Source organism: Falsiroseomonas sp. (assembly GCF_051859025.1).
Classification (GTDB): domain Bacteria; phylum Pseudomonadota; class Alphaproteobacteria; order Acetobacterales; family Acetobacteraceae; genus Falsiroseomonas.
Genome location: NZ_JBHYGL010000001.1, coordinates 385,075 through 600,529, shown reverse-complemented (window position 1 = coordinate 600,529; position 215,455 = coordinate 385,075). Strand labels below are relative to the sequence as shown.

At 69.7% G+C, this 215,455-nt stretch carries 198 protein-coding genes and 1 tRNA gene (1 of these 199 cut by a window edge); 92 read left to right on the top strand and 107 right to left on the bottom strand.

The features are described from left to right. The coding region (locus tag ACTIE5_RS02965; RefSeq protein ID WP_439548200.1) for an ELWxxDGT repeat protein at positions 1–5,687 on the bottom strand (5,687 nt) is incomplete at its 3' end. Between the two features lie 270 nt (positions 5,688–5,957). On the opposite strand from ACTIE5_RS02965, the gene ACTIE5_RS02960 reads away from it, so the two are divergent. The 3 genes from ACTIE5_RS02960 (at position 5,958) to ACTIE5_RS02950 (ending at position 8,468) form a co-directional block, all read left to right on the top strand. Beyond that, positions 5,958–7,064: a TIGR03032 family protein gene (locus ACTIE5_RS02960; RefSeq protein WP_439548199.1), complete on the top strand. Its 1,107-nt coding sequence runs from the start codon at positions 5,958–5,960 to the stop codon at positions 7,062–7,064. An 8-nt stretch (positions 7,065–7,072) separates the two neighbouring features. Next, on the top strand, positions 7,073–7,540 hold the full coding sequence (gene ybaK, locus ACTIE5_RS02955; RefSeq protein WP_439548198.1) for a Cys-tRNA(Pro) deacylase: 468 nt from the start codon (positions 7,073–7,075) through the stop codon (positions 7,538–7,540). 70 nt (positions 7,541–7,610) lie between these two features. After that, entirely contained in the window at positions 7,611–8,468 is an 858-nt protein-coding gene (locus ACTIE5_RS02950; protein ID WP_439548197.1) for an EAL domain-containing protein, read from the top strand. Positions 8,469–8,600: 132 nt separating this feature from the next. Here the strand turns inward: ACTIE5_RS02950 and ACTIE5_RS02945 are convergent, their stop codons facing one another. The 4 genes from ACTIE5_RS02945 to ACTIE5_RS02930 all read right to left on the bottom strand — a co-directional run bounded on the left by ACTIE5_RS02945 (position 8,601) and on the right by ACTIE5_RS02930 (position 15,784). Then, positions 8,601–12,626 carry a hypothetical protein gene (locus ACTIE5_RS02945; protein WP_439548196.1) on the bottom strand — a complete coding sequence of 1,342 codons (4,026 nt, stop codon included), beginning with the start codon at positions 12,624–12,626 and terminating at the stop codon, positions 8,601–8,603. 408 nt (positions 12,627–13,034) lie between these two features. After that, on the bottom strand, positions 13,035–14,390 hold the full coding sequence (locus ACTIE5_RS02940) for an SDR family oxidoreductase (protein WP_439548195.1): 1,356 nt from the start codon (positions 14,388–14,390) through the stop codon (positions 13,035–13,037). Between the two features lie 10 nt (positions 14,391–14,400). Beyond that, on the bottom strand, positions 14,401–14,706 hold the full coding sequence (locus tag ACTIE5_RS02935) for a hypothetical protein (protein ID WP_439548194.1): 306 nt from the start codon (positions 14,704–14,706) through the stop codon (positions 14,401–14,403). 4 nt (positions 14,707–14,710) lie between these two features. Further along, positions 14,711–15,784: an LLM class flavin-dependent oxidoreductase gene (locus ACTIE5_RS02930; RefSeq protein ID WP_439548193.1), complete on the bottom strand. Its 1,074-nt coding sequence runs from the start codon at positions 15,782–15,784 to the stop codon at positions 14,711–14,713. A 119-nt stretch (positions 15,785–15,903) separates the two neighbouring features. On the opposite strand from ACTIE5_RS02930, the gene ACTIE5_RS02925 reads away from it, so the two are divergent. Continuing rightward, positions 15,904–16,824 (top strand): LysR family transcriptional regulator, encoded by a 921-nt coding sequence (locus ACTIE5_RS02925; protein ID WP_439548192.1) that lies wholly within the window; start codon positions 15,904–15,906, stop codon positions 16,822–16,824. 50 nt (positions 16,825–16,874) lie between these two features. Then, entirely contained in the window at positions 16,875–17,834 is a 960-nt protein-coding gene (locus ACTIE5_RS02920) for a Bug family tripartite tricarboxylate transporter substrate binding protein (protein ID WP_439548191.1), read from the top strand. Here ACTIE5_RS02920 and ACTIE5_RS02915 read toward each other — a convergent pair whose 3' ends face one another. Then, a complete protein-coding gene (locus ACTIE5_RS02915; protein ID WP_439548190.1) occupies positions 17,835–18,716 on the bottom strand; it encodes an SMP-30/gluconolactonase/LRE family protein in 882 nt (293 codons plus the stop codon). It abuts the gene before it with no gap. A gap of 99 nt (positions 18,717–18,815) precedes the next feature. Here ACTIE5_RS02915 and ACTIE5_RS02910 point away from each other — a divergent pair, with 99 nt between their 5' ends. Then, positions 18,816–19,424 carry a TetR/AcrR family transcriptional regulator gene (locus ACTIE5_RS02910; protein WP_439548189.1) on the top strand — a complete coding sequence of 203 codons (609 nt, stop codon included), beginning with the start codon at positions 18,816–18,818 and terminating at the stop codon, positions 19,422–19,424. Here ACTIE5_RS02910 and ACTIE5_RS02905 read toward each other — a convergent pair whose 3' ends face one another. Beyond that, on the bottom strand, positions 19,425–20,402 hold the full coding sequence (locus ACTIE5_RS02905; protein WP_439548188.1) for a Bug family tripartite tricarboxylate transporter substrate binding protein: 978 nt from the start codon (positions 20,400–20,402) through the stop codon (positions 19,425–19,427). It abuts the gene before it with no gap. Between the two features lie 10 nt (positions 20,403–20,412). After that, positions 20,413–21,387, bottom strand: coding sequence for a Bug family tripartite tricarboxylate transporter substrate binding protein (locus tag ACTIE5_RS02900; RefSeq protein WP_439548187.1), 975 nt, complete (start codon positions 21,385–21,387; stop codon positions 20,413–20,415). A gap of 179 nt (positions 21,388–21,566) precedes the next feature. On the opposite strand from ACTIE5_RS02900, the gene ACTIE5_RS02895 reads away from it, so the two are divergent. From ACTIE5_RS02895 to ACTIE5_RS02875, 5 genes are read left to right on the top strand one after another with little or no spacing between them, the layout of a single operon-like run. Beyond that, on the top strand, positions 21,567–22,352 hold the full coding sequence (locus tag ACTIE5_RS02895) for an enoyl-CoA hydratase/isomerase family protein (RefSeq protein WP_439548186.1): 786 nt from the start codon (positions 21,567–21,569) through the stop codon (positions 22,350–22,352). 1 nt (position 22,353) lies between these two features. Then, entirely contained in the window at positions 22,354–24,471 is a 2,118-nt protein-coding gene (locus ACTIE5_RS02890) for an acetate--CoA ligase family protein (RefSeq protein ID WP_439548185.1), read from the top strand. Further along, entirely contained in the window at positions 24,468–25,658 is a 1,191-nt protein-coding gene (locus ACTIE5_RS02885; protein ID WP_439548184.1) for an acyl-CoA dehydrogenase family protein, read from the top strand. Before ACTIE5_RS02890 ends, ACTIE5_RS02885 begins: the two co-directional genes overlap by 4 nt. A gap of 2 nt (positions 25,659–25,660) precedes the next feature. Further along, positions 25,661–26,638 carry an acyl-CoA dehydrogenase family protein gene (locus ACTIE5_RS02880; protein ID WP_439548183.1) on the top strand — a complete coding sequence of 326 codons (978 nt, stop codon included), beginning with the start codon at positions 25,661–25,663 and terminating at the stop codon, positions 26,636–26,638. Positions 26,639–26,654: 16 nt separating this feature from the next. Next, the gene (locus tag ACTIE5_RS02875) at positions 26,655–27,431 is read left to right on the top strand and encodes an SDR family NAD(P)-dependent oxidoreductase (RefSeq protein ID WP_439548182.1); all 777 of its coding nucleotides are present in this window, start codon (positions 26,655–26,657) and stop codon (positions 27,429–27,431) included. A gap of 81 nt (positions 27,432–27,512) precedes the next feature. Here the strand turns inward: ACTIE5_RS02875 and ACTIE5_RS02870 are convergent, their stop codons facing one another. From ACTIE5_RS02870 to ACTIE5_RS02855, 4 genes are all read right to left on the bottom strand, one after another. After that, positions 27,513–27,797, bottom strand: a complete 285-nt coding sequence (locus ACTIE5_RS02870; protein WP_439548181.1) for a LysR substrate-binding domain-containing protein — start codon at positions 27,795–27,797, stop codon at positions 27,513–27,515. Continuing rightward, entirely contained in the window at positions 27,740–28,084 is a 345-nt protein-coding gene (locus ACTIE5_RS02865; RefSeq protein WP_439548180.1) for a LysR substrate-binding domain-containing protein, read from the bottom strand. Before ACTIE5_RS02865 ends, ACTIE5_RS02870 begins: the two co-directional genes overlap by 58 nt. A 74-nt stretch (positions 28,085–28,158) precedes the next feature. After that, positions 28,159–28,250 (bottom strand) — tRNA-Ser (locus ACTIE5_RS02860). An 86-nt stretch (positions 28,251–28,336) separates the two neighbouring features. After that, on the bottom strand, positions 28,337–28,966 hold the full coding sequence (locus ACTIE5_RS02855) for a glutathione S-transferase family protein (protein ID WP_439548179.1): 630 nt from the start codon (positions 28,964–28,966) through the stop codon (positions 28,337–28,339). A 115-nt stretch (positions 28,967–29,081) separates the two neighbouring features. Between ACTIE5_RS02855 and ACTIE5_RS02850 the strand changes: the two genes are divergently transcribed. After that, the gene (locus ACTIE5_RS02850; protein ID WP_439548178.1) at positions 29,082–29,366 is read left to right on the top strand and encodes a hypothetical protein; all 285 of its coding nucleotides are present in this window, start codon (positions 29,082–29,084) and stop codon (positions 29,364–29,366) included. Here the strand turns inward: ACTIE5_RS02850 and ACTIE5_RS02845 are convergent. Genes ACTIE5_RS02845 through ACTIE5_RS02835 form a run of 3 tightly spaced genes read right to left on the bottom strand, consistent with a single transcriptional unit; the run spans position 29,363 to position 32,438 of the window. Further along, positions 29,363–30,235, bottom strand: a complete 873-nt coding sequence (locus ACTIE5_RS02845; RefSeq protein WP_439548177.1) for a polysaccharide deacetylase family protein — start codon at positions 30,233–30,235, stop codon at positions 29,363–29,365. The genes ACTIE5_RS02850 and ACTIE5_RS02845 overlap by 4 nt on opposite strands. After that, positions 30,232–31,206, bottom strand: a complete 975-nt coding sequence (locus tag ACTIE5_RS02840) for a polysaccharide deacetylase family protein (RefSeq protein ID WP_439548176.1) — start codon at positions 31,204–31,206, stop codon at positions 30,232–30,234. Before ACTIE5_RS02840 ends, ACTIE5_RS02845 begins: the two co-directional genes overlap by 4 nt. Beyond that, positions 31,203–32,438: an amidohydrolase family protein gene (locus ACTIE5_RS02835; RefSeq protein ID WP_439548175.1), complete on the bottom strand. Its 1,236-nt coding sequence runs from the start codon at positions 32,436–32,438 to the stop codon at positions 31,203–31,205. The genes ACTIE5_RS02840 and ACTIE5_RS02835 overlap by 4 nt, the downstream gene beginning before the upstream one ends. 79 nt (positions 32,439–32,517) lie before the next feature. Between ACTIE5_RS02835 and ACTIE5_RS02830 the strand changes: the two genes are divergently transcribed. Further along, positions 32,518–32,796, top strand: a complete 279-nt coding sequence (locus tag ACTIE5_RS02830) for a cupin domain-containing protein (RefSeq protein WP_439548174.1) — start codon at positions 32,518–32,520, stop codon at positions 32,794–32,796. A gap of 155 nt (positions 32,797–32,951) precedes the next feature. Here the strand turns inward: ACTIE5_RS02830 and ACTIE5_RS02825 are convergent, their stop codons facing one another. Beyond that, complete coding sequence (locus tag ACTIE5_RS02825) at positions 32,952–33,974, bottom strand: hypothetical protein (RefSeq protein WP_439548173.1); 1,023 nt, start codon at positions 33,972–33,974, stop codon at positions 32,952–32,954. A gap of 390 nt (positions 33,975–34,364) precedes the next feature. On the opposite strand from ACTIE5_RS02825, the gene ACTIE5_RS02820 reads away from it, so the two are divergent. Continuing rightward, entirely contained in the window at positions 34,365–35,330 is a 966-nt protein-coding gene (locus ACTIE5_RS02820) for an IS481 family transposase (RefSeq protein ID WP_439548172.1), read from the top strand. On the opposite strand, the gene ACTIE5_RS02815 is transcribed toward ACTIE5_RS02820, so the two are convergent. The 4 genes from ACTIE5_RS02815 to ACTIE5_RS02800 all read right to left on the bottom strand — a co-directional run bounded on the left by ACTIE5_RS02815 (position 35,327) and on the right by ACTIE5_RS02800 (position 41,218). After that, positions 35,327–36,889 (bottom strand): acyl-CoA synthetase, encoded by a 1,563-nt coding sequence (locus tag ACTIE5_RS02815; RefSeq protein WP_439548171.1) that lies wholly within the window; start codon positions 36,887–36,889, stop codon positions 35,327–35,329. The genes ACTIE5_RS02820 and ACTIE5_RS02815 overlap by 4 nt on opposite strands. Before the next feature lie 39 nt (positions 36,890–36,928). Then, positions 36,929–38,557, bottom strand: a complete 1,629-nt coding sequence (locus ACTIE5_RS02810) for an FMN-binding glutamate synthase family protein (protein WP_439548170.1) — start codon at positions 38,555–38,557, stop codon at positions 36,929–36,931. Between the two features lie 97 nt (positions 38,558–38,654). Further along, positions 38,655–40,385 (bottom strand): thiamine pyrophosphate-binding protein, encoded by a 1,731-nt coding sequence (locus ACTIE5_RS02805; RefSeq protein WP_439548169.1) that lies wholly within the window; start codon positions 40,383–40,385, stop codon positions 38,655–38,657. Beyond that, a complete protein-coding gene (locus ACTIE5_RS02800) occupies positions 40,385–41,218 on the bottom strand; it encodes a hypothetical protein (protein ID WP_439548168.1) in 834 nt (277 codons plus the stop codon). Before ACTIE5_RS02800 ends, ACTIE5_RS02805 begins: the two co-directional genes overlap by 1 nt. Before the next feature lie 97 nt (positions 41,219–41,315). Between ACTIE5_RS02800 and ACTIE5_RS02795 the strand changes: the two genes are divergently transcribed. The 3 genes from ACTIE5_RS02795 to ACTIE5_RS02785 all read left to right on the top strand — a co-directional run bounded on the left by ACTIE5_RS02795 (position 41,316) and on the right by ACTIE5_RS02785 (position 45,475). Next, complete coding sequence (locus ACTIE5_RS02795; RefSeq protein ID WP_439548167.1) at positions 41,316–42,317, top strand: thiamine pyrophosphate-dependent dehydrogenase E1 component subunit alpha; 1,002 nt, start codon at positions 41,316–41,318, stop codon at positions 42,315–42,317. Between the two features lie 2 nt (positions 42,318–42,319). Beyond that, positions 42,320–43,294, top strand: coding sequence for an alpha-ketoacid dehydrogenase subunit beta (locus tag ACTIE5_RS02790; protein ID WP_439548166.1), 975 nt, complete (start codon positions 42,320–42,322; stop codon positions 43,292–43,294). 84 nt (positions 43,295–43,378) lie between these two features. Beyond that, positions 43,379–45,475 carry an HWE histidine kinase domain-containing protein gene (locus ACTIE5_RS02785; RefSeq protein WP_439548165.1) on the top strand — a complete coding sequence of 699 codons (2,097 nt, stop codon included), beginning with the start codon at positions 43,379–43,381 and terminating at the stop codon, positions 45,473–45,475. 4 nt (positions 45,476–45,479) lie between these two features. Here the strand turns inward: ACTIE5_RS02785 and ACTIE5_RS02780 are convergent, their stop codons facing one another. After that, the gene (locus ACTIE5_RS02780; protein ID WP_439548164.1) at positions 45,480–46,643 is read right to left on the bottom strand and encodes a multidrug effflux MFS transporter; all 1,164 of its coding nucleotides are present in this window, start codon (positions 46,641–46,643) and stop codon (positions 45,480–45,482) included. A gap of 185 nt (positions 46,644–46,828) precedes the next feature. On the opposite strand from ACTIE5_RS02780, the gene ACTIE5_RS02775 reads away from it, so the two are divergent. Genes ACTIE5_RS02775 through ACTIE5_RS02755 form a run of 5 tightly spaced genes read left to right on the top strand, consistent with a single transcriptional unit; the run spans position 46,829 to position 51,797 of the window. Next, positions 46,829–47,872, top strand: coding sequence for an ABC transporter ATP-binding protein (locus ACTIE5_RS02775; RefSeq protein WP_439548163.1), 1,044 nt, complete (start codon positions 46,829–46,831; stop codon positions 47,870–47,872). 42 nt (positions 47,873–47,914) lie between these two features. Then, positions 47,915–49,243: an ABC transporter substrate-binding protein gene (locus ACTIE5_RS02770; RefSeq protein ID WP_439548162.1), complete on the top strand. Its 1,329-nt coding sequence runs from the start codon at positions 47,915–47,917 to the stop codon at positions 49,241–49,243. Between the two features lie 50 nt (positions 49,244–49,293). Beyond that, complete coding sequence (locus ACTIE5_RS02765; protein WP_439548161.1) at positions 49,294–50,247, top strand: carbohydrate ABC transporter permease; 954 nt, start codon at positions 49,294–49,296, stop codon at positions 50,245–50,247. Further along, the gene (locus ACTIE5_RS02760) at positions 50,240–51,124 is read left to right on the top strand and encodes a carbohydrate ABC transporter permease (protein WP_092961325.1); all 885 of its coding nucleotides are present in this window, start codon (positions 50,240–50,242) and stop codon (positions 51,122–51,124) included. Before ACTIE5_RS02765 ends, ACTIE5_RS02760 begins: the two co-directional genes overlap by 8 nt. Before the next feature lie 55 nt (positions 51,125–51,179). Further along, positions 51,180–51,797, top strand: a complete 618-nt coding sequence (locus ACTIE5_RS02755) for a flavodoxin family protein (protein WP_439548160.1) — start codon at positions 51,180–51,182, stop codon at positions 51,795–51,797. On the opposite strand, the gene ACTIE5_RS02750 is transcribed toward ACTIE5_RS02755, so the two are convergent. After that, positions 51,798–52,559, bottom strand: a complete 762-nt coding sequence (locus tag ACTIE5_RS02750; protein ID WP_439548159.1) for an SDR family oxidoreductase — start codon at positions 52,557–52,559, stop codon at positions 51,798–51,800. A gap of 113 nt (positions 52,560–52,672) precedes the next feature. Here ACTIE5_RS02750 and ACTIE5_RS02745 point away from each other — a divergent pair, with 113 nt between their 5' ends. From ACTIE5_RS02745 to ACTIE5_RS02730, 4 genes are all read left to right on the top strand, one after another. After that, positions 52,673–53,698: a C-terminal binding protein gene (locus tag ACTIE5_RS02745; RefSeq protein WP_439548158.1), complete on the top strand. Its 1,026-nt coding sequence runs from the start codon at positions 52,673–52,675 to the stop codon at positions 53,696–53,698. Positions 53,699–53,712: 14 nt separating this feature from the next. Continuing rightward, the gene (locus ACTIE5_RS02740; RefSeq protein ID WP_439548157.1) at positions 53,713–55,122 is read left to right on the top strand and encodes a hypothetical protein; all 1,410 of its coding nucleotides are present in this window, start codon (positions 53,713–53,715) and stop codon (positions 55,120–55,122) included. A 228-nt stretch (positions 55,123–55,350) separates the two neighbouring features. Further along, the gene (locus ACTIE5_RS02735) at positions 55,351–57,816 is read left to right on the top strand and encodes a glycosyltransferase (protein ID WP_439548156.1); all 2,466 of its coding nucleotides are present in this window, start codon (positions 55,351–55,353) and stop codon (positions 57,814–57,816) included. A gap of 123 nt (positions 57,817–57,939) precedes the next feature. Next, on the top strand, positions 57,940–59,373 hold the full coding sequence (locus ACTIE5_RS02730) for an NAD-dependent succinate-semialdehyde dehydrogenase (RefSeq protein ID WP_439548155.1): 1,434 nt from the start codon (positions 57,940–57,942) through the stop codon (positions 59,371–59,373). Positions 59,374–59,415: 42 nt separating this feature from the next. Here the strand turns inward: ACTIE5_RS02730 and ACTIE5_RS02725 are convergent, their stop codons facing one another. Together ACTIE5_RS02725 and ACTIE5_RS02720 are read right to left on the bottom strand one after the other, a co-directional pair. Next, entirely contained in the window at positions 59,416–60,852 is a 1,437-nt protein-coding gene (locus ACTIE5_RS02725) for an amidohydrolase family protein (protein WP_439548643.1), read from the bottom strand. Positions 60,853–60,854: 2 nt separating this feature from the next. Next, positions 60,855–61,898, bottom strand: coding sequence for a TRAP transporter substrate-binding protein (locus ACTIE5_RS02720; protein ID WP_439548154.1), 1,044 nt, complete (start codon positions 61,896–61,898; stop codon positions 60,855–60,857). A 200-nt stretch (positions 61,899–62,098) separates the two neighbouring features. Between ACTIE5_RS02720 and ACTIE5_RS02715 the strand changes: the two genes are divergently transcribed. From ACTIE5_RS02715 to ACTIE5_RS02705, 3 genes are read left to right on the top strand one after another with little or no spacing between them, the layout of a single operon-like run. Further along, positions 62,099–62,839, top strand: coding sequence for an aspartate/glutamate racemase family protein (locus ACTIE5_RS02715; RefSeq protein WP_439548153.1), 741 nt, complete (start codon positions 62,099–62,101; stop codon positions 62,837–62,839). 43 nt (positions 62,840–62,882) lie between these two features. Next, positions 62,883–63,488 carry a TRAP transporter small permease subunit gene (locus ACTIE5_RS02710; RefSeq protein ID WP_439548152.1) on the top strand — a complete coding sequence of 202 codons (606 nt, stop codon included), beginning with the start codon at positions 62,883–62,885 and terminating at the stop codon, positions 63,486–63,488. Continuing rightward, positions 63,485–64,792 carry a TRAP transporter large permease gene (locus ACTIE5_RS02705; protein ID WP_439548151.1) on the top strand — a complete coding sequence of 436 codons (1,308 nt, stop codon included), beginning with the start codon at positions 63,485–63,487 and terminating at the stop codon, positions 64,790–64,792. The genes ACTIE5_RS02710 and ACTIE5_RS02705 overlap by 4 nt, the downstream gene beginning before the upstream one ends. Before the next feature lie 101 nt (positions 64,793–64,893). Here ACTIE5_RS02705 and ACTIE5_RS02700 read toward each other — a convergent pair whose 3' ends face one another. The 4 genes from ACTIE5_RS02700 to ACTIE5_RS02685 are packed head-to-tail and all read right to left on the bottom strand — an operon-like array spanning position 64,894 to position 68,842. Then, entirely contained in the window at positions 64,894–65,775 is an 882-nt protein-coding gene (locus ACTIE5_RS02700) for a polysaccharide deacetylase family protein (RefSeq protein ID WP_439548150.1), read from the bottom strand. Then, a complete protein-coding gene (locus tag ACTIE5_RS02695; protein WP_439548149.1) occupies positions 65,775–67,253 on the bottom strand; it encodes an FGGY-family carbohydrate kinase in 1,479 nt (492 codons plus the stop codon). The genes ACTIE5_RS02700 and ACTIE5_RS02695 overlap by 1 nt, the downstream gene beginning before the upstream one ends. Before the next feature lie 4 nt (positions 67,254–67,257). Continuing rightward, positions 67,258–68,055 (bottom strand): BtpA/SgcQ family protein, encoded by a 798-nt coding sequence (locus tag ACTIE5_RS02690; RefSeq protein ID WP_439548148.1) that lies wholly within the window; start codon positions 68,053–68,055, stop codon positions 67,258–67,260. Between the two features lie 10 nt (positions 68,056–68,065). Then, positions 68,066–68,842 (bottom strand): SDR family oxidoreductase, encoded by a 777-nt coding sequence (locus ACTIE5_RS02685; RefSeq protein ID WP_439548147.1) that lies wholly within the window; start codon positions 68,840–68,842, stop codon positions 68,066–68,068. Between the two features lie 33 nt (positions 68,843–68,875). Here ACTIE5_RS02685 and ACTIE5_RS02680 point away from each other — a divergent pair, with 33 nt between their 5' ends. The 6 genes from ACTIE5_RS02680 (at position 68,876) to ACTIE5_RS02655 (ending at position 75,038) form a co-directional block, all read left to right on the top strand. Then, the gene (locus ACTIE5_RS02680) at positions 68,876–70,375 is read left to right on the top strand and encodes an amidohydrolase family protein (protein ID WP_439548146.1); all 1,500 of its coding nucleotides are present in this window, start codon (positions 68,876–68,878) and stop codon (positions 70,373–70,375) included. Between the two features lie 121 nt (positions 70,376–70,496). Next, positions 70,497–71,369, top strand: a complete 873-nt coding sequence (locus ACTIE5_RS02675) for an ABC transporter permease (protein WP_439548145.1) — start codon at positions 70,497–70,499, stop codon at positions 71,367–71,369. Then, positions 71,366–72,160, top strand: coding sequence for an ABC transporter permease (locus tag ACTIE5_RS02670; protein ID WP_439548144.1), 795 nt, complete (start codon positions 71,366–71,368; stop codon positions 72,158–72,160). Before ACTIE5_RS02675 ends, ACTIE5_RS02670 begins: the two co-directional genes overlap by 4 nt. 17 nt (positions 72,161–72,177) lie before the next feature. Next, complete coding sequence (locus ACTIE5_RS02665) at positions 72,178–73,227, top strand: ABC transporter substrate-binding protein (RefSeq protein ID WP_439548143.1); 1,050 nt, start codon at positions 72,178–72,180, stop codon at positions 73,225–73,227. Positions 73,228–73,295: 68 nt separating this feature from the next. Then, entirely contained in the window at positions 73,296–74,324 is a 1,029-nt protein-coding gene (locus ACTIE5_RS02660) for an ABC transporter ATP-binding protein (RefSeq protein ID WP_439548142.1), read from the top strand. Continuing rightward, positions 74,325–75,038, top strand: coding sequence for an aspartate/glutamate racemase family protein (locus ACTIE5_RS02655; RefSeq protein WP_439548141.1), 714 nt, complete (start codon positions 74,325–74,327; stop codon positions 75,036–75,038). It abuts the gene before it with no gap. A 3-nt stretch (positions 75,039–75,041) separates the two neighbouring features. Here the strand turns inward: ACTIE5_RS02655 and ACTIE5_RS02650 are convergent, their stop codons facing one another. Beyond that, positions 75,042–76,061: an aromatic ring-hydroxylating dioxygenase subunit alpha gene (locus tag ACTIE5_RS02650; protein ID WP_439548140.1), complete on the bottom strand. Its 1,020-nt coding sequence runs from the start codon at positions 76,059–76,061 to the stop codon at positions 75,042–75,044. A gap of 227 nt (positions 76,062–76,288) precedes the next feature. Between ACTIE5_RS02650 and ACTIE5_RS02645 the strand changes: the two genes are divergently transcribed. From ACTIE5_RS02645 to ACTIE5_RS02630, 4 genes are read left to right on the top strand one after another with little or no spacing between them, the layout of a single operon-like run. After that, positions 76,289–77,308, top strand: a complete 1,020-nt coding sequence (locus ACTIE5_RS02645; RefSeq protein ID WP_439548139.1) for an ABC transporter substrate-binding protein — start codon at positions 76,289–76,291, stop codon at positions 77,306–77,308. Positions 77,309–77,332: 24 nt separating this feature from the next. Continuing rightward, a complete protein-coding gene (locus ACTIE5_RS02640; RefSeq protein WP_439548138.1) occupies positions 77,333–78,151 on the top strand; it encodes a creatininase family protein in 819 nt (272 codons plus the stop codon). Next, positions 78,144–79,502 carry an FAD-binding oxidoreductase gene (locus tag ACTIE5_RS02635; RefSeq protein WP_439548137.1) on the top strand — a complete coding sequence of 453 codons (1,359 nt, stop codon included), beginning with the start codon at positions 78,144–78,146 and terminating at the stop codon, positions 79,500–79,502. Before ACTIE5_RS02640 ends, ACTIE5_RS02635 begins: the two co-directional genes overlap by 8 nt. Beyond that, a complete protein-coding gene (locus tag ACTIE5_RS02630; protein WP_439548136.1) occupies positions 79,499–80,908 on the top strand; it encodes an FAD-binding oxidoreductase in 1,410 nt (469 codons plus the stop codon). Before ACTIE5_RS02635 ends, ACTIE5_RS02630 begins: the two co-directional genes overlap by 4 nt. 15 nt (positions 80,909–80,923) lie before the next feature. Here the strand turns inward: ACTIE5_RS02630 and ACTIE5_RS02625 are convergent, their stop codons facing one another. The 7 genes from ACTIE5_RS02625 to ACTIE5_RS02595 all read right to left on the bottom strand — a co-directional run bounded on the left by ACTIE5_RS02625 (position 80,924) and on the right by ACTIE5_RS02595 (position 88,170). Then, positions 80,924–81,457 carry a hypothetical protein gene (locus ACTIE5_RS02625; RefSeq protein ID WP_439548135.1) on the bottom strand — a complete coding sequence of 178 codons (534 nt, stop codon included), beginning with the start codon at positions 81,455–81,457 and terminating at the stop codon, positions 80,924–80,926. A gap of 216 nt (positions 81,458–81,673) precedes the next feature. Further along, positions 81,674–82,408: a peptidase gene (locus ACTIE5_RS02620; protein WP_439548134.1), complete on the bottom strand. Its 735-nt coding sequence runs from the start codon at positions 82,406–82,408 to the stop codon at positions 81,674–81,676. Beyond that, complete coding sequence (locus ACTIE5_RS02615) at positions 82,405–83,169, bottom strand: transglutaminase N-terminal domain-containing protein (protein ID WP_439548133.1); 765 nt, start codon at positions 83,167–83,169, stop codon at positions 82,405–82,407. Before ACTIE5_RS02615 ends, ACTIE5_RS02620 begins: the two co-directional genes overlap by 4 nt. A 14-nt stretch (positions 83,170–83,183) precedes the next feature. Next, a complete protein-coding gene (locus ACTIE5_RS02610; protein WP_439548132.1) occupies positions 83,184–84,125 on the bottom strand; it encodes an alpha-E domain-containing protein in 942 nt (313 codons plus the stop codon). Between the two features lie 5 nt (positions 84,126–84,130). Further along, positions 84,131–85,612: a circularly permuted type 2 ATP-grasp protein gene (locus tag ACTIE5_RS02605; RefSeq protein ID WP_439548131.1), complete on the bottom strand. Its 1,482-nt coding sequence runs from the start codon at positions 85,610–85,612 to the stop codon at positions 84,131–84,133. 138 nt (positions 85,613–85,750) lie between these two features. Further along, a complete protein-coding gene (locus tag ACTIE5_RS02600) occupies positions 85,751–86,452 on the bottom strand; it encodes a DUF1194 domain-containing protein (RefSeq protein WP_439548130.1) in 702 nt (233 codons plus the stop codon). Positions 86,453–86,457: 5 nt separating this feature from the next. Then, complete coding sequence (locus ACTIE5_RS02595; RefSeq protein WP_439548129.1) at positions 86,458–88,170, bottom strand: gamma-glutamyltransferase family protein; 1,713 nt, start codon at positions 88,168–88,170, stop codon at positions 86,458–86,460. A gap of 104 nt (positions 88,171–88,274) precedes the next feature. Here ACTIE5_RS02595 and ACTIE5_RS02590 point away from each other — a divergent pair, with 104 nt between their 5' ends. Further along, positions 88,275–89,318: a hypothetical protein gene (locus ACTIE5_RS02590; RefSeq protein ID WP_439548128.1), complete on the top strand. Its 1,044-nt coding sequence runs from the start codon at positions 88,275–88,277 to the stop codon at positions 89,316–89,318. Between the two features lie 10 nt (positions 89,319–89,328). Here ACTIE5_RS02590 and ACTIE5_RS02585 read toward each other — a convergent pair whose 3' ends face one another. Beyond that, entirely contained in the window at positions 89,329–94,281 is a 4,953-nt protein-coding gene (locus ACTIE5_RS02585) for a beta strand repeat-containing protein (protein ID WP_439548127.1), read from the bottom strand. A 263-nt stretch (positions 94,282–94,544) separates the two neighbouring features. Then, positions 94,545–95,111: a nucleoside 2-deoxyribosyltransferase gene (locus tag ACTIE5_RS02580; RefSeq protein WP_439548126.1), complete on the bottom strand. Its 567-nt coding sequence runs from the start codon at positions 95,109–95,111 to the stop codon at positions 94,545–94,547. A 79-nt stretch (positions 95,112–95,190) separates the two neighbouring features. Between ACTIE5_RS02580 and ACTIE5_RS02575 the strand changes: the two genes are divergently transcribed. The 7 genes from ACTIE5_RS02575 (at position 95,191) to ACTIE5_RS02545 (ending at position 101,675) form a co-directional block, all read left to right on the top strand. Then, on the top strand, positions 95,191–95,994 hold the full coding sequence (locus ACTIE5_RS02575; protein ID WP_439548125.1) for an alpha/beta hydrolase: 804 nt from the start codon (positions 95,191–95,193) through the stop codon (positions 95,992–95,994). Between the two features lie 36 nt (positions 95,995–96,030). After that, positions 96,031–97,221, top strand: a complete 1,191-nt coding sequence (locus ACTIE5_RS02570) for an ABC transporter substrate-binding protein (RefSeq protein ID WP_439548124.1) — start codon at positions 96,031–96,033, stop codon at positions 97,219–97,221. Positions 97,222–97,236: 15 nt separating this feature from the next. After that, entirely contained in the window at positions 97,237–98,160 is a 924-nt protein-coding gene (locus ACTIE5_RS02565) for a branched-chain amino acid ABC transporter permease (protein ID WP_439548123.1), read from the top strand. Further along, positions 98,160–99,107: a branched-chain amino acid ABC transporter permease gene (locus ACTIE5_RS02560; protein ID WP_439548122.1), complete on the top strand. Its 948-nt coding sequence runs from the start codon at positions 98,160–98,162 to the stop codon at positions 99,105–99,107. The genes ACTIE5_RS02565 and ACTIE5_RS02560 overlap by 1 nt, the downstream gene beginning before the upstream one ends. Beyond that, complete coding sequence (locus ACTIE5_RS02555; RefSeq protein WP_439548121.1) at positions 99,100–99,870, top strand: ABC transporter ATP-binding protein; 771 nt, start codon at positions 99,100–99,102, stop codon at positions 99,868–99,870. Before ACTIE5_RS02560 ends, ACTIE5_RS02555 begins: the two co-directional genes overlap by 8 nt. After that, positions 99,867–100,583, top strand: a complete 717-nt coding sequence (locus ACTIE5_RS02550; protein ID WP_439548120.1) for an ABC transporter ATP-binding protein — start codon at positions 99,867–99,869, stop codon at positions 100,581–100,583. Before ACTIE5_RS02555 ends, ACTIE5_RS02550 begins: the two co-directional genes overlap by 4 nt. Before the next feature lie 129 nt (positions 100,584–100,712). Then, positions 100,713–101,675 (top strand): tripartite tricarboxylate transporter substrate binding protein, encoded by a 963-nt coding sequence (locus ACTIE5_RS02545; RefSeq protein WP_439548119.1) that lies wholly within the window; start codon positions 100,713–100,715, stop codon positions 101,673–101,675. A 137-nt stretch (positions 101,676–101,812) separates the two neighbouring features. On the opposite strand, the gene ACTIE5_RS02540 is transcribed toward ACTIE5_RS02545, so the two are convergent. Further along, the gene (locus ACTIE5_RS02540) at positions 101,813–102,703 is read right to left on the bottom strand and encodes a LysR family transcriptional regulator (protein ID WP_439548118.1); all 891 of its coding nucleotides are present in this window, start codon (positions 102,701–102,703) and stop codon (positions 101,813–101,815) included. Positions 102,704–102,855: 152 nt separating this feature from the next. Here ACTIE5_RS02540 and ACTIE5_RS02535 point away from each other — a divergent pair, with 152 nt between their 5' ends. Continuing rightward, a complete protein-coding gene (locus ACTIE5_RS02535) occupies positions 102,856–103,194 on the top strand; it encodes a hypothetical protein (protein WP_439548117.1) in 339 nt (112 codons plus the stop codon). A 24-nt stretch (positions 103,195–103,218) separates the two neighbouring features. Here ACTIE5_RS02535 and ACTIE5_RS02530 read toward each other — a convergent pair whose 3' ends face one another. Further along, positions 103,219–105,555, bottom strand: a complete 2,337-nt coding sequence (locus ACTIE5_RS02530; protein ID WP_439548116.1) for a bifunctional salicylyl-CoA 5-hydroxylase/oxidoreductase — start codon at positions 105,553–105,555, stop codon at positions 103,219–103,221. A gap of 118 nt (positions 105,556–105,673) precedes the next feature. Between ACTIE5_RS02530 and ACTIE5_RS02525 the strand changes: the two genes are divergently transcribed. Genes ACTIE5_RS02525 through ACTIE5_RS02495 form a run of 7 tightly spaced genes read left to right on the top strand, consistent with a single transcriptional unit; the run spans position 105,674 to position 111,420 of the window. Next, positions 105,674–106,408, top strand: a complete 735-nt coding sequence (locus ACTIE5_RS02525) for an SDR family NAD(P)-dependent oxidoreductase (RefSeq protein WP_439548115.1) — start codon at positions 105,674–105,676, stop codon at positions 106,406–106,408. Next, a complete protein-coding gene (locus ACTIE5_RS02520; protein ID WP_439548114.1) occupies positions 106,405–106,926 on the top strand; it encodes a MarR family winged helix-turn-helix transcriptional regulator in 522 nt (173 codons plus the stop codon). Before ACTIE5_RS02525 ends, ACTIE5_RS02520 begins: the two co-directional genes overlap by 4 nt. Continuing rightward, positions 106,923–107,750, top strand: coding sequence for an enoyl-CoA hydratase family protein (locus ACTIE5_RS02515; protein WP_439548113.1), 828 nt, complete (start codon positions 106,923–106,925; stop codon positions 107,748–107,750). The genes ACTIE5_RS02520 and ACTIE5_RS02515 overlap by 4 nt, the downstream gene beginning before the upstream one ends. After that, positions 107,750–108,913, top strand: coding sequence for an acyl-CoA dehydrogenase family protein (locus ACTIE5_RS02510; RefSeq protein ID WP_439548112.1), 1,164 nt, complete (start codon positions 107,750–107,752; stop codon positions 108,911–108,913). Before ACTIE5_RS02515 ends, ACTIE5_RS02510 begins: the two co-directional genes overlap by 1 nt. A 14-nt stretch (positions 108,914–108,927) precedes the next feature. Then, the gene (locus tag ACTIE5_RS02505) at positions 108,928–110,562 is read left to right on the top strand and encodes a benzoate-CoA ligase family protein (RefSeq protein ID WP_439548111.1); all 1,635 of its coding nucleotides are present in this window, start codon (positions 108,928–108,930) and stop codon (positions 110,560–110,562) included. Next, entirely contained in the window at positions 110,559–111,023 is a 465-nt protein-coding gene (locus ACTIE5_RS02500) for an acyl-CoA thioesterase (RefSeq protein ID WP_439548110.1), read from the top strand. Before ACTIE5_RS02505 ends, ACTIE5_RS02500 begins: the two co-directional genes overlap by 4 nt. Beyond that, positions 111,016–111,420, top strand: coding sequence for a RidA family protein (locus ACTIE5_RS02495; RefSeq protein WP_439548109.1), 405 nt, complete (start codon positions 111,016–111,018; stop codon positions 111,418–111,420). The genes ACTIE5_RS02500 and ACTIE5_RS02495 overlap by 8 nt, the downstream gene beginning before the upstream one ends. On the opposite strand, the gene ACTIE5_RS02490 is transcribed toward ACTIE5_RS02495, so the two are convergent. After that, positions 111,417–111,632 (bottom strand): hypothetical protein, encoded by a 216-nt coding sequence (locus tag ACTIE5_RS02490; protein WP_439548108.1) that lies wholly within the window; start codon positions 111,630–111,632, stop codon positions 111,417–111,419. The two genes, ACTIE5_RS02495 and ACTIE5_RS02490, sit on opposite strands and share 4 nt — an antisense overlap. Positions 111,633–111,808: 176 nt before the next feature. After that, complete coding sequence (locus ACTIE5_RS02485) at positions 111,809–112,684, bottom strand: PAS-domain containing protein (RefSeq protein ID WP_439548107.1); 876 nt, start codon at positions 112,682–112,684, stop codon at positions 111,809–111,811. A 206-nt stretch (positions 112,685–112,890) separates the two neighbouring features. Here ACTIE5_RS02485 and ACTIE5_RS02480 point away from each other — a divergent pair, with 206 nt between their 5' ends. Further along, positions 112,891–114,102: an NADP-dependent isocitrate dehydrogenase gene (locus ACTIE5_RS02480; RefSeq protein ID WP_439548106.1), complete on the top strand. Its 1,212-nt coding sequence runs from the start codon at positions 112,891–112,893 to the stop codon at positions 114,100–114,102. A 204-nt stretch (positions 114,103–114,306) separates the two neighbouring features. Continuing rightward, positions 114,307–114,990, top strand: a complete 684-nt coding sequence (locus ACTIE5_RS02475) for a DUF599 domain-containing protein (RefSeq protein ID WP_439548105.1) — start codon at positions 114,307–114,309, stop codon at positions 114,988–114,990. Between the two features lie 51 nt (positions 114,991–115,041). Here ACTIE5_RS02475 and ACTIE5_RS02470 read toward each other — a convergent pair whose 3' ends face one another. From ACTIE5_RS02470 to alaS, 4 genes are read right to left on the bottom strand one after another with little or no spacing between them, the layout of a single operon-like run. Beyond that, positions 115,042–115,512: a hypothetical protein gene (locus ACTIE5_RS02470; RefSeq protein WP_439548104.1), complete on the bottom strand. Its 471-nt coding sequence runs from the start codon at positions 115,510–115,512 to the stop codon at positions 115,042–115,044. 57 nt (positions 115,513–115,569) lie between these two features. Continuing rightward, on the bottom strand, positions 115,570–116,646 hold the full coding sequence (locus ACTIE5_RS02465; protein ID WP_439548103.1) for a P1 family peptidase: 1,077 nt from the start codon (positions 116,644–116,646) through the stop codon (positions 115,570–115,572). Continuing rightward, positions 116,646–117,263, bottom strand: a complete 618-nt coding sequence (locus ACTIE5_RS02460; RefSeq protein WP_439548102.1) for a hypothetical protein — start codon at positions 117,261–117,263, stop codon at positions 116,646–116,648. Before ACTIE5_RS02460 ends, ACTIE5_RS02465 begins: the two co-directional genes overlap by 1 nt. A 40-nt stretch (positions 117,264–117,303) precedes the next feature. After that, entirely contained in the window at positions 117,304–119,952 is a 2,649-nt protein-coding gene (gene alaS / locus ACTIE5_RS02455) for an alanine--tRNA ligase (RefSeq protein WP_439548101.1), read from the bottom strand. Positions 119,953–120,161: 209 nt separating this feature from the next. On the opposite strand from alaS, the gene ACTIE5_RS02450 reads away from it, so the two are divergent. Continuing rightward, positions 120,162–120,653, top strand: a complete 492-nt coding sequence (locus tag ACTIE5_RS02450) for a YciE/YciF ferroxidase family protein (RefSeq protein WP_439548100.1) — start codon at positions 120,162–120,164, stop codon at positions 120,651–120,653. 59 nt (positions 120,654–120,712) lie between these two features. Here the strand turns inward: ACTIE5_RS02450 and recA are convergent, their stop codons facing one another. The 8 genes from recA to ACTIE5_RS02410 form a co-directional block, all read right to left on the bottom strand. Continuing rightward, positions 120,713–121,747: a recombinase RecA gene (gene recA, locus ACTIE5_RS02445; RefSeq protein ID WP_092961379.1), complete on the bottom strand. Its 1,035-nt coding sequence runs from the start codon at positions 121,745–121,747 to the stop codon at positions 120,713–120,715. A 193-nt stretch (positions 121,748–121,940) separates the two neighbouring features. After that, the gene (locus ACTIE5_RS02440; RefSeq protein ID WP_439548099.1) at positions 121,941–123,521 is read right to left on the bottom strand and encodes an ATP-binding protein; all 1,581 of its coding nucleotides are present in this window, start codon (positions 123,519–123,521) and stop codon (positions 121,941–121,943) included. A gap of 59 nt (positions 123,522–123,580) precedes the next feature. Next, the gene (locus tag ACTIE5_RS02435; protein WP_439548098.1) at positions 123,581–124,645 is read right to left on the bottom strand and encodes an EscU/YscU/HrcU family type III secretion system export apparatus switch protein; all 1,065 of its coding nucleotides are present in this window, start codon (positions 124,643–124,645) and stop codon (positions 123,581–123,583) included. A gap of 3 nt (positions 124,646–124,648) precedes the next feature. Then, positions 124,649–125,431 (bottom strand): flagellar biosynthetic protein FliR, encoded by a 783-nt coding sequence (locus ACTIE5_RS02430; RefSeq protein ID WP_439548097.1) that lies wholly within the window; start codon positions 125,429–125,431, stop codon positions 124,649–124,651. Continuing rightward, positions 125,428–125,703 (bottom strand): flagellar biosynthetic protein FliQ, encoded by a 276-nt coding sequence (locus ACTIE5_RS02425; protein WP_439548096.1) that lies wholly within the window; start codon positions 125,701–125,703, stop codon positions 125,428–125,430. Before ACTIE5_RS02425 ends, ACTIE5_RS02430 begins: the two co-directional genes overlap by 4 nt. A gap of 62 nt (positions 125,704–125,765) precedes the next feature. After that, entirely contained in the window at positions 125,766–126,074 is a 309-nt protein-coding gene (locus ACTIE5_RS02420) for a flagellar hook-basal body complex protein FliE (protein WP_439548095.1), read from the bottom strand. A gap of 25 nt (positions 126,075–126,099) precedes the next feature. After that, entirely contained in the window at positions 126,100–126,507 is a 408-nt protein-coding gene (gene flgC, locus ACTIE5_RS02415; RefSeq protein WP_439548094.1) for a flagellar basal body rod protein FlgC, read from the bottom strand. A gap of 28 nt (positions 126,508–126,535) precedes the next feature. Further along, positions 126,536–126,967 (bottom strand): flagellar basal body rod protein FlgB, encoded by a 432-nt coding sequence (locus ACTIE5_RS02410; protein WP_439548093.1) that lies wholly within the window; start codon positions 126,965–126,967, stop codon positions 126,536–126,538. A 147-nt stretch (positions 126,968–127,114) separates the two neighbouring features. Here ACTIE5_RS02410 and ACTIE5_RS02405 point away from each other — a divergent pair, with 147 nt between their 5' ends. From ACTIE5_RS02405 to ACTIE5_RS02390, 4 genes are all read left to right on the top strand, one after another. After that, the gene (locus tag ACTIE5_RS02405; RefSeq protein ID WP_439548092.1) at positions 127,115–127,366 is read left to right on the top strand and encodes a hypothetical protein; all 252 of its coding nucleotides are present in this window, start codon (positions 127,115–127,117) and stop codon (positions 127,364–127,366) included. Between the two features lie 91 nt (positions 127,367–127,457). After that, complete coding sequence (locus ACTIE5_RS02400; protein ID WP_439548091.1) at positions 127,458–127,733, top strand: flagellar biosynthetic protein FliO; 276 nt, start codon at positions 127,458–127,460, stop codon at positions 127,731–127,733. 2 nt (positions 127,734–127,735) lie between these two features. Continuing rightward, on the top strand, positions 127,736–128,467 hold the full coding sequence (gene fliP, locus ACTIE5_RS02395; protein WP_439548642.1) for a flagellar type III secretion system pore protein FliP: 732 nt from the start codon (positions 127,736–127,738) through the stop codon (positions 128,465–128,467). A gap of 28 nt (positions 128,468–128,495) precedes the next feature. Continuing rightward, on the top strand, positions 128,496–128,870 hold the full coding sequence (locus ACTIE5_RS02390; protein ID WP_439548090.1) for a heavy metal-binding domain-containing protein: 375 nt from the start codon (positions 128,496–128,498) through the stop codon (positions 128,868–128,870). A gap of 24 nt (positions 128,871–128,894) precedes the next feature. Here the strand turns inward: ACTIE5_RS02390 and speE are convergent, their stop codons facing one another. The 9 genes from speE to ACTIE5_RS02345 all read right to left on the bottom strand — a co-directional run bounded on the left by speE (position 128,895) and on the right by ACTIE5_RS02345 (position 137,371). After that, positions 128,895–129,761, bottom strand: a complete 867-nt coding sequence (gene speE, locus ACTIE5_RS02385; protein ID WP_439548089.1) for a polyamine aminopropyltransferase — start codon at positions 129,759–129,761, stop codon at positions 128,895–128,897. Positions 129,762–129,849: 88 nt separating this feature from the next. Beyond that, the gene (gene speD, locus ACTIE5_RS02380) at positions 129,850–130,296 is read right to left on the bottom strand and encodes an adenosylmethionine decarboxylase (protein WP_439548088.1); all 447 of its coding nucleotides are present in this window, start codon (positions 130,294–130,296) and stop codon (positions 129,850–129,852) included. 190 nt (positions 130,297–130,486) lie between these two features. Then, positions 130,487–133,552 (bottom strand): hypothetical protein, encoded by a 3,066-nt coding sequence (locus ACTIE5_RS02375; RefSeq protein WP_439548087.1) that lies wholly within the window; start codon positions 133,550–133,552, stop codon positions 130,487–130,489. Next, a complete protein-coding gene (locus ACTIE5_RS02370) occupies positions 133,549–134,187 on the bottom strand; it encodes a protein phosphatase CheZ (RefSeq protein WP_439548086.1) in 639 nt (212 codons plus the stop codon). Before ACTIE5_RS02370 ends, ACTIE5_RS02375 begins: the two co-directional genes overlap by 4 nt. Next, positions 134,180–134,560: a chemotaxis response regulator CheY gene (locus ACTIE5_RS02365; protein ID WP_092961395.1), complete on the bottom strand. Its 381-nt coding sequence runs from the start codon at positions 134,558–134,560 to the stop codon at positions 134,180–134,182. Before ACTIE5_RS02365 ends, ACTIE5_RS02370 begins: the two co-directional genes overlap by 8 nt. A 58-nt stretch (positions 134,561–134,618) precedes the next feature. Beyond that, positions 134,619–135,296 carry a MotE family protein gene (locus tag ACTIE5_RS02360; protein ID WP_439548085.1) on the bottom strand — a complete coding sequence of 226 codons (678 nt, stop codon included), beginning with the start codon at positions 135,294–135,296 and terminating at the stop codon, positions 134,619–134,621. Position 135,297: 1 nt separating this feature from the next. Then, positions 135,298–135,765, bottom strand: a complete 468-nt coding sequence (locus ACTIE5_RS02355) for a DUF6468 domain-containing protein (RefSeq protein ID WP_439548084.1) — start codon at positions 135,763–135,765, stop codon at positions 135,298–135,300. Next, a complete protein-coding gene (fliM, locus tag ACTIE5_RS02350; protein ID WP_439548083.1) occupies positions 135,762–136,841 on the bottom strand; it encodes a flagellar motor switch protein FliM in 1,080 nt (359 codons plus the stop codon). The genes ACTIE5_RS02355 and fliM overlap by 4 nt, the downstream gene beginning before the upstream one ends. Continuing rightward, entirely contained in the window at positions 136,838–137,371 is a 534-nt protein-coding gene (locus tag ACTIE5_RS02345; protein ID WP_439548082.1) for a flagellar basal body-associated FliL family protein, read from the bottom strand. Before ACTIE5_RS02345 ends, fliM begins: the two co-directional genes overlap by 4 nt. A 281-nt stretch (positions 137,372–137,652) precedes the next feature. Between ACTIE5_RS02345 and ACTIE5_RS02340 the strand changes: the two genes are divergently transcribed. The 5 genes from ACTIE5_RS02340 to ACTIE5_RS02320 all read left to right on the top strand — a co-directional run bounded on the left by ACTIE5_RS02340 (position 137,653) and on the right by ACTIE5_RS02320 (position 141,787). Continuing rightward, positions 137,653–138,399, top strand: coding sequence for a flagellar hook-basal body complex protein (locus ACTIE5_RS02340; protein ID WP_439548081.1), 747 nt, complete (start codon positions 137,653–137,655; stop codon positions 138,397–138,399). Between the two features lie 56 nt (positions 138,400–138,455). Continuing rightward, on the top strand, positions 138,456–139,241 hold the full coding sequence (gene flgG, locus ACTIE5_RS02335) for a flagellar basal-body rod protein FlgG (RefSeq protein WP_092961401.1): 786 nt from the start codon (positions 138,456–138,458) through the stop codon (positions 139,239–139,241). 5 nt (positions 139,242–139,246) lie between these two features. Beyond that, the gene (flgA, locus tag ACTIE5_RS02330) at positions 139,247–140,167 is read left to right on the top strand and encodes a flagellar basal body P-ring formation chaperone FlgA (RefSeq protein ID WP_439548080.1); all 921 of its coding nucleotides are present in this window, start codon (positions 139,247–139,249) and stop codon (positions 140,165–140,167) included. Then, complete coding sequence (gene flgH / locus ACTIE5_RS02325) at positions 140,164–140,889, top strand: flagellar basal body L-ring protein FlgH (RefSeq protein ID WP_439548079.1); 726 nt, start codon at positions 140,164–140,166, stop codon at positions 140,887–140,889. The genes flgA and flgH overlap by 4 nt, the downstream gene beginning before the upstream one ends. Before the next feature lie 172 nt (positions 140,890–141,061). Then, positions 141,062–141,787, top strand: a complete 726-nt coding sequence (locus ACTIE5_RS02320; protein ID WP_439548078.1) for an SOS response-associated peptidase — start codon at positions 141,062–141,064, stop codon at positions 141,785–141,787. A 54-nt stretch (positions 141,788–141,841) separates the two neighbouring features. Here the strand turns inward: ACTIE5_RS02320 and dksA are convergent, their stop codons facing one another. Together dksA and ACTIE5_RS02310 are read right to left on the bottom strand one after the other, a co-directional pair. Further along, positions 141,842–142,258 (bottom strand): RNA polymerase-binding protein DksA, encoded by a 417-nt coding sequence (gene dksA / locus ACTIE5_RS02315; RefSeq protein WP_092961405.1) that lies wholly within the window; start codon positions 142,256–142,258, stop codon positions 141,842–141,844. 171 nt (positions 142,259–142,429) lie between these two features. Beyond that, a complete protein-coding gene (locus ACTIE5_RS02310) occupies positions 142,430–142,843 on the bottom strand; it encodes a flagellar assembly protein FliX (RefSeq protein ID WP_439548077.1) in 414 nt (137 codons plus the stop codon). Between the two features lie 221 nt (positions 142,844–143,064). Between ACTIE5_RS02310 and ACTIE5_RS02305 the strand changes: the two genes are divergently transcribed. From ACTIE5_RS02305 to otnC, 12 genes are all read left to right on the top strand, one after another. Further along, positions 143,065–144,177 (top strand): flagellar basal body P-ring protein FlgI, encoded by a 1,113-nt coding sequence (locus ACTIE5_RS02305; RefSeq protein WP_439548076.1) that lies wholly within the window; start codon positions 143,065–143,067, stop codon positions 144,175–144,177. A gap of 2 nt (positions 144,178–144,179) precedes the next feature. Continuing rightward, complete coding sequence (locus ACTIE5_RS02300; RefSeq protein ID WP_439548075.1) at positions 144,180–144,509, top strand: rod-binding protein; 330 nt, start codon at positions 144,180–144,182, stop codon at positions 144,507–144,509. Between the two features lie 2 nt (positions 144,510–144,511). Next, the gene (locus tag ACTIE5_RS02295; RefSeq protein WP_439548074.1) at positions 144,512–144,907 is read left to right on the top strand and encodes a hypothetical protein; all 396 of its coding nucleotides are present in this window, start codon (positions 144,512–144,514) and stop codon (positions 144,905–144,907) included. A gap of 61 nt (positions 144,908–144,968) precedes the next feature. After that, positions 144,969–145,523 (top strand): hypothetical protein, encoded by a 555-nt coding sequence (locus ACTIE5_RS02290; protein ID WP_439548073.1) that lies wholly within the window; start codon positions 144,969–144,971, stop codon positions 145,521–145,523. Then, positions 145,520–146,032 carry a hypothetical protein gene (locus ACTIE5_RS02285; protein ID WP_439548072.1) on the top strand — a complete coding sequence of 171 codons (513 nt, stop codon included), beginning with the start codon at positions 145,520–145,522 and terminating at the stop codon, positions 146,030–146,032. The genes ACTIE5_RS02290 and ACTIE5_RS02285 overlap by 4 nt, the downstream gene beginning before the upstream one ends. 45 nt (positions 146,033–146,077) lie before the next feature. After that, complete coding sequence (locus ACTIE5_RS02280) at positions 146,078–146,863, top strand: RibD family protein (RefSeq protein ID WP_439548641.1); 786 nt, start codon at positions 146,078–146,080, stop codon at positions 146,861–146,863. Continuing rightward, a complete protein-coding gene (locus ACTIE5_RS02275; RefSeq protein WP_439548071.1) occupies positions 146,860–147,837 on the top strand; it encodes a dehydrogenase in 978 nt (325 codons plus the stop codon). The genes ACTIE5_RS02280 and ACTIE5_RS02275 overlap by 4 nt, the downstream gene beginning before the upstream one ends. Positions 147,838–147,854: 17 nt before the next feature. Beyond that, positions 147,855–148,253 carry a 6-pyruvoyl trahydropterin synthase family protein gene (locus tag ACTIE5_RS02270; RefSeq protein ID WP_164692692.1) on the top strand — a complete coding sequence of 133 codons (399 nt, stop codon included), beginning with the start codon at positions 147,855–147,857 and terminating at the stop codon, positions 148,251–148,253. Between the two features lie 3 nt (positions 148,254–148,256). Beyond that, positions 148,257–149,294 carry a glycosyltransferase family 4 protein gene (locus ACTIE5_RS02265; protein WP_439548070.1) on the top strand — a complete coding sequence of 346 codons (1,038 nt, stop codon included), beginning with the start codon at positions 148,257–148,259 and terminating at the stop codon, positions 149,292–149,294. Continuing rightward, positions 149,294–150,172, top strand: a complete 879-nt coding sequence (locus ACTIE5_RS02260) for a class I SAM-dependent methyltransferase (protein ID WP_439548069.1) — start codon at positions 149,294–149,296, stop codon at positions 150,170–150,172. The genes ACTIE5_RS02265 and ACTIE5_RS02260 overlap by 1 nt, the downstream gene beginning before the upstream one ends. A 3-nt stretch (positions 150,173–150,175) precedes the next feature. After that, a complete protein-coding gene (otnK, locus tag ACTIE5_RS02255; RefSeq protein ID WP_439548068.1) occupies positions 150,176–151,435 on the top strand; it encodes a 3-oxo-tetronate kinase in 1,260 nt (419 codons plus the stop codon). Beyond that, complete coding sequence (otnC, locus tag ACTIE5_RS02250) at positions 151,428–152,063, top strand: 3-oxo-tetronate 4-phosphate decarboxylase (RefSeq protein WP_439548067.1); 636 nt, start codon at positions 151,428–151,430, stop codon at positions 152,061–152,063. Before otnK ends, otnC begins: the two co-directional genes overlap by 8 nt. A gap of 3 nt (positions 152,064–152,066) precedes the next feature. Here the strand turns inward: otnC and ACTIE5_RS02245 are convergent, their stop codons facing one another. After that, entirely contained in the window at positions 152,067–152,534 is a 468-nt protein-coding gene (locus ACTIE5_RS02245; RefSeq protein ID WP_439548066.1) for a GNAT family N-acetyltransferase, read from the bottom strand. Positions 152,535–152,610: 76 nt separating this feature from the next. Continuing rightward, complete coding sequence (locus ACTIE5_RS02240) at positions 152,611–153,237, bottom strand: histone H1-like repetitive region-containing protein (protein ID WP_439548065.1); 627 nt, start codon at positions 153,235–153,237, stop codon at positions 152,611–152,613. 252 nt (positions 153,238–153,489) lie between these two features. Here ACTIE5_RS02240 and ACTIE5_RS02235 point away from each other — a divergent pair, with 252 nt between their 5' ends. After that, on the top strand, positions 153,490–153,651 hold the full coding sequence (locus tag ACTIE5_RS02235) for a hypothetical protein (protein WP_439548064.1): 162 nt from the start codon (positions 153,490–153,492) through the stop codon (positions 153,649–153,651). A 256-nt stretch (positions 153,652–153,907) separates the two neighbouring features. Here the strand turns inward: ACTIE5_RS02235 and ACTIE5_RS02230 are convergent, their stop codons facing one another. Both ACTIE5_RS02230 and ACTIE5_RS02225 read right to left on the bottom strand, forming a co-directional pair. After that, entirely contained in the window at positions 153,908–155,041 is a 1,134-nt protein-coding gene (locus ACTIE5_RS02230) for a bifunctional 2-methylcitrate synthase/citrate synthase (RefSeq protein ID WP_439548063.1), read from the bottom strand. Positions 155,042–155,129: 88 nt separating this feature from the next. Further along, positions 155,130–156,671, bottom strand: coding sequence for an MmgE/PrpD family protein (locus ACTIE5_RS02225; protein WP_439548062.1), 1,542 nt, complete (start codon positions 156,669–156,671; stop codon positions 155,130–155,132). 120 nt (positions 156,672–156,791) lie between these two features. On the opposite strand from ACTIE5_RS02225, the gene ACTIE5_RS02220 reads away from it, so the two are divergent. The 5 genes from ACTIE5_RS02220 (at position 156,792) to ACTIE5_RS02200 (ending at position 163,480) form a co-directional block, all read left to right on the top strand. Next, positions 156,792–157,682, top strand: a complete 891-nt coding sequence (locus ACTIE5_RS02220; protein ID WP_439548061.1) for a LysR family transcriptional regulator — start codon at positions 156,792–156,794, stop codon at positions 157,680–157,682. 205 nt (positions 157,683–157,887) lie between these two features. After that, positions 157,888–161,127 (top strand): Calx-beta domain-containing protein, encoded by a 3,240-nt coding sequence (locus tag ACTIE5_RS02215; RefSeq protein ID WP_439548060.1) that lies wholly within the window; start codon positions 157,888–157,890, stop codon positions 161,125–161,127. 61 nt (positions 161,128–161,188) lie between these two features. Beyond that, positions 161,189–161,542, top strand: coding sequence for a hypothetical protein (locus ACTIE5_RS02210; protein WP_439548059.1), 354 nt, complete (start codon positions 161,189–161,191; stop codon positions 161,540–161,542). A gap of 13 nt (positions 161,543–161,555) precedes the next feature. Further along, the gene (locus ACTIE5_RS02205) at positions 161,556–162,518 is read left to right on the top strand and encodes an ABC transporter ATP-binding protein (RefSeq protein ID WP_439548058.1); all 963 of its coding nucleotides are present in this window, start codon (positions 161,556–161,558) and stop codon (positions 162,516–162,518) included. Continuing rightward, complete coding sequence (locus ACTIE5_RS02200; RefSeq protein ID WP_439548057.1) at positions 162,515–163,480, top strand: ABC transporter ATP-binding protein; 966 nt, start codon at positions 162,515–162,517, stop codon at positions 163,478–163,480. The genes ACTIE5_RS02205 and ACTIE5_RS02200 overlap by 4 nt, the downstream gene beginning before the upstream one ends. Before the next feature lie 108 nt (positions 163,481–163,588). Here ACTIE5_RS02200 and ACTIE5_RS02195 read toward each other — a convergent pair whose 3' ends face one another. Genes ACTIE5_RS02195 through ACTIE5_RS02175 form a run of 5 tightly spaced genes read right to left on the bottom strand, consistent with a single transcriptional unit; the run spans position 163,589 to position 169,121 of the window. Beyond that, the gene (locus ACTIE5_RS02195; protein WP_439548056.1) at positions 163,589–165,301 is read right to left on the bottom strand and encodes a formylglycine-generating enzyme family protein; all 1,713 of its coding nucleotides are present in this window, start codon (positions 165,299–165,301) and stop codon (positions 163,589–163,591) included. Continuing rightward, positions 165,298–165,684 carry a VOC family protein gene (locus ACTIE5_RS02190; protein WP_439548055.1) on the bottom strand — a complete coding sequence of 129 codons (387 nt, stop codon included), beginning with the start codon at positions 165,682–165,684 and terminating at the stop codon, positions 165,298–165,300. Before ACTIE5_RS02190 ends, ACTIE5_RS02195 begins: the two co-directional genes overlap by 4 nt. Positions 165,685–165,720: 36 nt before the next feature. Beyond that, positions 165,721–166,542 carry an ABC transporter permease gene (locus tag ACTIE5_RS02185; protein WP_439548054.1) on the bottom strand — a complete coding sequence of 274 codons (822 nt, stop codon included), beginning with the start codon at positions 166,540–166,542 and terminating at the stop codon, positions 165,721–165,723. After that, complete coding sequence (locus tag ACTIE5_RS02180) at positions 166,539–167,552, bottom strand: ABC transporter permease (protein WP_439548053.1); 1,014 nt, start codon at positions 167,550–167,552, stop codon at positions 166,539–166,541. Before ACTIE5_RS02180 ends, ACTIE5_RS02185 begins: the two co-directional genes overlap by 4 nt. Before the next feature lie 3 nt (positions 167,553–167,555). Continuing rightward, entirely contained in the window at positions 167,556–169,121 is a 1,566-nt protein-coding gene (locus tag ACTIE5_RS02175; RefSeq protein ID WP_439548052.1) for an ABC transporter substrate-binding protein, read from the bottom strand. A 155-nt stretch (positions 169,122–169,276) separates the two neighbouring features. Between ACTIE5_RS02175 and ACTIE5_RS02170 the strand changes: the two genes are divergently transcribed. Further along, the gene (locus tag ACTIE5_RS02170; RefSeq protein WP_439548051.1) at positions 169,277–171,025 is read left to right on the top strand and encodes a ShlB/FhaC/HecB family hemolysin secretion/activation protein; all 1,749 of its coding nucleotides are present in this window, start codon (positions 169,277–169,279) and stop codon (positions 171,023–171,025) included. On the opposite strand, the gene ACTIE5_RS02165 is transcribed toward ACTIE5_RS02170, so the two are convergent. The 5 genes from ACTIE5_RS02165 to ACTIE5_RS02145 are packed head-to-tail and all read right to left on the bottom strand — an operon-like array spanning position 171,019 to position 178,461. After that, positions 171,019–171,948: an NAD(P)-dependent oxidoreductase gene (locus tag ACTIE5_RS02165; protein WP_439548050.1), complete on the bottom strand. Its 930-nt coding sequence runs from the start codon at positions 171,946–171,948 to the stop codon at positions 171,019–171,021. The genes ACTIE5_RS02170 and ACTIE5_RS02165 overlap by 7 nt on opposite strands. Positions 171,949–172,002: 54 nt before the next feature. Further along, positions 172,003–173,172: a mandelate racemase/muconate lactonizing enzyme family protein gene (locus ACTIE5_RS02160; protein WP_439548049.1), complete on the bottom strand. Its 1,170-nt coding sequence runs from the start codon at positions 173,170–173,172 to the stop codon at positions 172,003–172,005. Positions 173,173–173,190: 18 nt separating this feature from the next. Continuing rightward, positions 173,191–174,720, bottom strand: coding sequence for an ABC transporter substrate-binding protein (locus tag ACTIE5_RS02155; protein WP_439548048.1), 1,530 nt, complete (start codon positions 174,718–174,720; stop codon positions 173,191–173,193). A 34-nt stretch (positions 174,721–174,754) separates the two neighbouring features. Beyond that, positions 174,755–176,380 carry a hydantoinase B/oxoprolinase family protein gene (locus ACTIE5_RS02150; protein WP_439548047.1) on the bottom strand — a complete coding sequence of 542 codons (1,626 nt, stop codon included), beginning with the start codon at positions 176,378–176,380 and terminating at the stop codon, positions 174,755–174,757. 11 nt (positions 176,381–176,391) lie between these two features. Beyond that, a complete protein-coding gene (locus ACTIE5_RS02145; RefSeq protein WP_439548046.1) occupies positions 176,392–178,461 on the bottom strand; it encodes a hydantoinase/oxoprolinase family protein in 2,070 nt (689 codons plus the stop codon). A 158-nt stretch (positions 178,462–178,619) separates the two neighbouring features. Here ACTIE5_RS02145 and ACTIE5_RS02140 point away from each other — a divergent pair, with 158 nt between their 5' ends. Further along, the gene (locus ACTIE5_RS02140) at positions 178,620–179,435 is read left to right on the top strand and encodes an IclR family transcriptional regulator (protein ID WP_439548045.1); all 816 of its coding nucleotides are present in this window, start codon (positions 178,620–178,622) and stop codon (positions 179,433–179,435) included. 4 nt (positions 179,436–179,439) lie between these two features. Here the strand turns inward: ACTIE5_RS02140 and ACTIE5_RS02135 are convergent, their stop codons facing one another. The 4 genes from ACTIE5_RS02135 to ACTIE5_RS02120 all read right to left on the bottom strand — a co-directional run bounded on the left by ACTIE5_RS02135 (position 179,440) and on the right by ACTIE5_RS02120 (position 182,143). Further along, the gene (locus tag ACTIE5_RS02135) at positions 179,440–179,883 is read right to left on the bottom strand and encodes a methyltransferase family protein (RefSeq protein ID WP_439548044.1); all 444 of its coding nucleotides are present in this window, start codon (positions 179,881–179,883) and stop codon (positions 179,440–179,442) included. A gap of 104 nt (positions 179,884–179,987) precedes the next feature. Then, the gene (locus ACTIE5_RS02130; RefSeq protein ID WP_439548043.1) at positions 179,988–181,070 is read right to left on the bottom strand and encodes an amidohydrolase family protein; all 1,083 of its coding nucleotides are present in this window, start codon (positions 181,068–181,070) and stop codon (positions 179,988–179,990) included. 5 nt (positions 181,071–181,075) lie between these two features. Continuing rightward, positions 181,076–181,537: a RidA family protein gene (locus ACTIE5_RS02125; protein ID WP_439548042.1), complete on the bottom strand. Its 462-nt coding sequence runs from the start codon at positions 181,535–181,537 to the stop codon at positions 181,076–181,078. A 42-nt stretch (positions 181,538–181,579) separates the two neighbouring features. Continuing rightward, positions 181,580–182,143 (bottom strand): DUF4337 family protein, encoded by a 564-nt coding sequence (locus ACTIE5_RS02120; protein WP_439548041.1) that lies wholly within the window; start codon positions 182,141–182,143, stop codon positions 181,580–181,582. Between the two features lie 119 nt (positions 182,144–182,262). On the opposite strand from ACTIE5_RS02120, the gene ACTIE5_RS02115 reads away from it, so the two are divergent. Beyond that, positions 182,263–182,712: an MgtC/SapB family protein gene (locus ACTIE5_RS02115; RefSeq protein WP_439548040.1), complete on the top strand. Its 450-nt coding sequence runs from the start codon at positions 182,263–182,265 to the stop codon at positions 182,710–182,712. A gap of 294 nt (positions 182,713–183,006) precedes the next feature. Here the strand turns inward: ACTIE5_RS02115 and ACTIE5_RS02110 are convergent, their stop codons facing one another. Beyond that, on the bottom strand, positions 183,007–184,656 hold the full coding sequence (locus tag ACTIE5_RS02110; RefSeq protein ID WP_439548039.1) for a GMC family oxidoreductase: 1,650 nt from the start codon (positions 184,654–184,656) through the stop codon (positions 183,007–183,009). Positions 184,657–184,801: 145 nt separating this feature from the next. Between ACTIE5_RS02110 and ACTIE5_RS02105 the strand changes: the two genes are divergently transcribed. Both ACTIE5_RS02105 and ACTIE5_RS02100 read left to right on the top strand, forming a co-directional pair. Beyond that, positions 184,802–185,968, top strand: coding sequence for a multidrug effflux MFS transporter (locus tag ACTIE5_RS02105; protein ID WP_439548038.1), 1,167 nt, complete (start codon positions 184,802–184,804; stop codon positions 185,966–185,968). Positions 185,969–186,240: 272 nt separating this feature from the next. Then, positions 186,241–187,488 (top strand): NAD(P)/FAD-dependent oxidoreductase, encoded by a 1,248-nt coding sequence (locus tag ACTIE5_RS02100; protein ID WP_439548037.1) that lies wholly within the window; start codon positions 186,241–186,243, stop codon positions 187,486–187,488. Between the two features lie 14 nt (positions 187,489–187,502). Here the strand turns inward: ACTIE5_RS02100 and ACTIE5_RS02095 are convergent, their stop codons facing one another. The 7 genes from ACTIE5_RS02095 to ACTIE5_RS02065 all read right to left on the bottom strand — a co-directional run bounded on the left by ACTIE5_RS02095 (position 187,503) and on the right by ACTIE5_RS02065 (position 196,038). Beyond that, positions 187,503–188,801 (bottom strand): glycosyltransferase, encoded by a 1,299-nt coding sequence (locus ACTIE5_RS02095; protein ID WP_439548036.1) that lies wholly within the window; start codon positions 188,799–188,801, stop codon positions 187,503–187,505. Between the two features lie 178 nt (positions 188,802–188,979). Next, positions 188,980–190,002, bottom strand: coding sequence for a family 16 glycosylhydrolase (locus ACTIE5_RS02090; protein ID WP_439548035.1), 1,023 nt, complete (start codon positions 190,000–190,002; stop codon positions 188,980–188,982). 134 nt (positions 190,003–190,136) lie between these two features. After that, on the bottom strand, positions 190,137–191,276 hold the full coding sequence (locus ACTIE5_RS02085; protein WP_439548034.1) for a 2-aminoethylphosphonate--pyruvate transaminase: 1,140 nt from the start codon (positions 191,274–191,276) through the stop codon (positions 190,137–190,139). Between the two features lie 90 nt (positions 191,277–191,366). Beyond that, positions 191,367–192,368 carry an LLM class flavin-dependent oxidoreductase gene (locus ACTIE5_RS02080; RefSeq protein ID WP_439548640.1) on the bottom strand — a complete coding sequence of 334 codons (1,002 nt, stop codon included), beginning with the start codon at positions 192,366–192,368 and terminating at the stop codon, positions 191,367–191,369. Between the two features lie 17 nt (positions 192,369–192,385). Beyond that, positions 192,386–193,291 (bottom strand): polysaccharide deacetylase family protein, encoded by a 906-nt coding sequence (locus ACTIE5_RS02075; protein WP_439548033.1) that lies wholly within the window; start codon positions 193,289–193,291, stop codon positions 192,386–192,388. 33 nt (positions 193,292–193,324) lie between these two features. After that, positions 193,325–195,028, bottom strand: coding sequence for a gamma-glutamyltransferase family protein (locus ACTIE5_RS02070; protein ID WP_439548032.1), 1,704 nt, complete (start codon positions 195,026–195,028; stop codon positions 193,325–193,327). Positions 195,029–195,057: 29 nt separating this feature from the next. Beyond that, positions 195,058–196,038: a Bug family tripartite tricarboxylate transporter substrate binding protein gene (locus tag ACTIE5_RS02065; RefSeq protein WP_439548031.1), complete on the bottom strand. Its 981-nt coding sequence runs from the start codon at positions 196,036–196,038 to the stop codon at positions 195,058–195,060. 236 nt (positions 196,039–196,274) lie between these two features. On the opposite strand from ACTIE5_RS02065, the gene ACTIE5_RS02060 reads away from it, so the two are divergent. Beyond that, positions 196,275–197,369, top strand: a complete 1,095-nt coding sequence (locus ACTIE5_RS02060) for a YihY/virulence factor BrkB family protein (protein ID WP_439548030.1) — start codon at positions 196,275–196,277, stop codon at positions 197,367–197,369. 268 nt (positions 197,370–197,637) lie between these two features. Here the strand turns inward: ACTIE5_RS02060 and ACTIE5_RS02055 are convergent, their stop codons facing one another. From ACTIE5_RS02055 to ptsP, 7 genes are all read right to left on the bottom strand, one after another. Then, positions 197,638–198,501 carry an HpcH/HpaI aldolase/citrate lyase family protein gene (locus ACTIE5_RS02055; protein WP_439548029.1) on the bottom strand — a complete coding sequence of 288 codons (864 nt, stop codon included), beginning with the start codon at positions 198,499–198,501 and terminating at the stop codon, positions 197,638–197,640. After that, positions 198,498–199,703 carry a CaiB/BaiF CoA transferase family protein gene (locus tag ACTIE5_RS02050; protein WP_439548028.1) on the bottom strand — a complete coding sequence of 402 codons (1,206 nt, stop codon included), beginning with the start codon at positions 199,701–199,703 and terminating at the stop codon, positions 198,498–198,500. Before ACTIE5_RS02050 ends, ACTIE5_RS02055 begins: the two co-directional genes overlap by 4 nt. After that, positions 199,700–200,572 carry an FAS1-like dehydratase domain-containing protein gene (locus ACTIE5_RS02045; RefSeq protein ID WP_439548027.1) on the bottom strand — a complete coding sequence of 291 codons (873 nt, stop codon included), beginning with the start codon at positions 200,570–200,572 and terminating at the stop codon, positions 199,700–199,702. The genes ACTIE5_RS02050 and ACTIE5_RS02045 overlap by 4 nt, the downstream gene beginning before the upstream one ends. Then, positions 200,569–201,543, bottom strand: a complete 975-nt coding sequence (locus ACTIE5_RS02040; RefSeq protein ID WP_439548026.1) for a Bug family tripartite tricarboxylate transporter substrate binding protein — start codon at positions 201,541–201,543, stop codon at positions 200,569–200,571. Before ACTIE5_RS02040 ends, ACTIE5_RS02045 begins: the two co-directional genes overlap by 4 nt. Positions 201,544–201,774: 231 nt before the next feature. Then, complete coding sequence (locus tag ACTIE5_RS02035) at positions 201,775–203,460, bottom strand: PTS fructose transporter subunit IIC (protein ID WP_439548025.1); 1,686 nt, start codon at positions 203,458–203,460, stop codon at positions 201,775–201,777. Positions 203,461–203,473: 13 nt separating this feature from the next. Next, positions 203,474–204,400: a 1-phosphofructokinase gene (gene pfkB / locus ACTIE5_RS02030; RefSeq protein WP_439548024.1), complete on the bottom strand. Its 927-nt coding sequence runs from the start codon at positions 204,398–204,400 to the stop codon at positions 203,474–203,476. Next, complete coding sequence (gene ptsP, locus ACTIE5_RS02025) at positions 204,400–206,937, bottom strand: phosphoenolpyruvate--protein phosphotransferase (RefSeq protein ID WP_439548023.1); 2,538 nt, start codon at positions 206,935–206,937, stop codon at positions 204,400–204,402. Before ptsP ends, pfkB begins: the two co-directional genes overlap by 1 nt. A 144-nt stretch (positions 206,938–207,081) precedes the next feature. On the opposite strand from ptsP, the gene ACTIE5_RS02020 reads away from it, so the two are divergent. After that, positions 207,082–208,092: a LacI family DNA-binding transcriptional regulator gene (locus ACTIE5_RS02020; RefSeq protein ID WP_439548022.1), complete on the top strand. Its 1,011-nt coding sequence runs from the start codon at positions 207,082–207,084 to the stop codon at positions 208,090–208,092. 3 nt (positions 208,093–208,095) lie between these two features. Here the strand turns inward: ACTIE5_RS02020 and ACTIE5_RS02015 are convergent, their stop codons facing one another. From ACTIE5_RS02015 to ACTIE5_RS01975, 9 genes are all read right to left on the bottom strand, one after another. Then, a complete protein-coding gene (locus ACTIE5_RS02015; protein ID WP_439548021.1) occupies positions 208,096–208,566 on the bottom strand; it encodes a DUF6525 family protein in 471 nt (156 codons plus the stop codon). A gap of 84 nt (positions 208,567–208,650) precedes the next feature. Continuing rightward, positions 208,651–209,325 (bottom strand): HAD family hydrolase, encoded by a 675-nt coding sequence (locus ACTIE5_RS02010; protein WP_439548020.1) that lies wholly within the window; start codon positions 209,323–209,325, stop codon positions 208,651–208,653. Then, entirely contained in the window at positions 209,322–210,086 is a 765-nt protein-coding gene (locus ACTIE5_RS02005) for an SDR family NAD(P)-dependent oxidoreductase (protein WP_439548019.1), read from the bottom strand. Before ACTIE5_RS02005 ends, ACTIE5_RS02010 begins: the two co-directional genes overlap by 4 nt. Further along, on the bottom strand, positions 210,083–211,060 hold the full coding sequence (locus ACTIE5_RS02000) for a 3-hydroxyacyl-CoA dehydrogenase family protein (RefSeq protein ID WP_439548018.1): 978 nt from the start codon (positions 211,058–211,060) through the stop codon (positions 210,083–210,085). Before ACTIE5_RS02000 ends, ACTIE5_RS02005 begins: the two co-directional genes overlap by 4 nt. A gap of 8 nt (positions 211,061–211,068) precedes the next feature. Beyond that, positions 211,069–212,733 carry a thiamine pyrophosphate-binding protein gene (locus ACTIE5_RS01995; protein WP_439548017.1) on the bottom strand — a complete coding sequence of 555 codons (1,665 nt, stop codon included), beginning with the start codon at positions 212,731–212,733 and terminating at the stop codon, positions 211,069–211,071. 58 nt (positions 212,734–212,791) lie between these two features. After that, a complete protein-coding gene (gene uraH, locus ACTIE5_RS01990) occupies positions 212,792–213,130 on the bottom strand; it encodes a hydroxyisourate hydrolase (protein WP_439548016.1) in 339 nt (112 codons plus the stop codon). Between the two features lies 1 nt (position 213,131). After that, positions 213,132–214,319, bottom strand: a complete 1,188-nt coding sequence (locus tag ACTIE5_RS01985) for a urate hydroxylase PuuD (protein WP_439548015.1) — start codon at positions 214,317–214,319, stop codon at positions 213,132–213,134. 129 nt (positions 214,320–214,448) lie between these two features. Then, positions 214,449–215,156 (bottom strand): hypothetical protein, encoded by a 708-nt coding sequence (locus tag ACTIE5_RS01980; protein WP_439548014.1) that lies wholly within the window; start codon positions 215,154–215,156, stop codon positions 214,449–214,451. Between the two features lie 98 nt (positions 215,157–215,254). Next, positions 215,255–215,455, bottom strand: partial view of a hypothetical protein gene (locus ACTIE5_RS01975; protein ID WP_439548013.1) — the 3' portion only. Its footprint extends 933 nt past the window's final position; only the last 201 of its 1,134 coding nucleotides appear in the window; its start codon lies off the right edge, out of view — the gene reads right to left on this strand; it ends in the stop codon at positions 215,255–215,257.

The following is a 215,455-nucleotide window of genomic DNA, read 5'->3' as shown; positions in this document are numbered from 1 at the left end:
TTGTCCACGGTGTAGACATCGTTCCCGGCGCCGCCCTCCATCGTATCCGCGCCCAGCCAGCCATTCAGCGTGTCGTTGCCGTCCTCGCCCCGCAGCAGGTTGTTCCCGGCATTGCCGGTGAGGAGGTTTGCCAGCGCGTTGCCGGTGCCGTCGATCGCGGCGGCACCGGTCAGCACCAGGCGCTCCACCTCCGCCCCCAGCGCGTAGGTGACCGAGGCATAGACGAGGTCCACGCCGCCAGCCGCGGCTTCCGTCACCTCGTCGCCGGCATTGTCGACGAAGTAGGCGTCGTTCCCGGCGCCGCCCTGCATCGTATCGGCGCCGACCCCGCCGCTCAGCGTGTCGTTACCGTCCTCGCCGCGCAGCAGGTTGTTCGCGGCATTGCCGGTGATGACGTTGGCGAGTTCGTTGCCGGTGCCGTCGATCGCGGCGGCACCGGTCAGCACCAGGCGCTCCACCTCCGCCCCCAGCGCGTGGGTGACCGAGGCGTAGACGAGATCGATGCCGCCAGCGGCCAGTTCCGTGACCCGGTCGTCGGCATTGTCCAGGATGAAGGCATCGTTGCCGGCCCCGCCCTCCATCGTATCGGCGCCGATGCCGCCGCTCAGCGTGTCGTTGCCGTCCTCGCCCCGCAGCAGGTTGTTCGAGGCATTGCCGGTGATCGTGTTGGCCAGCGCGTTGCCGGTGCCGACGATCGCGATGCCGGTCAGCACCAGGCGCTCGACCTCCGCCCCCAGCACGTAGTTGACGGAGGCGTTGACGGTCTCGATGCCGCCATCCGCCAGTTCCGTCACGACATCGGCGGCATGGTCCACGACGAAGATGTCGTTCCCCGCCCCGCCTTCCATCGTATCGGCGCCGAGCCCGCCATTCAGCGTGTCGTTGCCGTCCTCGCCGACCAGCAGGTCATTGCCCTCTCCGCCATTCAGCGAATCCGCACCGCCCTTGCCGAACAGCTCGTCATCGCCGCCGCGGCCGCCCAGCCTGTCGGATCGCCCGGTGCCGTCCAGCCTCTCGGCGCTGTCATCGCCGATCACCTGCCGCCCGGCCAGGTTCACGACGACGTCGCCGGATGTCGTGCCGCCCAGGCCGTCATCCAGCGTGACCGTCAGCGTCCGCCGTGCCTGGCCGAGATCGACGTCGCTGGCGAAGGTGATCGCCTCCACCACCGCCTCAACCGCCGCCACATCGACGGTGCCGGTCAGCGCGATGACGAAATCTGCGCCGCCGGTGCCGCCGCTGAAGCTGCCGATCGCCACGCCGCCGAAGCTTATATCGAAACCCGACACGAGGATGGCGCTGGTGTCGGCCAGGCTGATCCAATCCTCCGCCAACTGGCCGGACACGACGATGCTGCCGGAGACGAAGAAGCCATCCGGATCGGTCACGGTCACATCGGGGTCGAGCAGCACCGGCCCGGCCTCGATCTGCGGTGTCGAGACATCCAGCGTCGCGGCCAGGCCGGCAAGGACCGGAGGGGCCGAATCCAGCAGCGTGATGGTCTGGACCTCCGGTGTCGGGTCCTCATTCCCCGCCGCGTCCACGGCGGTCGCGGTGATGGTCCAGTCGCCGCGTGCCGCGCCCACGATGCTGTAGGACCAGGACCAGACGCCGCCGCCCTCGTCATGCAGGGCGGCATAGGCAAGGTTCTGCCCGCCATCCGGGCCTTCGACGAGGAGGCGGACTTCAACCACACCGTCGGGGACCTCGCCCCCGAGTTCCAGCGTGGCCGCCGTGCTGTTGACCGGCAGCGACGTGAAGGTCGCCTCCGGCGGCGTCGTGTCGATCGTGATCTCGATGGCGGGGGAGAAGTCGGAGACGTTGCCGGCGACATCGCTCAGCGTGAAGGTGACGCGGTGCGTGCCCTCCGCCAGCGTCGGCAGGTCCATTTCCCAGACGCCGAAGGGCCCGGCTGTCGTCGTGCCGACGGCGACGTCGTTGACGAAGACCGTGGCCGTGGCACCCGCATCGCCATAGCCCCAGACCAGCGGGGTCTCGTCATTGGTCAGGCGGTCATTGTCGAAGAGGCCAGTGTCCGACAGTTCGTCCAGTTCCGGCGCTTCCATGCCGCCGGGTACGAAGACGGGCGTGAAGTTCAGCGGGTTGGAGGAAGCGTCGGCGCTGGTGTTGCTGAACAGCCGCGTGCCGGCGGCCGTGCCGTCCGTGATCCAAAGCTCCCGCCCCCGGAAGCCGTCATCGGCCCAGAAGACGACATTGCCATCGGCCATGCGCGTCAGCGTGCCGGGGTCGGAGGAAGCCGCGCCGTCCTTGATGTCCAGCAGCAGGCTCGTGTCGCCGGTGACGGTGTCGAGGGCCCAGAGTTCCCGGCCGTAGGCGACCGTGGTGGCCGCGAAGACCACGCGGCCACCGACGGTTTCGACCATGCGGCCCGGCGCGCTGCTGTCGATGCCGGGCTCGATATCTGCCAGCAGCCGGGTGTCGCCGCTTGTGAGGTCGGTGATCCACAGTTCCGAGCCATGGATGTCGTCATCGGCCCGGAACAGTACCTTCCCATCGGACAACAGCGTGAAGTCGCCGGCCGCGCTGCCACCCGCGCCGTCCCGGATGTCCTTGAGGAGCGTGGTGCCGGCTTCGGTACCATCCGTGATCCACGGTTCCGCGCCCTCCCCGGGCGTCAGGCCCAGGAAGATGGCTCGCCCGCCGCCGACGGGGGTGAAGGCACCGGACGCGCCGGAAACATAGCTGTCCCCGAGCTGGACCGTGCCCGAAGCCGTGCCATCGGTGATCCAGAGCCGGCCGAACTGCGTGGAGAAGAGCGCCGTGCCGTTGCCGAGCGCCGTGATGTCCCGCGGCGAGGAGGAAACACCCGGCCCGTCGAGGTCCTTGAGCAGGGTGGTGCCGTCGGCCGTGCCGTCGGTGATCCAGAGTTCGCGGCCCGCGGCGCCGTCATCGGCGGCGAAGATCGCCTTCCCCACGCCGAGGGAGACGATGTCGCTGGCATCGCTGCCGGCCGCGCCCGGGTTGATATCCTTCAGCAGCACGGTGCCGCCGGCCGTGCCGTCCGTCACCCAGAGCTCGCGGCCCGCCACCCCGTCATCCGCGGAGAACAGGATCAGCCCCGCCGTGGCGTCCAGCGGCGCCAGGAAAAGCGGGTCGGCGCTGCCGGTCGGGTTGATGTCCTTCAGCACCGCGGTGCCGGCCTCGGTGCCATCCGTCACCCACAATTCGCGGCCGGTCGCGGGATCGTCGAGCGTGAACAGAACCCGGTCGCCGGGCAGCGCGACCAGGTTGCCGGGGCTGCCATCGCCCGCGCCCACCAGGCCATCGGTCAGACGATAGAGGCCGTCCTTGGTGCCATCGCTGATCCAGAGTTCCGTCCCCGTGGCCTCGGTGCCCGCGTTGAAGACGACGCGGCCATCGGAAAGGGTCACCATCTCCGCCGGATCGGCGGGGGTGGCGGATACGCCCGTGGTGTTCAGGTCGTCAAATTGGCGTGCGCCGTCCCGATCGCCGTCATAGATCCAGACCTCCCGGTCCCCGCCATCGCCGATGGCGGTGAACAGGACAGTGCCGGGATAGACCATCGTGAAGTCGCGCGGCGCGCTGCCCTGGTCGCCCGCCCGAATCTCCTGCAGCAGATAGGTGCCGTAGCTGGTGCCGTCGGTGATCCAGAGCTCGGCGTTGCCGGCCACATCCTCCGCGCTGAATAGGGCGCGGCCATCACCGATCGAGGTCAGGCCGGTGATATTGGCGAAATCGGGACCGGGTGCGATGTCGAGGAGAAGGCCGCCGATGGGCGTGTCGCCGTCGAAGTCGATGTAGCCGAGTTCGCGGCCCTCGGCCGCCGTCTCAAAGGTGAAGACGAAGGCGTCGGGGAGGGTGACGGTGGCGCCAGACATGGTGACCGCGAGGCCGAGGACCGTGAAGTCCCGGATCGCGCTGCCAGCGGCGCCGGGCGTGAGGTCGAGCCCGCCCACGACACTGTCGCCAGAGACGAGGAAGATCTCCTCCCCCATCCCATCCACATCGGCGATGACGATCGCCTGGTCACCGAGCAGCGGCACGATGGCGGAGATGGAGAGCAGCGCCCCGCCGAAGGCTTCCCAGCCCGTGATCGCGGTGGTCGCGCCGCTCTCGGCCTTGAGGAGGGTGACGCTGCCGGTCCCGTCATCCACCGCGAACAGCAGCGTGTCGTCCATCAGCGCGGCCAGCGCGCCGACCTGCCCGTTGGCCGGCCCCGGCGCGGCATCGAGGACCTGGGCGGTCCCGGCGGCGGTGCCGTCCGTCACCCAGAGTTCCCGCCCATAGGCCTGGGTTTCCGCGACAAAGAAGACGCGGCCGTCGTTTGCCGCGACGAAGCGGTTGGGCGTGACGGTGAACACGTCCCCGCCCGTCAGCGCGTAGGTGCCGAAGTCGCTGCCATCCGTCACCCAGAGCCGGATGCCATCGGTGGCATCGACGGTGGTGAAAACGGCGCGGCCATCGGTGGTCGCGGTCAGGTTGCCGATGACGGCGCCGGGGGCGAGGTCCGTCAGGGTGGAGGTTCCAGCCTCCGTCCCGTTCGCCACCCAGAGCTCGGGCCCTGCCGTGCCATCATCGCCGACGAACAACACGCGGTTGGTCGCGCCCAGCACCACCGGCGCGACGTCGTCATCGATACCGCTGCCGCCCAGCGGCGCGATGTTGACCGCCGGAGCGAAGGTGGAGCCCGAGCTGATGAACCATTCCCGTACGCCCGACCCGTCATCGGCACTGACGAGAACATCCAAGAACCGCGTGCTCACGGGGGCCTCGGTATCGATGAAGAGGGTCAGCGCGTCCGAGACGTCGGAGACGACGCCGCCGCTGACGGTCTGAACCCGGATGTCGTGCCGCCCATCGGCCAGCGCCTGGGTGGGCGTGATCGACCAGTTGCCGTCCGCATCCGCCGTGCCCGTGCCCAGCAGCCGGCCACCCACCAGCAGGCGGATATCGGCGAAGGCCTCCGCCATGCCGGTGATGGTGGGGGTGTTGTCATTGGTGACATTGTCGCCGACCGCGCCGCCATCCGATGCCTCGGCAAGTCCGGGCGCCAGCGGCGCGGGGCTGGCGATGACCAGCGCCAGGCCGGCGGAGGCCGGGCCGAGATTGCCCGCCGTGTCCACCTCCCGCGCCGTCACCATAGCGCTGCCGAGGTCGAGCGTGTCGGGTGGCGTGTAGGTCCAGCCGCCGCTGGCGGAGGCGGTGGCGGAGCCGACCACGGTGCCGTCCACCGTGATCTCCACCATGGCGAAGGCGGAGGCCTGGCCACGAAGACCAGGCGTGGCGTCCATGGTGATGCGGTCGCCGGTCACGCCGCTGTCGCTGGCGGGGTCGAGGCTGAGGGTCGGTCGCGTGGTGGGTGCGGTGGTGTCGATGACGAGGTTCAGCGGATCCGAGAATTCGGAAAGCACCATCCCTGGTTGCTGCACCGCGACCGCGACTGCATACGAGCCATCGTAGCGGGGGGCATCGTTGAAGGGGTCCAAATCGATGAGGGGGTCGAAGGTGTAGCTCCACACTCCATCGAGGACGGTCACGACCCGGACCAAGTAGTTGTTCACGAAAATGTAGAATGCGGCGCCTTCCGCCCCCGTCCCGTGGATGGTGGGTGACGGGACATTCGTGATGTTGTCACCCGGAATCCCCGAATCGGAGCCCGATGCCAGGTCCGGCGCGTTCGGCGTCGGGGAGGTTGCAAAACTCATCGTCCATCAACTCCATCGGCGCAGCGCGGGGCCTGGTGCTGGAAGGCCATTCTGGCTTCGCCACGGGGGGCAGCCAGGCGCCCCGCCGCGTTCTCGAACGGTCCTGCCCCGCCGCAACCACACGCGGCCGCGCGTCCATTCGTTAACGACACCTTTCCAACCTGTCACGAAACGAAAGACCCTCCAATCCCGATTTCACGAGACAGGTGAGACACTTGCGTGCCGCCGGCCCGCATGGGATCAGGGCGGGGATCAGCGCCGCCGGGAACCATGTCCGACGCCACCGTCCAGGTCCGCAGCGGCGGCGACAGCGCGCCCCCCTACCAGGTGGAGGCCTCCGCCGGCTTCGCGGCCTGGCTGCGGGCGCAGGACATCGCGCTGGCCGTCACCACCTACCAGATCGGCAAGGTCTTCCTGGTGGGGGCGGAGGATGAGCGGCAGCTCAACGTCACCGAACGTACCTTCGAACGCTGCCTCGGCATCGCGGCGGCGGGTGGCGCGCTGGCGCTGGCGGGGCGCAACGCGATCTACCGCTTCAGCAACATCCTGGCGCCGGGCCAGGTGCTGGAAGGCCACGACGCGGTCTATGCGCCGATGGCCGCCTGGTACACCGGCGATGTCTTCGCCCATGATGTCGGGCTGCTGCCCGATGGGCGGCCGATCTTCGTCAATACCCTGTTCTCCTGCCTGGCCGCGGTGGATGAGGCGACGAGCTTCCGCCCCGCCTGGCGCCCCCCTTTCATCACGCGGCTCGCGCCCCAGGACCGCTGTCACCTGAACGGCCTGGCGATGGAGGAAGCGACAGGCCGCCCGGCCTTCGTGACCGCCTGCGCCACCACGGACGAGCCGCGCGGCTGGGCGGCGCAGCGCGTGGGCCAGGGCGTCGTCATCGACCTGGCGCGGGATTCGGTGGTCTGCACCGGCCTGACCATGCCGCATTCGCCGCGGCTGCATGACGGGCGGCTCTATGTGCTGAACGCCGGCACCGGGGAGTTGGGGCTGGTGGACACCGCCGCGGGGCGGTTCCATCCCCTCGCCTTCCTGCCCGGCTTCGCGCGCGGGCTGGCGCTGCATCGCGGGCATGCGCTGGTCGGGCTTTCGCTGCCGCGGGTCAACCAGGTCTTCGCCGGGCTGCCGCTGGATGACCGGCTGAAGGCGGAAGGGCGCGCGCCGGAATGCGCCGTGCTGGTCGTCGAACTCGCCAGCGGGCGGGTGCTGCACTGGATGCGGCTGGGGGGCGTGGTGCGCGAACTCTACGACATCGCCATCCTGCCCGGCGCGCGGCGGCCCATGCTGGTGGGGCTGGCGCAGGGGCAGATCAACCGGCTGATCTCCGCCGGTCCTCCGACCACCCTGGCCGCCCTCGCACCGCGATGACCAGCCGGGTGACGCCGGCAACCCGTGCGGCGGAAGCGGCGGGCATCCCGTTCCGCCTGCTGGAATACACCTACGATCCGGATGCCGATGCCATCGGCCTGCACGCCGCGGCGTCGCTCGGCCTGGATCCGGCCCTGGTGTTCAAGACGCTGGTGGCGGTGCTGGACAGCGGGGAGATGGTCTGTGCCGCCATCCCATCCCCTGCACGGCTCGGCCTGAAGGCTTTGGCGGCCGCGGCGAGCGCGAAATGGGCGGAGATGGCGCCGCCCGCCAAGGCGGAACGGGCCACCGGCTATGTCGTCGGCGGCATCAGCCCCTTCGGCCAGAAGAAGCGGCTGCGCTGCTTCCTGGATGCCAGCGCGCTGGCGCATCCGGAGATCGTGCTGAATGGCGGCCGGCGCGGCTTGCAGATCCTGGTCTCGCCGGCCGACGCGGCAAAGGCGCTGGGCGCGACGGTCACCGCCATTTCCGCCTGACCGCGCGGGCCTGCCCCGCCCGGGCAAGGATTCCTTCACATCCCTTCCGCCAGACTGCGCGCCGTCCGGCATGTTCTGCTGCCTCAGCCCCTTTCCCAACGCCACGCTCAACACGCGCGACCTGCAGGTGATGCGCGTCTTCGCCGACATCGCCGCGCATGAGATCGGGCAGGAGGTGGCGGCGGCAGAGGCGCGCGCCCGGCAGCAGGCCGTGCTGCGCCAGGTGATCGAGCACCGGCAGTTCAGCCCGCGCTACCAGCCCATCCACACGCTCCGCCCCGCAGGGGTGGTGGGGTTCGAGGCGCTGTGCCGCTTCACGCCGGAGCCCTATCGCAGCCCCGACAAATGGTTCAACGCGGCGCATGAGGCCGGCATCGGCGTGGAGCTCGAACTGGCGGTGATGCGGGAGGCGCTGGGCGCGCTCACGCAGTTGCCCGAGCGCTGCTTCATCTCCGTCAACGCATCGCCCCCGGTCATCCTGGGCGGCACGCTGCTGGCGGAATTTGCGGGCCTGCCCCTGCACCGCCTGGTGCTGGAGGTGACGGAACACGCGCCGGTGGCGGATTACGACGCCCTGCGGGATGCGCTGGCGCCGATCCGCGCCGTCGGCATGCGGCTGGCGATCGACGATGTCGGTGCGGGATATTCCAGCATGCAGCACATTCTCCAGCTGCGGCCCGACATCATCAAGCTGGATATGGGCCTGGTGCGGGACGTGGACACGGACCCTGCCAAGCGGGCGCTCGCCGCGGCGCTGTGCTTCTTCGGGCAGGAGACGGGCGCGCAGATCGTGGCCGAGGGGATCGAGACGCTGGCGGAATGCCAGGCGCTGGAGGCGCTGGGCGTCTGCAAGGGCCAGGGCTACCTGCTGGGCCGCCCGATGGAGCTTGCGGCGGCGGTGCGCTGCCTGGCCTCGCCTCCGCCCTGAACAGGCCGCTGGTGGGCTGCCAGCGACTTCCTTGGCCGCGGATGATTCGCGAAAGCGAGGGGAACCGTTATGGCGCGCGTGTCGATCCCTTTTGAAGGTAGGCCAGGCTGCCCGACCCGGCGGGCGGCGAACTCAGAGGATCGCGTTCGCAAGGCTGGCGCCCGCCGCGCCGAAGCCGCTCCACTGGTCACCGTCCCAGGCGTAGTCGTACTCGCTCCCAAGGCCATCCATGCCGCAGGGCTGGCCGCCGAGCGTGCCCCATGAATAGGTTGGCATGACGATGCCGGAGGACGCGTCGTAGTAGCTCGTGGTGTACACCGCGCCCGCGGGGGACGGGCCGCCCCACGCGTATTCCCCTTCGATCGAATACTTCCCGACGTCGTTCCTGATTATCTGGCCTGCCTCGAAGCGTTCGGCGATATCCACGACCCAGCCGGCATAGGCATCGCCATTATCCGCGGCAAAGGTCCATTGGAACAGCTTGACGACGTTCGCGTTCGCCAGATTGGCCCCGCCCGCACCGAAGTCGGACCATTCGTCCCCATCCCAGGCATAGTCGTACTCGCTGCCGAGGCCGCCCGATCCACTCGGGCTGCCATTGAGCGTCCCCCAGTAGTAGGTTGGCATGCTGACGCCTGCCGACGCGTCGTCATAGGACGTGGTATAGACCGTGCCGCGGCCGGTCGATCCGCCCCAGTGGTATTCGCCCGTTACCGCGTAGCGGCCGAAAGCGGTGTCGATGCTGTCGCCAGGGGCGAAAACGTCCCCATCCTCGACAAGCCAGCCCGAATAGCCGTCACCGTCCGACGACGTGAACGTCCAGCTGAATACCTTGGCGACGCTGGCATTCGCCGGATTGGCGCCCGCCGCCCCGAAATCACTCCATTCATCGCCGTCCCAGGCGTAATCGTATTCGCTGCCAAGCCCCGCTGTCCCGCTGGCTTGCGCGCCGAGGGTACCCCAGTAGTAGGTCGGCATCTCCAATTCCGCCGAACTGTCCCGATAGGTCGTCGTGTAGACAGTGCCGCGCCCCGCGGATCCGCCCCAGGCGTACTCCCCGGTGATCGTATAGCTCCCGGCGGCACCGCGGAGGATATCACCAGCATCATGGCGATCCCCATCCTCGACAAGCCATCCGAGATACGCGTCTCCGTTCGCGGCATTGAACGTCCAGGAGAATACCTTCGAGACGACAGCATTGCCGAGGTTGGCGCCGGCGGCGCCGAAATCGCTCCATTCATCGCCATCCCAGGCATGATCATACTCGCTGCCCAGCCCCCCGGTTCCTGAAGGACGCCTGTCCAGCGTCGTCCAATTATAGGTCTGCATGGCGACGTCGGCGGAGGCGTCGTAGTAGTCGGTGGTGAAGATGGTGCCGCGGCCCTCGGAACCCGCCCAGGCGGCCTCGACAGTGATTACGTAACGGCCGAAGTCGGATACGATCACATCCCCCACCTGGTGGCTGTTGCCGTCATCCACCAGCCAGCCGGAGTAGCAGTCGCCGTTCTTCGCGATGAACTGCCAGCCGAAGACAGCGTCGGGCGCCGATTCGGCACGCAGTTGAATGCCGTCGGCACCAGCGCCGATCGCATCATTCGCGACAAGCAGGATTGCATCGCCGCGCGTCAGGTCGCCGCAGCGCAATGCCGAGATGACATCATCGGCGAGGCCTGAGGCGTCGGCCGTCCTGCGGTCATAGGAGCCCAGAATCCTGTGCACGAAATCGCCGTCCGAGAGCGCGCCCAGGCCATGCTGCGTCGCCATGAACGAAGAAACCTGTGCGAGTGTCAGGTCCTGCTCGTGCGCCCGGAACTGGAGATCCTGCAACTCCGAGGCCTTGGGATCATAGCCGGCAGCGACCCGGTAGAGATGATGGATATCCACGGCGCCGGCGCGATCTGCCCAGATGCCATTGTTGGTGAACTGCCCGAACATCCGTTGCGACGCATCCGTCTTGGCGGTCTGGTCAGCGAAATACCCGGTCAGCGAGTGGCCATAATTCCTGAAGATATCATCCCAGCCGCGGAGGTCGTTTGCCGTAGGTGTCGAACCGGCGATCTTGTCGAACATGTTGTGGATGACGGACGTCGTGTTAGTCGCTGACGGCGTGCCCATCCGGCCCGCGAATTCCGGCGTCAATACCAGCCTGTTCGCAATCTGGAGTGTCGTTGCCTCTCCCGCTTCGATGTCGGCAATGTAGTCCCCAAGTTCGGCGGCACTCGGCAGGCGGCCCGTGAGCGAGAGCGAAATGCGGGCCAGTCGCATGGCATCGCTGCCGGTACCGAGGATGAGGCTGCTATCGAGGAACCTGATCTCCTCGATATCACTGAACGATACGGTCTGGCCGTTGGCGGTGAGCGTGCCGCTGACGCCCGCACTACCGGCCACGCGCTCCAGCGCTGTCGACCATGTAGACCTCAGGAAGCTGAGAGCCGACACATACAGCGTGTCATGCCCAGCGCCGCCATGAATGGTCGCGTTACCACTGCCGGCAAAGAAGCCATCGTCACCCGCGTCTCCCATCGCAACCCGCGAGGAATCGGAGGTTCTGTACCAGTTGTCGGTCAGGGAATGACTGAGTGGGCTGTCGAAATCGCCGACGATGCAGCCGAAGGGTTGATCGAGGCTGCTGGCGACAACCATGCTGCCGCCGAGCTTGTCGACAAGCTGCGCAACCGTCGTGCGGCCGGCGTTGATGCTCTCCGTCCAGGCACCGATCAATTCACTGGATGCAACGCCGAAGGCATTGTTGAACAGGCGGGCCACCAGTTGCGAGGTCGACAGCCCTGATCCAGCCGTCGCCAGGCAATCCTCGACCAGATCGTCGACAACCTCACGCCGCGCTCCGTCCTTCAGCCTGATCTCGTTCGCTATTCCGAATATCGTCTCATCGCCGGGTGTTCCGCCGAGGATTCTGTTCAGTCGCTCTGCGAAGAGAAAATCGTTGTCGCGTGACCATTTGCCGGTGGCGAGATCCAACTTTCCATCGAAGAAGATCAGTTCCTCGATGCCGGAAAAGACGTCCTGGCCATCGGGGGCGCTGATCAGGCCCCGAAAGCCGGTCTGCTCAAGCGGATCGCGCTCCAACTGCAGGTGATAGGCTTGCGTGTCGCCGCGCCTGGCATGCACGACCAGCGCGTCGCGGCCAGTGCCACCAAGGATGACATCAGCCCCGGCACAGCCGTCCAGCGTGTCGTCGCCGGCGTGGCCGAATAATGTGTCGTTTCCCTTCCCGCCCTCCATCCAGTCCCGGTCGGCGATGCCCACGATCATGTCCGCAGCGTTGTCGCCCCGGCTGATGAGGCCCCCGCCGGGCATCTGGCTCCATTGGACGGACAGGCCAGCCTGCTGTTCCTTTGTCCCGTAGATATACGCCAACGCCTTGGCGTCCCAGTTGCTGAGTTCAGACCTTACGCCACCCGCCGGATTCAACGTGTGCGACATGATTGTCGTGCCGCGATTATCCGGCATTTCGGACAGCCCGGTGTATCTCTGATCGAAAAGGTGCTTCATTCCGATCGCGTGCCCGAATTCGTGCAGAATCCAGGTGAAACCTTCGGTGCCGACATTCATGTTCAGCTTTTCGAAGGTGGACCAGTATTTCATGTTGATCCAGATATCGCCACTCACCCTGTTGGGCCCGGGCGGCATGATCAAACCCAGGCCGGAGGGCTCCAGGAACTCCTCCGCGCGCCAGATGATCTGGGCATTGTCGGGGTCCGTGACCTCGATCAGTTCGATGCCGGTCGCCCGGCTGTGCGCGGCGGCTGCCAGCCGGGCCTGCTCCCGGAACGACTCGGGCAGGATTGTCCATCTCCCTGTCGTGGTCGATTTATGCCCAGTAATGTCGCCGGCACCAAAGTCTGAGAAACTGTCGGCGAATGAATAGGTGACCACGGTGGGCTTCGAAAGTTTTCCTCCGGTCCAATAGGCCGCCCAGAATCCCTCATACAGCAGCGATGCAACCTCGCGCGAGGCAGCCGCAGGCGAATACTCGGTATTCCGAATGGCCGGATCGGTCAGGCGCTGTTCCGCCGTGATCGTTTTTTCCAGGCTCTGGCTGCTGCAACCCATACAGCTCATGCACCCGCCGGGAGGGCAGAAACTGGAAAGAAAGCCGTCGATATCGAAGCCAGTATCCGGAACGCTTGCCGACATAGCCATACACCTTGACACGCAACTCCCAGTAGCGGCGGCGCAGCAACCAATGAATGTTGGATTTTTCAGATTAATGGCGAGTACGGTGATGCTGTCTTCGATACGAAACGCCGCAGCTTTGCGGGTCTGTCCCTGGTCTTGGGGCGCCGTTCTGCGCCCTGCATTCGTGTCGCGGCACAGCAAGTGCAGAGGATCAATGCCGCCGAGGCCGCATGTCTCCCATCCCGTGCTGCAGGAGCGCGATGATTCTCGGCAGGCTGGGTCGCGAGGTCAGGCGGGCACAGCCGAGAGCCTGCTGGTGCCGGGTATCCTGCACCACCGGACGGGGCACGACCGTCCAGGGCGCCCGGTCGAAGCGGGCGGGATACGCGCGCGCTCCATGCCCTGCTGCTCAACAGGTTGGGCGCGTCATTCCTCGATGTCCGGTCCGCCATAGGCGCTGAGCCCGCCATCCACCGGCAGGATGCTGCCGGTCACGAAGCCTGCTGCCGGTGAGAGCAGGAAATCGGCCACCGCCGCGATGTCCGCCGCGTCCGCCAGGCGCCGCAGCGGAATGCGCGGCAACAACCTGGCATCCCCGCCGGCGAGTGGCCCAGCCGCGAGACAGTTCACGCGAATGCCGCTGCCGCCCCATTCGCAGGCCATGGTGCGCGTAAGCATTCCAATCGCGGCCGCCTCCGGCCCATTCCCATCGTCCTCAGGCAGGCCCAGCTGCCCAAGCACCGAGGTGAGGTTCACGATCGCACCATACCCCTGTCGCAGCATGATGCGCCCCACTGCCTGCGCGCCCAGGAAGATGCGGTCCAGGTGCCCCGGCCTTCCAGGCTCCGGATCGATGTTCAACAGGCCGTCGAGCCGGCCATGCCGGTCCATCCCACCGTCAACCGCTACCGCCAGCACGCCGCGCGCCTCAAGCCGCGTGGCGAGCGCCTCTCCGACCGGGCCCGGGCCGATGGCGATCACCGGCGCACCGGGGGGCGGCGCGACCGGGCTGGCACCGCGGATGACGTTCGCGTCCTCGCTGCCGCCATAGGCATGCGAAGCACCATCGGCGACGAGCAACGCACCGGTAACATAACCCGCGTCCGGTGAAGCGAGGTGCAGGATGGCGGCAGCGATCTCCGCCGGCGTGCCCATCCGCCCGAGCGGGATGCGGCGCACGGCCTTGGCCGGGTCCACGCGCCCCTCGGCGATGAGGCGTTCCACCAGTTCGGTGCGGGTGTAGCCGGGCGCCACGGCATTCACGCGGATGCCGTCGCGCGCCCAGGCGCAGGCGTGGTTGCGGGTCAGTGCAACAAGGCCGGCCTTGGAGGCAGAGTAGCCGTTGCGCAGCGGAATGGCGCGCAGCGCCGCGCCCGACGCGACATTGACGATGGCGCCGCCGCCCTGGCGACGCATCACCGCCGCTGCTGCCCGCGCCGCGATCGCCGCGCCATCCAGGTTCAGCGCCAGCAGGCTGCGGAACCCCTCGGCTGTCTGGTCCACCACCGCGGTCCCACCATCGATCCGCCCGGCATTATTGACCAGCACGTCGAGCCGACCATGCCTGTCCGCGATGCCTGCGATCATGGCGGCTACGGCGGCAGGATCGGCCATGTCCACGCCGATCGCTTCATGCGCCGCGCCGAGTTCCTGCGCCTTGATCCGCGCGCGGTCGCCATCGATGTCGGCCAGCAGCACACGGTCGCCGGCCGCGGCGAAGGCACGCGCCGTCGCCCAACCGATGCCGGCCGCGGCGCCAGTCACCAGGATGATGCGGGTCATGCCGGCGTGCTCAGGCCGCGGCCTCGATATGCGCCCTGACCCGGCCGGCCTCGTCCACCCAGCCGCGGGTTTCCGCGAAGGCGACCATGCCCGCAAAACCCTGCTGCCAGGCTGCATCCCCGCCACTGGGGGCGATGCGCCGGAGTGCCTCCGTACAGACCCAGGCGAACTCGCCGTCCAGCCGCGCCAGGCCGGCGAGCGCCGCTTCCGCAGGGCCGCTGCCGCGCGCGCCCGCGTCGAAGCGGATGGAAAAGCGCCGGAAATCGCCGGCCTCCTCCAGCACCGCTTCGCCCGCGCCCGTGATGCGGATCAGCACCGCCTCATTCCGCGGCGAGCGTGGTCGATGCGGCACCCGCGCCCAGTTCCTTGCGGATCGCCGGGATGATCCGCGCTCCCCACAATTCGATCTGCTTCATCATGGTCCGGTGGTCGAAATCGCCGAGCTGCGTCTGGATGGCGACATGCTTCGGCTTGAGGATGCGGATCTCCTCCACCATGCGCTCCACCACCTGGTCGACACTGCCGACCGGCAGGTTGGCGCGCATCTGCTCCAGCGGGATGTCGTTCGGGCTTTCTTCCTCATTCACCATGAAGCCGTCATCGGATTGCGCGCGGCGGTACTTCAGCGCCTCGGAGATGCGGCGCTGGTAGCGGGCATTCTCCAGGTAGCTCGTCACCTCCGCATCGCTGCCGGCATAGGCGCAGCGCAGCAGCGCGATCTTCGCGTCATCGATGCTCCTGCCCTCGCGCGCCGCGATGCCGGCCAGGCCCTCACGCATCTGGCGCAGCTTGTCCGTGCCTTGCAGCAGCGCGGTGACGAACAGGTTATGGCCCTCGCGGATCGCGCGCGCCTGCGTCTCCGGATGGCCGGTGGCGATCCAGATCGGCGGCATCGGCTTCTGCACGGCGCGCATGCTGATGGAGGTCAGCGGCAGTTGGATGTGCTTGCCGTCATAGCTGAACCCCTTCTCCTTCAGGCCGAGCTGAATCACGTCCAGGAATTCGTGGAAGATCGCGGGCGCGTCCTCGATCTGCACACCGAAGCGGTCGAACTCGAACTTCTGGTAGCCCGAGCCGACACCGAGTTCGAGGCGGCCGTTCGAGACGGCGTCGCAGAAGCCGGCTTCGGCCAGCAAGCGCGCGGGATGGTACATCGGCAGCACGCAGACCGCGCTGCCCAGGCGGATGCGCTTCGTCAGCGCCGCCATATGCGCCACCATCATCAGCGGCGAGGGGCAAAGACCGTAGTTGGAGAAGTGGTGCTCGGCATACCAGGCCGTGTCGAAGCCGGCCTGGTCGGCGGCCACGGTCTGCTCCACCGCGTAGTTCAGCACCTGCTGCGACGTCTGGTGGTAGCCGCGCTGCTGCATGAGGATGAAGATGCCGAATTCCATGGAAACGCTTCCCTTCCCGTTCTTGGCCCTTTGCTGCAGTCATCCTAGGCGCTAGCCATTCGCCGCAACAATACGCTATCCACGAGCAGTGTCTGTGCGTTTTCCGTAAAGGAAGGCCGATGAGCCGCCTGCAGGCCATGGAGCTCTTCGTGAGTGCGGTGCGGGAGGGCAGCTTCTCCGCCGCCGGGCGCCGGGCGGGGCTCTCGCCAGCCTCCGTCTCCCGCCAGGTGGCGGCGCTGGAGACGGCGCTGAACATCCAGCTGCTGAACCGCACCAGCCGCACGCTGGTGCTGACGGAGGCGGGCCGCGAATACCTGGCGCGGCTGGACCCGATCCTGCAGAACATCGCGGAGGCCGAGGCCGCCGCTTCCGCCTTGCAGACCACGCCGCGCGGGACGCTGCGGGTGCATTCCCGCTTGATGTTCGGCATGCGCGTGGTCGCGCCGCTGATCCCGGCCTTCCAGGACCGCTACCCCGAGCTGCGCGTGGAACTCCGCCTGGCGGAGCACCCGGCACGCCTGGCGGAGGAGGAGATCGACATCGACCTGCGCATCGGCGCGCCGCCCGATGCCCAGCTGATGCAGCGCCGCCTGCTGCGGAGCGAGCGCGTGCTGGTGGCAAGCCCCGCCTACCTGTCCCGCATGCCGCCGGTGGCCGCGCCGCGCGACCTGCTGGCGCAGCGCTGCCTGGCCTACTGGCTGGGGCCGGAAGACGTGGTGTGGCGCTTCCTGGCCGCTGGCGGGATGGAGGAGCTGCGCATCGCCGCCCATTTCGCCAGCAACAATGGCGAGGTGCTGCGCCAGATGGCAATCGCCGGCCACGGCATCGCGCTGCTTGACGACTACACGGTGCGTGAGGAGCTGGAGAGCGGGCGCCTGGAGCGGCTACTGCCGGCGGTGCGCGTCACCAACACGGGTTTCGACCTCGGCATCTATGCCGTGTTCCGCCAGACCAGCCTGCTGCCGGCCAAGACACGCGTCTTCCTGGATTTCCTGGTGGAGTCCCTGCCCGGCCTGATCGGTCACGGCTCCGCGCGTTGACCGACCGGTCAGTCTGCGTCAGGTTTCCGCCTGGGACAGGAGGGAACGCCATGCAGGCACGGCGACGCAGCATTCTCGCGGGGCTGGCTACGGCGGCGATCACGGGCCGCGCGGCGGCGCAGGGCAGGCCGGTGCGGCTGGTGGTGCCCTACAGCGCCGGCAGCGGGCCGGACATCTTCGCGCGACGGCTGGCGCAAGGCATGGCGCCGCGGATCGGCAGCGCTGTCGTGGTGGACAACCGCTCCGGCGCCACGACGATGCTGGGGGCGGAGCACGTCGCGGCCTCGGCGCCGGACGGGCTCACGCTGTTCATGGGCACATCGACCACCTTCGCCGCCAACCCGCATCTGTTCAACCGGATCAACTACCGGATCGAGCAGTTCCAGCCGATCTCGCTGCTGATCCGCACGCGCCTCGCGCTCTACGCCAGCCCAAACCTGGCGGCGACCGACATGCCCGGCGTCGTCGCGCTGGCGAAGGCGGCGCGCCAGCCGCTGCACTACGGCATCACCGGCCGCGGCAACTCCACCCATCTGACGGGGGAGGCGCTGAAGATCGCCGCCGGGATCGACCTGATCGACGTGCCCTACCGCGGCACGCCGATGATGCAGCAAGGCATCATGCGGGATGACCTGGCGCTGGCGATCGATGGCATCCCCGCCTGGCTGAGCCTGGTGCAGGAGCGTCGCGCCAAGGTGATTGCCGTGACCGGTGACGCCCGCGTCCCCGCCCTGCCGGACACGCCCACCTTCGCCGAGAGCGGCGTGCGTGACATCGGGCACCAGCATTGGTACGGGCTGCTCGCGCCGGCCGGCCTGCCGGCACCCGTGCTCGCCCATCTGCACGCCGCCACCATCGGCACGATGGGCGATGCCGAACTCTGGCAGAACCTGACGCATGAGGGCGCGATGATCGAGACCAACACGCCCGAGGCTTTCGGCGCGATGATCGCCGAGGAGACGGCGACCTGGGGCCGCATCATTCGCCGCATCGGCCTGACGCTGGAGTGATCAGGGAGCGTTTGGGACTGCCAGCGGCTCCGCGATGCCGGTGACACCGAGGCCGGTGATGGCGAAGAGCCCGCCGGCCTCGGGCTCCGGCGCCGTCAGGCGGTGGCTGCGCGAGATCGAGGTGAGGTAGAGCACGTCGAGCGCCGGGCCGCCGAAATTCAGGCTGGTCGGGTACCGTACGGGCATACGGATGCGCTGGACAAGGCGGCCGGTGGGATCGAAGCGGCCAATCTCACCACTGCGAACCAGCGCGAACCACAGATGGCCATCGGCATCCACCGTGCCGCCATCCGGCGCGGTGCCGAGCAGGGCGAAGTCCACCAGCACGCGCCGGTTGCCCGGCAGTCCCTCCCCGGCATCGTAGTCGAAGGCCCAGATCACCTGGCGCGGGCTGTCGGCGAGATACAGCGTGCGTCCATCCGGGCTGAAGCAGGGCCCGTTCGCGGTGACGATGTCCCCCGCCAGCTTCGTGACGCGCCCGCCCGCTAGGCGGTAGAGCCCGCCAAGCGGCGTGGTACCGGCGGCGAGGTTCATGTGCATCGTGCCCGCCACGAAGCGTCCCTGTCGATCCACCTTGCCGTCATTCAGCCGAATGTCGGGATGGGTGATGTCCAGCGGCACCACGGGCGCCAGGGCACCACGGGCCGGATCGAAGCGGCGAAAGCCGTCGGCCAGCGCCAGCAGCACGCCGCCATCGCGGCACAGCGCGAAGGAACCGACCGGCGCCGGGACCGTGAAAGCCTGGTGTACGCCCGTCGAGGGATCGAGCCGGTGCAGCACGCCTTCGAGGGAATCGACCCAGTAGAGGCGCTGCTCGCTGGCGCTCCAGACTGGGCTTTCGCCAAGCCGGTCCCGCGTGCCGCCGATCCGCGCGATCTCCATGCCGGCCCTCCCCCGCCAGGGTGGCGGCCGCTGACCGATCGGTCAATACTTGCGGGCGGACGGGCGGGAGGCCACATTCCGGCCTCCTGGAGGTGACTCATGGCGCGTGCGGCATCGACGGTTGAAGCGGGTGATTCCGCCGAGCGCATCCTTCAGATTCTGTCTGAATCCGCCCGGCTCTTCGCGACCAATGGCTATGACGGCACCTCGATGCGCGACATCGCAGAGGCCTGCGGCATCTCCAAGTCGCTGCTGTATCATCACTTCACCGACAAGGACGAGATCTTCGCCCGCATCGCGCTGGGATCAACGCGCGAATTGTACCAGTTCGTCTTCGACCGGCTGCCCGAGAGTGCCACACCGACGGAGCGCCTGCGCGCCTTCATGGTCGCGACAGGCGAGTATTTCCAGCGCTACCGCTGGGCCTGGCTCGCCTCCACAAGCGCCTTCTGGAGCGACCCGGAGCAGCGGCGCCAGAAGGAGCGGATGATGTGGCGCGACCGCTACGAAGGCCTGGTCCGCACGCTGATCCAGCAGGCGATCGATGCCGGCGAGTTCCGCCCGCTCGATGTGCCGCTGGCGGGCCGCCTGGTGCTCTCCGCGCTGAACTGGATGCACCGCTGGTACAAGCCGGACAAGGGTATGCCGGCGCCGCAGATCGCAGACGCCTATTTCGACATGATCTTCCGCGGCATGCGGGCCGAGTAGTCAGTCCAGCTTGAGCCCGATGCCGCGGATCAGCGCGCCCCAGCGTGCGCTCTCCGTCGCCAGCAGCGTCTGGAAGGTATCGGGGTCCATGCTGTCCAGCGTGGACCCCTGCGCCGCCCAGATCGACCGCAGATGCTCATTGCGCGACGCGGCCTGGACCGCGGCCAGGATGCGCGTCACTGCGGCATCGGGCGTGCCCGCGGGCGCGAAAAGACCGTACCAGTAGCCCTGCGCCAGGTCGGGATAGCCGGTCTCCGCGAAGGTCGGCACATCAGGCAGCGCGTCGGTCCGCCTCGTGCCGGTGACGGCGAGCGCACGGATCTCGCCGCCACGCACCAGGCCAAGATAGGTCGCCAGGCCATCGAAGCCGATATCGACATCCCCGCGGATGATTGCCTGAGCCGCGGCCGTGCTGGCGCGAAACGGCACGTCCTGCATCTGCAGGCCGGTGATCTGCTTCATCCGTTCACCCGCGAGATGCGCGACGCCGCCGCGCAGCGTGGTCGTGTAGGTCACGCCGTTGGGCTGGCGCCGGGCGTAGTCGATCAACTCCGCCACCGTGCGGATGGGCAGGCGCGGATTGGCATAGAGCGCGAGCTGCGCCTGGAGCAGCTGCGTGATCGGACGGAACTGCGACAGGCGATAGGGCAGGTCCGGCCGCAGATGGGGGTTGACGGCGAAGGTCGTCGACGACGTCATCAGCAGCGTGTAGCCATCGGGCCGCGCCTGCGCGACGGCCTCCGCCCCGATCTGCGTCGATGCGCCCGGGCGGTTGTCGATCACCACGGGCTGGCCAAGCGCCTCCTGCATCAGCGGCTGCATGCCGCGCATCAGGATGTCGGGCTCTCCGCCGGGGGAGAAGGCCACGATGATGCGCACCGGCCGTTCCGGCCAGGATTGCGCGCGCGCCGATCGCGCCAGGCCGAGCGAAAGCGCGCCACCGGCGAGTGCCCGGCGGCCGAAAGCGATGCTGTTCATGCTGCCCTCCCTATTCCAGCGTGATGTTCTTCTCGCGGATGATGCGGCCCCATTGGGCCATGTCCTGCGCCATCTGCTGCTGCAGCAGCGCCGGCGGGCCGGAGATGGCGCGCAGCGCCTCGCTGGCCAGGCGCTGGCGGATCGTCTCGCTCTCCATCGCCCGGTTCGCGGCCCCGTTAAGCCGTGCAACAACATCGGTGGGCGTGCCGGCCGGGCAGAGCAGCGCGGTCCAGAAGCCCGTGACAAGCTGAGGATAGCCCGCCTCCTTGAAGGTCGGTATCTCCGGCAGCAATGGCGCGCGTTCCGGGAAGGAAAGGCCGAGCAGGCGCAGCCTGCCGGCGCGGACATGCTCGATGGTGGTGGTCGGTGCCTCGACGCTGATCTCGATGATCCCGGCGAGGAGGTCGATGGTGGAGGGACCGTTGCCGCGATAGGCGACGTCGGTCAGCTCGATCCCCATGGCGTTGGCCATCAGGATGCCGAACAGATGTCCCACGCTGCCCGCACCGTTGGTGGCATAGCGCAGCGGGTTGCGGCTGGCCTTCGCGAAGGTCACGAATTCCGCGATGGTCCGGGGCGGCAGGCTCGCGTTGATGGTGAGCGAGAGCGGGCCGTCGAACAGCAGCGCGACGGGCGCGAAATCTTCCAGCGTATAGGGCAGCGTCGGGCGCATCAGCACGTTGAGTGGCAGCCCCGCCGTGCCGCCGACCAGCACCGTCAGCCCATCCTTCGGCGCGCGGGCCACCGCCTGCGTCGCGATGATGGCGTTGCCGCCGGGCCGGTTCTCCACGACGATGGTCTGTTCCAGCGTCTGCGCCATGTGCTGCGCCACCATGCGGGTGACGATGTCGGTCAGCCCGCCGGCGGCGAAGGGCACCACGAAGCGGATGGGGCTGGAGGATTGCGCGCGGGCGATGCCCGGCATGGACAGACCGGGCATGACCAGGCCGGCAGCCAGCAGCGCACGGCGGGACAGCATGGACATCGACGTCTCCTCCGCAGTCTTTCGTTGGCGCGATCCTATGCCCATGCTGACCGATCGGTCAACGCCCTGTGTATAGGCTGATTGCGGTTGCGGACGCTCAAGCGTGGCGCTACCACCTTGGGGACTGACCGATTGGACAGTAGCAAGTCCCGGTACAGCTCGAGTGGGAGGAAAACGGCATGTCCGCAGCATCCATGTCCGGCGACATCGTGACGCTCGAGGTCGCGGACCACGTGGCCCTCGTCACCCTCAACCGCCCGCCGGTGAACGCTCTGAACCGCGCAATGCGCGACGCCATCATCGAGGTGTTCGACGCGGTGTCGGAGCGCGACGATATCCGCGTCGCCGTGCTGACGGGCGCCGGCAAGGCCTTCTGCGCCGGCGCCGACCTCAAGGACCGGCCGGATCCCGGCAAGACCGGTGCCTTCCACGCCCATAACCGCGTGACGCGGGAAACGGGCAACGCCATCCGCGAATGCGCCAAGCCGGTCATCGCGGCCGTCAACGGCGCGGCGCTGGGTGCCGGGCTCGGGCTCATGGCGGCCTGTGACATCTACCTGGCGGCCGAGGATGCGGTGTTCGGCATGCCTGAGATCGATGTCGGCCTGGCCGGCGGCGGCGCCATGCTGCGCACCATCTTTGGCCGCTCCGCCATGCGGATGATGATGTACACGGGCTGGCGGCTGACCGGCGCCGAGCTCTACCGCCGTGGCATCATCGAGAAGGCGACGACGCGCGAGGACCTGCTGCCGGAAGCCATGCGCTACGCCGCCTGCATCGCGGACAAGAGCCCGCTGGCCATCAACTACGCCAAGACCTCCGCCAACATGGTGGACCTCATGCCGCAGCGCGATGCCTACCGCTTCGAGCAGAACTTCACCGTCGCCCTCTCCCGCACCGAGGACGCGAAGGAAGCCCGCACCGCCTTCGTCGAGAAGCGCAAGCCGGTCTTCAAGGGGCGCTGAGATGGACGTTATCGGCGCCGGCCTGGAAGCGATTCTTCAACCGCGCTCCATCGCCATCATCGGCGCGTCGCAGGATCCCACAAAGATCGGCGGCCGCCCGGTGGAGTTGCTGCGCCGCTTCGGCTTCCCCGGAGCGATCTACCCGGTGAACCCGCGCGCGGCAGAGGTTCAGGGCCTGCGCGCCTATCCCTCCATCACCGACCTACCCGAGGCGCCCGACCTCGCCATCATCGCCGTCGCCGCCGAAGCGGCGCCCGATGCGCTGGAGGCCTGCGCGGCGAAGGGCGTGAAGGGCGCGGTGATCTTCTCCTCCGGCTTCGCCGAACTCGGCGAGGCCGGCGAAGCGCTGCAGGCACGGCTGCGCGCAACGGCGCGGCGCACCGGTCTGCGCGTGCTGGGCCCGAACTGCCTCGGCGCGGTCAGCATCGCGGAACGCAGCATCGCGACCTTCTCCATTGTGCTGGAAGGCAGCCTGCCGCCCGCCGGGCCGATCGGCATCGCGTCGCAGAGCGGCAACCTCGGCAGCTACACCGCCCTGCTGGCGCGCGAACGCGACATCGGCATCAGCCGCTTCCTGACCACCGGCAATGAATGCGACGTGGACATCGCCGACGCCATCGCCTGGCTCGCGCGCGACGACGCGACGAAGGTCATCCTCTGCGTGCTGGAGACCTGCCGCGACGCCCCGCGCCTGGTGGCGGCGCTGGAGGAAGCGCGGCAGGCCGAAAAGCCGGTCATCGTGCTGAAGATCGGCGCCTCGGAGGCCGGCCAGGCGGCCGCGGCTTCGCATACCGGAGCGCTCGCGGGATCGGATGCGGTGTTCGATGCCGTGTTCCGCCGTGCGGGCGCCGTGCGCGTGTACAGCGTGGAGCAGATGCTCGACCTCGGCCATGCCGCCTCCGTGCTGGGCGCGCGGTTGCCGCGCGGCCGGCGGACGATGTTGCTGACGGCGTCGGGCGGCTTCGGCGTGCTGCTGGCGGATGCGGCCAGTGCGGCCGGCCTTTCGCTACCCATGCCGTCGGAGGCGACGCAGAAGCGCATCCTGGCCGCCGTGCCCTATGCCTCGCCACGCAACCCCGTGGATGCGACGGCGCAGATGTCGAGCCGCCCGGAAATCCTGGAGGCGATCCTCGCCGCCATCCTGGAGGACGACAATTGCGACGCGCTGCTGCTGCTGCTCTCCTCCTCGCTCTATCTGCCGCGGCTGCGCGGCGTCTACATGCCGACCTTGCGCGCGGTGAGGGAGAAGCATCCGGAGAAGGTCGTGATGCTCGCCGTGCACGGCCCGGCCGATGCGGTGCAGGAACTGACTGCGATGGGCTTCGCCGTGGTGGACGGCGTGGGACCCTCGGCGCAGGCGCTGGCCGGGCTCTGCGCGCTGGCCGCCGCGCGGGATTTGCCGCCGCCACCCCCTGCCCTGCCGCCCGCGCCGCCGCTCGACCGCGCGATGATCGCCAGCGAGGCCGGCGCGAAATCCGTGCTGGCGGCGGCTGGCGTGCCGGTGCTGGCGGAACGCGTGGTGGGCAGCGCGGCGGAAGCCGCTTCGGCCGCCACGGCGATGGGCTTCCCGGTGGTGCTGAAGATCGTCTCGCCCGACCTGCCGCACAAGACGGAGGTCGGCGGCGTCGTCCTCGACCTGCGCGATGCCGCCTCCGTGGCCGAGGCACATGACGCGATGCTTGCGCGCGTCCGCGCCAAGGCCCCGGCCGCGCGTATCGCCGGCGTGCTCGTATCGCCCATGGTCAGCGGCGGGATCGAGATGATCATCGGCACCAAGCGCGACCCGATCTTCGGCCCGGTGGTGCTGGTCGGCCTCGGCGGCATCTTCGCGGAGGTGATGCAGGATGTCGCCGTGCGCCCCGCGCCGGTGGATGAGGCGGAGGCGATGGCCATGCTGCGCAGCCTCAAGGCCTTCCCCGTGCTGGACGGTGCGCGCGGCCGGCCGAAGGCGGATCTGGACGCCGCCGCGCGCGCCATCGCCGCGCTGTCGCGCTTCGCCGCGCAGCACGCCGCGGATGTCGCGGAGATCGACATCAACCCCCTGCTGCTGCGGCCGGAAGGCCAGGGCGCGGTCGCGCTGGATGCGCTGATCGTCCCCGCATCGGAGCGACCGGCATGATGGACGGCATGCATCACGACCTCAGCGGCGACGCCTTCCGCGCGCATGTGCGCGACTGGCTTGCCGCCAACGTCCCGCCCGGCTTCCTGGCCGACGCGCCGGGCTATACGACGCCCACGCTGCAGCAATGCCGCGACTTCGAGGCAGCGATGCACCGCGCGGGCCTGGCCGGCATCACCTGGCCGCGCACCTATGGCGGGCATGGCCGGACGCTGCGCGAACACCTGGTCGCGAACCAGGAGATCGGGCGCCTCGCCTTGCCGGAAAGCGTGAGCTCCATCGGCAAGGAACTCGCCGGCCCGATCATCCTGGCGATCGGCACGGAGGAGCAGAAGCAGCGCTACCTCCCCGCCATCCTGGAGATGCGGGAGATGTGGTGCCAGGGCTTCTCGGAGCCCGAGGCCGGATCGGATCTCGCGGGGCTGCGCACGCGGGCCACGCGGGATGGCGCGGGCTGGCGCATCACGGGGCAGAAGATCTGGACGTCCGGCGCCGCCAAGGCCGCGCGCTGCCTGCTGCTGGCGCGCACCGGCCCGCTGGAGGATCGCCACAAGGGCCTCGCCCTTTTCGCCGTGCCGATGGATGCGCCGGGCATCCGCGTGCGGCCGATCCGCCAGATCAACGACAAGGATGGCGGCTTCGCCGAGGTCTTCCTCGACGACGTGCCCGTCGGACCCGAGGACGCGCTCGGCGCGCCGGATGAGGGATGGAACGCCGCGATCCGCGTGCTCGGCATCGAACGTGCGACGAACCGGATGTACCGCGCCTGGCGCTTCGAGAATGAGCTGCGCCACCTCGTCACCGCCTGCCGGCAGGATCCCGCGCTCGCGCCGCTGCTGCACGACGGCGCCTATCGCCAGCGCATCGCCGCCACCCTGGTCGACATCGAGATGGTGAAGGGCAATGTGGAGCCGGTGGTGGAGGCGCTGGTCGCCGGCGAGGCGATCGGCGCGCGCGGCAGCCTGATGAAGCTGCATTGGAGCGAGGCGCATCAGCGCTTCGCCGCGCTGGCGATGGAGATGCTGGGCATGGCCAGCCCCGATGCGCCGCCGCCCGTGCTGCAGGCCCAGAAGCGCTTCAAGGATATCTATCTGCAGGCGCGCGCGGAGACGATCTACGCCGGCACCACGGAAATCCAGCTCGGCATCATCGCCGATCGCGTGCTGAACCTGCCGCGGGGGAAGTGAGCATGGACATGATGCAGACGGGCCTCGATCCCGCCGAATTCGCGGACAGCGCCCGCAAGGCCGTCGCGGCCTGCCACGGCCTCGATCCCGTTGGCTGCGCGGCGCGGCTGGCGGAGGATGGGCTGCTCGGCGTGCTGGCGCCGGAGGAAGTGGGCGGCCTCGGCCTCGACCTCCGCTTCGCCCTGCCGGTGCTGCAGGCCGCGGGCGCCGGCGACCTGGCCTTTCCGCTGGCCGAGACGATCCTGCTGGCGCGCCATCTCGCCGGGCCGGCGCCGGCCATCGCGGCGGCACTCGCGGCCGGCGAGGCACGCGGCACCATCGCCTGGGCCGGCACCGCGCGTGCTGACCTCACCGGCACCGTCGGCCGCGCGCCGCTTGCAGCGGGGGCGCATTGGGTGCTGGTGCGGCTCGCGGAGGGCGCGGCGCTGCTGCCGGGCAGCACTCTCCGCGTCGCGAAAGCCATCGGGCTGGACGAGACCGCGCCGGAATACAGCGTGACGCTCACAGGCGCGGAGGCAGCCTGCCGCCTCGATGCCGTCGCGTGGAGCGCCCTGGCGGAGGAGGCGTCGCTGCTGCGCGCGGCGGCGATCCTCGGCGCCGCGGAAACCTCCCTCGCCCTCGCGGTGGAGCATCTCACGACCCGTCGGCAATTCGGCAAGCCGCTGGTCGCCAACCAGGCGCTGCGGCATCTGCTGGCGCGCCAGAAACTTGCACTGGAAGGCATGCGCGGCGCGCTGATTCGGGCCACCGGCTGCGGCGGGGATGCGGAGGGCGTGCTGGCACGGCGCGCCGCCTTCCTCGCCGCCGCCACGCATGGGCCGCTGATCGCGGAGGCCTCCATCCAGGCGCATGGCGGCATGGGCTTCACCTGGGACATCCCGGTGCATCGCCATCTCCGCCGAATCCGCGCGCTGGAGGCACAGGGCGAGGCCCCTGCCCTGCGCGAGGCAGTCGCCGCCGCCTTGATCGACGCGAACTGAGCCGGGGAGAGACGCAATGGACACCCAGGATTCGATGGCCGGCATGCTCGCGGGCCGCGTCGCGCTGGTGACCGGCGCCGGCAACGGCATCGGCCGCGCCACCGCGCGCCGCCTGGCCGCGATGGGCGCGGTGGTGGGGGTGAACGACCTCAAGCCGGAATTCGTCGCCGCCGCGGTCGCGGAGATCGAGGCCGCCGGCGGCCGGGCGATCGGCATCGCGCAGAATGTCGCGACGCGGGATGGCATGCGCGCCGCGGTGCTGGGCCTGGCGGAACGCGCCGGGCGATTCGACATCCTGGTGAACAACGCCGCCTGGGTCCGCTACCAGGCCGTGCCGGACATCGCGCCGGAGACGGTGGACCGCATGCTGGAGATCGGCTTCAAGTCGGTGATATGGGGCATCCAGGCCGCGGCCGAGGTGATGGATGCGGAGCGCGGCGGATCGATCGTCAACGTGGCCTCCACCGCGGGTCTGCGCGCCACGCCATCCTCCATCGTCTATAGCGGGATCAAGGCGGGGGTGATGGGCATCACGCGCGCCGCGGCCGCCGATCTCGGGCCGCGCCACATCCGGGTGAACGCCATCGCGCCTTCCGCCGTGCCGACCGAGGGTACCGCGAAGCACCGGACCGAGGAGAAGGATCAGCGCCGCATCGCGCGCACGCCGCTCGGCCGGCTCGGCACGGTGGAGGACATCGCCAAGGCGATCTGCTTCCTCGCGACCGACCAGGCGAGTTTCGTGACCGGCCAGGTGCTGGCCGTGGATGGCGGGATCACCACCACGAACATCTAGGTGGGGGGCCAGGGATCGGCCGGTGCTCGACGCCCTCCTCGCCGCTCGGCGACGGCCATCCCGCTGTCCATCAGCGCGCCGTCAACCGGTTGTCTGTCCGTGCTCCGTATCGCGACGGGAGCAAAGCTTCAGCTGATCGATCATCCAGCGTCCCGCAGGACCGGGCGGGGCGGCCGCGCGGTACACCGCGGAAATCGGCAACCGCAATCCACCCGGCGGAACATCCGCGACCGCCAACTCGACAAGCCGGCCCTCGGCCAGGTCCTGCGCGATGGCGTGCAGCGGCATGCCGCCCCAGCCCAGCCCGCTCAACAGGAAGGCGTGCCTGGCAAACAGGTCGGCGAGCCGCCAGGTGAGCGGTGACATGACGCCGAATTCCCGGCCTGCCACAGGTCGGACCGGTGCGTCAGCACCAGCTGAACATGCTTCGCCAGTTCCTCTCGCCCGATCATGCCGCGATGCGCGGCCAGGGGGTGGCTGGCCGCGGCGACCATGGTGCAGCCCACCGTGGTCACCTGCTCCGCCAGCAGCCCCGGCGGCAATAGCGGCAGCGACCCGACAAGGCCGAAGCTGGCACGGCCATCGAGGACAGGCTGCACGGAGCCGCCAAGCGCTTCGACGTAAAGCCGCAGGGGCGTGGCCCCGACGCTCACCGCCAGGGGTATCAAGCCAGTAAAAGCGGATTAGCCGCGGAAGCGGCCCTAAGCCGCTGAAATCACGCGGTGCGTGGAGGAGGGGAAGGGATTCGAACCCTCGATAGGGTTTAACCCCTATAACGGTTTAGCAAACCGTCGCCTTCAGCCACTCGGCCACCCCTCCTCAAGGGTGTTGAAGTTGCACGACGTATGCAGGCGTTCTCATAGCGGCAGAGGGGCGGGGGCACAAGCGCACCCCCGCCTATCCGTTCAGGAAAGCGTGACCTCGAAGCCCCGGGCGGTCGCCGGGCGGGCCATCATCCGCTGGTACCAGGCGGCGACGTTCGGCAGGTCGTCAAAGGGCACCTCATGCCGCTCATGGCGCCAGGCCCAGCCCAGGATGGCGAAATCGGCGATGGAGGGCTCGCCCTCGGTCGCCACGTAGTCCCGCCCGGCCAGGCGCTTCTCCAGCACGCCGTAGAGGCGCTTCGTCTCCGTGTGGTAGCGCTTGAAGCCGTAGTCCCGGGCAGGACCCTCGGGCTGCATCAGGAAGTGGTGGACCTGGCCGGGCATGGGGCCGAAGCCGCCCATCTGCCACATCAGCCATTCCGTCACTGCCACCTTGCCGCGCGGGTCCTTCGGCATGAACTTCCCCGTCTTTTCCGCCAGGTACAGCAGGATGGCGCCCGACTCGAAGACGCTGATCGGCGCGCCGCCGGGGCCATCGGGATCCACGATCGCGGGAATGCGGTTGTTGGGGGAGATGGCCAGGAAGGCGGGCTCGAACTGCTCGTTCTTGGAGATGTTCACGGTGTGGACCTTGTAGTGCAGGCCCATCTCCTCCAGCGCAACAGAGATCTTGCGGCCGTTCGGCGTGTTCCAGGTGTAGAGGTCGATCATGCGGGGTCCTCTCCTCACGGGTTGCGCCCGTGATCCCACGGCGCGGTGCGCCGGCAAAGGGGTGTGATGCACGCCGCGCTTGACCGATGCGGGCGGGGTTTGCGATTCAGGAGCGGTGAAACCTACCATCTCCGTCGGCAGCGGCGATGAAGATACGCTCTGGGCGGTGATCGCCACCGCCGGGCGTCTCAGCCGTGTCGCCAATGTCTACCGGAACCGCAACGCGGCGCTGGAGGATCGTGCCTGGCGGGCGCAGCAGGTCTCGGCCTATGAGGATTTCCTGCGGCGCTCCGAACAGCCGGTGCCGCATTACAGCGTGGCGCCGATCCGCCGCGCCGACCTGCCGAAGAAATGGAGCCCCCTGCCCGCGCTGGGTTTCCTTCGCGGGCAGTTCATCTAGCACTCGGCCGCCAGCGCCCCCGCCGTCGTGATGGCGATGTCGTCGCGCGCCGCCAGCCATTCCAGCGACTCCGCCAGGTAGCGGATTCGGTGCGGCGCCCCCATCACCCATGGGTGGATGCCGATACCCAGCGCGCGGCCTCCGCGCGGCTCCGCCACCAGGCGATCCACCGCATCCCGCACCAGGCCCGGCCAGCGCAGCACGGGGACGCGGCGCAGCACCAGGGTCTGGACATCGTCCCATTCCCCGGGCGGCGGCATGGCGACCAGGCCGGAGGCGTGGCGGTAGGGTTCCTCGTCATTCGCCCAATCCAGGCCATAGGCGAAGCCGGCTTCCGCCAGCAGGCGCGTGGTGCGCGCGGTGGCGCCGTGATCCTGGCCGAGCCATCCGGTGGCGCCGGGCCAGATCGCCGCCAGGCCATCGCGCGCTTCCCGGATGGCGGCGCGTTCCTCGGCCTCGGTGAGGCGGGAGGTCGGCATGCGGCTGGCGGAGACGCCATGCGCCACGGGCTCGAACCCCCGGTCGCGGCAGGCTGACACCAGTTCCGGGTGGCGTTGCGCGGCCATCAGGTTGACGGCCACGCTGGCGGGCAGTTTCAGGCGGTCCAGCAGATCCAGGATGCGCCAGGCGCCGATGCGATTGCCGTAGTCGCGCAGCGTATAGGCGGTCCAGTCCGGGGAACCGCTGAAGAAGGCGCCGCGGAAGCGCGGGTCGCGGTGGCTGTCGGCCGGCGGCAAGATCTCCGTGTGCTCGATATGCAGCAGCAGGTAGACGGCCAGCTTTTGGCCACCGCGCCAGGCGCGTTCGTGCCGCCAGGGTTGGGCGGAGTAGTCGTGGATGTCGTGGTCCATGCCGGGCGGGATGGTCATCGCATTGCCGCGTCGTAGTGGTGTTGCAGGTACCAGTCCGCCATCTCCGCGCCCGTCGCGAACCACACGCCCTCATGCTTCCGCATATAGGCCAGGATCTTGTCCAGGTAGCCGATGCGGTGCGGCCGGCCCATGAGGTAGGGGTGCAGCGCGACGCACATCACGCGCGGCTGCGTCTCGCCCTCCGTGTAGAGCGTGTCGAACATGTCGATGGCCGTGCGCAGGAAGTCCTCGCCCTCATTGGCGGCGGCACCGATCATCACGGCGTCGTTGAGGTCCATCTGGTAGGGGATCGACATTAGCCTGCCCGACCGCACGCGCACCGGGGTCGGCTGGTCGTCATGGTAGAAGTCGGTGATGTAGGAAATCCCCGCTTCCGCCACGAGGTCCGGCGTCACCAGCGTGTTCGACGCGGCCGGGGAGAACCAGCCGCGCAACTGCCGCCCCGTCATCCGCCGCCAGGCATCCACGCTGGCCTGGATTTCCGCGCGCTCAGCGTCCTCGCTGAGGTTCCAGTGGTAGCGGGTATTGTAGAGGCCGTGGCTGAACACGTCCCAGTCCCGCTTCAGCATGCCGTCCAGCACCTGGGGAAACATCTCCCCCACGCTCATGGAGAAGCTGACACTGCCGCGGATGCCGTGATGGTCCAGCACTTCCATCATCCGCCAGACGCCGGCGCGGTTGCCGTAGTCCTTCAGCGAATAGGACAGCACGTCGGGATGCGGCGTGCGCGGCCAGGGGTCGCGCGGGCTTCCCACCTGCGCGGGCATGAATTCGTAATGCTCGATGTTCGGACAGACCCAGACCGCGAGCCTCGCGCCCCCCGGCCAGGTGAGCCTGGGGCGGAGGGGCAGCGGGGCGTGCGGGAAGCGGGCCTCCGGATCGATCATCCCCAGTGGGCCGGTCTGGCCGAAGGCGCCGCGCCCTTGCGCGGCGGTCGAGGTCGGACCAGCCCACGGTTTCTCAGTCATGCCGCAAGGGCATCCTTGATGAAGCGGCCATCCTGCATGATGACGGAAAGGTTCTTCCCCTGCCCCGTCAGCAGCGAGAGATCGGCCAGCGGATCGCCCTCCACCACGACCAGATCGGCGAAGGCGCCCGGCGCGATGGTGCCGATCTTCCCTTCCATGCGCAGCAGCTTCGCGGCGTGGACGGTGGTGGATCGGATGACCTCCATCGCCGGCAGCACGCGCCCGCGGATGACGAATTCCTCCGACTGATGGCGATGCATCTCGCCCAGCAGGTCGGTGCCGAAGGCCATGGTGAGGCCCGCGCGCTGCATCTTCTCCAGGCTCTCCAGCCCCGCCAGGCGGACCGTGTCGATCTTGGCGACGCTCTCGGCGCCAAGGCCGAGCGATGCGCCCTCGATCTTCAGGTATTCGTAGGTGACGAGGGTCGGGCAGGCGATGGCGCCGGCATCGGCGGCCTTCCTGGCCGTCTTCTCCTCGATCAGATTGCAATGTTCCAGCGACAGGACCCCGCATTCCACGGCGCGGTCGATCGCCTGGTCGGTGTAGAGGTGCGCTGCGACATAGGTCTGCGCCATATCCGCCTCCTCCACCGCCGCGCGGATCTCATCCTTCGAGTAGCCGAGGAAGGCGATGGGGTCGGTCGGCGAGGCGACGCCACCATTGGCCATGATCTTGATGTAGTCGGCGCCGGCCTTGATCTCCTCCCGGCACGCCCGACGCACCGCATCCACGCCATCGGCGATCCGGCCCAGGCAGCCGAGGCGTGCTTCCAGATACGCCATGTCCCGGCTGTCATACCGCCCGCGGCCATCGCTGTGCCCGCCAGTGGCGGACAGCGCCTTGCCACAGATCACCATGCGCGGCGCGTCGAAATGCATCTCGTCCCGCGCCTGGCGCAGGCCCTGGGTGGCGCCGCCGAGGTCGCGGATGGTGGTGAAGCCGCGCATCAGCATGGCGTTCATGATCTTGGAGGCCCGGAAGGCGACGACCGCATCCGGCAGCAGCGCGTGGCGCGCCAGGTTCACCTCGCTCGCGATCACATGCACATGGGCGTCGATCAGCCCCGGCATCAGCGTGCGGCCCTTGAGGTCGATCACCCGGGCGGTGCTGCTGGCGATGGGCTTGTCGGACACCTCCCGGATCGTACCGCCCTCGACCAGGACATGCCCCTCGATCCCGCCATCGACTCGGCCATCCAGGATGCGGGCATTGGTGAAGACGGTGGCGGACATGATAGACCCTCGGGCGTTGACGGCGCGGAGGCTAGACCGGAATGCGCCGCCCAGACCACCCCCGGGAGCACGCCGAACCATGGACCGAACCGCCTTCGAGACCGCGCTGGCGCGGGATGGCTACACGGAAACGGTGGAGCGGACGCTGCCGCCGGATGAGGCGACGCCGGACCACACCCACCCCTTCGACGCGCGCCTGCTGATCCTGTCCGGCAACCTCACCTACGGCACCGGCGATACCCGCCAGACCTACCAGGCGGGGGAAAGCTTCGAGGTCACGCGCGGCACACTGCATGCGGAAATCGCGGGACCGGAGGGGGCTTCCTACCTGGCAGGGCGGCGGCGTCACGGAAGGTAGTCGGCGCCATGGCGCGCCGAAGTCGAGCATGGCGAGCCTTCCGGCAGCTCAGTGCCCGGTTCATCAGCAGACACTCCGTTGGTCACCGTGGCCGATGAGAGCACGAAGGTCTGGCCTGCGGGATGGATTGCCTGTCGCCCAGAACGGCGTCGCCCTCACGCCGCGTCCTGTATGGCCCGGTTGATGATCTCTGCAACATCATCGTCAGTGATCATGGACCTGGCGACGACGGCGATTGCCTCGCTCGCGGCCATCTCGACGATCATCTCCGCCGTCGACCGACTCGTCTGCTGGAAGCCCGCGCGCATGTCTTTCCCGACCGCGTCTGCCACGCTGTCGGCGAGCTTGCCGGGGAAGCGGTAGGCCTCTGCCGACAGCCACGCCACGAGGATTGGCAGCAGGATCCAGGCGACAGTCGCTGCCGTGGACAGGCCAAGCTTTACTGCCAGGAGCTTGACGAAGGCGCCGAGAAACGAACCGATTACGACAGCCTTCAGTTTGGTTGCGATCGCGGCCTTGAGGGCCGTGCTGGACAATATCTTGATGATGATTGGCTTCAGACTCGTTGCAAGCGTATGCACCATGACAGCCGCCAGCTTCGCGCCGACCGGGGTTGCCACAGCCGAACCTACCGTCTTCCCAAGCCCAGCCTTGATCGAGCCTATCGCGGTTGAGTCGATGTGTTGCGCCAACACGGTCTTGAGCTTTCCCGTCAGCGCAGTCGTCACCTGACGACGCATATGGGCAGGGACCCCGCCTTGATACGCATCGATAACGGCGGAAGACAGACCCTCGACGAACACCTCGCTTCGCAACACAAAGGGCACCAGAGCGTCAGATATCTTGTCGGAGGCAGATGCCAGTTCGGCCGCAAAAACGTCAGCGACCTTCGCCGCGGTGCCTTCGGACAGGATGGAGTCCAGCTTGCGGCCCTCGAAGTCCCTTTTCAGGACGAAGGCCGTCAGGGCCCTGACGTATCGCAGATCGGGAGGACGAGGCGCGAAAACCTCCAGCATGTCGCCGGATTCGCCACGCGACACGATGGTCAGACAAGTCAGGCGCTCCTGTGCCGCAATATAGCTGCGTATCGCCTCTTCGACGCCGGGAATGAGCGTGTCTTCGCGGCCGGCGATGATCATCGCAACTGCGTCCACGGCTGATTTACGCATGTCGTCCATCAAGCCGATCCTTCCACTTTGCTTCCGGCGGGCTGGTGGCGCGGCGTGTGGCCGCCGAGCGTGTGGCAATACAAGCAGACCGAACGGGGGATGAGGGGTGGCTAGGCAGCCCAAAATTGACGGGAGCGGCTGACACCGCCGCTGATGCAGTAAAGTAAACACCTGGTTGCGCATCTGAAACCAAATAGCCAACGATAATCGCACTGGCAAATAGATTCTGAACGAGTGGGGTTACGAAGTCCCGGTGGCGCGGATGCAGGTACGACAGAGCAGAGCGCCGTCACTTGCGCGCAACTTCAGGCGGGCCGATCGCGGGAAGCGACGCTGCCACCCTAGGTGTGCAGTCCCGGAGTGTGGTGGTGCGTTCCCCCGTGACCAGGAGGACGCCCTATGGCAGCAGGTCTTCACGGCTCAGCCCGAACGACGCCGCGAGTTCGAGCCGAACTCCAAGCGTCGCAAGCGTCGACCCGCGCCCTCGCCGCCCAGTACGGCTTGAACCCCAAAACCGTAGCCAAGTGGCGCGCCCGGCGGACCACCGCCGACGCACCGATGGGGCCACGCCAGCCCCGCAGCACCACCCTGACCGAGGCCGAGGAAGCAATCATCGTCGAGTTCCGGCGCCGTACCCTGCTGCCGCTCGATGACGTCATGGGCTGCCTGCGGGATACGATCCCGAAGCTCAGCCGCAGCGCGCTCCACCGCTGCCTGGAGCGTCACAGCATATCCCGTTTGCCCCAAAACGAAGAGGCGACCTCAAAGCGTAAGCGCTTCGCCGAAACCACCATCGGCTACGTCCATATCGACATCTGCGAGCTGCGCCTGGCCGAGGGTAAGCTCTTCATGTTCCTCGCCATCGACCGGGTGTCCAAGTTCACCCACGTCGCTTTCCTGCCGGCCGCAACCAAGCTGAACGGTGCCGCCTTTCTCCGCGAGGTCGTGGCCACCTTCCCCTATGCCATCCACACCGTGCTGACCGACAACGGCATGGCCTTCGCCGACCTGCCAAAATACCGCGATGGCCCCACCGCCCAGTGGATGGGCCACATCTTCGACCGTGTCTGCGGCGAGCACGGCATCAAGCACAAGCTCACCAAACCCTATCATCCCTGGACCAACGGCCAGGCCGAACGGATGAACCGCACCGTCAAGGAGGCCACCATCAAGGCCTTCCACTATCCTGACCTTGAGGCCCTCAAGGCCCACGTCCTGGCCTTCGTCCAAGCCTATAATTTCGGCAAGCATCTCAAGGCACTGCGATGGCAAACACCCTTCCAGGCCATCTGCGAGGCCTGGACCAAGGATCCATCAAGCTTCAAAATCAACCCGCACCATCTCATCCCGGGACCACACACCTAGAAGCCGACCCCCTCCGCCTCCAGCCGTGCCTTCACCAGCGTCTTCGGCACCTTGCCGTAGCCTGACTTGGGCAGCGCATCCCAGACCACGACGCGCAGCGGTTGCTTGTAGCGGGCGATGCGGTCGCGGAGGTGATCCAGCACCGCGGCCTCATCCACCGTCATGCCGGGGCGCGGCACCACGCAGGCGATGCCCCCCTCCCCCCACCGCGGATGCGGCATGCCCACCATCGCGCATTCCGCGACCGCGGGATGGGTCAGGATCGCCTCCTCTGCCTCCCGCGGATAGACGTTCGACCCGCCGGAGATGAACATGTCGGACGCCCGGCCGGTGATGAACAGGAAGCCCCGCGCATCCATCCGGCCGAGGTCCCCGGTGTGGAACCAGCCGCGGGCGAAGGCCTTCGCATTGGCCTCCGCATTCTCGAAATAGCCGGCGAAGACGGCGGGGCCGCGGACGCAGATCTCCCCGATCGCATCAGGCGGCAGGCGCGTGCCGTCCTCGCCGAGGATCGCGACCTCCATCCCCGTGCGGGGCGCGCCGCAACTGCCGGCATTTTCCGGCACGTGCTGGTCGGGGCGAAGGACGGTGATGTTGCCCGTGACCTCGCCCAGGCCGAAATACTGCACCAGGCAGGGGCCGAGCTTCGCCAGTGCCTCCGCCTGGTCGGCGTCATACATCGGCGCGCCGGCATAGATGACGTGGCGCAGCGATGAATGGTCGTGCCGGTCCACCGCGGGGTCGCGCACCAGCGCGGTCAGGATGGTGGGGACGGTGAACATGTTGGAGACGCGGTGCGCCTCCACCAGCGCCCAGGCCTCCGCCGGGTCGAATTTCTCCCCCGCCAGCAGCACCGAACGGGCGCCGCGCGCGACCTGCGCGAGGGCATGGATGCCGGCACCATGCGACAGCGGCGCCACCACCAGCGACGCATCGCCTTCGGTCGTGCCAGGCATCAGATCGGCCAGGTGGTTGGTGACGACGAAGGCCATCTGCCCATGCGTCAGCACCGCCGCCTTGGGCCGGCCCGTGGTGCCGGAGGTGTAGAAGAACCAGCAGGGATCGTCGTAGGCAACCGTGGTTTCATGATCCGGCGGCGGCGCCTCGGCAGCCGCCAGCAGCCTCCCATAATCCTGCTCCCCCTCCCCGGCATCCCCCACGGCGATGACGGTGCGGAGGTGGGAAGACGCTACCCGCACCGCCGCCGCATGGCCCGCGAAGCCGGTATCGCGGATCATCACCACGGCGCGGGATGAGGTGGCGAGGTAGGTGACCTCCGCCGGCGTCAGCCGGAAATTCGTCGGCACCCAGACGGCGCCGGCCTTGAAGCAGGCCCACATCGTCTCGAACATCGCGTTGGTGTTGCGGGAATGGACCAGCACGCGATCCCCCTTCCCCACGCCGAGGCCGCGCAGCGCCGCCGCCAGCCGGTCCACCCGGGCATCCAGTTCTGCGTAGGTCCAGGCGCGCTCACCCCAGGCGAGGGCCAGGGATCGCGGCAGGCGCCGCGCCGTCTGCGTCAGCAGCCGCCCGAGATTGGCGGCATTCGCCTGGCCCACGCTGTCCTCCCGCATCCTTCTACGGGGCGGAAGCCTACATCACGCCATGGCCCTTGCCAGCCTGCGGGGCGCGAAGCTGGCCGCATCCGCCATGGCCCAGGCATCGCGAAAGCGCGCATCATCGCAGCCCCGCAGCAGGGCGCCATCCTCCAGCCGGGGGAACAATTCGGCGAAGCTGCGCACATCCTGGCCGGAGACGCGGCGCATGAAGTGTTCGGGGCGAAGTTGCGATGGATGCTCCAGCCCCGCCGCCGCCACCAGATCGCCCAGCGCCTCCAGCGTCGCGGCCTGGAACTGGCGCACGCGCGTGGCCTTGTCCGGCACCAGCAGGGCGCGGCTGCGCGTCGGGTCCTGCGTGGCGACGCCGGTCGGGCAGCGATCGGTGTGGCAGGAGAGCGACTGGATGCAGCCCAGCGCGAACATGAAGCCCCGCGCCGAATTGCACCAATCCGCGCCCAGCGCCATGGCGCGCGCCATATCGAAGCCGCTGGCGATCTTGCCGCTGGCACCGATCTTTACGCGGTCTCGCAGCCCCACGCCGATCAACGCGTTGTGGACGAAGTCCAGCCCCTCCCGCATCGGCATCCCGATATGGTCCATGAATTCGAGGGGCGCTGCCCCGGTCCCACCCTCCGCCCCATCCACCACGATGAAGTCGGGCGTGATGCCGGTCTCCAGCATGGCCTTGCAGATCGCGAGGAATTCCCAGCGATGCCCGATGCAGAGCTTGAAGCCCGCGGGCTTGCCGCCGGACAGGCGCCGCATCTCCGCGATGAAACGCATCATCTCGATCGGGGTCGAGAAGGCGGAATGGCTTGGGGGGGAGACGCAATCCGTGCCCATCGGCACGCCGCGGGTCAGCGCGATCTCCGCCGTGACCTTGGCACCCGGCAGCACGCCGCCATGGCCGGGCTTGGCGCCCTGGCTCAGCTTCAGTTCCACCATCCGCACCTGGTCGCTGGCGGCGACCTTGGCGAAGAGTTCGGGCGAGAAGCTGCCATCGGCGTTCCGGGCGCTGAAATAGCCCGACCCGATCTCCCAGATCAGGTCGCCGCCATGCTCCCTGTGGTGCGGGCTGAGGCCGCCCTCCCCTGTGTCATGCGCAAAACCGCCATCCTTCGCCCCCTTGTTCAGCGCCTTGATGGCGTTGGCGGACAGCGATCCGAAGGACATGGCGGAGATGTTGAGCAGCGAGGTCGCATAAGGTTGAGCGCAATCCGGCCCGCCGATGACGATCCGTGGCGAGTGATGCGCCGGCGGCTTCGCGGCCATGGAATGCTGCAGCCATTCGAAGCCGTCCTTGTACACGTCGTACTGGGTGCCGAAGGGACGCTTGTCCAGCTGCATCTTGGCGCGCTGATAGACCACCGCGCGCTTGTCGCGGCTGAAGGGGGTGCCGTGCTTCTCATCCTCGAAGAAATACTGGCGCATCTCCGGCCGGATGCTTTCCAGGATGAAGCGGAGATGCGCGGCGATGGGGTAGTTGCGCAGCACGGCATGGGTGGGATGGAACAGGTCCCGCAGCCCCAGCGCCGAAAGCCCGCCCGTGACGGCCAGCGCCACCAGGGGCCAGAAGCCCGGCCAGGCCAGCAGAGACAACGCCGACAAGGCCGCGCCCCCCAGCGCCAGGGCCAGGGGGATGAAGCGGGCATGGGGCAGGCGGGGCATGGGCGCGTCCTCGAATCGCCCCATCCTATTCGCGAACCGCAACACAAGTGTTACGGCCGCGGTGACATCATGCGGGCCCGAATCAGACCGGCCCGCGTCAGACTGGCCGGTCGCCCTTCTCCACCTTCAGCGTCCGGTTATCCGCCGCCGGCAGCATCTTGGCGGGATCGCGCGTCACGACGATGTCCAGCACCGTCGGCGTGTCCGTGTTCTCCAGCCCCGCCCGGATGGCGTTGCCGAGCTTTTCGGGGTCCTCCACGCGAATGCCCTGGCAGCCCATGGCGTTGGCGATGTTCGCATAGTTCATCTCCACCAGGTCGGAGGATTGATAGTTGCCATGCCCGAACACGGCATGCTGCAGCGCCTTCACATAGCCGCTGGCCGCGTTGTTGAAGATGCAGGCGACAATGGGCGCGCCGACGCGCCGCGCCGTCTCCAGGTCGCCCATCGACATGTTGAAGCCGCCATCGCCCGTCAGCGATACCACGCGGCGCTTCTTGCCCACGCCAATCTGCGCCCCGATGCCGCCGGGAACGCCGTAGCCGATGGAGGCGAAGCCGCGATCCGCGACGAAGCCCCTGCCCGCCCGCTTGGTGTCGAACAGCAGCCCACCCCAATGCCCGGCGAAGCCGCCATCCGCGACCAGCACCGCATCCTCCGGCAGGATCTTGTTCAGTTCGCCCATCAGGCGCCCGACATTGATCGGGCTTTCCACCGATTCCAGCCGGTCCTTGGCACTCTCCAGCCAGGCGGCCATGCGCCGCGGCACTTCCGCGCACCATTCGGCGCGGCCACCCTTCCGCGGGCCGAGTTCGGCCAGCAGATCCTCCAGCCCGCAGCGCGCATCGCCGACCAGCGCCACATCCTGCCGCGTGGTCCGCCCGATCTCCTCCGCCACCACATCCAGGTGGATCAGCGGCACGCCCGCCGGCATCAGCGTGAAGCGCTTGGTCGCGATCTCGCCCAGCTTGCAGCCCACCACCAGCAGGCAGTCGCTCATCCCGATCAAATCATTGGCGATGCGCGAATAGCGGCCGAACACACCGGCGGAGAGCTCATGGTTGCACCCGATCGCGCCCTTGCCGGACATGGTGTGCGCCACCGGGATGCCCTGTGCCTCCGCCAGCGCCAGCAGCGCCTCGGAGGCCTCGCTGATATGCACGCCGCCGCCGGCCAGGATCAGCGGGCGTTCGGCCTTGGCGATCAGCGCCGCGGCGCGCGCCAGGTCGTCCCGCGCCGGCCGCGAACGCCGCGCCTGCGCCTTCAGCGTGCCGGGATCGATCCAGAAATCGCCGGCGTCGAAATCATGCTCGCCATGGGCCACGTCCTCCGGCACCGAGAGCAGCACCGGCCCCGGCCGCCCGCTGGTCGCCACCGCATAGGCGCGGCGCAGGTGTTCCGGGATTCGGGAGATGACCTCGACGCGGATCGCCTCCTTCACCAGGGGGCGCAGCACGTCGAACTGCCGCGCCTCCTGCGTCATGTTCTTCCAGGCGTGCTGGCGGTTGGCGTCGCCGACGATGGCGACCATCGGCATGCCCGCGTTGAAGGCCTCCGCCAGGCCCGTCGCCAGGTTCGTCGCCCCCGGGCCGAGCGTGCCATCCACAAGGCCGGGACGGTTCGTGACGCGCGCATAGGCATCCGCCGCGAAGGCGCCGCAGCGCTCATCGTTGATGAGGTAGTGCTGCACCTTCAACACCCGGCACGCCTCGTAGAATGGCAGCAGCTGGAAGCCGCCCATGCCGAACATCGGGCCGCTGTCATGCAGCTTCAGCATTTCCGCGAGTGCGGCGCCGCCGGACATCCGGCGCGTGGCGTTGGCAGTCATCAGGCGTGCTCCAGCATGGCGGCGACGAAGTCGCGCGCGGATTGTCCTGGCGCGCCACCCCGTGCGGCGGCCAGCGGATTGATGGCGGAGATGATCCCATCCCGCCAGGTGCTCATCCCGTCCCCGATCAGGGCGGTGTTGCAATCGACCGTGGCGCCCGCGATGCCGCGCGCCTGCAGGGCCGGCAGGCGGGAGATGCCGGCATCATCGATCCCGATCCCCGCATCATTGTAGAGCGCGGCGAGGACCGCGGCCTTCACCGCCGTCTCCGGCCGCCCGCCCAGAAGCCCGCCATGCGATCCCGTGACGACGATGTGGCCGGCATCCCCGGGCCCGACCAGTCCGTTCGAATCGAGGGCGAAGACGCGGACGCCGCCGCTTCCCGGCAGTTCGTACCGCGCCTCCCCCATCGCCCCGACATCGGGCGCCGCCGGCAGCGCCGCCGCTTCCAGCCGCGCCATCGCCTCCGCGCATCCCATGCCCGGCGCCAGGCCCAGCGCGGCGGCGGGCGCGTTGACGAAACTCAGCACGCCGCGGGCCATCATGTCCGCGCCATCTCCGATGCGCGCCGTGCGGAAGCCGACCGTCGCACCGGGCACGCCTTGCCCCGCCAGCCAGTCCAGCCCGCCGATCCCCGCGGCGTCCCGCCCGATTCCGGCATCATGCAGCATCACGGCGGAAACGCCCGCGCGCGCCGCATACCAGGCGGCATAGACGCCCCCATGGCTGGCGCAGCAGGCCGCGCGACCGCGCGCGGCGGATGACAAATGCGTAACGCTATCCAGGACCAGCGTGGCGCCGTCCATCTTCCCCCCGAGCCGGGTGTTTGCCACCCCGGCTTGATTCCTTCGCCCGCTCAAGCATCCTCCGCAAGCCCCCCGCATCGCGGCGGGGGGCCAAGGCAGACGGTTGGGGAAACGGGACCGGACCATGAACATAGGCCCAATCATCGATGGGGGCGACAACCGCGCGCGCCTCATCGCGCTCTACGGCACCATGTGCCGCATCCGGGCCTTCGAGGAGACGGCGCTCGCCGCCCACAAGGCGGGCGAGATCCCCGGGCCGCTGCATGTCTCGATCGGGCAGGAAGGCGTGGCCGCCGGGGTCTGCGGCAATCTCCGCCGCGATGACCGCATCACATCCAACCACCGCGGCCACGGCCATGCGCTGGCCAAGGGCGCCGGCGTCTCCGGCATGATGGAGGAATTGTTCGGCCGTGCCGGCGGGCATTGCCGGGGCAAGGGCGGATCGATGCACATCGCCGATTTCAGCGTCGGCATGCTGGGCGCGAATGGCGTGGTGGCGGGCGGCATCCCCATCGCGGTCGGCGCGGCGCAGGGCATCAAGCTGCTGGGGCAGGACAGCATCGTCGCCTGCTTCTTCGGCGACGGCGCCATCAACCGCGGCCCCTTCCTGGAAGGGCTGAACTGGGCCGTGCTCTACCGGCTGCCCGTCCTTTTCGTGTGTGAGGACAATGGAGTCGCCGCCTTCACCGCCACCGCCTCCGTCACCGCCGGCCCCGGCGTGGCGGCACGGGCGCAGGCGCTGGGCGTGCCCTGCACAAGCATCGATGGCAACGATGCCGCGGCAGTGGACGATGCCGCCGCGCGGCTGGTGGCCGAGATCCGAGGCGGCTCCGGCCCCCGCCTGCTGCACGCCACCACCTACCGCATCACCGGCCACACCAGCAGCGACCCCGCCGCCTGGCGCGACCCCGCCGCCGTCGCCGCGGCGAAGGAAGCCGAGCCCATCGGCCGCCTCCGCGCCCGCCTGCTGGCGGAAGGCGTGCCAGGCGCGATGCTGGACGGCATCCAGGGGGAGGCGCGGGCCGAGATGACCCATGCGCGGGAGGATGCGCTTTCCGCCCCCTGGCCCGATCCGGCCATCGCCTGGGAAGACGTGCAGGATAGCGGCGCGGTGGAGGCGCATTGATCATGGCGCAAGTCACGCTGGTGGAGGCCGCTCGCCTCGCCGCCCTGCAGGAAATGCGGCGCGATCCGACCGTCTGGGTGCTCGGCGAGGATGTCGCCCGCGGCGGGCTGTTCGGCCAGTATCGCGGCTTCCTCGACGAATTCGGAGCGGATCGCATCGTCTCCACGCCCATCAGCGAAAGCATGATCATGGGCGGCGGATTGGGCGCCGCGCTGGTCGGCACCAGGCCGATCATCGAGATGCGGATCTTCGACTTCGTCATGTGCGCAATGGATGAACTGGTGAACCAGGTCGCCAAGGTGCGCTATATGTTCGGCGGCCAGGCCAAGCCCGCCGTGGTGGTCCGCATGCCGCACGGCATCTGGCGCAACTCCGCCGCCCAGCACAGCCAGACGCTGGAGTCCTGGTTCACCCATATCCCCGGCGTCGTCGTCGCGGTGCCCGCCACGCCCGCGGATACGGCGGGGCTGCTGGTCTCCGCCATCCGCAGCGACGACCCGGTGCTGTTCTTCGACCCGAAGAACCTGTTTCCGCTGACCGGCGACGTGCCCGATGTGATCGAGCCGATCCCCTTCGGCAAGGCGCGTCTGGCACGGGCGGGCAAGGACCTGACCATCGTCACCTGGTCCGCCATCGTGCCGCAGGTGGAGGAAGCCGGCGCCATGCTGGCGGAGCGCGGGATCGAGGCTGAGATCCTGGACCTCCGCACCCTCTGGCCCTGGGACGAAGAAGCGGTCGCGACCTCCCTCCGCCGCACCGGGCGGCTGCTGGTGGCGCATGAGGCCGTGACGGTGGGCGGCTTCGGCGGGGAGATCGTGGCGCGGATGGTGGAACGCCTCGGCCCCGCCGCGATCAAGGCCGTGGCGCGGGTCGGCCAGCCCCGCGTGCCCGTGCCCTTCGCGCCCCCGCTGGAGGACGCGCTGAAACCTGACACGGCAAAGATCGTGGCGGCCGCGGAGGCGCTGGTCCGGCGGTAGCACCCCCGCGCCCGCGCGCATTCGTGTTCGCGCGCGGGGGCGCGGCATCATTGCGGTTGCCGCCGCAAGCGGCATCTTGTCGCCGTGGAATCGAGCCGCATCAGAAGCGCTGACGACATCGTGAGGGGGCGGGAGACAACCGCCCCGCGCCGGACGCTGCTGGCCGCCGCCCTGGCGGTGCCCATCGCCATCCAGGCCGTCGGCGCCTGGATCTCCTGGACCGCGACCTGGGAGGAAGCGACGGTCGAGGTCGCTCGCACCGCCGATGCCGCCGCCGAATACGCGCGCGCCATGCTCGAATCACACCGTCTGCGCGGCCAGCAGGTGGCGCTGCTGCTACGCGACATGCCGGATGAGGCGATCCGCGCAGAACGCGCCTCCCTCCACCTCCGCCTACGCGACGTGCTGGAACTGGACCGGCACGGCGAGGATTTCAGCGCCTATGTAATCGACCGCACCGGCCGCATCCTGGTAACGAGCGACACGCCCGATCCGCCGCCGGTGAACCTGCTGGACCGGCCCTATTTTGTGGCCATGAACCGCACCGATGCGCCGGATTGGCTGGTCGGGGAAGTCGCGCGCGGCCGCGCCAATGGCCGCGACTTCTTCACGGTGACGATGCGCCTCGACGGCCGGGCGAACGGGCTGCCCCCCGGCGCCTTCGGAGGCGTCATCAACATCTCCATCACGCCCGCCATGCTCGTCGCCGGCTTCACGCGCCTGCGCGGCACGTCGGAGGATGTGCTCTCCCTCGTGCGGCAGGACGGCACGCTGCTGGCGCGCACGCTGGAACTCGGCATCCCGCCGCCCTGGCCGCGACACACCACCGACGCCACCCTTGCCGCCATGGCATCGGGTCCCCGGCGGATCGAGGCGCTGGAGACCTCCGCCCTCGACCGTGTGCCGCGGCTGATCGTCTATCGCGCGGTGGAGGGATGGCCCGCCTATGCCGCGGCAGCGCGCGAGAGGTCGGTCATCATCGATCGCTGGCTGCGGCGCGTGGCCGTGCTGCTGGGCATCGGCATCCCCGCCACCATCGCGCTCGGCCTGCTGGCCTGGCGGGTGCGACGGGCGGACCTGGCCGCCGTCGCGGCGCGTGCCAGCCTGGAACAGCGCGTGGCGGAGCGTACCGCGGAACTCGCCCGTCGCAGCGACCAGCTTTCGGAGAGCGAGGCCAGGCTGCGCGTGGCGCTGGAAGCGGCGGACCTCGGCACCTGGGAAGTCGATCTCCTCACCCGCATCGCGCAGCGTTCCCCCCGGACGCTCGCGATCTTCGGCGCCCCGGCGGAGGACACGATCGGCCCCTATCCCGGCTGGGCCGACCGCATCCATGCGGATGACCAGGCGGCTGTCGCCGATGCCTTCGCAAGCCTCGCCGAGGGCACGTCCGACCTCTACACCGCCGAATACCGCTTCCACCATCCGGAGGGCCGCGTGGTCTGGGTGGAAAGCCGCGCGCGAGTCGTGGCGCATGACCGCACCGGGCGACCGCTGCGCCTGGCCGGCACGGTGCAGGACATCACCGCGCGGCGGGAGGCCGAGGAACGCCGCGCGCTGCTGGCGCGGGAAGTGGACCATCGCGCGAAGAACGCCCTGGCGGTGGTGCAGGCCGCGCTGAGGCTGACGCCGCGCACCACGCTCGATGCCTATGCCGCCGCGGTGGAAGGGCGCGTGGCGGCGCTGGCGCGGGCGCATACGCTGCTGGCGGATCAGCGCTGGGCGGGCGCCTCGCTCCGCGCCCTGCTGGCCGGGGAACTCGCCCCCTTCACGCTGCGTGGCAGGGATGATTCGACGGTGACGATGGCAGGCCCGGCGGTGCGCGTCGCGCCCTCCGCCGCGCAGAGCCTCTCCCTCGCTTTCCATGAACTGACGACCAACGCCGTGAAGTACGGCGCGCTGTCTCGGCCGCAGGGGCGCCTTGCGATCACCTGGTCGATCCGCCCGGCGACGGGCAACCTGGTGCTGCTGTGGGAGGAACGCGGCGGCCCGGCGGTGGCGGGCACGCCATCCCGCCGCGGCTTCGGCAGCCGCCTGGTGGCCGCCACCATCCGCGACCAGCTCGGCGGCATCCTGGTGCAGGCCTGGCAGCCGGAGGGGCTGACGGTGGAGATCCAGGTCTCGCTCTGCCGCGTCGCGGCGCCCGAGCCGGCGACGGAGGCCGATCCCCTGCCGGTGGGCTGACCGCCTACTGGCGCAGCAGCCGATACGCCGAAAGGCCCGAGACCCCGGCCAGGCCGAGCAGCACGCCCATCGCCAAAGCGCCCCCGCCGATGGCGCCCATCAACGCGCCGACCAGCGCGCCGAGCCCGAACTGGATGGTGCCCATCAGCGCGGAGGCACTGCCCGCGACCCGCCCCATGGGCTGCATCGCCAGCGCGCCCGCCAGCGGCAGCGTCGCCCCCAGCAGGCCGAGATACAGGAACAGGGCCAGCAGCAGCGGCACCAGCAGGCCGGACAGCACCGCCGCCAGCGCCAGCACGCCCGCCGTGGCCTGCACCACCAGCACCCGCGGCAGCAGCCAGCCCGGCGCGTGGCGGCGTACCAGCCGCGCGGTCACCTGGCTCGCCGCGATCAGCGCCAGGGCATTGGACCCGAAGGCCACGCCGTATTGCGCCGGCGTCAGCCCGTGCACGTTCATCAGCACGATCGGCGATCCCGCGAGATAGGCGAAGAGCCCCGCCATGGGCACCGAACTCGCCAAGGCCGGCGCCAGGAAACGCCGGTCCCGCAGGATGGAAAGGTAGGTGGCCAGCACCTCCATCGGGCCATCGCGACGGCGCTGATCCGGCGCCAGGCTTTCCGGCAACGTCGCCGCCAGCACGGCCAGCGCCACCGCGCCATAGATCGCGAGGAACCAGAAGATGCTGCGCCAGCCGAATCCCACCAGCATCCAGCCACCGAACATGGGCGCCAGGATGGGCGCCGCGCCCATCGCCAGCATCAGCAGCGACATCATCCGCACCGCACCTCGCTCGTCACAGAGATCCCGCACCACGGCGCGGGAGACGACGGTGCCGACGCAGCCGCCCAGCGCCTGCGCCAGCCGCAGCCAGGCCAGCGACTCCGCGGATTGCGCCAGGGCGCAGCCGATGGAGGCCAGGGTGAACAGCACCAGGCCCACCATCATCGGCACGCGCCGGCCGATGCGATCCGCGAGCGGCCCATACACCAGCTGCCCCAGCGCCATGCCGAGCAGGAAGGTCGCGAGGGAACGCTGCACCTCCGCCGGCGATGCCGCGAGATCCGAACCCATCGCCGGGAAGGCCGGCAGGTACATGTCCACGCCGAGCGGCCCCAGCGCCGTCAGGGCGCCGAGCAGGATCGCCAGGCGCCTGTAATGTTCCGGCATGCGCGATCGCCCCCATGCTGCGATGCAGCATGGCTAGACCCGCGCGCCTTGCCGCGTCCAGCGCAAAGCCATGCGCGTCGCACAGGTGAACTACGCAGTTACTGCGTGAGGTTGCGCGGATCGTCAGGGCGTGTGTAGCCTGACGCTGCGCAGCCCCGGCAAGTGTGGCGCGCGGGGGGTAGCGGATGGCGACAGTATCGGTGCGGCAGGCGAAGAAGGTCTTCGGCAGCACCAAGATCCTTCATGGCGTTGATGTGGAGATCGCGGATGGCGAATTCGTCGTCCTGGTCGGCCCGTCCGGCTGCGGCAAGTCCACGCTGCTGCGCATGATCGCGGGGCTCGAGAACATCTCGGGCGGCGAGATCTCGATCGGCGGCCGCGTGGTGAACAACGTACCGCCGAAGGACCGGGACATCGCCATGGTGTTCCAGAACTACGCGCTGTACCCGCACATGACGGTGCGGGAAAACATGGCCTTCTCCATGAAGCTGGCGAAGGCGCCGGCGACCATCATGGAGGAGGAGGTTCAGCGCGCGGCGAAGATCCTCGGCCTCGATGCGCTGCTCGACCGCTATCCCCGGCAGCTATCCGGTGGCCAGCGGCAGCGCGTGGCGATGGGTCGCGCCATCGTGCGCCATCCGCAGGTCTTCCTGTTCGACGAACCGCTGTCCAACCTCGATGCCAAGCTGCGCGTGCAGATGCGGTCCGAGATCAAGGAACTGCAGCAGCGCCTGGCGACGACGACAATCTACGTCACGCATGACCAGATCGAGGCCATGACCATGGCCGATCAGATCGTCGTCATGAATGGCGGGCGCATCGAACAGGCCGGCGCGCCGCTGGCGCTGTATGACCGGCCCGCCAACCTGTTCGTCGCGGGCTTCATCGGCAGCCCCGCCATGAATTTGCTGCCCGGCCGCATCGCCGATGGCGGCTTCCGCACCGATGGCGGCGCCCTGCTGCCCCTGCCGCCCGGCACCAGCGGCAATGCCGCGACCTACGGCATCCGTCCAGAACACCTGATGCTGTCGGATGCCGGGGTGGAGGGCACGATCGTCATCGTGGAGCCCACGGGTTCCGAGACGCAGGTGACGCTGCGCGTGGGCGAGACGCAGATCATCGGCGCCTTCCGCGAAAGGGTGCAGGGAAGGCCCGGCGAAGCGATGCGAATCATGCCCGACCTTTCGCTCGTGCATCTCTTCGGCCCGGACGGCAACCGCCTGTCCTGACCCTGCGCCACTGAACAACGAACAAGGAGGAAGCAGAACAAGATGGCCAATCTGATCACCCGACGCGACACCCTGGCCGCCACCGGCGCCATGGCCGCCGCCGCCACCGCCGGTGGCGCCGCGCAGGCACAGATCGCGACCCAGCCCGCGACGCCGCCCAGCCTGCCGATCGAACGCGGCGCCACGCTGCGCATGCTGCGCCCCGTGCGCTTCGTACAGCCGGATGAGGATGTCTGGCGCGCCAACTGCCAGCGCTTCGCCCAGGCGAACGGCATCGAGGTCCGCGTGGACTTCGTGGGATGGGAGGACATCACCCAGCAGACCGCCGTCACCGCGAATACCGGCGCCGGCCCCGACATCATCGTGGGCTTCGACGCGGGGCCGCATCTGTTCGCGGACAAGATCCACGACGTCACCGATGTCGCCACCTATCTCGGCCAGAAATACGGTGGCTGGCGGGCGCTGGCGCAGGCCTATGGTCGGCGCGGCCAGCGCTGGATCAGCCTGCCCTTCGGCGCCTCCGGCGGCCCGGCCATCTGGCGCACCTCCACGCTGCGGGAAGCCGGGTTCGACAGCGTGCCGGACGACCATGCGGGCTTCCTGCGGCTCTGCCAGGCGCTGCGCCGCATCAACAAGCCCGCGGGCTTCGCGCTGGGCAATGCGGTCGGCGACGGCAACGCCTTCGCGAACTGGCTGGTCTGGTCCTTCGGCGGGTCGCTGACGGATGAACAGGGCGCGGTCAGCATCAACAGCCCGCAGACCATCGCGGCGCTGAACTACCTGCGCGAACTCTACCCGACCTTCGTGCCCGGCACGCTGGCCTGGGGCGACATCAGCAACAACCGCGCCTACGCGGCCGGCGAATGCCACCTGACGCAGAATGGCGTCTCGTTGTACTTCTCCATGCTGAACGACCCGGCGCTGCGGCACATCGCCGAAGACACGCAGATGACGCCGATGCCGAAGGGCACGCTGAACGCGGTGCCGAATGCGGGCCTGACGCTGAACGCCATGGTGTTCCGCCACAGCCGCTTCCCGAACGCCGCCAAGGCGCTGCTGCAATACCTGTTCGAGGCGGAGCAGTACGATCCCTGGCTGCAGGCCAATATCGGCTACTGGTCGCAGCCCCTGAACGCCTATGCCGCCAGCGCCACCTGGACGCGCGATCCCAAGATCGCCGTGTTCCGCGACACCATGAACAACCCCTTCTGGAACGGCTACAAGGGCCCGATCACGGAAGGCTCCGTCGCCGCGACGGCGGACTACGTCATGGTGCAGATGTGCGCGGCCGTTGCCTCCGGCCAGTCCACACCGCAGGCCGCAGCGGCCGAAGCCGAACGCCGCGCCCAGCGCTACTTCCGCCGCCGCTGAAAGAAAGGGGGCCGGCCATCATGGCCGGCCCTTCCCCGCCGGGAGGGACCATGTCCGCCACCACCGCGCCTGTCTGGACCAAGACGCGCCAGCAACCCGGCGCGCTCGCCCGGCTGTTCGACAACAAGGCCTTCCTCATCATCGTCTGCCTGGCCCCCGCGGTCGGGCTGCTGATGACCTTCCTGACCTATCCGCTCGGCCTCGGCATCTGGCTGGCCTTCACGGATACGACGATCGGCCGCCCCGGCATCTGGGTGGGGCTGGAGAATTTCGAGTACCTGCTGGGAGACCCGATCTTCCTCAACTCGGTTTTCTACAGCGTCTTCTATACGGCCGTCGCGACCTTCGGAAAATTCGGCCTCGGCCTCTGGCTCGCGCTGCTGCTCAACCAGCACCTGCCGATGAAGTCGCTGTTGCGCGCCATCATCCTGCTGCCCTGGATCGTGCCGACGGTGCTGTCCGCCATCGCCTTCTGGTGGATCTACGACCCGCAATTCTCGATCCTGTCCTACCTCTCCATCAAGATGGGGCTGACGGAAGGACCGATCGACTTCATCAACACGGCCTGGCCGGCGCGCTGGTCGCTGATCTTCGCCAATATCTGGCGTGGCATCCCCTTCGTCGCGATCTCGCTGCTCGCGGGGCTGCAGACCATCTCGCCCTCGCTGTATGAGGCTGCCCTGCTGGACGGCGCGACGCCCTGGCAGCGCTTCCGCCACATCACCTTCCCGATGCTGATGCCGATCCTGGCGATCGTGATGACCTTCAGCATCATCTTCACCTTCACGGATTTTCAGCTGGTCTACGCCATCACGCGCGGCGGGCCGGTGAATTCCACCCACCTCATGGCGACGCTCGCCTTCCAGCGCGGCATCCCGGGCGGGCAGCTCGGCGAAGGTGCCGCCATCGCGGTGGCGATGATCCCCTTCCTCGTCTTCGCGACGCTGTTCAGCTACTTCGGCCTTGCCCGGCGCAAGTGGCAGCAGGGAGAGTCCAATGACTGAGGCCACCAATTCCGCCACCGCGGCGCCGGAGATGCTGAGCTGGGACAGCAAGTCCCGGCGGGTGGTGATGCTGTATGTCCCACTGGCCTGCTTCCTGCTGATCCTGCTCTTCCCCTTCTATTGGATGGGCGTAACGGCCTTCAAACCGAATGCGGAGCTGTACGACTTCGCGCAGCACAACCCGTTCTGGATCACCTCTCCCACCCTCGACCACATCAAGCACCTGCTGTTCAACACCAGCTATCCGAGCTGGCTATGGACGACGATGCTGGTGTCCATCGCGGCCACCTTCCTGTCGCTGTTCGCCAGCACGCTCGCGGCCTATTCCATCCAGCGGCTGCGGTTCCGGGGCAGCCAGTATGTGGGCCTCGCCATCTACCTGGCGTATCTCGTTCCGCCCTCCATCCTGTTCATCCCGCTGGCGACGATGGTGGTGCAACTCGGCCTGTTCGACACGCCCTTCGCGCTGATCCTGACCTACCCGACCTTCCTGGTTCCCTTCTGCACCTGGCTGCTGATCGGCTACTTCAAGTCGATCCCCTATGAGCTGGAGGAATGCGCGCTGATCGATGGCGCGTCCCGCCTGCAGATCCTGCGCCAGATCACCCTGCCGCTGGCGATCCCGGGCCTGATCTCCGCCGGCATCTTCAGCTTCACCCTGTCCTGGAACGAGTTCATCTACGCGCTCGCCTTCATCCAGAGCAGCGAGAACAAGACCGTGCCCGTCGCGATCCTGACGGAGCTGGTGACGGGCGACGTCTACCAATGGGGCGCGCTGATGGCGGGGTCCCTGTTGGGGTCGCTGCCGGTCGCGATCTTCTACAGCTTCTTCGTGGACTACTACGTCAGCAGCCTGACGGGTGCCGTGAAGGAATGACGGAACTCGGCTGTGGCGATGGCGCTTTCCATCGTCACAGCCGGAGTTGCCGCCCATGCCGCTCACCGCCATCGCCCTCAACTGCACGCTGAAGTCCGACGTCAGCGAGACATCTTCCACCGACACGATGATCGCCGTGCTCGCCAAGGCCTTCGGCGAGCATGACGTCACGCTGACGGAAACGGTCCGCGTCGCCGCGCTCGACATCAAGCCCGGCGTCACCTCTGATGAGGGCGAGGGCGACGATTGGCCCGCGCTCCGCGCGAAGATCCTGCGGCACGACATCCTCATCCTCGGCACGCCCATCTGGCTCGGCCAGCCCAGCAGTATCGCCAAGCGCGTGCTGGAACGCATGGACGCCTTCCTGGACGAGACGGATGACCAGGGCCGCATGCCCTCCACCGGCAAGATCGCCGTGGCCGCCATCGTCGGCAACGAAGACGGCGCCCATGCCTCCTCCGCCCTCATCTTCCAGGCGTTGAACGACGTCGGCTGGACCATCCCTCCGGGCGCCGCCTGCTACTGGGTGGGGGAGGCGATGGGCGACAAGGACTTCAAGGATCTGAAGCAGACGCCGGCCAAGGTGGAGGAAACCGCCGCCATGCTCGCGAGCAACGCCGCGCATCTCGCGGCGCTGCTCCAGCAGAAACCCTTCCCCGGCGTGGAGGAATAGCTACAGCTTGCGCTCCAGCGTCGCGATCAGGCTGCGGTTGTGGCGCGGCGTGATCCAGACCTCGTTCAGCACGACATGCGGCGGCAGGCAGGCGATGTAGCGGATCAGGTCGCCCACATCGGCGCTCTGCACCATCTTCGCCCGCTCCTCCGCGCTCACGGGGTTGGGGCGCTTGTCGAGGATCGGCGTCGCGACCTCGCCCGGCAGGACCACCGATGAACGGATGCCGTTGACGCATTCCTCCGCGTTGATCGAATGGCTCATCGCCACCACCGCGTGCTTCGCGGCGGTATAGCCGGGGCCGGACATGGGGGAGACGAGGCGGCCGGCCATCGAAGCCGTGTGGATCATCGCGCCGCCGCCCTGCTTCCGCATCAGCGGCAGCGCCACCGTGACGGCGTAGAAGGCGCTGTTGAGGTTGCCGCGGATCAGCTCATCCGCCCCCTCCATGGAGAGCACGCCCCAGCGGCGCGGCGTGATGTTCAGGCCGGCATTGTTCACCAGCACGTCGAGCCGCCCGAACTTCTCCTCCAGGAAGGCCCCGATGGCGGCGACCTGCGCGCCCACCATCATGTCGGCGGCCTGGACATGCGCCTCTCCGCCCTTGGCGTGGATCCGCGCCGCCACATCCTCCAGCGGCGCCACGCGGCGGCCGGTCAGGACCAGCGTGGCACCTTCCTCCGCCAGCGCCAGCGCCGCGGCCTCCCCGATCCCACTGCCCGCGCCCGTCACCCAGGCGATCTTTCCCGTCAGGCGTGCCATTGCGCCCTCCCTCCCCGCATTGCTGATACGCGAAGCCTACCAGCCCCCGCGCGCTTGTCGCCCCCCGGGGCGCGTGCAACCGTCCGCGGATCCGATTGGGGGAACGAAACGCCATGCCGAAGATCCTGACACCCGCGATCGCCGCCGCCGGTGGCTATGGGTACGAGATGGAGGCGCTGGAGCGCCTGGGCGCCGAGATCGTGGAATGCCCGCCGAACGAGGCTGCCTTCATCGCCGCCGCCGGCGATGCGGATGCGATCTACATGAAGGGCATGAAGCTGACGGCGGCGATGATCGCGGCCGCGCCGAAGGCCAAGGTCATCACCTGCGCCAGCGTCGGCGTGGACTACATCGATGTCGTCGCCGCCACGGCGCGCGGCATCCCCGTCACCAACTGTCCCGACACCTTCATCGAGGAAGTGGCCGACCACGCGATGATGCTGCTGCTGGCGACGCATCGCCGCTGCATCGAACAGGACCGCATGGTGCGGGAAGGCCGCTGGGCGCAAGGCAGGCCTCAGCTCAACACCGTGCCGCGGCTGATGGGCCAGACGCTGGGCTTCGTCGCCTTCGGCCGCGTCGCCCGCCTGGTCGCGATCCGCGCCAAGGCCTTTGGCCTGCGCCTCATGGCCTATGACCCCTTCGTCGATGAACTGACGATGTCGGCGCTGGGCGTCCTGCCCGCCAGCCTGGACCAGGTGCTGGCGCAGTCCGACTTCATCTCCATGCACGCGCCCGCCACGCCGGATACGGGCCACATGCTCACCACCAGGCATTTCGCGAAGATGAAGCCCACCGCCATCTTCATCAACACGGGCCGCGGCCCGACGGTGGATGAAGCAGCGCTGGTCGCGGCCCTGGAATCGAAGACCATCGCCGGCGCGGGACTCGACGTGCTGGAACAGGAACCGCCGAGTCCCGACAATCCGCTGCTGAAGATGCCGCACATCATCCTCAGCCCGCATAATGCCAGCGCCTCCGCCCGCTTTGATGAGGCGCGGAAGCGTCGCGCGGGGCAGGAGATGGCGCTGGTGCTCTCCGGCCGCTGGCCCATGTCCTGCGTCAATCCGACGACCCTGCCGGAATCGGGGCTGCGCCGCTGGCAGCCCTATGCGATGGAACGCGGGCCCAATAGCTGAAGGCCCTCGTCCCGGTGCCCGAGTTCTTCCTGCCCTTCCGCGACGAAGCCGCCTGGCGCGCTTGGCGCGCCACCCAGCCGCCCGGCATCGCGCAGGCGGTGGGCGTGGCGGCCGCGCGCCATGGTGTGACGGATCCCCTGACGGGCGTGATGGGCCTGGCGCCGGTCGATGCCCTGCAGGGCGCGCCCCGGCGCGCCCTGCAACTGGCCCTGCGCGTCGTCCTGCGGCGCCAGGGCTGGGCGCATCGGCAGGATCTCCGCATCATCGCCCGCACCGATCCTGCGCCCGCTTTGCATCGGCTGGGGCTGCTCGCGCCCCACGACTCGCTGCATGCGGAAGGGCGGGCGGACCTGCTGGTCGGCGATGCGGCGGGGTGGGAGAACGCCCTGCCCGCGCTGCGCCCCGGCGGCATCGTCATCGTGCCGCTGCCCGCCAGCATCGGCCCTGGCGCCTGGTCGCAGGTCGCAAGGCTGCGCGGGGCGGGCTTCGCCGATGCCAGCCTGGTGCTCATCGCCTCCGCCCGCCATGCCATCGCGACGGAGGGCGAGGGCCTGGTGCCCCTCCTCCTCGCCACCCGGGGCGTCGCGGCGGCGCCCCTGCCGGGCATCGAGGCTCCGGCCGGCCTGCCCGGGCGCCTGGCGGCGCTGATGGCCCTGCCGCGGTCCGGCACCACGCTGCTGACCGCGATGTTCCAGGTCCATTCGAAGGTGGACGCGGTGTTCGAGCCCTGGAACGGCCGCGTGCTGGACGGCGCCGCGGATGCCACCCTGCCGCGGCTGCTGGACAAGGCCGGCATCGCGCCGGACGCCAGCCGCTGCCTCTTCGTCAAGGAGACGGCGGCGCATCTGGACTTCCTCGGCCATTTCCGCCTGATGCTGGACCAGTCGCCGCTGCCATTGGACCGCGTGGCACTGATGCTGCTGCGCCGCCCCGCCCACACCTTCCTGTCGGAGGTGGAGCGCCGCGGCCAGTGGTGGGGGGACCAGGTGCCGCTGGATGCGCGGCAATTCGGCCTGTGGTGCGACAAGTATCGCCGGGCGGTCTCCACCATGCTCGCGATCCTGCGGGACCAGGACGGCACCCTGGTTGCGTTCGAGGCCCTGGCCGCGAACCCCGCCGCCCTGCTGCCGCGCATCGCCGCCCTGATCGGCGTGCCGGTCGAACCCGCGCAGTTGCACTACGAACGGCACCTCGACCTCAGCCTGGTGCGCGGCGACCTGAATGTGGGGCGCAACCCCACGCCGATCTCCGATGACAGCGTGCGGCAGCGCGCGCGGTCGGAACGCCTGGTCGGGCAGCTTGCCGCCGGCAGCCCGCACGCCGCCTGGTTCGATGCCCTCACCGCGCTGCATGCGGCGGTGGCGGAGGCCGGGCTGCTGCGCCACCGCGCCCTGCCCGCCGCGCTGCTGGAGCCCCTGGCCTGACGCGCCCCCTTGCGGCAGGCCGCCCTGCTGCCGCATTGATGATGCCGGCGCCGTGATGCGCGCCCGCCTGCCAGGAGACGAGCCGATGCGGCGCCAGCCATCCCGCGAAGCCGCCAGCCGATGAACGGCGGCACCCTCGCTTTGCTGCGCGGATTGCCCCAGCCGGCATCCGGGTCGACCCCGGACAAGCCTTCCCCGCCTACCTCCCCCACGCACTCGCATGGCACGGTGGAAAGCTGGACGGACACGCATGTCTGGGGCTGGGCAATCGACCCCGCGCGGCCGCACGAACCGCTTTCGGTCGAACTCTGGGACGGGGAGACGCTGATCCTTCGTACCCGCGCCGATCTCTGGCGCCCGGATGTCGCGCCCCCTGGCGGCGCGCCCGGCCTGCTCTGCGGCTTCAACATCGCGATGCCGCAGCATCTGCTGATCGAGCCCCGCCACATCCTGCACCTCCGCATCGCGGGCCGAGGAGAGGATCTGGCCAATTCGCCGCTCGTGCTCGACAACCCGAGGCCGCCCCTGCGGTGGGATGACGTGGCCGCGCTGCTGCCGAAGCTGGAAGCCCGCGCCGCCGCCGCGACCTCGGCCGCGGAGATGCGCGACCTGGTCGGGCCGGTCATGGCGACGCTCGGTGCCATGCTGCCCCGCTACACGGAACTCGCAGCCCAGGCCGGGGAGGACCGGACCCAGGCGACGATCGACCTCGCCTTCTCCTTCTCCGACCGGCTCGGCTCCATCCTCCAGGATTTCTGCGCGCGCTATCCGCGCCTGGCATTCCCCGATGCGGCCGATCCCGAGGTCAGCGTCATCATCCCCGTGCACGGGAAGTTCGCCTACACCTACCAATGCCTCGCCAGCATCCTGAAGGCGCTGCCGCGCACAGCCTTCGAGGTGATCGTGGTGGACGATGCGTCGATGGACGAGACGCTGTTCCTGCCCTCCGTCATCAGCGGCGCGGTGCTCTACCTGCGCAGCCCGCGCAATGGCGGCTTCATCGCGTCCTGCAACGCCGGTGCCGCCGCGGCGCGCGGCCGCTACCTGCTGTTCCTGAACAACGATACGGAAGTGCGCGACGGCTGGCTGGACGCGCTGCGCGACACCTTCGCGGAGCAGCCCGATGCCGGGCTGGTCGGCTCCAAGCTGATCTTCCCCGATGGCAGCGTGCAGGAAGCCGGCGGCATCATCTGGCGGCTGGGCGACGGGTGGAACTACGGCCGCGGCAGCCAGCCCGACGATCCGCGAATCTCCTACATGCGTGACGTGGACTATGTCTCCGGCGCCTCCATCATGGTGCCGCGCCCGGTGTTCGAGGCCCTGGGCGGCTTCGATACGCATTACAGCCCCGCCTATTACGAGGACACGGACCTCGCCTTCCGCATCCGCCAGCGGGGCCTGCGCGTGCTGTATCAGCCGCTGTCGGAACTGGTGCACCATGAGGGCATCACCAGCGGCACCGATGTGAAGGGCACCGGCGTCAAGCGCTACCAGCTCGTCAATGGCCGGAAGTTCTTCGACCGCTGGCGCGATGCCCTGTCCCAGCACCGGCTGAACGGGGATGAGCCGGAACTGGCCAAGGAACGCGGCATCACGCGCCGCATCCTCTTCATCGATGAGACGACGCCGACGCCGCAGGAGGATGCGGGATCGGTCGCCGCCGTCGCGCATATGCGCGCGATGCAGGCGCTGGGCGCCAAGATCACCTTCGTGCCGGCCGACAACATGGCGCATCTCGGCGCGCTGACGCAGGCGCTGCAGCGCATCGGCATCGAATGCCTGCACTACCCCTGGTACTGGTCGCTGGAGGAGGTGATCCGCAAGCGCGGCGCGGAATTCGACACCGTCTTCCTGCACCGCTTCGTCAACGCCTTCAAATATGCCGGCATGATCCGCAGCGCGATGCCGAAGGCTCGGATCATCTATTCGGTCGCGGACCTGCACCATCTGCGGCTGGAGCGCGAGGCCAGCATCACCGGCAGCCCTGCCATCGCGAAGGAAGCCGCGGTGCTGAAGGCGCGGGAAGTCACGGCCCTGGCGATGGCGGACCAGGTGATCGTCCATTCCACCCATGAAGCCGCCTACCTCGCCGGCGCGGTGCCGGAACATCAGTTGAACGTCATCCCCTGGACGGTGAAGGCCCGCCCGGGTGCGGCTTCCTTCGCGGATCGCCAGGGCATCACCTTCCTCGGCGGCTATCGCCACACGCCGAATGTCGATGCCGTGACCTTCTTCGTCGACCAGGTGATGCCGCATCTGCGGACCCTGCTGCCCGGCATCGTCTTCCGCATCGCGGGGTCGCACATGCCCGACAGCTTCCACCGGCTGGCGGCGCCGGATGTGCATCTGGAAGGCTTCGTGCCGGAACTCGGGGAGTATCTCGGCCGCCAGAGGCTGATGGTGGCGCCGCTGCGCTACGGTGCGGGGGTGAAGGGCAAGGTTCTGGAAAGCCTGGCCCATGGCCTGCCCTGCGTCGCCACCACCATGGCGGCTGAAGGCATGGGCCTGACCCATGCGGAGGATATCGCGCTCGCCGATGAGCCCCGCGCCATCGCGGAGGCCATCGCATGGCTCTACCAGGACGAGGCCGCCTGGCAACGCCTGCGCCACCAGGGGCTGATGTTTGTGGAACGTTTCTGCGGCGAGGCGGTGATCCAGGCAAAATTCAGGACCCTGTTCGACCGCCTGTCCTGAACCCCGCCGGCCGGCGCCCCGTTCCATTGGGCCGGTTCCCCCGGGGCGTCGCCTGTGCCAGTTTCCCTCCCCGCCAGATCACCCTATCCGCGCCCCGCATACGGGGCCGCAGAGGAGACGCGCATGTACGCCGACGTTCAGCTGTTCATCGATGGAAAGTGGCGCAACGCCGCCGGCAACCGCTCCATCCCCGTCCTGAACCCCGCGACAGAGGAAGTGCTGGCCACCGTCGCCCATGCCAGCAAGGACGACCTCGATGAGGCGCTGGCCGCCGCCGACAAGGGCTTTCGCCAGTGGAAGAAGGTCTCGGCCTATGACCGCTCCAAGCTGATGCGCAAGGCCGCCGACATCTTCCGCTCCCGCGCAGATGAGGTCGCGAGGCTGATGACGCTGGAGCAGGGCAAGCCCGTTGCCGAGGCGAAGATGGAGGCGCTCGCCGCCGCCGACATCATCGACTGGTTCGCGGAGGAATCGCGCCGCGCTTATGGCCGCGTCATCCCCGCGCGCGCCGAGGGCGTCTACCAGCTGGTGGTGAAGGAGCCCGTCGGCCCCGTCGCCGCCTTCACGCCGTGGAACTTCCCGATCAACCAGGTGGTGCGCAAGCTCTCCGCGGCACTCGCCACCGGCTGCTCCATCATCGTCAAGGCGCCGGAGGAGACGCCCGCCGCCCCCGCCGCGCTGATCCGCGCCTTCGCCGATGCCGGCCTGCCCGCCGGCGTCGCGAACCTGGTCTTCGGCGTGCCGGCCGAGATCAGCGAATACCTCATCCCGCATCCCGTCATCCGCAAGGTGACGTTCACGGGCTCGACCCCCATCGGCAAGCACCTGGCGGCGCTGGCAGGCGCGCATATGAAGCGCGTGACGATGGAACTCGGCGGCCATGCGCCGGCGATCGTCTTCGACGACGCAGACCTCGACCTGGCCGTGAAGACCCTGGCCGCCGCCAAGTTCCGCAATGCGGGCCAGGTCTGCGTCTCGCCGACGCGCTTCCTGATCCAGGAGAAGCTCTACGCCCCCTTCGTGGAGAAGTTCACCGCCTTCGCCGCAGCCCTCAAGGTCGGCAACGGGATGGATGCCGACACGCAGATGGGCCCGCTGGCGCATGAGCGTCGCGTCCCCTGGGTGGAGGGCCTGGTCGCCGATGCCCGCCAGCGCGGCGCGCAAGTGCATACGGGCGGCGAGCGGATCGGCAACAAGGGCTATTTCTACCAGCCCACCGTCATCACCGGCGTCGGCAAGGACGCCCGCATGATGAACGAGGAGCCCTTCGGCCCGCTGGCCATGATCGCGCCCTTCACCGACCTGGACGAGGTGGTGGAGGAAGCCAACCGCCTGCCCTTCGGCCTTGCATCCTACGCCTTCACCCGCAGCGCCAAGACGGCGAATGCCATCGCTTCGCGGGTCGAGAGCGGCATGATGACCATCAACCACCTTGGCCTCGCGCTGCCGGAAGTGCCCTTCGGCGGCATGAAGGACAGCGGCTATGGCAGCGAAGGCGGTTCGGAGGCCATCGAGGCCTATCTGAACACGAAGTTCGTGTCCCAGGCCGGGCTGTAACGCCCTGCCGAAGCCCTCTCCCCTGCCGGGGAGAGGGCGCCCCTACCCCAGCATCGGCAGCGACAGCGGCATCAATTCCTCGACCGTTGTGCCCGCGGGATCGCGCTCCGCCACCAGCGCCGCCAGCCTGGCCTGCTCCCGCGCCACATCGGCGGAAGCCCGCGCGCGGTCGATGGTCAGCACCTCTCCGCCCCGCACGCGCTGCACGCCATCGACGAAGACATCACGCACCGCGCGTTCGGCAGCGACATGCACCAGGTTGCGCAGCGGGTCGCGCGCCGGCTGCATCGCGGGGTGGTCCAGCGTGGCGATGACGATATCCGCCTTCGCGCCGACTGCGAGCCGCCCGATGTCATCGCGGCCGAGCACCTTCGCCGCCGCCGCCGTCGCCGCGTGGAAGACCCGCGCGGTGTCGCAGCGATGCATCGGCCCCGCCGCCGCGCGCGCCTGCAATTCCGCCACGCGCATCTCCTCCCACAGATTCTGCGGGTGGGTATCCGTGCCCATCGCGATGGCGATGCCGCGCTCCATATAGGCGCCAAGGTCATGCATCATCGACCCGTCCCGCAGGAACACCGTCGGGCAATGCGCGACAGCGGTGCCGGTCTCCGCCAGCAGCCGAAGATCCTCCCGCCTCGGCCAGAGGATCCAGGGATGCGCATCGGTGAAGACGGCATGGCCGAGGATGGTCGTCGGCCCCAGGAAGCCGAGGCCGTGCAGGTATTCGATCGGCGTGCAGTCATGGCGCCGCGTCATGCCGGCGAATTCGGCGATGCTCTGCGCGGCATGGGTGTGCAGGGGGCGCGCCTTCGCGCGGGCCAATGCCGCGCCCTGCTTCAGCAGGTCCGGCGTGCAGGTATCCACCTGCGCCGGTGAGACCATGGCGGTCAGGCGCCCGCTTTCATGCGCCTCCGCCTGGTCCATCACCTCCGCCGCCTCGGCGAAGGCCGCGCCGCCGAGGTCCGGCAGCCATTCGTACTGCGTCTCCTGCCCCGTCTCCGTGAACCAGTTGGCGGATCGGAACATCGGCGCCACCACGCCGCGCAGCCCGCTTTCCGCCAATTGCTCCAGCCAGCCGGGATAGGCGTGGCTCAGATCGACGGCGGTGGTGACGCCCGACGCCAGGAGTTCGGCATAGGTATAGCGCGCACTCGCGCGGATCGCTTCCGCATCCGGGATGAAGGCCTGGCGGAAGCGGTGGCGACCGGAATTGAAAAGCCGCGGATTGCCGAATTCCTCGACATAGCCGCGGAACAACGGCGATTGCCCGGGATGGCAATGGATGTTGATGAGGCCCGGCAGCACGATGGAGGCGCTGCCATCGATCTCCCGCGCCGCCACGCCGTCCCAATGCCCGCCAAGATGCACCAGGCGGTCGCCCGCGAAGGCAACATCGGCATCCCGCAGGTAGCCATGCCCGCCCGTCGCCCCGTCCCAGGCCACCACCCAGGCGGCCCGGCGGATGACGGTGACGGACATCGTCACCGAATGGCCATCCCGCGCGCACGGCCGACCGTGTCGTTCCACACCTGCGCGCAGCCGGGATAGGCTCGGTTGCAGCGCGCCGCCCATTCGGAAAGGATCACCTCCTCCGAGATCCGGCGCAGGCGGGTCTTGTCCGCATCGCTGACGGTCGCGAGCGTCATGTTGAAGGGCTGGTGCGCCTGGCGCAGGCATTCCGGCCGGCCGAGGCTGCAATTCGTCGCATCCTCATTCGTCGTGCGCGCCAGGTCCCACAGATCGTTCTCCATGCGGCTGAACTGCGCCAGGTAGGCTTCCCGCTGCGCCGGAGTCTGGCGGTTCCACCAGGCCAGATTCACCAGATGCGCCTGCACCGCGCCGGAGACCGACAGCGGCAGCAGGTGCGTCGTCACCTCCGGCCACTTGCCGGTATTGGCGGAGGTCGGCGAGGTGATGCCGCAGGACGCGACGCCACGCTGCAGCGCCGGATAGACCTCCGGGAAGGACAGCGTCACGGGCGTCGCGCCGAGGCGTTCCAGCAGTTGCGACATCGACGCGGTGAAGGACCGCACGCGCTGGCCGCGAAGGTCATCCAGTGTCCGAATCGGCTGGCTGCAGAAGAAGACCTGCGACCCGAAGGGCCAGATCGCGACGACCTTGGCGCCGAAACGCTGCTGGATGCGCGCGTCGAACACCTCCCGGAACGCATTCACCGCGCCGCGCAGTTCCTCGAGGTCCGTGGACACGCCGATCAGGTCGATGCCCTCCAGGAAGGGATCGTCGCGGGACGCCAGGCCGATCTGCGCGGAGACGACATCGAAGGTGCCGGCGCGCACCAGGCGCAGCGCATCGGCCATGTTGATGCCGAGGCCCTGGAACTCGCTGCGTTCGATGCGGACATTCAGCCCCGTGGTGATGCGCTCCATCGCGGCATTCTCCACCGGGAACTGGGTGGAGACCGCCTGCGACTGGCTGAGCCAGCGCACCGGCGCCTGCGCCATGGCGGCGCCGGCGGAGAGGGAGACGGCGAGCACGGCGCCGAGCAGGCTGCGGATTGGGTTCATGGGTATCCCCCCGGAGGATCGATGGCGCCCTCATTACGCGGCGGCCACGCGCCGCGCGCAAGGCGGCTGCGGCGCCCGAAGCGCGCGCGGGGGCATCAATAAGCCCACAAAATTAGCAAATCGCCCATTCCAACGCCAGCATCGCGCCTTTTGAGGCAGCGTGCATAATCCCGATGCCATTTCCCGGACGGAGTCGCGCCATGCGCCTGCTGGTCGCCAACCCCAACACCACGCCGCAGGTGACGGAGCTCTGCGCCAGTGCCGCCCGCGCCGTCGCCTCCCCGGGCACGGAAATCCTGCCGCTGACCGGCCGCTTCGGCGCCCACATCATCAACTCCCGCGCCGAGAACGCGATCGCCGGCCATGCGATGCTGGAGATGCTGGCGGAGAATGTCGCGGGCGCTGATGGCGTCCTCCTCGCCGTCTCCTACGACACCGGGCTTCTGGCGGCGCGGGAGGTCCTGCCCGTGCCTGTGGTCGGCATGACGGAAGCGGGCATCGCGGCGGCCTGCCTGCTCGGCACGCGCTTCGGCCTCATCACCTTCGGCACGCCCTTCATCTACCAGGAACTGGTGGCACAGCAGGGGCTGACGGGGCGCCTGGCCGGCATCCGCGCCATCACCGCCTCGCCCAAGGATGCCTATGCCGATCCGGCGACGGTTGACGCGAAGGTGGCCGATGCGGCCAGCGCCCTTGTGGCCGAGACGGGGGCGGAGGTGGTGGTGCTGTGCGGTGCCGCCATGGCCGGCATGCCCGCCCGCATCCGCGATGCCGTGCCCGTGCCGGTGCTGGATGGCATCGCCGCCGGCGTCGGACTGCTGGAGATGCTGGTGCGCATGAAGCCCGCCAAGGCGCGCACGGGCAGCCTGGCGCATCCGGGACAGCGGCCGACGCAAGGCCTGTCTCCCGCCCTCGCCGCGCTGCTGGCGGCGGGCGCGTGACGGTGCCCCCCACGATGGCACGGGAAATGCCTGGGCCACGCCCATGAATGACGGCAATCCCCTCACCCGCGTCCTCGGCCCGCCCGCCCGCGTTCTCGCCTTGGCCGGCGGCTGGTGGCTGCTGGGCTTCTCCTTCGTCACCTGCTTCGAGATCATCGCCCGGAAGTTCCTCGGCTTCTCGCTGCAAGGCATCGATGAGGTCGGCGGCTACACCACCGCCGTCGTCTCCTCCCTCGCCTTCGCCTGGGCGCTGGTGACGAAGTCCCATACCCGCGTCGATTTCCTGCTGGCCCACATGCCGGATTGGCTGCGCGCCTTCCTCAACGCCTTCGCCTATGCGTTGCTCGCGGCCTTTGGCGTCTTCGCCTCCCTCCGTGGGTGGGCGGTGCTGGAGGAGACGATCGAGTTCGACGCTCATGCCATCACGCCGCTCGGCACGCCGCTCTGGATTCCGCAATCGCTCTGGCTGGCGGGCCTCGTCGTCTTCGCCGCCATCGCCGTGCTGCTGGCCCTGCACGCCGCCTGGCTGCTGGTGACGGACCGCAAGCGCGTCAACCACCTCTACGGCCCCATGACGCTGGATGAGGAAGTCGCCATCGAGGCCAGCGCCATCGCGACGCGCACCGCCGGCAAGGATCTCGTCCCATGATCGGCGTCGGTGAGACCGCGATCGGCTTTGGCCTCCTGGTCGGGCTGCTCTTCCTCGGCCTGCATGTCGCCACCGCGATGTTCGCCGTCGCCGCCATCGGCGCGGTGGTCTATCTCAGCCCCGCTCTCGTCGCCGCGGCGGGGATGCAGTTCTGGGGTGCGATGGAGGATTACGTTCTCCTCTCCATCCCGCTCTACATCCTGCTGGGTGAGATCCTGGTGCGCAGCGGCAGCACGGACAGGCTGTACCAGAGCCTGTCGGATTGGCTGAACCCCCTGCCCGGCGGCCTGCTGCACACCAATGTCGGCGCCAGCGCCATCTTCTCCGCCGTCTCGGGGTCTTCCGTCGCGACCGCCGCCACCATCGCGACCGTCGCGCTGCCCTCCTTCCGCAAGCGGAAATATGATGACCGCCTGGTGCTGGGCTCCATCGCGGCGGGCGCGTCGCTCGGCAACCTCATCCCGCCGGGCATCGCGCTGATCGTCTACGGGGCGCTGACGAATACTTCCGTCGGTCAGCTCTACGCCGCGGCCGTCATCCCCGGCATCGTGATGACGCTGCTGTTCATGGCGACGATCATCGTCCTCGCCCTCGCCCGCCCCGACCTGGTGCGGCAGAAGGAAGTGCTGGACCCGCTGCTGGTGCGGCTGAAGCGCCTGGTGGATCTGCTGCCGCCGCTGGTGATCTTCACGATCATCATGGGCTCCATCTACACGGGCTGGGCGACTGTGACGGAAAGCGCGGCGCTGGCCGTGGTGGCGGCGCTGCCCATCGCTGCCTTCTATGGCCGGCTGAACGTGAAGATGCTGCATGAATGCTTCATCGCCACCGCGCAGCTTACCGCCATGTCCATGCTGGTGCTGGCTGCGGCCTTCTACCTGAACTTCGTCCTCGGCCTGCTGGGCGTCACGCCGGCACTCGGCAAATTCGTCACCGACCTCGGGGCGTCGCGGATCGAGCTGCTGATCGCGCTCGCCGTCTTCTACCTGCTGCTCGGCATCTTCTTCGAAAGCCTGCCCATGATGGTGGGTACCGTGCCCATCGTCTTCCCCGTGGTGGTCGCCGCCGGCATCGACCCGATCTGGTTCGGCGTCTTCATGGTGCTGATGTGCGAGGTATCATTGCTCTCACCCCCTGTCGGCATGACGCTCTACGTCATCCAGGCAGTGCGGCGGGAAGGCACCATCGCGCAGGTCTTCGCGGGCACCATCCCCTTCTTCGCCGCGATGGTGCTGATGACGGCGCTGCTGATCGCCATTCCCGAGATGGCGCTATGGCTGCCGCGGCTGATGTACACACCCTGAAGGGTGTGCCCTCAGGCGCCGGGCGCCGGCTCCGCCGGCTTGGCTCGCCGGACGACCGGCGGGCCGCATTCGCGGCCTCGCACGCCTTGGGCGTGCGCAAGTCACGCGGCGCGTGAGGGATCCTCATGCACGAAGGCCGCAATATCGGCCCCGCGCGTGATCCAGATATCCCCAGCGCGCGCCGCGATATGCGCCAGCGCGCGGTCAAGCTGCCGCCGGCGGAAGGGCTGGCCCATGATGTTGGCGTGCAGCGCCAGGCCGAAGACCAGCGGCACCTCCGCCGCATCCTCGATCATCTGGTCCACCTGGTCGATGACCATGTCGGTGAACTCGGCCGCACTCGCCTGGCGGCCGATGATGGCGACGCTGTCGTTGATCTCCTGCGAATAGGGCATGGCCAGCAGCGGCCCGGCATCCGTCAGCAGCCAGATCGGCTGGTCGTCCGCGCCCCAATCCATGATGTAGCGATAGCCCGCGCGGCGGATCAATTCCGGCGTCCGCGGCGTCTCCGCCAGCCAGGGCCCGAGCCAGCCTTCCGGCGGCACCCCTTCCTCCCCCGCGATGCGCGATGTCGCCTCCGCGATCAGCGCACGCTCCGCCTCCTCGGACAGCCCGGCCTGGCTCTCGGAATTGCTGCGACCGTGGCAGGCGATCTCATGGCCGAGGGCACGGCAGGCGGCGGGGAAGTCCGGCGCCTGGTCATAGACGGCGCTGTTCAGCAGCACCGTCAGCGGAATGCCATGGGCCTCGAACTGCCGCAGCAGCCGCCAGGCGCCAACACGCGTGCCGTATTCACGCCAGGCGTTGTTCAGCACGTCGGGCTGCGTGCCGCCGGGCACCAGATCCTCCACCAGCCCCTCGCCGAAGGCGTAGTGCTCGACATTCAGGGCAACATACAGCGCGAGCCCCTTGCCGCCCGGCCAGCGGAAGCGGGGCCTGTCCTCGATGGAGCGATGCGCGTAGCGTCCGTGGGTCTTCAGCATCACGTCACCGCCGCCAGTTTCGGGAATAGCGGCTTCAGCCGCTCATAGCTTTCGCGCCACAGCGGATGGATCGCGTCATACCGCGCCACCGCCGCCGGATCGGGTTCCACGCGCCCCGCCGGCGTCACGAAGCGGCCGATGGCATTCCAATCCTCGAAGGCGCCCACGCCAACTCCTGCGACATAGGCCGCGCCGAGGCATGACCCAGGATGCCCCTGCAGCAGCTGGATCGGCAGCCCCAGCACATCCGCCGCGATCTGCATCCACACGAGGCTGCCCGCCCCGCCATCGCTCGCGATCACCCGCGTCGCGCCATGGCCCAATTCGTGCAGAACTTCCAGGTGATGCCGGAAGCCGAAGCAAACGGCTTCCAGCGCCGCGCGCCAGACATGCGCCATGCCGTGATGCAGGCCGAGGCCGATCAGCGTGCCCCGCGCGTGCGGATCATGCAGCGGCGTCTTCTCGCCGAGGAAATAGGGCAGCATCAGCAGGCCCTCTGCCCCCGGCGTCACGCCGGCCGCCAGCGCATCCAGCTGCGCATGGGAAAGCCCGCCGCCCCATTCCCGCGCCACCCAGTTCAGCACCGCACCGGATGTCGCCATGCAGCCATTCGGCAGGAACAGCCCGGGCACCAGGTGGAAGTCGAGGAACAGCCGCGGATCGGGGCTCGGCGATCGCGTCGCCAGCAGCACATCCCCCGCGCCCCCGAATTTTATCAAAAGATCGCCCGGCGCCGTGACGCCGGCGACGAAGGCGGAGGCGACATGGTCAGCGCAGCCCGCCACCACCGGCGTCCCCAACGCCAGCCCCGTCAGCGAGGCCACCTCAGCCGTGACGCCGCCGATCACCTCATGCGGCGCCCTCAGTGGCGGCAGCAAGTCACGCGAGACACCGCCCAGCGCCACGAGATCATCGGCGATGCCGTCGGCCGCGAGGTCTAGAAACCCCGCCTCCAGCGCCCAGTTGCGTTCCAGGGACGCAGCGCCGCACAGCCGCCAGGCGATATCGTCGTAGCTGCCGCGGATGGTCGCGATGCGGGCGAACACATCGGGCTCATGCCGCCGCAGCCAGCGCAGCTTGGGCGCGACCAGTTGCTGGTTCACGCCATTGCCGGTGCGGGCGATGAAGGCGGCCTCATCGACCTCGGCGCGGATTTCCTCGACCTCGACGCTGGTGCGCCCATCGCTCTGCTGGATGCTCGGCCGCAGCAGGGCACCGGCCCCGCCCCGCAGCACCACCGCCGGCACCATCCCCGTGACGCCGATCGCCGCCACCGGCCCGGGCGATGCCGCCAGCATGTCCCGCAGGATGGCGACGGTGTTGTTCCACCACTGCTCCGGGTCTTCCTCCGCCCATCCCGGGTGGGGGCTGCGCAGATCGACCGGCCGCGACGCCGTGGCCAGCACCGCGCCCCCGCTTTCCACCAGGATGCCGATGGTGGAGGTCGTGCCGATATCGATCCCGATCAGCCGCGCCACAGGGTTAGCGAAGCCCCCGCACCCGGTCCATGAACCTCGCCACCCGATCCGGGTCCACCTTGTTCCAGGTATTTCCCTGGTGCTTGAAATGCGTGCCGATCACGCACCCATCGGCCACGCGCATGATCGTCTCGACATTGTCGATGTTCACGCCGGTATTGGCGAAGACTGGCGTGCTGCCCGCGCCGCGCCGCGCCGCTTCCAGGTCGGATCCCTCCACTGCCTGCCCCGTGATGCCGCCGGAGACGCAGATGACGTCGGCGAGGGAGGAGAAGATCGCGCTCCGCGCCCTTTGCTCGATGGTCCGCGTATCCGGCGTGCTGGCGAATTCCGCGTTGATGTTGAACAGCAGCTTCAGATCCTGCCGCCCGAGTGCCGCGCGCAGTCGCAGGGCGCCGGCGCAATCGGGCTCCCACATCCCCATGTCGCTGGCATAGACGCCGGTGAAGACCTCCCGCGCGAACAGCGCGCCCGTCGCCGCGGCGACGGCGACCGTGCCGACGGGGTCCCAGAGGTAGTTGACGCCGAAGGGCACGCGCAGCGCCGGCTTTGCCGCCGTCACCAGCGCCGTCATCGCCGCCAGGCTCTCGGGCGTTGCCTTCAGCAGATAGGGGCGGTCACCTTCGTTGCCGAACATGATGGCATCGACGCCGCCCTTCTGGAGGGCCGCGATATCCTCCAGCACATCATCCAGCAGCCCCGCCATGCCGCGCTTCGCGTCATACAGCGGCGATCCCGGCAGAGGGCCCAGATGGGCCATGGCGATCACCGTCTTCTTCGTCTCGAACAGCCCCGGGATCATGCTTTCCTCATCAGCTCATGAACACGCCGCCATTCACGTCCACGGCCAGGCCGGTCATGAATCGCGATGAATCGCCCAGCAGGAACACCACCACATCGGCCACGTCCTCCGGCTGCTGCAACCGGGCAAGCGGCGTCAGGGACACGTATTCCGCCCGCACCGCCTCCTCGGTCATGCCGCGCAGCTGCGCCTCCCAGACCACTTCGCGCTCCTGCATCGATGTCGCGACGAAGCCGGGGCAGACGCAGTTCACGCGGATGCCGTGGGGCGCCACTTCCTTCGCGATGGCCTGGGTGAAGCCGGCGACGGCGAATTTGCTCGCGGAGTAATGCGCCAGCAGCGGTGCGCCCACCTTCGCGGCCAGCGACGCGGTATTGACGATGGCCCCCTGCGTCCCCGCCGCCAGCATGTGCCGCACCACCGCCTGGTTCGTGAGGAACACGCCCTTGGCGTTGACGTCCATGTTGAAGTCCCACTCGGCCTCCGTCAGCTCCACGACGCGCCGCATGGTGGAAACGCCGGCATTGGCCGCCACGGCGTCGATCCCGCCCATCCTCGCCACGGCCTGGTCCACCGCCGCCGCCGTCGCCACGGCATCCCGCACATCCAGCGACAGCCCGAAGGCACCGCCGCCGGCCTCCGCCGCCACGCCCTCTGCCGCCGTGCCGTCGAGGTCCGTCACGCAGACCCGCGCGCCGGCCTTCGCCAGCGCCAGCACGATCGCGCGCCCGATGCCCGCGCCACCACCCGTGACGAAGGCGCGGCGCCCTTCCAGCACGCGACTCATGCGGGGTAGCCTGTGCGCGAAGAAGGTGCCGCCATGTCCATCCTGATCCGCAATGCCCATATCCTGACCTGCGACGAGGCCGGCCGCGAATGGCCGGAGGGCGATATCCTCATCGAGGGCAACGCCATCGTGGCGGTTGGCCCCACGCTTTGTCCAGACCGCAAGCCGGATCGCGTGATCGAGGCAAGTGGCATGCTCGCCATGCCGGGCCTCATCAACGCGCATTTCCACAGCCCCGGCAACTTCCTGCGCGGCATGGTGGATGGCCTGCCGCTGGAAGTCTTCATGCTCTACGAGGTTCCGCCGCTGATCGAAGGCGCGCCCGTCAAGCGTCTCAACTACGTCCGCACCATGCTGGGTGCGATGGAGATGCTGCGCCACGGCGTCACCACCGTGATGGATGATGCCTTCCACGTCCCCACCGCCGACCGTGATGGAATCGATGGCATCATGGAGGCCTATCGGGACAGCGGGATGCGCGCCCGAATCGCCATCGACCAGCCGCAGCTCGTGGAATACGAGAAATTTCCTTTTCTAAAGGAACTTCTGCCAGCCGAGGCCATCGCCGCGATGGATGCCGCGCCGCGCCAGTCCACGGAAGAACTCCTCGCCCTCTACGACCACCTGATCACCACATGGAATGGCACCTCCGGCGGCCGCATCGCCGCGGCGCTGTCCTGCTCCGCCCCCCAGCGATGCGAAGTGCCCTACCTGCAAGCCCTGTCGGCCCTGGCGCGGAAGCACGACCTTCCCTTCAACTGCCACATCCTGGAAACCAAGTTGCAGCGCGTGCTGGGGGAGGAGAAGTTCGGCCGCAGCCTGGTGAGGCTGGCGCAGGATTACGGCATCCTCGACGAATTCCTCGTCATCATCCACGCCATCTGGGTGGATGAGGAGGACATCGCCCTGATCGCGCGATCCGGCGCGACGGTGGCGCACAACCCCCTCTGCAACCTCCGCCTCGGCAGCGGGGTGATGCCGTTCCGCGCGCTGCGCGATGCCGGCGTGCCTATCGCCATCGGCACGGATGAAGCGGTGGCCGATGACGGCATCAATCCCTGGGCCGCGATGAAGATGGCGGGGCTGGTCCACACGCTGGCCGACGTGGATTACCACCGCTGGCCCAACGCGCCGGAGATCCTGCGCTGCGCCATGCAGGGCGGCGCGCGCGCACTTCGCTGGCCCTCCATCGGCCATCTTTCGCCTGGTGCGAAGGCCGATGTGATCCTGCTGGACCTCGATACGCTTCCCTTCACGCCGCTGAACGATTTGCAGCGCCAACTCGTCTTCTGCGAACCCGCCGGCAGCGTGCGCACCACCATCGTCGATGGCGCCGTCGTCTATGAAAACGGCCGTATCGTCACCATGGACGAGGCCGCGCTGCGCCAGGAAGCGCGCGACCTCACCGCCGCCTACCGCGAAGCCTTCGCCCCCGCCATCGAGGCCGCCCGCCGGCTGGAGCCCGCCTATCGGGAGATGGTACTGCGCGCCCATGCCCGCGATGTCGGGATGCAGCGCCGCCTCACGCGCTGATCGTTCCGCGGGCAATGGCCCACCCGCCTGCCACTGCAAGCGCCATATCCCGCCTGCCGACACGATTTTCCTCACCGGAACGGCACCACCGCCCCCTTGAAGCGGGTCTAGGCTTCCCCGCGTGGAAGCACGCAAACGCCTCTCGCCCGCCCTTCTCGGCTGGATGCTCGCCGCCCCGGCGGTGATCTTCCTGCTGGCCTGCTTCGTACTGCCGGCGGCGCAGACCCTCTACCTCAGCATCGGTGCGCGGACCGAAGCCGGGGTCATGCAATACGGCCTGACCCTGGAGAATTACCGCCGCGCCTTCGCGACCGACCTCTACTGGCGCGTCCTGCTGCGCACCATCCGCATGGCGACCTCGGCCGCGATCGTCGCCGCCATCGTCGGCTATCCCCTCGCCTGGGTCCTGGCGCGCGGCCGCCCCTGGCTGTCCCGTACCGTGACGCTCGTGCTGGTCACGCCGCTGCTGGTGAATGTCGTCGTGCGCAGCTACGGCTGGTCCGCCATCCTCAGCCGCAACGGCCTGATCTCCTGGGTGCTGCAGGGGCTGGGGTGGGAGGATCCGCCCGCGATACTCTACACGGAATGGGCGGTGCTCATCGCCTCCGTCCATGTCTTCCTGCCCTTCATGGTGCTGCCGCTGGCCGGCGCCATCGGCCGCATCCCGCCCGCCGCCGAACAAGCCGCGACGGTCGCCGGCGCGGGCCCCTTACAGCGCTTCCTCCGCATCATCCTGCCGCTCAGCCTGCCTGGCCTCGCTGTCGGCCTGCCGCTGGTCTTTTCCCTGACGGCCGCGGCCTTCGTGACGCCACAGATCCTGGGCGGCAACTTTTCTCCGTTGCTCGGCACGCTGATCGAACAGCAGGTGCTGACCCTGCATGACTGGCCCTTCGGCGCAGCACTCGCCAGCCTGCTAGTCGCAATGGTGCTGCTGGTGAACCTGGTCTTCATCGGCATCATCGGCCGCCGCATCAACCGCTGGGCCGCGGCATGAGCGACCGCCTCCCCTGGCCCCTCGCCCTCGTCACCGCTGTCCTGCTCGCGATCATCGTGGCACCGCTGCTGGTGCCGATCGCGATGTCGATCAGCGACACCCCCTACATCGTCTTCCCGCCGGAGGGATTCACCCTCGAATGGTATGTCGCCGTGCTGACGGAGCCGGAGGCCCAATCCGCGCTGCTGGTCTCGCTGAAGCTGGCGCTCGTCTCCACCATCGGCGCGCTGGCGCTCGGCATACCCTGCGCCATGGCGCTGGTGCGGATGCGCTTTCCGGGCCGCGGCCTCGTGCAGGCGCTGGTGCTGGGGCCGCTCGTCGTGCCCCTCATCGTCACGGGCGTCGGCCTGTTGCAGACCTTCTCGCTGCTCGGCCTGCGCGGTGCCTTCGCGCAGATGTGGATCGGCCACATGGTCGTTTGCATCCCCTATGTCGTGCGGTCCGTCTCGGGAGCGCTGGCCACCGCCGATCCGACGCAGGAGGATGCGGCAAGGGTCTTGGGCGCCGGCCCCGTCGCCGTCTTCCTCCGCGTGATCTGGCCGCAGATCCGGCCCGGAGTCGCCGCCGCCGCCATCTTCGCCTTCATCATCTCCTTCGATGATTTCGCCATTTCCATGTGGCTCGCGGATGCCCGCAGCTTTCCGCTGCCGCTCTACCTCTACGCCGCCATCCAGCGGTTCTTCGACCCCTCCATCGCGGCGCTTTCGGCGCTGATGGTCTTCTTCGCGCTCGGCCTGGTTCTGCTGATCGAGAAGGGCCTCGGCATCGGCGTCCGTCGCATCGCCTCGTGACAGCAGGAGATCCAGCCATGCACGCCACCCGCCGCGCCATCCTCGGCACCGCCCTCGCCGCCCCCATCGTCAAGCCGCTCTCCGCCCAGCAGCGGGAGATCAGCGTCGGCATCTGGGGCGGCGCGCAGGGGGACTACGTCAAGCGCCAGATCATCCCGGCCTTCGAGCGTGACTTCGGCTGCAAGGTGCTGCCGGAGGAAGGATTCACGCTCGCGAATGTCTCCAAGATGCGGGCCACCAAGGACAATCCGCGCTTCTCCGTGATGTTCATCGACGACCTCGCCATCCCCATCGCGAAGGCCGAGGGTCTGATCAGCGAATTGCCGCGGGACCGCATGTCCGCCATGGCCAACCTCTACCCGCGCTTCCTGTATGAGGGCGGCTACGGCACCGCGCTCGGCATCTCGCTCGGCGGCATCTTCCACAACACGCGCGTGCGCCCGCCGGAGAGCTACGCCGAACTCTGGGAACCGCGCTACCGCGGCAAGCTGAAGCTCGTCAGCCCCAACAACACGCCCTCCATGTTCTTCCTCATCGTCGCCGCCGCGATCGAGACCGGGAAGCCCTTCGCCGAGGCGCAATACGAGATCGACAAGGCCTTCGACCGCGTCGCGGCACTACGCCCCAACATCCTCAACATCTTCGGCGATGGCATCCAGGCCGCGAATGAGATCGCGCAGGGCCAGGCCGATATCGGGCTCGTCGAGTATTCGAAATACGTCTACCCCTACACCAACCGCCGCGCGCCCGTGACCATGGCATTCCCGAGGGAGGGCAGCTTCGCCGGCACCAACTGCCAGGTGCTGGTCAGGAACGGCCCGCACCAGGACCTCGCCGTAGCCTTCATGAACCGCATGATCGAACCCGCGGTTCAGAAGGGCCTCTCCGAATTCGCCCTCACCTCACCGCCGGTCTCCGGCATCACCTTCGCCCCCGAAACCGCGCGCTGGATCGCCTACCCGGTGGAGGAGATGGACAAGCGCGGCCTCTTCACCCCGGACTGGACCTACATCAACGCGCGCCGCGCCGGCTGGACGGAACGTCTCAACCGGATCTTCTCCCTCTGAGCACGCCCGATCTCGGCCAGGGCGTCACGCTCCGCGCGCTGACGAAGAGCTTCGGCGCCACGCCGGTCGTGCGTGGCGTCGATCTCGATGTCGCGCCCGGGGAGATGCTGGCCCTGCTCGGCCCCTCCGGCTGCGGCAAGACCACGACGCTCCGCATGGTGGCGGGCCTCATCGAGCCCAGCGGCGGCGACGTGCTGATCGGCGGTTCGTCGGTGCTCGGCCAGCCCGCGCATCGCCGCAATCTCGGCATGCTGTTCCAGGCCTATGGGCTGTTCCCGCACCTCACCGTGGCCCGCAACGTCGCCTTCGGGCTGGACATGCGCCGCATCCCGAAGGCCGAGGCCGCGACCCGCGTGCGGGAAGCGCTGACGCTCGTCCGCCTCGATGCCTTCGCGGACCGCATGCCGGCGCAACTCTCCGGCGGGCAGCAGCAGCGCGTGGCCCTCGCCCGCGCCCTCGTCTATCGCCCCCGCGTGCTGCTGCTGGACGAGCCCTTCGGCGCGCTGGACCGCAAGCTGCGGGAGGAGATGCAGGTCGAACTTCGCCTCCTCGTCCGCCGCCTCGGCCTGACGACGCTGATGGTGACGCATGACCAGGAGGAGGCGCTGACGCTCGCCGACCGCCTGGCCGTGATGGAGCGCGGCGTGCTGATGCAGGTGGGCACGGGGACGGAGGTCTATGACCGCCCCGCCAGCCGCTTCGTGGCCGACTTCATGGGCGTCGCCAACCTACTGGAAGGCAAAGTGGCCGGCTGTGCAGAGGGCCTGGCCTTGCTGGACCTTCCCGGCGGCCTCCGCCTCGCCGCCGCCTCCCCGCCCCTTCCCACCGGCAGCCCGGCGGCGCTGGCGATACGGCCGGAGGCGCTGTCCCTGGTCCGGCCCACGGAGCGGTCCCCCACCACCATCCCCGGCACCGTCGAACAGGCGATCTTCAAGGGCCAGGGCCTGGATGTCTGGGTCGGCACCGCGGCTGGCCGCCTCCTCGCGCGGCTCGACCGCGCGGCCCTGGCCGAACCCCCCGCCCCCGGCACCCCCTGCGCCCTGCGCTACGCCCCCGCCCGTGCCATCCTGCTGGCAGGCCCCCCGGAGTCCCCCTGAATGCTGCCCGCCATCGGTTCCATCACGCCTTCCTCCAACCGCACGGTGGAGCGCACGCTTGCCGGAATCATGCGCCACATCCCGGGCGTGGACAGCTGCGTCGCGCGCATCACCTATTACGGCCCGGGCATCGGCCAGCCCAAGGATGGCTACGACACGGAACCCTATCGCCTGGCCGCCTGGCAGCTCGGCCACGCCAATGTCGGCGTTGTCTGCTGGAACGGCACGCGCGGCGCGGGCCTCGGCCTGGACGCGGACCGAAAGCTCTGCGCCATCATGAGCGAGGCCGCCAACTGCCCCGCCACCACCGCGACGCTGGACACCGCTATTCTCCTCGACCGGCTGGATGCGAAGCGCATCGGCTTCGTCACCCCTGGCGATACTGCCTATGCCGCGGAAGCCGCCGCCGGCTTCGGCCGCACCCTCGGCCCGGTACGCAGCCTTGGCCTGAAGGACAACCTCGCCTCCGCCGAACTCACGCCCGACCGCATCGGCGCCCTGGTGCGGGAAGTGGCGAGGGAAGGCGGCGCCGACGCCATCCTGCTGTGGTCCACCAACCTGCCGGGTTGGGAGGTGATGGCACCGCTGGAGGCCGAATTCGGCATCCCGATCCTCGACAGCGCCGCGGTTGGCGTCTGGGGCACGCTGGTCGCCGCGGGCATCGACCCGACCCCGGCGGCGCGCCTCGGCCGGATCTTCACCATCCCCAGGTAGCGGCTACTCCGCCGCCGCTTCCGGCACCTTCGCCTCATGCTCCGCGATCATGCGCGCGAGCATCCGGCGCATCAGCACGCCAGGGCGGTCGGACGGCATGTTCATCTCGATGCCCGTCTGGTCCAGCGGCACGTCGAAATCGGTGCTCTCCAGGATGTCCCGGTCCTCATCGGTCACGACGCGATCGAAGGCGATGACATCCTCCGCCTTCGCCTGGTCCTCCGTGTCGTTGCGATAGACGAACTGCACCACCATCGATGTCCCGTCGTCGATCGGCGTCGCGCAGGTAACGATGCTGTGGCTGAGGCCGTTGGGATAGCGGATGCGCAGCTTGCGCAGGAAGGGCGCATACCAGCGGCCGCTCATGTGGCGCACCGTGGTGTCGCTCTCCATGTTCAGCACCTTCTTCTGGATCTCGGGATTCCGCACCGGAACCTCCGTGATCATCATGAAGCCGTCGGCGTGTTCCTCGATCTCCAGCTTCGCGGGTTCGGGGTGCCCCTGGTCGCCGAAGCTGGCGCGGTGGACGAAGGCGAAATGCGCGTTGTCGAAGCTGTTCTCCATCAGACGCAGGCCCGCGCAGGTCCAGACCTCGTAGAACTCATCGATGCGGCGGAAGCCCAGGCCCTCCTCCTCGAATTCCGGCAGCGGATACAGCGGTTCCTCCAGCGCGACCCAGACATAGCCGTAGCGCGTCTCCGCCCGGTAGGACGGCACCCGCATGTTGGTCTGCCCCTGCCGGTCCACGGGCCGCTGCGGCACGCGCATCACCCGGCCCTCGCTGGAGAACTCCCAGCCATGATAGCCGCAGGCGAGCCAGCCATTGCTGTAGAAGCCCTTGGAGAGCTTGGCCGTCCGGTGGCAGCAGCGGTCATCCATCGCGGCTGGCTTGCCCTCTCCATCCAGCCACAGCACCAGGTCCTTACCGAGCAGGCGGAAGGGCTTCGGCCCATCCTTCAGATGGCTGACGGGGATCACGGGATACCAGAAGCGCTTCAACAGCGGCGTGGCAGTGGCGAGCATCCGGGGAGGCCCTTTCGCGGCAATGTGGCCCCCAGGGTGCAAATCCCGCCCGCCCGGCGCAAGCATCCATTCACGCGCCCCAGCGCGAAACCGCCCATTTCATCGCCATTTCGCCTACTGAGAGGGCAAAACCAGAGCGGATCGCCCCGTCGCCGGGCAAATCCCCCCTCCACCACCCGGCCGCCGCTTGCTAACAGCGCCGCAACCACAACCTCCCGGGAACCGCCATGATCCGCCGTCGCCACGCCCTTGCCCTGCTCGGCTCCGCCGCCCTCGCCGCCCCTGCGGTGCATGCGCAATCGCTGCTCGATGTCCGCTTCACGCTGGACTGGGCGCTGCAGGGGCCGCAGGGCGCCTTCCTGCTGGCGCTGGACCGTGGCTATTTCCGCGAAGCCGGGCTGAACGTCACGATGGACCGCGGCTTCGGCTCCGGCGACGTGCCGGTGAAGATCTCGGCCGGCGCCTATGATGTCGGCGTGGCGGACCTGAACCCCACCATCCGCATGCGCCTCGAACGGCCGGACAGCGACCTCTTCACCCCCTTCATCATCCATGACGCCACCGCGATGGCGATCATGACCCTGCGGCGGGAGAACATCCGCACCCCCGCCGACCTGGTCGGCAAGACCCTCGCCAGCCCCGAATCCGATGCCGGCCGCCAGCTGTTCCCCGCCTTCGCCAAGGCGGCCGGGATCGATGCCAACAGCGTCCGCTGGACCACCGTGACGCCGCAGCTGCGCGAACCCATGCTGGTACAGGGCCGGGCCAATGCCATCACGGGCTTCATCACGTCGGGCATCTTCTCCCTCCGCGGCCTCGGCATCCCGGAGCAGGACATCGTCACCATGCTCTACAGCGATGTCGGCGCGGATTTCTTCGCGACGTCGCTGATCACCACCCGCCGCTGGGCCACTGCCAATCCCCGCGCTGTCACGGGCCTGATCCGCGGCCTGGTCCGCGCGCAATACGACAGCCTGCGCGACCCCGCCGCCACCATCGCCAACCTCCGGCGGCGGGAAGCCCTGACCGATGTGGCGCTGGAGACGGAGCGCCTGCGCATGGCGCTGGACCGGCTGACCTTCACCGACCACGTCCGCCGCAACGGCTTCGGCCAGGTGGACATCCCCCGCCTGCAGCGCAGCATCGATGCGGTGAGGGAGGCCTTCGCCATCTCGCGCCCGATGCCGGCCTCGGATATCTACGACCCGTCCTACCTCCCCCCGGCCGCCGACCTCCGGCAGGCCTGAGGCGCTTCACGAAAGGTCCTGCCCATGGCCCCCCTTCCCACCCGCTATTGGCAGGACCTGCCCTGGCCGGCGTTCAAGACGCTGCCGGCCAATACCGTCGCCGTGCTGCCCGTGGCCTCCATCGAGCAGCACGGGCCGCACCTCCCGGTCTCGGTCGACACGACCATCAACCAGGGCGTCGTCGCCCGCACCCTGAAGGTCATCCCGGACGATTTGCCCGTGCTGGTGCTGCCGACGCAATCCGTGGGCTGCTCGGTCGAACACCTGCGCTTCCCCGGCACCATCACCACCACGCCGGAGACGCTGCTGGCCATCGTGGCCGATATGGGCGCCTCCGTCGCCCGGGCCGGCGTCAAGCGCCTGGTCATCGTCAACAGCCATGGCGGCAATGTCGCCGTCCTCGACATCGCCTGCCGCCGCATCCGCATCCAGCACAACATCCTGGCCGTGAACGCCATGTGGGCGCGCATGGGCAAGCCGGATGCGCTGAAGGACGAGATCGAGGGCCGCTACGGCATCCATGCCGGCCGCGACGAGACGAGCGTGATGCTCGCCCTGACGCCGCATCTGGTTCACATGGACAAGGCAGTCAACTTCGTGAGCCGCTGGCAGGGCGTTTCCAACGTCGCCCCGCGCATGGCCCCCGATGGCGGCGCGCCCCTGGCCTGGCAGGCACAGGACCTCAACCCCGCCGGCGCCGTCGGCGATGCGTCCCTCGCCACGGCCGAGATCGGCGAACAGCTCCTCGACTTCGCAGCGGAACGCATGGCCGCGCTCTGGACGCAGGTCGCCGCCTTCGATGCGGAATCCTTCCTGGCGAATGAGCCCTCCGCCCATGGCTGACATCGCCGGGCTCCTCGCCGCGCTGGACGGGATCGAGATCTCGACCGACCGCGCGCTGCTGCGCCAGAAGTCGCGCGACTTCTACTGGTACAGCCCCATCCTGAAGGCGATCCTGGACGGCAAGGCGGGCGAACTCTACGCCCGCCCGAAGGATGAGGCCGAGGTGCTGCGCATCCTGGCAGCCTGCCGCGCCGCCCGCGTGCCCGTCACCACGCGGGGCGGCGGCACCGGCAATTACGGGCAATGCGTGCCGCTGGAAGGCGGCGTCATCCTGGACATGACGGCGATGGCGAAGCCCATCGGCATCACCGATGGCGTCGTCGATGTCGAATGCGGGATGAAGATGATCGACCTCGACCTCTGGGCGCGCGACCAGGGGTGGGAACTCAAGCTCTGGCCCTCCACCAAGCGGACCGCCACCATCGGCGGCTTCGTCGCCGGCGGCGGCGCGGGGGTGGGCGGCATCGCCCATGGCACGATGCGGGAGCGCGGCAACCTTGTCGGCGCCCGCGTCGCGACGATGCAGGACCCGCCGGTGGTGCTGGACCTCGAAGGCGACGATGCCTCCCCGGTCAATCGCACCTATGGCACCACAGGCATCATGACGCGCATCCGCCTGCCGCTGACGCCGGCGCAGGAATGGCGCGACATCGCCATCGGATTCGAGAAGTTCACCGATGCCTCAGCCTTCGCCCTCGCGCTGGCCTTCGCCGATGGCATCCCGAAGAAGATGTGCGCGGTCTTCGACAGCCAGCTGCCGCCCTTCTTCCGCGCCATCGCGGATAGCGTCCCGGCGGGCCAATCCCTGGTCCTGACCATGGTCGCGCCCTCCGGCCTCCGCGCGCTGCGCGACCTGGCCCGCGAACACAACGGCACCTTCCTGGTGGAGCAATCGACCGTCGAGGCCGAGCGCGATCCGGACAAGACCCCCTTCTACGAATACTGCTGGAACCACACGACCTTGCAGGTCCTGAAGAAGGATCGCGGCGTCAGCTACCTGCAATGCCGCTTCCCCTTCGAGGATACGCTGGCCGCGATCGAGGCTGTGCGCATCCCCTTCCGGGACGAGGTCTGGATGCACACGGAATGCGTCCGCTTCGGCGGCCGCACCACCATGTCGGCACTCCCCGTCATCCGCTGGACCAGCGCCGAGCGGATGCAGGAGATCATGGCCGCCTTCGAGGCCGTGGGCATCGGCATCGCCAACCCGCATGTCCTCACCATCGAGGAAGGCAGCAACTACCGCCGCGTCCCCGGGGACCAGCTCGGCTTCAAGCAGCGCACCGACCCGCTCGGCCTGCTCAACCCCGGCAAGATGCGTGATTTCGTTCCCGTGGAGACCGCCGCATGACTGTCGCCGCCGTCATCGAATCGCTGCCCGGCATCAACTGGATCACGGACGCCGCTTTGGTCCGGCAGAAGTCGCGCGACTTCTTCTGGTACTCGCCCGTCCTTAAGCGCCAGCTCAACGGCGTCACCGCCGAAGCCGTGGCCTGCCCGCGTGAAGAGGCTGAGGTCATCGCCATCATGGCAGCCTGCGTGAAGCACCAGGTGGCGCTGACGCCGCGCGGCGCCGGCACGGGCAATTACGGCCAGGCCATGCCGCTGAAGGGTGGCATCGTGCTGGATCTCATGGGCCTGGACCGCGTGGTCTGGACGAAGCCTGGCGTGGTGCGGGCGCAGGCGGGCGTGAAGCTCATCGACCTCGATGCCCATACGCGGCGGGAGGTCCGCGGCGAACTGCGCTTCCACCCCAGCACCAAGCGCACGGCGAGCATCGGCGGCTTCATCGCCGGCGGATCCTCCGGCATCGGGTCCTGCACCTATGGCAAGCTGCGGGAATTCGGGAACATCCTCGGCCTTCGCGTCATCACCATGGAAGCCGAGCCGCGCGTGCTCGAACTTCGTGGCACCGATATCGACAAGGCCAACCACGCCTACGGCACCAACGGCATCATCACGGAAGTGGAGATGCCCCTGGCCCCCGCCTGGGACTGGGTGGATGTGCTGGCGGGCTTCCCGGATACGATCTCGGCGGCCCGCTTCGCGGAGGCGCTGATCGCCTCCGACGGCATCGCCAAGAAGATGGCGGGCGTGGTCGCCCCCGGCGTGGCGCAGACCTACTTCAAGATGCTGCAGCCCTACGTCCCCGCCGGCGCCGCCTGCGCCCTGGTGATGGTGGCGGAGCCCTTCCTGGAATTGCTGAAGCCGCTGCTGGACCGCTTCGGCGGCACGGAACTCTATCGCTGCGAGACGGAGAAAGCCGAAACGCCGCTGTATGAATTCACCTGGAACCACACGACGCTCCAGGCCCTGAAGGTCGACCGCAGCCTCACCTATCTCCAGACCCTCTACCCCGCGCCCAACCACTTCGCGCTGATCGAGAAGATGGAGAAGACCTTCGGGGATGAGGTGCCGATCCATCTGGAATTCGTCCGCCTCGGCGGCGTCGTTTCCTGCTTCGGCCTCCAACTCGTCCGCTACACCACGGAAGAACGCCTGGCCGAGATCATCGACATCCATGAGGATGCCGGCTGCCCCGTCTTCAACCCGCATGCCTTCACGCTGGAGGAAGGCGGCATGAAGCGGATCGACAGCGAACAGCTGGACTTCAAGCGCGTGGCGGACCCGCACGGCCTGCTGAACCCCGGCAAGATGCTGGCCTGGGACGACCCCGACTGGACGCCGGAGCGCAAGCGCAGCTTCTACCTCTACGGCCAGGCCGATGCGCCGGAAGTCGAGGAAGTGCTGGAGTAGGCCGGCCGCCCGCCCTCACGCCGAGTAGACCCAGGGTTTGCAGGCGCTGAGGGCGGGCATATGGCCCTCCACCACCAGGGTCAGCTTCACCCAGGCCTCCTTCGGCGCGCTGGCGCCGCCGGCCTGGTCGCGCAGCACGTCGAAGCAGTATTTGCTGTCCGTCAGCAGGCCGTTCGCATCGAAGAAACCCACCGCGATGCAGCCCTGCACATGGGATGGCCTGCTGCCGGGGTGCATCAGGATGTTGCCCTTCGTCGCCTCCTGCGTGTCGCCGAGCGCGGGGTTGATGACGAAGGATTTGTACTTCTCGTGCCAGTAGATGGCGGAGCCGTAGTAGGTCTGGCCGCCCTTCATGTGCATGTAGCCGTCCATGCGCTCGATCGTCTCGAACATCAGGCCGTGCACCCAGAGTTCCCCCACCAGGCCATGCGCCACCGCCGTCACCGGCTTCCCCCCGGCCATCTTCGGCTGCCCATCCTTGTCCTTCACGGTGTAGGTGTTCTTCACGAAGCGGTCGGTGCGCTTGTAGGTGATGATCGCGGTGCTCATCGGGGGGTCCTTCTCCAGGCCCCCACCATGCCCCGGCACCCGGGCCCGCCCCTGTTCCCGCGGGAACAGGCCATTTGCGCTGGACAGGGCAGGCCTAGCCCGGCACAATAGGAACATCATCCCAGCCGAGATGGGCGCCTCGGACCCCGCGACCGAACCCCGCGAAAACGGTGCTAAAAGGGCTAAAAGGGCTAAAGAGGTAGTATTTTTGAGGGCTCAGCCCAGCCAGTCCGGCCGCGGCAGGGCCTGGTAGGCCTCACGCAGGCTCTCCGACCAGCGTTGCCGCAGGAAGGCGAAGTAGGGGTCATCCTCCCCGATCCGCCGCCGCAGCCCAACCTGAAGCGCATCGCGCCGGATCACCGTCAGGTCGATGGGCAGCCCGACCGTCAGGTTCGACCGCAGCGTGCTGTCCATGCTGATCAGCGCCAGCGTCACGCCATCGGCCAGCGGCGTGGCGGGCGTCAGCACCCGGTCCAGGATCGGCTTGCCGTATTTGTGCTCGCCGATCTGCAGGAAGGGCGTATCTGCCGTCGCCTCGATGAAGTTGCCCGCGGCGTAGACAAGGAAGAGGCGGGGCGCGCTGCCCGCGATCTGCCCGCCGAGCATGATGGAGACATCGAAGCCGATGCCCTGCGCGCGCAGCGCCGGGCCATCCGCGTCGAAGACCTGGCGCACCGCCTCCCCCACCAGTTGCGCGGCGCGGAACATGGTCGGCACGGCGGCCAGGGTCTGCGTCTGCCCGCCCAGCGTCACGCCTTCCTGCAGCCGGTTCCACACGGCCTGCGTCACGGCCAAATTGCCGGCCGTCAGCAGCGCCATCACGCGCTCACCGGGCACCTGCTCCACGAAGGTCTTGCCGAAGACGGAGATGTTGTCGACACCCGCATTGGTCCGCGTGTCGGACAGCAGCACCATCCCCGCATCCAGCAGCAGGCCGACGCAATAGGTCATGCGCGATCGACGCGGACGCTATGCGCGAAATGCCCCGCGCCCGGCCCGCGCCGGATGCCACGCACCGCGCCGGCCTCGCTCTCATCAAGGCCGATGGCGAGGCGGATATGCGCGGCCGGCGCTGCGTCCCGCAGCACCTCCACGGATTGCCAGGCCTCCCCGTCCCAGCATTCCGCCCAGAGATGCGGCGCCGCCGCCTCCTGCCCATTCGCCCCGTCCCAGGCATAGCCGGAGATCATGCGCGCCGGCCTGCCGCCCGCCCGCATCGCGGCGAGGAACAGGTGCAGCAGCCCGGCCGCGGAGCCCTTGCGCGCGGCCAGCACTTCCGCCGCCGCCTCCGCCGCCAGCGGATCGACCTCGATCATCCCACGCAGCGTCGCCGCCAGGGCGGCTGGCGCGGGCATGCCGGCGGCCATCGCGCGGATCGCATCGTCCAGCGTGGTCAGCGCGGTTTCCCGCCGGAAGACCTCGGCCGGCAGCGTCTCCTCCAGGCCCGAGGGGCCGTCGGCGCCGCGCAGTTCCACTTCGCCGTCGACGGTCACGGACAGGCCGCGATGGGGCAGGTTGCGGGTCAGCAGCAGCGTGGTGTTGCCGTAGCCATCCTCGAAGCCCGGCATGGCGCCGCCGCGGTCGCCGGCGATCCGCCAGTGGCAGATGGTGAGGCCGGCCTCGTCCCGCGGCGTCAGGCGCAGCGCCTGGACGGTCATGGAATGGGGCTCGTCGAACTCCCAGTGCAGGCGGTGGCGCACACGCAGGCGCATCGTGGCTTGGCCCCTCAGCCGTGCAGGTAGAAGGCGGTGATCTCCCGCCCCAGGTCGATGTTGCGGTTGATCGCCTGGGTCAGGAAGGCATGCAGCCCGCCGGCCAGGATGTCCTCCACCCTTCCATAGCGCAGGCGGGCATGGATCTCCCCGGCCAGGCGATGCGCTTCCCCGCGTCGCCCGCCGTTGGATTCCGCGATGCGGTCCAGCACCTGCTCCACCCGGCTGTGGCAGGCCAGCAGGGATCGCGGCAGTTCCGGCCGCAGGATCATGAGGTCCGCCACCAGCTTCGGCTGCAGGCGCGTGTGATACACCCACTGGTAGGATCGCAGGGCGGAGACGGACCGCAGCAGCGCCTGCCACTGCGCATAGGCTACGGCACCTTCCGCACCCTCGCCGCTGATGCATTCGTGCTTGGCGTCCAGCAGCCGCGCCGTGTTGTCCGCGCGTTCCAGCATCACGCCGAGATGGGTGAAGCGCCAGCCATCGTTGCGCAGCATCGTGTCCGCCGCCGCACCGTTGAACAGCAGCGTGCGGGCGCGCACCCATTCCAGGAATTGCGGCAGGCGGTCAGGCTCGGCCGCCGTCGCGGCCTGGGCGCGCATCTCCCGCCAGGTGTCGTTCAGCGCCTCCCACATATCGACGGTCAGAGCGGTGCGGACGGCACGGCCATTGCCGCGCGCGGCCTCGATGCAATTGGCGATGGAGGAGGGGTTGTCGGGGTCCAGCGCCAGCCAGCGGATCACCGCCTCCGGCGTCACCTCGCGGTGCTTCTCCAGGAAGCCCGGCTCCGCGCCGGCGGCGACCAGCAGCATCCGCCATTCATCGACGCCGCCGCCGAGGCTGCTGGCCAGCCCTGCCATGCGCAGCGCCACCTGCATGCCGCGGGCGAGGTTGCCCGCGCGCTCCACATAGCGGCCCATCCAGTAAAGGCTGTCGGCGGTGCGGGAGAGCATGGCGGTCAGCCCCCCATCTTCTGGGACTGGGATTGGGTCTGGGACGGCGCCGGCCCGTCATCCAGCACCCAGGTGTCCTTGGTGCCCCCGCCCTGCGAGGAGTTCACCACCAGCGATCCCTCCCGCAGCGCCACGCGCGTGAGTCCACCGGGCACGATCCGCACATCCTTGCCCGTCAGGATATAGGGGCGGAGGTCCACATGCCGCGGCGCGATGCCGGTGCCGTCCCCGGTGCCCGCCAGCGTCGGCACGGTGGACAGGGCGAGCGTCGGCTGCGCGATGTAGTCGGCCGGGCGCGCCTTGATGCGGCGGGCGAATTCCTCGCGCTGTTCCGCCGTGCTGTGGGGCCCGATCAACATGCCATAGCCGCCCGACCCGCGCGCCAGCTTCACCACCAGCTCGTGCATCCTCTCCAGCACATAGGCGCGGTCGGATTCACGTTCGCACAGATAGGTCGGCACGTTCTGCAGCAGCGGGGCCTCATCCAGGTAGAAGCGGATCATGTCCGGCACGAAGGGGTAGATCGCCTTGTCGTCCGCGATGCCGGCACCCGGCGCATTGGCCAGCGTGATGTTGCCGGCGCGATAGGCCGCGAAGATGCCGGGCACGCCCAGCATGCTGTCCGGCCTGAACACCAGCGGATCGATGTAGTCGTCATCCAGCCGCCGATACAGCACATCGACGCGCTTCGGCCCGGCGGTGGTGCGCATGTAGACGACGGCGTCCTCGACAAACAGGTCGAAGCCCTCGACGACCTCCACGCCCATCTCATCGGCCAGGAAGCAGTGTTCGTAATAGGCGCTGTTGTAGTGTCCTGGTGTCAGGATCGCGACGCAGGGCTCCCCCTGGCAGTTCGGCGGCGCGGCTTCCTTCAGCGTCTCCAGCAATTCCTCGGGGTAGTGCCCCACGGGCATCAGCCGGTGCCCGGCGCAGAGTTGAGGGAACAGCCGCAGCATCGCCTCCCGGTTCTCCAGCATGTAGGAGACGCCGGACGGCGTGCGGCAATTGTCTTCCAGCACGTAGAAATCATCGGGCCCGGTGCGGACCAGGTCGATGCCGCTGATGTGGGTGTAGACGCCGCCTGGCGGCGTGAAGCCCTGCATCTCCGGCCGGAAGGCCTCGTTCTGCAGGACCAGGCTGGCGGGGATCAGGCCGGCGCGCAGGATCTCCCGCTTCGAATAGACATCGGCCATGAACATGTTCAGCGCCTTCACGCGCTGCGTCAGGCCCTTTGCCAGGCGGTCCCATTCCTGGCGGGCCAGGATGCGGGGGATCACGTCGAAGGGGATCAGACGTTCGGGGTCGCCGCCCTCGCCATAGACGGCGAAGGTGATGCCGACGCGGCGGAACAGCGCCTCGGCCTCCGCCCGCTTGGCGGCCAGGGCTTCCAGGCCGTGGGCCTTCAGCCAGGCTTCTATCCCGGCATAGGCCGGGCGCACGCCGCCCCCGGCATGCATCTCGTCGAAGGCGCGGCGCGATTCGTTCACGTGGTTGATCCGGAAGCCACTTTCCCCTCCCCCGACCATCGCGGAATACGATCGCCCTGGGAAGGGGCGCGCATCACACGGACCCGCTGGCCGAAACCCGGCCTGCCCGCCTGTTGGGCAGGCGTGCCGCCGCTGCGATCACCCGAGGCGCGGTCCCGGTGCCAAGGCAACCTCCCGGATCAGCTTGGCACGCAGCGCGCGGGCGAAGTCGCGGCGATCCTCCGCCCGCATCACGAAGGCGCCGGCACCGCCGATCACGTCCCGCTCATAGGCCGCGGCCAGGGCGCCGCCGGCCCAGTTCGACGACACCTCGATGGCAAGCGCGTTGATGGTGATGCCCTGCGCCACAACCCGGTCCCGCGCCTCCGGCGCCGGCACGCGGGATCGCATGTCGGGCCCATCGCCGGAGACATCGATGGTGCGTTCGGTCGCGGCCCAGGGGGCGGCGGCGATCAGCGCGGCGCTGTGCAGGATGGCATCCCCGATGGCGTTGAAGGATTGGCGGGACCGCGGCGCATCCCGCATCGCCCCCGCCGCGACGGCCGCGCTGGCGGTGTCCGAGACGCGGAGCCAATCCACCACCGTCGCGGCACCCCCGGGCGATCCCCATTCCACCATGGCGATGCCGATGGCGCCGCGGGGCTGGGACCGGATGGCGGCCAGCACGGCGGGGTGGGCGATTGCATCCGCGATGCCTTCCCGCTGCAAGGCGAATTCATCGGCGTCGATGGAGCCGGAGGCATCCACCGCCAGCACCAGCAGCGAATCGACCGACGATCCCTGCGCTGCCGCGGGCAGCGCCGCGAGAGCGGGGGCAGCGAGCAGGGCGCGGCGGTGCATCGCGGTCAGTTCGCGATGGCATAGGCCGGGCGGCGGGGGTCCGCGCCGGCATGGATCAGCCCGGTGGAGGGCTCGCTCAACACCACCTCCACGCTGCCGGCCAGCCAGGTGGTGGCCGGCCAGTCCTTCACCTCATGGCCGAGCGCCGTCAGCGCCGCGCGCGTCTCCGCCGGGATGCGCGATTCAACGGCCAGGCGCCCCGGGAAGTATTCATAGGGCGCGAAGGAGGAGGGGAAGGAATAGGTCGCGACGCGCGGTGCCTCGATCGCGTCCTGCACCTGCATGCCGAAATGCAGGATGTTCAGCATGACCTGCAGCATGGCCTGGATCTGCACATCGCCCCCCGGCGTGCCGAAGGGCATGACGCCGCCTTCCTTCGTCAGCACCATGGCGGGGTTGGGCGTCAGGCGCGGCCGTTTGCCCGGCGCGACACCAGCGGGGTGGCGCGGATCGGGCCGGTTCTGGGATCCACGGCCGGAGATCACCAGCCCCGTCCCCGGCACCACCGGCACGTTCCAGGACCCGTCGCTGGGCGTGGCGCTGAAGGCGTTGCCCCAACGATCCACGACGGCGACGTAGGAGGTATCGGCCTCGATCTTCGGCAGCGGTTCCTGTGTGGCGGGCGGCAGTTCCGTGCCGTTGCCGAGGATGGGTTCCGGCAGGCCGGGATGCGCGCGGCTGAGGTCGATGGCGGCGGCACGGCGGGCGATGTGGGCGGGGGAGAGCAAGGTCTCCAGCGGCACATCGGTGAAGGCGGGGTCGCCGAAATGGTACTCCCGGTCCGCCAGCGCGCCTTTCAGCGCCTCCGTGATCACATGCAGGTATTGCGGGGAGTTGTGTGCCAGGCCGTCCAGGCCGAGCTTCTCCGCGATCAGCAGCGCCTCCAGCAGCGCGGGGCCCTGGCACCAGGGGCCGCAGGTGATGACCTCATGCCCCCGCCAGGGGCGGCGCACCACGGGTTCGATGCGGGAGGCGAAGCTGGCCATGTCCTCCGCGGAGAGGAACCCGCCCTCCGCCTTGATGAAGCGCACGATCTGCTGCGCCAGGTCGCCCTTGTAGAAGGCGTCATGCGCGGCCTGCAGCCCGGCCTCCCGGCCGCCCGACGCCGCGGCGCGTTCCTGGTCCACCATGAAGGTCAGGCTGTTGGCGAGGTCCGTCTGCCGGAACAGCTCCCCGATCCGGGGCGGGCGGCCACCCGGCAGGAAGATGGCGGCGTTCTGCGGCCAGCGGGCATAGGCGGCCTTCTGCTTCTCGATGCTCTCGGCCAGCAGCGCATAGGTCGCGTAGCCGTCGCGGGCGTAGCGGATGGCGCCGGCGGCGATGTCGCCGAAGCTCATCGTGCCGTGGCGCCGCAGCGCCGTGATCCAGGCATCCGGCGCCGCCGGCACCACCATGCGCCGCACGCCGATCGGCATGGTGCCGCCATGTTCCCGCATGAAGACATCGGGCGGCGTCGAGGCCGGCCAATGGCCGAGGCCCGCGATGCTCTCCACCGTGCCATCGGCCTTGCGGATCAGGATGGGCGCCACGCCCGCGACGCTCACCAGGTCCGGCTGCAGCACGCCGAGCGCGAGCCCCGCCGCGCAGCCCGCATCCACCGCGTTGCCCCCGGCTTCGAGGATGGCGAAGCCCGCCGCGGCGGCGAGGTAGTGCCCCGCACTGATGGCGTGGCGTGTGCCGCTGATGGTGGGGCGCCCAGAGGGGGACGTGTCGGTCATGGCAGGCCTCGATGCATTCTGGGTGCGGAAGGCTCGGCGCCCGGGGGCTGCACTGTCAATGGCAGGGAACCATCGGGCGGCTCGGGCGTCGGCACCGCGGACCGATGCACGACACCTCATCCCCCACCCTGCCCGTCGCCAGCCATGGCGCGGCGCTGCTGCGCGGCCTGCGCGTGGAAGCCAGCGGCAATTCCCTGCCCGGCCTGCCCGCCGGCGCCGACCGGGATTTCGACTCCATCCTGGCCGCCTGGCGCCTGCGCCACCGCCGCGGCGGGGGGCGCGACCCCTTTGGCGACATCGTGCCGGAAGCGGTGGAGGCCGAGGCGCTGGACCAGGCGCTCGCCGGCTTCGCGCCGGTGGCGGCCGGGCTGGTGCAGGGCGCGATCGAGGATGTGGCCCACAACCTCGTGAAGATCATCCGCGCCTGCCTGGTGCGGCCGGAATGGCAGGGCACGCAGCGCCTGGTCGTCGGCGGCGGGTTCCGCGTGGCGCGGATCGCGGAACTGGCCCTGGCCCGCGCGGGCGTGCTGCTGCGGGCGGAAAGCCTCGGTTCCGCCGTCGCCGCCATCCGGCACGATCCGGCGGAGACCGGGCTCCTCGGCGCCGCCAGGCTGCTGCCGCTGCGGCTGCTGGAGGGGTCGGATGCGGTGCTGACCGCCGATCTCGGTCGGCGGAGCTTCCGCGCGGGGCTGGTACTGCCGAGGCTCGGCGTGGCGCCCGAACTGGCGGCGGCCTGCATCTGGCGGATGCGGGCCTGGGTGCATGTGGCGGAAGCGCCGGACCGGCAGCGCGCGCTGCAGGGGCTCGGCGCGCTGTTGGGGGAACTCGCGGGCACGGCGCGGGATGCGGGGCTGTCCATCGCCCCCGCCATCGCCATCGGCGTCCCCGCCCCGGTGGCCGGGGATGGCACACTCGGCGAGGGGGCGGAGTTGCTGCCGGGCGACTGGTCCGCTCCGGGCTTCCGCGCCGCCGAGGCGATCGAGGCGTTGCTGCCGCAGCGCGCGGCGGATGTGGTCCTGCACCACGCCGCCGTGACCTACGGCCTGTCGGAAGCGCCCTTCCACCGCGACATCGCGCGCTGGGGCGTGTTGCGCATCGGGGCGGACCCCGGCCACGCCCGTTTCACGAACCTGCCGCTAAGGCGCTGACCGCGGATCATCAGGCAATCACCTGGATCTCCGATCCCACAAATCCGGTTACCCCAAGAATGGTCGCGATCGCCGTCTGCCCGCCAGCATCCGTGCCGTTGGCATCCCACCACAGGATGCGGTCATCGGTGTCGAAGACGAACTGCCCGGTGCCCGCCACCGTCGCGACCCCCGCCGCATTGGCGACGTAGAGGTTATTGGCGACCAGATCGATGCCGATGGTCAGCGGGCCACCAAACCCGGCGGCGGAGACCTGGATGGAATCATCCGCCACGTTGTAGTCAGCGACGCGATCCGGCGCCTCCCCGATGCTTCGGAACAGGAACACATCGCTGCCGGTGCCGCCGAGCAGACTATCGTTGCCCGCGCCGCCCGTCAGCGTGTCATTCCCTGCGCCGCCATTCAGCGTATCGTTGCCATCAGCGCCCTCCAGCGCATTCGCCCCCCCATTGCCGACCAGCGAATTGTTCTGGGCGCTGCCCGTGCCGTTGATGTTCGCCGTGCCCGTCAGACTCAGCACTTCAATGAAGTCGACCAGCGTGTAGCTGACGGAAGAGGCGACCTGGTCGCTTCCCTCCCCGTTCAGTTCGAGGATCGCATCAGCCGCCGTGTCCACGAAGTAGATGTCGTTGCCAACGCCGCCGACAAGACTATCGGCCCCCGCGCCGCCATCCAGCCTGTCATTGCCAACGCCGCCCGACAGGGTGTTGCTGGCAACATTACCGGAAAGCGTGTTGTCCTGTGCGTTGCCCGTGCCGGCGATCGTGTCCGTCCCGCGGAGAAAAAGCGCTTCAGTGAAGTCGGACAAGGTGTAGCTGACACTTGAATAGACCTGGTCAGCGCCATCGCCATCGAATTCGATGACCGTGTCGCCCGAATTATCGACGAAATAGATGTCGTTGCCGGCGCCGCCAAGCATGACATCGGCACCGATACCCCCATCGAGGCGGTCATGGCCGCCCTCGCCGGACAAGCGATTGATTCCGGCATTGCCCGTCAGAGTGTTGTTTCCATCATTGCCAGTACCATCGGTGTTCCCGGAACCGCGCAGCACGAGTGTCTCGAGAAAATTCGACAGGATGTATGTGGCTGTCGAGAATACCTGGTCTGTCCCCTCCCCATTCAGTTCCAGAATCCTGTCGTTACTATTGTCGACATAGTACACATCATCGCCCACGCCGCCGGCGATGCTGTCCGCCCCCGTGCCGCCGTCCATCGTGTCATTGCCAACGCCGCCCGCAAGCGTGTCGCTATCCGTGCCGCCGGAAAGCTGGTCGTTGCCTTCGCCGCCGACCAGGCTGTCCGCGCCCGCGGCGCCGTTGAGGTTGTCGTTGCCACCGCTGCCAAGCATGATGTCGTTGCCACCGCTGCCGTTGATGGCATCCTGGCCCGCACCACCATCGATGGTGTCGGCCCCTCCTGACCCGGTGATCGTGTCACTGCCCGCGCCGCCCTCGATGACGTTGCCGACAGTGATGGCGACGGCCTGCGTTTCGGTGAATTCGCCATCGGTGGCGGAGACGACGATGTTGTAGACGTTGTTGCCACCGTTATCGAGCGGTGTCTCGAAGTCCGGCGCACTGACGAAGTGGACCGCGCCCGTCGCGCTATTGATGGTGAAGCGGGCTGCGTCGGTTCCGGCGATGCTGTAGTTGAGCACCGTATCAGCATCGATATCGAGGCCGATGACGGTGTAGGCGGGGGTGGTCATGTTCTCCGTGAAGGCGGCGGTGCCGGCCGAGACGATGCTCAGGCCCTCATTCACGTTGGTGACCGTGATGTAGACATCCTGGCTGACGGGGGCGCCAAGAACCGTGGGCGTGCCCGCGATATCGATCACGTCGCTGACGGAAACAACGATCGAATAGACGCTGCTGCGCGGTGCCTCGAAGTTCGGTGACGCGACGAACAGCACCTCGCCGGTACTGGCGTCGACCGAGAAGAGCGAGGCGTCGGCGCCCGAGATCGCGAAGACATGGGTCGCGCCGGCCAGGTCATCGTCATCCGTATAGGTGATGGTGTAGGCAATGCCCGTGTCGTTCTCCGCGAAGATCGCGTTGATCGGGGAAGATAGCACGGGCGCCACATTCACGTCGGTCACGGTGATGGACCGGTTGATGCTGGAGGTCAGGCTGCCATCGGACGCCGAGAGCACGACGTCGTAGACGTTGTCGCCATCGTCATCGAGCGGTATCTCGAAATCAGGCGCGTTGATGAAGGTGGCGCGGCCGGTCGTGGCGTTCATCGTGAACAGCGCCGCATCCACACCGCTGATCGAATAGGTGATTGTCACCGGACCGGCCGCGGCAGCGCCGCCATTGTCAGTCGCGGAGATGGAGAAGGCCGTCCCCGTCGCATTCTCCGCGAAGGTGGTCGGGCCAAGGTTGGTGATGACGGGGGCCGTATTCTCATAGACGTCCGCGACCGTGATCGAGACCTGCCTGGTCACGGTAAAGTCCGGGCCATCGGTGACCTCCAGCACGACGACGTAGACGTTGTCGCCGTTGAGGTCGGTCGGATTCTCGAAGTCGGGCGGCACGATGAAAGTCAACCCGCCAGTGAGGGCATCGAGCGCGAACAACGCATTGTCGTTGGTGCCGCCAGTGGCCAGCGAGGTGGTGAGGTACGACAGGTCACCGGTGATCGGACCGGCGGCGTCGCCGGTGTCGTAAACCAAGGCCGTATAGACGACCCCCGTACCGTTTTCCGCGAAGCTGGCGCCAGTGCCCGAAGAGAAGAAGGGGGCCGTATTCTCATAGACGTCGGTGACGGTGATGCTGACCGCCTGGCGTGCGGTCCGTGACCCGTCGGAGGCCGTGACGGTGATGTCATAGATGTTGTTCGTGTTCGCGTCGTCCGGCGTCTCGAAGTCCTTTGCCACAGTGAAGGACACAGCGCCCGTCGCGGTGTTGATGTTGAACTTCGAGGCGTCAGCGCCTTCGATCCCATAGACCAGCGTCACCGGCCGCTGGGCGACCGCATCGCCATCATCCGTCGCGGCCGCGGTGTAGACGATTCCGGTCGCATTCTCCGCGATCGTGCCCGTGGTACCGGATGAAAAGACCGGCGGCGTGTTCTCGTAGATCAGGTTGGTGACCTTGATCACCAGGTTCTGGGCGATGGGCTGGATGCCGTCGCTGACCGTGATGGTGACGTTGTAGGTATTGTCGGCACCGACGTCGCCGGGCGCCTCGAAATCCGGCGGGGCGCGGAAGGTCAGGTCGCCCGTCGTCGTGTTGAGGTTGAAGAGGCCGGCATCGGGCCCGCTGAGGCGCATTGTCAGCGTATCGCCATCCGGGTCCACGGCACTGACGCCGTAAATCGTGTCCTCTGTGTTCTCCGCCACGCTCATGCGAAGCGTCAGCGCCGCCACGTCGTTGGTGCCCTGGATGGTCAGCGTCACCGTGCCGGTGCGCACCAGCCCTTCCGCATCGCGCATCGAGTAGTTGAAGTCGGTGGTAGTGGTCTGGCCGGCCTTGAGAGACTGGAAGTTGACGCCGGGGTCATAGACCACCTTGCCGCCGACGATGCTGGCGGTGCCGACGAGGCCGGTCGTGTCCAGGCTCAGCAGCGTCTTGGCGGAGCCCGTCGTCGCCGTCAGGTCATTCGCCAGCACGTCGATGGTAACGGGCGCGCCGTCCTCCACCGCCGTCGCCCTGTCATCCACCGCGACAGTGGACGGTGCCAGGGTGATGACGAAAGCGTCGTAGTCGGTGCGGTCGCCATCATCGGCAAACCCGTACTTCTGATCGGAGACCACCACGACCTTGCTGCCATCGGGCGAAATCGATGCGCCCTGCACGTCGGAAATGACATAGCTGATCGTACCGGTGTTGCGATCCAGAACGTAGACGGCGTTGTGGCCAAATACATAGCCGGGCAAGTTGCTAACCATGCCGGTGAAGAGGATCTTGGAAAAGTCGTCGGATACGCCCTGGACGGGTTCCCAGCTGTAAATGTCATTGGGCCCAGCACTGAAAGGGGTTGCGCCCGATGCCACGAAGACGTCGATCAGTTCCCCGGTAACGAGGTTCTTCTCCATGACCCGGTATGTGCCGACGGTATCGCTCGGGCTGCTGTACTGTCTGACATCGAACAGCACCCGCGTCCCATCGGCCGAGAATACGGGGTGGGACGCATTGGCGAGGGTGAGCTGGCTGCCATCACTCGCCGTGCTGGCGCGGATGATCTCGCCGGTCGAAAGATTCTTGACGAAGACGTCGCCGCCCCGCTCGGCGGCCCCTCCGATCGTCGCAAAGTTCGTGTCATCAGCGACCAGATTCGTGGCAAGGCTGGTGAAGGCCACGAAGTTGCCGTCGCGGGAGAAGACCGCGTCGCTCGCCTGCCTGTTACCCGCTACACCCGCGGCGTTGGATGAGGCAAGCTGGTAGGCGCCGCCTACGACGTCCTTGACGAAGATCTGGGGTAAATTCCACGGAATATCCTCAGCAACAAGGTTCTCCGAGGTCGTCTTGATCAGGAAGCGCTGGCCATCGGCTGACAGGCTGAAGTTGTCGAAGCCCCGAAACGGCACCTTGCCATCGGCGGCAACGTCTGCCCGGACGAGCGAACCGGTGTTGACGTCGAAGACAACAAGCTTGGTGTCATCGGCTGTGCTGCCGGGGATGAGATTCGTGGCCCTCGTCACGGCGCCAAGCTTCGTTCCGTCCGCCGAGAAGCTGAATTCGCTGTAGCCGTAGTCCGTGAGCGCGCCCCCGATGGCCAGGAACGCAGGCTTCAACTCGCCTGTATAGAGATCCTTCAGCAGGATCGGCCGGTCGGCGGGTGCGTGCAGAGGGGCCGTTGGATTGAGGTTCATGGAGATCGAGGTGAAAGCGACCTGCGAGCCGTCGGCCGTAAACACCATACGGCCCAGGCCCGAATTGCTGTCGCCCTTCACGCCCGCGGCAGTTTCGCTGACGCGGCCGATGCCGCCGATGGTGGGCGATACGACTGAGGTCATGGGGTGCGATGCCTGGTCTGATCGTTGTTGCGACGACGACGCAGCCGATGAGCGGCCGTGAGGTTCGGCAAAGACTCTCACGGATTTACAGACTATTCAATTATTCGCGCAATCTTATATCTGAGACAGACCGCAAAGCCAGCAAATACCAAACATGAATAATTTGAAATAAATTGTCACCTGCACTCTTTAATTGTGCGGGCATTCAATATACTCGTTCAGCGGGAAGTCGTTGGCTACCAACCCACCCTTGAGCCCTTCACTCAACCCCGGCGTGCAGCCAAAGCCTCCAGACAGGCCTCGAACCCCGCCAGATCCGTCCATCGCTCGGATTCCGGCACCTGCCGGCGCAGCAGCACCCCATCCGCCGCACGGATGCCGCCGTCGATCATCAGATTGTCGACGAGGCCGAAGGATTCGAGGGACAGCCCCTCCCCGTCCACCCACTCGCCTTCGGTGTTACGGCGCGCGGCATCGCCGAGAAAGGAGCGTGTGCGGGTGCTGAAATCCGCGATGTCGTTGCTGTAGCCCAGCACCGGCCGGCCGAGGGCGCGCATGAAGCCCAGTTCGTAGACCGTGCCGGCATCGGCGGAGGGGCCGCGGAAGGGCGTCAGGTTCGCGACCAGCGCATCGCAGGCGCGGATATGCGCCTCATTCCGCAGATAGATGGCGTACCAGAGGTCCGGCGCCGCATCGGCGGCGGGATCGGGGCGCGGATCCGTGGGGAAGACGCCCTCCAGCCCATACTGCGTGCAGAGGCGCTTCTTCTCCGCCGCCATGGCGGCGGCATCGGGCAGGAAGACGTCGGGGCCGGCGAGATACACTTTCATCGCCCTCTCATGCCCCAAACGGGGGTGGTTGTGGAACGGGGGGCTTGCCGCAGATGGCTGCCCCGCGTGCAATGCGGCCATGAACCCTGAAGCCGAGTACAACAACCGCGCCCGCGTGCCCGAACACCCTGCCGTGATGGCGGGATGGCAGAGGGACGCCGCCGCCTGGCGGGAATCCTGCCCGCGCGCCGAACTCGGCCTGGCCTATGGGGCGGGGGAGCGGGAGCGGCTCGACCTGTTCTGGCCGGAAGGCGAGGCGTCGGCCGTGGTCGTATTCATCCATGGTGGATACTGGATGGCACTGGGGCGCGAATGGGTCAGCCATTGCGCGCGGGGGTTGAACTTCCATGGCGTCGCGGTGGCGGTGCCGTCCTACGACCTGGCCCCTGGCGTCACCATCGGCACCATCGTCGCGCAGATGCGCGCCGCCTGCGCCTTCCTGCATCGCCGGCACGGAAAGCGCCTGATGGTGACGGGCCATTCGGCCGGTGGGCAGCTGGCGGCGATGATGCTCGCGACGCAATGGCGGGCGCTGGACCCTGCCCTGCCCGCGGACCTCGTGCCCGCCGCGCTGCCGATCTCCGGCGTGTTCGAGCTGGAGCCGCTGCTGCCGACCAGCATCGGCGCCGCGCTCGGCATCACGGCAGAGGAAGCCCGCGCCGCGTCGCCGCGCTTCCTGCCGAAGCCCGGCGGCGTGATCCATTGCGTGGTGGGCGGCGACGAAAGCCCCGAATACCTGCGCCAGACCCGCGACATGGCCGCGGCCTGGGGCGGCACGGCGGAGGCTCTGCCCGGCCTGAACCACTTCACAGTCATCGCGCCGCTGGCCGATCCGGGCAGCGCGCTGGTGGGGCATGCGAAACGGCTTGCATGCCGGCAATAGTTCAAGCTTAAAATATCTGCGGGAGACGGAGGAACGATGATGCGTTTTGAACTGGGCCGGCGCGCTGCGCTGGGTCTCGGCGCCTCGGCGCTGGCCATGCCGCTGGTGGCGCGCGCGCAGGCGGCGCCGGTGAAGGTGGGGCTCGTCGCGGTGCTGACGGGGCCGCAGGCGTCGCTGGGCACGCATCTGCGGGACGGCTTCATGCTGGGCATGCGGCACCTGGAGAACCGCCTCGGCGGCCGCGGTGCCGAAGTGCTGGTCATCGATGACGAGCTTCGCCCCGATGTCGCCGTGACCAAGGTACGCGCGGCGATCGAGCGCGACCGCTGCGACGTGATCGTGGGTGTCGTCTTCTCCAACATCCTGGCCGCCATCATGCGTCCGGTGACGGAGACGCAGACCTTCCTGATCTCCACCAATGCAGGCCCCTCCCCCTTCGCGGGGCGCGGCTGCAACCCGTTCTTCTTCGCGACCTCCTACGTCAATGACCAGAACCACGCGGTGATGGGGCAGGCGGCGCAGGATGCGGGCTACCGCCGCGTCATGATCATGACGCCGAACTACCAGGCGGGGCGCGATGCCGCGGCCGGCTTCAAGTCCCGCTTCCGGGGCGAGGTGGTGGACGAGATCTACACGCCGCTGACGCAGCTCGACTTCTCGGCGGAGTTGGCGCGCATCGCGGCGGCGCGGCCGGATGCGCTGTTCACCTTCATGCCGGGCGGGCTCGGCGTGAATCTGGTGCGGCAGTATCGCCAGGCCGGGCTCGGCAACATCCCGTTCCTGTCCGCCTTCACGGTGGATGAGGCGGTGCTGCCGGCGCAGGGCGATGCGGCGGTCGGCTTCTTCACCGGCACCACCTGGACGCCGACGCTGCCCAACGAGCAGAACGCGCGCTTCGTGCGGGATTTCGAGGGCCAGTTCAACTACGTGCCCGCCAGCTACGCTGCCCATGCCTATGACAGCGCCTTCCTGCTGGACAGCGCCATCCGCCGGACCGGCGGCAATCTGGCCGACAAGGGCGCGCTGCGCACCGCCATCCGGGCGGCGGATTTCCGCAGCGTGCGCGGGAACTTCGCCTTCGGCGCCAACCACTTCCCCGTCCAGGATTTCTGGCTGGCCAAGGTGGCGAAGCGCGCGGATGGCAAGTTCCAGACCGAGCATGAGCGGAAGGTGTTCGACAACATCGTCGATCCCTTCGCGCAAGAATGCCGCATGCCCGCGGCCTGAGGGACGGGACGAGGGATGTCGACGACGCTCCTGCTGGTGCAGGGCCTGAATGGCCTGCAGCTCGGCATCCTTCTTTTCCTCATCGCGGCGGGGCTCACGCTTGTGTTCGGGGTGATGGATTTCATCAACCTGGCGCATGGCGTGCAGTACATGGTGGGCGCCTATCTCGCCGCCTTCTTCGCCGCGCAGACCGGCAGCTTCTGGGCGGCACTGCTGCTGGCGCTGCCGGCCGCGCTGCTGGTCGGGCTGCTGCTGGAATTCCTGGTCTTCCGGCATCTGTATGACCGCGACCACATGGCGCAGGTGCTGGCGACCTTCGGCGTGATCCTGGTGCTGAACCAGGGCGTGAAGATGGTCTTCGGCGCGGCGCCGCTACAGGTGCCGCTGCCCGATGCGCTGACGGGCGGCATCCGCGTGATGGACGGGCTGCTCTATCCCACCTACCGGCTCGCCATCATCGCGGGGGGGCTCGCCACCGCCGGGCTGCTGTGGTGGCTAGTGGAGCGCACCAAGGTCGGCATGCTGGTGCGCGCGGGCGCCACCAACGCGCCGATGGTGGCGGCGCTCGGCGTCGATATCCGGCGGCTGTTCATGGTGGTCTTCGGCTTCGGTGCCATGCTGGCGGGCTTTGCGGGGGTGCTGGCGGCGCCGATCCTCTCGGTGGAGCCCGGGATGGGGGACAACCTCCTGATCCTCGCCTTCGTCGTCATCGTCATCGGCGGCATCGGCAGCATCCGCGGCGCCTTCCTGGCGGCGCTGCTGGTCGGACTCGTGGAGACGCTGGGGCGGTCACTGATGCCGGACCTCATGCGGCTGTTCCTTTCGCCGTCGGAGGCACGACAGGTCGGCGCGGCGCTGTCCTCCATGCTGATCTACATCGCCATGGCGGCGATCCTGGCCTTCCGGCCCGCGGGGCTGTTCCCGGTGCGGGCGTCCTGATGCGCCAGCTCCGATCCGAACTGCCGGCCCTGCTGCTGCTGGGCGCGCTGGCCGCCGCACCCTTCGCGGGGTTCGGCGAAGGCTATGTGCTGACGCTGCTGGCCCGCGCCATGATCCTGGCGATGGCGGCGGTCTCGCTCTCCCTGCTCGTCGGCGGTGCGGGCCTCGTCTCCATGGGCCATGCGGCGATGATGGGCTTCGGCGCCTATGCCGTGGTGATCCTGGACGATGCGCGGATCGTGGAGGCGCATATCGTCCTGCCCGTCGCCATCCTGGCCGCCGCGGGCTTCGCGCTGGTGACGGGCGCGGTCGCGGTGCGGACCAGCGGCGTCCACTTCATCATGATCACGCTGGCCTTCGGGCAGATGGCCTTCTTCACCGCCACCTCGCTCGCGGGCTATGGCGGCGACGATGGCTACACGCTCTATGCCCGTAGCACCGTGGCCGGCGGGCGGCTGCTGGAGAACAAGCTGGCGTTCCACTATGTCTGCCTCGGCGCGCTGACCTTGGCCTGGCTGTTGTGCCGGATGCTGATGGCGTCGCGCTTCGGCCGCGTGATGCGCGCGGTGAAGGGCAACCCGATGCGCGCGCAGGCGCTGGGTTTTTCGCCCTATCCCTATCGGCTCACCGCCTACGTCATCGCCGGCGCCATCGGCGGCGCGGCGGGGTTCCTCTTCGCCAACGCCGCGGAATTCGTGGCACCCGCCTACATCTCCTGGCAGCGATCCGGCGAATTGCTGTTCATGGTGATCCTCGGCGGCCTGTCCGGGCTGCATGGCGCGATGCTCGGCGCGCTGGGCTTCGTGCTGCTGGAGGAGTGGCTGTCCCACCAGTGGGAGCATTGGCGCATCATCTTCGGCGTGCTGCTCATCCTGGCCGTGCTGTGGCTGCCCGGCGGGCTTTCCGGCATCCCCGCCCAGGTCGCGAGGGGGTTCCGCCGTGGCTGAGGCGCTGCTGTCCCTTCGCGGGTTGAAGAAACGCTTCGGCGGGCTGGCCGTGACGGATGACGTGTCGCTCGACGTCACGCCGGGCGAGATCCACGCCATCATCGGCCCCAACGGTGCGGGCAAGACGACGCTGATCAATGAGATCAGCGGCGTGCTGCCGGTGGATGCCGGGCAGGTGTTCTTCGGCGGGCGGGACATCACGGCGCTGCCGCTGCACCGCCGGGCGCGGCTCGGCCTGGCGCGCAGCTTCCAGATCACCTCCGTCATCGCCGGCTTCACGGCGCTGGAGAATACGGCGCTGGCGGTGCAGGCCGGCGACGGGTCCTCCTTCCGCTTCTTCCGCCCGGCATCTACGGAAACGGCACTGAACCAGGCGGCGATGGCGGCGCTGGATGCCGTGGGCCTCGCCGCGCGCGCGCAGGTTCCGGCGGGGGAGATGAGCCATGGGGAGAAGCGGCAGCTCGAACTCGCCATCGCGCTCGCGACCAGGCCCCGGCTGCTGCTGCTGGACGAACCGCTGGCGGGCGCGGGGCCGGAGGAGACGGAGCGGCTGATCGGCATCCTGCGATCGCTCCGCGGCCGCTACACCATCGTGCTGGTGGAACACGACATGCAGGCGGTCTTCGCGCTGGCGGACCGCATCTCCGTCCTCGTCTATGGCCGCGTCATCGCCACGGGACCGACCGAGGCGATCCGCGCGAACCCCGAGGTGAAGGCCGCCTATCTCGGCGAGGATGAGATGACGCTGGACGACGTCCCATGATCCGCCTCGCTGGCCTCACCGCGGGGTATGGCGGCAGCCAGGTCCTGTTCGGCGTCGACCTCGCGATCGGCGCCGGGGAGGTGGTGACGCTGCTCGGCCGCAACGGCATGGGCAAGACCACCACCATCCGCGCCATCATGGGCCTGCTGCCCTCAGTCGGCGGGCGCATCTGGGGCGGCGCGATCGCGATCGATGGCGCTGCCGTCGCGGGGCTGCCGCCGCACAAGGTGGCGCGCCAGGGGCTCGGCCTGGTACCGGAGGGGCGGCAGGTATTCCCGACCCTGACGGTGGAGGAGAATCTGCTGGCCACCGCCGCCCATCGCGGACCCGGCGCGCCGCGCTGGACGCTGCCCGCGGTGTATGACTTCTTCCCCCGCCTGCGCGAACGCCGGACCAATCCCGGCGCCAAGCTTTCGGGCGGCGAACAGCAGATGGTCGCGATCGGTCGCGCGCTGATGACCAATCCGCGCCTGCTCATATTGGACGAGGCGACCGAGGGCCTGGCGCCGCTGATCCGCGCCGAGATCTGGTACGTGCTGGCGCAGCTGAAGGCCGAGGGCCAGGCGATCCTGCTGATCGACAAGAACCTGGCCGCCGTGACGCGCCTGGCCGACCGCCATGTGGTGATCGAGAAGGGCCGCACGGTCTGGACCGGGACCAGCGCGGAGCTGGAGGCCGCGCCGCAGGTCAAGGACAGCTACCTGCACCTGTAAAGCCTTTACCGCTTTACAGGCCGGCGAGTCGGCGGCTTCACAGCTTTCACAAGACCGACGCAATGATGCTATAGAACTGCGCGCCCTGACGATGCATTTGAACACCAGACGAGTTCTGGAGGTTCGATCATGTCGCAGCTCAGCCGCCGTAGCATTCTCGGTGCCTTCCTCGCCGCCCCCCTCGCGGCGCCTGCCTTCGCCCAGCCCTGGCGGCCGGACCGGCCGGTCGAGCTCGTCGTCGGCTTCGCGCCGGGTGGTGGCACAGACATCGTCGCGCGGCTTTTCGCCAGGCATCTGGAAACGCGGCTCGGCCAGCCCATCACGGTGGTGAACCGGCCCGGGGCATCCTCCGAAGTCGCGCTGACCTATGTGGCGCGGTCGCGGCCGGATGGGCAGGTGCTGGGGCTGACCAACATGCCGTCCTTCGTCACCGTCCCGGTGGAGCGGCGGGCGCAGTACAACCTCGACAGCTTCGGCTTCATCGGCAACATCATGACGGACCCAACGGGGCTGATCGTGCGCGCCGACAGCCCGATCCGCGATGTGCAGGATCTGGTGCGCCGGGCGCTGGCGGATCCCGAGGGGATCGTCGTCTCCACCTCCGGCATCGGCACCGATGATCACCTGATGATGGCGCAGATCTCGCGCCTTACGGGGGCGCGCTTCACGCTGATCCACTACACCGGCGCGCCGATCCAGCGCACGGCGCTCATCTCCGGCCAGGTGCAGGCGAATTGCGTCTCCATCGGCGAATACGCGCCCAACCCCGATGGCGTGCGCTTCATCGCGCATGGCGGGGCGGAGCGCAGCCGCTTCGCGCCGGAGACGCCGACCTTCAAGAGCCTCGGCCTGGATTTCGAGATGTACTCGGAGCGCGGCCTGGTCGTTCCCTCCAACACGCCCTCCCGAATCCTGGAGCGCCTGCGCGACGCCGTGCAGGAAGCCGCCAGCGACCCCGCCACGCGCCGCAGCTTCGAGGCGCAGTTCATCGAGCCGACGCTGGAGCCCGGCGCGCAGTGGGAAGCACGGATGCGCGCGACCCAGACCCAGTATGCTGACCTGTGGCGCCGCGCGCCGTGGATCAACACCTGAATGGGGGGTGGTCCGCGTCATGAAGCTACGCCCGTGCCAGCGGTCAAAGAGCCACGGCCGGGCCTGGTGGTGACGAACAGGGAGCCGTCGCCGGACCGGCGCGGGCCACCAGAGGCCGCAGGCAGCGCGCCTGACGGTCAGTCCTTGAACTCGGCAGGCAGCACCGCGGCCAGGTGGTCGAAGACGGCGCGGTAGCGCCGCCCCTGGCGCACATCCGCGTGCGCCACCAGCCACACCGGCGTGCGCGGTGCGAAGTCAGCAACCAGAAGCCGCCGCAAACCCGGCACGCGGCTGGCGGAGCGCGTTTCCAGCACACCCATCCCGAGCCCGCTCGCGATGGCGTTGCGCTGGACCAGCATGCTGTCCGCCTTGAAGGCGAAGCGTGTCGCGGCGACGTCCAGCTTCAACCGCTCCGCCGCGCGCGCGCCGAGTGAGTCGCGGTCGAACCCGACCCAGAGATGGCCATAGATCTGGTCGAGGCCCGCGGGTTCCCCGTACCGCGCCAAGTAATCCTCCGACGCGAAGAAACCCAGCTCCATCATGCCGATCTGCCGTGCGATCAGCTCCGGCTGTTCGGGGCGGGAGAAGCGGATGGCGATGTCGGCGTCCCGGCGCAGCAGGTTCTCCACCTGCATGCCGATAGAGACCTCGATGGTGATTCCGGGATGGGTCAGCAGGAAGGGTTGCATCAGCGCGGGCAGGCGCTCGATCCCGAAGACCTCCGTCGTCGTGATGCGGACGGTGCCGGTCGGGCTTTCGGGCTTGCCGGTGATGGAGGCGGACAGCGCCTGCGCCGCCTGCTCCAGCTGCTCCGCGTGTTCCATCAGCGCCATGGCGCGATCCGTGGGGCGAAGGCCCTGGGGCGTGCGGTCGAACAGCGCCTCCCCCACCTGCTCCTCCAGCGTCCGGATCTGGCGGCCCACGGTGGGCTGGGTGAGGCGCAGGATCTGCGCGGCGGCGGAGAGGCTGCCCGAGCGCATCACCGCGACGAAGGCCTGGAGGAGGCTCCAGTCAAGGCCGTGCGTCATGATGTCACTGCATGTAACGGACGCTGGCTATGCATTATCGCATACCGGAGGAAGAACATTCGGCAATCCCGGAATGGGCACGCCGGCGGCATGTTCTGGCCACGGACGGCGACATCGGGTCGCCACCCCCTCTGAGAAGAAAGCCAACGACCATGACCACCATCTCCTCCAAGCTGACCCTGGCCGCCGCGCTGTTCGGCACCGCCCTCGCCTTCGGCACCGTCACCGCGCAGGCCGCCGAGGCGACCTCCTACCCCCGTTCGGTGGGCGCCGGCGAGAATAGCGAGATCGTCTATGCGCCGGGTTACCAGGGCAACATCGTCGGCGGCGGCCGCGTCGTGACCACGCAGATGCCGGGCAACGAGGTCGCCGTGACGTATCTGGATAGCCAGTTCGCCCAGCGCCAGGCCCCCGGCGTCGCGGCGCGGTCCATCAGCAACGGCGAGAACACGGATTTCGTGCTGGCGCCGATCGCCGCCCCCCGCGGCTGATGACCGTCCAGCGGGCGGCGGAGGCTACTCCGCCGCCCGCGGAAGCGACGCAGCTTCCGGCTTATGGCTCCGCGGGCGGGCCTTGAGCTTCAGGTCGCGCAGTTCAGCCTGGTCCTTCGCCGCGTTGCGCAGCAGCGCATCCTTGCCCCAGAGGTATTGTGGCGGGCAGGCGATGTCCTTCACGCCATACTGCGCCGCGGCGTGCAGGGTGAAGGATGGGTTCGTCAGATGCGGCCGCGCCAGCGCCACCAGGTCGGCACGGTTGGCGGCCACGATGGTATTCACCTGATCCGCGCTGGTGATGTTACCGACGCATAGGGTGGCGATGCCGGCCTCGTTCCGGATCATGTCGGACCAGGGCAACTGGAACATGCGGCCATAGGTCGGGCTGGCATCGGCCACCGTCTGGCCGGTGGAGACATCCATCAGGTCGGCACCGGCCGCTGCGAAGGCACGTGCGATGGAAAGGCAATCCTCATCCGTCAGGCCGCCTTCCGCCCAATCGGTCGCGGAGATGCGGACCGACATCGGCTTTTCCGCTGGCCAGACTTCACGCATGGCGGCGAATATCTCCAGCGGATAGCGCAGGCGGTTCTCGACGCTGCCGCCGTATTCGTCGTCCCGCGCGTTGGTAAGCGGCGAGAGGAAGCTGGCCAGCAGGTAGCCGTGCGCGCAATGCAGTTCCAGCATGTCGAAGCCGCAGGCGATGGCGCGCTGCGTGGCCGCGACGAAATCCGCCTTCACCTGGTCCATGTCCGCGCGGGTCATCGCCCGCGGCACCTGACTTTCGGGGTAGTAGGGGATCGCGCTGGCCGAGAGGATGGGCCAAGCGCCTTCCGTCAGCGGCTTGTCCATCCCTTCCCACATCAGCCGCGTCGCCCCCTTCCGCCCGGCATGGCCGAACTGGAGGCAGAATTTTGCCTGTGACGTCGCATGGGCGAGCGACACGATGCGCGTCCAGGCCGCCTGCTGTTCATCATTCCAGAGGCCCGCGCAGCCGGGGGTGATTCGCGCCGTCGGGCTGACGCAAGTCATCTCCGTAAACAGCAGACCCGCGCCACCCATGGCCCGCGCGCCGTAATGCGCCACGTGGAAATCGCCCGGCACGCCCTCCGGCGCCGAATACATGCACATCGGCGAGACGACGACGCGATTTGCCAGCTGCATCCCGCGCAGAGCAAACGGTTGAAACATCGGCGGCTTGCGCGGGTCGGCCGGGAGCCCCGCGGCCTGCGCTTCCTCCGCTACCGCACGCTGCGTCTCCGCCACGAATTCCGGCGCGCGCAGGGCGAGGTTGTCCCAGGTGATGGCCTTCGACCGCGTCATGACACCGAAGGCGAAGCGGGTGGGGGAGAAGCCCCAGAAACGCTTCACATGCTCGAACCACACCAGCGAGACGCCGGCGGCGTGCTGCGTCTTCTCCACATCCTCGCGCCGGTCCGTCTCATAGCGGTGGAGGCAGGCGGGCACATCGCCGCCGGCGAGGAACGCCTTGTGGAGGCCGATCGCGTCCTCCATCGCCAGCTTGGTGCCGGAGCCGATGGAGAAATGCGCGCTGGCCTTGGCATCGCCGAGCAGCACCATGTTGTCCTTCACCCAGCGGCCGCAGGTGATGGTCGGGAATTGCCGCCACATCGAGCGGTTGGTGATGAGGCGGTGGCCCTGCAGTTCCTCGGCAAACACATCCTCAAGATAGGCGGCCGACTCCGACTCGTTCATCGAACCCAGGCCGGCACGGTCAAAAGTGTCGGGATCCGTTTCCAGGACCCAGGTGCTGGCGCCGGCCTCGTACTGGTAGCAATGAGCGATGAAGATGCCCTCCGGCCGTTCCTTGAAGAAGAAGGTGAAGGCGTCGAAGGGGCGCGTGCTGCCCATCCAGGTGAAGCGGTTGGGGCGAAGGTCGACCTCCGGCGCGAAGTGGTCGCGGAAGCGTTCGCGGATGGGGGAATTGATGCCGTCGGCGGCGACGATCAGGTCGGCGTCCGGGAAGTCCTCCGGCGAGGCCTCCCGCCGGTATTCCAGCTCGACGCCCAGCGCGCGGGCGCGGTCGGAGAGCAGCATGAGGAGCGTGCGGCGGGAGCAACCGCAGAAGCCATTGCCGCCGATGCGGTGTTCCTGGCCCTTGGCGACAATGGCAATGTCGTCCCAATAGGCGAAGCTTTCCGTAATCGCACGGTAGCTGGGCTCGTCCGCGGCCTGGAAGGTGTCAAGCGTCGCGTCACTGAAGACGACGCCAAAGCCGAAGGTGTCATCCGGCCGGTTGCGCTCCACCACGGTGATGCGAGCCTGCGGGAAATCCCGCTTCATCAGGATGGAGAAATAGAGGCCCGCCGGGCCGCCGCCGATCACCGCGATGCGCATCGATGCACCTCCGCCCCTGACATCCGATACTTTAGGCTTCAAAGATTGGGCGGGCAACCGGATTGCAAGGTTGCGCCGCCGCCAGATGATGTTTTAGGCTTGAAGCATCGGAGGTCGGATGGAACCGTCGCCACTCCTCGGCAAGGCCGCGCTCGTCACGGGCGGCGGCACCGGCATCGGGCTCGCCTGCGCGCAAGCGCTGACGCGGGCGGGTGCGGTGGTGACGGTGCTCGGGCGGCGGGAAGCACCGCTGCGCGCCGCCGTGGAAGCGGGGGATGCGGCGGCGTTGCTGGTGGCGGATGTGACCGCCCTGCCCGAGCTGCCGCGCTTCGACATCCTGGTGAATGCGGCGGGCGCCGCGGAGAGCGCGCCCTTCCTGAAATCCGATACCGCGCTGTTCGACAGGATGTGGCGCGTGAACGTCATGGGCGCGGTTGCCGCGGCGCAGGCGGTGCTGCCAGGAATGCTGGAGGCACGGGACGGGCGCATCGTCATGGTGGCCAGCACGGCGGCGCTGAAGGGCTACCCCTATGTCACCGCCTATACGGCAGCGAAGCACGGGTTGCTCGGCCTGGTGCGGGCGCTGGCGCAGGAAGTGGCGGCCAAGGGCGTGACGGTGAACGCGGTGTGTCCAGGCTTTACCGATACCGCCATCGTGACGGAAAGCGTCGCCCGCATCGTCACCACCACCGGGCGCAGCGAAGAACAGGCCCGCGCGGAACTCGCGAAGCACAACCCGCAGAAGCGCCTCGTGCTGCCGACGGAAGTGGCGGCCGCCGTGCTGGCGCTCTGCCTTCCCGGCAGCGGCGCCCTCAACGGCCAGGCGATCGCGGTGGATGGGGGGGAGACGTGACCCCGGACGACATGATGCCCGCCCTGGTGGATGCAGAAACCGCGCTGGCCGGCGCGCCGCCCGGCCACAAGGATGAACTGCGCCTCTGGCTGCGCCTGCTGACCTGCGCGACGCTGATCGAGGGCGAGATCCGCACCAGGCTGCGCCGCGATTTCGATACTACCCTGCCCCGCTTCGACCTGCTGGCGGCGCTGGACCGCGCGCCCGCGGGCCTCACGCTCGGCGATGTCTCCCGCCGCATGATGGTCAGCAACGGCAACGTCACCGGCCTGGCCACCAGGCTGGAGGCCGAAGGGCTGGTGGAACGCCGCGCGCGGCCCGGCGATCGCCGCGCCCAGGTCCTGCGGCTGACCCCCAAGGGCAAGCGTGAATTCGCGCGCCAATCCGCGGCGCATGAGGGTTGGGTGGCGGAATTGCTGGGCGGGATGGACCTGCCCGAACGCGCATCGCTGTTCCGCCTGCTGGGCCAGGCCAAGGGCTCCGTCAGGGCCGCGCTATCGACCGAGGAAACACCATGATCACGGCCATCAACGGCCCCCTGGCGGATTACGCCGCGCAGCATCTCCGCCTGGATATCGAGGGCGGCGTTGCGACGCTGACGCTCAACCGGCCGGAGCGGAAGAACCCGCTGACCTTCGACAGCTATGCCGAGATGGCCGCGATCCTCCGCGCCGCCGTGCACGATGATGCCGTGAAGGCCTTCGTCGTGACAGGCGAGGGCGGGAATTTCTGCAGCGGCGGCGACGTGCATGAGATCATCGGCCCGCTGCTGGACCGCGACACAAAGGGGCTCATGCGCTTCACGGCCATGACAGGCGAATTGGTGAAGGCGATGCGCGCCTGCCCGCAGCCCATCATCGCCGCCATCGATGGCATCGCCGCCGGCGCCGGCGCCATCATCGCCATGGCCTCCGACATCCGCATCGGCACCGCGCGGGCCAAGACCGCCTTCCTGTTCAATCGCGTCGGCCTCGCAGGCTGCGACATGGGGGCCTGCGCCATCCTGCCGCGGATCATCGGCCAGGGGCGGGCGAGCGAGCTGCTCTACCTCGGCCGGTCATTGGGCGGCGATGAAGCCCTGGCCTGGGGCTTCTTCAACGCGCTCCACGCACCCGATGCCTTGCAGGAAGCGGCCGCCAAGCTGGCGCGTGAAATCGCGGAGGGGCCGAACTTCGCCCATGCGATGACCAAGCGGATGCTCCAGATGGAATGGGCCATGTCGCTGGACCAGGCGATCGAGGCCGAGGCCGTGGCGCAGGCGCTGTGCATGACCACGCAGGATTTCCGCCGCGCCTACGACGCCTTCGTCGCGAAGCAGCGTCCGCAGTTCAAGGGCGACTGATGGCAGACCGTACCTTTCTCGCCTGGCCCTTCCTGGAACCCCGCCACCGCGAGTGGGCGGCGGAGATGGAGGCCTGGGCCGACGCGCATGCCGAGGCGCTTTCCGACGAGCATGATGTTGATGGCAGCGTGCGGCGCCTGGCGCGCGCGATGGGCGATTCGGGTCTGCTGCGCGTGCCCTGCCCCACCGATGGCAGGCTCGACGTTCGCAGCCTGTGCATCGCGCGGGACATCCTCGCCCGCCACAGCGGCCTGGCGGATTTCGCCTTCGCCATGCAGGGGCTCGGCACCGGCCCCGTCACACTGTTTGGCACCGCGCAGCAACGCGAACGCCTGCTGCCCGGCGCGCGGGCCGGCACGTCACTCGCCGCCTTCGCGTTGAGCGAGCCTGAGGCGGGCAGCGATGTCGCGGCACTGGCCACTAGCGCGACGCCGGATGGCAACGGCCACTGGCGGCTGAACGGCCGCAAGACCTGGATCAGCAATGGCGGCATCGCCGGCCATTACATCGTCTTCGCCCGCACCGGGGAGGCACCCGGCGCGCGCGGCCTCTCCGCCTTCATCGTGGGCGCCGACGCGACCGGCCTGACCATCGCGGAGCGCATCGACGTGACGGCCCCTCACCCGCTGGCGACGCTGGCCTTCGAGGATCTGCGCGTCTCCGTCGATGACCTCGTCGGCAAGCCGGGCGAGGGCTTCAAGGTCGCGATGGGGACGCTCGATGTCTTCCGCACGACGGTCGGCGCCGCGGCGCTCGGCTTCGCGCGCCGCGCCTTCGACATGACGGTGGAGCGCGCCACATCGCGCAAGCTGTTCGGCGGCGCGCTGTTCGACCAGCAGATGAGCCAGGCCGCCATCGCCGACAGCGCGGTGGATGTCGAGACATCCGCACTCCTCGTCTACCGCGCCGCCTGGCTGAAGGACCAAGGGGCAGCGCGCGTAACTCGGGAATCCTCAATGGCCAAGCTGCACGCGACGGAAGCGGCGCAGCGCTGCGCCGACCGCAACGTGCAGATCCATGGCGGGCTTGGCGTCACCAAGGGCCACAAGGCCGAAGAACTCTACAGGGAAGTCCGGGCGCTGCGCGTCTATGAAGGCGCCTCGGAGGTCCAGCGCATCGTGATAGCGCGGGCCGAACGCGACAGTCGCACATCCAACTCATGAACCGGGAGACGGGGATGGACGGGATGATGACGCAGGCGTTGGGTGCATCTGCTCACCAGGACAGCTTCTGCCGGGACAATCTGCCGCCGCGCGAACAGTGGCCCGACTTCCTGCTGGACCGGCCGGAATTCCAGTATCCCGCGCGCCTCAACTGCGCCGTGGAACTGCTGGACCGGAATGTGGAGCGCGGCCGCGGCGACCATCCGGCGCTGGTGACGCCGGCGGAGATTCTGAGCTACCGGCAATTGGCCGAACGCGTGGACCGGATCGCGCATGTGCTGGTCTCGCGCCTCGGCATGGTGCCGGGCAACCGCGTGCTGCTGCGCAGCGCCAACAACGCCTGGATGGTCGCGGCCTATTTCGCCGTGCTGAAGGCGGGCGGCGTCGTCGTCGCCACCATGCCGCTGCTGCGCGCCAAGGAACTCTCTCAAGTGCTCCGCAAGGGGCGGATCACCCATGCGCTGTGCGATGCCCGGCTGGCGGATGAACTGCGCAAGGCGGATGGGCCGGACCTCCGGCACCTCGTCACCTGGGGCAACGGGATGCTGGAGGCGATGGTGGCGGAGGCGCCCGCTACCTTCACGGCCTGCGATACCGCATCCGACGATGTCTGCCTGATCGGCTTCACCAGCGGCAGCACGGGCGAGCCCAAGGGCACGCTGCATTTCCATCGGGACATGCTGGCGATCTGCGACGGCTACGCGATGCAGGTGCTGAAGCCCGAACCGGCCGACATCTTCATCGGATCGCCGCCACTGGCCTTCACCTTCGGCCTGGGCGGCCTGGTGCTGTTCCCCTTCCGCGTCGGCGCCACCGCCGTGCTGCTGGAAAAGGCGCCGCCGGAGGAACTGCCCGCCGCCATCGAACGCCACCGCGCGACCGTCTGCTTCACCGCGCCGACCGCCTATCGGATCATGGCCGCGAAGGCCGGGCAGCACGACCTCTCCACGCTCCGCAAATGCGTCTCCGCCGGCGAAACCCTGCCGGTGCCGATCTTCGAGGCCTGGCAGCAGGCAACCGGCCTCAAGCTGATGGACGGCATCGGCGCGACGGAGATGCTGCACATCTTCATCGCAGCGACCGAGGACCGGATCCGCCCCGGCGCCACCGGCATCCCCGTGCCCGGCTACCGCGCGAAGGTGGTGGATGATGCCGGCCGGGAAGTCCCGCGCGGGACGCCGGGGCGCCTGGCGGTGCAGGGGCCGACGGGGTGCCGCTACCTCGATGATCCGCGGCAGGCGCAATATGTCCAGGCCGGCTGGAACATCACCGGGGATACCTATGTCCAGGACCAGGACGGCTACTTCTGGTACCAGGCCCGCAATGACGACATGATCATCTCCGCCGGCTACAACATCGCCGGACCGGAAGTGGAATCCGCCCTGCTGACCCATCCCGCGGTGAAGGAATGCGGCGTGGTGGGCGCGCCGGATGCGGAACGGGGGATGGTGGTGCGGGCTTATGTCGTGCTGAAGGATGGCGTCATCGGCGACGCGGCCATGATCAAGGCCCTGCAGGATCATGTGAAGGCGGAAGTGGCACCCTACAAATACCCCCGCAGCGTGGTCTTCGTGCCCGCCCTGCCCCGCACCGAGACCGGCAAGCTGCAACGCTTCGCGCTCCGCAAACAGGCCGAAGCGGGCGCATGAGCCGCCCCACCCCCATCGCGGCCTCCACCCTGCCCGCCCGCGCCTTCCGGGGCCGGCTGCGCATCCGCTTCGGCGATTGCGACCCCGCCGGCATCGTCTTCTTCCCGGCCTTCTTCGCCATGGCGAATGGCATGGTGGAGGATTGGTTCGGCGACGACCTCGGCATCGATTTCCACGCCCTGCACGCGACGCGCCGCATCGGCACGGGCTTCGTGCATGCGGAAGCCGATTTCTTCCGCCCGGGCATGATGGGCGATCGCATCGCGCTGACGCCGATCCTGACGCGCATCGGCGGCGGGTCCTACGCGCTGACGGTGCATATCCATCGCGGAGATGATGAGCTGGCCAGGCTCTCCCTCGTCACCGCCACCACCGATCTCGATGCCCGCCGCGCCGTGCCGATCCCGGCCGATTTGCGCGCGGCGCTGGTCGCCTACCAGGAGCGTTGCGCCCATGGCTGAAAGCCCCCTGACCGCCCTGCATCCCCCGGGATGGCCGGCGCCCCGCGGCTACGCCAATGGCATGGCGGGGCGCGGGCGGATCGTGCTGGTGGGCGGGCAGATCGGTTGGGACACCGAAGGGCGCTTCCCCCCGGGCTTCGTGCCCCAGGTCCGCCAGGCGCTGGAGAACATCCTCGCGGTGGTGAGGGAGGCCGGCGGCGGCCCCGAACACATCGGGCGGCTGACCTGGTATGTCACCGACATGGCGGAATACCGGGCCAGCCTCGCCGAACTCGGCCCGGCCTATCGCGCCGTGATGGGCCGCAACTTCCCCGCCATGGCGCTGGTGCAGGTAGTGGCACTGGTCGAGCCCGCGGCGAGGGTCGAGATCGAGGCCACCGCCATCATCCCGGATTAAGCTGCGGGCGCTTCCGGCCCGGGTTCATCCGCCACGTCGATCGGCGCGTCCATCGCTTCGTCGGCATCGCGCTTCCAGCCGCGGCGTTCCTCGCACATCCGACGCGCCAGCAGGGCGGCGCCGATCGCGCCGGCACCCACGGCCAGCGTCGCCGCCGCGGCGGTCGCGACCGCCATGCCCATCATCGTGCCAGTCGCCATTCGCAGAAACATGGCCAGGTCTCCTTCGTGTCGGCCCTATCTGGGGCCGGGTCGCCTCGGGGCAAGCGGAATGGGGGGTGGTGGCAGGGACCGTTCCGCGGCGCAGGAGCACACGATGGCGCCATCGGCCAGGCGATTCGGCATGGTGGGCTCCCCGCAATGCGGGCACTCCACGGGCTCGGGCCGGGTCAGTTCCATGGCGTTGCATCCGTCGGGAGGGTGGCGGCCAGCAGGCGCAACTGGGTCAGCGCGCCGGCGGCAGCGGCTTCCTCGACGCCAGCGAGAAGCTCCGCCGCCCGCGTCCAGCCGGCATTGGCGGCGACGCCGCGCAGGGCATGGGCCACGGCGCGGGCTTCCGCCATGTCTCCATCCGCGGCTGCCGAGGTCAGGCGCGGGATGCGGGTGGTCCATTCCTGCCGGAAGGCCGCCTGCATGCCATCATGGCTGGCCGTGGCGGCCGGGGCGAGGATGGGGGTGTAGAGCGTGACATAGCCGCCCCCGGGCAACGGTGTGCGGCGCAGTTCCAGCAGGCTGCCATCCGGCCTTTCGCGCTGCAGGCGCTGCGGGACGGTGCCATCCTTGAACAGGCGGATCCGGCGCTCGGTCTCCGCTTCCGGATCCACCATGCCGAATTCGCCGGCCTCCGCCTGAAGGCGGATCACCTCCCTCAGCGGCATGCCGATGCGCAGTGCCCGCCGCGGCACGCCGGCATAGTCGGGAAAGCGGGGGTTCCAGCCCGCGAGGCGCAGATCCGCGTCAACCACCAGGATGCCATCCGCCATGGCGGCCAGCACGCCGTCCAGCATCCGCGCCTTGCTTTCCGCGCGTTCCGTCACCTCCCGCAACTCTGCGTTGGCGGCGGTCAGGTGGGCGTTCCGCACATGCAACTGCATGTCGCGCCGCCGCAGGCGCCGGGCCTGCACCACCAGCGCCAGCCCCGCCACGACGGCGGCCAGCACCAGCAGCGCGCCCAGCACGAAATTGGCGCCCGGTTCGTCCATGCCCCGCGCCAGCGCCGGGGCCGGCAGAAGCACCGCCAGGGCGAGCAGCGGGATGGGCATCATCGTCTCCCGCCTCATGGTTGCCGGTTAACACCTGCCTTCTACCCGCGCGTGCCGAAGGCCGGCAAGGTCGCGCGCACACCCCGCATCTGGCTGCCCCGCGTCAGGCGGGCTTGCCCCCGGGGGGCCCCATTGGCATGTTCCGCCCACTCCCAACCCCAGGGCGCGATCGAGGTGTCCCGGCACGGGCGTTCGGCAAGGAATGAGGCATGGCCAAGATCAAGGTGAAGACCCCCGTCGTTGAGATGGACGGGGACGAGATGACGCGCATCATCTGGGGGTTCATCAAGGACCGCCTGATCCTGCCCTACCTCGACATCGACCTGAAGTACTACGACCTGGGCGTCGAGTACCGCGACCAGACCGATGACCAGGTGACGGTGGATGCCGCCAACGCGACCAAGCAGTACGGCGTGGGCGTGAAGTGCGCGACCATCACGCCGGATGAGGCGCGGGTGGCCGAATTCGGCCTGAAGAAGATGTGGCGGAGCCCGAACGGCACCATCCGCAACATCCTGGACGGCACGATCTTCCGCGAGCCGATCATCATCAAGAACGTGCCGCGCCTGGTGCCGCACTGGTCGAAGCCGATCGTCGTCGGCCGCCATGCCTTCGGCGACATCTACCGCGCGGTGGAAATGAAGGTCCCCGGCGCCGGCAAGGTGACGATGACCTATACGGCGGAAGGCGGCACGCCGCAGGAGATCGGCGACTTCGTCTTCAAGGGCCCCGGCGCCTTCATGGGCCAGCACAACCTCAATGCCTCCATCGAGGGTTTCGCGCGGGCGTCGTTCAACTATGGCCTGAGCCGCGGCTATTCCGTGTACTTCAGCCACAAGAACACGATCCTCAAGGCCTATGACGGCAACTTCAAGGACATCTTCCGCGCCATCTTCGACGCCGAGTTCAAGGCGGAATACGACAAGCGCGGCCTGGTCTACGAAGATCGCCTGATCGACGACATGGTGGCCTCGGCGCTCAAGTGGGAAGGCGGCTACATCTGGGCCTGCAAGAACTACGACGGCGACGTGCAGTCCGACATCGTGGCCCAGGGTTTTGGTAGTCTCGGCCTGATGACCTCCGTGCTGCTGTCCCCGGACGGCAACACGGTGGAATCGGAAGCCGCGCACGGCACAGTGACGCGCCACTACCGCGAGCACCAGAAGGGCCGCGAGACCAGCACGAACCCGATCGCGTCCATCTTCGCCTGGACGCGCGGCCTGTCCTACCGCGGCAAGTTCGACGGCACGCAGGATGTCGTGGACTTCGCCGACGCACTGGAACAGGTCTGCATCGAGACGGTGGAAGCCGGCCACATGACCAAGGACCTGGCCCTGCTGATCAGCAAGGAGCAGCCCTACCTGAACACGCAGGACTTCCTCGCCAAGCTGGACGAGAACCTGAAGAAGAAGATGGGCTGAAGCCGGCGGCCGCCTTCGGCGTCTTGCTGGCACGTCTTTGCATGCCCTCAGACGCCGGGCGCGGCCTCCGGCCACTTGGCTTCGCGGCATCAGCCGCGGGCCGCATTCGCAGCCCTGGCCGCCTGTGGCGGCCTCGCGCCTCTACGTCGCGGCCGCCAGGGGAAACCCTGGCGGCCGCTTCCGTTCCGGGGCTAGACAGCGCGCATGAGCGAATTGAGCACCTTCGACATCGCCGGGCTGATCGTCTTCGCCGCCTGCTGGGCGGGCTACGCCACCGCGGTGGGCCGGGTGCCCCGCTTCCGCGATGCCAGCGTGATCGCCGCCATGGACGAACACCGGCGCCGCTGGATGCGCGCCATGCTGGACCGGGAGAACCGGATCGCCGACATGGCGGCGATCGGCAATCTGATGAACAGCACCAGCTTCCTCGCCACCACCAGCATCTTCATCCTGGGCGGCCTGGTGGCGCTGCTGGGGGCGCCTGACCTCGGCCGCCGCGTCGTCTCCGCCCTGCCCTACGCCATGGTGCCGGATGAGGTGGTGTGGGAGCTGAAGATCGCGCTGCTGCTGCTGATCTTCGTGAACGCCTTCTTCGAGCTGACCTGGGCGCTGCGCCAGTTCAACTACAGCTCCATCCTGGTCGGCGGCATTCCCGGCGCCCCCGCCACACCGGAAACCATCGCCCAGGCCGATATCGCCGCCCGCGTGCTGAACCGCGCGGCCCGGCACTTCAACACGGGGCTGCGCAGCTACTATTTCGGCCTGGCCGCGCTGGCCTGGATCGCGCATCCCGCCCTGCTGATGGTGGCGAGCCTGTTCGTGCTGCGCGAACTCTACCGGCGCGAATTCCGGTCCGAGGTGCGGGACGCCGTGCAACCGGCGGCCTGACCGGCGGGACCTTCACCGCGAAACCAGGCATCGGAATGCTGTGGCGGCGCCTCAGCCCCGTTCGATCCGGCGCAGCACGTCCCAGAATTCCTTGAAGATCGCGGCGCGGATGGCGGTGTCCGCCAATCCGTCGGGCAGGCGGTCGGGGTGGAAGGCGCGGGCGAAGGCGAGCTTGGCCTGGGTGAACCGGTCATCCGCCGGCCGCTGCCAGGGTAGGCGCAGCCCGGTCCCTGGCCTGGCCGCCTCCAGCAGCGCCAGTTCGGCCCGGGCGACGCGAAGCTCCGCCTTCAGCCGGGCTACCTGTTCCGCCAGCACCGCGGTGCCCGGCCCGTCCCCGACCGCCAGCGGGGCGCGCCGCCAGCGCAGGCGCAGTCGCAGGCGACCCACCTGTGCCGCCAGGACGCCAAGCCGCATCCGGGGCTGCCGCAGCAGCCGCCAGGCCACGCGCATCAGCCGCCAGAGGGCATAGGCCACCAGCACGGGCAGGATCGCGATCAGGGTACCAGCGAGGGTGACGAGCATCGGGCCTTCCCTCCCCGGAAGGCCGTGGGAGACTCCGCGAGTTTCCTCGCCCCGCTGTTAACAGCCCCGCAACGCGAGGACGCGGTCGAGCGGGAGGGCGCGCCCGACCGCGCGCTTGCCCCCGATGCGGCTTTCGATGGTCGTCGCCATGGTCAGCGCGTTCAGCACCGCCTCCTCCGTCGCCTCCGCCGCCGCGACGAATAGCGGGGAGGCCTTGTCGTTCGGCAAATCGGCGTAGCGGGCGATGGCCCCGCGGCGTTCGGCGGTGCGGATCACCTCGGGATGGGTCGCGAAGGCCAGCGCGTAGTCGCCGGAGCCGTCGGAGAAGGCGGCGCCGGTGCGCGCGATGCCGGCCATGGCGCGGCGCGCCAGGCGCTGGAGGTTGCGGTCCGACAGCGGCGCGTCGGTCGCCAGGATGACCATGACCGACCCATCGGCATCGGCCTGCTGGGCCACATGCTCCGCCAGGAAGTATTTTCCCAGGCCACGCCCGACCTCGAGGCCCGCCATGCAGAGCGCGCCGCCGTAATTCGCCTGCACCAGCGCGCCGACGGTCCAGCCGCCGAGCGAAGCGGGCAGCACGCGGCTGGACGTGCCGATGCCGCCCTTCCAGCCGAAGGCCATGGTGCCGGTACCGGCGCCCACGCTGCCTTCCGCCACCGGGCCGGGGGAGGCGGCGGTCAGGGCCTCGGCGCAATGCGCGCCGGTGACGCCGCGGAGGCGGATGTCGTTCAGGCGGCCGTCATTGGTCTCGCCGACCACGGCATTGACGCTGCGGACCTGCTCGTTCCCGGGCTGGGCCAGCGTCCAATCCACCAGCGCCTCCACCGCCCGCCCGACGGCGAGCGTGTTGGTCAGCAGGATGGGCGTTTCCAGCTCGCCGAGTTCCTGCACCTGGGTCACCCCCGCCATCTTGCCGAAGCCGTTCATGGCGAAGAGGCCGGCAGGGACGCGACCGGCGTAGGGATTGCCGGGATGCGGGCGAATGGCAGTCACGCCGGTGCGCGTGCCCTCGCCCTCGATCACCGTGACCTGGCCGACCAGGACGCCGGCGACGTCGGTGATGGCGTTCAGCGGGCCGGGCGGCAGGATGCCGGGAGCGAAGCCGAGGGCGCGGGCGCGCTGGCGCTCCATCACCGATGCTCCGCAGCTGGCCATTCCGGCCGGTTCTCGTGCAGCACCAACGCGCTGGTGCAGCGGCGGCCTTCGAAATTGGCGATCACGACCAAGCCTCCGGAGGCGCCGAATCGGTAGAGCACCAGATAGTCCGACGTCTCCTGCCCCAGCGTGGAGAAGCCACGCACATAGGGCCGCGGGTTGAGCGGGGGGCGCTCAGGCGCCGCACCGAAGACCTCTGCGAGCATCGGCATCGTCAGGCACGCATCCGGGAATAGCAGGTCAAGGCTGCCCTGGTCCCGCATCGGCAGGGACCCCATGGCCGGGGCGTTCGGCTGAAACGCGTACAGCGCCTCGCGCAGCGGCGACTGCGTATCGAGCGGTCGGAGCGCCATGATGCGGGCCGGCGGCACCGCGACCCGCCGGTCCTCGGCGACCTCCAGGCGGAGCACCCGGCGGATCTCGTCCTGATCCGCGAGCGAGCCGCGCTGAGCGATCGACCTGACCCGTTCGAGCAAGTCGCGCAGCGACGCCAAAGGGGTGGCCGCCAGGCTCTCCGCGGCCGGCGCGGCACAGGAGCAGATCGGCACCAGGAGCGCCGCCAGCACACCAAGCCGGCGCGCATGGCGATACACCGCGCCGGTCAGGCGGCAACCCCAAGCGCCAGATTGCCGCTCACGCGCCGAGCGCGGCCCTGATCGCCCCCAGGGCCTCCGCCGCCTTCGCCGCATCCGGCCCGCCGGCCTGCGCCATGTCCGGCTTGCCGCCGCCGCCCTTGCCGCCGATGGCCGCACTGGCCGCGCGCACCAGCGTCACGGCATCGGTCTTGCCCTTGGCGGCCTCCCCGATGCCGACGAAGACGCTGGCCTTGCCTTCCGCGGTCGCGACCACGCCGACGACATCAGCCGTGCCGGATTGCAGGATGGCCTCGACCACCCCCTTCAGGTCCTTGGGCGGCATTTCCCCAAGCTCTCGCAGCGCCACGCGGAGGCCGGCGATGGTCTCGACCTCCGCCGCCGCACCGCCGGTCGCGAGCTTCTTGCGGAGGTCGCTGACCTCGCGCTCCAGCTTCTTGCGATCTTCCAGCAGGCTGGCGATGCGCTCCGCCAGTTCGGCCGGGCGCGCCTTCAGCACGGACGACGCCTCGTTCAGCTGGCGGTCCCGTTCCTCGATCACCTTCAGCGCGGCCTCGCCGGTCACGGCCTCCACGCGGCGAATGCCGGCGGCGACGGCGCCCTCGGCCACGATGCGGAACAGGCCGATATCGCCGGTGCGCTTCACATGGGTGCCGCCGCAGAGTTCCAGCGAATAGACGCCGAAACGCTCCGTGGCGTTGGGGTCATGCCCCATGGAGACGACGCGCACCTCCTCCCCGTACTTCTCGCCGAACAGCGCCATGGCGCCGATCTGCACGGCGGCGTCGGGGGTCATCAGGCGGGTGACGACCTCCGCATTCTCGCGGATGCGGCTGTTCACCTCCGCCTCCACCCAGGCGAGGTCCGCATCCGTCATCGGCACGGGCTGGCTGACGTCGAAGCGCAGCCGGTCCGGCGCGTTCAGCGACCCCTTCTGCGCGACATGGGTGCCGAGGCGGCGGCGCAGCGCCTCATGCAGCAGGTGCGTCGCCGAATGATGGGCGCGGATGGTGGAGCGGCGGGCGTGGTCGACCTCCGCCTGCACGGCCAGGCCGAGCTTGGCCTCCCCATGCGCCACGACGCCGACATGGACGAACAGGTCGCCGAGCTTCTTCTGGGTGTCCTTGACGATGATCCGGCAGCCCTCGCCGGCCGAAATCAGGCCGGTATCGCCGACCTGGCCGCCGCTCTCGGCGTAGAAGGGCGTCTGGTTCAGGATGACGGAGACCTCGGTCCACGCCAGGGCGCTGTCCACCACCTGGCCGTTGGCGACGATGGCCAGGATCTCGCCCTCCGCCGTCTCCGTGGAGTAGCCGAGGAATTCGGACGCGCCGAGCTTCTCCTTCAGGTCGAACCACAGCGTCTCGGTCGCGGCCTCGCCGGACCCGGCCCAGGCGGCGCGGGCGCGCTTGCGCTGCTCGGCCATCGCGGCCTCGAAGCCCGCGGTATCGACTGTCTTGCCCTCACCGCGCAGCGCGTCCTGCGTCAGGTCGAGGGGGAAGCCGTAGGTGTCATAGAGCTTGAAGGCGACATCGCCGGGCAGCGTGCCCCCCTCACCCAGCCTTCCCGATTCATCGGCCAGCAGGCCGAGGCCGCGTTCCAGCAGCGAGCGGAAGCGGGTCTCCTCCAGCCGGAGGGTTTCGACGACCAGCGCCTCGGCCCGCAGGATCTCCGGATAGGCGGCGCCCATCTGTCGGGTCAGCGCGGGCACAAGGCGGTGCAGCAAGGGCTCCCGCGCGCCCATCATGTGGGCGTGGCGCATGGCGCGCCGGAGGATGCGGCGCAGCACGTAGCCGCGGCCCTCATTGGACGGCATGACGCCGTCCGCGATCAGGAAGGTGCCGGCGCGAAGGTGGTCCGCCACCACGCGGTGGCTGGTCTTCCACTGGCCGTCCGGCTCCTGGCCGGTGGCCTCGGCGGAGGCCAGGATCAGGGCGCGCAGCGTGTCGGTATCGTAGTTGTCGTGCTTGCCCTGGAGGATGGCGGCGAAGCGTTCCAGGCCCATGCCGGTATCGATCGAGGGGCGCGGCAGCGGCACGCGGGTGCCGGGGGGGCCTTCCTCATACTGCATGAAGACCAGGTTCCAGATCTCGATGAACCGGTCGCCATCCTGGTCCGCGCTGCCGGGCGGGCCGCCGAAGATCTTGTCGCCATGGTCGAAGAAGATCTCGGAGCACGGGCCGCAGGGGCCGGTATCGCCCATCCGCCAGAAATTGTCGGAGGTCGGGATACGGATGATGCGGCTGTCCGGCAGGCCGGCGATCTTCTTCCAATAGACGGGGGCTTCTTCGTCCTCGGAATAGACGGTGACCAGCAGGCGGTCCTTCGGCAGGCCGAAATCGCGGGTCAGCAATTCCCAGGCATGGCCGATCGCCTGTTCCTTGAAGTAGTCGCCGAAGCTGAAATTGCCCAACATCTCGAAGAACGTATGGTGGCGGGCGGTGTAGCCGACATTGTCCAGGTCGTTGTGCTTGCCGCCGGCACGCACCGACTTCTGCGCGGTCGTGGCGCGGGTGTAGGGCCGCTTTTCCTGCCCCGTGAAGACGTTCTTGAACTGCACCATGCCGCTATTCGCGAACATCAGCGTGGGGTCGTTCCGCGGCACCAGCGGAGAGGATTCCACCACCTCATGCCCATTGCGGCGGAAGTAGTCGAGGAAGGTGGCGCGGATGTCGTTGCTGCTGGTCATCGCCTGATCGCTGCCATCGTAAGGGATGCCACCGCCGCGGCCGAAAGGCCCAAGCGAAAGCCGCGTCCCTTACCGCGCGATGAACTGAACGTCGAGGGTCGGACGTTGCGGGCCCAAAGCCGGAACTGCCATGCGGCCGCGCCGTTCGGGAGGATGAGGGTGGGCCGAGGAATGCCCGCCCAGCACCGGACACCCGAGGGAGGCCCATCATGGCCGAAAACTTCAAGTCACTGATGATCGAGGCGTTGCAGGACGCCTACAGCGCCGAGACCCAGCTGATCGAGGCCCTGCCGCAGATGGCGGAGGCCGCGCAAAGCCCGACGCTGCGCCAGGCCTTCGAGGACCACCTGGCCCAGACGAAGACCCATGTGGAGCGCCTGGAACGCGCCGCTGAGATGCTGGACGCCGACCCGGAAGGCGAGGAATGCGAGGCGATGGAGGGCCTGACCGCCGAGGCCGAGGAGATCATGGACGATCATGACGAGGGCCCGGTCCGCGACGCCGCCCTGATCGGCGCCGCGCAGAAGGTGGAGCACTACGAGATCGCGACCTACGGCACGCTCTGCGCCATGGCCAAGGCGGCCGGCATGCAGGAAGTGGCCGACCTGCTCGGCCAGACCCTGGCGGAGGAGAAGGCGGCGGATGAGAAGCTGACCATGCTGGCGGAGCGGGAAGTGAACCCCGCGGCACTCGCGGCCTGAACACGACAAAGGCGGAGGGGGGCAACCCCCTCCGCCTTTGTCATGTCTGGAAGGACGGACTACTCGGCCGCCGCAGCCTCGTCATTCTCCCCGGCCAGCATGGTGCTGGCCAGGCCATTGGCCTGGGCGCGGATGCGCTTCTCCACGCTTTCCGCCATGGCGGGGTTGTCACGCATGAACTGCTTGGCGTTCTCACGCCCCTGGCCGATGCGCTGGCTGTCGCAGCTGAACCAGGCGCCGGATTTCTCCACGATGCCCGCCTTGACGCCGAGGTCGATAAGTTCGCCGACCTTGGAGATGCCTTCGCCATACATGATGTCGAAATCCACCTGCCGGAACGGCGGCGCCATCTTGTTCTTCACCACCTTCACGCGGGTCTGGTTGCCCGTCACCGTCTCCCGGTCCTTGATGGAGCCGATGCGCCGGATTTCCATGCGGATGGAGGCGTAGAACTTCAGCGCGTTGCCGCCCGTCGTCGTCTCAGGGTTGCCGAACATCACGCCGATCTTGAGGCGGATCTGGTTCAGGAAGATCAGCAGGGTGTTGGAGCGGGAGACGCTGCCCGTCAGCTTCCGCAGCGCCTGCGACATCAGGCGGGCATGCAGGCCCACATGGCTGTCGCCCATCTCCCCTTCCAGTTCCGCCCGCGGCACCAGGGCCGCGACGCTGTCCACCACCAGCACATCGACGGCGCCGGACCGCACCAGCGTGTCGCAGATCTCCAGCGCCTGTTCGCCGGCATCCGGCTGGCTGATCAGCAGATTCTCCACATCCACGCCCAGCTTCTTGGCGTAGCCGGGGTCCAGCGCGTGCTCCGCGTCGATGAAGGCGCAGGTCCCGCCCTTCTTCTGCGCTTCCGCGATCATGTGCAGCGCCAGCGTGGTCTTGCCGGAGCTTTCCGGGCCGTAGACCTCGATGATCCGCCCCTTCGGCACGCCGCCAATGCCCAGCGCCAGGTCAAGGCCGAGCGAGCCGGTGGAGATGACCTCCACCTCCTCCATCGCCGCCTTGTTGCCCATGCGCATGATGGAGCCCTTGCCGAAGGCCCTCTCGATCTGGCTCAGCGCGGCGTCCAGAGCCTTCGTCTTATCCATGAGGCTCGCTCTCCCGAACTCCCGGGCCCGATTCCCGGTATCAACCTGGAGGCGCAATCCCCGGCCGGATCCTCACCCGCCGGTCACACCCCGCATCACCTTGGACCAGAAGGCATCGCGACTCCAAGTGCCGCGCAACCGCCTGCCCCTCGACGCGGAATATGGCCTAGAACGGCCAGCCCGACAAGAACATTTAGGAAACTTTCACCACCCCCTCCGGCAAAATGCCTTTCAATTCCGTGACCAGCGCGCCCAGGCTGTAGGGCTTGGCCAGCAGCCGGATGCGTTCCGCCGCCAGGTCCCGCCCCAGCGCCGCCTCCGCATAACCGGATACCAGCAGCACCGGCAGTCCCGGCCAGCGGTCCCGCAACCGGGCGGTCAGTTCCAGCCCGTCCAGCCCCGGCATCACCACGTCGGAGACGAGGGCCAGGGGCATGACCTCCGTCTTTTCCAGCATCTCCAGCGCTTCCTCCGAACAGCCCGCGCTCATCACCTCGAACCCGGCGCGGCGCAGCGCGCGTTCGGCCAGGCGCAGCAGCGGCACCTCATCCTCCACCAGCAGCACGGCCGGGCCGCCGGGGGCGGATTCGGGCATGGGCGGCGATGGGGGCGGGGCCGCGGCCAGCGGCGGCGCCACCATGGCCGCCGCCACCACCGGGTCCGCCGGCCCTTCGTTCCGGGGCATCCAGATGCGGAAGCGCGTCCCCTCCCCCCGCCGGCTGTCCACCGCGATGAAGCCACCGGATTGCCGGATGATGCCGTGCACGGTGGAAAGGCCGAGCCCGGTGCCCCCCTGTTCCCGCTTGGTGGTGAAGAAGGGGTCGAAGATGCGGGGCAGCACCTCCGGCGGGATGCCGGCGCCGCTATCGACCACTTCCAGCATGGCGTAGCGCCCCGCCGGCAGCGTCTCCGTCCCGATCGTCTCGGGCGAGAGCACCACGGCATGGCCCGTCGCGATGCGCAGCGACCCGCCTTCGGGCATCGCGTCCCGCGCATTCAGCGCCAGGTTCATGATGACCTGGTCGAGCTGCGTGGGGTCCATCCGCACGCGGCGGGCCGGTTCCTCCAGCGCGATCGTCAGCCGCACCCGGCTGCCGAGCAGCCGCCGCAGCAATTCCCCCATGGCGGAGACGGCGATGTTGAGGTCCACCACGCGCGGCCGCAGCGCCTGCTGACGCGCGAAGGCCAGCAACTGCCGCACCAGCGCCGCACCGCGCCCGGCGCTTTCCAGCACCTGGCGCAGCTCCGAAGCGGCCTCCCCGCCCGGGGCGCGGGACAGCGCGGCCTCGGCACTCCCGGCGATGGCGGTCAGCAGGTTGTTGAAGTCATGCGCGATGCCGCCCGCCAGCGCGCCCACCGCCTGAAGCCGCGCCGCGCCGGCCTGCTGTTCCGCGGGCCGCGCGGCGATGCGGGACAGGCGCAGCACCGCGCCACGTTCCGGCGGCGGCAGCTTGCGGTGCTCCATCTCCAGCCGCGGCGAACCCTCCGACGCCATGGCGATCGCCACGCGCTGCCCGGTGGCCAGCGCGCCCAGCGCCGCCTCCTTCCCCTCCGCCGCCATCAGCGCCCCGATCGGCAGGCCCGGGCGCGGCGGCAGCAGCGGGCCGCAGAGCCCCGCGAATTCGGCGTTCCACGTCACCAGCCGGTCCTCGGAATCCAACAGCGCGATCCCGGGCGAGGCCGCATCCAGTACCGCCCGCACCACGGCATCTTCCGCCGGGCGACGGTTGCGGCCGCGAAGCAGGTCCTGCAGGGTCCGGCGCGGATCAGGCATGCGGTTCTCCTCGACGACACCCTGGCGCGCGCAGGGGGGACACAGGCTGGCTCACGGCGTCAAGCATGCCGTGCGGCGGCGCCGTTCTGGCGCCAGACATAGGCGATGATCTCCGCCACGGCCTGGTAGTGTTCGGCCGGGATCTCGGCATCGACGTCCAGCCGCCACAGCGCGCGCGCCAGCGGCGGATTGGCTACCAGCGGCACCCCGGCCTTCGTCGCCGTCTCCCGGATCCGGGCCGCCATGGCATCGACGCCCTTGGCCACGATGCGCGGGGCGGCATCGCCGCCATCATAGGCCAGGGCCACGGCGTAGTGGGTGGGGTTGGTGATGACGACGGCGGCGTTCGGCACCGCGGTCATCATGCGGCGGCGCCCCTGGACCTGGCGCATCTGCTTGCGCCGCGCCCTCAGCATCGGGTCACCTTCCGATTCCTTGGCTTCGTCGCGCAGATCCTGGCGGCTCATCCGCATCTGGCGCGCGAAGCGGAAGCGCACCCACAGCACGTCCAGCACCGCGATGCCCGCGAAGGCCACGAGCGCCGCCAGCATCAGGCGCATCGCCACGGCCCCGGCCGCCACGGGCAGCGCCGCCGCCGGCTGGTGCAGCGACGCCTGCAGCGCGGCCAGGTCCGACCCCACATGCCACAACGCGGCGCCGACGATCACCAGCTTCGCCAGGGTGCGGGCGAATTCCATCAGGGCTTCCGGCCCCACCAGCCGCTTCAGGCCCGCCCAGGGGCTGATCTTGCTGAGCTTCGGCGCCATGGCATTGGCGGAAACCAGGCCCCTTGTCTGCGCCAGCGTCCCCGCTACCGCCCCCAGCGTCACCGCGGTCGCCACCGGCAGGACAACAAGCCCGCCCCACCAGAACAGCGTCATGGCGGCATTGGCCATGCCGAGTGTATGCGCGGATTCCAGCGCACCCCGCATCGCGCGCATCAAATCGGCGCCGATGGTCGGCAGGACCAGCATCGTCGCGAGCGTCCCCGCCGCAAGGCCCGACCAGCCCACCACCTCCCGCGACAGCGCGACCTGCCCTTCCTCCCGCGCCTTCTCGAGGCGCCTGGGTGTCGCGGCCTCGGTCTTGTCGCCGGCCTCGGGGCCATCGCCCTCTTCCGCCACGGCTCAGCGCACCCCGGGCAGGGTGGCGAAGCCGGCGCGGAGCGCCTCCAGCAGCGTCGCGATCATGGGCGGCGCCAGCAGCGCAAGAAGGCCGAGCCCCGCCAGGATCTGGCCCGGCACGGCGATAAAGAAGGTCTGCACCTGCGGCGCCAGGCGCGCCAGCAGGCCGAGCGCCACGTTCAGCAGCACGGCACCCACGACGAAGGGCGCCGCGATGCGCAGCGCGAGGTCGAGTGAATCCGCCCCCATTCGCGCGATCGCCAGCGCGGCCGACCCCGCCGGGAAGGGCGCGCCCGCGGGCATCACCGCGTAGCTTTCCGCCAGCGCCGCCAGCGGCACCTGGTAGAGCCCGGTGGACAGCACCAGCACCGCCGCCATCAGCGCGAAGGCCCGGCCCAGCGCCGTGCCGCCCATGCCGAGCGAGGGATCGAAGGCGAACAGGCTGGCAAGCCCGATCAGCGTCGCGATCGCCTGGCCGGCCATGGCGAAGGCCAGCACCAGGATGCGTGCCAGCGTGCCGATCCAGAGGCCGACGACGATCTCCGTCACCAGCAGCCGGGTGAGTTCGGCCAGGTCATCCGGCATCGGCGGCAGGCCCGGCGCCAGCACGGGCAGTAGCAGCGCCACCAACGCCACGCCAAGGCCGAGGCGCAAGGGCGCCGGCACTTCCGCCTCCCCCAGCCCCGGCAGCAGCATCACCGCCGCACCCAGCCGCGCGAAGACCAGCGCGGCCTGGAAGACCAGGCCGGGCAGCATCTGCAGCAGGGCGTGGTCGGCTTCCGTCACGGCATGCCGCCGAGCGCCACCATGCGGTCGAACAGCGTGCTGCTCCAACCCTGCATGACGGACGCCGTGAAGGGGCCCAGCAGCAGCATCAGCGCACCACCAATGACCAGCTTCGGCAGGAAGGCCAGCGTCGCCTCCTGCACCTGCGTCAGCGCCTGCACGAGGGAGACGGCAAGGCCCACCACCAGCACCGCGACCAGCGGCGGCCCCATCACCTGCATCGAGACCCAGATCGCTTCGCGAAGCGACTGGGCCATGGCTTCCTCAACCATCCCGCCCTCCTGGCACCCCGCAGCCCCTCATGGGCGCGGCAACACGCGCGAAAAGGCGCGCGTCAGATCGGCATCCGCATCACTTCCTGATAGGCCGCCACCACGCGGTCCCGCACCGCGACGGTGGTCTGCAGCGCGAGTTCGGCGCGGGAGATGGCGAGCACCGCTTCCGTCACGCTGCCCTGGCCCATCAGCGCCTGGGTGGAAGCGGCATCCGCGCTGCGGCCGAGTTCCACCGCGCTTTCCATGGCGCGGGTCAGCACGCCGCCGAAGCCGCCCTGTTCCCCGCCCTGGCTAGCCACCCCACCGCCGGCCTGGGCCGCATAGGCGGCGGCGGCGTGCAGCGCGCCGGTGGCGCCGGCTACCGGCATGGTGCCCTATCCGTTGCCCGCATGGTCAGCGCAGCGCCTCGATCGCGCGGGTCAGCATGCCTCGCGTGGTTTCCAGCACCGACAGGTTGGCGCTGTAGCTGCGCTGCGCCTCCCGCATGTCCATCACCTCCACCAGGCTGTCCACATTCGGCGTCTTGATGTAGCCGCGGGCATCGGCGGCGGGGTGGCTGGGCTCGTAGCGCGTCGGGAAGTCGCCGGGCGCCGTGCCGATGCGTGACACGCTCACCAGCTCCGCTCCCATCGCACGGTCCAGGCGGTTGGCGAAATTCACGGTGCGGCGGCGATAGGGATCGGCGCCCGCCGATTCCCCCGTGCTGTCGCGGTTGGCGAGGTTCTCCGCCACCACGCGAAGCCGGGTCGATTGCGCCGCCATGCCGGCGGCCGAGATGCGAAGCGCGCGATCGAGATCCATGCGGTGCTGCCCTCTCCTGCCGCCCCGCTCAGCCCTGGCGGCCGAGCGCGAGGCGGAACATGCCCATGAAGCTGCGATGCACGGCCATGGCCAGCGCATGCGCGGTATCGGTTTCGGCCATGCGGACCGCTTCGCGGTCCAGCGACACGGCGTTGCCATCCGGCGCCGTCTCGGATAGCGCGCGATCATGCGCCGTGCCCGACGCGGCCCGGCCACTGCCCGCGATGTGCGCGGGCGCGGTGCGCGCCAAGGGCGGGGCGCCCGCCGCGGACAGTACCTGGCCGAAGGGCAGGACATCCCTCGGCCGATAGGCGGGCGTGTCGGCATTCGCGATGTTCTGCGCCAGCACCACCGTGCGGCGATCCAGCCAGCCCAGCCGCCGCTGGGCCAGCGCCATCACGTCATGCCCCCTGCCGCTGCCGGTGGCTGGCCTTCCCGACGATGTGCCCGTGACGTCCATGCCCCTTTGTGCCCCCGGGGTGGTGAAGGAAGGGTTTCGATCGCCGGGGGACCTGACCTCCGCGCCGCCCCGGCCTGCCGCGATACGCGCAACATGAAGGTTGCGGCGTAGAGGAAACGTTCATCCACCCATGCGCCTATGGGCTCCATGCCGAAAAGCGCCACCCATGCCGAGGCCGTCCACGCCGCCATCGAGGCGATGGGCGGCACCGTGGCCGTCGCCCGCGCGCTGGTGGAGGGCGGACGGCGCGTGGACCTCGAGGGGCTGGACCGCGACGCGGCCTCCCTCTGCGCCGCCATCATGGCCCTGGCAGCGGAGGAGGCGAAAAGCCTGCGCCCCGCGCTTGAAGCACTGCTTCGCCAGGTGGATGGCCTGACCGCCGAGGTCGCCCGGCAGTGAGCCACCCCTGAACCGCGGCGCAAAACGCACCGCGGACTCAACACCCCAGACTCAACAACCCAGTCGAAACGGGACTCCAGGATGGAGCGGGATGAACGACATCAGCCTTCTGACCGCGGGCCTCACCGCGGGTGCCGCGCTGGTCGCGGTGCTGGCAGCGCTGCTGCTGACGGCGCGCATGGCCCGCGCGGCCGGGATCGGCGCCCGCGCCGGCCGCCGCCTGGCGGTGGAGGAGACGCTGGCGCTGGACAGCCGCCGGCGCCTGGTGCTGCTGCGCTGCGACGGGCGGTCCCTCCTGCTGCTGACCGGCGGGGCGCAGGACCAGGTGATCGGCTGGCTGCCGGAAGGCGGGCCACCGGCGCCGTGACGATGCTGGCGCTGGCCACGCTGCTGGCCCTGCTGTGGCCCGTGGATGCCGCGCTGGCGCAGAGCATCGCCATCGACCTCGGCGCCGCCGGCACCGGCCAGGGCGGCACCACCGCGCGGCTCGTGCAGCTGACGGCGCTGGTCGGGCTGCTCTCCCTCGCTCCCTCGCTGCTCGTGATGATGACGGCCTTTGGGCGCATCGTCATCGTCCTGGCGCTGCTGCGCAGCGCCATCGGCGCACCGTCCATACCGCCGAACCCGGTGCTGGTCGGCCTTGCGCTGTTCCTCACGCTCTTCGTCATGGAACCGGTGCTGCAGGCGTCCTGGACGCAGGGGATCCAGCCGCTGTCGGAGGGCCGCATCGGCGAGATCGCGGGGCTTCAGGCGGCGGCGGAGCCGTTCCGGCGCTTCATGGCGTCCCAGGTGCGGGAAGCGGATCTGCAGCTCTTCATGGACCTGGCGCGGCTGCCACCCTCCACGGCGGGGGAGGCACCCTGGCGCGTGCTGACGCCGGCCTTCATGGTCAGCGAGCTGCGCCGCGCCTTCGAGATCGGCTTCCTGATCTTCCTGCCCTTCCTGGTGATCGACCTGGTCTCAGCCAGCCTGCTCATGTCCCTCGGCATGATGATGCTGCCGCCGACGGTGGTGGCCCTGCCCTTCAAACTGGCCTTCTTCGTGCTGATCGACGGGTGGCGCCTGGTGGCCGGCAGCCTGGTGCAGGGATTCGTGCCATGATCGCGGCGGAGCCAGGGAGGATGCCGGCATGATCTTCACCACCACCAGCACGGTCGAGGGAAGGGAGGTCGATCGCTATCTCGGCGTCGTCTTCGGGGATGCCGTGCTCGGCGTGAATGTCTTCAAGGATCTGCTCGGCGGGCTGCGCGACATCCTGGGCGGCCGGTCGGGCACCTATGAACGGGAACTGGGATCGGCGCGCGATACGGCGCTGGCCAATCTCAGCCAGCAGGCCGCCGCCGTAGGGGCGGATGCCGTGCTCGGCATCGACATCGACTATGAGGTGCTGGGCAGCAGCAACGGCATGCTGATGGTCAGCGCATCCGGCACCGCGGTGAAGCTGAAGCCGGGCCCGGGCACCGCCGGCGCCAGCGCCACACCCTGGGGCCGCGCGCCCGGATAGCCGGACACGCGGTGCCGGGGCGTTTCAGCGCGGCAGGTTGATGCTGATGTAGGGCGGCAGGTTGAAGGCGCCCACATGGATTTCCGGCGTCCAGTAGCGGGTGGTGTCCAGCACCCCCGCGACATCGGCGCGGCGGCGGATCTCCTCCGCCGGCACCTGCCGCAGCGATGCATCCTTCGCCGCCCAACCCAGCGTCATGAAGCCGCCGACATAGGTCGGCACCGCCGCCACATAGGCCCAGTTGTCCGGGAAGGACCTGGCGCGGCGCAGAGCCGTCTCCCGCAGCTCATCGGCCTGCATCGCCGGCACGCCGCACTGGTTCACGATCAGCCCGCGATCGGACAGCAGGCGCGCGGCATTGGCGTAGAACTCGTCGGTGAACAGCACCTCGCCCACGCCGATCGGGTCCGTGCTGTCCACGATCACGACATCGAAGCTGCCCGCTTCCGCCTGCCGCACATAGTCGATGCCGTCGCCCACGATCACCTGCGCGCGCGGGTCGGTCCAGGCGTCGCCCGCGATGCCGGGCATGAATTCCTTGGCAAGGCGGATGACCTCCCCATCGATCTCCACCATCACGGCCTTCTCCACCGTGCGATGCTGCAGCACGCGCTTCAGCACGCCACCATCGCCCGCGCCGATGATCAGCACGCGCTTCGCGTCGCCATGCGCCAGCAGCGGCACATGCGCGATCATCTCCTGGTAGACGAACTCATCCATCTCCGTGATCTGGACGACGCCGTCGAGGAGCATGACGCGGCCATGCGTGAAGCTCTCGAACACCATGATGTCCTGGAAATCGGACTTCACGCGCGCAAGTTCGCGCTTCACGAGGAAGCGCTGGCCCCATTCGGGGTAGAGCGTCTCATTCACCCAGGTGTCGGTCGGCATGGTCTGGTCCGGGACTGGCGGCGGGGGGACAAGAAGAAGGGGGCGGGCCCTGCGGCCCGCCCCCGGCAGCGACGAACGGCCAGGCCGTTCAGCCGATCAGGCCGCGCTTGTGCTCGGCGAGCTGAACGCGCTCCGCGAGGAAGCCCTTCTTGAGGGCCGGCAGGGCCTTGTAGGGATCGCAGTCGCCGCAGACGAAGATGTCGAGCGCGGCGTAGTCGCGTTCCGGCCAGGTGTGGATCGACACATGGCTCTCCGCGAGCACCAGAACACCGCTCACGCCGCCATTCGGCGAGAAGTGGTGGAAGTGCCCGTGCAGGATGGTGGCGCCCGTGGCGAGCGCACCCTCCCGCAGGACCGCATCGATGTGGTCCGGGTCGTCAAGATTGGTGGCGCCCCACAGATCAATGATCAGGTGGGTACCCGCGTAGCGGACGCCATTGCGGTGGACGAAGTAGTCCTTCGTCTCACGAATCTCATCGGTCTGGGCGTCGCTCGGGGAATCCGAGACCATCCCCAGTTGGACGAGAGCTTCCATAGTTAGGGCTCCTTCCAGCCAGCAGATGACCAGGGTGATCGAACTTCGATCGGGTCAACGGCGCGCGCATATGAGGCATAGAGGGGGGGGGCGCAAGCGAAATCGGACCCCAGGGGTCCGAAAAAATGCGGGTTCCCCCCCGGGGGTAGCGCGACACTCCGATTGTGACACCCCGGGGGCAACAAGAAGATTATCGGGTCACGGGGCCGCTTTCCCGCAACCCGTCCAGCCGGCCGGGCAGCAGGCGCGCAACATCCAGTTCCTGCCGAAGCCGCGGCAGGTCATCCAGCCCCGCGATGCGCGCAGCCGTGATGACACCGAAGGCTTCTTCCAGCGGGCCGCCGGCCATGCGCGGTTGTTCCGCATCCCGCAGCGCGGCCAGCGCCGATTCGTCATTGGCTAGCGCCAGCAGCGCCGCCGTGCGCGCGATCAGCGGCCGGTGCTCCGGCGCCAGCGGCGTGCCCGCGGGCGGCAGCACGGCAGCCAGGTGCGCCTGCATCGCGGCGGCGGCGCCCGCCCAATCCTGCTGCTCCGCCAGCAGCGCGGCCAGTTCCGGCGCCGCCTGCGGCCCGGCCTCGCGGTAGCGCGCCACCGCCTCCTGCGCACGGCCCGCCCGGGCCAGCGCGCGGGCTTCCAGCATCCGGCGATCCTGCACCAGCGCCGGCGGAAGGCCGGGCGCCGCCGTTTCCTCCAGCGCCGCGATCGCGCCAGGCGCATCGCCGGCGCCGAGCGCCAGGTTGGCCAGCCGCACGCCGATGCGCGCCCGCGCCTCCGCCCCCGCCGCGCGCGCGACGGCGCGCCTCAGCACATGCGTCGCACGATCCACGAGATCCAACGCCGCGAGGCGATCGGCCAGCGAGCCCAGCGCCTGTTCCGTGCCCTCTCCCGGTGGCAGCAACTCGATATGGGAATCGAACAGCGCCACCGCCTGCACCGGGGGTTCCCGCGCGATGGCACCGACCAGCGCCTGCGCCTGACGCGGACGGATGGTCGAGGCCAGGTCAGGGAAGATCGTCTCCGTCTCCCGCAGCAGGTCGAAGGCGCCGCGCGGATCACCCGCGGCTTCCTTCAGCTCCGCCAGCCGCAGCCGCGCATCGCTTTCCAGCGCGTCGCCCCGCCAGGCCGCCAGCGAGGTTTCCAGCGCCGCGGCCGCGCCGGCCGCATCGATCCGCCCGGTGGCGAGGCGCAGCTCCGCCGCGCGCCGCATCGCGATCGCCCGCGCGCGCCGGTCCCGCCCGGCGATCAGCGCGTCGTAGCCCGCCAGCGCGGCATCGACATCCCCGCCCGCCTCCGCGATGCGCGCCCGTGGCAAAGCCAGGCCCGGGTCATCCGCTTCGCGCGCCGCCACCAGGCGGCGGGCGGCCGCGATCTCCCCCTGCTCCGCCAGCGCTTCCGCCGCCATCGGCAGCAGCCGCGCCAGAAGGGGCTCGGGGTAGGACAGCATCAGGGGCAGCGTGGCCGCCACGGCGGCGCCACCAGGCGCGGCACCTGCCTGGCCGCGCGCCATGGCGAGCAGCCCGCGCCACATCGCCAACTCGTCGCTGTCGGGGCCGGGATGGTCGAGGCCCGTCGCCTCCGCCACCCGGCCCGACATCAGCGCGCTGGCGCCATGCAAGGCGCGGGCGCGCTGGGTCTCCGCCAGGCGCGGATCGTCGCGCATCGCGAGCATCGCCATGGATTGCGCTTCCTGCGGCAGGCCAAGCGCCAGCAGCGCCTCCGCATGGCGCAGCCGCGCGGGGCCGCGGGCCAGTGGCGGCGCGGCGGCCACCGCGCCGGCGGCGTTGCGCACGCGTTCCTGCAGCGCCACGGGCGGTTCCGCCGGCAGGTCGAACAGGCGGGACATGGCGGCGGCGGCGCTGGTCGCGGCCGGCGGGTCCTGCCCCAGCACCAGCGGCGCCCCGGGCGCACCGGCCGCGATGAAGCGATCCTCCCGCGCCACCAGGGTCACGGCATCGGATCGCGGCAGCAGCGCGGCGCCGAGGCGCGTCGGCAGCAGGTCGAAGGCTGCGCCACGTCGGCCGAGCGGCACGGCCTCCGCGCCCCCCTTCACGGTGCCGACCAGCAGCAGGCTGCCGGTTTCGGGATCGACGACGGTCACGCTCGCGCCTGCCTGAGCGGCGCGCAGCATGATCCGCGGCGGCGGGCCGGGTTCGAGTTCGGGCAGGATCGACCGCAGCGCCATCGGTTCCGCCGGCGAATCGATGATCCAGGCCGGGCCTTCCCGCCGCAGGCGCGGCGCGGCGAAGGCGGCCAGCGGCAGGCGGAGCGTCGTCGATTGCGGATTCGTCGAAACCTCGCTGCCCGCCAGCGCCGCCTGGGATGCGAGGGGCGAGAGATCGAGCGCGAGCGGCGCATCGAGCACCATCACCCAGGACTGCCCGCGCCGGAACAGCGCGGCGCCGGTCCCGGCGGGGCTCGGCACCACGATCCCGGGCCCGGCGAGGAGCCGGACCGGCGTGCCGCGCGGCGCCGGCGGGGGCGTCGCCGCCTGCGGCGCGGTACCAGGCGCCGCCTGCGGCGCGGTACCAGGCGCCGCCTGCGGCGCGGTGCCAGGGGCCGGGAGGGCCTGCTGGGCCACCGGAACCACCGGCGCGGTCGCGATGGGCAGGTTGGGCGGCGTGCCGCCCGCCGCCCGAGGCGCGGCCGGCGGGCGAAGGACATCCGGCGCACGGGCCGGCGCGGCTTCCGCGATACGCGGCGCAGCCTGGGCGGCCGGCCGGGCCGATGGCGTGGGGATGGGCGGCGCCGGGGGCGGCGGGGGCGGAATGGCCGCCTGGCGTTGCGGCACGGCCTGCCGGGGCGGGGCCTCAGAATCAGCCTGCGCGGCTGCCGCCGGATTAGCTTGCGCGGCTGCCGCCCGATTAGCTTGCGCGGCTGCCACCGCGGGGGTCGGCACCGGCGCCGCCGTCTCGCCGGGATTCATCACATCGACGATGATCCGGTTGCCCAGCCGGAAATGCCGGGCACGCGCACCGGGGACGAGGGTGAATTCCGCCACCTCCCCCTCCACCGCCAGGCCCCGGAGGTTGCGCACTGGCCGGCTGGCGGCGCCGTTCTCGAAGGCCGCCGGGGCGGCGAAGCGGAGCGTCAGTTTCCCCTCCGCCTCCTCCACCCGGTAGCCGACCTGCCGCGGCCAGTCGAACACCACCCGTCCATGCGTCGCGTGGTCCCCGACCCGGATCGGCACCCTGTCCTGCGCCGCCACGGGAAGGGCGGGCAGGATCAGGCACAGCAGCGTGGCGGCCTGGCGGATCAATCGAAATCCGCCAGCAGCTTGTCGATGTCGGCCTGGCTGACACCGGCGCCGGGAAGCTGCGGCCCGTTCGCCAGCCGCCGCCCTTCCGTCTCCGATGCCGCAGCCGCCGGCTTGGGCGGTGGCGGGGCCGATGCCGGCAGGGAATGGCCGGCGGCGACGGCGCTGAAGCGCTCCGTCACCTGCGCCACCCGCTCCTCGATCGCCTTCAGCGCCGTCACCACCTTGCCGATGCGCTGGCCGGTGATGTCCTGGAAGCTGCAGGCCTCGTAGATGCGGGTGATGGCGCCGGACAGCGCCTCCGCCTCCCCGCCCCCCACGCGCCCGGCCACCCCCTCCAGAACCTCGCAGCAATCGAGAATCTCGTTGGTGGCCTGCGCCGTGTGGCCGACGATCGCATCCAGCTCATCCGTCGCGGACGGGATGTGGCTGATGTTGATGTCGTCCACGCGAAGGGAGGCGATCTCCTCCTTCGCCCGCGCGACGGTGCGGCCGAGCCCTTCGAGCTCCGCCAGCAGCGCCGCCTCTGTCGCCGTCAGGTCGCCGGCCATGCTGCCCAGCACGGCCCGCACGGCGGCATCGATCCGCGCCTCCTCGGGCGTGGCGCCGGCGTGCGCCGGCGCGATTCCGTCAGGCATGGACCATGACCTTCTCGATCTTCTCGCGCAGCGTCTCCGCGTTGAAGGGCTTGACGATGTAGTTGGACACGCCGGCCTGCTTGGCGGCGACCACGTTCTCCGTCTTGCTCTCCGCCGTGATCATGATGAAGGGCGTGTTCTTCAGCCGCGCATCGGCCCGCACTTCCTTCAGCAGGTCGAGGCCCGTCATCGGCGCCATGTTCCAGTCGCTGATGACCAGGCCGAAATTGCCGGCGCGCATCTTGGCCAGCGCCTCGGACCCGTCCGTCGCTTCCTCGACATTCTCGAAGTCGAGCTGCTTCAGCAGGTTCCGGATGATGCGCAGCATCGTCTTGTAGTCGTCCACGATCAGCACCGGTGTATTCTTGTCCATCGGCCTCGCGCCCCTGTTTCCCGTCGAATGTCCCGTCGATCCGCCATTCTGGCGCCAGTCACCGCACGGTCGGCCGCTCGGCGCGCAGGCGCGCCAGCTCCGCCGTCAGCAGCCTCGCCCGGTCGGGGCGCATCGCGCCCATGACCGGGGATGCCTTCGCTTCCCGCATCCGGTCCACGATGCGGACCAGCACGGGCATCTCCAGCTCATCGAAGATCGTCGCCGCATCGCGCGGGCGCATCCCTTCGTAGAGTTTCACCAGGCCGCGCAGCCCCGCTTCCTCGCGCTCCGCGCGGTCGCGTTCCAGGGCCTCCAGCCTTTGCTGCAGCGCGGAGAGTTCCTGCACCCGCTGCGCCAGCCGGCGCTCCGCGGCCGCCACCACCGTCTCCCGCGCCACGGCCTGCTGTTCGCGCGCCTCGATCTCCGCGCGCCGCGCGCGCAGCGCTTCCAGCACCGCGCGTTCCGCCTGCTGTTCCGGCGTCGGCCCCGGCGCGGCCTGCTGGGGCGCCGGGGCGGCAGGTTGGCCAGCGGGTTGGCCAGCGGGCGGCGTCGCGGGCGTCGCCGCGCGCGTCGGCTCCGCCGGGGCGGGGGTGGAAGCGCGGGCCGTGCCGATGGCGCCGGGGGATCCCGGTTCCATCCGGACCAGCCGGTCGATCTTGGCCACCACCAGCACGCCGGCCAGCACGGCGGCGATCGGCATCAGGCGCAAGCGCGGCAGGGACAGGCGGCGGATCATCTCAGCGCGCCTCCCGCAGCGCGCGCAGCAATTCACGCTCCGCCTCGCTCCGCGGCATGATGCCGCCAAGCGGGCCGGTTGGGGATGTGGCGGGCCGCGGCGCCTGGGGTTCCGGCGCCCGGTCCGGCATCCCACTCGCGATCGGGCGCGCGGCGCGCACCAGGCCGTCCAGCCGGTCCGCCAGCGATTCCGCCCGTTCGGCAAGGTAGCGCAGGTCGTCGCGCAGCGGCTCCGCCACCGCGACCTTCTCCGCCACCGAACGCCCGGCCTGTTCGGCGGTGGCGCGCAGCCGCGTCAGCGCCGCTTCCGCCGCCTCCGTCGCCTCCGCCATCCCCGCGGCGCCGTTGGTCACGGCGGCACCTTCCCGCCGCAGGGCGGCGATCTGGCGTTCCAGCCGCCAGGCGAAGGGAACGGCGACCGCCAGCAGCAGCAGCAGCGCCCCCTGCGCCAGCCATTCGATCGCGCTCATGCGCCCTCCCCCACCACCGGCCGGCGGCGTTCGCGTTCGATGCGCACGGCCAGGCGGTTTTCCCGCCGGCCCAGCTGCGCCTCGAACAGCGCGATCTCCCCGCAGCGCAGCCGCACCGGCGCGCCGGGGGGGGAGGAGAGCGTGAAGCTGTCACCCACATTCAGCCGCAGGATCTGCGACAGCGGCATGGTCTGCTCATCCAGCACCACATCCAGCGAGACGTCGGTCTGGCGCAATTCCTCCGCCAGGTGGGTTTCCCAGATGCTGTCGCGGCCGAAGCGTTCGCCCATGAACTGCTGCAGCAGCAATTCGCGCACGGGCTCCAGCGTGGCGTAGGGCAGCAGCACCTCGATCCGCCCGCCGCGATCCTCCATGTCCACCCGCATGCGCCCGAGCACGGCGGCGTTGGACAGGCGGGAAATGGCGGCGAAGCGTGGGTTCACCTCCAGCCGCTCGAACCGGAAATCCACGGGGCAGAGCGGTTCGAACGCCGCGCGCAGATCGCCCAGCACCACGCCGATCAGGCGTTCCACCAGCGTGCGCTCGATGGTCGTGTAGGGACGGCCTTCGATGCGCATGGCCGCGGTGCCGCGGCGGCCGCCCAGCAACACGTCCACGATGGAATAGATCAGGCTGCTGTCGACGACGATCAGGCCGTAATTGTCCCACTGCTCCGCCTTGAACACCGCCAGCATGGCCGGCAGCGGGATGGAGTTCAGGTAGTCCCCGAAGCGCAGCGACGTCATCGCATCGATGGAGATGTCGACGTTGTCGGAGGTGAAGTTGCGCAGCGTCGTGGACATCAGCCGCACCAGGCGATCGAAGACGATCTCCAGCATCGGCAGGCGTTCATACTGCACCAGGCCGGCGGAGATGATCCGCTCGATCCCCGTCTCCGCCTGGTCCCGCGATGGCCCGGATTCGAAGCCGAGCAGGCTGTCGATCTCGGCCTGGTTCAGGACGCGCGCGGCATCGGCGGGCAGCGGGGCGGCTGCCTCCTCCTCCGGCTGTGCGCCTTCCTCCTCCAGCGCCGCGCCCCAGGCGGCGGCGAGGTCATCATCCTCCGTCCCGCTCATTGGACCAGCATCTCCACGAACAGGACGTCGGTGATGCGTGCGGGGGCGGCGGCCAGGTTGGCGCGGGCGATCAATTCCTCCCGCAGCCGATGGGTCCCGGCGCTGCCGCGCAGTTCCTCCGGCCGCACTTCCCGCAGATAGGTCTGGAACAGATCCTGCAGCCGCGGCATGGCGGCCTGGACGACGGCCGTATCCTCCGCCCGGCTGATCTCGATCTTGGCGCGCAGCCGCACGAAGCTCGCGCGGCGACCCGGCACGTTCAGATTGGCCACGATCTCCGGCAGGTCCACGAAGGCAGGTGGGCTGCGCGGCGGGGGCGCGGGCTCGGCCGCCACCTCCGCGACCGGCTCGGGCGGTGGGCCCATGCCGAGCAGCTTCGGCAGGATGCCGGTGAACCAGAGCCCCGCCCCCACGCCGATGAGAAGCAGCAAGGGCAGCAGGATAAGCAGCAGCTTCTTCTTGCCGCCCTTCTTTGCGGCCGGCGAATCGCCTTCCGCCGCCTCCGCCTTGGCTGGTGCTGCCGCCGCCATCCTGTCGCCCGCGTCCTTCTGCCTGCGCGCCACATGTCCGGCACGCACCGCGTGCCGTCTGCCCAGCGCGCCTTGCGCGCCGCCGCCACCCGGTGGGGGGACGGAGGCGCACCATCGCCGGTCCGGCTTAAGGAAGGATTGCGATCGTGCCGGTGGCGGACAGGCCTGCCGGGCGCAAGGCGATTTTCTCCGCCCCCGGGCAAGCCTTGCCGGGCAACAGGGGCCGCGGCGCTGGCACGGGCCTTGCGGCAGGGCCCGCATCTGAATCGCGGAGTTCCCCCATGGACAGCCCCGGCTACATCGTCCTGTCCCGCCTGGTGGCCCAGGCGCGAGCCAATGCGGTCACGGCGAACAACATCGCCAATGCGGACACGCCGGCCTTCCGCGGATCCCGCCCGCTGTTCTCCACCGTGCTGGAACGCCAGCGGGGCACTGACCTGCCCCCGGGCGCGCGGGAAGTATCCTTCACCCAGGACCGCGCCACCTGGCGGGACGACCGCGCCGGCCCCCTGGCCACCACGGGCAATCCGCTCGATGTCGCGATCTCCGCCCCCGAGGGCTATTTCGTGGTCGACACGGCGCGGGGGGAGCGCTTCACCCGCGCCGGCCGCTTCGTGCTGGATGGCCAGGGCCAGGTGGTGGACCAGGACGGCAACGCCGTGCAGGGCGCCAATGGCCGGCCGCTGCGGATCGGCCCGGGCGAAAGCCGCATCGACGTGCTGTCGGACGGCACGCTGCGGACGGAAAACGGCGACGCCGGCCAGTTCCGCATCGTCCGCTTCGACGACACCCAGCGCCTGACCGCTGAGGGCGATCGCCTGCTGTCGGCACCGGAGACGATGCAGCCCCGTCGCGTCGACGCCCCCGGCCTGGTCCAGGGCGCGGTGGAGGGCAGCAACGTCCGCCCCATCACCGAACTGACGCGGATGACGGAGGAGCTGCGCGAATTCCAGTTCGTCACGCAGATGGCGGAGAAGGAAGGGGAGCGTCTTGGCACCGCCGTCGAACGCATCCTGAAGCGCCGATGACCCGCACGACAATCATGAACGACGCACCCACGCCACCGGCGAAGGATTCCTGAACCATGCGCAGCCTTCACATTGCTGGTACTGGTATGATGGCCCAGCAGACCAACGTCGAGGTCATCTCCAACAACATCGCGAATATGAGCACGACGGGCTACAAGCGCCGCCGCGCCGAATTCCAGGACCTGATCTACCAGAACCTCCGCCGCGTCGGATCGCAGAGCGCGGATACCGGCAGCGTCCTGCCCTCCGGCGCGCAGGTCGGCCTCGGCGTGAAGACGGGCGCGGTCTATCGCATCTCCGAACAGGGCAGCCTGTCGCAGACCGAGAACCGCTTCGACCTCGCCATCCGCGGAAATGGCTATTTCCAGGTGGCCCTGCCTTCCGGCGAGACCGCCTATACCCGCGACGGCACCTTCGCCCTCTCGCCCGAAGGCGTGATGGTCACGGCCGATGGCTTCGTCGTGCAGCCCGGCATCACCATCCCCGCCGCCGCGCGCGACGTGACCATCAATTCCAGCGGCGAGGTCTTCGCCAAGCTCGATGGCCAGGTGGCACCGCAGAATGTGGGCCAGATCCAGCTCGCGATCTTCGCGAACGAGACGGGGCTCGAGGCCATCGGCGACAACCTGCTGATGGCCACCCCGGGATCGGGCGCCGCCCAGGCCGCGGCCCCCGGGTCCCCCGGCTACGGCCAGGTGCTGCAGGGCTTCGTCGAGACATCCAACGTGAACGTGGTGCAGGAGATCACGAACCTCATCACCGCCCAGCGCGCCTATGAGATGAACAGCCGCGTCATCTCCGCCAGCGACGAGATGCTCTCCACCCTGACGCGGCTGCGGTGACGGCGATGCGGGTCCTCCTGTTCTTCCTGCTGCTGCTTACCGCCCCCGCGGCCGCGCAGGACAATGCCGTCATCAAGCCCCTGTCGATGGTCGACGACGCCGTGGTACGCCTGTCCGACCTGTTCGAGACATCGGGGCCGCGCGCCGGCGTCGTGCTCGGCCCCGCCCCCGCCCCCGGCCAGCGCCAGGTGGTGGAGGCCGCGCAGCTTCTGGCGATCGCGCGCCAGAACGGCATCGCCTGGCGGCCGACCGGCGGCGCGGACCGCGTGGTGCTGGAACGCCCCGGCCGCGCAGTGGAACGGGAGGAAGTGCTGGCCCTGCTGCGCCCCGCGCTCCGCGGCCAGGGCGTGGAGGCGGAGGCGGAGATGGAACTGCTGAACTTCAGCGCGCCGCTGGTGCCGCTGGCGGCCTTTCCGCAGATCGCGGTCGAACAGGTCTCCATGGACAGCGTGACGCAGCGCTTCTCCGCGACTCTGGTAGTGGCGGCGGATGGCATGGCGACGCAGCGCCAGCGCATCATGGGCCGCGTCCAGCCCACCGTGCCCGTGCTGGTGGCCGCACGCCGCCTCGCGATCGGGGAGGTACTGGGCCCGCATGACGTCCGCCTGGTGCGCCTGCCCGCCGGGCGCATCCGCCCCGGCGTGGCGGAGCGGCCGGACCAGGCGCTGGGCCAGGCCGTGCGCCGTCCCACCGCCGCGGAACAGCCGCTGATGCTGGCGGACCTCACGCAACCCCTGGCGGTGGAACGGGGATCGACGGTGACGATGCTCTACGACATTCCCGGCATGGCGCTGACGGCCCAGGGCCGGGCCATGGAGGGCGCCGCCCGGGGCGCGGTGGTGCCGGTGATGAACCTCGGCAGCCGCATCGTGGTGGAGGCGCAGGTGATCGCCCCCGGCCGCGTCCGCGTGGGGCCGGGCCGATGAAGGCGCGCCTCGCCCTGCTCGCCCTGCTGGCGCTGCCGGCCTGCGAGCGCCTGTCCGAGGTGGGCCGCCCGCCGGCCATGGCCGCGATCGAGAACCCGACCGCCGATCCGCGCTGGCGCCCCGTCTCCATGCCCATGCCGGCGCCGCAGGACCCGACCTCCGGCGCCAACAGCCTCTGGCGCCAGGGCAGCCGCACCTTCCTGCGCGACCAGCGCGCGGCCTCGGTGGGGGATCTGGTGACGGTGCTGGTCTCCATCGCGGATGAAGCCTCGCTGCAGAACCGGACGGAGCGGGAGCGGGACGGCACGGACACGCTCGGCCTGCCGCGGCTGCTGGGCCTGGAGACGTCGCTGACGCGCCTGCTGCCCAACGCGATCGATCCCAGCGCGCTTGTGCAGACCAATGGCGCGCAGACCAGCACGGGCAACGGCACGGTGCGGCGGACGGAGACGGTGACGCTGCGCGTGGCGGCGACGGTGGCGCAGGTACTGCCCAACGGGAATTTGGTGGTGGCAGGCCGGCAGCAGGTGCGGGTGAATGCCGAACTGCGGGACCTCCAGGTCTCCGGCATCATCCGGCCGCAGGACATCGCCAGCGACAACACGGTGAAGCATGACCGGCTGGCGGAAGCGCGCATCGCCTATGGCGGCCGCGGCACGCTGTCGGACCTGCAGCAGCCGCGGATCGGGCAGCAGATCCTGGATATCATCCTGCCGTTCTGACGCGTGCCGACGGACGCTTGGGGGGTCTACGGGGGGCTGGCCCCCCGTTCCGCCCCGCACGTAGGGTTGGCGTCGCGGCTACGTGCGGGGCGGAAAATCGGCTTGGGGCTCGCCCCCCGTTCCGCCCCGATTGTAGGGTTGGCGTCGCGGCTACAGTCGGGGCGGACAAATCATGTGCGGGCGATTCTTCTTGCAGCGGGACCCCGCGGGGCTGGCGCGGTACTTCGAGACGCAGAACCCCACGCCGAACCACCGCGCGTCCTGGAACATCGCCGTCACGCAGGAAAGCCTGGTGGTGCGCCGCCATCCCGAAGGCGCGCGGCACCTGGATTCGCTGCGATGGGGGCTGGTGCCGTCCTGGGCCAAGGACAGCAAGGACGCGGCGAAGCTGATGAACGCCCGCGCCGACGGCATCGCCGAAAAGCCGTCCTTCCGCGAAGCCTTCCGCAAGCGCCGCTGCCTGGTGCCGATGGACGGCTTCTACGAATGGCGGAAGGCGGAGGACGACACCAAGCAGGCCTATGCCGTGGCTATGGCCACCGGTGAACCGATGGCGGTCGCCGGGCTGTGGGAAGGCTGGAAGCAGCCCGACGGCACCTGGCTTCGCACCTTCACCGTCATCACGACGGAGGCGAATGAGAAGCAGGCCCTGGTGCATCACCGCATGCCGGTGATCCTGCCGCCGGAGGTCTGGGACGCCTGGCTGGGCGCCGAACCGGCGGAGCCGGAAGACCTGCTTGAATTGCTGGTGCCCTGCCCGGCCGAGGAACTGGCGATCTGGCCGGTGGACAACCGCGTGGGCAAGGTGGCTGAGAACGATCCCCGCCTGCTGCGGCGCGACCCATCGGCCAGCCCCCCGCCGGAGCTGGACGACGCACCGCCCGACCTGGCTGGCTGACCCGCCTCCCCCACCGCGCCCGCCGCGCAAAGGGGGGTTGGGCCAGCCGGCCCCTCAATCGTCGCGGTGAACGCGTTCCATGCGCTCGTGGCGCTCCTGCGCCTCGATGCTCAGGGTCGCGATCGGCCGGGCTTCGAGGCGGCGCAGCCCGATCGGCTCCCCCGTCTCCTCGCAGTATCCGTAGGTGCCGTTCTCCACGCGCTCCAGCGCCTGGTCGATCTTGGAGATCAGCTTGCGGGCGCGATCACGGGTGCGCAGCTCCAGCGCGCGGTCCGTCTCGACGCTCGCGCGGTCGGTCAGGTCGGCTTCGATGATGCCGCCCTGGCCCATGGAGGACAGGGTCTCGCCCGCCTCCCTCAGCAGGTCACCCCGCCACTTCAACAGCTTCTGCCGGAAATACTCCAGCTGAAGGGGGTTCATGAATTCTTCGTCGCTCGACGGACGGTAGTCCGGCGGCAGGGTTACGAGCATGGCTTACTTCCCCAACCTTCGCCGCCCCAGGCCCGGCGCCCCGGTAGGCGAAAGCGGGCGGACCATAGTGTCGGCCATGGGTGGTGGGCAAGTCGTCATTTGCACGCAAGCCCCTGATGTTTGCCCCTTTTTCAGATTGATGAATCGTATGCGGCAGGTTCGCGTCGTGGTTCAGCGCCGCCCGCGCCGCGCCAATTCGACCCGCACGCGCACCGCGACCTCCGCCATCAGGGCGGCCAGCGCGGGCTCCAGCCCCGCCTGGCTGTCGCCGCCCAGCCGCGAAAGCCGTTCCAACCCAGCGGGATTTGCTGAACCGTCCAGCAGCGCGAGTTGCAGGCCGCGCAGGTCATCCAGCGCCTCCGTCGCCTGGCGCCGCGCGCGGGCAGCGCGTTCCTCCACCGGCACGGCGGCCCCGGATTCCTGAAGGGCGAGCAGGCTGCCCGGCGGCGCCGCGGCGCCCGCGGCCCCGGCTTCCCGTGCGGAGTCGCTGCCGGCTGCGGCCAGCCCGAAGCCCCCCGCCCCGGGCCGCGCCCGCCCGCGCCCCACCGCCCCCATCGCCCCCGACCGCACCGGTCCCACCGCCATCACCCAGTCCTCCACGCCTTCTGCGTCACGCCTTATGGGCCCCGCCTTATGGGCCAACCGCCTTTTGCCGCCCGGGGTGCAAGCCCTGCCCCGCCCCGGCAAACCCTGCCGCCCCAACCCCGTCCCAGGGCTGGCACGCCGCTTGCCCTTCACACCCCGCGTCCCGCCACCAGGACGGCGGCGGCACGGAGGAGAGCGTGGCGACAAAACATTGCCCGAGGATGAGCACGGCGCGGTGCGTGGTTGCCACGCTGCTGCTCATCCTCCTCATCCTTGCCCCGTCCCTTGCTGGAGCGCAGGTCCGCATCAAGGACATCGCGGATGTCGAGGGCGTCCGCGACAACCAGCTGGTCGGCTACGGCCTGGTCGTCGGGCTCAACGGCACCGGGGACCGGCTGCGCAGCGCCGTCTTCACCCGGCAATCGCTGATCGGCGTGCTGGAACGCCTGGGCGTCAACACGCGGGACCAGGAACGCCAGCTGGATACGCGGAACGTCGCGGCGGTGATGGTCACAGCCAATCTGCCGCCCTTCAGCCGCACCGGGTCGCGCATCGACATCGCCGTCTCGACGCTCGGCGATGCCACCAACCTCACAGGCGGCACGCTGCTGGTCACGCCGCTGCTTGGCGCGGATGGAGAGGTCTATGCGGTGGCGCAGGGCGCCATCGTCACCGGTGCCGTCTCGGCCCGTGGTGCCGCCGGTTCCGTCACCCGCGGCGTGCCGACCGCCGGGCGCATCGCCAATGGCGCGACGGTGGAACGGGAGATCGCCTTCCGCTTCGCCGCCACGCCGCAGATGCGGCTCGCGCTTCGCAACCCGGACCTGACCACGGCGCGCCGCATGGCCGCCGCCATCAACCGGCTTGCCGGCGGCAGCGTCGCCACGGCCAACGACCCGCGCACCGTCACCATCAACATGGCCGGCCGCGATGCCGTGGGCTTCCTGGCGGAGATCGAGCAATTGCGCGTGACCCCAGACCAGATGGCGCGCGTGGTGATCGAGGAAGCGAGCGGCACGATCGTCATGGGCGCCAATGTCCGCGTCTCCACCGTCGCGATCGCGCAGGGCAACCTCACCATCCGCATCACCGAAACGCCGCAGGTCAGCCAGCCCAATGCGCTTTCGAACGGGGAGACCGTCGTCGTCCCCCGCACCAATGTCGAAGTGGATGACCAGGCGGAGCGCCGGCTTGGCATCCTCCGCGGTGGCGTGACGCTGGAGGAGCTGGTGCGCGGCCTCAACGGCCTCGGCGTCGGCCCGCGTGACCTGATCACCATCCTGCAGACCATCAAGGCCGCCGGCGCCCTGCAGGCCGAGCTGGAGGTGCGCTGACCATGCTGGCCCCGACCCCGATTGCCACCAGCGCCGCGCCGACCCTGGGGCGCACGCCGCCCACAGCCGCGGCGCTGCGCCGCGCGGCGATGGATTTCGAGGCCCAGGCCCTGGGCGCCCTGCTCCAGCCGATGTTCCAGGGGCTGGAGACGAAGGCCCCCTTCGGCGGCGGCGCCGCGGAAGCGCAATGGCGGCCGATGATGGTCGATGCCATCGCGAAGGATCTGGCACGCGCCGGCGGGCTCGGCCTGGCGGATGCGGTGCTGCGCGAACTCACCAGGCTGGCCGGCGTAGCGGGCCAGCCCACCACGACGGAGAGCACGACCCGATGACCATGATGCAACCCCTCCTGATCGCCGCGCAGCGCCTGGCGGAGGCACTGCGCGCGGAGAACGAGGCCCTGGCGAAGCTGGACCTTTCCGCCGCCGCCGCGCTGGCGGGGCCGAAGAAGCAGGCCTCCGACGCCTTCGCCGCGGCCTTCGATGCCGCCAGCCGCACCGGCGCGCAGACCGAGCCGCGCGACCGCGCGCGGGTGGAGGAACTGGCCGGCCGGCTGCGCGACCTGGGTGTCGAGAACCGCCGCCTGCTGGAACGCGCGATCGACCTGCAGTCCCGCGTCATCGAGACCATCGCCGGCGCCGCGCGCCCTGAACGCCCCGGTACCTATGGAGAGCGGGGCGGAACGCGGGAGGGAAGGCCGGCGCCCATCTCCCTCGCCTCCCGCGCCTGAGGCCCGCGCGGGCGCTGCCACATGGACAGCGCCCCTTTCGCGGCGCAGCATCGGCCCACCCATGCTGCGCCGCCACGCCACCTTCATCGTCATCTCCCTGCTCACGCTCTCCGCCGCCGTCGCGGTGCTGCTGCTGCGCGGGGAGGCCGCGTTCCGCCACGCGCTGGAAGCGACCTGGGGGCTGATCCTCACCGTCGCGCCCTCCATCATCGGCGGCCTGCTGCTTTCCGCGGCGCTGCGGCAATTGGTGCCGCCCGGGGCGCTGGCGCGCTGGATGGGGGCGGAATCCGGGCTGCGCGGCCTGCTGGTGGCGACGGCGGCGGGCATGGCGATGCCGGGCGGGCCGGTGGCGGCCTTCCCGGTCGTGCTGGTGCTGGCGCAGGCGGGGGCGGATCGCGGCGCGCTGATCGCCTTCGTGCTCGCCTGGTCGCTGAACGGCTTCCAGCGCATCCTGGTCTGGGAACTGCCGATCCTGGGCACGGATTTCGCGCTGCTGCGCCTGCTGTGCGGCCTGCCGCTGCCGGTGCTGGCCGGGCTTCTGGCGCGCTGGCTGCCGATCCGCTGGACGCCGGAGGATGCGCCCGCCTTCAAGCCTGCGCCGGACAAAGGGCAATGAGCGTCGGCGTGATCGGCATGTGGGTGCTGGCGCTCGGCGCCCTGTTCCTGTGCCTGCGCCGCAGCCCGAGTGTCGCCCGCCGCGCGGTGGGGGAGGCCGGCACATCGCTGACGCGCGTCGCGCCGGTGATGCTCATGGCGCTGCCCATGGCGGCCTTCGTCGCGGAACTCATCCCCGATGGCTGGGCGGAACGCTGGCTGGGCCCGGATAGCGGCGCCACCGGCGTGCTGCTGGCGACGCTGGCGGGCAGCGTGCTGCCGGGCGGGCCCTTCGTCGCCTTCCCGCTGGTGCTGGGTTTTCTCAAATCGGGCGCCGGGCCCGCGCAGATGGTGGCACTGATTTCCGGCTGGGCGGTGCTCGGCCTGCACCGGACGCTGTCATGGGAACTGCCGATCCTCGGTCCCCGCTTCATCCTGCTGCGCCTGTCCGCCAGCCTCGTGCTGCCGTTCCTGGCCGGCATGGCTGCGCAGGCGCTGCTGCCGTTCTTCCCAGGCGCCGCCATCCGCTGACGCGCCGTTGCGGTTATGCCGCCGCTTCGGCATAGCGTGGCGACGATGCACCAGCACACGACAAGCGACGAGGAAGCCTGGGCCGCGCTGCTGCGCGCGCGCGAAGGCGGGACCGTGCCTGCCGGTGCGCTCGGCGATCTCTTCGCGCCCCTCTTCGCCACGCCGCGGGCCGATGATGGCTGCATCGTGATCGGCCGCCTGGCGCAGACGCTGGATGGGCGCATCGCCTGCGCGAATGGCGCCAGCCAATGGATCGGCGGCCCCGGTGACATCCTGCACACCCATCGGCTGCGCGCGCTCTGCGACGTGGTGATGGTGGGTGCCGGCACGGTGCATCACGACGATCCCCGCCTGACGACGCGGGAAGCAACCGGCCCCAACCCCGTCCGCGTGGTGCTGGACCCCGCGCGCCGCCTGGCCGCCACGCACCGCGTCTTCACCGATGGCGCCACGCCGACGCTCCTTGTCACCGCCATCGATGGCAGCGCGACGCAGGGCCAGGCAGAGGTGCTGCGCATCGGCGATGGCATGATAGACCTGCACGCCCTGCTGCGGGCCCTTGCGGCACGCGGCCTGCGCCGCATCTTCGTCGAGGGCGGCGGCCGGACCGTCTCCGCCTTCCTCGCCGCCGGCTGCCTGGACCGCCTGCACCTCACCCTCGCGCCCGTGATCCTGGGCTCCGGCATCCCGGCCTTCTCGCTGCCGGAGGCCGTGCGGATGGACCAGGGGCTGCGCTTCCACTGGGCGGTGCACAAGATCGGCGAGGATCTGCTGTTCGACATCCCGCTCGGCCGCCGGCGCCCGGGCAGTTGCGAAGGTGCCGCGCGATGAAGGCCACCGCATTCTGGACCATCGCGCCAGGTCGCGGCGAATTGCGGGAACAGGACCTGGCCGTGCCCGGCCCGGACCAGGTGCTGGTGCACACCATCGCCACCGGCATCTCACGCGGCACGGAGCGCCTGGTCTTCGAAGGCCGCGTGCCGGAAAGCCAGTGGCCCGCCATGCGCGCGCCGCTGCAATACGGCGACTTCCCCTTTCCTCTCTCCTACGGCTACGCCGCCGTGGGGCGTGTGCGCGCGGGCGCGGAGGCATTGCTGGGCCGGCGCATCTTCTGCCTGCACCCGCACCACGACGCCTTCGTGGCGCCCGCCGCCATGTGCATCCCGATCCCCGACGCCGTGCCCGACCATCGCGCGGTGATGGCAGCGAACATGGAAACCGCGGTGAACGTGCTGTGGGATGCGCGCCCCATGGTCGGCGAACGCGTGCTGGTCGTGGGCGCCGGCGTGGTCGGGCTGCTCGCCACCTTCCTGCTCGCCCGCATCCCGGGCATCGACCTCGCGGTCTGCGACATCGATGAAGCCCGCCGCGCCACCGTCGAAAGCTTCGGCGCCCGCTTCTGCGCCCCCGATGAGGCACCGGGCGATCGCGACCTGGTCATCCATGCCTCCGCCAGCCCCGCCGGCCTGCGCCTCGCCCTCTCCCGCTGCGGGTTCGAGGGACGGGTGGTCGAGGCCTCCTGGTTCGGCGACAAGGAAGTGGCGCTGCCGCTGGGCGAGGCCTTCCACGCGAAGCGCCTGTCCATCATCTCCACCCAGGTCGGCCAGGTGGCGCCCGCGATGCGCGGCAGGCGCGGCTATGGCGACCGCCTGGCGCTGGCATTGTCGCTGTTGGGCGACGCGCGCCTCGATACGCTGCTCGGCCCCGGCATCCCGTTCAAGGATCTGCCGCAATCCCTCGGCAAGGTGCTGTCGCCACCTGCCGGTGACGCGCAGCCGCTCTGCCCCTTCGTCACCTATATATAAGTGAGAGACCGCGCCCGATGTTCAGCCTGACCGTCGTCGACCACATCATGATCGCGCACAGCTTCCGGGGCGATGCCTTCGGCCCTGCGCAGCGCCTGCACGGCGCCACCTTCATCGTGGAGGCCGAGTTCCGCGCGCCGAAGCTGGATGACCTGCATCTGCTGGTCGATATCGGCCTGGCGAAGGATCACCTGCGCGCCATCCTCGCGCCGATGGACTACCGCAACCTGGATGCGGAGCCGGTCTTCGCGGGCAAGAACACCACCACGGAATACCTGTGCCTGCATATCCACGGGCTGCTGGCACAGGCGTGCCGCGACGGCGTGCTGGGCGATGGCGGCAAGGCCGTCACGGGCCTCAAGATCCTGCTGCGCGAAAGCCACATCGCCTGGGCCGCCTTCGAGGGCCCGGTCTGATCCATGCAGATTGCCTTCCTCGTTCCCGGCCCCATCACCGCGATCTCCGGCGGCTACGGCTATGACCGCCGGCTGATCGAGGGCCTGCGCGCGCTGGGGCACGATGTCACGCTGCATGAACTCACCGGCCAGCATCCGCTGCCGGATGACGTCGCCCGGGACAGCGCGCGCGCCGCGCTGGCGCAGGTGCCAGCGGATGCGCGCATCGTGATCGACGGCCTCGGCCTGCCGGCCTTCGAGCCGCTGCTAGATGAGCTGGCGCGTCGCGGCGCCGTTGGCCTCATCCACCACCCGACAGCGCTGGAACACGGCAACCCCGGGCCCGTGCGCGATGCGCTGCGAACAGCGGAACAGGCGATCTTTCCGCGCCTCGGCCGCCTGGTCGCGACCAGCAACCTCACCGCCCGTCGCCTCGCGCCGGAATTCGGCGCGGACCCCGCGCGCATCGGCGTGGTGGAACCCGGCACCGATCCCGCAGCGCGCGGCAGCGGCTCCGGCGAGCCCGGCTGCGCCATCCTCGCCATCGGCACGCTGATCCCGCGCAAGGGGCATGACGTGCTGCTGCGCGCACTCGGCACGCTGCCGGACCTCGACTGGACGCTGACCATCGCCGGCGGCGCGCGCGACAAGGTGCATGCCGATGGCCTGGTCGCGCTGGCCGAGGAGTTGGGCATCGCCCAGCGCGTGACCTTCGCCGGCGAAGTCGCCGACATGGCGCCGCTCTGGGCGCGCGCCGACCTCTTCGCCCTCGCCACCCATTGGGAAGGCTACGGCATGGCGGCCGCCGAGGCTCTGGCCCGCGGCATCCCCGTTGCCATCACCGCCGGCGGCGCGATCGCGGAGGTCGTGCCCGTGGGCGCCGGAATCATCTCACCCCCCGGCGATGTCGTCTCCCTCGGCAAGGCGATGCGCCGCCCGATCTTCGACACCGAATTGCGGGCGGAGATGGCGGAAGCGGCGTGGGAGGCAGGCCAGCGCCTGCCGCGATGGGAGGACCGCGCCAGCGCCTTCATCGATGAGATCGGGAAGGCAGCGCACTGATGACCGAAACCTTCGACGGCGATTGGCTCGACCTGCGGGAGCCCTATGACGCCGCCGCGCGCAATGTGGCGTTGGCGCAGCAACTCGCCGCCGCCCTGCCCGCCCGCCCGCGCATCCTCGACCTCGGCGCCGGCACAGGTTCGCTGCTGCGCTGGATGGCCCATTTCATCGGCCGCGCCCAGGCCTGGACGCTGGTGGACGCCGATCCCGAACTGGTGGGCCGCGCGTTCGAGACGATTGCCGGCCGCGCCCTCGAAGCCGATTGGACCGTCACCTGGCCCGGTCGCAAGACGCTGCTGGTGCATTCCCCGCAGGGCGCCTGGCGCGTGGAGGCGCTGGTCGCCGATTTGCGGGAGGCACCGGACAACCTGCCGCTCGATCAGATGGACGCGGTCGTGAACACCGCGCTCTGCGACCTGGTGTCGGAGGAATGGGTGCAGCGCATCGCGGATGGCTGTGCCGAGCACCGCCTGCCCTTCTATGCCGCGCTGAACGTGACGGGGCGGGAGCGCTTCATGCCCTCCCACCCCGGCGATGCGCTGGTGGCCCGCGGCTTCGCGCGCGACCAACTGCGGGACAAGGGCTTCGGCGGCACCGCGCTTGGCGCCCGCGCACCCGCCGTGATCGCCGCGGCCTTCGAGGCGCATGGCTACACCGTGCACCGTGCGCCGAGCGATTGGGTGATCACACGCCGCGATGCCGCCATGGCCGCCGAGATCGCGGATGGCCACGCCCGTGCCGCGATGGACCACGAACGCCGCGACCGCGCGAAGCTGCTGGACTGGATGGTGGATCGCCGCGCCCAGGCCGGGCTGCTGCGCCTTTCCGTCCGCGTCGGTCACACCGACATCCTCTGCCTGCCGCCTGAAAAGGGTTAAGCGATGCCCCTCCTCCTCGGCTGCATTGCCGATGACTTCACCGGCGCGACCGACCTCGCCTCCATGCTCGTGCGCAACGGCATGGCGACGGTGCAGGTCATCGGCGTTCCCACCGGCCCGCTCCCGGAAGCCGATGCCATCGTCGTCGCGCTGAAATCCCGCACCACGCCCGCGCGCGACGCCATCGCCGAAAGCCTGGCGGCGGCCGATGCGCTGCTGGCCGCCGGCGCGAAGCAGCTATTCTTCAAATACTGCTCGACCTTCGACAGCACGGATGAAGGCAATATCGGCCCCGTCGCGGATGCGCTGCTGAAGCGGCTCGGTGCCGGCTTCGCCCTTGCCTGCCCCGCCTTCCCCGCCAACAACCGCAGCATCTACCAGGGCCATCTGTTCGTCGGCGCGCATCTGCTGAACGACAGCGGGATGGAGAACCACCCGCTGACGCCGATGAAGGACGCCAACCTGGTGCGCGTGCTGTCGCGCCAGACGGAGGGCTCGGTCGGCCTCGTCCCCTTCGCCGTCGTGGACCAGGGCGCGACCGCGATCCGCCAGGCGATGACGCGGCTCGCCGAGGGCGGCCGCCGCTACGCGATCGTTGACGCCACCAGCGACCAGCATCTGATGGCGATCGGGGAAGCCGCGGCGAGCCACGCGCTGATCACCGGCGGATCGGGCGTCGCCATGGGCCTGCCCGCGAATTTCCGTGCCAAGGGCCTGCTGCCGGAACGCCCGGACGCCGCCGATCTGCCCGCCGCCGGTGGCCTCTGCGCCGTCATCGCCGGCAGTTGTTCCCGCGCCACGCTCGGGCAGATCGGCTTCGCGCGGGATCACGCGCCGGTGCTCGAACTCGACGCGCTGGCTACGCCCGACCCTGCCGCGCTGGCGGCACAGGCGCTGGCCTGGGCGGACGGCAAGCTCGATGCCACGCGCCCCATCGTCATCGCTGCCTCCGCGCCGCCGGAACAGGTCGCCGCCCTCCAGGCCAGGCTCGGCCGCGATGCCGCGGGCGCGCTGGTGGAACACGCGCTTTCCGCCGTGGCGGAGGGCCTGGTGGCGCGTGGCGTGAAGCGGCTGGTGGTGGCGGGGGGCGAGACCTCCGGCGCCGTCGTCTCCCGCCTCGGCGTCACGACGCTGCGCATCGGGCAGGAGATCGACCCGGGCGTGCCCTGGACCTTCGCGGCCCCCATCGGCATCCACCTGGCGCTGAAATCCGGCAATTTCGGCGGCCGCGATTTCTTCCTGAAGGCGTTCGATCATGTCTGAGGGCGCGCTGCGGATTCAGTTGGCGGAACTCGCGAAGTCTCTTTTCGATCGCGGCTATTCCGTCGGCACCGCGGGCAACATCAGCGTCCGCCTGCCCGATGGCTACCTGATGACGCCGACGAACTCCTCCCTCGGCCGGCTCGACCCCGCGCGGATCAGTCGGCTCGATGCCGAATGGCGGCACATCGGCGGCGACAAGCCGTCCAAGGAGGTCTTCCTGCACCGCGCCGTGCTGACCGCGCGGCCGGAGGCGGGCGCGGTGGTGCACCTGCACTCCACCTATGCCACCGCCATCTCCTGCATCGCGCCGGAGGGCGGTGAAGCCGAGATCCCGCCGCTGACGCCCTACTTCGTCATGCGCATCGGCCGCCGCCTGCCCTGCGTGCCCTACTACCGCCCCGGCGACGCGGCGATGGAGGGTGACGTCCACCAGGCCGCGCTGGCCGCCAAGGCCCTGCTGCTGGCCAACCACGGCCCTGTCGTCAGCGGTGCCTCCCTGGTGGAGGCGGTGAATGCGGCGGAGGAGTTGGAGGAAGCCGCGCGCCTCGCGCTGCTGCTGCGGGATGTGCCCGGCGTGCGGAGCCTGACCGCCGCGCAGGTTGATGACCTGCTGAACACTTTCGGTTAGCCGCTATAGCGACGCCGCGGGATCGATCCTGATCACGTAGCTCCGCCAATCCGTGCGTTCCGCGATGCGTTCATACAGCGCGATCGCGGCCGCATCGCCTTCCGGCACGATCCAGCGCAGGTGGCTCCAGCCCCGCGCCTCCCCTTCCCGCACGGCGGCGGCAATCAGCGCGCGGGCGATGCCGCGGCCACGCGCCTCCGGCCGGACAAACAGGTCATCGAGGTTGCCGCAGCGCCGGGCGAAGACGACCTCCGGCAGGTCGAAGAGGATGGCGAAGCCCATCGCCTTCCCGTCCTCCTCCGCCAGCAGCACCTCCGCCGCCGGGTGGCTGGCCAGCAGGGCGGCCTGCGCTTCCGGCGACGCTGTCTCCGCCCCGTTCAGCACGGCGCGCATCTCGGCCGCGTACAGCGCCAGCAGCGGCGCCAGACGATGCCGCTGGTCGCGCGGCAGGGGTGCGATGGTGATCGTCACGTCAGGCCTCCAAACGCGAAAAGGGCGCCGCCCGCGTGATGCGGACGACGCCCCCTCGCCGGGATCGGCAGGCGTATTAGGAAGCGGATTCCGGCGTCGTGGCAGGGGCCGGGGCGGCGGCGGCAGCGGCCTTCTTCGCGGCGCGCGTGGCAGCGGCCTTCTTCGCGGCTTCGCTGCGCGCGGAGGGGGCAGCAGCCTTCTTCGCCGCGGCCTTCGGGGCGGCCTTGGGGGCAGCGGCCTTCTTCGGCGCGGCCTTCTTCACGGCAGCCTTCTTGGCGGCCGGCTTCTTGGCGACGGCCTTCTTCGGCGCGGCGGCCTTCTTGGCGGCGGGCTTCTTGGCGGCGGCCTTCTTGGGCGCGGCCTTCTTGGCGGCCGGCTTCTTGGCGGCGGCCTTCTTCGGCGCGGCCTTCTTCACGGCGGCCTTCTTCGGCGCGGCCTTCTTCGCGGCAGCCTTCTTCGGCGCGGCCTTCTTCGGCGCGGCCTTCTTCACGGCAGCCTTCTTTGGCGCGGCCTTCTTGGCAGCCGGCTTCTTGGTAGCGGCCTTCTTCGCTGCTGCCTTGGGGGCGGCCTTCTTGGCAGCCGGCTTCTTCGCGGCGGGCTTCTTCGCCGTCTTCTTCGCGGCGGCCATTGCCATCGCCTGGGCGCGCGGGGCTGCGACCTCGGTCTCGGTCTCGGTCTCGGTGGTCACGGTGGTGTCGGTCATGATGGTCAGGATCTCCGATCTTTTTCCGGTGATGGTGTTCCGGCGGTGATGGGTCCGCGCGGCTTGCGCCGTGTCGTGCCCGCGAAGGCAGTTCGAACCGTGCGGCTCCTGGTCGGCGCGGATCCCGTATCGCGCCATCCCGGTGCAGCCGCCGTCCCGCTTCCGCCGGCGCCGGTTCGGGGCGCGTTGTCCGCGGCATCACGCCGCGTCGCGCCCCTACCGGCTTCTCTCCCGCCAACGGCCTGCGCCACGATGGCGCTGGTCGCCCGCGCCGCGATGGCGCTGTTCAGCGGTGCGGAACATGGCGTGCTGTGCACGATCCCCTGCTCCACGAGCCTGCGGTCCATGGACCGATCCTTCCTGCTGCGCTGCACCGCCCGTGTGTTCTGCGTGGCGTCGTCGCCGCGAGGATGAAGCCGCCTCGGCGCCGACGCTCACGCGAATCGCGTCAAGCGATGCGTGCATCGTCACGCTATCCGTGTGTGCAACCTGCCTGTCAAACGAAAACGCACGAACGACGTGCAGCGATGTGCATCGCATGTGCAGTGACGTGCGGAGCGACGCATCCGAAGGCAGCGACGGATGCCGTTCATCGATGCGGAGAGACGGTCGCGTTGCCGCTTCTCCGCATCGGAAGACGCCGCGCGATCATGCCGCGCGGCGTCGTCGATCAGCGTTCGCCGATCGGCTTCACCGGCCGCTGCTCGACGCCGGTGTAGTGCGACAGCGGGCGGATCAGCCGGTTGTCGGCCGCCTGTTCGAACACATGTGCAGCCCAGCCCGTGATGCGGGAGCACACGAAGATCGGCGTGAACATCGGGATGTCGAAGCCCATGAGGTAGTAGGCAGGCCCCGCGGGGAAATCGAGGTTCGGGTGGATGTTCTTCACCCGCATCATCTTCGCGGCCAGCACGCGGCTGGTCTCCATCCACCGCCGGTCGCCGACCACCTCCGCCATCTTCTCGGCGTATTTGGTCATCGTGGGCACGCGGCTGTCACCGTTCTTGTAGACGCGGTGGCCGAAGCCCATCACCAGCGCCTTGTGGTCGAACTTCCCGTCCAGCCAGTTCTCCGCCGCCTCCGGGCTGCCGATCTCCGTCAGCATGTGCATCACCGCCTCATTCGCGCCGCCATGCAGCGGGCCCTTGAGCGCCGCGATGCCGGCCGCGATCGCGCCGTGGATGTCCGCCCCGGTGGAGGTGACGGTCCGCGCCGTGAAGGTGGAGGCGTTGAAGGTGTGCTCCGCGTAGAGGATCATCGAGACGTCGAAGGACTTGATGACCTCCTTCGCCGGCACCTTGCCGAAGACCAGGTGGAAGAAGTTCTCACAGAACGGGAGCGACGCGTCCGGCGCGATCGGCTCCAGCCCCTTGGACAGGCGGTTGGTCGCCGCCACCGCCGTCGGCAGCTTGGCCAGCAGGCGCATCGCCTTCCGCCGCTGCGCGGCGTCCGACACATCGGCCGCCTCCGGATCCTCCGCCCCCATGAAGGACACGGCGGTACGGATCGCGTCCATCGGGTGCGCGTCCTTCGGAATCTCCCGCAGCACCCGCAGCATGGCGGGGGACAGGGCGCGGTTCGCCCGCTCCTCCGCCTGGAAGGCCGCCAGCTGCTGCGCGTTCGGCAGTTCGCCGTTCCACAGCAGGTAGGCCACCTCCTCGAAGTTGCTCTCCTCGCAGAGGTCCTGCACGGCATAGCCGCGATAGGTCAGGCTGTTCGTCTCCGGCATCACCTTGGAGACGCTGGAGACGTCGGCATAGACGCCGACCAGGCCCTTGTAGAGGGTCGGTGTGGCTTCACTCATGGCTTCACTCCCCTTGCCGCATCGCGGGCGGAACGCGGGGTTCCGCCCGCGGATGCGGGTACTCGTTAACGATCAGACAAGACGCGTCTCAGAAGATCCCGGGCTTGGCGTCCAGCAGCGTGCCCGCCGGCAGCGCCACGTTCAGCGCCGAGAGTTCGCCCGCCGGCAGGCTCGCCAGGTTCTGCGCGGCCTCCAGGAAGCGGTTCTGCTCCCGCACCGTGATGATGCCGTCGGTCAGGATGCGGAACTTGTTGATGTACTGGTCCCGCGCGAAGGGGCGGGCGCCGTTCGGGTGGGCATTCGCCACGCCGAGCTCATCAACCAGCTTCGTGCCGTCCTTGAACAGGATCTCGACCCGTCCGCCGAAGGACAGCTCCTCCGGATCGCGGGAGTGGTACTTGCGCGTCCACTCCGGGTCCTCGGTCGTCTCGATCTTGTGCCACAGGCGGACGGTATCGGCACGGCCGGCGCGCTTTGGCGCGTAGCTGTCCACATGGTGCCAGCGCCCGTCCTGCAGGGCGACGGCGAAGATGTACATGATGGAGTGATCGAGCGTCTCCCGGCTCGCCTTCGGGTCCATCTTCTGCGGGTCGTTGGCGCCAGTCCCGATCACGTAGTGGGTGTGGTGGCTGGTGTGGATGATGATCTTCTCGATCGCCTCCATGTCCTGGATCTGCTCGCGCATCCGGAACGCCAGGTCGATCAGCGCCTGGGACTGGTACTCGGCGCTGTGCTCCTTCGTGTAGCTGTCCAGGATGGCGCGCTTGGGCTCGCCGGCCTCGGGCAGCGGGACCTCGTAGTAGGTGGGGTCATAGACCGTCTTGCGGCCCTTGCTGTCGGCCTGCGTGCGGCCGGAGAGCACCCAGGCAATGACGGAATCCTCGCCTTCGTAGATCGGGCTCGGCGCGCCTTCGCCGCGCATGCAGCGGTCCACCGCCTCGATCGCCAGCTTGCCGGCATGGGCGGGGGCATAGGCCTTCCAGCTGCTGATCTCGCCCTTGCGGGACTGGCGGAAGGACACGCTGGTGTGCAGCGCCTGCTGGATGGACTGGAACACCACCTCCTGCTTCAGGCCGAGCATGGTGCCGATGCCGGCGGCCGCGGCGGGGCAGAGATGGGCGATGTGGTCCACCTTGTGCTCATGCAGGCAGATCGCACGCACCAGGTTGATGTGCAGTTCATAGGCCGTGGCCAGGCCGCGCAGCAGGTCCTTGCCCGACTTCCCCATGGCCTGCGCCACCGCCAGCATCGGCGGGATGTTGTCGCCGGGGTGGGAGTAGTCGGCCGCCAGGAAGGTGTCGTGCATGTCCAGCTCACGCACCGCCGTGCCGTTCGCCCATGCCGCCCATTCCGGGCTGACGGTGGTGCCGGACTTCACGCCGAACACGGTCGCGCCGCCCGCCTTCTTGGCGTGACCCAGCGCCATGCCGCGGGCGGAGACGACCGGCCGGCGGTTGATCGCGGCGATGGCGACGGAGGCGTTGTCGATGACCCGGTTGATGATCATCGCCTGCACGTCCTTCTGGACGGCAACCTTGTCCACGGCCACGCCGGCCATCTTCCAGGCCAGCTGGTCCTCGCGCTTCAGCAGCGCCTTGGACGGGTGGACCTTCACCGGATGCAGCTTCATCAGCGTTCCCCATTTGCTTCGGATAGTGACGCGACGTTTTGGACCCGCTTTGCGTGATCGTCCATTCCGATTGGCGTCGTGGCGCGATAGCCTTTCCGTATCGGATGGACCGCAGCGCCCATGGATTTTCGCCTCGTCAGACGGCTCGGCCATTTTCTCGCGGTGGCGGAGGAAGGGCATTTCGGTCGCGCCGCCGCGCGGCTCGGCATCTCCCAGCCGCCGCTTACCGCGCAGATCCAGGCGCTGGAGAAGGAACTCGGCGTGCGGCTGCTGGAACGCAGCGGCAAGGGCGCGCGCCCGACGCGGGAGGGTGAGGCCCTGCTGCCGCTGGCGCGCCGCATGGCGCAGGATGCGGGGCAGATCGAATCGCTCGCCCGCGACCTCCGCGCCGGGCGCAGCGCGCCGGTGGCGCTGGCCTGCGTCACCTCCGCCCTGTTCGACTACCTGCCGCCCCTCGTCCGTGGCCTGCAGGCCGCGCGCCCGGCCTCCGCCATCGCGGTGCGGGAGATGGATACGGCGGATGCGGTGGAGGCGCTGCGCCGTGGCGAGGTCGACCTCGCGCTGTTGCGCCTGGACCGCGACCGCCATCCCGTGAAGCTGCGCCCGCTGGGCCAGGATGTGCTGGCGGCCGCGCTGCCGGAGGAACATCCGCTCGCGAACCAGACAGGCCCCCTGCCGCTGGCGGCGCTGGCGGATGAGGCGATGCTGGTCCTGCCGCGCGGCATCAGCCCCGCCTATTCCGATGCCATGGTTGCCGCCTGCCACGCCGCGGGCTTCGCGCCGCGCGTGACGCGCGAAGTGGGCTCCGCCATGGCGCAACTCGGCTTCGTCGCCGCCGGCCTCGGCGTGGCCCTGGTCAGCGCCGGCATGGCCCGGCTGCGCCCGCCCGGCGTCGCCTTCCGCGCCCTGGAAGGGCCCATCCACGCCGTCGGCGTGGCGCTGGCCTGGAATGCGGAGCGGGAGAATGAGGCAACGCGCCTGGCACTGGAACTCGCCGATAGGTTGTTTTAGAGGAGCCAAACAATTACTGAATGAGTTGCCGATTCATCCATGATGCGATAACGAGCCGGTAACGTTCGGGTTCGTTCAGTGCATCGGCCATGGTTGGACAGGGCCCCATCCCGCCACCGTGGGTCCCGTCCGCCCGGCGCCGCGCCGGGCGCCTTCACCGTCCTGCACCCGCGATCCCCGGCACCAAGGCAGAGGCTGAACCCGGATGAGCGGCACTTTCACCATCGATTCCACCAACACGTCCGAAGGCGATGGCGGCGGGGCCATCACGGCGCAGTTCCTTGTCAGGCGCAGCGGGCCAGTGGACCAAGCCTGGATCGGGTACTGGACGGTCAGCCCGACGGGGGGGAACCCCGCGGGCCTGGACGATTTCTTCGGCACCGCCTTCCCCTCCGGCACCGTGACTTTCGCGGCCGGCTCGCGATCCGCCCTCATCACCATGACCCGCCGCGGCGACACCACCGTCGAACCGGATGAGACCTTCCGCATCGACCTGGCGGCGACCAGTGGCGGCGTGTCCATCGCCAGTGGCATCGTCACGATCCAGGACGACGACAACTGGTACCGGATCGTCGCGCCGCCCGCCTCCATCACCGAGGGCGCCGACGCGGTCTTCACCGTCCGCCGCAGCCTGGCCACGGAAGCCGTGACGCTGACCTGGACGGCCGCCGCATCGGGATCGTCCAGCGCCGCCAGCGCGGCCGATTTCGGCACGACCGGCGCTTTCCCGACCGGCACCATCACCTTCGGGGTCGGGGAGACCTCGAAGCAGTTCGTGGTGCGGCCGGTCCTCGATGGCCGGATCGAAGGCAGCGAAACCGTCGAGATCAGGCTGTCGGGCATGCCCGATGGTGCCGTCAGGACATCCACCGGAAGCTTCACCACCCTGATCACGGATGGGGAAGCCGGGGTTTCGATCAGCGCCAGCCAGTCGAGCCTGGTAGAAGGCCAGCCCGGCAGCGGCACGGCCGCGGAAACGTCCTTCCTGTTCCAGGTCACGCGGTCCAGCGGATCGGGCCAGCAATCCGTGGACTGGGCCGTGACCGGCAGCGGCACGGCGCCGGCGAATGCGGCCGATTTCGTCGGCGGCGTCCTGCCCTCCGGCCGCGTCACCTTCGCGGATGGCGAGACGACCCGGACGATCGAGGTCAAGGTCGCGCGCGACCTGACGCCGGAAGTCGATGATCGCTTCACGGTCACGCTGAGCAACCCGTCCGGCGGCCTGGCGATTGCGACCGCCGCCGCCTCCAGCACCATCACCAATGACGACACGCCGGCGGCCTTCAGCATCGGCGCCGGCGTCGAATCCAGGCCGGAGGGGCAGTCCGGCACATGGGACTTCCAGTTCCTCGTTTCGCGGTCAGGCGCCACGGCGGTCACCCATGATGTCGGGTGGCGGGTCGTCTTCCCGGGCGATGGATCGCTGACGGCGGCAGATTTCGGGACCAGCACCTTCTCCGGCACGCTCCGCTTCGCCCCCGGCGACTCCCTGAAGATGATCTCGCTGCCGGTCCGCGGCGACCGGACAGCGGAAGCATCGGAAGCACTCACGGTCGAGATCTTCGCCCCGAACGATGATCCCAATGTCCAGATCGAGACCGGCACCGCGACCACCATCATCACCGACGACGATGTCACCTACCGCATCGTCGCGGATGCCGCCGCGGTGCGGGAAGGCGAGGCCGGCACGACGCCCTTCAGCTTCACCATCTCCCGCACCGGGCCGGCCACGACGGAGCAGGAGTTGGACTGGCGCGTCGCGCTGGATGCCGGGTCCACGACGAATGAGGCGGATTTCGATGCCGCCAGCCTTTCCGGCACCGTCACCCTCGCGGCCGGGGAGGCAAGCCGCACGATCACGATCAACGTCGCCGGCGACACGGAGTGGGAGGGCGATGAACGCTTCAGGGTGCAGCTGCTCTCCCCCGGCACATCGACCGTGCTGGCCAGCACCACCGCGACCATCCTGAATGACGAAACCCGGTTCGACATCCAGTCCGCCAGCGTGCAGCGGGCCGAAGGCCATACCGGCACCACGCCCTTCATTTTCACCGTCACTCGCGCGGGCCTGCTGGCGGAAGCCGCTTCCGTCGCCTGGTCCGTCGCCGGCAATGGCACCGTCCCGGCCGATGCGGCGGATTTCGCGGGTGGGGTCCTGCCAAGCGGCACCCTGACCTTCGCCGCCGGCGAAACCTCCCGCACCATCACCGTCAACGTCGCCGGTGACCGGGTGGTGGAACGCGCGGAACGCTTCACCGTGAACCTCTCGACGACGGAGGCCAGCCATTCCCTCGACGATGCGAGTTCGCTCGGCATCATCCTGGCCGATGACAGCGGCGTCGCCATCACCGCCCACCAGGCGGTGCGGACGGAAGGACACCCCGGCGCCAGCACTCCCTTCACCTTCCACGTGACGCGCACCGGCGCCACCGATACCGCGCAATCCGTCGCCTGGTCGGTCGCGGGTGTCGGCACCTCCCGGACCGGCGCCTCGGACTTCGTCGGCGGCGTCGCGCCCTCCGGCGTCGTCGAGTTCGCCGTCGGCGAGACGCGGCAGACCATCACCATCAACGTGGCCGGCGATTCCAGCCGCGAACTGGACGAAACCTTCGCCGTCCGCCTCTCCAGCCCCACCAACGGCCTGCTGATCGGCCAGGCGGAAGCGCAGGGCACGATCCTGCGGGACGAAACGGTGATGTCCATCGCCAGCACCACCGGCAGCGCGGCGGAAGGCACCGGCGGCACCACGCCCTTCACCTTCACCGTGACCCGCACCGGCTATGTGGATGCGGTCCAGACCGCCAACTGGTCTGTCGTCAATTCGGGCAGCAACGCCGCCTCCGCCGCCAATTTCGCCGGCGGCAGCATGCCGCGTGGCACGGTGCGCTTCGAGGCGGGCGAAACCACGCGCACCATCACCATCAACGTCGCCAGCGACACCACGGCGGAAAGGGACGAGAACTTCGCCGTCAAGCTGACGGGCGCCAGCGCCGGTGTCACCTTCTCTCCCGCGCAGGCGGTGGCGACGATCCTCAACGACGACACCAATGTCGGCATCACAGCCCTTTCCGCCAGCAAGGCCGAGGGCAATACGGGCACCACGCCCTTCACCTTCGCCATCACCCGCACCGGCCTGCTGGATGCGGAGCAGAGCGTTTCCTGGGCCGCGGGCTCGCTCGGCACCAACCGCGCGACGGCGGCGGATTTCGCGGGCCGGGTCCTGCCCTCCGGCAGCGTGACCTTCCTGGAGGGCGAGGCGCGGAAGGTCATCACCCTCGACGTGCTGGGCGATACGGTGGTGGAGGCGGCGGAAGCCTTCATCGTCCGCCTCTCCGCCCCCAGCGCCGGCCTCGTCATCACGACCGCCTCCGCCACCGGCCTGATCGGGAATGACGACGCGGCGCCCAGCGCCCGCCTGCTTCCCCCGGCGGATTGGGTGCTGTGAGCCGCCTGTCGTGAAACCGGACCCCGCAGACAAACCCGCCCCGTTGCGCTAGACCGTCGGTATGGATCTCTCCCCGGACCAGGTCAGGGCGGCGCGCGCCGCCGGCTGCACCTTCATCGCCGCCACCGAAGACCAGGTGGCTCGCCTCACCATGCAGCGGCGGATCTTCCGCATCGATGGTGCGCCCCACCTCGCGCGCCGCGCGCAGAGTGGGTTCTACGAGACCTACGGCACCCTCGCCCCCCTGCTGGGCCCGAGCGAGACCGGCGAACCCCCGGCGCCCCCGGCCGAAACCCTGCAGGAAGCCGAGGCCGCCGATGCCTCCGCCACCCTGGCCCTGGCCGCCGAAAGCCGGGGCGGGCGTGGTGCGCAGGTGATCCGCCGTGGCCGTCCGCGCAGCCCGCGCGGCGGCTGAACCACCCGCCTGCATGACCGCGCCGCTGCTCGCCCTGCGCGGGCTGCGCGTCGCCTTTCCCAGCCGGCGCGGCCTGGTCCGCGCCGTGGATGGCGTAGATTTCGACATCGCGGGCGGTGAGGTCCTGGCCCTGCTGGGCGAATCCGGCTGCGGCAAATCCGTCACCTCCCTCGCACTCATGGGCCTCCTCCCCGCCACGGCGCGGGTGGAGGGGGAGATCACCTTCCAGGGCCGCGACCTGCGCGCGATGGACCCGGCTTCGCTGCGCGCGCTCCGCGGCGATGCGCTCGCCATGGTGTTCCAGGAACCCATGTCGTCGCTGAATCCGGTCCTCACCGTCGGCCGCCAGGTGGCGGAGGCGCTGGTCGCCCATGGCCGCGCCGATCGCCGCGCCGCCAAGGCCCGCGCCATCGAATTGTTCGGGGAGGTCGGGCTCTCCGACCCCGCCAGGCGCTACGGCGCCTATCCGCATGAATTATCGGGCGGCATGTGCCAGCGCGTGATGATCGCGATGGCCATCGCCTGCGACCCCGCGCTGCTGATCGCGGATGAACCGACCACCGCGCTGGACGTGACGATCCAGAAGCAGATCCTGGCGCTGATCGAGGATCTCCGCCGCCGCCGCGGCACCGCCGTGCTGCTCATCACCCATGACCTCGGCGTGGTGGCGGAGAATGCGGACCGGGTCGCGGTGATGTATGCCGGCCGCATCGTGGAGACGGCGCCGGTGCGGGACCTGTTCGCCGCCCCGCGCCACCCCTACACGCGCGGCCTGCTGGATTCGATGCCCGACCTGGATGACGAGGACGCCATCCTCCACGCCATCCCCGGCCAGGTGCCGGACCTCGCCGCACTGCCGCCGGGCTGCGCCTTCGCCGCCCGCTGCCCGCGCACGACGGAGCATTGCCTGGCGGAGGCCCCGCCCCTTCTGCCGCACGGCCCGGGCCGCGCCGCCCGCTGCTGGCACCCGCTGTGACGCCGCTGCTGAAGGCCGAGGGCCTGACCAAGCACTACCGCGTCGCCCGCCCCGGCCTGTTCGCCCCGCGCCCCGTGCTGCGCGCGGTGGAGGATGTGTCCTTCGAGATCGCGGAGGGCGAGACCTTCGGCCTGGTCGGCGAAAGCGGCAGCGGCAAATCCACCACCGCCCGCCTGGTGCTGCGCCTGGTGCCCGCCACGGCGGGGCGCGTCGAATACCGGGGCCGCAGCGTGCTCGACCTGCCGGCCCGGGATTTCCGCCCGCTGCGGCGGGAGATGCAGATGGTCTTCCAGGACCCCGCCGGCTCGCTCAACCCCAGCTACAGCGTGCAGGACATCATCGAGGAACCGATGATCGTCCACCGCACCCCCGCCACGGCGGCGGAGCGGCGGGAGCGCGTGGCCGCGCTGCTGGCGCAGGTGGGGCTGGACCCCAGCCACGCCGCCCGCTGGCCGCATGAATTCAGCGGCGGCCAGCGCCAGCGCATCGGCATCGCCCGGGCGCTGGCGGTGGAGGCGAAGCTGCTGGTGGCGGATGAACCGGTCTCGGCGCTGGATGTCTCCGTCCAGGCGCAGATCCTGAACCTGATGCGGGCGCTGAAGGACCGGCACGGCCTGTCCTACCTGTTCATCGCGCATGACCTGGCCGTCGTGAAGCATATGAGCGACCGGGTGGCCGTGATGTATCTCGGCCGCATCGTGGAACAGGCGCCGCGCGCCGAGATCTGGCGCCGCCCCGCCCATCCCTATACGCGGATGCTGCTGGACGCCGTGCCGCGCGCGAGAGTGCCCGACCACCGCGCCGCCGCCGTGCCGCCGGGCGAGATCCCGAGCCCCGTCGCACCGCCCCCCGGCTGCGCCTTCCACCCGCGCTGCCCCGCGCGGATGGCGATCTGTTCGCAGCAGGCGCCCGTGGCGAAGGCGATCGCGCCCGGCCATCTCGCGGCGTGCCATCTATACTGACCTCAGGCGCCGGCGCCCGCTAAGCGGGCTTGGCTTCGCGCCTACGCGCTGGCGCATCGGGCCAGGAGCGTGCCCGGCGCGCGGGGCCACTGTGTGGCCCAGGGGCAACTATCCCACCACCACCCTGAACCCGTTCCCCCGCCAGAACCCGTCCGGCTCCAGGCTGCCGCGGTAATGCGCATTCGCCTTCTCCGCCGGTGAGGAGAAGCACCCGCCGCGCAGCACGCGCCGCCAATCCGGCGGCGCCTCCGCGGCCTCCCGCCCATCACCGCCGGTCCAGGGGTAGGCGAAGGATGGCAGCGCCATCTCCGGTCCCCAGAGCGTGTGGCACCATTCCCAGACCTGGCCTGCCATGTCCTCCACGCCCCAGGGGGACTTGCCGCGCGGGAACATGCCGACGGCGCAGGGCGCGTTGAGCCCGGCGCTGTCGCCATTGCAGCGATCGCCATCCCAGGGCGTGGCCCAGGGATGCACCGGGGCCTCGCTTTCGGGCTGGCGGCCGCGCGCGGCCCATTCCCATTCGGGCTCGCTGGGCAGGCGCACGATCTCGGTCGGGCCGATCCGGCCCTCCGCCCGCCACGTCTCCGTCAACCAGGCGCAGCAGGCGACGGCATCGCGCCAGGTCAGGTCGGTCGCCGGCGCATTGGCCAGCGCGGGGTCGTCCCGCGCCGGTGACACCCAGGCCCGGCCCATGGCCGCGACGAAGCGCGCATAGACCGCGTTGACCACGGGGTAGCGGCCCATGCGGAGGCCCCCGACCGCCACGCGGTGCATGGGCGCCGACGGCACTGCCAGCGGCGATCCCATCGCCACCTCCCCGCCCGGCACCTCGACCAGCGCGGACAGGTCGCGCGGATCGCCCCGCCGCGCCAATTCCCGCCCCGCCTGCGCGCGCTGCGGCACGCCGAGCCGCCCGCCTTCCACAATGGCGACCAGCGCCGCCACCAGGCCGGGCACCGGCCCCCGCTCGATCTCCGCCGCCAGCAGCGCGCCGGCATCGCCCGTGCGGACCAGGCAGGCAGCCAGCGGCGCGGCGATATCGGGGTCTGCCGCGACGACATGGCGCAGCACGGCGGGCATCCCGGCCTCATCCTCCAGGAAGCGCAGCGCGAGCATGGCGGGGCCCGCATTCTCCAGCATCCGGGCTGCCAGCAGCGGCCGCATGAAGCCGGCATCCAGCAGGTCGGCCTCCGCCGGCGTGGCGCGCACCAGCAGCGTGTCGCGCAGGATCGGCGCGGTCGCGGGCGCGACGCCGAGGCGCTGCGCGACGGCCAGGTAGCCCGGCAGGCCGAAGAGCGGCGCGCGCAGCGCTTCCGTCAGATGTGCCCGCTGCGCCGCCAGCAGCGGCAGCAGGCGATGGCGGCGGAAGCCCTGCGGCAGTACCCAGCCGCCCGCGACGGCCGGATCACCGACAACCAGCGCGCGCAGGCCGGGCCGTGCGGCGATGGCAGCCAGCGGCGCCGGGTCACTGGCATCATCCACCAGCAGCAGCGCATCCGGCGGCAGCGAATCGAGCGCGAGGGCCGGTTCCCAGAACACCGGAGTCGCGCGCGGCGCGTCCCAGGCCTCGGCCTTCGCCAGCCCTTCCTCGTTCCGCACCACCGGCATCGGGTCCGGCGGCGCGCCGCCAGCGAAGCGCGCGACATGGCGCAGCATCGTCGTCCGTCCCGCGCCCGGTGGCGCCAGCAGCAGCAGCTTCGGCGCCTCCGCCGCCAGTTCCAGCGCGGTGCGATGCACCGGCGCGGTCAGGGAAGCGGGGCCGCGCCGCAGGCCCTTGGCGGCGCGATCCTCCTCCGTCCAATCCGTCAGCAGCGGGATCACGTGAAGAGCTTCGCGACCTCCGGATTGTGGAAGCGCTGGATTTCGATCGCGTAGCCCGCGGGGTCCTCGAAGAAGAAATGCTCGCAATAGGTGCCGCGCTGCAGGCCGGTCAGGTTCTTCACGCCCGCCTTCTCCATCCGCGCATGCCAGCCCGGCACATCCTCGGCCACGATGGTCAGCAGCACGGCGCTGGTCGGCTGGTGCTTCAGATGGCCCTTCACGCCATCGACGATGCCGAAATAGCTGCCGGGCGCGATGCGGTAGATGCGGGCCATGCCCTGGTCCAGCACCAGTTCGAAGCCCATCACCCCTTCATAGAAGGGCACGACCGACATCATGTCCTCGTAGTAGAAAAAGGTGATGGCGTAGTCGGGCTTGGACATCGGGGTGCTCCGTTATGCAGCGCGCCGGCGGTAGGTTCATGCCGCTCTCCGGCGGGGGTTGAACCAATCCGCCAGCGCGTCGCCGATCAGGTTGAAGGACAGGACGGCGAGCAGGATGGCGATCCCCGGCGCAAGCGCAACCCAGGGCGCGTCCCGCAGATAGGCCAGGTTGCCCGCGACATCCGCGCCCCATTCCGCCGCCGGTGGCTGCGCACCCAATCCCAGGAATCCCAGGCTCGCCGTCTGTAGGATCGCGCCGCCCAGCGCCAGCGACGCCTGCACCAGCAGCGGCCCGATCCCGTTCCGCAGCACATAGCGCAGCAGCAGCCGCGGCGTGCCGACGCCGATCGCCATCGCCGCTTCCATGTAGGGCTTCACCGAGATCGCCAGTGCCTGGCTGCGCGCCACCCGGGCGAACTGAGGCGCGAGCGTGATGGCCACCGCCAGCATCGCATTCTCCAGGCTCGGCCCGAAGGCGGCCGCCAGAGCGATGGCCAGCACCAGGCCGGGGAAGGCCAGCATGGCATCCACCAGCCGCATCATCACCATATCGGCCGCGCCGCCCGCGAAACCCGCGACGGTGCCAAAGCTGACGCCGATGACGAAGGCCAGCGCCACCACACCGATCCCGATGGCGAGTGTCGCCCGCCCGCCATGCAGCACCCGCGCCAGCACGTCGCGTCCGAAGAAATCCGTGCCCAGCCAATGCGCGGTGGAAGGCGGCACCAGCTTGTTCGTGATGTCGATGGCGATGGGCGATGCCGTGAAGAAGGGCCCGACGAGCACCGCCAGCAGGATCGCCGCCAGCAGCCCCGCCCCCATCAGCGCCAGGCGGTTCCGCGCCCAGAACGCGCTCATGCCCCCATCCGCTTCCGGATGCGCGGGTCCAGCATCGCCTGGATCAGGTCCACCGCCAGCGACACCAGCATGAACATCAGCGCGAAGACCAGCGTGGCGCCCTGGATCACGGGATAGTCCCGGTTGCGGATGGCATCGAACATGAAGCGGCCGATGCCTGGCCAGGCGAAGACCGTCTCCGTCAGGATGGCGCCGCCCAGCATCTCCGCGAATTTCAGCCCGACCACCGTCACCGCGGGCAGCAGCGAATTGCGCAGCGCATGGACGAAGAAGACCGCGCGATCCGGCAGGCCCTTGGCGCGGGCGGTGCGGATGTAGTCCTCGCCCATCGTCTCCAGCATCGTGTTGCGCACGAAGCGGCCGAGGGTGGCCGCCAGGAAGGCCGCGAGCACTGTCGTCGGCAACAGCAGGTGCCGGAAGGCATCCCAGGCGGCCTCCCCATCCCCGTTGAGCAACCCGTCCAGCACCGCGAAGCCCGTCACCGGATCATCGAGGAAGAAAGGGCTGGTCCGGCCGGAGATCGGCAGCCAGCCCAGCGCGATGCCGAACACCAGTTGCAGCACCAGCGCCAGCAGGAAGGCCGGCATGGAAACGCCGAGCAGCGAGACCAGCCGCACCGCATGGTCGAAGCCCGTATTGGCCCGAATGGCGGAAACCACGCCCAACGGAATCCCGACGACGATCGCCACCAGCAGCGCCAGCACCGACAATTCGATGGTGGCGGGCAGCCGCAGCAGGATCTCCTGCGCCACGGGTGCCCCCGTCTTCAGCGACCGCCCGAGATCGCCCTGCAAAAGGCCCCCGAGATACGAGAGAAACTGCATCCCCATCGGCTCATCCAGCCGAAGCTGCGCCCGCAGCGCCGCGATCTGCACATCGGTGGCGCCGGGGCCGAGCAGCGTCACCGCCGGATCGCCCGGGATGAAGCGCGTCAGGTGGAAGATGATGACCAGCACGAGGAAGAGCACCGGCAGCAGCGCCCCCAGGCGCCGCAGCGCGTAGCCCCCCATCAGCTATTCCTTGAACACGCCGAAATACTCGTTCAGGGGCGGCGCGCTGTTCACCACCAGGCCCTTCACATTGGCCCGCTTGAAGACGATCAGCTTGTTGCTGAACAGCCAGGCCGCGGGCACGCGATCCATGATCTGCCGCTGCACCTGGAAATACAGCTGCTTCCGCGCCTCGAAATCCACCGTCGTCTGGGCGCGCAGGATCAGCGCGTCCAGTGCCGCATCGGCCGGCATGCGGAAGGTCATGGCGCTGTCGGCGAGTGACGACAGGTAGCCGATGGTGATGTGCGCATCGGGGTCGTTGTACCAGGGCTGGCGGCCATCCAGCGCCACCTCGAACCGCCCGGCCACATGCAACGCGCGCAGCGCCGGGAATTCCGTCTGCGCCACCGTCGCCTCGATCCCGACAGCCGCCAGGTTGGCCTGGATGAAGGTGGCGACGGCACCCCAGAGGCTGCCCTGGAAGCTGTAGAGCGTGAGCTTCAACTGCCCCGGCTGCACGCCCGCTTCCGCCAGCAGCGCCCGGGCGCGCGCCACGTCGTATTTCGGCGCCATATCGCGGATGGCGGGGTCGAAGGCCCAGGAATTGGTCGGCAGCGGCCCATAGACCCGGTCCGCCGTGCCGCCCAGCACGCCATCCAGCAGCCCGTCATAGTCGATGGCGTGGGTGATGGCGCGGCGGACGCGCACATCCCGCAGCGGCCCCTGCAGGCCGGAATTGTTGAACTCCAGCTGCCGGATGATCTGGCTCGGCACCTCGATCACCTCGATCCCCGGCCGCGCCCGCAGCGCCCGCACATCCTGCGTCGGCAGCGCGGCCAGCTGGGCGTTCTGCTGCACCAGGTCGATTCCGCCATTCTCCAGCTCCAGCCGGCGCGTGGAGGCATCGGGGATGACGCGGTAGATGATGCGCTGAAGGCGGGGCGCGCCGCGGAAATGGTCGGGGTTCGCATCCAGCACCACATCGGTGTCCGGCCGGTAGCTGCGGAACTTGAAGGGCCCGGTGCCGACGGGGTTCACGTTGAACGCCGCCCCATGCCGCGCCACCGCCGCCGGGCTGACGATCGCCGCCTGCGGCTGCGCCAGCAGCGACAGGAAGACCGGCATCGGCTCCTTCAACGCGATGCGCAGTTCCAGCGGCCCCGTCACCTCGATCGACTCGATCAGGCCGAAGGTCGCGCGCATGAAGGGGTTGGTGTCGCGCGTGCGTTCCAGGCTGAACTTCACCGCCGCCGCATCGCAGGAAGTGTCGTCATGGAACTTCACGCCGGGGCGCAGCGCGAAGGTGAACAGCTTCCCGTCGCCCGACACCGTCCAGGACCGCGCCAGCCGCCCTTCCAGCTGCGCGAAGGCCGGCGGCGTCCAGGCCACCAACGTGTCGAAGACGTTCAGGATGATCTCGCTGCCGATCGGCTCCGCGCGGTTCGCGCCGGGCTCCAGCCCCGCGGGATCGGCATTCACCCCCACCACGAGGATGCGGTTCCGCGCCGCCGCCGATTGCGCGGCCGCTCCTTTCGGCAGGGCGGCCAGACCGAGCAGGGAGGCGAGTTGACGCTTGCCGAACTTCATCGCGCTGAATCCTTCTAGCAACCGAACGCTAGCCCACACGGGCACCCGGTCAAGCAATTGCTGCGGCGCGAGCTTGACCTTCCGATCGATAGACGGGAGTGGTGATCGCGCCCAGGTTGTGGCACCCCACGCCACCCGAAAGGATGTCGCCCGGCGTGAGACGCCCCCGCAACGCCCTGCTCCCGATCGGCTTCGGCACGGTGCTGCTGCTGGGCGCGCCGGCGCATGGCCAGGTGCCGCCCCCCCTGCCCGGCATCATCGAACGCGTTGCACCCGCCGAGGCCCCGGCCCTCGGCCCCGCCTTGCTGCCGCCCGAACCCACCGCCGCCACCGGCCCCGGCGCCGCCCGCCGCCTTCCCATCGGGCGCATCGCCATCACCGGCAACACCGCCCTGCCCGCCTCCCTGCTGCGCCCCCTCCTGGAGGGGCAGGAGGCGACGCTAGCGGAGGTCGAGGCCGCGCGCCTGGCCATCCTCGGCGCCTATCGCGCCGCCGGCTTCGCCTATGTCGCCGTCGCCGCCACGGCCAGCAGCGGCACGGCCAGCAGCGGCACGGAAGGTCGCATCGACCTCCGCTTCACGGTGACGGAGGGCTTCATCGCCGACATCGCGCTGGAGGGTGCGGGTATTGGCCCTGCCGAAGCCCAGGTCCGCCGTCTCCTGGCGCCCCTGCTCGGCCAGCGCCCCTTGCCCCATGCCGCGCTGGAACGCGCGCTGCTGCTGGCCGGCGACATCCCTGGGATGGAAGCCCGCGGCCTGCTGCGCCCGATGGAGGGCGATCCCGGCGCGCTGCAATTGCTTGTCCGCCTGACGCGCCGCCCGCTTTCCGGCTTCGCCAGCCTGGACAACCGCGGCTACAGCCTGACCGGCGCCTGGCAGGGGCTGCTGGTCGGCCAGGTGAACAGCCTGACCCGCTTCGGCGAACGCACCGAACTCGCTTTGCTGCGGACGGATGCGAATGGCCAGGGCTTTGCGCAGCTCTCGCAGGAATGGTTCCTCGGCGGCTCGGGCCTCCGGCTCCGCGCCTTCGCGGGTGCGGGCCGCGCGGCACCGGGATCGGCGCTGGCGGCGCTGGGCTACCTCGGCGAGACGCGGGTGGCCGGCATCGGCCTCAGCCATCCGTTGATCCGGTCCCGCCCCCGCAACCTGGTGCTGACCGCGCAATTCGATGCCTTCGACAGCGAGGTGCAGACCCGCCCCTTCCCCGACGCTGCCCGCCAGACCGCCAGCCGTGATTCCGTGCGCGCGCTGCGGTTCGGCATCGAGGGCCAGGCGCAGGACGCCTTCCTGTCCTTCCTGCCCGCCGCCGCCACCAGCACGCTGACGCTCCGCGCGCATCGCGGCCTGGAAGCCCTGGGCGCCAGCGATGGCAGCGGCGGCGGCACCGCCCGCGCCGGCAGCGATTTCAGCTTCACGCGCATGGTCGCGGAAGCATCGCGCCTGCAACCGCTGCTGGTCCCTGCCGAGGGCTGGCTGCTCTCGGCCTACGGGATCGCCGCCGCGCAATGGAGCGACGATTGGCTGCCGCCGGCGGAGAAATTCTACCTCGGCGGCAACCGCCTCGGCCGCGGCTTCCACGCCGGGCAGCTATCGGGCGACCGCGCCATCGCCGGCACGGCGGAGCTGCAACTGGCCACCGAATTCGACCTGCGCTGGCCGAATGGCGGGACGCGCCTTGGCACGCAATTCTACCTGTTCCGGGACGAGGCCCGCGCCGCCGACAATGGCAGCGACATCGCCGCGCGGCATTTGGCGTCCTGGGGCGGCGGCATCCGCCTGCAATTCGATGAGCGCGCGCAGATCGATGTGGAGGCCGTCCGCCGCCTAACCCGCACGCCGGAAGGTGCCGGCGTGCGCGTGCTGGAAGCGGATGCCGTCTATCTGCGGCTGCTGCTGCGCTACTGACCCAGGCCGAGGGTCTTCATGGCTTCCGCCTCCGCGATCGCCGCGGCACGACTACGCGCGCCCCAGGTGGCGCCGCCGATATGCGGCGTCAGGATCACATTCGGCAGCTTGGCCAGGCGTTCCGGCACCACCGGTTCCGTATCCAGCACATCCAGCGCCGCGGCAGCGATGGTGCCGTTCTCGAGCGCCTCGATCAGCGCATTGGTGTCCACCTGCGGCCCGCGCCCGACATTCACGAGGATGCCGTCCTTGCCGAGGGCGGCGAGTTCCGCCGCGCCCACCACGCCCCGCGTCTCCGCGCCGCCCGGCAGCACGATGACGAGGAAGTCGGAGGCCGCCGCCAGCGCGAGCATGTCAGGCAACAGCGTGAAGCCGAGCCCGCGCGCCGAGGGGCGGTCCAGGCCCACCACCGTCATGCGCGCCGCCTGCGCCCGCGCCGCGATGGCCTGGCCGATGCGCCCCAGCCCCGCGATGCCCATCGTGGAGCCGGACAGCGTCTTCCCCGGCCGGAAGCGCCCCTTCGCCACCCAGGTGCCGCTTCGGGCGAAGGCATCCGCCTGCACCAGATCCCGCCCAGCCGCGATGGCGAGGCCCATGGCGAGGTCGGCCACGTCATCCGTCAGCGCCTCCCCCACCGGCCTTACCGCGATGCCGCGCGCCGCCATTCCCGTGAAATCCAGCCTGTCCGTCCCCGCGCCGAGCGAGATCACCTGCCGGAGGTTCGGCAGCTGTGCCAGCATCGCCGCGTCGCAGCCCGTATTCGCCATGGTGATGAGCACCGCGACCTCCGCGCGCTCCGCCTCGCTCAGCGCCGCCACGGCGGCCGGCCCGGTGACGGGGCGCAGCCGCCCGGCTTCCACCAGCTTCGGCATGCGCGCGCCGGGAAGGACATCGTAGAAGATCACGGTTCCGGGCAGCGGCATGGGCGGGGCTTTCCTGTCTCGTGCCACCGCAATGCCGCAGGCCCGCGCGCCTGCCTAGTCGTCCAGCGCGATCTCCGCCCGCAGGAAGGGCGCGACGTTTCTCTCCACGAGGTCCACGCCCAGCCCAGGCCGATCCGGGATCGCCACGCGCCCGTTCCTGACCTGCGGCTCCAGCGGCTGGTCCACGAGGTCGAAATGCGCGGGCACCCGGAAGGGGTAGAGTTCCTGTATGAGAAAATTCGGGATGCACGCATCCACCTGCAACGCCGCCGCGGTCGCGACGGGCCCAGCGCAGAGATGCGGCTGCACCCGCATGTTGTACATCTCCGCGATGGCGGCGATCTTCTTCGTCTCCATCATGCCGCCGACCGTGCCGATATCCGGCTGCACCACCGCCACCGCCCGCAATTCGAACAACCGCTTGAAGCCGTAGCGGGTGTAGAGGCGTTCGCCGGCCGCCACCGGGCAGCGCAGCCCGTCGGCGACCATCTTCATCCCCTCGGGATCGAAGGGATCGACCGGCTCCTCCAGGAACATAAGGTCGAACTCCTCCAGCCGCCGGCCGAGGCGCAGGATGTCGGCGGTGGCGAGTTCCGCGCTCATATCCACCATGATGTCGACCTTGGGCCCGACCGCATCCCGCACCGCCTTCACGCGGGCCACGGCCAGATCCTCGAAATCCCGGTCGAATTCGCGGCGGGAGACATGGGCGAAGATGCCGTTGGGGTGGTTCCGGATCGGCGTCGCCAGCGGATAGAACTTGATCGCGTCGTATCCCGCCTTCAGCGGGATCTCCGCCGCCTTCGCCGTCTCATCCGCCGTCACGGCGCGGAAGGACCAGCCATTGGCGTAGCAGCGGACATCCTTCCGGTAGGACCCGCCCATCAACTGGTAGACCGGCACGCCGAGCGCCCGGCCCTTGATGTCCCACAGCGCCGTCTCGATCGCGCTGATCGCGGCGTAGATGATCGGCCCGCCGCCCTTCGCCCAGAAGGTGTGGTCATAGAGGTCCGACCAGATCGGCTCCACATCATGCGGGTCGCGCCCCAGCACGATCTTCCGCAGCATCTCCTCGATGATGGCGGCGGCGCCGGTGACGCCGATGCCATAGGCCAGCGCGGCCTCCCCCAGCCCCTGGATGCCGTCATCGGTCCAGAGGCGAAGGATCAGGGGCCGCCGCCCGTCGATCTCCGTCAGGTAGATCTGCGCGCGGGTGATCTTCATGGGGCGGCCCCTACTGGTTCAGGCGACTTCGGCGGTCTCGAAGGTCAGGCCGGAATAGAAGGTCAGCGCGCCCGGCATGTTCTTGAAGCCCGTCACCTGGCGGCGCATCGCGTAGCCCTGGCTGCGCCAGGTCAGGCCCACGATCGGCGCCTGGTCGATCGCGATGCGCTCCATCTCCCGGTAGATGTCGCGGCGCTTGGCCGTGTCGAACTCCGCGCGGCCCTGGTTCAGCAATTGCGTGATGCGGTCGATCTTCAGGCCGAAGCTGCGGACGTAGGACGGCGATAGCGAGCCATCGACGAAGTTGGCGATGCCATCGGGGTCGTTGCTATCGGCGGCCGTGCCCATCACCGCCATGTCGAACTGGCCGCGATTGCCGATGGACACCCGCGTCGCCCAATCCGGCATGTTCAGCTCCGCCCGGATGCCGACGGCGGCCAGATGCTGTTGCACCACCTCCGCCGTGTCCTTGTGCATGCCGTATTGCGCGGTGGAGAGCAGGTTGCAGCTGATGCCGTTGGGGTGCCCGGCTTCCGCCAGCAGGCGGCGGGACAAAGCGGGGTCGTACTTCCAGCCTTCCTTGAACTCCGCATTGTAGAAGGGGCTGGATTCCGGCACCGGCAGCTGCATCAGTGGCGATCCGCGCCCGAAGAAGGCGGCCCGCACCAGCTCGTCGCGCCGGATGGCGTGCGCCACCGCGCGGCGTACCCGATGATCGTTGAAGGGAGCCCGGCTCCCGTTGAAGACCAGGAACATGAAGGCGCCGTCCACCGCATCCAGGCTCAGGCGCTGGTCCGCGGCGATGGCATCGAAGGACTGCCAGGGCACATATTCGATGAGGTCCACATCGCCCGACCGCAGCGCGGCGACGCGAAGGTTCTCATCCGCATAGGCCACGGCGCGGATGCCGCGCAGCTTCGGCAGGCCGGGCCGGAAATAGCCGCGGAAGGGCTCGAGGTCGATCGAGGTGCCGCGTTCCTGCGCGCGGATCATGAAGGGCCCGGCGCCCACGAAGGTGCCGCGCGGCGAGTTCCGGGAGATGATCGGCAAATGGTAGGACGCCATCCAGATCGGCAGCGTCGCCACCGGTTCCTTCAGGAAGATGCGCACCGTCAAATCGTCGGGCGTCTCCACCCGCTCCACCCCCTGCATCTCCGCCCGGAAATAGGCGGTGGAGCGTTCGGCCGCGATCTGCTCGATGGTCCATTTCACGTCCGCCGAGGTCACCTTCTCCCCGTTCTGGAAGCGGGCGTCGCGCAGCTTGAACTCCCAGCCCTGCGTGCCGATGGGCGACCAGCTTTCCGCGAGTTCGCCCCGCAGCGCGCCATCCGGGCCGTAGGAGGTGAGGCCGCGATAGATCATCAGCTTGATCGTCGCCGCCGCCGTGCCGGTGTTCTGCCAGGGCTGGATCGACGGCGGGAAGGAGGAGAGGGCGAAGCGCAGCACGCCCCCCGTCTGAGCCCTGGCCCCCGGCATGCGGAGAAAGGGCAACATGCCCGCGGCGGCGGACCCCGCCAGGACGGCACGACGCGATGCTGACATGCTCATTGGTTCTTTCCCTTCCCTGTTTCCGGACAACGACTTACGCAGTGTGGCGATAGACCTCGCGCGCGGTGGCGGCGCTGATGGTGCCCTCGGCCAGGTCGCGGGCCAGGGCTGCGGGTGAGCGTGCTGCCGGCGGGCCGTAGCCGCCAGCGCCCGGGCTCACGATGGCGAACCACTGTCCCGCCTTCAACTCCGCATTGTCACGCTCGAACACGACGCCAGGCCCGCATTCCACCGCCCCATGCCCGCCCGGGCCGCCGCCCAGCAGGCCCCAGGATTGCGAGGTGAGGCGGGAGACATCGACGCGCACGCGGCAATCCTCATCCGCGCGATACACGCGCCTGAGGCCCATGCCACCGCGGAAGGTGCCGGCGCCGCCGGAACCCTCCACCAGCTCGTAGCGCAGCAGGGTCAGCGGATACTCGGTCTCCAGCGCCTCCACCGGCAAATTGGAGGTGTTGGTGACATGCACATGCACGCCATCCAGCCCGTCCTTCGTCGCCCGCGCGCCGCCGCCGCCGCCCATCGTCTCCAGGTACACCCAGATCGGCCCGTCGCCCTTCCGCTGACCGATGAAGGTGGCGACGGTGCAGACGGAATTGGAACAGGCCGTGACCCGTTCCGGCACCGCCTGAGCCAGCGCGCCGAGAATCAGGTCGGAAACGCGCTGGCAGGTCTGCACCCGGCCATTCACCGCGGCGGGATGCGTGCAGTTCAACACCGTGCCCGAAGGCGCCGTGATGGTCAGCGGGCGCGCCAGCCCGGCATTCGGCAGGATGGTGGGATCGACCACGGACTTGACCACATAATAGGCCGTGGCCAGCAGCGCCGTGTAGGTCATGTTGAGGCCGGCGCGGAGCTGCCTCGGGCTGTCGAAATGCAGCGACATGGCATCGCCCGCCACCGTCACCGTCACCTTCAGCGGCAGGTGGGTCGTGACCTCCGTGCTCTCGAAGACATCCTCGAACACCCAGGTCCCGTCGGGGATGGCGGCGATGCCGGCGCGCATCTTGCGCTCGGCATAGTCCAGCAACGCCGCGCCGGCGCCAAGCACGACCCCCGTGCCGTATTTCCGGCACAGCGCCTGGAAACGCTGCACGCCGACGCGGTTGGCCGCCATCTGGGCGCGCAGGTCGGACAGGCGTTCGCGCGGCACCTGGCAGTTCAGCAGGATCAGGTCCAGCACATCCTTCTGGATTTCCCCGGCGCGATACAGCCGCACCGGCGGGATGCGAAGCCCTTCCTGGTAGATGTGCTGGTGGCCGCGATCCGCGAAGTCCGAATGGTGCGCCAGGTTGACCGTCCAGGCGACGATCCGGCCCTCTACGAAGATCGGCTCCGCCAGCACGATGTCCGGCAGATGCGTGCCACCGCCGGCATAGGCGTCATTGCCCACGAAGACATCGCCCGGCTGCATCGCCGCCACGTCATGCAGCTTCAGGATATGCGGCACGATGCCGATGAAGCTGCCGAGGTGGATGGGGATGTGTTCCGCCTGGCACAGCGTGTTCCCCGCTATGTCGAAGAGCGCGGTGGAACAGTCCCGCCTTTCCTTGATGTTGGTGGAGTAGGAGGCGCGGATCAGCGCCTCCCCCGTCTCCTCGACGATGGAGGACAGCGCCGCGCCGATCACCTCCACGGTGATGGGATCGAGGGTGCTCACGGCGATATCCATCAGCCCGCGACCTCCAGGATGAGGTTGAGATAGGCATCGACGCGCGCCGTCATGCCAGGCAGCACCACGGTGGTGGTGTCCATCTGCTCGACGATGGCGGGGCCGGTGAAGGCGTTGCCGGGGTGCAGCGCATCGCGGCTGTAGATCGGGGTTTCCACGAAGCCGCCGGCCTCCGGGAACCAGACCTCGCGCTTGCCGATGATGGCGCCCGATGCATCCGGCCCGCGATCGGGGTGCGATGCCAGCTTCGCCTTGGCGACGCGGCCCGTGGCTTCCAGGCGCAGCGTCACGAGCTGGATCGGCTCCTCCTCCGCCACGAAGCCGTAGCGCTGGCGGTGGCTTTCGGTGAAGCCGGCGGCGAGGGCAGCGATGGTCTCCACCGTCACCGGCCCCGGCGGCAGGGCGATGGGCAGTTCGTAGTTCTGGCCGGCGTAGCGGATATCCGCCGTGCGGGTCAGCGCGCGGTCGCCCTCCGCGATCTCCTCATGCGCGAACCAGTCTTCCGCCCGCGCCACCAGCCCATCGAAGGCCTGCGCCACATCGGCGACCGAGGCCTCGGTCGCCGGCATCAGCCTGGTCGCGGCGAAATCGGCACGAAGGTCCGTCAACAGCAGCCCCATGGCGCAGAGAATGCCCGGGTTGCGCGGCACCAGCACGCGCTTCATGTCGAGCTCGATCGCCAGCCTGGCCGCATGCAGCGGCCCCGCGCCGCCGAAGGCCATCAGCGTGTAGTCGCGGGGGTCATAGCCCCGCTGGATGGAGATCACGCGGATCGCGCGCGCCATGTTGGCCGTGACGACGCTGATGATCCCCTGCGCCGTCTCCATCACGCCAAGGCCGAGCGTCGCAGCCATCCCGGCGATGGACGCCTTGGCCAGCGACTGATCGATCTTCATCCGCCCGGCCAACAGGTATTCCGGGTTCAGCGTCTGCAGCACAACATTGGCGTCGGTCGTCGCCGGTTCGCTGTTCCCGCGCCCGTAGCAGACCGGCCCCGGGTCCGCCCCGCAGCTCCGCGGCCCCACCTTCAGCAGCCCGCCGCCATCGATATGCGCGATGGAGCCGCCACCCGCCCCGACCGTGTGGATGTCCAGCATCGGCGCCTTGATGGGGTAGCCATGCACGGTCGCTTCTGACGCCAGCTTGCACTGCCCGCCATTCAGCAGCGCCACATCGGTGGAGGTGCCACCCATGTCGAAGGTGATGAGGTCCGGGAATCCCGCCAGCGCCCCGATCGCCTGCGCGCCGACCACGCCCGTGGACGGCCCCGACAGCACCGCCCGCACCGGCATCGCCGCCGCCGTGCCGAAGCCGATGACGCCGCCATTGGATTGCGTGAGATGCGGCGTCGCCGTCATGCCGAGGTCGCGCAGCCTTGGCGTCAGGCGCTCGATATACCGGCGCATGACCGGGCCGAGATAGGCGTTCAGCACCACCGTCGAAAGCCGCTCGAACTCCCGGAACTCGGGCGCGATCTCATGCCCGGCACTGATGAAGACCTCCGGCATCTCCTCCCGCAGGATTTCCACCGCGCGGGCCTCATGTTCCGGCCGGATGAAGCCGTAGAGGAAGGACACCGCGATCGCCTTCACCTCCGCCGCCTTCAGCGCGCGGGCGGCGGCGCGCACCGCATCCTCATCCAGCGCCAGGTCGATGCGGCCGTCATGGCGCACACGCTCCGCCACCTGGAAGCGCAAATCGCGCGGCACCAGCGTCGGCGGCTTGTCCGCCTGCATGTCATAGAGGTCGGGGCGCTTCTGCCGCCCGATCTCCAGCAGGTCCCGGAAGCCATCCGTCGTCACCAGGCCCGTCTTCACGCCGCGATGCTGGATCAGCGCATTGGTCGCGACCGTGGTGCCATGGCCAAAATAGGTGATGGGCGCGCCGGGCTGCGCAGCCTCCGGCGCCACCATCCGCATGCCTTCCTCGACGCCCTGCGCGATGCCGCGGGAGGGATCGTCGGGGGTGGAGGACACCTTCCACACCTCGACCCGGCCGTCATCCTCGTCGAACAGGCAGACATCCGTGAAGGTGCCGCCGGAATCAACGCCGACCCGCCAACGCGCCATGCTTCGCCATCCTCAACAAGCGGCCTGACTGCCGCCTCGGCGCAACTATCCCGTTGCATTCTCGGGCCCGGCAAGCACCTATTCACCGGAATGACAGTATTCGCCGCATATTCTCATTGAGTGGAAATACCGGCGCGGTATCGGAGCATTCCCGACCCATGAGCGAAATTGGCCCCGACAGCACCGTCTCCGGCGTCGGCCGCGTCTTCACCCTGCTGCGCCTGGTGGCGGAAGCACCGGCCGGTGGCCTGCGCCTGACCGACATCGCTGCCCGCGCCAACCTGCCCCGCCCGACCGTACACCGCCTGCTGCGCGCCCTGGCGGCGGAAGGCGCCGTGGCGTTCGAGCCGCGCGGCAAGCGCTACACCCTCGGCCTCGACCTGTTCCTGATGGCGGCCCGCGCGGGCGATGCCACGGGGCTGCGCGACCTGGCGCGGCCGACCCTGCTGCGCCTCACGGCCTCGCTGGGGGAGACGCTGTTCCTACTGGTCCACAATGGCTACGACGCCGTCTGCATCGAACGCAGCGCGGGGCCGCTGCCCATCCGGTCCTTCACCGGCGATATCGGCGGGCGGGTGCCGCTCGGCATCGGACAGGGCGCCACCGCCATCCTCGCCTTCCTGCCCGCGGCCGAGCAGGACGAGATCGTGCGCCACAACCTGCCCCGCATGCGCGATTTCGGCGGGCCGGATGAGGCATCGCTACGCGCCGAGATCGCCCGCGTGCGGCGGGAGGGGTTCTGCGGCGGCGCGGCCGGCCTCATCCCCGGCATGGCCGGCCTCGGCGCGCCGATCCTGGACCGCGACCAGCGCGCCGTCGCCGCCATCAGCATCGGCACCACGACGGACCGCCTGACGCCGGAGCGGAAGGAGGTGATCGCGGAGATGCTGAAGCGGGAGGCCGCGGCCATCGGCCGCCAGATCAACCCCTTCGACCCGACGCTGCGCCGCGCCGGCGCGGCCATGGCCGGATGAACCGTCAGTCGTCGCTCCGCTGCCCGAACCAGCGGCCGGTGCGGCTCCGGTAATCCTCCCACGCCGCGCCGAAGCGGGCGGCCAGATGCCGTTCCTCCCGCAGCACCGCCAGGCGCAGCACGGCGAAGGACGCGATGGCGGAGGCCAGCAGGAACCAGAGATTGCAGAAGGCCAGCGCCGCGCCCGCCAGCATGATGCCATTGCCGAGGTAGATCGGGTTGCGCGACCAGGCATAGATGCCGGTGGTGACAAGGCGGGAGGCCGGGCGGTTCGGCAGGATATTCGCCTCATGCATCCGCAGCGTCAGCACCGCCGCCACATCGAGGCCGAGCCCCAGCGCCATCATCGCCCAGCCGATGCCCTCGGCGATGTTGCCATCGAGCCAGTCCGGCGCGGGGGCCACACGATGCAGTCCGAACGCCGCCAGGGCCGCGGCGATGAAGATCACCGGCGGCCATGGGATCGTGTTAGGGGGCGGCGCAACATTGGGCACGGGCGCAGTGTGGCGGAAGCCGAGACTTCACGCCACGCGTGATTTCGCAGCGCAATATTCTATTCCAAGAGCCCCGCAAGCGCCCCGCCCCCCGGGACCTTGTCGAGCCGATAGGCGCGGATCGCCGTGCCGGCAAACAGCGCCGCGCGCTCGCCCTCCCCCGCCTCCGCCGCCAGTCGCTTGAAGGCGTTCCAGATGGCGGCGTAGCTGGCCATGCCCTTGTCCACGGGGAAGTTGCTCTCGAACATGCAGCGCCTGGCGCCGAACAGCTCGATCACCGTCTCCACCCAGGGCTTCCAGGCCGCTGCCAGCGCCAGGGAAGTCGGCGGCAGCGCATGGTGGTGGAAGTCATGGCCCGTGACCTCCATCGCCAGGCCGCCGATCTTCACGAGCACATTCGGCAACTCGGCCAGGGCGCGCATATCCGCCCGCCAGGGGTCGAAGACCTCCGCCCGCCTGCCCGCGAAGGGCCCGACGCCGAGCGCGCCGCCGATGTGGTTGACGATGACCGTCGCCTCCGGCACCGCCCGCGCCAGGGCCAGCACATCACGCAATTGTGTGTGATAGGCCCAGACATCAAGCGTGAGGCCCAACGCCGCCAGGCGCCTGGCGCCCACCGCGAAGGCGGGCTCCGCCAGCGGCCCCGGCGGGGGCGTGATAAGGTTGGACCGCACCGCGGGGTCGGGATGCCAGGCCGTGCGGTTGCGCACGCCGCGGAACCGCGCGCCGGCGATGGCCACATGCGCCTCCAGCACCGGCGCCACGGCATCGCCCAGCAGCAGATCGGCGAAGCCCACGATGCCGGCGCAGGCAAGCGTTTTCCCATAAGCGCCGCTTGCCGCCGCGGCGGCCGCGCCGTTGACGAACTCGGTCTCCCCCAGCGGCTTCAGCGCCGCCGGCCCGTCGGGGCGGTACATCGACGCGCATTGGATGAAGACGGTGGCGCGGATGTCGTGGCCGCTGCCGGTATCCCGCAGCAGATCCGGCAGCAGATACGTCTCCCCGTCCCGGTCCCACAAATGGTGGTGCGGATCGACGATGGGCCGCGCGGGGTCGAGGATGTCCTCCCGCTCCCCCAGCGCCAGCCAATCCTCCCGGATCTCCACCTGCTTCGCGGCATTCAGGCGCCAGGACGGGATCACGGCCCTCAGCCCTTGATGAGGATAACGGCCTCGATCTCCACCGCGATGCCGCGCGGCAGGCTGCCCATGCCGACCGCGCTGCGCGCCGGGCGGCCATTGTCGCCGAACACCTCCACGAACAGGTCGGTGCAGCCGTTGATGACCTCCGGATGCCCGCCGAATTCCAGCGTGCCGCGCACCATGCCGAGCACCTTCAGGATGGTGTCCACCCGGTCCAGGCTGCCCAGCGCCGCGCGCATGTTGGTCAGCAGGTTCAGCCCGCAGAGCCTGGCCGCGGCATAGCCTTCCTCCACGCTCATCCCCGCGCCGAGCACGCCGGTGATGGAGGACCCATCCGCCCGGCGCGGCCCGACGCCCGACAGGAACAGCAGCCCGCCGCCGATCCGCCACGGCACGTAGTTCGCCAGCGGCACCGGCGGGTTCGGCAGTTCAAGGCCCAGTTCGGCCAGGCGGGCTTCGGCGGACATGGCGTTCTTCCTCAACGGTCGCGCCACTCTGCCGCCAGCCCGTCAGAAATGCACCAGCTCCGGCGCGAAGAAACCGAGCCCCGCCAGCACCGCGCCCACCACGCCCAGCCCGACCGAACCCAGCGCCAGCAGCGGCACCGCGGTGATGATGGAAGCCGAGGCCAGCACGATCGCCACCTGGAACGCGGCCGAGGCGAATTCGTAATTGTGGTAGGCAGCCATGTTGCGATCCCGCTTCGCCTCCGCCGCCCGCGCCCGCGCCGCCAGTTCGCGCCGCCCCTCGCCGGATGAAGGCTCGCTCTCCCACCGATCGGCCGCGCCGCGCCAGGCCTGCTGCTGGCGCTCGATCGCCGCCACCGCCGCGGCATCGGCGCGCAGCACCTTCTCCAGTTCCGCCTCCTCCGCCGCCGTGCGCACCACGGTCTGGCGGATGGTGCGGGCCTGGAAGAAGGCCCAGAGGTTCGCCGCCTCCACATTGCGGCTGATCGCCTCGGTCTGCGCGCTCTTCGCGCCCGTCTCCGCGATGGCAAGGAACAGCGCGAGGATCGCGATCAGCAGGGCGATGCGCTTGTCACCCCCATGATCGCCATGATGATGGCCGGCCACTGATCAATTCTCCGACAGAAAGGGGCGCCCCTTTGCCGAAGCGGCCGGGGGAACGCAATGCGCCCGCATCCACCGTCACCACGGCGAAACGACGCCCGCGCTGCGGCGTTGGCGCGGCCATGAACGCCAGCGACCTGATGCCCAGCCTATCCGGCCTGAACTTCCTGCCGCACCTCCGCGACCTCGGCATCGCCTACGCGCTCGCCTTCATCATCGGCTGGAACCGGGAAAGGGAGGACCGCAGCGCGGGGCTGCGCACCTTCCCCCTCGTCGCCGTCGCCTCCTGCGGATTCCTGCAGGCTACTGAAAGCATCACCGCCGGCGAACCCGAAGCGGCGGCGCGAATCGTCGAAGGCATCATTACCGGCATGGGCTTCATCGGCGGCGGCGCCATCCTCAAGCAGGGCGGCGAAGTCCACGGCACCGCCACCGCCGCCTCACTCTGGGCCACCGGCGCCATCGGCGTGGCCGTCGCCCTGAACGCCTACGACGTCGCCATCGTCATCTGCGGCTTCACCACCGTGACGCTGTACGTCATGGCCCACCTCAAATCGCGGGAGCGCGGATGAGCGCTGGGCGGCGTAAGGCATTCGAAGGACGGCGCGGGTGGCCGCAGAGAGGGGTGCTGCCCCTCTCCGCACCTCACCCCGCCAGGGTCCAACGGGACCCTGGACCGCGAGGTTTTGTCGGAAGGCGGGAGAGGGGCACCGCGGTCGCGCTGGCCATCCGCGCGCTCCGGGCCCCTCTCCCGCCTTCCGATCAATTCATGGGTTCCCAAGGGCCCGCTGGCCCTTGGCAGGGTTGGGGTATCGGGGAAGGGACAGCGTCCCTTCCCCGGGCAACAAGCGCGCCGTCCGAACGCCTCACGCCGCCTCCGCCGCGCTCTCCCGCCCCCGGATGAAGTCGGCCGCGCGTTCGGCGATCATCAGCGTGGTGGCGTAGGTGTTGGCCGATGGCATGGAGGGCATGATGGAGGCGTCGACGATGCGCAGCGATTGCATCCCGTGCACCAGCAGGCGGTCATTGACGACGGCGGTGGGGTCCGTGTCCGGCCCCATGCGGGCCGTGCCGATCAGGTGGTAGGTGGTGCTGCCGTTCTTCTTGGCGAAGTCCAGCAATTCGTCGTCGGACTGGACGGAGGGCCCGGGCAGGGTTTCGCTTTCCAGGAAGCGGGAGAGTTGCGGCGTGTTCAGCATCCGCCGCACCAGGCGCATCCCGGCCAGGTGGACGCGGATGTCCATGGGGTCGGAGAGGTAGTTGGGGTTGATCTCCGGGTCCTCGAAGACGTTGGTGCTGCGGGCGCGCACCCAGCCCGTGCTTTCCGGGCGATGCTGCCACGAACCGGCGGTGACGCCGGGGTAGTCGTCCAGGATGTAGACCTTGCCCTCGGCGTAGCTGCCGGGCGTGAAGACGCATTGCAGGTCCGGCTGGTCCAGACCCTCGAAGCTTTTCCAGAAGACGTGCACATGGGATGGCGCGGTGGCGAGGATGTTGGGCTTCCCCAGTGCCCAGCGCGCGAGCTGCGCGCCGAGCTTGAGGCCGCGGCCGAGCTGGTTGAGCGTCTCCACCCCCGGCTTGGCGCGCATCACCAGGCGGGATGCGTAGTGGTCCCGGAAGTTGGAACCGACGCCACGAAGTTCATGCACCACCGGCACCCCCAGCTTGCCGAGCAGGTCCGCCGGCCCGACGCCCGAGACCTGCAGCAGCCGCGCCGTGTTGCAGGTGCCGGCGGAGATGATGACCTCCCGCCGCGCCATCACGCGCTTCGGGGTTTCGCCGGGGCCATGCAGGTATTCGATGCCGGTCGCGCGCTTGCCCTCGAACAGGATGCGGCTAGCCCGCGCATTGGTGCGGACTTCCAGGTTGGGACGCGCCATGGCGGGCTTGAGGAAGGCGCGGGCGGCGGAGACGCGGCGGCCGTTGCGGATGGTGCGCTGGTAGTAGCCGACGCCGGCCTGGTCGCCGGAATTGTAGTCCTTGGCACGGGGAATGCCGAGGCCGAGGCAGCCCTCGATGAAGGCCTCCGACACCGGATGGATCCAGTCCATGTCGGTGACGGGGATGCCGCCATCGGTCTTGCCGCGCGTCTCCCCGATTTCCTTCCCCACTGGGCCGATGCGATTCTCGCTGCGGCGGTAATAGGGCAGGCAATCCGAATAGCCCCAGCCGCGATTGCCGCGCTGCGCCCAGCTGTCGAGGTCTGCGGGCTGGCCGCGGTTGTAGATCATGCCGTTGACGGAGGACCCCCCGCCGAGCGTGCGGCCCTGGGTGGTGCTGATGCGGCGGCCGCCCGTCATCGGGATGCCCTCGGTCTTGAACTGCCAGGTGACGCCGGGATCGGCCAGCGTCTTCACGAAGCCGGCGGGCAGATGGATGAAGGGGTTGCGGTCCGGCGGCCCGGCTTCCAGCACGCAGACCGTCACGCCCGGGTCGCTGGTCAGCCGGTTGGCGAGGACGGAGCCGGCGGCGCCGGAGCCCACGATCACGTAGTCGAAATTGTCTTCGGCAGACATCGCGCCTTGTCCTAACCCTGTCCGCGCCAGGATAGGGAGGGCGGGGCGTCCCCGCAAAGATGGCGCCGGCGTTCATCCCGCCGTGATCGCCCCCCCGCTGCCGGGCTGGCGTGCTAAGCCAGAGGGGACCTCCGCCGGACCTTCCATGCCCCGCTGGCTTCCGCTTCTCCTCGGCTTCCTGACCGCCGTCGGCCCGCTCTCCACCGACATGTACCTGCCGGCCTTCCCCGCCATCGAGGCGGAGCTGGGCACGGGCTGGGGTGGCGTGCAGATCACGCTGGCGGCCTGGTTCGTGGGACTCGCGGTGGGGCAGCTGGTGCAGGGGACGCTGGCGGATCGCCTCGGGCGGAGGCGGCCGCTGGTGATCGGGACGGCGATCTACACCGTGGCCTCCGTCGGCTGCGCGCTGGCGCCTGATATGATGACCCTTTCCTTCTGGCGCTGCGTCGCGGCCTTCGGCGGCGCGGCCAGCGCGGTGATCCCGCGCGCGATGGTGCGCGACCTGGCGACGGGGCATGAGGCGGCGAAGCTCATGTCCCGCCTGATGCTGGTGATGGGTGCCGCGCCCATCCTGGCGCCGACCATCGGTGGCCTGCTGCTGGTGGGTGGCGGCTGGCGGACGATCTTCTGGGCCTCCGCCTTCTATGGCGCGGCCTCCTGCGCCCTGGCCTGGACCCTGCTGCCGGAGACGCTGCCCCCGCATATGCGCAGCCGGCGGTCCCCGCTGGGGATGCTGGCGGATTTCGGGCGCATAGCAACGGAGCGCGGCTTCATCACCCATGCCGTGATGGGCGGCGCGGCGATGTTCGCGGTCTTCGCCTTCATCAGCGGCGCGCCCGACGTCTACATCCAGCAATACGGCATCGCGCCGGCGCAGTTCGGCCTGTTCTTCGGCATCAGCGCGACGGGGTTCATCGCGGCATCCCAGGTCAATCCCTGGCTGCTGCGGCGGCTCGGCACCAGGCGGGTGCCGACGCTGGCGCTACAGGCCAGCTTCGCCGCGGTGGTGGTGATGGCGGTCTGCGCGGCGACAGGCTTCGGCGGATTCCTCGGCATCTTCATCCCCTCCGTGGTGGCGCTAGCCTCGACGGGGCTGGTCTTCCCGAACTCCGCCGTGGGGGCGCTGGCGCGCCATGCGACGCGGGCGGGCAGTGCCTCCGCCTTGATGGGCACGCTGCAATTCGCGCTGGCCGCGCTGGGGGCGGCGTTGGTGGGCGCGCTGAGCAACGGGACTCCGCTGCCGATGGCGCTGATGATGCTGCTGGGCGTGGGGCTGGCGGCGGCCGCCGCCGGGTTCCGGCCGCGGGCGTAAAGCGGATTGAGGGCGTTTAGAATTTGAGGACCACCGCCCCGCTCTGCCCGCAAGTCATTGATCAGACATGAAACACGCCCTAAATTTCTAAACGCATTTAGGGCTTTTAGTCGTTTTAGCACCGTTTGACGGGGGGCCCCGCCCCGGCCGTGGAAAGGGCGCTGGCGGCAGGAACGTAGCAGAAACATCGCGGGCGGTTCCAGGGCTTTCCGGGGGGCTTTGCCCTTGTCCGTGTCGGCCCTACCGTCCCCGCGCTTCGGTGGGGAATGGTGATGGCGCGCAAGCGGGTTCTGGTGGTGGGGGCGGGGATCGTGGGGCTTGCCCTGGCCTGGCGGTTGCAGCGCCTGGGCGCCGATGTCGCGATCGTGGACCCCGAACCCCCGGGCGAAGGGGGCGCCAGCTTCGGCAATGCTGGCGCCATCTCCACCAGTTCCGTCGTGCCGCTGGCGACGCCGGGCGTGCTGAAGACGGTGCCGCGGATGCTGCTGGACCCCGCGGCGCCGCTGCATATCCCCGCCGGCTACTGGCTGCGCGCCGCGCCCTGGCTGGCCCGCTTCGTCGCCGCCGCGACGCCCGCCACCGTGACGCGAGTCGGCCAGGCGCTGGACCAGCTGCTCCGCCTGGCCACCGAACAGCACCAGGCCCTGGCGCGGGAGGTGGGGGTGCCGGAGGTGCTGGTCGCCAACGGGCAGCTCTATGTCTACCGGGACGAGAAGCAGCTTTCCAAGGATGCCGGCAGCTGGGCGATGCGCCGGGCCCATGGCGCCGATGTCCGGCAGATCGACCGCAAGGCGATCGAGGCGCTGGAGCCCTCGATCGGCCCGGCCTACCAGATCGGCATCTTCCTGCCGGACCACACGCATTGCGCCTCCCCCGCCCGCTATGCGCGGGCGGTGGCGGAGGCCTTCCGGGAGGCGGGCGGCGAGATCCGGCAGGACCGCGTGCTGGCCCTGACCACGCAGGATGGCCGCGTGACCGGCGCGCAGGGCGAATACATGCACCACACCGCCGAGGAAGTGGTGGTGGCCGCCGGCGCCTGGTCCGCGCGCCTGGTCGCGCCGCTGGGCTACCGCATCCCGCTGGAAACCCAGCGCGGCTACCACGTGAACCTGCCCGACACCGGCCTTGCGCTGCAGCGCCCGGTGATCCCGGCGGACCGGAAGGTCTTCATCACGCCCATGGAAGGCGCGCTGCGCGTCGCCGGCACGGTGGAATTCGGCGGGCTGGAACGGCCGCCGAACGAGGAACGCGCGCGGCTGCTCTATGGCGACCTGGCGGCGGTCTTCCCGCAGGCGCGGGTGGAGGAGGCGGAAGACTTCTGGATGGGCCACCGCCCCTGCCTGCCGGACAGCGTGCCGGTGATCGGCCCGGCGCAGCGGGTGAAGGGCCTGTGGTTCGCCTTCGGGCACGGGCATCTCGGCCTGACCGGATCGGCGCCGACGGCCGAAATGCTGGCGCCGCAGATCATGGGGCGACCGGGGAATCTGGACATGGCGGGGTATGCGGCGGAGAGATTCTGACCCGCCGCAGCCCCCTATCCCCCTACCGTCTCCCGCACCGCTTTCCCCGATCGCGCGCGCCGGGCCGTGCCGAGCTCCTCCAGCATCGCCGCCAGCATCCGCACCTTGCCGTCCCAGGAGAAATGGCGCGCCAGGTGGTGCTGCGCGGCGTCGGCCAGGCGGTCGGCCAGCGTGTCGGAGCCGCCGACGCGCACCACCGCCGCGGCAAAACCGGCGGCATCGATGGCGACCTCCATCTCCACCCCTGGGGTCACGCCCAGGCCCTCCGCCCCGATCGGCGTCGCCACGACGGGACAGCCGCGCGCCATGGCGTCCAGCGCCTTGATCTTGGTGCCGCCGCCGAAGCGGTAGGGCACCAGCGCCAGGCGCGCATCGCCGTAGAAATCATCCAGGCTTTCGACGAAGCCGCGCACCACCACGCCCTCCGCCGCATGGTCCGCGGCGAAGGCGGGGATACCGGGGCCGGCGATGTGGAGTTCCATCTCCGGCAGTTCCCGCCGCACGGCGGGCCAGATGGCGGCCAGCAGCCATTCCAGCGCGTCGCGGTTCGGCGCGTGGTCGAAATTGCCGATGAAGGCGGCGTAGCCACCCCGGCCCCTTCCCGGCGCGCGGGGGAGGATCTCCGCCGCCACGGGGCTCAGCAGGCAGGGCGTGTCGGGGAAGAAGGATCGCAGCACGCCCTGGTCATTGTCGCTCAGCGCCACCAGCCCATCGGCCTGCGCGTACCAATGCAGTTCGTAGCGCAGCCAGGCCAGCCAGGCGACCAGCCGCGTCAGCCGCTTCGCGCCCCCCCGCGCGCTGCGCCATTCCCTGAAGCGGGAGACGATGGCGACATCCTGCGTATCCACCGCCACCGGCACGTCCCCGCAATCGCCGGCGTATTGCGCCATCTGCGGGAATTGCAGCAGCGCGGCCTCGGCATCGGTGGTGGCCGCCAGATGGGCGATGGCGCGGGCCATGGCGGGGCTGGCCATGCCGCGCACCTCCCGCGGCTGGCGCAGCACCACCTGGCTCAGCTGCCCCCATTTGTCGGAGAGGCCGCCGGAGGCAGCGGGCATGGGCACCAGCGTGACGCTGGCGCAAAGGCGTTGCAGCGCGCGGCGCCCACCCTCCGCATCATGCGGCACCTGGTCGAAGGCGACGAAGTGGATCGCGTAGCGCGCGGCCAGGCGTTCGAGCAGCTGAAAGCACAGCACGCCGCCGCCGATGCCGCAGGTCGGGTGATAGGGCCAGGGTGCGGCGATGATGAGCGACGGGCGCCGCGGCGCCGCAGTCGGAACAGGCGCAGGCCGCGCTGTGATGGTATCGAGCATGGGGTCCACTTTCGTCATGTGCCGGGCCCGGACGATCCCGGCACATCCCGCCGGGCGGCCCCGCCGGATGGAGGGGCTGGACCGGGCCGCCGGCGCAGGCGTCGCGCCGGCGCCGCCCGCCTCAACCGGCGGGACAGGGCTGTAAACGCAGTGCGGGGCCGGGGTTCCCCGGCGGGGATCAGACGATCCAGGCGCCCGTCATGTCGGGGGTCACCGGGGCGACGCGGGTGCCATCGGCGTTCCAGCCCTCCGGGATGTACCAATGGCCGGTGACGGCGTGGTTCGCCTCCATCTCGGCGGCCAGGCCCTCCCAATCCACGACGGCGTTGGCCACCGGGGCGGGCGGCGGCAGCGGCGTCGGGTCGGGCGTGGTGCCGGATGGCGGGGGTGGCGGCGGGGGCGTCGCGGTCGTGGTGCTACGCGTGCCGTCGGCGTTCCAGCCCTCCGGGATGTACCACTGGCCGGTCAGCAGGTAGTTCGCCTCCACCGCGGCGGCGAGGCCGTTCCAATCCACCACGCCGGCTGCCGGGGCGGGCGCGGGGTCCGTCGGCGCAGGCGGGGGCGGCGGCGTGGCGGGGGTACCGCCCGAGAGCGGTTCGTACTTCACGTCATAGACGGTCAGCGATGTCTCGGGCTTGTTGTTGTAGAAGGCGAAGACGTGGTTCCAGCCGCCATCGGCGAAGTCCTTCGGCACGGCGACGGTGAAGACCGCCTGCGTCACGCCATCCACCTTCATCGTGATGCGATCGGGTTCCCAGACGGCCTGGTAGGTATGCGCGACCCCGGGGCGGATCGCCGGATCGTACCAGAGCTGGGAGAAGCGGTCCTGCCCATTATCGTCCCAATGCAGCGCCGCGTATTGCTGCCCATCGCCGGCTTCCGAGGTCTCCGCGATGTCGATCTCCGACAGCGGCCACTCATTCGGCGCGTTCCAGAGCATGATGGCGGAGCCGGGATAGATTCCCTCCAGCATCGCGTTGATCGTGTAGGTTCCGTAGCCATGGCCCATATCCGCGCTGCCCGTCGCCTCCATCATGCCGGAGGTCAGGTAGTATTCCGGGGAGTGCAGCGTGATCTGGCCCGCGACGGAGGTATCCACGTTCCAGGTATCGGGGAAGTTGACGATGCCCGCATCGAAACTGTCGAAGAAGGGCTGGTAATAGGCGGGCGTGATCGCGGGGTCGGTCAAGGTCGCGGACATGGGTGGTCTCCTGGCTCACCCACAGGAACGAGCGCCGGCACCGAGGTTTCCCTGGCTGCCGCCTTCGGCATCACGAAAACCCTTGCGGTTGCAGGAACCGCGCGGTGCGCGGCCCGGCAAGGGTCGGGGGGCGGTCAGGTCCTTCCCATTCCCGCCACGCCCATCGCCCGCATCGTCTCCTCCAGCGCATCCAGCGCGCGGCCGATGTCGTGTTCCGTCACCACGCCGATGCAGGCGATGCGGAAGGTGTTGGCGGCGGCCAGGCGGCCGGGGAAGATGATGAAGCCGCGCTTCTTCATCCCCTCATACAGCGCCTTGAAGGAATAGGCGGGGTCGAGCGGTTCGTGGAAGGTCGCGACGATGGGGGACGCGACCTCATCCTCCAGCAGCGTGCGGAAACCCATCTGGCGCATGCCGTCCACCAGGCGGCGCCAGCTGCGGCGGTATCGTTCGTGGCGGCCCGCGATGCCGCCCTCCTCAGCGTGTTCGCGCAGCGCCTCCGCGAAGCCCAGCAGCAGATGCGTCGCCGGCGTGAAGCGGAACATGCCCGTGCGGTCGAGGTGCTGGTTCTGGTCCCACAGGTCGAGCGTCAGGCTGTGGCAATTGCCCTTCGCTTCCTCGAGCGCGGATTTCTTGGCCACCACCCAGGCCAGGCCGGGCGGCGCCTGCAAGCCCTTGTTGGCGGAACAGATCAGGGCATCGAAGGACAGCGTCTTCGCATCCAGCGTGAAGGCGCCGAAGCTCGCCACCGCATCGATCAGCAGGCCCTTGCCGGCGCGCCGGCACACCGCGGCGATGGACTCGACCGGGTTCAGGATGCCGGTGGAGGTCTCGCAATGCACGACCATCACATGGGTGATGCCGGGGTCGGCGGCGATGGCGGCCTCGAACTGCCCGGGCGTCGGCGGCGTGTAGGGGGCGGTGCGGAAGCTGGTGAAGGGGATGCGGATGCGGCGCGCAATCTCCACCAGGCGGTCGCCATAGACGCCATTGGTGTGGATCAGCAGCTTGCCGTTGGGCGGCACGAAGCTGCCGATGACGGCCTCCGTGCCCGAGGTTCCGCTGCCCACCAGCGGAATCGCGGTGTGCGTGCCATGCGCGTTGCAGAGGTCCAGCAGGTATCGCCGCGACCAGGCGATGGTCTCCTGCATCTCCGCCTCGCCGGAAGCGAGGTCCCGCAGCATGGCGCGCTTGACGCGCATGGACAGGGTGACGGGACCGGGGGTGAGCAGCAGGGGCTCATCCTCAATCCTGGTGTGGTCGATCTGGTCCATCGGTGCCCCTTCCGCCGCCCGCGCATGGTGCCATGCGGGGCGGCGGGGGCAATCGGTTTCGGCGCGCGATCGAACACGCCCGCGGGCGCGTCAGGCGGCGATGCGATCCGGCACGTCCCGCGCCACATCGGCCAGGATGGCGAAGGATCGCAGCCGCGCCTGGTGGTCATGGATCTGCGCCGTCACCATCAATTCATCCGCGCCGGTGCGGGCGATGAACTCGGCCAGGCCGCGCTTCACACTCTCCGGCCCGCCGACGATGGAGCAGGAGAGCGAATGCGACAGCATCGCCTGCGCCTGCGGGTCCAGCATCAAATCGGCCTTCGGCGGCGGCAGCTTGCCCGGCGTGCCGCGACGCAGGTTCAGGAAGGCCTGCTGCAATGACGTGAACAGCAGCCGCGCCTCCGCATCCGTCTCCGCGGCAAACACGTTCACGCCGAGCATGACATGCGGCTTCGCGAGCCGGTCGGAGGGCCGGAAACGCTCCCGGTAGATCGCGACCGCATCCATCATCTGCCCCGGCGCGAAATGGGAGGCGAAGGCATAGGGCAGGCCGAGCATGGCCGCCAATTGCGCGCCATAGGTGGAGGAGCCGAGGATCCAGGCCTCCACGCTCTCCCCCGCGCCCGGCACGGCGACCAGGCGCTGGCCGGGCTCGGCCGGCTTGAAGTAGTTCAGCAATTCGATGACGTCGCGGGGGAAATCCTCGACATCGCCATCGAGGTTGCGGCGCAGCGCGCGGGCCGCCAGCTGGTCCGACCCGGGCGCGCGGCCAAGGCCGAGGTCGATCCGCCCGGGATGCAGCGCGGCGAGCGTGCCGAATTGTTCCGCCACCATCAGCGGCGCGTGGTTCGGCAGCATGATGCCGCCGGCGCCGATGCGGATGGTCCGCGTCGCCGCGCCGACATGGGCCAGCGCCACCGCCGTCGCGGCGCTGGCGATGCCGACCATGTTGTGGTGCTCCGCCATCCAGTAGCGGGTGTAGCCGTGCCGTTCGGCGTGCTGCGCCAGCGACGCCGAATTGCGTAGCGCATCGCCCGCGCTGCTGCCTTCTGGGATCGGGGAGAGGTCGAGGACGGAAAGCTTTGCCATGGGGGCCATATGGGGGGTCACGCGCCCTCGGGGAAGCGGGAGAGCCAGTGGCGGGCGATGCTGTCGCGCCGCGCGAACCAGGCGCCGCCCTTGTCACGCATGTGGCGCAGCAGCCGGTCCAGCCCCGTGATGCGGCCCGCGCGGCCAATCATGCGGAGGTGCAGGCCGATGGAGAGCATCCGCGGATGGTCGGCGCCTTCCGCCCACAGCGCGTCATAGGCATCGACGCAATATTCCGTGAAGTGGGCAGCGGTGGTGAAGCGCTGGCTGCCCTGGTGGAAATGCATGTCGTTGGTGTCGAAGCTGTAGGGCAGCACCAGGTGCCGCGTTTCGCCGACCCGGGTGAAGAAGGGCAGATCGTCGCTGTAGGCGTCGCTGTCATAGAGGAACCCGCCATGTTCCAGCAGCAGGCGGCGCGTGTTGGCCGAGGGCGCGGACCTGGTGTGCCAGCCCAGCGGCGCCGTGCCGCAGGCATCCCGGATGGCGGCGACGGCGCGGGCGATGGTCGCGCGTTCATGCGCTTCCTCCATGCCGGCGTGGCGTTCCCAGCGCCAGCCATGGCAGGCGACCTCATGCCCCCGCGCCACGGCATCCTGGGCCAGCCAGGGCGACCGCTGGATGGCGCGTCCGCAGGCATTGAGGGTGGAGGGCGCGCCATGCGCATCGAGCACCCGCATGATGCGGTGGTAGCCGACGCGCGTGCCGTATTCGAAATGGGTGTCGCGGCAGGGGTCGGGCCCGCCCTTCACCTCATCCGTCACCTCATAGACCGCCTCGTTCCGCTCATCGCCATCGATGATGGAGAGTTCCGCCCCTTCCTCGACATTGACGACGAAGGAGACGGCGACGCGCGCCCCGCCTGGCCAGCGGGGGTCAGGCGGGGTGGCGCCATAGCCGAGGAAGTCGCGGGTGTCGGTCAGCAAGGTTCGGGCTCCGCCGAGTCGGGAGCCCTCATCCTATATCGCGATGGCGTAGGCGGGGCGGCGTGGATCGGCGGCGGCGGCGATCAACCCGCTGGCGGGGTCGGTGCGGATCACCTCCACGCAGCCCGCCAGCGCCGTCCATTCGGGCCAGTCGGCGATGACATGGCCGCGCGCGGCCAGCGCGTCCCGCGTCTCCGCCGGGATGCGGGCTTCCAGGGACAGGCGCCCCGGGAAGTAGTCATGCGGCGAGGATGATGACGGGAAGGCATAGGTGGCGACGCGCGGCGCCTCCACCGCGGCCTGGGGTTCCATGCCGAAATGCAGGATGTTCAGCAGCACCTGGAGCATCGCCTGGGGCTGCACGTCATTCCCCGGCGATCCGAAGGGCATGATGCCGCCATCCGCCAACTCCACCATCGCCGGGTTGGGCGTCAGCCGCGGCCGCTTGCCGGGTGCGTAGCCCGCGGGATGCGTCGGGTCCGGCCGGTTCTGGGAGCCTCGGCCGGAGACCATCAGCCCCGTCCCCGGCACCAGCGGCCCGGTCCAGGACCCGTCGGATGGCGTGGCGGAAACCGCGTTGCCCCAGCGATCCACGACGCAGACATAGGAGGTCCCGGCCTCCACCGGCGGCTCCTCCTCCGCCGAGACCGGCGGCTTCGCATCGGCGCCGGCTCCGATCAGGCGTTCCGGCATGCCGGGATGCGCGCGGGCCGGATCGATGCCGGCGGCGCGACGCGCGACATGCGCCTCCGACAGCATCGCCACGATCGGCACATCGATGAAGTTCGGGTCGCCCACATGGTATTCGCGATCGGCGAAGGCGCCCTTCAGCGCCTCCGCGATCACATGCAGATATTCCGGGGAGTTGTGCGCCAGGCCATCCAGCCCGTGGCGTTCCGCGATCAGCAGCGCCTCCAGCAGCGCCGGGCCCTGGCACCAGGGGCCGCAGCCCAGCACGCGGTGGCCGCGCCAATCGACCGCGAGCGCAGGTTCGATGGGGCTGCGATAGCGGGCCATGTCCTCCATGGTCAGGAACCCGCCCTCCCGCGCCTGGAAGGCGGTGATCTCCCGCGCCAAATCGCCCTCGTAGAAGGCGGCGCGGGCGGCCTCCAGCCCGGCCTCGCGGCCCCGCCCGGCGGCGGCCTTTTCCTGGTCCATCATGTAGGCGATGGAGCGCGCCAGGTCGGACTGCACGAATTTCTCGCCGACGAGCGGCGCGCGGCCGCCGGGGTGGAAGATGGCGGCGTTGTAGTCCCAGCGGGCGTAATCGGCCTGGCGCTTATGCAGGCTGGTGGCGAGCAACTCGTACATCGCGAAGCCCTCCGCCGCGAAGCGCCAGGCGAAGCCCGCGATGTCGGAAAAGCTCATCGTGCCGTGCCGTCGCAGCGCGGTGATCCAGGCATCCGGCGCCGCTGGCACGACCGTCCGCAGCACGCCGGGCGGCATCTTCCCGCCATGCTTCTCCCGAAACAGGTCCGGCGGAATCGATGCCGGCCAGGGGCCGAGGCCCACGATGGTTTCCACCCGTCCATCCGCCATGCGGATCATGATGGGCGCCACACCCGCGACGCTCACGATATCCGGCTGCAGCACCCCCAGCGCGAAGCCGGCCGCGCAGGCGGCATCCACCGCATTGCCGCCGCCCTCCAGCACCGAGAAGGCCGCCGCGGTGGCGAGGTAGTGGCCCGCGGACACCGCATGGCGCGTCCCCGTGATGGTCGGCCTGGTCAACGGCATGGATGCAATTCCTTCAATCAGGCCGTGGTTCAATCAGGCCGGGCGCCGGACCGCTTCACCACATCCGTCCAGCGCGCGATCTCCGCCGGCAGGAAGGCGGCGAATTCGGGCGCGGAGAGGGAGCGCGGGCGCATGCCCGCATTGGTCATGATGTCGCGGAAGCGCGGGCTTTCGGTGATCCGCCGGATCGCCTCCGCCGCCGTGCTGACGATGTCCGCCGGCGTGCCCGCCGGCATGGCGAAGCCGAGCCAGCCGCTCGCCTCATAGGCGGGATAGCCCACTTCCGCGAAGGTCGGCACCTCCGGCAGCAGGGGGTCCCTGCCCTGCCCCGTGGTCGCCAGCGCGCGGATGGTGCCGGCGCGGATGCCGGGCAGCAGCGCGTTGATGGTGTTGAAGGTCATCTCCACCTGGCCGCCGAGCAGATCCGTGATGGCCGGCGGGCTGCCGCGATAGGGCACATGCGTGATGTCCACCTCCGCCACCAGGCGGAACAACTCCCCGGCCATGTGGGTGGAGGACCCGCTACCCGCCGAGGCCCAGTTCAGCGCGCCGGGCCTGGCCCGCGCCGCCGCCACCACATCCGCCACGCTGCGAAACCGGCTATTCGCCCGCACGGCCAGCGCGCAATCATTGCTGGCACCGAGGCCGAGCGGCGCGAAGCTCGTCAACGGATTGTACTGCACATCCGGGATGATCGCCGGCGCGATGGCGAGCGAGGATGAATTGACCACGCCCATCGTGTAGCCATCGCGCGGCGCCTTCGCGAGGGCCTCCGTCCCGATCGTGCCGCCGGCGCCGAAGCGGTTCTCCACCACCACCGGCTGGCCCCAGGCCTCCGACAGCCCCTGCGCGACGGCGCGGCCGAGGATATCCATCCCCGCCCCCGCCGCGGCCGGCACGATCATGCGCACGGGGCGCGTGGGCCAGTTTGGCTGCGCCCGAAGCCCGCCCGCCCAGCCGCCACCCATCAGCGCCGCCAGCCCCGCGCGTCGCGTCAGCAAGAGCGCCATGGCCCTGCCCTCCTCCAACCCAGGCGAGCCTAGTCCGCCCCGCCAGCCCTGGACAATCGCCGCTTCCGGCATCGGCGTGATGCCCCCGGCGCCAGCCGCACGATGCCCCCCGGCGCCAGCCGCACGATGCCCCCCCGGCGCCAGCCGCACGATGCCCCCCGGCGCCGGCCGCACGATACCGCGGCACCGCGCGCCGCCTGCCGCGTTGTCGGCGCGAACAGGATCGGGAACGGGCCATGCGCGACCAAGTGGCGAAGACAAGCTGGATGATCGCGGCGGCAGCCCTGGCCGGGGCACTCGCCATCCAGGCCGCGGGCCGCCCGCCCCCGCCACGCCGCCTGGTGGGGCGCGGCACGCAGCCGGAACCCGCCCCCGAACCGGCCCAGCACAGCACCGGCGCCGGCCGCCACGCCGCCACGCCATCCGACATCCCCGCCCGGGGCTGGTGGGACATCCTGAAGCGCGCCGCCAGCGAGGCCGGCAGCGACCGCCTGCTGACCGAAGCCGCGGGCGTCACCTTCTACACGCTGCTGGCGCTGTTCCCGGGCATCGCGGCCCTCGTCTCGCTCTACGGCCTCATCGCCGATCCCGCGACCGTGTCCGACCACCTCGGCGCGCTGTCGGGCTTCATTCCCGGCGGGGGCATGGAGATCATCAACGAACAGGTCACGCGCATCACCTCCAAGGAACAGACAACCCTCGGCCTCTCCGCCCTCATCGGCATCGCCCTCTCCCTCTGGAGCGCGAACCAGGCGGCCAAGGCGCTCTTCGACGCGCTCAACGTGGTCTATGAGGAGGAGGAGAAACGCGGCTTCATCCGCCTCAACCTGGTGAGCCTGGCCTTCACGCTGGGCGGCATCGCCTTCGCCATCCTCGCCATGGTCGCCGTCATCGCCCTGCCCGTCATGCTCGGCGCCATCGGGCTCGGCGGCACGGCCGAAACCCTGCTGCGCATCGCCCGCTGGCCCCTGCTGCTGCTGGGCATCGCGCTGATCCTGGCCTGCCTCTATCGCTGGGGACCGAGCCGCGCCGAAGCCCGCTGGCGCTGGGTGACATGGGGCAGCACCTTCGCGGCCCTCGCCTGGCTCGCAGGCTCCGCCGGCTTCTCCTTCTACGTGGAGAATTTCGGCACCTACAACGAAACCTACGGATCCCTCGGCGCCGTCATCGGCTTCATGACATGGATCTGGATCTCCGCCTCCGTCGTGCTGTTCGGCGGCGAACTCAACGCCGAAGCCGAACACCAGACCGCCCGCGACACGACGACAGGACCGGAACTGCCCATGGGGAGCCGCGCGGCGCGGATGGCGGATCGCGTGGCGCCGGGGTGACGTAGGGCGTTGCGCTGGTGGCCTCGGGGAAAGGGCTCCGCCCCTTCCCCGAACCCCTTCCCCGCGAGGGGCCAGCGGGCCCCTCGACCCCTTGTGGTTGGAAGGCGGAGGGAGGGGCAAGACGCGCGTTCATGCCCGGCGCGCGCTCGGTGCCCCTCCCTCCACCTTCCAAAAAACCTCGCGGTCCAGGGGCGCGACGCCCCTGGCGCGGGAGAGGTGCGGAGAGGGGCGCGCAGCCCCTCTCTGCGGCAACCAGCGCAGCCCTACGTCACCCCCGCGTCGCGCGGGCCAGCAATCGCTTCGCGCGTTCCACGATGGGCAGGTCGATCATGGCGCCTTCGAAGGCGACGGCGCCGAGGCCTTGGGCGAGTGCGTCGTCGAAGGCGGCGATGAGGCGGCGGGCGCGATCGAGTTCGGCGGGGGTTGCGCCGTAGATTTCGTTGATGATGGGGACGTGGGCGGGGTGGATGCAGGAGGCGGTGGCGAAGCCGAGGTTTTTCGCGCGGGTGAGCGCGGCGCGGTAGGCGTCGAGGTCATCGATCTGCGCCAGCGCCCCGAGCGAGCCCATGGGCAGGATGTTGGCGCTGCGGGCGGCGGCGATGCAGTGCATGGCCCAGACATACATGCTGTCGGCGGAGGGGATGCCGCCGAATTCCGTGGCCAGGTCTTCCGCGCCAACGGCGAGGGCTGCCATGCGCGGATCGGCCGCGGCGATGGCGTAGAGGTGGGGGAGCGAGGCGGCGGTTTCCGCGAGTGCCAGGAATCGCGTGCGGCCGATCGGGATGCCGTGGGCGGCTTCGCGCGTGGCGACGACTTCGGACAGCAGGCGGATGTGTTCCGGGCCCATGACCTTGGGCAGGATCAGGCCGGTCGCCCCGGCGGCGATGGCGGCGGCGATGTCGGGCAGCGCGAGCTCCAACGGCCGATTGATCCGGACGATGACATCGGCGCCGGATTGGGAGACGCGCGGTGCGGCGGCGGCGAGTGCCGCGCGGGCCGTGTCCTTGGAATCGGGCGGGATGCTGTCTTCCAGGTCGAGGATGATCGCGTCGGCGCCGCGGGTATGCGCCTTGGCGATGAAGCGCTCGGCGGTGGCCGGAACGAAGAGAAGGGAGCGCCAGTTGGGGGTCATGCGGTGGGTGCTTTCGCGGCGCCGGCTGCCATCATCCGGGCGATCTGGTTGGCATCGTAGCCGAGCTGGGCGAGGAGTTCTTCGGTCTGCGCGCCGAGTTGCGGCGCGGGCAGCTTGTCATCGCGCATGCCGCCGCTGAAGCGGTTGGGGATGCGGGTGCGGCGAAGCGCGCCCTCGGTCGGGTGGGATTCGGGCTCGAAGAAGTTCACATCCGCCAGGTGCGGGTCCTGCATCAGATCCTCGAAGGTGTTGTAGCGGGCGCAGGGGATGTCGCGGGCGGAGAGGATCTCCAGCCATTCCGCCGTGGTGCGCTGCGCCATCGCGGCCTTCCGGATGGAGAAGTAGTAGGGCGCGTTGGCGGTGCGGGCGCTGGCGCTGGACAGGCGCGGGTCGTGGCGCAGTTCGGGCTGGCCGATGGCTTCGAAGAATCCGAAGGCCTGGGCATCGGTGTTGGGGCCGATGGTGATGAAGCCGTCCTTCGTCGGCAGCGGGCGGTAGTCCGGGCTCAGCAGGCGGCCATCGCCGGAGGGGCCGGTGGGCGGGTCGAAGGTCGCGGCGCCCATGTGCTCGCTCATGACGAAGCTCGCCATGTTCTCGAACATCGGGACCTCGATCGCCTCGCCCTTGCCGGTGCGTTCGCGACGGAACAGGGCGAAGCCGATGCATTGCGCGGCGATGAGGCCGGTGACGTGGTCCGTCATCACCATGGGCACGAAGCGGGGCTCGCCCGTGGCGCGGTGGAAGGTGGCGGCGACGCCCGAGAGCGACTGGATGACGGGGTCATAGGCCGGGCGATTGGCGTAGCGGCCTTCGCTGCCGAAGGCGAGGATGCCGCAATGGATCAGCCGCGGATTGAGCGCCGCCAGCGTCGCGGGATCGAGGCCGAGGCGTTCCAGCGCGTTGGGCCGGACATTGCTGACGAAGACATCCGCCGTTTCCAGCAGCTTCCGCATCGCCGCCATGCCCTCCGCCTGCTTCAAATCGAGGCAGATGGAGCGCTTGTTGCGGTTGAACTGGATGAACTTGCCGGACATGCCGGGATTGCGGCTGCCCTGCGCCAGGCGGCGGAGGATGTCGCCCTCCGGCGGTTCCACCTTGATGACGTCGGCGCCCTGGTCCGCCAGCATCCGCGTGCAGATGGGGCCGACGACGACGGAGGTGAGGTCGATGACGCGAATGCCCTCCAGCGGCCCGCCGCTCACGCGCCGCACTCCACGACCATCTCGGCGGCCTGGTGGCCATCCTTGTCGGCGACCCAGGCGCGGATGGTGGTGCCGTCCGCAACGCCTTCGAGGCGCGCGGCGTCGCCCACGAACAACGGCCGCATAAGGCGGGCGGAGAAGGATCGCAGCGGGCCTGGCGCTCGCTTCAACGCGGCATCCAGCAGCAGATGCATGGTCAACCCGCCATTCATGACGACGGCGGGATAGCCCTCCGCGCCGCGCGTGTAGTCGGCGTCGTAATGGATGCGGTGGGCGTTCCAGGTGATGGCGCCGTAGCGGAAGACCTGGACGGGGTCGAGCAGCGTGGAATCCGACCATTCGGCGCCGGGCGGCGCGGGGATGGGTGCGGTGGTGGTGCTCGCTGCGCCGGGCGGCACCGCTTCCCGGTAGATCGCGTCGAACTCGTCCACGGCGAGCGTTTCGCCGCGCGCCGTGATGGTGTGGCGCATGGTCAGGACCACGATAGTGCCGCTGCGCGCGGCCTTGGGCGCGATCGCGGCGACCTCCACCGTTTTCGTCGCATCATCGCCGACGCGCAGCGCGCCATGGATCCGCACGCGTCGCCCGGCGCCCATGCGGCGGGGCAGCGGGATGGGGGGCAGGAATTCGCCCTTCCGGGGGTGGCCGTCCGGCCCGATGGCGGAATGCCGCGCCACGTCGCTGAAGAACAGGTTGAACCAGTGGGAGGGGATTTCGCTCCCCTCCTGGAACGCATCCGGGTCCAGGTCGAAGGTGCCGGCGATGCGGCGCACAGCGGCCAGCGCGATGCGTTCCTCCACCACGCGCTTGCGGCCGATCCAGCCGGTCAGTTCCGGCATCGCGGCGGCGACATCCTCGGCGGCGCTCATTCCGCGACGAGCCTCAGGCGGCGCACCAATGCGGACCAGATTTCGCCCCGCTGGCGGAGGAAGGCGCCGAATTCCTCCGGCGTGTTGGGGGCGGCGGGGTCGGCGCCGACGCGGAGGAAACTCTCCCGCACAGCGGGCGTGCGCAGCGCGTCGTTCAGCGCCTCGTTCATCCGCGCGATGATCTCGGGCGGCGTGCGGGCGGGGACGGCCAGGCCGAAGGCGTTCACGGCCTCATAGCCCGGCAGCGTCTCCGCCACCGTCGGCACATCCGGCCATTGCGGGTTGCGCTGCGTGCCGGTGACGGCGAGCGCGCGGATGGAGGGGCTGCCCTTCACGGGCTCCGCTTCCGGCAGGCCGAGGCTACGCGCCTGCACGCGACCGGCCAGCAAATCCGTCATGCCCTGCGTCGATTGGCGATAGGGGACGTGGACCATCTCGATCCCCGCTTTCTCCGACAGCAATTCCATCGACAGATGCGTGGTCGCGCCGACGCCGGAGGAGGCGTAGTTGATCCGGCCGGGATTCGCCTTGGCGTAGGCGATGAACTCCGCCAGGTTCCGCACGGGCAGGCTGTTGTGCACCAGGATCACGTTCTGCGCCGTGGTGAACAGGCCGATCGGCGCGAAATCCCGCTGCCAGTCGTAGCTCAGCGTCCGGTAGAGCACGGCGTTGACGCCACCCAGCGGACCGGTCGAGCCCACCATCATCGTGTAGCCATCGGCGGGGGCGCGGCTGACGATCTCGGCGGCGAAATTGCCGGCGGCACCGGGGCGGTTGTCCGCCAGGACGGGGGTGCCGAGGCGCTGGGCGATAGCCTCCCCGATCAGGCGGGAGACGACATCGGTCTGCCCGCCGCCGCCATAGGGGATGACCAGGCGGATCGGCCTTTCCGGCCAGGCGGCCAGCGCCAGGCGCGGGACCGCCAGGGTGAAGGCCGCGCCCAATGCGGCGCGCCGTCCGATACGGACCATGCTTCGCTTCCTCCGATATTCTTGGGAGGAAGCCTAGGCCAGCCCGACGACGGCGCGCACCCCCCCCTGGCGACCGTTTGACGATACCGGACGGGTCGGCTCCGCGGTGCTTTTCCGTCCCTGCCGCGTTGGTCGGCTTGCCGATGCAACCAGCATCGGCCGCGCCGCCCGCCTTGCAGGAACGAAAAATCCCCTACGGATCCTCAGCCGCCGGCATCGTCAAACGGTCTGTCATGCGATCGCAGGCTTCTTCAAAACGCGCAGCATCAGCGCCGTGACGACCGTGCCCGCCACCAGCGCCACGATGTAGCCGAGCAGATGGGACACCGCGTTCGGGATGGGCAGCACGAAGATGCCGCCATGCGGCACGCGGAGCTCCGCGCCCACCATCATGGACAGCGCGCCCGCCACCGCGGAGCCCACGACGAGGGAGGGGATCACCCGCAGCGGGTCCTTGGCGGCGAAGGGGATCGCGCCCTCGCTGATGAAGGCCAGGCCCAGTACGCCGGCGGCCGGCGCGGCCTCCCGCTCCTCCGCCGTGAAGCGGTCGCGGAACAGGTAGGCGGCCAAAGCGAGGCCGAGCGGCGGCGTCATGCCCGCCGCCATGGCAGCGGCCATGGGCGCATAGACCTCGCTGGCGATCAGCCCGGTGGAGAAGGCATAGGCCGCCTTGTTCACCGGCCCGCCCATGTCGAAGGCCATCATGGCGCCGATGATGAGGCCGAGCGCGATGGCGCCGCTGCCCTGCATGCCGCGGAGGAATTCCGTCAGCGCAGCCAGCGCCGTCGCGACGGGCCCGCCGGCCACGTAGATCATGAACAGCCCCGTCACCAGCGCGCCGGCGACGGGCAGGATGAGGACCGGCTTCAGCCCCTCCAAGGTGCGAGGCAGCTTCAGGTTGCTGTTGAGCCAGGCGACGAAGTACCCCGCCACGAAGCCCGCCACGATCCCGCCGAGGAAGCCCGCATTGAGCTGCCCGGCAATCATGCCGCCGATCATGCCGGGCGCGATGCCGGGCCGGTCGGCGATTGAATAGGCGATGTAGCCCGCCAGCGCCGGCACCATCAGGGCCAGCGCCGCGCGCCCGCCGATCTGGAAGAGCGCGCCGGCAAACGTCCCCTTGTGCGCGTCGTCGAAGGCGTAGATGCCGCCGAAGGCAAAGGCCAGCGCCACCAGCAGCCCGCCCGCCACCACGAAGGGCAGCATGAAGGACACGCCGGTCATCAGATGCTTGTAGGGGCCCGTCGCCTGCTTCTTCGCGGGCGCCGCCGTGGTGGCGCCGCCGCCCTGCACCGTCGCCTCCGCCAGCGCGCGCGCCACCAGCGCCTGGCCGCCATTGATCGCGGGCTTGGTGCCCGAAAGGAACACGCGCTTGCCGCCGAAGCGCGAGAGTTCCACCTGCGTGTCGGCCGCGATCAGCACCAAATCGGCCGCCGCGATATCCTCGGCCGTCAGCGTGTTCTGCGCGCCGACGGAGCCCTGCGTCTCCACCTTGATCGAATGGCCGAGCGCCTTGGCCGCGCCCTCCAGCCCCTCCGCCGCCATGAAGGTGTGGGCGATGCCGGTGGGGCAGGAGGTGATGGCGACGATGCGCTTCGCGGCGCTGGCGGCGGGCGCGGGCGCGTGGCCGGCCCAGGCGCGGTCCAGCACGGCCATCGCATCGGCCAGCACATCCTCCACCCGCGCACGGGTCGGCGTCAGGCCGTCCATGCCCTGCGGTGCGGCAGCATCGCCGACCAGCAGCAGCGCATCGGCCTCTGGCTTCGCGGGCAGCGGGTGGAGCACGCCGCGGGGGGTGCGGATTTCCACTGTCAACTCACGGCCACCCTTGCGGGCGGCCTGGCGCAGCGCCTCCGCCGCCAGCATGGCCTGGACGGGATTGTCGCCCCCCTCCACCACCGCGATCACGCCGGACATGTCGTTTCCTCCGTCATTCGATGGGTTCGGGGCGGAGCGTGGCGGCAATCGCCTCCACCGCCGCGCGGCCGGGAATCTGGGCGCCGGTCTTCTGCAACTTGCCCGCGGCGAAGGCGGTGGCGCGGCAGGCCAGCGCCGGCAGCGGCAGATTGTCGGCGAGGCCGGCGACGATCCCCGCCACCATCGCATCCCCCGCGCCGACGCTGCTGGTCACGGGCACCGCGGGCGGGTGGACCCGCAGCACGGCATCGGAGGTGACGAACAAGGCCCCCTCCCCCCCCATGGAGACGACGACGAGCCCGACGCCCTGCGCGGCCAGCCTTCGCGCGGCCGCCAGCAGCGCGGTGGCATCCGGCAAGGCGTGCCCGACCAGGCCTTCCATCTCATGCCGGTTCGGCTTGATGGCGTATGGCTTCACCGGGCCTGCCAGCACCGCCTGCAGCGCCGCGCCGCTGGCATCCACCACGACCCGCACGCCGCGCGCGGTCAGCGTCGCGGTCAGGCGCGCGTAGAGGTCGGGGGCCACGCCGCGCGGCAGGCTGCCGGAGAGCACGGCGATGCCGCGCGCCTGCTCCGCCGCCGCCAGGCAGGCATCGAGCGCGGCCTCATCCGGCGCCAGGCCCGGCAGGTTGATATCCGTCGTCTCGCCGCTCGACTGGTCCAGCAGCTTGATGTTGGTCCGCGTCTCGCCGGCGATGCGGGTGCAACGGTCCGCGATGCGTTTTTCCGTGAATAGCGCGCGGAAGATCGCGTCATTGTCGGCGCCGAGCAGCCCGGTGGCCGTGACCGCCGCGCCCCAATCCGCCAGGCAGGATGCGACATTGATCCCCTTCCCCGCGGCATGGCGTTCCTGCCGCAGGGCCGGGTTCACCTGGCCCGGCAGCAATGCCTCCAGCGCCACCGTCACATCGATGGCAGGGTTGAGCGTGAGGGTGAGCATCACGCCGCCGCCTGTTCGGCCGGGGCCAATTCGGCCTCCAGCGCGCGGACATCCTCGGCCGTCGCGCAGGCCAGGGCGCGGGCGGCGAGCGCCTTGAGGTCCGCGAGGGTCGCGCCGCGCAGCAGCGACTTCACGGCGGGGATATCGCGCGGCGTCATGGACAATTCGCGCACGCCCATGCCGGCCAGCAGCGCGGCGCCGAAGGGGTCGCCCGCCAGGCCGCCGCAGACGCCGGTCCATTTCCCCGCGCGCTCCGCCGCCTGCACCGTCATCGCGATCATGCGCAGCACGGCGGGGTGCAGGCTGTCGGCCTCCGGCGCCAGTTCCGGGTTCTGGCGATCCATCGCCAGCACGTATTGCGTCAGATCGTTGGTCCCGATGGAGAAGAAATCCACGTGCCGCGCCAGCGCATCCGCCTGCACCGCGGCGGCCGGGACTTCCACCATGATGCCGATGGGGATTTCGGGCGCCCCGATCGCGGCGCGGATGCGGTCGCAGGCCGCGCGCAGCGCGATCACCTCCTGCACCGAGGTCACCATGGGGAACATGATGGACAACGCGCCGCCTTCCTTCGCGGCTCGGAACAGGGCGCGCAATTGCGGCTCCATCAGATCGGGCCGGCGCAGCAGCAGGCGCGCGCCGCGCACGCCGAGGAAGGGGTTCGCCTCCACCGGCAGGCGCAGATGAGGCACCTGCTTGTCGCCGCCGATATCCAGCGCGCGGACGATCAGCGGCTTGGCCCCCAGCGCATCGATCATCGCGCGGTAGGTGGCGAACTGGCTGTCCTCATCGGGTGTGACGCCGGATTCGAGAAACAGGAACTCCGTCCGCATCAGGCCGACGCCCTCCGCGCCCTGCGCCAGGGCGAAGGCGGCCTGGTCCGGCAGGTTGATGTTGGCCGCGACCTCGATCCGCGTGCCGTCGCGCGTGGTGGCGGGCTCCGCGCGCAGCGTCGCCTCCCGCGCACGGCGCTCCGCCTGGCGGGCGATGAAGGCGCGGGCGGCGGCGAGGTCCTGTTCCCCGGGGTCGAGGTGCAGGCGCCCCGCAATGCCATCGATGATGGCCTCCGTGCCCGGCTTCAGGTCCAGCAGCCCCGCCCCACCCGCGACCAGCGCCGGCACGCCCAGCGTCCGCGCCAGGATGGCGGTGTGGGAGGTGGGGCCACCGGTGGCGGTGGCCAGGCCGACGACGCGATCGGGGTCGAGCCCCGCGGTGTCCGATGGCGAGAGATCCTCCGCCACCAGGATCACCTTGCCCTCCGGCAGGTCATGCAGCGTGCCGCCGGCCAGCGAGGGGTCGATATGGCCGAGCACCCGGCGCCCGACATCGCGGAGGTCCGCCGCGCGGCCCGCCAGCACGGGGTTGCCCAGCGCCGCGAGCGATCCCGCGATGCGGTCCACCGCCTGGTGCCAGGACCAGGCCAGGCCATGGCCCTCCACCATCAACTGGCAGGTGGTGGTGATGAGGTCGGGGTCATCCAGCAGCCCGGCCTGGGCCGTGAAGATGGCGGCATCCGAGGCGCCGAGGCGCCGCGCCGTATCATCCTCCAGCGCCTTCAGCTGGGCGCGGGTGGCGCGGATGGCGTGTTCCAGCCGCGCGCCACCCTCCGCCAGCGGCAGGGGCAGGTCGGGGATGGCGGCGTCATGCGCGGCCAGCAGGTGGATGCGGCCGATGGCGAGGCCGGGGCTGGCGCCGATGCCGGCCAGGGTGATGACGCGGCCTGTCGGCTCGAACCCCCGCACGGTGGTGGTGGCGCGGCGGGCGGCGGTGGCGGCATCCGCCTTCTCCTGCGCGGAGAGGCCCGTGATGGTGGCGCGGAAGCGCGCCAGCGCGGCGGCGGCGTCCCGGCCCTCCGCGGAGATGGTGACGGCATCCCCCGGGCGGAGACCCAGTTGCAGCAGCGCGATCAGCGCGCCGGCATCGGCGGCCTGGGCGCCGTGGCGCACCTGGATGCGCGCGCCCGTCGCGCGGGCCGCCTCCACCCAGCGCGTGGCGGGGCGGGCATGCAGGCCGGCGGGGTAGTCCAGCACCCAGTCGAAACGCTCCGCGAAATCCGTCGCGGCGGCGGCGGGGGCTTCGGGCGCCTCGGCGCCAAGGGCGGCGATGATGGCGCCGGCATCCTCCACCGTGAACAGGCGGGCCAGCGCGGCTTCATCCTGCATCAACCTAGTCAGGCGGCGGAGGATGGCGATGTGTTCGTCCGACGCCGCCGCGATGCCGACGATGAGGTGCGCGCGCTGGCCTGGATTCCACTCGATGCCATCGCGCACCTGCAGGATGGCCAGGCCGTTGCGGCGGACCAGGTGCCGGTCTGCGGCCAGGCCGTGCGGGATGGCAACGCCATGGCCGAGGAAGGTGTTCGCCGCCCTCTCCCGCCCTTCCATGCTGGCGGCATAGGCGGGGTCGGTGCAGCCGGCGGCGGCGAGGAGTTGGCCCAGCTGCTGGATGGCGTCCTGCTTGTCGGCGGGCCGGGCATCGAGGCGCACGAGATCCGGCGCGATGGCCATGGAGGGGCTGGCGGACGCGATCGGGGCCATGGGGAGTTTCCTGCCTGACGCTTGGTTGCTGGTAATGAAAACGTTTTCACATCGCCTGTCAAAGAATTTTTAAGAGATCATGACCACTGCGGCGTGATGGCCGTTGAAGCGAGGGCCGTGCTTCGTCATGCTGCGGTCCAGCCGATGAAATCGATCACATCCCCCTCCCCACCCCAGCCTGCCGTGGGCATCAAGGACGTGGCCCGCGCCGCCGGCGTCGCGCCCGCCACCGTATCCCGTGCGCTCGGCAAGGGGCCGATCAGCGACGCGCTTCGCGAACAGGTGATGCAGGCCGTCCGCGCCACGGGCTACCGCCCCAATTTGGCCGCGCGGCGGCTCCGGTCGCAGGAAACCGGCACGATCGGCCTGATGGTCGCCGACATCGCCAACCCCTTCTTCACCGGCGTCGCCCGCGCCGTGGAACACGCGGCCTTCGAGGCCGGGCTGCGCGTCATCCTCTGCGATTCGGACCGCGATCCGGCGCGGGAGGCCAGCTACCTGCAGCTGATGCAGGAGGAGCGCGTCACGGGCCTCATCATGGCGCCGACGCGCGCGACGGCTCAGCGCCTGGCGGGGATGGCGCTGGACCTGCCTACCGTGCTGATCGACCGCGCCGGCCCACCCGGCCTGTTCGACAGCGTGCTGCTGGACAATGCGGAGGCCGCTTCCGGCCTGGTGGACCACCTGGTCGCCAAGGGCCATCGCCGCATCACCGGCCTGTTCGGGGAGACGAGCGACACCGGCCGCGCGCGGGCGGAGGGCTACGCCACCGGCATGGCCCGCCACGGCCTGGCGCCCGATGCCCGCTTCATCCCCCCCGCGACGCCGCCCGCCGAGGCCGCGCTGGCCGTGCTGCGGGAGGCTTCGCCCGGCGCGCTGCTCGCCGCCAATTCGCTGCTGCTGCTGGGCGCGCTGCGCGCCAGCCGCCAGGCGGGGCTGCGCGTGCCGAGCGACGTCGCGCTCTGCGGCTTCGACAATGAGCCCTGGACGGAGCTGGTGGAACCCGGGCTGACCGTGGTGGAGCAGCCGCTGGAGGAAATCGGCCGCGGCGCCATGCAATTGCTGTTCGACCGGCTGCGGGACCCGGGTGCGCCCGTTCGGAAGGTGATGCTCAGCGGGCGGCAGGTGGTGCGGGGATCGACCGCGGCGCGATAGGCCTCAGCGGCGGGAACGGCGCCCGGCGGCGCGCTTGGCCTTCGCCTTGGGCCGCGGCTTCTGCCGTGGCTGGGGCGCGGGCTTCGCCTTGCGCGGGGGCGCGGCAGGCTTCGGGCTGGCAACCGGCTTCGCGATGACAACCGGCTTCGGCACCGGGATGCCTTCCGGGCCGGCGTAGCGCTGCAAGGTCGCCTCCGCCGCCAGATGCGGATAGGCCTTGGCGCCCTTCGCCCAGGTGCGGGCAAAGGCCGCGACCTCCGCCTGGTCATGCCCGCGGATCGCCTGGACCAGCGCCTCCGCCGCCTGGGCGGGCTTCAGGCGCTGCTGCTTCAGCAGGCGCACATGCCATTCCCGCGCGCGCAGCGGGCACCAATCCACCAGCGATTCCTGCAAGGCGCGCCGCACCACCGGGGGCAGTTCCTCATAGGCGCGATAGGCATCGCCCTTCAGCGTGCTGCGGGGCCGGGTGGCCATGCTGTTGTCCATCGGCGCCTTCTAGCGAAGGCAAGCCCTCGGGCAAACGAAAACAAGCATCGCCCGCCGCGCGGCAGCCATGCCTCAGCTTGAGGCGTCGTCGCCCGAGATCGCGAGCTGCGCCAGCCACTCGTCGAAATCCGCGACCAGTCGCGCGGCCCCGGCCTGCCGCAACACAGCCGGCACCACCGTCGTCGTCAGCGCGACCACCTGGCAGCCCGCGGCAATCGCGGACCGCACGCCGGCCGGCGCATCCTCATGCACCAGGCAGGCGGCGGGATCGATGCCGAGGCGGCGGGCGCCCTGCTGGTAGGGCTCGGGATGTGGCTTGCCCGCGCGAACATCCTCCGCCGTCACCCGCGCGGCGAAGCGGGCGGCGATGCCGAGTTCGGCGAGGACGAAATCCGCATTCTCGACGCCCGCGCTGGTCACCACCGCGCAGGGGACGCGATGCGCGGCGAGATGATCGAGATAGGCCATCAGTCCCGGCACCGGCCGGATCGCGCCCCTGGCTAGGCGGCGATACGTGCCCTCCTTCAGCCGGTCGCAGGCCTCGACTTCCGCAGCGCCGGGCTGGCGGCCCGTGAGGGCGGCGAGGATGTCCGCGTTCCGGCCGCCATGGATGCGGGCATCGTCGTCGCCGATCGCGATGCCGAGGTGTTCGGCCGCGTAGCGCTGCCAAGCCTGGGTGTGGAAATGGCTGTTGAGGGCGAGGACGCCGTCCATGTCGAACAGGACGGCGCCGGGCAGCGCCCTCACACCGTCAGCCCGCCATCCACCACCACCGTCTGGCCCGTGACCATCGCGGCACCCGCCAGCAGGAAGACCATCACCTCCGCCAGATCTTCCGGCGTGCAGCGGCGCTTCAGCAGGGCGTTGTCGATGGACGACGCGCGCTGTTCGTTCGTCCATTCGATCATCCAGGTGCTGTCCACCGCACCCGGCGCCACCGCATTCACCCGGACCTCCGGCGCCAGGCCGCGCGCCAGGTTCTTCGTCAGGCTGATGACGCCGGCCTTGGTCGCGCCATAGGCCATGGACGACCCGGCCGAATTGATGCCGGCGATGGAGGCGGTGTTGACGATGGCGCCGCGGGACGCGCGCAGCGCCGGCGCAGCCGCCTTGGCGCAGCGGAAGACGCCCAGCAGATTCACCTCGATCACGGCCTGCCAGAGTTCCTCCGTCAGCCGGTCCAGTTCATGCGGCGCGACGGAGGTGCGCGTGCCGGGGGTGCCGGCGTTGTTGGCGAGGTAGTCGAGACGCCCGAGATCGGCGACCGCCTTGTCCACCATCGCCGCCGCGCCCACGGCATCGGCCACGGAACCCGGGGCGGAGATCACCCGCGCCCCCGTCTCCGCCGCCAGCCTGGCCACGGCTTCCGGCCCGCGCGGATCATCCGCCAGGTGGTTGATGGCGACGGCGCAGCCGCTGCGGGCCAGCAGCGTGGCGGTGGCGTAGCCGATGCCCGATGCACCGCCCGTGACCAGCGCGGCGCGGCCCTTGAGGTCGTAGGTGATCATGCGCTTCGTCCTTCTTGACGCCCTTGGCCCGCCATCGTACCGATCCGCCGGATCGCGCGCTTCAATTCCATCAGCCGCCGGTCCCGCGCCTCGAACAGCGCGGCCGGGTCCTGTCCTCCCCAATCGTAGAAGCCGGCGCCGGCCATGACGCCGGTCTTGCCCTCGGCCACCAGCGCGTCCACCGCCTCGCACTTCCCCCGCACCGGCGGCGGTTCGTACATGCGGTTGGAGAGGCTCGCCTGCATGAAGGGAAGCCCGGTGAAATCGGCCTTGGCCAGCATGCCGAGGATGGGGAGGCGAAGGGCGATGCCCTCGATGATCGCCGTGTCGATCTCCTCCGCCGTCGCCACACCCTCATCCAGCAGCTTCTGGATCTCCAGCCCCATGGCGGATTGCACGCGGTTGGCGATGTAGCCCGGGACGAATTTCCGCATGACCACGGGCGCCTTGCCCATGGCGAGGCAGAGTTCGCGGGCGAAGGCCACGCAGGCGGGGTCGCATTCCGGTCCGCCGACGATGTCCACCAGATCCACCAGGTAGGGCGGCGTGTACCAGTGCATGATGATCGCCCGCGCCTGGCGCCGCGCCGGGATCAGCGGGAAGGGATCGAGGTAGCTGGTGTTGCTGGCGATGATCGCGGACATCGGCGCCACCGCGTCGATCTGGTCGAACAGCACGCGCTTGGCGTCCGGCTTCTCGATGATCGCTTCCACGATCAGGTCCGCATCCTCCACCGTCTCCGCCAGCGTCGGCAGGCGGGTGACGGCGCCGTGAAGCCAGGCGGCGTCGCGATCCGCCGGCGCCTCCCCGGCCTGCACTAGCGTAGCCAGCGCCGTCTCCATCAGCGGGCCCGCCTTGTCGAGCGTCGCCATGGCGCTGTCGGTCAGCCGCACCTCATGCCCGCCCAGCGCATAGACCAGCGCGAGGGCGTGCCCCATCGTGCCGGCGCCGATCACCGCGACCTTGATGGCCATGCCTTGAACTACTCCGTCGGTGTGTAGGGTTCGGGGGCGCGGGCTTCGATGTCCGTCCGCACATCGATCACGACCGTCTCGCTGGAGGCCAGGGCCTCGCGCAGCGCGGGGCCGATATCCTCCGGGCGTTCCACCACGATGCCGCGCAGGCCGAAGCCGCGGGCGATGGCGGCGAAATCGGCGTGGTCGCCGAAGCGCAGCAGCTCCGCCGCCGCCGCCGGATCATTCCCCGCGGCGCGGCGCAGGTTGGGCCAGCCCTGGCCGAAGCCCTGGTTGTTGTTGACGACGCAGACGACGGCGATGCCGAGGCGCTTGGCCGTCTCCAGCTCCGCCAGATGGTAGTGGAAGGCGCCGTCGCCGGACCAGCAGAGCACGGGGCGGTCGGGCGCCGCGCATTTGGCACCCAGCGCCGCCGGAAAGGCCCAGCCGAGCGAGCCCGCGGCGCGCTGGTAGCCCGGGCCCGCGAGATCGATCATCGTGCCGGTCCAGATGCCGGAATAGCCGGTATCGGCCACCAGGATGCCATCCGCCGGCAGCGCCGCGCTGATCTCCGCGCAGAGCCGCGCGGGGTCGATCGGCACGGCGTTGCTGGCCAGGCGCGGGGCAACGCCGGCGCGCCATGCCGCGACCATCGCCGCGGCTTCGCGGGCGAAGGCATTGTCGCGATCCGGCCGGCCGAGCTGGTCCAGGACTTCGGACAGCACTGCGCGCGGATCGCCCAACAGCGCCACCGTTGCGGGCAGGCTGCGGTCGAATTCCAGCGGGTCGGCATCGATCTGCACGATCGGCACGCCGGCGCGCGGCAGGCGCCAGCCATGCGTCATCTGGTCGCCGGTGTCGCAGCCCACCAGCACCACCAGGCCGGCCTGCTCCAGGACCTTGTTGGCCGGCGGCGCGGAATAGGAACCGGCCACGCCCGCGACGCGGGGATGCGCCGTCGGCAGCAGGGCGCGGGCGCCGAGGGTGGTGAGGATCGGCGCCTCCAGCGCCTCCGCCAGGGCCAGCACCTCCGCCCCGCAGCCCGAGAGCATGGCGCCGTCGCCGGCCACGATCACGATGCGCTGCGCGGCCCCCAGCGCGGCGACGGCGGCGGCCACCGCATCCGGGTCCGGGCCACCCCGGAAGCGGGGCGCGACCAGCGCGGAGAGGTCGGCGGGCGGCTCGCTCACCCGCCCCTGTTCCACCACCTCCGCCATCAGCCCGTGCAGGTCGAGATGGACGGGGCGGACGGGGACGGACACCGCCGCCGCCCAGGCCTGGCGCAACAGCCGCGGCAGATGCGCGGCCTCCGCCACCTCCGCCGAGAATTTCGTCACGGCCTGGAACAGTGGCGCATGGGCCACTTCCTGGTAGGCGTTCCGGTGCTGGGCGGCGTGCGGCTTGCGGCCGGTCAGCGCGATGACGGGGCTGCGGGCGAGATACGCATCCTGCAACCCGGCGGCCAGGTTCGCCGCCCCCACCGACTGCGCCGCCACCACGCCCGGCCGGCCGCTGACGCGGCCATAGGCATCCGCCATGTAGACGGCGGCTTTCTCGGTATGCGCCAGCACCGGCTTCACGCCGAGCCGCGACAGCGCCAGAAGCGTCGGCCGCAGCACCGCATCGACGAAGAAAACATGGCTCTGCCCGGATGCCGCGAGGCTCCCCGCCAGCCATTCGGCACCGGTCATCATCGGTCGTTCCCCCATGCCGCCAGCCTGCCCGCGCATGGCAGGTGGGGCAAGACGGGGATCAGGACCCGCGGTAGGTCGCGTAGCTCCAGGGCGTGCAGAGCAGCGGCACGTGGTAATGCCCCTCCCCCTCCCGCAGCGTCACCACGATCGGGACCTGGTCCAGGAACCCCTCGCCCCCGAAATGCGCGCCGATGTGGAAGCGTAACTCGTAGGTGCCGGCGACGAAATCGGCGGCATTCATCAGCGGCGAATCGGTGCGGCCATCGGCGTTGGTCAGCGCCTCCGTCACCTTCACGCGGGCCTCGCCCTGCAGCCGGAACAACTCGACGCGCACGCCCTGGGCTGGCCGGCCGGAGGCGGTATCGAGGATATGGGTGGTCAGCGCGCTGGCCTTCATGTCAGTCGGCTCTCGCCCCTGCCGCGACCCAGGCGAGGATCTTCTGCCGTTCCTCCGTCGTCATCTCCGTCATGTTGCCCGGCGGCATCGCCTCCGTCGCCACCTGCTGGCGCATGGCCTGGGCCCAGCGGCGGATCTGCGCGGGGTCGTCGAAACGCACGCCCTTGGGCGCGGCGGCAATACCCTCGAAGGTCGGGCGGGCGGCGTGGCAGGAGGCGCAGTGGGATGCGGTGATGGCCTGGACCTCCGCGAAGCTGGGCACATCCATGCCGGCGATGTCCGGCCCGCGCTTCGGCATCAGCATGATCGCCAGCACCACGATCACGGCAATGGCCATGGCGGGCAGCATCACCTGGTTCTTGCCGATCTGCCGCAGCACGAAGAACTGCCGCACCAGCGCGCCGGCCAGGGTGATGGCCAGCAGCACCACCCAGTTCCAGTCGCTGCTCCAGGTCATGGGGTAGTGCGGGCTGATCATCAGGAACAGCACGGGCAGCGTCAGGTAGGTGTTGTGGACGCTGCGCTGCTTGCCCCAGCGGCCGTATTTCGGATCGGGCTCCTGCCCCGCCTGCATGGCGGCGACCATCTTCCGCTGCCCGGGGATGATGACCATGGCGACATTCGCCACCATGATCGTCCCCGTCATCGCGCCGATCTGGAGAAACGCCCCACGCCCGCTGAAGATGTGACAGGCCACGAAGGCGGAGACCACCAGCAGCGCGACGCCGAAGATCGACAGGTTGCGCTCATTCTCCGCGAACTTCGACTTGCAGACCAGGTCATAGACCACCCAGCCGCCCACCAGCATCGCCGCGGAAATCGCGACCGCGACGCCGGGCGAGAGGTTCATCACCGCCGGATCGACCAGGTAGGTGGAGGCCTGGCCCCAGTAGATCAGCATGAACAGCGAGAAGCCGCTGATCCAGGTCCAGTAGGCTTCCCATTTGAACCAGTGCAGCTTCTCCGGCAGTTGCGCCGGGGCATTCAGGTACTTCTCCTTCCGGTAGAAGCCGCCACCATGGATCGCCCATTGTTCCCCCTTCACGCGGGGGTTGCCGTCCCTCGGCGGGTCCAGCTGGTTGTCCAGGCCGATGAAGTAGAAGCTGGTGCCGATCCAGGCGATGCCGGTGATCAGGTGCAGCCACCGGATGAGCAGGCTGGCCCAGTCGGAGAGGTAGGCGAGGTCCATCGGCATCCCTGGGGCGCATCGCGGCGCCGTTCTGTCCCCGGCGCGGATTGGCGCCGTTTTGCCCCCGGCGCCGAAGGGCGCCGTTTTGCGCTGCAACAATCGCGAAACGGGGCCCAGGGGGCAAGGGGGCTACCGCACCTCGTGCCAGGGCTCCGCCCGCTCCCCCCGCCGGAACAGGATCATGCTGTCGAAGAAGCTGACGCTTTCGGTCGTGCGGCACAGATCGCTGACCGCGTCCGCCGCCCCCCGTTCCCCGGGCGGGATGCCGAGCCGGTCCATCGACCCCGCGCGCCCCGTCCATTCATGCAGGCGCTGGCAGACGCCGAAGGCGACGTCGTAGATCGACCGCCCCTGCGGGTCATCGGCGAAGGGGCCGCCCCAGAAGGCGGTGTGGGTGTCCTCGATCAGATAGGCGCCGGGCAGGCGCATGGCGGGGTAGAGGACATCGAAGGTGGTGATCTGCTGGCGGGCGGTGTGGCCGCCATCATCCAGCACGATGTCGGGCGGCCCCATTTCCGCCAGCGCGGCGCGGAGAAAATCAGGGTCCGCCTGGTCCCCCACGAAGACCTTGGCGCCGGGCAGGCCATGGGCTTCCGTCGCCGGGTCGATATCCATGCCGAAGATGCGCGCCTGCGGGCCCAGGTAGTCCTGCCACATGCGAAGCGACCCGCCGCGCTGCACGCCGATCTCCAGCATCGTCACCGGCCTGCCGCGGAAGGGCGCGAAGGCCTGGTGATAGACCTCGAAGTAATGGTGCCATTTGTGGATCGGCGGCTGGTCCTGCCTGCCCTGCAGGAACCGCAGGTACAGGGGATTGTCGGGCGCGCTGTGGTGCATCCTGCGGGGCCTCTGCTCGCCGGCCTGCGGCCGGGGGTGCCCGCCGGCCTGTTGCCGGGGGTCCCGCCCGGCATAGCCGCGGCCCCGCCAATAACCGGTTAAGCCGTGGCCGCGATCAGGTCGGCGGTGGGCACGATGGCGACCGAGGTCCGCCCCTCCACCAGCGTGGTGTAGATCACAGCCTGGTCGCGGGCGCAGAAGCGGGGATGGGGGTGGCGGTGCAGCTCATCCTCCACCGGCGGCGTCATGCGCGCGAATTCGATGGATCGGCCGGTGTCCCGGTTCAGGAAGCGCAGCAG

Coding starts and splice junctions, on each gene's coding strand:
- ACTIE5_RS02960 (WP_439548199.1), top strand. CDS start 5,958: ATGTCCGACGCCACCGTCCAGGTCCGCAGCGGCGGCGACAGCGCGCCC.
- ACTIE5_RS02950 (WP_439548197.1), top strand. CDS start 7,611: ATGTTCTGCTGCCTCAGCCCCTTTCCCAACGCCACGCTCAACACGCGC.
- ACTIE5_RS02945 (WP_439548196.1), bottom strand. CDS start 12,626: ATGTCGGCAAGCGTTCCGGATACTGGCTTCGATATCGACGGCTTTCTT.
- ACTIE5_RS02940 (WP_439548195.1), bottom strand. CDS start 14,390: ATGACCCGCATCATCCTGGTGACTGGCGCCGCGGCCGGCATCGGTTGG.
- ACTIE5_RS02930 (WP_439548193.1), bottom strand. CDS start 15,784: ATGGAATTCGGCATCTTCATCCTCATGCAGCAGCGCGGCTACCACCAG.
- ACTIE5_RS02925 (WP_439548192.1), top strand. CDS start 15,904: ATGAGCCGCCTGCAGGCCATGGAGCTCTTCGTGAGTGCGGTGCGGGAG.
- ACTIE5_RS02920 (WP_439548191.1), top strand. CDS start 16,875: ATGCAGGCACGGCGACGCAGCATTCTCGCGGGGCTGGCTACGGCGGCG.
- ACTIE5_RS02915 (WP_439548190.1), bottom strand. CDS start 18,716: ATGGAGATCGCGCGGATCGGCGGCACGCGGGACCGGCTTGGCGAAAGC.
- ACTIE5_RS02910 (WP_439548189.1), top strand. CDS start 18,816: ATGGCGCGTGCGGCATCGACGGTTGAAGCGGGTGATTCCGCCGAGCGC.
- ACTIE5_RS02905 (WP_439548188.1), bottom strand. CDS start 20,402: ATGAACAGCATCGCTTTCGGCCGCCGGGCACTCGCCGGTGGCGCGCTT.
- ACTIE5_RS02900 (WP_439548187.1), bottom strand. CDS start 21,387: ATGTCCATGCTGTCCCGCCGTGCGCTGCTGGCTGCCGGCCTGGTCATG.
- ACTIE5_RS02895 (WP_439548186.1), top strand. CDS start 21,567: ATGTCCGCAGCATCCATGTCCGGCGACATCGTGACGCTCGAGGTCGCG.
- ACTIE5_RS02890 (WP_439548185.1), top strand. CDS start 22,354: ATGGACGTTATCGGCGCCGGCCTGGAAGCGATTCTTCAACCGCGCTCC.
- ACTIE5_RS02885 (WP_439548184.1), top strand. CDS start 24,468: ATGATGGACGGCATGCATCACGACCTCAGCGGCGACGCCTTCCGCGCG.
- ACTIE5_RS02880 (WP_439548183.1), top strand. CDS start 25,661: ATGGACATGATGCAGACGGGCCTCGATCCCGCCGAATTCGCGGACAGC.
- ACTIE5_RS02875 (WP_439548182.1), top strand. CDS start 26,655: ATGGACACCCAGGATTCGATGGCCGGCATGCTCGCGGGCCGCGTCGCG.
- ACTIE5_RS02870 (WP_439548181.1), bottom strand. CDS start 27,797: ATGTCACCGCTCACCTGGCGGCTCGCCGACCTGTTTGCCAGGCACGCC.
- ACTIE5_RS02855 (WP_439548179.1), bottom strand. CDS start 28,966: ATGATCGACCTCTACACCTGGAACACGCCGAACGGCCGCAAGATCTCT.
- ACTIE5_RS02845 (WP_439548177.1), bottom strand. CDS start 30,235: ATGACCATCCCGCCCGGCATGGACCACGACATCCACGACTACTCCGCC.
- ACTIE5_RS02840 (WP_439548176.1), bottom strand. CDS start 31,206: ATGACTGAGAAACCGTGGGCTGGTCCGACCTCGACCGCCGCGCAAGGG.
- ACTIE5_RS02835 (WP_439548175.1), bottom strand. CDS start 32,438: ATGTCCGCCACCGTCTTCACCAATGCCCGCATCCTGGATGGCCGAGTC.
- ACTIE5_RS02830 (WP_439548174.1), top strand. CDS start 32,518: ATGGACCGAACCGCCTTCGAGACCGCGCTGGCGCGGGATGGCTACACG.
- ACTIE5_RS02825 (WP_439548173.1), bottom strand. CDS start 33,974: ATGGACGACATGCGTAAATCAGCCGTGGACGCAGTTGCGATGATCATC.
- ACTIE5_RS02820 (WP_439548172.1), top strand. CDS start 34,365: ATGGCAGCAGGTCTTCACGGCTCAGCCCGAACGACGCCGCGAGTTCGA.
- ACTIE5_RS02810 (WP_439548170.1), bottom strand. CDS start 38,557: ATGCCCCGCCTGCCCCATGCCCGCTTCATCCCCCTGGCCCTGGCGCTG.
- ACTIE5_RS02805 (WP_439548169.1), bottom strand. CDS start 40,385: ATGACTGCCAACGCCACGCGCCGGATGTCCGGCGGCGCCGCACTCGCG.
- ACTIE5_RS02795 (WP_439548167.1), top strand. CDS start 41,316: ATGAACATAGGCCCAATCATCGATGGGGGCGACAACCGCGCGCGCCTC.
- ACTIE5_RS02790 (WP_439548166.1), top strand. CDS start 42,320: ATGGCGCAAGTCACGCTGGTGGAGGCCGCTCGCCTCGCCGCCCTGCAG.
- ACTIE5_RS02780 (WP_439548164.1), bottom strand. CDS start 46,643: ATGCCGGAACATTACAGGCGCCTGGCGATCCTGCTCGGCGCCCTGACG.
- ACTIE5_RS02775 (WP_439548163.1), top strand. CDS start 46,829: ATGGCGACAGTATCGGTGCGGCAGGCGAAGAAGGTCTTCGGCAGCACC.
- ACTIE5_RS02770 (WP_439548162.1), top strand. CDS start 47,915: ATGGCCAATCTGATCACCCGACGCGACACCCTGGCCGCCACCGGCGCC.
- ACTIE5_RS02765 (WP_439548161.1), top strand. CDS start 49,294: ATGTCCGCCACCACCGCGCCTGTCTGGACCAAGACGCGCCAGCAACCC.
- ACTIE5_RS02760 (WP_092961325.1), top strand. CDS start 50,240: ATGACTGAGGCCACCAATTCCGCCACCGCGGCGCCGGAGATGCTGAGC.
- ACTIE5_RS02755 (WP_439548160.1), top strand. CDS start 51,180: ATGCCGCTCACCGCCATCGCCCTCAACTGCACGCTGAAGTCCGACGTC.
- ACTIE5_RS02750 (WP_439548159.1), bottom strand. CDS start 52,559: ATGGCACGCCTGACGGGAAAGATCGCCTGGGTGACGGGCGCGGGCAGT.
- ACTIE5_RS02745 (WP_439548158.1), top strand. CDS start 52,673: ATGCCGAAGATCCTGACACCCGCGATCGCCGCCGCCGGTGGCTATGGG.
- ACTIE5_RS02730 (WP_439548155.1), top strand. CDS start 57,940: ATGTACGCCGACGTTCAGCTGTTCATCGATGGAAAGTGGCGCAACGCC.
- ACTIE5_RS02725 (WP_439548643.1), bottom strand. CDS start 60,852: ATGTCCGTCACCGTCATCCGCCGGGCCGCCTGGGTGGTGGCCTGGGAC.
- ACTIE5_RS02720 (WP_439548154.1), bottom strand. CDS start 61,898: ATGAACCCAATCCGCAGCCTGCTCGGCGCCGTGCTCGCCGTCTCCCTC.
- ACTIE5_RS02715 (WP_439548153.1), top strand. CDS start 62,099: ATGCGCCTGCTGGTCGCCAACCCCAACACCACGCCGCAGGTGACGGAG.
- ACTIE5_RS02710 (WP_439548152.1), top strand. CDS start 62,883: ATGAATGACGGCAATCCCCTCACCCGCGTCCTCGGCCCGCCCGCCCGC.
- ACTIE5_RS02705 (WP_439548151.1), top strand. CDS start 63,485: ATGATCGGCGTCGGTGAGACCGCGATCGGCTTTGGCCTCCTGGTCGGG.
- ACTIE5_RS02700 (WP_439548150.1), bottom strand. CDS start 65,775: ATGCTGAAGACCCACGGACGCTACGCGCATCGCTCCATCGAGGACAGG.
- ACTIE5_RS02690 (WP_439548148.1), bottom strand. CDS start 68,055: ATGATCCCGGGGCTGTTCGAGACGAAGAAGACGGTGATCGCCATGGCC.
- ACTIE5_RS02685 (WP_439548147.1), bottom strand. CDS start 68,842: ATGAGTCGCGTGCTGGAAGGGCGCCGCGCCTTCGTCACGGGTGGTGGC.
- ACTIE5_RS02680 (WP_439548146.1), top strand. CDS start 68,876: ATGTCCATCCTGATCCGCAATGCCCATATCCTGACCTGCGACGAGGCC.
- ACTIE5_RS02670 (WP_439548144.1), top strand. CDS start 71,366: ATGAGCGACCGCCTCCCCTGGCCCCTCGCCCTCGTCACCGCTGTCCTG.
- ACTIE5_RS02665 (WP_439548143.1), top strand. CDS start 72,178: ATGCACGCCACCCGCCGCGCCATCCTCGGCACCGCCCTCGCCGCCCCC.
- ACTIE5_RS02655 (WP_439548141.1), top strand. CDS start 74,325: ATGCTGCCCGCCATCGGTTCCATCACGCCTTCCTCCAACCGCACGGTG.
- ACTIE5_RS02650 (WP_439548140.1), bottom strand. CDS start 76,061: ATGCTCGCCACTGCCACGCCGCTGTTGAAGCGCTTCTGGTATCCCGTG.
- ACTIE5_RS02645 (WP_439548139.1), top strand. CDS start 76,289: ATGATCCGCCGTCGCCACGCCCTTGCCCTGCTCGGCTCCGCCGCCCTC.
- ACTIE5_RS02640 (WP_439548138.1), top strand. CDS start 77,333: ATGGCCCCCCTTCCCACCCGCTATTGGCAGGACCTGCCCTGGCCGGCG.
- ACTIE5_RS02635 (WP_439548137.1), top strand. CDS start 78,144: ATGGCTGACATCGCCGGGCTCCTCGCCGCGCTGGACGGGATCGAGATC.
- ACTIE5_RS02630 (WP_439548136.1), top strand. CDS start 79,499: ATGACTGTCGCCGCCGTCATCGAATCGCTGCCCGGCATCAACTGGATC.
- ACTIE5_RS02625 (WP_439548135.1), bottom strand. CDS start 81,457: ATGAGCACCGCGATCATCACCTACAAGCGCACCGACCGCTTCGTGAAG.
- ACTIE5_RS02620 (WP_439548134.1), bottom strand. CDS start 82,408: ATGACCTATTGCGTCGGCCTGCTGCTGGATGCGGGGATGGTGCTGCTG.
- ACTIE5_RS02615 (WP_439548133.1), bottom strand. CDS start 83,169: ATGCGCCTGCGTGTGCGCCACCGCCTGCACTGGGAGTTCGACGAGCCC.
- ACTIE5_RS02610 (WP_439548132.1), bottom strand. CDS start 84,125: ATGCTCTCCCGCACCGCCGACAGCCTTTACTGGATGGGCCGCTATGTG.
- ACTIE5_RS02600 (WP_439548130.1), bottom strand. CDS start 86,452: ATGCACCGCCGCGCCCTGCTCGCTGCCCCCGCTCTCGCGGCGCTGCCC.
- ACTIE5_RS02595 (WP_439548129.1), bottom strand. CDS start 88,170: ATGACCGACACGTCCCCCTCTGGGCGCCCCACCATCAGCGGCACACGC.
- ACTIE5_RS02590 (WP_439548128.1), top strand. CDS start 88,275: ATGCACGACACCTCATCCCCCACCCTGCCCGTCGCCAGCCATGGCGCG.
- ACTIE5_RS02585 (WP_439548127.1), bottom strand. CDS start 94,281: ATGACCTCAGTCGTATCGCCCACCATCGGCGGCATCGGCCGCGTCAGC.
- ACTIE5_RS02580 (WP_439548126.1), bottom strand. CDS start 95,111: ATGAAAGTGTATCTCGCCGGCCCCGACGTCTTCCTGCCCGATGCCGCC.
- ACTIE5_RS02575 (WP_439548125.1), top strand. CDS start 95,191: ATGAACCCTGAAGCCGAGTACAACAACCGCGCCCGCGTGCCCGAACAC.
- ACTIE5_RS02570 (WP_439548124.1), top strand. CDS start 96,031: ATGATGCGTTTTGAACTGGGCCGGCGCGCTGCGCTGGGTCTCGGCGCC.
- ACTIE5_RS02565 (WP_439548123.1), top strand. CDS start 97,237: ATGTCGACGACGCTCCTGCTGGTGCAGGGCCTGAATGGCCTGCAGCTC.
- ACTIE5_RS02560 (WP_439548122.1), top strand. CDS start 98,160: ATGCGCCAGCTCCGATCCGAACTGCCGGCCCTGCTGCTGCTGGGCGCG.
- ACTIE5_RS02550 (WP_439548120.1), top strand. CDS start 99,867: ATGATCCGCCTCGCTGGCCTCACCGCGGGGTATGGCGGCAGCCAGGTC.
- ACTIE5_RS02545 (WP_439548119.1), top strand. CDS start 100,713: ATGTCGCAGCTCAGCCGCCGTAGCATTCTCGGTGCCTTCCTCGCCGCC.
- ACTIE5_RS02540 (WP_439548118.1), bottom strand. CDS start 102,703: ATGACGCACGGCCTTGACTGGAGCCTCCTCCAGGCCTTCGTCGCGGTG.
- ACTIE5_RS02535 (WP_439548117.1), top strand. CDS start 102,856: ATGACCACCATCTCCTCCAAGCTGACCCTGGCCGCCGCGCTGTTCGGC.
- ACTIE5_RS02530 (WP_439548116.1), bottom strand. CDS start 105,555: ATGCGCATCGCGGTGATCGGCGGCGGCCCGGCGGGCCTCTATTTCTCC.
- ACTIE5_RS02525 (WP_439548115.1), top strand. CDS start 105,674: ATGGAACCGTCGCCACTCCTCGGCAAGGCCGCGCTCGTCACGGGCGGC.
- ACTIE5_RS02515 (WP_439548113.1), top strand. CDS start 106,923: ATGATCACGGCCATCAACGGCCCCCTGGCGGATTACGCCGCGCAGCAT.
- ACTIE5_RS02510 (WP_439548112.1), top strand. CDS start 107,750: ATGGCAGACCGTACCTTTCTCGCCTGGCCCTTCCTGGAACCCCGCCAC.
- ACTIE5_RS02505 (WP_439548111.1), top strand. CDS start 108,928: ATGGACGGGATGATGACGCAGGCGTTGGGTGCATCTGCTCACCAGGAC.
- ACTIE5_RS02500 (WP_439548110.1), top strand. CDS start 110,559: ATGAGCCGCCCCACCCCCATCGCGGCCTCCACCCTGCCCGCCCGCGCC.
- ACTIE5_RS02495 (WP_439548109.1), top strand. CDS start 111,016: ATGGCTGAAAGCCCCCTGACCGCCCTGCATCCCCCGGGATGGCCGGCG.
- ACTIE5_RS02490 (WP_439548108.1), bottom strand. CDS start 111,632: ATGTTTCTGCGAATGGCGACTGGCACGATGATGGGCATGGCGGTCGCG.
- ACTIE5_RS02485 (WP_439548107.1), bottom strand. CDS start 112,684: ATGATGCCCATCCCGCTGCTCGCCCTGGCGGTGCTTCTGCCGGCCCCG.
- ACTIE5_RS02480 (WP_439548106.1), top strand. CDS start 112,891: ATGGCCAAGATCAAGGTGAAGACCCCCGTCGTTGAGATGGACGGGGAC.
- ACTIE5_RS02475 (WP_439548105.1), top strand. CDS start 114,307: ATGAGCGAATTGAGCACCTTCGACATCGCCGGGCTGATCGTCTTCGCC.
- ACTIE5_RS02470 (WP_439548104.1), bottom strand. CDS start 115,512: ATGCTCGTCACCCTCGCTGGTACCCTGATCGCGATCCTGCCCGTGCTG.
- ACTIE5_RS02465 (WP_439548103.1), bottom strand. CDS start 116,646: ATGGAGCGCCAGCGCGCCCGCGCCCTCGGCTTCGCTCCCGGCATCCTG.
- alaS (WP_439548101.1), bottom strand. CDS start 119,952: ATGACCAGCAGCAACGACATCCGCGCCACCTTCCTCGACTACTTCCGC.
- ACTIE5_RS02450 (WP_439548100.1), top strand. CDS start 120,162: ATGGCCGAAAACTTCAAGTCACTGATGATCGAGGCGTTGCAGGACGCC.
- recA (WP_092961379.1), bottom strand. CDS start 121,747: ATGGATAAGACGAAGGCTCTGGACGCCGCGCTGAGCCAGATCGAGAGG.
- ACTIE5_RS02440 (WP_439548099.1), bottom strand. CDS start 123,521: ATGCCTGATCCGCGCCGGACCCTGCAGGACCTGCTTCGCGGCCGCAAC.
- ACTIE5_RS02425 (WP_439548096.1), bottom strand. CDS start 125,703: ATGGTTGAGGAAGCCATGGCCCAGTCGCTTCGCGAAGCGATCTGGGTC.
- ACTIE5_RS02420 (WP_439548095.1), bottom strand. CDS start 126,074: ATGCCGGTAGCCGGCGCCACCGGCGCGCTGCACGCCGCCGCCGCCTAT.
- flgC (WP_439548094.1), bottom strand. CDS start 126,507: ATGGATCTCGATCGCGCGCTTCGCATCTCGGCCGCCGGCATGGCGGCG.
- ACTIE5_RS02410 (WP_439548093.1), bottom strand. CDS start 126,967: ATGGACGTCACGGGCACATCGTCGGGAAGGCCAGCCACCGGCAGCGGC.
- ACTIE5_RS02405 (WP_439548092.1), top strand. CDS start 127,115: ATGCCGAAAAGCGCCACCCATGCCGAGGCCGTCCACGCCGCCATCGAG.
- ACTIE5_RS02400 (WP_439548091.1), top strand. CDS start 127,458: ATGAACGACATCAGCCTTCTGACCGCGGGCCTCACCGCGGGTGCCGCG.
- fliP (WP_439548642.1), top strand. CDS start 127,736: ATGCTGGCGCTGGCCACGCTGCTGGCCCTGCTGTGGCCCGTGGATGCC.
- ACTIE5_RS02390 (WP_439548090.1), top strand. CDS start 128,496: ATGATCTTCACCACCACCAGCACGGTCGAGGGAAGGGAGGTCGATCGC.
- speE (WP_439548089.1), bottom strand. CDS start 129,761: ATGCCGACCGACACCTGGGTGAATGAGACGCTCTACCCCGAATGGGGC.
- speD (WP_439548088.1), bottom strand. CDS start 130,296: ATGGAAGCTCTCGTCCAACTGGGGATGGTCTCGGATTCCCCGAGCGAC.
- ACTIE5_RS02370 (WP_439548086.1), bottom strand. CDS start 134,187: ATGCCTGACGGAATCGCGCCGGCGCACGCCGGCGCCACGCCCGAGGAG.
- ACTIE5_RS02365 (WP_092961395.1), bottom strand. CDS start 134,560: ATGGACAAGAATACACCGGTGCTGATCGTGGACGACTACAAGACGATG.
- ACTIE5_RS02360 (WP_439548085.1), bottom strand. CDS start 135,296: ATGATCCGCCGCCTGTCCCTGCCGCGCTTGCGCCTGATGCCGATCGCC.
- ACTIE5_RS02355 (WP_439548084.1), bottom strand. CDS start 135,765: ATGAGCGCGATCGAATGGCTGGCGCAGGGGGCGCTGCTGCTGCTGCTG.
- fliM (WP_439548083.1), bottom strand. CDS start 136,841: ATGAGCGGGACGGAGGATGATGACCTCGCCGCCGCCTGGGGCGCGGCG.
- ACTIE5_RS02345 (WP_439548082.1), bottom strand. CDS start 137,371: ATGGCGGCGGCAGCACCAGCCAAGGCGGAGGCGGCGGAAGGCGATTCG.
- ACTIE5_RS02340 (WP_439548081.1), top strand. CDS start 137,653: ATGGACAGCCCCGGCTACATCGTCCTGTCCCGCCTGGTGGCCCAGGCG.
- flgG (WP_092961401.1), top strand. CDS start 138,456: ATGCGCAGCCTTCACATTGCTGGTACTGGTATGATGGCCCAGCAGACC.
- flgA (WP_439548080.1), top strand. CDS start 139,247: ATGCGGGTCCTCCTGTTCTTCCTGCTGCTGCTTACCGCCCCCGCGGCC.
- flgH (WP_439548079.1), top strand. CDS start 140,164: ATGAAGGCGCGCCTCGCCCTGCTCGCCCTGCTGGCGCTGCCGGCCTGC.
- ACTIE5_RS02320 (WP_439548078.1), top strand. CDS start 141,062: ATGTGCGGGCGATTCTTCTTGCAGCGGGACCCCGCGGGGCTGGCGCGG.
- dksA (WP_092961405.1), bottom strand. CDS start 142,258: ATGCTCGTAACCCTGCCGCCGGACTACCGTCCGTCGAGCGACGAAGAA.
- ACTIE5_RS02310 (WP_439548077.1), bottom strand. CDS start 142,843: ATGGCGGTGGGACCGGTGCGGTCGGGGGCGATGGGGGCGGTGGGGCGC.
- ACTIE5_RS02305 (WP_439548076.1), top strand. CDS start 143,065: ATGAGCACGGCGCGGTGCGTGGTTGCCACGCTGCTGCTCATCCTCCTC.
- ACTIE5_RS02300 (WP_439548075.1), top strand. CDS start 144,180: ATGCTGGCCCCGACCCCGATTGCCACCAGCGCCGCGCCGACCCTGGGG.
- ACTIE5_RS02295 (WP_439548074.1), top strand. CDS start 144,512: ATGATGCAACCCCTCCTGATCGCCGCGCAGCGCCTGGCGGAGGCACTG.
- ACTIE5_RS02290 (WP_439548073.1), top strand. CDS start 144,969: ATGCTGCGCCGCCACGCCACCTTCATCGTCATCTCCCTGCTCACGCTC.
- ACTIE5_RS02285 (WP_439548072.1), top strand. CDS start 145,520: ATGAGCGTCGGCGTGATCGGCATGTGGGTGCTGGCGCTCGGCGCCCTG.
- ACTIE5_RS02280 (WP_439548641.1), top strand. CDS start 146,078: ATGCACCAGCACACGACAAGCGACGAGGAAGCCTGGGCCGCGCTGCTG.
- ACTIE5_RS02275 (WP_439548071.1), top strand. CDS start 146,860: ATGAAGGCCACCGCATTCTGGACCATCGCGCCAGGTCGCGGCGAATTG.
- ACTIE5_RS02270 (WP_164692692.1), top strand. CDS start 147,855: ATGTTCAGCCTGACCGTCGTCGACCACATCATGATCGCGCACAGCTTC.
- ACTIE5_RS02265 (WP_439548070.1), top strand. CDS start 148,257: ATGCAGATTGCCTTCCTCGTTCCCGGCCCCATCACCGCGATCTCCGGC.
- ACTIE5_RS02260 (WP_439548069.1), top strand. CDS start 149,294: ATGACCGAAACCTTCGACGGCGATTGGCTCGACCTGCGGGAGCCCTAT.
- otnK (WP_439548068.1), top strand. CDS start 150,176: ATGCCCCTCCTCCTCGGCTGCATTGCCGATGACTTCACCGGCGCGACC.
- otnC (WP_439548067.1), top strand. CDS start 151,428: ATGTCTGAGGGCGCGCTGCGGATTCAGTTGGCGGAACTCGCGAAGTCT.
- ACTIE5_RS02240 (WP_439548065.1), bottom strand. CDS start 153,237: ATGACCGACACCACCGTGACCACCGAGACCGAGACCGAGACCGAGGTC.
- ACTIE5_RS02235 (WP_439548064.1), top strand. CDS start 153,490: ATGGCGCTGGTCGCCCGCGCCGCGATGGCGCTGTTCAGCGGTGCGGAA.
- ACTIE5_RS02230 (WP_439548063.1), bottom strand. CDS start 155,041: ATGAGTGAAGCCACACCGACCCTCTACAAGGGCCTGGTCGGCGTCTAT.
- ACTIE5_RS02225 (WP_439548062.1), bottom strand. CDS start 156,671: ATGAAGCTGCATCCGGTGAAGGTCCACCCGTCCAAGGCGCTGCTGAAG.
- ACTIE5_RS02220 (WP_439548061.1), top strand. CDS start 156,792: ATGGATTTTCGCCTCGTCAGACGGCTCGGCCATTTTCTCGCGGTGGCG.
- ACTIE5_RS02215 (WP_439548060.1), top strand. CDS start 157,888: ATGAGCGGCACTTTCACCATCGATTCCACCAACACGTCCGAAGGCGAT.
- ACTIE5_RS02210 (WP_439548059.1), top strand. CDS start 161,189: ATGGATCTCTCCCCGGACCAGGTCAGGGCGGCGCGCGCCGCCGGCTGC.
- ACTIE5_RS02205 (WP_439548058.1), top strand. CDS start 161,556: ATGACCGCGCCGCTGCTCGCCCTGCGCGGGCTGCGCGTCGCCTTTCCC.
- ACTIE5_RS02190 (WP_439548055.1), bottom strand. CDS start 165,684: ATGTCCAAGCCCGACTACGCCATCACCTTTTTCTACTACGAGGACATG.
- ACTIE5_RS02185 (WP_439548054.1), bottom strand. CDS start 166,542: ATGAGCGCGTTCTGGGCGCGGAACCGCCTGGCGCTGATGGGGGCGGGG.
- ACTIE5_RS02180 (WP_439548053.1), bottom strand. CDS start 167,552: ATGGGGGGCTACGCGCTGCGGCGCCTGGGGGCGCTGCTGCCGGTGCTC.
- ACTIE5_RS02175 (WP_439548052.1), bottom strand. CDS start 169,121: ATGAAGTTCGGCAAGCGTCAACTCGCCTCCCTGCTCGGTCTGGCCGCC.
- ACTIE5_RS02165 (WP_439548050.1), bottom strand. CDS start 171,948: ATGCCGCTGCCCGGAACCGTGATCTTCTACGATGTCCTTCCCGGCGCG.
- ACTIE5_RS02160 (WP_439548049.1), bottom strand. CDS start 173,172: ATGAAGATCACCCGCGCGCAGATCTACCTGACGGAGATCGACGGGCGG.
- ACTIE5_RS02155 (WP_439548048.1), bottom strand. CDS start 174,720: ATGAGCATGTCAGCATCGCGTCGTGCCGTCCTGGCGGGGTCCGCCGCC.
- ACTIE5_RS02145 (WP_439548046.1), bottom strand. CDS start 178,461: ATGGCGCGTTGGCGGGTCGGCGTTGATTCCGGCGGCACCTTCACGGAT.
- ACTIE5_RS02140 (WP_439548045.1), top strand. CDS start 178,620: ATGAGCGAAATTGGCCCCGACAGCACCGTCTCCGGCGTCGGCCGCGTC.
- ACTIE5_RS02125 (WP_439548042.1), bottom strand. CDS start 181,537: ATGTCCGCCGAAGCCCGCCTGGCCGAACTGGGCCTTGAACTGCCGAAC.
- ACTIE5_RS02115 (WP_439548040.1), top strand. CDS start 182,263: ATGAACGCCAGCGACCTGATGCCCAGCCTATCCGGCCTGAACTTCCTG.
- ACTIE5_RS02110 (WP_439548039.1), bottom strand. CDS start 184,656: ATGTCTGCCGAAGACAATTTCGACTACGTGATCGTGGGCTCCGGCGCC.
- ACTIE5_RS02105 (WP_439548038.1), top strand. CDS start 184,802: ATGCCCCGCTGGCTTCCGCTTCTCCTCGGCTTCCTGACCGCCGTCGGC.
- ACTIE5_RS02100 (WP_439548037.1), top strand. CDS start 186,241: ATGGCGCGCAAGCGGGTTCTGGTGGTGGGGGCGGGGATCGTGGGGCTT.
- ACTIE5_RS02095 (WP_439548036.1), bottom strand. CDS start 188,801: ATGCTCGATACCATCACAGCGCGGCCTGCGCCTGTTCCGACTGCGGCG.
- ACTIE5_RS02090 (WP_439548035.1), bottom strand. CDS start 190,002: ATGTCCGCGACCTTGACCGACCCCGCGATCACGCCCGCCTATTACCAG.
- ACTIE5_RS02085 (WP_439548034.1), bottom strand. CDS start 191,276: ATGGACCAGATCGACCACACCAGGATTGAGGATGAGCCCCTGCTGCTC.
- ACTIE5_RS02080 (WP_439548640.1), bottom strand. CDS start 192,368: ATGGCAAAGCTTTCCGTCCTCGACCTCTCCCCGATCCCAGAAGGCAGC.
- ACTIE5_RS02070 (WP_439548032.1), bottom strand. CDS start 195,028: ATGCCGTTGACCAGGCCGACCATCACGGGGACGCGCCATGCGGTGTCC.
- ACTIE5_RS02065 (WP_439548031.1), bottom strand. CDS start 196,038: ATGGCGCTCTTGCTGACGCGACGCGCGGGGCTGGCGGCGCTGATGGGT.
- ACTIE5_RS02060 (WP_439548030.1), top strand. CDS start 196,275: ATGCGCGACCAAGTGGCGAAGACAAGCTGGATGATCGCGGCGGCAGCC.
- ACTIE5_RS02055 (WP_439548029.1), bottom strand. CDS start 198,501: ATGACCCCCAACTGGCGCTCCCTTCTCTTCGTTCCGGCCACCGCCGAG.
- ACTIE5_RS02045 (WP_439548027.1), bottom strand. CDS start 200,572: ATGAGCGCCGCCGAGGATGTCGCCGCCGCGATGCCGGAACTGACCGGC.
- ACTIE5_RS02040 (WP_439548026.1), bottom strand. CDS start 201,543: ATGGTCCGTATCGGACGGCGCGCCGCATTGGGCGCGGCCTTCACCCTG.
- ACTIE5_RS02035 (WP_439548025.1), bottom strand. CDS start 203,460: ATGTCCGGCGTGATCGCGGTGGTGGAGGGGGGCGACAATCCCGTCCAG.
- pfkB (WP_439548024.1), bottom strand. CDS start 204,400: ATGCTCACCCTCACGCTCAACCCTGCCATCGATGTGACGGTGGCGCTG.
- ptsP (WP_439548023.1), bottom strand. CDS start 206,937: ATGGCCCCGATCGCGTCCGCCAGCCCCTCCATGGCCATCGCGCCGGAT.
- ACTIE5_RS02020 (WP_439548022.1), top strand. CDS start 207,082: ATGAAATCGATCACATCCCCCTCCCCACCCCAGCCTGCCGTGGGCATC.
- ACTIE5_RS02015 (WP_439548021.1), bottom strand. CDS start 208,566: ATGGCCACCCGGCCCCGCAGCACGCTGAAGGGCGATGCCTATCGCGCC.
- ACTIE5_RS02005 (WP_439548019.1), bottom strand. CDS start 210,086: ATGATCACCTACGACCTCAAGGGCCGCGCCGCGCTGGTCACGGGCGGT.
- ACTIE5_RS02000 (WP_439548018.1), bottom strand. CDS start 211,060: ATGGCCATCAAGGTCGCGGTGATCGGCGCCGGCACGATGGGGCACGCC.
- ACTIE5_RS01995 (WP_439548017.1), bottom strand. CDS start 212,733: ATGATGACCGGTGCCGAATGGCTGGCGGGGAGCCTCGCGGCATCCGGG.
- uraH (WP_439548016.1), bottom strand. CDS start 213,130: ATGAAGGCCAGCGCGCTGACCACCCATATCCTCGATACCGCCTCCGGC.
- ACTIE5_RS01985 (WP_439548015.1), bottom strand. CDS start 214,319: ATGGACCTCGCCTACCTCTCCGACTGGGCCAGCCTGCTCATCCGGTGG.
- ACTIE5_RS01980 (WP_439548014.1), bottom strand. CDS start 215,156: ATGCACCACAGCGCGCCCGACAATCCCCTGTACCTGCGGTTCCTGCAG.